This window comes from Ureibacillus sp. FSL K6-2830 (assembly GCF_038004145.1).
GTDB classification, from domain to species: domain Bacteria; phylum Bacillota; class Bacilli; order Bacillales_A; family Planococcaceae; genus Ureibacillus; species Ureibacillus thermosphaericus.
The window spans coordinates 461,374-692,059 of record NZ_JBBOQR010000001.1 but is presented as its reverse complement, the minus strand read 5'-3'; the positions used below and the strand labels follow the sequence as shown (position 1 = coordinate 692,059).

Sequence of the window (230,686 nt, the reverse complement as noted above, 5' to 3'; positions counted from 1 at the left end):
GTTGTTGGTGGTCAACAAGCGGGATTGTTGACGGGTCCGCTTTATTCTGTTAATAAAGCAATTAGTGTTATTTTGCTATCGAAAGAACAAAGTGAAAAACTAGGTATTGATGTCGTACCGATTTTTTGGATTGCGGGTGAAGACCACGATATTTTAGAAATTAATCATACTTATACGATTGTCGATGGATTGCCAAAAAAGAAAATTTTTGACGTAGCTCCTCGCAAAAAGACAATTGCTTCCGAAACTCGGTTTGATCATTCGTTAATGAAAGATTATATTGATGAAATTTTTAAAGATTATGGTGAAACGGAATACACGCATGATCTCTATCATTCGGTACTGCGACATATGAATGACAGTGAAACATTTACTGATTTCTTCGCTCGTTTAATGAATGATTTATTTAAAGATGAAGGACTGCTAATGATCGATTCGGCGTTTCTACCATTTCGACAATATCAAACCACTTTTTTCCAGCGAATCATCGAAAAAAATGAGGAGATTAGTTTAGCAGTAATTGAAAAGGAACGATTATTAGAAAAGAGAGGGTATGGTACTCCGATTGTTGCAACGGAGGAAAATGCGAACCTCTTTTATGTGCGAAATGGAGAACGATTTTTACTCGAAAGAAAGAATGGCTTATTTGTTAATTCGGCTGCAAACGTAAAATTTACCCTTGAAGAACTTTTACAAATTGCTGAACAATCACCAGAACAACTAAGTAATAATGTGGTAACGAGACCTTTAATGCAAGAAATGTGTTTGCCAGTATTGGCTTTTGTGGCTGGTCCTGGAGAACTTCATTATTGGGCGGCTTTAAAAGATGCATTTGAAGTATTAGACTTACAAATGCCGATTTTAGCCCCAAGGTTAAATATTACTTTTATTACTCGTCGTGTAGAACAACTGCTTTTTGAATATCAACTAACTTTTGAAGATGTTGTGGCTGGTGAAGTGCAAAAAATAATGAAACAATTTATTCAGGATATTCAAGAGGTTGAAGCAGAGGAAAAAATTCAGCGAATCAGAAAGATGTTAGACGAGCAATATGATGAGTTATTACAACTATTGAATGCGAAACAGCTCCATTTGGAAAGGATATTAGAAAGAAATAAGAATTACCACAATATGCAACTTGATTATTTAAGTCAAAAAATCGAACAAGAAGTCTTACTAAAACATCATCACACGATTCGCCGGTTGAATACAATTGTAAGTGAGTTGTATCCAAACAACAATTTCCAAGAACGTGTATTTAACCCATATCAATATTTAAATCTTTATGGCTTTAGTCTTATTACACACTTATTACAATTACCAATGAAAATTGGGAATTATCATTATTTGATAAAATTATAGCGTTTTTTCTATTTTTTTTAGAGCTATCTCGTAGGAGATAGCTTTTTTAATTCTTTTTTCTTATACACAGCTCTGTTTACGGAGTACAATTGGCATAATTTGTGAAAAGTTTACAAACTATGCGAAGAAATATGTGGTGGAAAGTGGGGGAATGTGGTACATTATTTACTAAAGTGGGGTGAGTAGCATGTTCATGGGAGAATATCAACATACTGTTGATGCCAAAGGACGTTTAATCATACCATCAAAATTCCGTGAATTATTAGGAAATACTTTTGTCATTACACGGGGGCTTGATAACTGTCTTTTTGGTTATCCTATGAACGAATGGCGAAAGCTCGAAGAAAAACTGAAAGACTTGCCAATGACGAAAAAAGATGCAAGAGCATTTGCTAGGTTCTTCTTTTCTGGGGCTACCGAAGTTGAATTAGACAAACAAGGGCGCATTAACATCCCTTCGAATCTTGCTACTTACGCAAAACTTGAAAAAGAATGTGTTATTTTAGGTGTTTCAACTAAGATTGAAATATGGTCTAAAGAACTTTGGGAAGAATATTTCAACGAAGCAGAGGAATCTTTCAATGATATTGCAGAAAATCTTATTGGCTTTGACTTCTAGCGAATACATCGATGAAGGAGCAATCATTTCATGTTTGATCACACAACTGTACTATTAAAAGAAACTGTCGATGGCTTAAATATTCATCCAGACGGAATATATGTGGATTGTACATTAGGTGGTGCTGGTCATAGCGAGTACTTAGTTCAACAACTTTCTAGCAATGGTAGACTAATATGTTTTGATCAAGACTTAACTGCCATTGAACATGCGAAAAAACGTTTGGAAAATTATAAGGATAGAGTGAATTTTGTTCATTCCAATTTCAGGTATATAAAACAGGAATTGGATAAACTTAATATTCAGAAAGTTGATGGTATTCTCTATGATTTAGGAGTTTCCTCACCCCAATTAGATACTCCGGAAAGAGGATTTAGTTACCAGCACGATGCTCCTTTAGATATGCGAATGGATCAAACTCAAGAACTAACTGCCTACCATATTGTAAATGAATGGCCATATGAAGATTTAGTGCGTATTTTTTTCCGTTATGGGGAAGAACAATTTTCAAAGCAAATTGCTCGAAAAATTGAAATGGCAAGAAAAAAAGCACCCATTGAAACAACAGGACAGCTTGTCGATTTAATTAAAGAGGGCATTCCAGCATCTCGTCGTCGTACAGGTGGACATCCAGCAAAGCGAGTTTTCCAAGCAATTCGCATTGCAGTGAATGATGAATTAGGGGCGATTGAAGAGTCGCTGACAGATGCCATTGATTTATTACGTATTGGCGGTCGGATAAGCGTTATCACATTCCACTCTTTGGAAGATCGCATAGTTAAAACAATATTTAAAGAGGCTTCATCATTACCAGAATTACCTCCAGGTTTACCAATCGTACCAGATGAATTCCAACCGGTATTAAAAAATATTACGAAAAAGCCGATTGTTCCATCGGAGGAAGAGTTGTTGGCAAACAATCGAGCGAGATCAGCAAAATTACGTATCGCTGAAAAAATTCATGAAAAAGGGCGTGGCTAAATGGCAGTTCGGGTTAGGCAACCATTATATTATCAACAACAAGAAGTACCCTATCAACAACCCACCAATCAACCAAATATAAGGCAAGTAAAAAAGAAGCAACGTAAAATCATTACAGCAAGGGAAAAGTTTTTATATATCGCATTTGTTATAGTTGTTGCAACTTTATCTGTATTCGTATTACATAAACAAAGCTCAATTCAAAAAACAACGATTGAAATACAAAAAATTGAAAGAGAAATCGCAGAAATTGAAAAAGAAAATGCGGATTTAAAAGTACAGGTTAGCGAATTATCAACATATGAAAGAATTTGGGAAAAAGCCAATTCACTCGGTTTAACTCTTAAAGAAGATAACGTAAAGGTAGTGCCGGGAGAATGAAGAAAAAGAAATTTCGTTTTCAATGGGGAGCCTTTCTAATGTTTTTATTATATGGAGGGCTCTTTTTTGCATTATTCTTAAGGATTACTTACATCCAAATTACTGGACAAGTTGAAGGAGAAGAATTAAAGGCAAGGGCTGCAGCATTGTACCAAAAGGAAGCGGTGATTACTGCTGAACGCGGAAAAATATTAGATCGGAATGGAAATGTAATAGCAGAAGATACGTTAAGCTATCGACTAATCGCCGTTGTCAATCCAGTTGCAACAACAAACCCAAATAACCCACAACATGTTGTAAATCCTAAAAAAACAGCTGAAATATTAGCAAATTATATTGATATGGATGAATCGACTATTTATAAGATATTAACAAAACGAAGGCCGAATGGTGGATATTATTATCAAGTTGAATTCGGTTCTGCAGGAAGAGGAATCAGTCACGAAATCAAAACGAAAATTGAAAAGGAAAAATTACCTGGTATTAAATTTGTAAGTGATACGAAGCGATATTATCCAAACGGTATTTTTGCATCCCATTTAATTGGTTTTACGCAAAGAGAAAAGCAAGAGGATGGAACGTTTATTCCTGTAGGGAAAATGGGATTAGAATTGATTTACAATGAACAATTAACTGGAGAAAACGGGAAAATTGAATATGAAAGCGATGCATTTCACTATTTATTGCCAAACAGAGATAAGATGGTACAACCAGCGAAAAATGGTGACAATATTTATTTAACAATTGATAAAACAATTCAAAACTTCTTGGAAGATGCGATGACAAATGTGGACCGAGAATATAATCCTGACTCGATGGTTGGCCTTGTAGTGGATGCAAAAACAGGGGAAATTCTTGCATTGTCTCAACGTCCTACATTCGATCCTGAAACTAGAATTGGTTTGGAAAACAACTGGTTAAACTACGTGACACAAGAAGTAATTGAACCCGGGTCCACAATGAAAACATTTACTTTAGCTGCTGCAATTGAGACAGGCAATTGGCATCCGAATGCTACGTATCAATCTGGTTCTTATAGGGTGTTGGACAGAACGATTCGTGACCACAATATTCATGGTTGGGGAAGAATTACTTATTTAGAAGGTTTCCAACGTTCATCCAACACTGCGATGGCCAATTTACTAGAACTAATGGGCAATGATACTTTTATTGATTATTTAGAAGCCTTTGGATTCGGGAAAAAAACAGGCATTGATTTGCCGGGAGAAGTAACAGGAACAATTTTAACCCGATATCCAATTAACTATGTAACAACTTCATTCGGACAAGGTTCTACTGTGACGCCGATACAGCTAGTGCAAGCCATGACAGCCATTACGAATGATGGCGTTATGATGCAACCATATGTTATAGATAAAATTGTGGATTCTTCCACAGGAAAAGTGATTGAAAATCATCAACCGAAAGAAAAAGGAAAACCGATTTCTGCAAGCACAGCGAAACAAGTAAGAGCAATTTTGGCTTCTACCGTTACTTCGGAAGTAGGTACTGCGAGAAACTATAAAATTGATGGATATGAAGTTGCGGGGAAAACAGGTACAGCTCAAATACCGAATCCAAATGGAAGAGGCTATTTATATGGAAAAAACAATTATTTATATTCCTTCTTAGGTTTTGCCCCTGTTGATGATCCACAATTGATTGTTTATGTAGCAGTGAAAAGACCAAAACTTAAAGGAACTGAAATTGGTTCTGAACCGGTGGAAAAAGTATTTAAGCCTGTAATGGAAAATAGCTTAAAATATTTAAACATTAATCCAGAAGATGCGAAACCTGTAGAGAAAATAACGATAGGGAACTATATTGGGAAAAAAGCTGCGAACTTAAAACAAGAATTAGAGAGTCAAGGTTTAAAAACAATTATCATTGGTGAAGGCGGAGAAATTATTGACCAATATCCGAAAGAAGGAGTTTCGATGGTAAAAGATAGCATCGTCTTTTTAAAAACGGATGGCGTTGTGACATTGCCTTCTTTTGAAAATTGGTCATTGAGAAATTTACTAATCTATAAAGCGATGTCCGGTATAAACATTGAAATCGTAGGAGAAGGCTATGTAGAAAGCCAAAGTGTATCAGAAAATACAATAATTACTGATTCCTCCCCGATCGTTGTTAAATTAAAAACTCCTGAAGAATTATTCTTAATAAGTGGTGAGGAATCTGAGGAATTGCCCCAAGATTAGCTTAGCTTTTGAATAGATGAGAAGTTCGTTTCATACCTTGTAAAAAACGAGGTGTGATGTCGAATGAAGTGGATTTCAACCGTCTCCAAAAAACGGTTGCGGATTGTATTGTACGGCTTTATTCTTTTTGTGATAGCCGCCATCGTCCGACTGTTTATTGTTCAAATTATTCAGCATGACAAGTTAACAGAACTGGCAAAGGAAAACTGGGATCGAGAAATTCCATTCGCTTCAGAAAGAGGAGAAATAGTCGATCGTAACGGTGAAGTCATTGTAACAAATAAATTAGCGCCGACCTTGTATTTTATGCCTGCACAAAATGATAATATTGAACAAGCTGCCAAACAAATTGCTTCTGTCTTAAAAGTTGATGAAAAAAAGTTATATGAAAAAATGAATTCAAAATCGTACTTAGTAAAGCTTGCACCAGAAGCAAAAAACATTACTTATGAACAAGCTGTTGAACTTCAAGGGTTAAAAATCGATGGTCTATATACAGGTGTCGATTATGTTCGATATTACCCTTATGGAAATTTATTATCCCGTTTCATTGGATTCACTGGCTACGATACGCAAGGACTTGCAGGAATTGAATATCAATATGACAAATACCTCACATCAAAAGATGCGGCAATTCGTTTGTTTACGGATGCAAAAGGAAATACTTTACCACACGTAGATGATGAGTGGCGGGAAGGGCATCAAGGAGCAACTGTACAACTAACAATTGATTTAGAAGTTCAGCAAGTGGTTGAAAGAGAATTGTCGCAAGCGATGAAAAAATATAATGCGGAACAAGCCTTAGCAATCGCCATGAATCCAAATACGGGAGAAATTTTAGCCCTTGCTTCTTATCCTACATACGATCCAAGTAACTTAGAAAAAGTGAAACCTGAAATTTATAATCGCAACTTGCCCGTTTGGATGACTTTTGAGCCAGGATCAACATTTAAAATCATTACACTAGCCGCTGCCATTGAAGAAGGGAAAGTGGATTTAGAAAAAGAGACTTTTTATGATAAGGGGTATACAATTGTAGAAGATTCAAGACTTCGCTGTTGGAAGCGCGAGGGACATGGACAACAAACATTTTTACAAGTAGTAGAAAATTCTTGCAACCCGGGGTTTATTGAACTTGGGCATCGAGTGGGTCCAGATAAGTTATTGCAGTACATTAAAAACTTTGGTTTTGGTGAACCGACTGGATCAAACATTGCCGGAGAAGCGAGCGGCATATTATTCTCAAAAGAAGCTTTTGGACCTGTTGAGCATGCAACAACGTCTTTCGGGCAAGGAATTGCTGTAACGCCTATTCAACAAGTTCAAGCTGTATCTGCAGCCATTAATGGAGGGAAACTATTTAAGCCATATGTCGTTTCAAAAATTGTTGATTCAGAAACGGGAAAAATCATTCTTGAAAATCAACCGGAATTAAAACGTACGGTTATCAGTGAACAAACTTCCGAAAAGGTAAGATATGCGTTAGAATCTGTTGTTGCAAATGGCTCTGGACGAAACGCATATCGTGATGGAATGCGTATTGGTGGGAAGACAGGAACTGCTCAAAAAGTAGAAAATGGTCGATATAAGGTTGGGGATTATATTGTTTCTTTCATCGGCTTTGCGCCGAGTAATAATCCTCAAGTCGTTGTATATGTTGCGATTGATAGTCCGAAAAGTTCAGTCGTTTTTGGTAGTACCATTGCAGCACCTATCGTCGGGCAAATTATAGAAGACATTGCGCCAATCATCGGTTTGGAAGTTAATCGGGAAGGGCAATTGGAAAAGCAGTATCGTTGGGGAGATCCAATGACAGAACGGGTACCAAACTTAGTTGGAATGAAAGTGGATGAAATCATGAAGCTTCAATACCCATTCCATATTGAAATGCATGGAACAGGAAAAGTTGTAAAAAGTCAATTGCCTGAACCTGATAATATTATTGAAGTGGATGGAACGATTCATTTATATTTAGGAGATTAAATAGAATTGAATTTTACTGCTCCTGCGGCAAGGAAGCTTTTCCCCGCGGGAGTTCATCAATAACAAGAGAGGAACTTTCCTTATTTTGTTAATAGTACCATGCTTCCATCTATGATATTGTAGAAATCGATTCAGAATGAAGTTTTTGAGGGAGATCTAACATGTCTATTGAAATAACAATAACTATTTTAGCAGTATCCTTTCTTATTTCAGTAATATTGGGGCCGTTGATAATACCAATACTTCGACGGTTGAAGTTTGGCCAAAGTATTAGAACGGAAGGTCCCAAATCCCATATGAAAAAAGCCGGAACGCCAACGATGGGTGGAGTGATTTTCTTAATTTCCATTGTTACAACTACAATCGTTGTTGGAAAAATGCTTCAATTATTTACTACCCAATCCGTTGTTATGTTATTAGTTTTGGCAGGATTTGGTGTCATCGGATTACTTGATGATGGCATTAAAATTGTTTTTAAAAGAAATTTAGGTTTGACTTCATTGCAAAAATTAGTCGGTCAAATCATTATTTCCATTTTAGCCTTTTTACTATTAAGGCTAGGTACATTTGATACTTCCATCAGCATTCCTTTTACCGACTGGTCGGTTGATTTAGGAATACTTTACGTGGCCTTCTTAATTTTTTGGCTCGTTGGTTTTTCCAATGCGGTCAATTTAACAGATGGTTTAGATGGATTGGTGGCTGGCACAGCATCAATCGCCTTTAGTGCCTTTGGCGTCATCGCACTATTTAATGGGCAGACGGATGTGGCATTATTTACTTTTGCAGTAACAGGAGCTTTGCTAGGATTTTTAATTTTCAATGCGAATCCAGCAAAGGTATTTATGGGAGATACGGGTTCTCTCGCTCTTGGAGGAGCTCTAGGACTCGTATCTGTCATTGTAAAGGAAGAATTATTGCTATTGTTTATTGGGCTAGTTTTTGTAATTGAAACATTATCTGTTATCCTTCAAGTAGTAAGTTTTAAAGCGAGAGGAAAACGCATTTTTAAAATGGCCCCTATCCATCACCATTTTGAATTATCTGGATGGTCGGAGCGAAAAGTTGTCGCTGTATTTTGGTCAACGGCATTACTAGTAGCAATGATTGCTGTGATAGCGGAGGCATATTTATGATTCATACAACAAAATTTCAACATAAAAAAGTTTTAGTATTAGGTTTAGCAAAAAGCGGTGTAGCAGCTTCAATGCTTCTACATAAACTTGGGGCATTTGTAACAGTTAATGATGCGAAGCCATTCGAAGAAAATCCCGATGCTCAAAATCTATTGAAAATGGGAATTACAGTAATATGTGGGAGACATCCAGAAGATTTGTTGGATGAAGGTTTCGAACTTGTTGTAAAAAATCCTGGCATTCCTTATACAAATTCAATTGTCAAAGATGCTTTGAAAAAGAATATACCTGTCATTACTGAAATTGAATTAGCATATCTAGTAAGCGAAGCACCAATGATTGGTATTACAGGAACAAACGGCAAAACGACGACGACGACATTAATTTTTGAAATGTTAAAAGCGGGGAATCGCAAGCCGAAAATTGCTGGAAATATTGGGACTGTAGCATGCGGTGTAGCTGAAAATGCCAGCATTGATGAAGTAATTGTAACGGAATTATCATCTTTTCAATTAATGGGGATTGAACAATTTAAGCCCAAAATTGCAGTGTTAACAAATTTATATGATGCACATTTAGACTATCATGGAACTTTTGAGGATTATGCAAAAGCGAAATTTGGTATTACCAAAAATCAAACAGAAGAAGATTATTTAATCTTTAACAAAGATCAAAATGTGGTTGCAGATTGGGCAAGTAAATCCAATGCAACAAAAATTCCATTCAGCGTAAAAGGTCGCATGAAAGAAGGGATTAGTGCTGATGATTCTATGATTTACTGGGAAGGAGAACCGTTTATTCATCGAGAATTGATTGCTTTACCTGGTAAACACAATTTGCAAAATATATTAGCAGCCATTGCTGCTTGCAACATTTATGGATGCGACAAATCAGCGATGGAAGAAGTGTTAAAAAACTTTTCTGGTGTTCGCCATCGTACTCAATTTGTACGTGAATGGAAAGGTCGAAAAATTTATAACGATTCCAAGGCGACGAATTGCTTAGCAACAAAAGTAGCTTTAGAAGCATTTCATCAGCCGATTGTATTAATTGCCGGTGGACTTGATCGAGGACATTCCTTTGAAGAATTGCGTGAAGCAATGAAGAATGTAAAAGCGGTAGTAGCTTTGGGCGAAACGAAACACCGATTTATCGAATTTGCAAAATCTTGCAATGTTAAGAAATGGGAAATTGCTACAAATATCGAGGAAGCTGTTGAAAAGGCTGCGCAACTATCTGAGAATGGCGACGTTATATTATTGTCACCAGCTTGTGCTAGTTGGGATCAATATAAAAGTTTTGAAGTGCGAGGAGATTTATTTATCGAGGCGGCAATGAAGCTTTCTTAAAAAAATGCCAACTTGATTTTGAAGCAAAAATTATTTAGGAAAGGATGCCATCCCTGAAATTTACGTATAAAAGGCTATTTATTATTTCGGCATTCATACTTTCGATTATTGGTGTCATTTTCATTTATTCGGCAGGTACATATTGGAGTGCGATTCACTATGAAGGTGAAATTCCATTTTACATTAAACAATCCATTTATCTTTTATTGGCATTAATTGTCTTCTACATTGTTTCGAATATGCCGATATTTCACAATGAAAAAACATGGATTAGCTTATATATATTTTCTCTCGTACTCCTTGTTCTTGTCTTAATTCCAGGAATTGGTCTTGAGCGGAATGGATCACAAAGCTGGATCGGAATTGGCCCATTGACAGTTCAACCTGCCGAATTAGTAAAAATTACGACATTAATGTATTTAAGTTTTCTATTAAGCAAAGTGCCAAACGGTGAACGGGTTGTCCGACTCCAGCACTTCCTCATCATTCTAATCCCAAGTGCTTTAATCATGTTACAACCCGATTTCGGATCTGTGTTTATTTTAATTGTATCCTCTTTTATATTGCTCTTTATTGCAAAATATCCAATAAAACTGTATGTGGCATTTATCTTACTTGGTGTTGCCGGATTAATCGGTCTAATTGCTACGGCTCCTTATCGTTTGAGACGAATTGAGGCTTTCATAGATCCATGGCAAGATCCGTTAGGAAGCGGTTTCCAAGCAGTACAGTCTTTGCTGGCCATTGGACCTGCTGGGTTACTCGGGCATGGTTTTCAACAAAGTAGACAGAAATTTTTATATTTGCCAGAGCCGCAAAATGATTTTATTTTTTCAATTATTTTAGAGGAAATCGGTTTTTTGGGCGGATGTTTAATCATTGGACTGTTTTGTTTATTTATCTATTCGGGAATAGGAATAGCTCTGCAAGCAACTAGAAGCTTTGATTTTTTCGCCATTAGTTCCCTCGTAGCAATGATTGGTTTTCAAGCAGCATTAAATATTGGTGTTGTAATCGGGCTGATTCCTGTAACTGGTGTGACATTACCATTTATTAGTTATGGCGGTACTTCGTTAATGATTATTTGGTTTATCGTTGGCGTCATCGTATCAATATCCGATAGAACTGTATAATTGGAAAGGAGGAGTAAAAATGGACAAAGTTATTGATATAGAAGAACGCATACCAACTTTGAAGAAAAAAAGAAGAAGACGAACAAACATAAAGTTTGCTGTCATCATATCACTATTTGTAGCGACGTTATTTTTACTCCTTTATTTCCAATCTCCTTATAGTAATATACAAAAAATTACGGTGCATGGAGCGGACTTAGCAAAAGAAGAATATTATTTACAAAAGTCTGGACTTGAAATCGGCCATTCAATGTGGGGGTTTAAAATTTCAAACGTTGAAGAAACTTTACAAGATGAATGGGTCAAACATGTAGTTGTGAAGCGAAAATTGCTTACAACAGTAGAAATTGAAATAGAAGAATATCGAAAAGTAGCCTACATCTTTGAAAATAATCATTTTTACCCGATATTGGAAAATGGGGTTGTTTATAAAAAATCGGAAGAATTTCCTCCAATTGATGCACCAATCTTTTTGCATTTCCATGATGACGAATTAAGGAAATTGGTACTAAAAGAATTGGCTGAACTTGATGAAGAGGTGCTAGCGTTAATTTCACAAATTAATTTAGCTTCTACAGAAACGGATCCATTTGCGATTACATTGTTTATGAACGATGGCTATGAAGTGAGGGCGGAAATTACTTCTCTAGCTGAAAAACTTAAATATTATCCGGCAATCGTTGCTCAAATCGAAAACACTGGAGAGCATGAAAAGGGAATTATCGATATTGAAGTTGGTTCTTATTACAAACCCTATTCAGAAGAATATAAGGTTTTGAATATAGGTACGCAAACTGATAGTGAGAAGGAAGAACAGGATGTGGAAAATGATGAATCCACTTCATAAGAAAAGACAAAATAAATTTAAGAGAAAACATTTTATCCTTCTATTCGTTAGTATCGTAACAGGTTTCATTATTGGCTATGCCTATAATTTGGCAAGAGATGATAAACAATTTGATTCGAATTATTTAGAACAGGAAGATATATACCGCACAGAGCTTATTGAGCAACAAGAGAAAAATAAAGAATTGTTGGATGAGCTCAATGCATTAAAAGCTCAAATAAGAGAATATGAAAAGTCTTTTACTGAAAATACAAATGATTATAAAGAATTAGCACAGGAAGCAGAAAAGCTGAGACTAATACTAGGCGAATTGCCCGCTCATGGCGAAGGAATCAGAGTTACACTAAAGGACGGGCATTACAACCCGAAATCGACAAATCCAAATGACTATATTGTTCATGAAAGTCATATTTTTATGGTCATTAATGAATTAAAAATTTCCGGTGCAGAAGCAATTGCCATTAATGGACATCGGTTGAAACCAAATTCTTATATTCATTGCAATGGTCCTGTGATTACGGTGGATGGAAAACAATATCCTGCTCCTTTTGAAATTGAAGCAATTGGAAATTCAGAAACATTAATTTCTTCCTTAAAAATAGCAGGTGGAGTTTTTGATCAATTATTAAATGATTCAATTATCGTAATCATTCAAACTTTGGATAATATTGAAATGCCTTCAATAAATTCTTAAAAAGGGGGCAGGCAGGTGGAAAAGAAAGTAGTCATTCGAATCACGATCATTTCTTTTATTGTAGGGTTAATGATTGCTGTTCAATATAATACAATACAAAAACCTGAATCTCGAGATACAAGAGACATTTGGGAAATACGCCAAGAGCTATCAGAAGAAAAAAAAGTGCACTCTGAACTATTAAACGAAATTGTTTCATTAAAAAAAATTGCTGCAGAATATGAAGATGCAAACATTGAAGAACAAGGAAAAGTATTACAATCAACTGTTGACAATTTAAGGGAGAGGGCAGGTCTTTCAAAAGTGGTTGGTCCAGGAGTCCATTTAAATATTAGGCCTGCAGAAGAATTGATTCTAAGCGGCTATAGAGTGGAACCAATATCCCCTGATCTTTTAATGAGACTTGTGAACGAAATATATCGTTATAACGGTCTTTATATCGAAATAGATGGACAGAGAATTGTTCATACAACTGCCATTCGGGATATCAATGGAAAAACGACTGTCAACAGTGTTCCAATAAGTAATTCAAATGTAGATATTTATATTATTACGGAAAACTTTGAACAAGCAGAAAAACTTCATAGCTATTTATATGCTTCGACTTTTCAAGATGATTTTTATCTCGATAATTTGATGTTGACAATACACCCAGCAAAAGAGGAGATTACGATTGATGCATATGATGGGGATTTGACTAATACTTATTTGCTGAAGAGTGAAGGGGATTAGAATATGTGGTTACCATTTTTGGGATTGATATTAGGATTAACTTTAGGTTTATTGACCGATATTCAAATTCCTTCAGTATATGAAAATTACTTATCAATAGCTGTACTTGCTGCGCTAGATACCATTGTTGGAGGAATTCGGGCAAATTTGCAACAAGTTTACGATGATAAGGTGTTTATCTCAGGATTTTTCTTTAATATCGCGTTAGCTATTGGACTTGCTTTTTTAGGTGTCCATTTGGGAGTAGACTTATATTTAGCGGCAGTTTTTGCCTTTGGAGTCAGACTTTTTCAAAATATTGCAATCATTCGACGAATTTTGATACAAAAGTGGGAAGACAGACATGTAAAAAAGGATGAAAAAACTGTATAATAGCTGTAGAATTTTATTATGTATTATGTTATACAAGAATTTACTTAGACATATATAGTATTTTAAAATAAAATGAGTGTAGTAGCATTCGAAGGAGGTGCGGTGAGATGAACCATCAAAATATATATATTTCACTCGATATAGGTTCCTCTTCTATTAAAGTATTAATTGGAGATGTAACAGATGGCCAGTTGCATGTTATTGGAGTTGGAAATGTCAAAACGAATGGCGTTAGAAAAGGTGCAATTGTTGATATAGATGCAACCGTTCAATCAATTAAAAAAGCCGTTGAACAGGCAGAACGAATGACGGGAATACAAATTCGAGAGGTCGTTTTAGGGATACCTGCAAATCAAACAGCCTTACAGCCAGTGAAAGGTGTTGTGGCAGTTAATAGCGAAAATCGTGAAATTACAGATGACGAATTAGAGCGAGTATTTGAATCTGCTCAAGTGATGTCGATACCACCGGAGCGGGAACTTGTCAATTTAATTCCAAAACAATTTATAGTCGATAACTTGGATGAAATTAAAGATCCCCGCGGCATGATTGGTATTCGACTCGAAATGGATGCCACAATGATTACCACATCTCGCACATTATTGCATAATGTTTTGAGATGTGTAGAGCGTGCAGGACTTGATATTAAAGAAATTTATTTGCAACCCTTAGCAGCAGGATATTTTGCTTTAACGGAAGATGAAAAGAATCAAGGTACCGCATTTATTGATATTGGTGGTGGTTCAACCACGATTGCCGTATTTGAAGATGGCTTGTTAACTCATATAGGAGTCGTTCCGATTGGTGGCGACCATATTACAAAAGATTTATCCATCATATTAAAAACTCCAACTGAACAAGCCGAAAAAATAAAGAGACAATATGGACATGCCTTCTATGATGATGCTTCGGATGAGGAAGTATTTGAAGTGCCAGTTGTAGGTACAGATGCTACAGAAGAGTACAGCCAAAAATTTTTAGCGGAAATTATCAGTTCCCGTTTGGAAGAATTGTTTGATTTCGTTTTAGACGAATTAGCTCGCTTAGGAGTAAGAGATTTACCTGGTGGAATCGTCATTTCAGGCGGTGTTGCTTCATTAGAAGGAATTGCTCAACTTGCACGCCAAGTTTTGCAAACGCGCGTGAGAATCTATATTCCTGATTATATCGGGGTTCGAGAACCTTCATTTACAACTGCTGTTGGCTTAATTTGTTATGCACATATGGAAGATGAATTTTTTGGAAGAAGCCCGGTATCGAAAGCACCTGTTTATCAAGCGGTAGGTTCAGTTACTACTCCTCCTAAAAAACAATCTCATGCATCTGAAAAAGCTGATAACGGTAATAAATCGAGCGTTATCGATAAAGCAAAAAGGTTATTTGATAAATTTTTTGAATAAATAAAAAGAAGAATATAAAAAACTTAGACTAGTGTGGCAGGAGGAGAAAGAATGTTAGAATTTGATACGAATATTGACCAGCTAGCCAATATTAAAGTAATTGGTGTAGGCGGCGGTGGAAATAATGCTGTAAATAGAATGATTGAACATGGAGTTCAAGGTGTTGAATTTATTGCAGTAAATACAGATGCTCAAGCTTTAAAACTATCAAAAGCGGAAATAAAATTACAGATTGGTAGTAAACTGACTCGTGGATTAGGTGCAGGGGCAAATCCTGAAATTGGTAAAAAAGCTGCTGAAGAAAGTAGAGAACAAATTGAAGAAGTTGTTCGTGGAGCAGATATGGTATTTGTCACTGCTGGCATGGGTGGAGGAACTGGAACAGGTGCCGCACCAGTTATCTCGCAAATTGCAAAGGATTTGGGAGCATTAACTGTTGGGGTTGTGACAAGACCGTTTTCCTTTGAAGGAAAGAAGAGACAAACACAGGCAATTAGTGGAATTGCTGCAATGAAAGAAGCGGTGGATACACTGATTGTCATTCCGAATGATAAACTATTACAAATTGTTGATAAAAGCACTCCAATGCTTGAAGCTTTCCGTGAAGCTGACAACGTATTACGTCAAGGAGTGCAAGGGATTTCCGACTTGATAGCTACACCAGGTCTCATCAACTTAGACTTTGCGGACGTAAAGACAATTATGTCCAATAAGGGATCAGCACTCATGGGTATCGGTATTGCTTCTGGTGAAAATCGTGCGACTGAAGCTGCGAAAAAAGCAATTTCCAGTCCACTACTTGAAACTTCCATTGATGGCGCGAAAGGTGTCATTATGAATATTACCGGAGGAACAAATTTAAGTCTTTTTGAAGTGCAAGAAGCAGCGGATATCGTTGCATCCGCATCTGATGAAGAAGTGAATATGATTTTTGGATCAGTGATTAACGAAAACTTAAATGATGAAATCATTGTAACAGTAATTGCAACGGGCTTTTCAGATGATGCTGCACCTCAAAACACACAAAGTGTAAGACCTTCTTTCAATACTCGCAGCTCACAACCAAACATAGTTCAACAACAACAGCAACAACCAATGCGGGAACGCAATACAGAACCGCAACAGCAAGCGGAATATAATCGCAATCAACAAGAAGATATTTTAGATATTCCAACATTCTTAAGAAATCGTCGTCATCGAAACCAGTAACAGTACCTTTGTTTTATATTAAGAAATAATGTTACACAAAAATAGAAAATTCGACATTTTCTCAAGTAAAATATCTATCTATCAACGAAAAAAGTAGCAAAGGAACAATCTAGCATATTAAAAATTACGCTAGATTGTTCCTTTTTTTATGCATATTTTCTCGGTATATGCAATATTTTGTCAATAAAAACTCCGCTTTCCCTACAACGTTTTGACATTTTCCACATGAAGACAGTGTTAATCTATCAATAGGAGGACGCTAAAATGATTGGAGAATTACTCGTACTATACAATACGTTATTTAATTACTTTTTATTAAAGTTTACGAAGGAAATAACGGGATTGTATGTAAGGAAAAGAAGATTGTTATTCAGTGCATTCATTAGCGGACTCGTGTCTTCAATACTTTATCACACATTTATAGGAGCAGTTGCAAGTTTTCTTTTATTAATTGGACTCGCATTCTCCTTTCGAATTCAAACACTGTTGAAACAAGGAACAGTGTTGCTTGTCGCCACCTTTTTTCTAGGTGGTTTGCTCACAAGTTTATTACCTTTTTTACTTAGACAATCTGATCTTATTTTTTTTATCTTCTGTTTAAGTATCGCTGTTCTTAGTTTAACTTTTATTCATTCGAAGTGGAGAAATATGACAAAAGAAAGGTTGCAACAATCCTTTGTCGTTGATTGTGAATTAGAGCTTTTTCAAAAAACATATTCGTTGAAAGGATTCATTGATACGGGAAATGAATGTGTGGAACCAATTAGCGGAAAACCGGTTCATTTCTTATCGTATCAAGCGGTAGAAGATAAATTGCCAAAAGAGTTAAAAGAAGGATTGCTTACGTGGGACGACAAGAATCCTTATCAACTAACAATGTTTCCTAGCTTTATGTACCCTAAAATCAGAATTTTGATATTGTCAACGGTCCAAAAAGAAACGTCAACCGCATTAGCATTTCGTTTTGACCGTCTGATTCTTTACGGAAACGTAAAGAAGGAAATATTGGATGAATATGTTGTTTTTACTAGACACGATGCTCGTTTTCCGCAGAATGCACAAATGATACTCCACGTTTTAGCGTTGAACTAATTCATAAAGGGGGAGAATGGTTGTTTAAAAAACTGAAAGAACTGATCACGAGAATATTTAGTAAGTTTCGCACTAAAAAAACATACTATATAGGAGGTCATGATTCATTGCCGGTACCATTATCTAGAGAAGAAGAAATGTCAGTAATAGAAGCCTTTATGAATGGTGATATGAAAGCTCGTGATACATTAATTGAAAGAAATCTACGTCTTGTTGTATATATTGCAAGGCGTTTTGATAACACAGGTACACCTATAGAAGATTTAATTAGTATTGGCTCTATCGGATTAATAAAGGCGATTGAAACTTACAATAAAGAAAAGAATATTAAACTTGCCACATACGCTTCTCGCTGCATTGAAAATGAAATTTTAATGCATTTAAGAAAGACAAGTCGTATGAAGGGTGAAGTTTCTTTAGATGAACCATTAAACTCAGATCCAGACGGTAATGAACTGCTACTATCAGATATTTTAGGCACAGATGAAGAAATTATTATGAATGATGTTGAGAAGAAAATTGAACGTGCGTCAATGTTTGAAGCTATTAACGGATTAAGCGAGAGAGAAAGATACATTATGGAATGCAGATTCGGTTTAAACGGTAAAAAGGAAATGACGCAAAAAGAAGTTGCGGATCACTTAGGAATTTCTCAATCATATATTTCTCGCTTAGAAAAGAAAATTATTTCCGAGTTAAGAGAATCCTTAAACCAACCAATCTCATAAAGAATTGGCTGAAATTGGACTAGTAACAATACGCATATTCTTTTCCTTTTCGGACAAACTTAAAAAACAATCCAAGAGATAAAAAGTCTGGAGGAAAAGAAGATGGTGCGTACAAAAGTTGAGCTTTGTGGTGTTGATACTGCTTCTTTGCCAGTATTAAAACATGAAGAAATGAGAGAGCTATTTGTTCGTTTGAAAAACGGAGAAACATGGGTTAGAGATGAATTGGTGATTTGTAATCTACGGCTGGTACTGAGTATCGTCGGCAGATTCTCTTATCGAGGTGAACAAGCAGATGACCTGTTCCAAGTTGGATGTATCGGATTATTAAAAGCCATCGACCATTTCGATTTAAAGCATAATGTAAGATTTTCAACATATGCTGTACCAATGATTATTGGTGAGATTCGAAGACACTTAAGAGATCATCATGCTCTTCGTGTATCAAGATCTTTAAGAGATATAGCTTATAAAGCAATGCAGGCAAAAGAAAAGTTCATATCTGAAAATTTATATGAGCCAACAATTGAACAAATTGCCGAAATGATTGACATGAAAAAAGAAGACGTGCTGTATGCTTTAGATGCAATCCAGGATCCCCTTTCTCTTCAAGAGCCGATTTATTCCGATGGTGGAGATGCAGTATATATCATGGACCAATTAAGGGATGAAGCCGTGTCAGAAGACCAATGGGTTGCGTATGTTAGTGTAAAAGAAAGTATTCAAAAGCTCGATGAACGTCAACAATTAATTCTTGCAAAACGCTTCTACTATGGCGAAACACAAACAGAAATAGCAAAATCCCTTGGAATATCACAAGCTCAAATTTCTAGACTTGAAAAGAATGCGATTGAAACCATGCAAAAAGACTATAAATTAGGATAAGGATCATCACTGTAAAATCCGACGCACTTTTCACAAGTGCGTTTTTATTTTTATAAACAGTAGTATAGTTCCTATTGAGTATGCTTTTGTCGTAAAATAGATTAAATTTTATCTTCTCATCGCTGCTCTAGAATAAATTCAAAAGTATTTTGAAGTTTTCTGAACGAAGTTTTGTATTTTCTTGGAGTAATCATTTATTGAAAGGAGATTCAATTGAAATTTTCAGTAGTTCAACAAAAGGAAATAATTGAGGCGGGCAGTGGCAGATTTATCGGGTACATTATCGATGCAGAAGTTTGTGAACAAACCGGAATGATTACAGCTTTTCTTGTATCAGAACCAAAAAAGTTTTTAACCTTTCTACAAGGTGAAGAACCTGTTCGCAAAGTATTCATCAACGATATTTTAGTAATCGGCAAAGATGTCATTTTAGTAAAAGGAGTTTCTTAATTATTGGTATTCATTGAAAAATAGAGATTTGATTGTTAAAATGAAAGAAACTATAGTTGTAAAGATGGGATTATGATGGCAAATATTCGCGAAAACTTAGAAATTATTCAACAAAGAATAGAAGGAGCCAAAAATAGAGCAGGCCGACAGCATGATCATATTCAAATTATTGCAGTAACAAAACAAGTATCTGTTGAACGCACGAAAGAAGTATTAAATGCAGGATTAATTCATCTTGGCGAAAATCGTCCAGAAGGATTACTTGCGAAAAAAGAATCGATTCAAGATCAAGCTGCTTGGCATTATATTGGCACCCTACAATCAAAAAAAGTAAAAAAAGTCATTAATGAAATTGATTATTTACATTCATTGGATCGTATGAGCTTAGCGGAAGAAATTGAAAAGCGAGCAATAAAACCAGTAAAATGTTTTGTTCAAGCAAATGTTTCAGGTGAAGAATCAAAACATGGCTTGAGCAAAGAAGAAGTGATTCCTTTCATTCAATCCTTAGAAAAATTCAGCAAAATTCAAGTAGTCGGTTTAATGACAATGGCTCCAAATACAGACAACGAAGAAATTATTCGAAAAGTTTTTCGTGATTTAAAAGAATTACAACAAGAGGTTATGAAGCTGAATTTACCGTATGCACCATGCCAAGAGTTATCGATGGGGATGTCCAACGATTATGAGATTGCTATTGAAGAAGGTGCAACTTTTATAAGAATCGGAACAGCTCTTGTAGGATAGGGGGTTGAAAAGATGGGCATGATTAGCAAATTAAAAAATTTCTTTTACTTAGATGAAGAAGAAGAGCAAGAAATTCAACCAACAGCAAAAGAACCAGTTTCATTACCACAAGAGACTGTAACTAGGAAAACTAAAAAAATTGTCAATAGCCATGGTGAAGAGAAAACGTTAAATGTTATTAATATTCAATCTGCAAATTCATTGAAAAACGCCAAAGTGGTTATAGTAGAGCCAAGGGTGTATGCTGAAGCACAAGATATCTCTGAGCATTTAAAAAATAAACGTGCCATCATCGTCAATCTTCAACGAATTGACCATGAGGCTGGAAAGCGCATCATTGATTTTTTAAGCGGCACCGTATATGCTCTAGGTGGGGATATTCAGCGAATTGGTGACAATATTTTTCTATGCACTCCAGAAAATGTTGAAGTGCAAGGTGAAATTTCCAATTATTATTACGACGATATCTAAAATAGAGAGGTAATTAGGAATTTATGGCAATCATACAAATCATATCGATAGGATTTCAAATTTATTCATTAATGTTGATTATTTATATCTTAATGTCTTGGGTTCCAGCATCTAGAGGTACTGCTTTTGGTCAGATATTAGAAAAGTTTTGTGAACCTTATTTAGGGTTTTTCCGAAAATTTATTCCACCGATTGGAATGATTGATTTTTCACCAATTATCGCCTTAATTGTTCTCACATTTATTGAGCGTGGAGTTTATAAAGTATTAAGTTATATTCTATTTTAACGATGGGTGCGGCTCAAAGAAGAGTCACATCCTTTTTATATAATGTTCTTTATTTTCTGAATTATTCATGAGAGAGTTGACGACATGCAGAATATTTTGCAACATTTTCGAAAAGATGAACAACCATTTATCGAACGTGTCATTGAATGGAAAAAAGAAGTGGAAGATCGATATGCCCCGAAATTAACCGTGTTCTTAGATCCGAGAGAACAACATATAGTACAATCCGTTATTGGAACTCATGATGAAATTAACGTTTATAGTGAAGGGGCGTTTCAAGAAGCGGAAAGGAAAAGGTTGTACATTGCCCCATCCTATTTTGAACCAACTATAAAAGATTTTGAAATTATCATATTAAAATTAACATTCCCTTCTAAATTTGTTGAATTAAGGCATCCGGATGTGTTAGGAGCTTTGCTTTCCTTAGGAATTGACCGCAAACATTTTGGAGACATCCGTATTGATAAGGAAATTATTCAATTTGCCTGTACAAAAGAGATTGCACTATACGTGAAAACTAATTTGACGAAAATCGGCAGGGTAAATGTGCGGATTGATGAATTAGAAAACATGGAAGAGCTAATTCTTCCGCAAGATGAATGGATAGAGAAAGTGCTTACTGTATCTTCAATGAGATTAGATGCGATATTATCAAATAGTTTTAATATTTCAAGGCAAAAATCCCAAAACTTAATTCGTGGAGGTAAAGTAAAAGTTAATTTTGCTCTTTGTGAAGAAACATCCTATGAGCTGCAAGAAGGGGATACAATTTCTTGTCGAGGCTTTGGGCGTTTCAAAATTACACGTATTGAAGGGCGAACGAAAAAAGACAAAATTCGATTAACAATAGGACTATTTGAGCGAAAGTAAGATTGTTTTAAAAATTTACTGTAAAGAACTTCATCGAACGTTATAATAATAATTATAAGCTTACATTTTGACTAAAGGAGTGCGAGACCATGCCACTATCACCTCTTGATATACATAATAAAGAATTTACGAGGGCTTTTCGAGGTTATGCAGAAGACGAAGTAAATGAATTTTTAGATCAAATTATTAAAGATTATGAGCTCATTATTCGAGAGAAAAAAGAGCTTGAAGAAAAGGTAAAACAAATGACTGCTCAAATGGAGCACTATAATACAATGGAAGATACTTTGCAAAAATCGATTGTCGTAGCGCAAGAAGCGGCAGAGGAAGTACGCAGAAATGCTCAACAAGAGGCAAAACTTATCATTAAAGAAGCGGAAAAAAATGCGGATCGTATTGTCAATGAAGCATTAGCAAAAGCACGGAAAATAACAATTGAAATTGATGCATTAAAAAAGCAATCAAAAGTATTCCGAAACCGTTTCAAAATGTTAGTAGAAGCGCAGTTGGACTTGTTGAATGCCGATGATTGGGATCACTTAATGGAATACGATATTGGATTAACGGAGATACAAGAACAATTTAAGTTAGAGGATGAAGAAGAATTTCTTAAAAATAGTACATCAGAACAAGAAAAATTGTAATAATTTTCTTAATACTTGACTGGGTGGTATGATTTTCATATACTGATACACAGGAATTTAATCAACAGGGATAATAGGTGTTGACGGAGACAGTATTTTTTGCTTGCGGCAACTAGCGATTCGAGGGCGGTGGAAGCTCGAACAAGCAGCAAAAAAGAAAATCGCTCCTGAGCCAAATCACTGAAAGGAAAGTAAGTGATTTCGTTTTACACGACGTTACAGTGTCATGAGGCAACGGTCAATTATTTTATTGACGTTGTGAATAAGGGTGGTACCACGGGCAATCGTTTCTCGTCCCTATAGGGATAGAGAAACTTTTTTTATTTTGAGAGTGATTTTCTATTTTGCAAAATCCAAATTTAAAAATACGTATAGGTCAAAATAATTAAAGGAGGAAGTTGAATGGTAGAGTATAAAGATACGTTATTAATGCCTAAAACTGATTTTCCAATGCGTGGAAATCTTCCGGTTAACGAACCAAAAATTCAAGAAAAATGGGAACAAATGAATATTAATAAGCTGGTAAATGACCGTACGAAAGGCCGTCCAGAATTCGTATTACATGATGGTCCTCCATATGCAAACGGGGATATTCATATTGGACATGCATTAAATAAAATCCTTAAAGATATGATTAACCGTCATCGTTCTATGACAGGTTACCATGTTCCATATATTCCAGGTTGGGATACGCACGGGCTTCCAATTGAACATGCGTTAACGAAAAAAGGTGTTAATCGCAAAGAAATGTCAATTGCCGAATTCCGCAAACTTTGCGAAGAATATGCTTACGAACAAATTGAAAATCAAAAGGCCCAATTCAAGCGTTTAGGCGTACGGGGTGATTGGGAAAATCCATACATTACATTAAAACCTGAATTCGAAGCCCGCCAAATTGAAGTGTTCGGCCGCATGGCGGAGAAAGGGTACATTTACAAAGGGTTAAAACCTGTTTACTGGTCTCCGTCTTCCGAGTCTGCATTGGCGGAAGCGGAAATTGAATATAAAGATGTGAAATCACCATCCATTTATGTGAGCTTTGAAATTAAAGACGCAAAAGGCGTTGTTCCTGAAGATGCAAAATTCATCATCTGGACAACTACACCTTGGACAATTCCAGCTAACTTAGGTATTTCTGTTAACCCGGAATTTTCGTATGCCGTTGTGAAAGTGGATGGCAACTTATATATCGTTGCAAAAGAATTGATTGAAAACGTTTCAAAAGAAATTGGATGGGAACAAGTTGAAATCGTTCAAGAAGTAAAAGGACAACAATTGGAATATATTGTGGCGAAACATCCATTCTATGACCGCGATTCTTTAGTAATGGTTGGAGAACACGTAACACTCGATGCAGGTACTGGATGTGTTCATACTGCACCTGGACACGGGGAAGACGACTATATCGTAGGGAAAAAATACGGTTTGGACGTATTGAGCCCAATCGATGACCGAGGCTGCTATACTAATGAAGCACCTGGATTTGAAGGCATGTTCTATGATGATGCCAATAAAGTGGTGACTGAAAAATTAAAAGAGGTCGGCGCTTTATTAAAATTAAATTTCTTTACGCACTCCTATCCACATGACTGGCGTACAAAAAAACCGGTTATTTTCCGTGCGACGCCGCAATGGTTCTGTTCCATCGAACCGTTCCGTGATCAATTGTTGGAAGCGATTGAAAATACAACATTTACACCAAGCTGGGGTAAAATTCGCCTTTACAACATGATTCGCGATCGTGGTGACTGGTGTATTTCCCGTCAACGGGCTTGGGGTGTGCCCATTCCGGTATTTTACGCTGAAAATGGAGAAGAAATTATTACGCCAGAAACAATTGCTCACGTAGCAAAATTGTTCCGTGAACACGGTTCAAATATTTGGTTTGAAAAAGAAGCAAAAGATTTATTACCTGAAGGTTTTACTCATCCAGGGAGTCCAAACGGAAAATTTACGAAAGAAAAAGATATTATGGACGTGTGGTTCGATTCTGGTTCCACTCACCAAGGTGTGCTTGTTGAACGAGGCATGAAATATCCTGCTGACCTTTATTTAGAAGGTTCTGACCAATATCGTGGATGGTTTAACTCATCGTTAATTACATCTGTTGCAATTAATGGACATGCTCCGTATAAAGGGCTTTTATCTCATGGGTTCGTTCTAGATGGTGAAGGACGCAAAATGAGTAAATCCCTTGGAAACGTCATCGCTCCTGAACAAGTGATGAAACAATATGGTGCAGATATTCTTCGTCTATGGGTTGCTTCTGTAGATTATACAGGTGATGTTCGTATTTCGATGGACATGTTAAAACAAATTTCTGAAGTGTATCGTAAAATCCGAAATACGCTTCGTTATTTACACGGGAATCTATATGATTTCAATCCAAAAACGGACCGAGTTCCATATGAAGAATTGCGTGAAGTGGATCAATATATGTACATGCGCTTGCAGGATGTATTAAAACAAGTGCGTGCTGCATATGACAGATATGATTTCTCAGCAGTTTATCATTCCATCAACAACTTTGTGTCTGTTGAATTGTCAGCATTCTATTTAGATGTTGCGAAAGACGTAGTATATATTGAGGCGCCAAACAATCCAGCTCGCCGTGCGATGCAATCAGTGATGTATGATTGCTTGCACACATTATTAAAGGTTCTAACACCAATCATCCCACATACGACGGATGAATTATGGTCATATTTAAATGAAGAAGAAGCTTCTGTTCAATTAACAGACTTCCCAGAAGTTGATGAACGCAGCAACTTCAAAGAACTTCGTGAAAAATGGAATCAAGTGATGGAGATTCGTGACGAAGTATTAAAAGCTTTAGAAGAGGCACGTAACGCGAAAATCATTGGTAAACCATTAGATGCAAAAGTGGCTGTTTATGCAGATGATGAAGAAGTATTAGCATTATTAAATGATGAACATGTTGACTTTAAACAAATTTCACTCGTATCACAATTTGTTGTTCTAGGCAATAGAAAAGATGCACCAAACAATGCTGTAGAGCTAGATAAAACATCCATCGCTGTTGAGAAAGCGAATGGTGAAAAATGCGAACGTTGCTGGTCTTATGCTGAAACTGTTGGACAAAACGAAAAACATTCAACATTGTGTGCTCGCTGTGCAGAAATTGTAATCAATCATTACGAATAATGAATAGACCGCTTTTGAATTACTTTTGTAATTCAAGGGCGGTTTTTGTTTGCAAATACATCTTTTTTAATAAAATGGTTAGTAGGGAAATTTAATGGAGCGATATATGAATTTGTAAGATTGTTACAAAATGGTTTTTCACATGAACAATGGAGTTATCTACACGAGCGAGGAGTGTATCCGCACAAGTAGGAGAATTATCTACACGAGCGAGGAGTGTATCCGCACAAGTAGGAGAATTATCTACACGAGCGGGGAGTATATCCGCACAAGTAGGAGGATTATCTACACGAGCGGGGAGTGTATTCGCACAAGTAGGAGGATTATCTACACGAGCGAGGAGTGTATCCGCACAAGTGTTTTGTAATTTTACATCGGAATTGAAATAAAAGGAATGTATGAGTAAAATGTTTGTAGGCAAAATTAACCCCCTTCATTTGGTGAAGGATCGAAAGATCGTTCACCAAATGAAGGGGCCACCAAGCGAAAGCGCGGTAGGATTTAAGCAAGAAACATGAAAAGGAGGGTTACTCCTTGGTAGAATTATAGTCGACAAAAACCACACCACCAAAGGAGGTAACCCTCATGCAAAAGAATAACACAGTATATCCAAATTTAAAACAGATTGAGCAATTAGTTTGGAGGCAATTACAGGAAACCTTCTCAGAGGTCATGAAAACACTATTAGAGGACATGGACAAGCAGATTGCTGAAGAACGAAATAAAAAGCGTTATCGTCTACTCGATAAGCGTACTACCACTATTATCAGTCTTTTTGGCGAAATAAAGGTGAAACGGAACTACTACCGAGACAGGGAGAAAGGTGAATATGTCTATCTGCTTGATCGCTTTTTGGAATTCGAAGGGACAGGCTCCTTTAGTCCGCTGATAGAAGAAGCGGCTCTAGAGCTTGCCATTACGGGGCCATCCTATCGAAAGGCAGAACGCACGCTTGAAACACTTTTAGGATACCGAGTGATTAGTCACGAAGCTATACGTCAACACCTGTTACAGATTGAAAGTATCCCAAAAGAGCGACAGCCTGTAAACTATCCTGTCCTATTCGTGGAAGTAGACGGCCTATATGTGAAACGTCAAGGAAAAGGAAAACGGGGCAAGGAAGAAAAAATTGCAGCGGTTCATCAGGGCTGGGAAATCAACGGAAAACGAGTAAGTTTGAAAGACAAACGCCATTTTATTCACCGTGGGAATCAGCCATTTTGGGAGGCGTTTGAGGATTTTCTCATTGAAAACTTCGAGTATGACCCAACTGTCCATAAGCTAGTAATAAACGGGGATGGTGCCGGATGGATTACAGCCTGTCGAGACCATTTTAAAGGCAGGGCATTCTTTTCAATTGACCGTTTCCACGTGGCAAGGGATATTCGCAGCTTATTCCGTAAGCATCCTCGCTATCGCCAAATGCAAAAGGCACTAGCTTCCTATGACAGTCAGAAACTACTTACGGAATTAAACAGTGCTGTTGGAACACTAGAGACAGAGGATCAGGAAGAACGTCTTGAACAATTGATTCGTCAACTAGAAAAATATCCTGAAGCCCTCGGGGATTACCGGAAGTGGCTCCGAGAACAAGGTATTGACACCAAAGGAATGCGTCCAATGGGAAGTGCCGAGGGAACAATGAGTGTCTTCGCAAAAAGACTCAAAAATGGACGTAGCTGGGTAGAAAAAGGCGTAAGTGCCATGATTACTGGATTGGTGGCTTTCCTAGACAATCTGGCATTGAAAACATTATTTGGGAAAGTCGAAAGATGGACAGAAACCAAGGGAGAAAAGAATCCTCCGAAACATTATGTTGAAAAGGTGACAAGCACAGTTGGAGAAGCCACAAGAGACAATCTCCTATACTTGAAAGGTAAAGCCAATACTCCCATATACAAAGCCCTAAAAGCACTGACTGGTTTTTAAAAAAAAAGAAGAATTTTTTACCAAGAGAGTACCCTGAAAAAGTGAATTCGCTTTCAAAAAATAGCAATTAAAAAAGTTGCCCACAAATACTTGACTCAATCAAAAGGAATAGTTTCTCTGTATTAATTGAAGGAATATGTTAGAATAATGAAGATATATAGGCAAACGGGGGAAAGAATGTGTTTAAATACTACGTTTTAGCACTATTCATCATATTGATTGATCAAATTACAAAATGGTTTATCGTGACGAGGATGCAAATAGGTGATCGGATTGGCATATGGGATCCTTGGATTGGTATTTTAAGTCATCGAAATCGTGGAGCAGCTTGGGGAATGCTTCAAGGACAAATGTGGATTTTTTATATTGTCACGATTATTGTAATTGTCGGTGTGATTTATTATTTTCATAAAGAAGGAAAAAATAAGCCTTTCCTTGGCGTCAGTTTAATGATTTTATTAGGTGGAGCATTCGGCAACTTTATTGATCGAGTTTTTCGAGGTGAAGTGGTTGATTTTATTGATGTTTTCATTCCAATTATCCGCTATGATTTTCCTATTTTTAATGTAGCTGATGCGGCATTGACGATATCCGTAGTCATGCTGATAATTGTGATATTAAAGGAAGATCAAAAAGAACAGAGAAAGGTGAAACAATGACAGTTGTATCCATAACAATTGAAGCAGAACATGCAGGAGAACGAATTGATAAAGCTTTATCAACTATTCAAGAGGACTGGTCTAGAACACAAATATCAAATTGGATTGAAGAAGGGCTAATAAAAGTAAACGGCAAGGAAGTAAAGGCTAAATATAAAGTAAAAGAAGGGGATTCTATTGAAGTAGATGTTCCCGAACCTGAAATACTTGAAGTAATCCCTGAAAATTTAGAGTTGGATATTGTGTATGAAGATTCTGATGTACTTGTTGTGAATAAACCAAGGGGGATGGTAGTTCATCCTGCCCCAGGACATATGACAGGTACATTAGTGAATGGCTTAATGTATCATTGTAAAGATTTATCTGGAATTAACGGGGTTCTTCGTCCAGGGATTGTTCATCGCATCGATAAAGATACTTCTGGTCTGTTAATGGTTGCTAAAAATGACCAAGCCCATCATTCGCTTGTTGAACAGTTAGTGAATAAAACAGTAAAACGAAAATATACTGCATTAGTTCATGGACATATTCCACATAATAAAGGTACAATTGATGCTCCCATTGGTCGGGATCCGAAAGACCGCCAAAAACAGGCTGTTGTCAACAATGGAAAAGAAGCAATTACTCATTTCCAAGTGTTGGAACGTTTTGGAGGAAAATATACATTAGTGGAATGTCAATTAGAAACAGGTCGCACTCATCAAATTCGCGTTCATATGAAATATATCGGTTATCCATTAGTGGGAGATCCGAAATATGGTCCAAAGAAAACGATTGATTTTGGAGGACAAGTTTTACATGCAGGTGTTTTAGGTTTCGTGCATCCTAGAACAAATGAATTTATGGAATTTGAAGCACCTTTACCTCATGATTTTGTAAATTTACTTGAACAATTAAGAAAAGAGTGTTGACTTGGAAGATAATTAGTTCTATACTTTACAGAAGTAGAATAACATCAATCGACAATAAAATATGAGTACCTTTAATGGCAGTCCAGAGAGGCTGAAAAGGTAATGAGATATGTTGGATGGAATGGGTAAGGCCCTATTATATCTAATTTGGGTGAAGTGTACCCAATTTTAACAGGGGTTCCTATATTCAATTACTATACCAACATACTATTTTACTGTAACTTCAACCTCTTAAGCTGGCGGCTTAAGAGGTTTTTTTGTGCAAAGTGATTGGATTATGAAATAAGGAGGAATTTATGAATGGCTCAAGTCACAGAATTGTTAGACGCACAGGCGATGAACCGAGCGTTAACGAGAATTGCTCACGAAATTATTGAACGAAATAAGGGAATTGACAAAGTTATTTTAGTTGGCATTAGGACTCGCGGTACTTATCTTGCAAGGAGATTGGCTGAGAGAATCGAAAAAATTGAAGGTACAAAAGTTCGCACAGGTGAATTAGATATTACATTATACCGCGATGATTTATCTACGAAATTTGATGAGGACGAGCCAACTGTACAACAAGTGGATATTGATTACGTTGTGAATGATCAAAAAATAGTTCTTGTTGATGACGTGCTCTATACAGGTAGAACTGTACGCGCAGCACTTGATGCAGTGATGGATTTAGGGCGTCCTGCTCAAATACAGCTTGCTGTATTAATTGACAGAGGACATAGGGAATTGCCAATTCGGGCAGATTATGTTGGGAAAAACATTCCGACTTCCAGTTCTGAAAAAATTGTTGTTCATGTAACAGAAGTAGACGGAAAAGATCAAGTTACTTTACACAAATCAAACTAATGAAGATAGAGAGGTAAAATTATGTCAAATCAAGTTATTGATATTAATGAAAAACCTTCTAGTGGACAACTCATTACATTAAGTTTTCAACATATGTTTGCCATGTTCGGATCGACGATTTTAGTGCCCCAATTAGTTGGGTTAAGTCCAGCGATTGCACTTTTAACAAGCGGTATTGCAACAATAATCTTTTTGATTGTAACACAATTTAAAGTACCAGCTTATTTAGGTTCATCCTTCGCATTTATTGCACCGATGTTATTAGTATCTGGCGGTTTAGATCCAGAGGGTGCAGCAGTGAATCCTGGAAATGCAATGATTGGTGCGATGGCAGTTGGTTTAGTATATGGAATTGTTTCATTACTAATATATAAAACCGGCTATAAATGGATTATGAAAATATTGCCAGCTGTTGTAGTAGGACCAGTTATCATGGTAATTGGACTTGGACTTGCTGGAGTAGCGGTAGATATGGCAATGAATATTTCAGTGGAACAAGTAAATTCTGATACAGGTCAAACAGAATTAGTAAAACAATATAGTGGCTGGCATTTTTCAGCAGCATTAGTGACTTTATTTGCAGCGATATTTTTCAACGTGTTCTTTAAAAATATTTTAAGCGCGATGCCAATTCTTTTAGGATTAGTAGTCGGGTATATATATTCCGCAATCATCGGTATCGTAGATTTTACAAAAGTAAAAGAAGCATCATGGTTTGCAGTCCCAGACTTTTTAATTCCTGGAATTCATTATGAGTTTAACGTAACATCAACAATTTTATTAGCCATGGTTCCAATTGTGATCGTAACGATTTCAGAACATATCGGTCACCAACTTGTATTAGGAAAAATCGTTGAACGAAACTATATTAAAGATCCAGGATTGCACCGCTCCATCCTTGGTGATGGTTTAGGTACATTTGTAAGTGCGCTAATTGGTGGTCCACCGAAAACGACTTATGGAGAAAACATTGGTGTATTAGGCATTACGAAAGTGTATTCAGTGTATGTCATCATGGGTGCTGCAGTGATTGCAATATTACTTTCATTCTTCGGTAAAGCTATGGCGTTAGTACAAACAATTCCAACAGCCGTTTTAGGAGGAATCTCCATCCTATTATTCGGGATTATCGCATCAAGTGGTCTTCGAATGGTTGTAGAAAACAAAGTTGATTTTGGTCAAAACCGCAACATGGTTATAGCATCTGTCATTTTAGTGGTGGGAATTGGTGGCGCAGCAATCAGATTTACTGAAGCATTTGCGATTGAAGGTATGGCACTTGCTGCTATTGTTGGCGTTATCTTAAACTTAATCCTTCCGGGTAGAGAAAAGAATATAGAAGAATTTAAATAAGAAGATATTCAATAATCCTTTAATGATTTGTCCAGTGAGGCAAAAAAGGAGACGAATGGCAAGTGCATACTTGTCATCCCTCCTAAGCCATGTATATGGCAATGAGTGTAAATAAAATTAGGAGGAAACTGACAATGAAAAATTTACTTTCAATGGAACATTTATCAAACGATGAAGTGTTGGCTATTTTAGAAAGAGCAAGAGAATTTGAACAGGGAGCGGAAACGAAGCTACCACGTTCCTATTATGTAGCGAATTTATTTTTTGAACCAAGCACTCGAACAAAAACAAGTTTCGAAATGGCAGAACGAAAAGTAGGATGTACAGTCATCCCCTTTGAAGCAGGATTTTCAAGTATGCTAAAAGGGGAAACTTTGTACGATACTGTAAAAACGTTGGAAATGATTGGACTTGATGCGGTTGTCATTCGGGCAAAGGAAGATGAATACTACAAAGAATTGCTTGAAGGAATTAATGTCGGCATTATTAACGCCGGTGATGGAACAGGACAGCATCCATCCCAAAGTTTATTGGATTTATATACGATTTATAAAGAATTTGGACGCTTCGAAGGTTTAACAGTAACGATTGCAGGGGATATCTCTCATAGCAGAGTTGCAAAATCTGATGCCATCGCATTGCGACGATTAGGAGTAAATGTAAATTTCCTTTGTCCTCCTGAATGGGCCGGTAATTTTGAGGCACAGCACGCATGGAACGGTCTGTTAGAAGAAAGTGATGTGATTATGTTGCTTCGAATTCAACATGAACGACATGATGTATATTTTTCTAAGGAAAATTATCATCAACAATTTGGGTTGACACCCGAACGAGAAAAGCAAATGAAGGAACATGCAATCATCATGCACCCGGCGCCAGTCAATCGGGATGTGGAAATTGCTTCAGAACTAGTGGAATGTGGACGTTCAAGAATTTTTCAACAAGTACAAAACGGTGTATTTGTTCGAATGGCAATTCTTGAAACAATTTTGAAGGAGAGATAACATGGCGACGTTTATAGAGAATATCAAGATGTTAAATGACCACGGTGAACTTGTTGAAACAACGATTACGATTGAACAAGGCAAAATTGCTGCAATCGGTGAATCAAAACCAGAAAATGCTGAAGTAATTGATGGAAAAGGAAATTTTGTTTCTCCAGGATTTGTCGATGTACATGTTCATTTAAGGGAACCTGGTTTTGAACATAAAGAAACAATTGAAACGGGTACTCGATCAGCTGCTAGAGGTGGATTTACAACAATTTGTGCTATGCCAAATACAAAGCCTGTACCAGATTCTGTTGAAAACCTTGAATATATTAAAGGATTAATTAAAAATAGTGCAGTGGTTCGTGTCCTTCCTTATGGCTCACTTACTGTTGATGAAGCCGGGGAAAAACGTACCAATATCGCTGAATTAAAAGAACATGGTGCTGTAGCTTTTTCAGATGATGGCGTGGGCGTTCAACTTGCTGCAACAATGTATGAACAAATGCAAGATGCAGCAAAAGTTGGTGCAATTGTTGTTGCCCATTGTGAAGATAACTCATTAATCTATGGCGGGGTAATGCACGAAGGGGTTCGTAATAAACAATTAGGATTACCTGGAATTCCAAGCGTTTGTGAATCGGTACAAATTGCGCGGGACGTATTACTTGCCGAGGCAGCTGGGGCAAGATATCATGTTTGTCACGTTTCTACGAAAGAATCCGTTCGTACAGTAAGAGATGCTAAAAAAGCGGGCATTCGTGTTACTGCAGAAGTTTGTCCACATCATCTCCTATTAGAAGATATGGACATTCCAAGTGATGATGCAAATTGGAAAATGAATCCTCCGTTACGAGCTTCAGAAGATAAAAAAGCTTTAATTGAAGGATTACTTGATGGTACGATCGATTGCATCGCCACAGACCATGCACCACATACTACTGAAGAAAAATGTTGCGGAATGGTTGGAGCTCCTTTTGGAATTGTAGGATTTGAAACAGCCTTTCCATTGCTTTATACAAAATTTGTAGAAACAGGAATTTTTACACTAAAACAATTAGTGGATTGGATGGCTACAAAACCTGCTGAAATTTTCGAGCTTCCTTATGGAAAAATTGAGGTAGGTGCACCTGCTGACTTAACAATTATTGATTTAAATAAAGAGAAAACAATTGATGCAAATGAGTTTTATTCTAAAGGTCGCAATACGCCATTCAATGGATGGAAAGCAAAAGGTTGGCCGGTCATGACAATCTTTGAAGGAAATGTGGTTTATAAGGAGGAAGAATGATGAAAAAGCGTCTCTTAATTTTGGAAGATGGGACAGTATTTCAGGGAGAAGCGTTTGGAAGTGAACAAAGCAGTCAAGGAGAAGTTGTTTTCACAACTGGGATGACTGGGTATCAAGAAACAATTACTGACCCTTCTTTTTACGGTCAAATTGTAACATTTACTTATCCATTAATCGGTAACTATGGAATAAACAGCGATGATTTTGAAACGATTGCTCCTGTTATTCGAGGTGTTGTTGTTCGTGAATTAACGAAAATCCCATCAAATTTCCGTTCTGAAATCACTTTGGATGAGTATTTAAAAACACATAATATTCCTGGAATTGAAGGAATTGATACAAGAAAACTTACTCGCATCATTCGTTCAAAAGGTGCAGTTCGTGCGATGTTAACTGCAGCAGGCGAGGAAGTGAATGTAGAAGAAATTGTTAAACAATTAAATGAAACGCCTTATTTGAAAAATCATGTAAAAGAAGTTTCGACAAAAATGCCATTCCAAAGTCCTGGTAGAGGGAAACGAGTAGTGCTAATGGACTTTGGAATGAAAAACGGGATATTGCGTGAATTAAATAATCGTCATTGTGATGTTCTTGTAGTTCCTTATAATACACCTGCTGAAAAAATCATGAGTTTTCGTCCAGAAGGCATTCTATTATCCAATGGTCCAGGTAATCCCGCCGATGTAACAGAAGCTATTGAAACAATCAAAGAATTAATTGGGAAAGTTCCGATGTTTGGTATTTGCTTAGGGCACCAATTGATTGCATTGGCTTGCGGTGCGAAAAGCTATAAGTTACCTTTCGGACATCGTGGTGGAAACCATCCAGTAAAAAATCTTCAAACTGGTGTTGTTGAAATCACTTCGCAAAACCATGGTTATGTGATCGATGAAAACTCATTGGAAGGTACGGATTTAGAAATTACGCATGTTTCATTAAATGATGGTACAATCGAAGGTTTAAAACATAAAAAACATCCAGTCTTTTCAGTGCAATTTCATCCGGAAGCTTCACCAGGTCCGGAAGATTCGAACTATTTATTTGATGAATTTATTGCATTAATGGAACGAGCAGGGGAGGAAATAGCATATGCCAAAGCGTAAAGATATTGAAAGCATTTTAGTTATTGGTTCAGGTCCTATCGTTATTGGGCAAGCTGCAGAATTCGATTATGCTGGTACTCAAGCTTGTCTTGCATTAAAAGAAGAAGGATATAAAGTGATTCTAATAAACTCAAACCCTGCAACGATTATGACAGATACAGAAATTGCAGATAAGGTTTATATCGAACCGATTAGTTTAGAGTTTGTTTCCCGAATATTGAGAAAAGAAAGACCAGATGCCATACTTCCAACTCTTGGTGGACAAACTGGATTAAATATGGCAATTGAACTTCAAAAATCAGGTATTTTGGATGAATTAGGGATAGAAGTATTAGGAACAAAATTAGAAGCAATCCATCATGCAGAAGACCGTGAATTATTCAGAAGTTTGATGTTTGAATTAGGTGCTCCAGTGCCTGAATCCGACATCGTTCATAGTGTTGAAGAAGCAAAAGGCTTTGTTGAAAAAATCGGCTATCCAGTGATTGTTCGACCAGCCTTTACGCTAGGAGGTACTGGCGGAGGAATTTGTCACAATGAACAAGAGTTGGAAGAAATTGTTTCAAGCGGTTTGAAATACAGCCCAGTGAAACAATGTCTACTTGAAAAATCCATTGCCGGCTACAAAGAAATTGAGTTTGAAGTAATGCGCGACTCGAAAAATAATGCGATTGTTGTATGTAGCATGGAAAACGTGGACCCAGTTGGTATTCATACTGGTGACTCAATTGTAGTAGCACCAGTCCAAACGTTAACTGATCGGGAATATCAAATGCTGCGCAAAATCTCATTAGATATAATCCGCGCATTAAAAATCGAAGGTGGATGCAACGTTCAATTAGCCCTTGATCCAAACAGCTTCAACTACTATGTGATTGAAGTGAATCCGCGGGTATCCCGTTCATCTGCTTTAGCATCCAAAGCAACAGGTTACCCGATTGCAAAAATCGCTGCAAAAATTGCGGTTGGTTTAACGCTGGATGAAATTAAAAACCCTGTTACCGGCACTACATATGCAGACTTCGAACCTGCCATCGACTATGTAGTAGCAAAAATTCCACGTTGGCCTTTTGATAAATTCGAATCAGCAAAACGAAATTTAGGTACGCAAATGAAAGCCACTGGGGAAGTAATGGCTTTAGGACGTAATTTTGAAGAAGCAATCTTAAAAGCAGTTCGCTCTCTCGAGACTGGCCATGTTCATATCGATTTAAAACATGCAGAAGATCATGATGATAACTGGATTGAAAAACGCATTAAGAAAGCAGGCGACGAACGGCTATTCTTTATCGCTGAAGCAATGCGCCGCGGTGTCGCTGTGGAACAAATTCATAAATGGTCACAAATCGATTTATTCTTCCTATATAAACTGAAAAACATTATCGACATGGAGACTGTTCTTTCTGAAAATAAAAATGATTTAGAAGTGTTGAAACAAGCAAAACGTCTAGGCTTTGCAGATCAAAAAATTGCTGAGCTTTGGGATATGGAAGCGAAAGAAATTTACGAACTTCGCAAAGCAAATGGTATTGTACCGGTTTATAAAATGGTTGACACTTGTGCAGCGGAGTTTGAATCAGCAACTCCTTATTATTACGGAACTTACGAAGAAGAAAATGAATCGATTGTTTCCGACAAACCATCTGTCATCGTGCTTGGTTCTGGTCCAATCCGAATTGGACAAGGCGTTGAGTTCGACTATGCAACAGTGCATTCGGTTTGGGCAATTCAAGAAGCAGGGTATGAAGCAATTATTATCAACTCAAACCCTGAAACGGTATCAACAGACTTTTCAATTTCCGATAAACTCTACTTTGAGCCTTTAACGATTGAAGATGTAATGCACATTATCGATTTAGAAAAACCGATTGGAGTAGTAGTACAATTCGGTGGACAAACAGCAATTAACTTAGCAGATAAACTTGCAGCAAATGGTGTGAAAATTTTAGGTACATCATTAGAAGATATCGACAGAGCAGAAAATCGCGACTTGTTTGAACAAGCTTTAAAAGAATTAGAAATTCCACAGCCAGAAGGGGACACTGCAGTTTCATTAGATGAAGCATTGGAAATTGCAAAGAGAATCGGCTTCCCGGTATTGGTTCGCCCTTCTTACGTTCTTGGCGGCCGTGCAATGGAAATCGTTTATAACGAAAATGAATTGAAACATTATATGGAAAATGCGGTAGAAGCTTCTCCAGATCATCCTGTATTAATTGACCGTTATTTAACAGGTAAAGAAGTGGAAGTAGATGCGATTTCTGATGGAGAAAATGTACTCATTCCTGGCATTATGGAACATATTGAACGGGCTGGGGTTCACTCAGGTGACTCAATATCTGTTTATCCACCACAAAGTTTAACGCAAAAACAAATTGATACGATTGTGGATTACACAACTAGATTGGCTAGAGGATTAAATATTGTCGGTTTAATGAACATCCAATATGTCATTTCAGATGGAAATGTATATGTCATTGAAGTAAACCCTCGTGCATCAAGAACAGTACCGTTCTTAAGTAAAATTACAAACATCCCGATGGCGAATGTTGCAACAAAAGCGATTTTAGGTCAATCAATTGTTGAACAAGGTTACGAAACAGGTCTAGTTGAAGAGAAAAAAGGTGTATATGTAAAAGTACCTGTATTCAGTTTTGCAAAACTTCGACGCGTCGATATCACACTTGGCCCTGAAATGAAGTCAACTGGTGAAGTAATGGGCAAAGACATAACGTTAGAAAAAGCGTTATATAAAGGGTTGGTTGCTTCAGGTATAGAAATCAAACCGTATGGAACTGTGTTATTTACAGTAGCCGATAAAGATAAAGAAGAAGCCATTAGCCTTGCAAAACGTTTCCAATCTGTAGGTTATCGCATCATGGCGACAGAGGGAACAGCGAAAAAATTCGAAGAAGCAGGCATACGAACAGAAGTAGTAGATAAAATTGGGGGCAAAGGCAAAACGTTGGTGGATGTAATCCAAAACGGTGAAGCACAAGTCGTAATTAATACTTTAACGAAAGGAAAACAACCTGCCCGCGACGGTTTCCGCATTCGTCGAGAAACTGTTGAAAACGGCATTCCTTGTTTAACATCATTGGATACAGCTAACGCTTTAATAACAGTCATTGAATCCATGACATTTGCAATACAGGAAATGCCGAAAGCGGAGGTATATTCATGATTCGACAAGAACGTATGACGGTAGTAAGCCAAAGGGAAATTGCAAAAGACATTTTTGAAATGACTTTGCAAGGTCAAATTGTTCAGGAGATGTCTCCTGGACAATTTGTTCATATACGAGTTTCAGATTTGTTGGAGCCTTTGTTAAGACGCCCAATTAGTATAGCGAATATTCAGAAAGAAGCAGAAGAATTTACAATTATTTATCGAGCTCAAGGGAGAGGGACAAAAGTTTTATCTCAGAAACAAGTTGGCGATGAAGTAGATGTATTAGGTCCTCTCGGTAACGGTTTTCCAGTTGAAGAAGCACGTGAAGGTGAAACGGCTCTTCTTGTTGGAGGAGGGATCGGTGTGCCCCCTCTATATGAGCTGTCAAAGCAGTTAAATGCTCGAGGTGTTCGCACCATCCACGTATTTGGCTTCCAAACAGAAGAGTTAGCGTTTTATGAAGAAGAGTTTTCAAAATTGGGCGAAACCTATTATGTAACGGATGATGGTTCAAAAGGATTTAAAGGATTTGTAACGGATTTATTGAACGAATTAAAACCAGATTTTAATATCTTTTATTCATGCGGCCCGCTGCCGATGTTAAGAGCATTGGCTTCAATGTATGAGGAGAAAAAAGGATATTTATCCCTTGAAGAACGAATGGGCTGCGGTATTGGTGCTTGTTTTGCGTGCATTTGCAAAACAGAAGAAGGGCAAGAGAAAGACTACGTTAAAATTTGTTCAGATGGTCCTGTATTTGAGAAAGGAGTTGTGAAATTATGAATCGATTAGATATCCAACTCCCTGGTTTGCAATTAAAAAATCCGATTATGCCTGCTTCTGGTTGTTTCGGATTTGGCCGTGAATATGCCGGGTTGTATGACCTTTCCAAGTTGGGAGCCATTATGATTAAAGCAACGACAGTAGAACCACGACTTGGAAATCCGACGCCTCGTGTAGCAGAAACACCTGCTGGAATGCTGAATGCCATCGGATTACAAAATCCAGGACTCGAAAAAGTCATGGCTGAAGAATTGCCTTGGTTAGAACGCTTTGATGTGCCGATTATCGCCAATGTGGCAGGTACAACGCCGGAAGATTATGTGGAAGTGGCAAGACGCATTTCAACTGCTCCAAATGTCAAAGCATTAGAATTAAATATTTCTTGCCCGAATGTAAAGCAAGGAGGCATTACGTTCGGAACAGACCCTGTGATTGCTAGAGAACTTGTAGAACAAGTGAAGGCCGTTTCTCAAGTTCCTGTATATGTGAAACTTTCACCTAATGTAACGAATATCGTGGAAATGGCACAAGCGGTTGAAATAGGCGGAGCCGATGGAATTACGATGATTAATACATTATTGGGCATGCGACTCGATGAAAAAACTGGAAAACCAGTCATCGCCAATGTTACAGGAGGACTATCCGGTCCAGCGGTAAAACCGATTGCTTTACGAATGGTTTATGAAGTATATAAAGCGGTAGATATTCCGATTATCGGTATGGGTGGCATTTCTTGCGTTCAAGACGTAATCGACTTTATGTCTGCTGGTGCATCAGCAGTTGCAGTAGGTACAATGAACTTTATCGATCCTTTCATTTGTCCGAATATAATTGATGCCCTTCCAGCGAAGTTAGATGAGCTTGGAGTAAAGCATATTAAAGAGATTATCGGAAGGAGCCATCGTTAATGAACAAACCGATTATCGCGTTAGATTTTCCGAGTGAAATTGAAGTTTTTCAGTTTTTAAACCAATTCGATGAAAAATTGTTTGTAAAAGTTGGAATGGAGCTTTTTTATCAAGAAGGTCCTGATATTGTAAGAAAAATTAAGGATTTAGGACATGATATATTCCTTGATTTAAAACTTCATGACATTCCAAATACAGTGAAATCTGCAATGAAAGGGCTAGCTCGTTTGGGCGTTGATTTAGTAAATGTGCATGCAGCCGGCGGAAAAAATATGATGGAAGCAGCCATTGAAGGATTAGAGGCAGGAAGTGCTGACAAAAGGCCAATGCTCATTGCCGTGACTCAATTAACGTCTACAACGGAAGAACAAATGCAAAAGGAGCAAAAAATCCCATTATCCTTGTTAGATTCAGTATTGCATTATGCACAATTAACGAAAGATGCTGGATTAGATGGAGTTGTTTGCTCTGTTCATGAAGCAAAAAATATTGCGGATGTATGTGGAGAAACGTTCTTACGAGTGACACCTGGAATTCGACTGCCTGGTGGAGATGCTCACGATCAGAAACGGATTGCAACTCCTGACTATGCCCGAATTAATGGCTCTTCTTATATTGTTATTGGACGAGCAGTGACTAAAGCAGAAAATCCTGTAGAAGCTTATAAAAAGGTATGCCAACTTTGGGAGGGAATTTAATGGCTATTGAAAAAGAAATTGCCCAAATCATGTTATCAGTAGGTGCTGTTGAATTAAACGCATCGGAATTATTTACTTGGGCAAGTGGAATTAAATCACCCATTTATTGTGATACACGTTTAACAATTTCTTATCCAGAAGCAAGAAAACAAATTGCGAAAGGTTTAGCGGAAAAAATTAAAGAACATTTTCCTGAAACAGAAGTGGTTGCAGGCACAGCAACAGCAGGAATTCCTCATGCTGCATGGGTGAGTGATGTATTACAATTGCCAATGGTATATGTGCGTTCCAAACCGAAAGATCATGGACGAGGCAATCAAATTGAGGGGAAACTAGAACCAGGTCAGAAGGTAGTTGTTGTAGAAGACATCATTTCAACTGGCGGTTCATCACTTACTGCAGTAAAAGCATTAAGAGATGCAGGATGCGAAGTCGTGGGTGTTGTATGTGTTTATACATACAATTTGCCAAAAGCCGAGGATGCTTTTGAAAATCAGGGTATAAAGTATGTCAGCTTAACGAATTTCGACTATTTAATTGAAGCGGCAAAAGATTCTGGTGCTATTAAGTCCGACGATATTCCATTCTTAAAAAATTGGCATGAAGATTTGAAAGCTGGTAGATTATAATAAAAAAATTCTCCTGAGTCATTAAAATGATTCAGGAGAATTTTTTTTAAGCAAAACCAGGAAAAAATCTCCAGTAGATGCGGTGCGGGATGAAAAGGATTGCCCTGGACTGAAAATAGTAAAAAATCAATCTTTTTTCTTAAGTTTTAATACAACTTCTTCATCCGGTGTGACATAGAGCGTTTTTTGCTCAAAATAAATCACGAAACCTGGTTTTGCTCCATTCGGCTTTTTCACATGTCGAATTTTCGTATAGTCTACTGGTACAGAAGAGGAGCTTCTTGCTTTGCTAAAATAGGCGCTTAATATAGCAGCTTCTTTCAATGTTGTCTCGTCTGGATTATCCGAATGAATGACGACATGTGATCCTGGAATATCTTTTGTGTGAAGCCAAGTATCGGATTTTTTAGCTAATTTAAAGGTTAAATAGTCGTTTTGTTTATTGTTTTTGCCGACCGATATAGGAACCCCTGTTGATGACATAAATTTTTCAGGAACAGGTTTTAATTGTTTTTGCTTTTGTTTTTTGTTTCGTTTTTTCAAATAGCCTTGTTCTGCTAGTTCATCACGAATTTCTTCAATATCCGTTGGGCTTGCTTGGTTTACTTGGTTGATGAGCATTTCAAAATATTCAATTTCCTCTTTTGTTTTATCAATTTGCTCTTTTACCCGAATGAGCGCATGTTTAGCTTTATTGTATTTCGCATAATAGCTTTGGGCATTTTCGATAGGTGTTTTTCTTTCATCTAATGGTATTGTCAATTCTTGTTCATTGTAGTAATTCGTTACGGTAACTTCCTTCATGCCTTTGTCGAATTGGTATAAATTAGCCATTAATAGTTCGCCATATAATTGGTATTGATCTAATTTGGAAGCTTGTTCTAAGTCTTTATGTAACTTTTTTAATTTTGTTTTTAATTTATTGATTTCATTTTGTAAAAAGCGTTCTAAGTCGCCCGCTTGTTGTTTTACACGGTCCCTTTCAGCTCTTCTGTAAAATGCTCGGTCTAGGAGGGAGCTTAAATCAACAAAAAACGTATTTTTCCCCGATACATGAGTAATTGTTGTCGGTGAAAAATAAGGTTTTCCATCTACTTCTAAATAAGTAGGATTAGCACTAGCAAGAATTTCGTTTATAAACGTGCGGAATATTTCAATTTTATTGTTTTCGTCCTTCATTCGATGCAATAATTCTTTAGCATGAAAAGGAGAAAATCCAGCAAAATGAGCAACTACTTCTTGTGATGTTTTTTCATTTGAGAAAAAGTTCGTAATCTCCTCATCAGATATTGTAATCGGATTGGCTTTTTGTTGTGCTGGTGGATGGATATACTCAAAACCTGGAAGCACTGTTCGATAACTGTTAACGGAAGGTGGTAAATGTTTTAATCCATCGATGATTTTATTTTCATCGTCAACTAAAATTAAATTACTATGTCGTCCCATTATTTCAACGATTAACTTCCGAGTCACTTGGTCACCAATTTCGTTTTTACTTTCAATGTGAAAAGTAATCAATCTCTCAAAACCATTGTTTTCAATTCGAGTAATAATGCCGCCTTCAATATGTTTGCGGAGGAGCATGCAAAACATTGGCGGTTCTTGTGGATTATCAATCGATTCTTTTGTTATGTGAACACGGGCATATGATGGGTGAATGGAAAATAATAATTTCTCATTTTTCCCTTTTGCCCGGATATGGAGCACCACTTCCAATGCATTCGGTTGATGAACTTTTGAAATCCGTCCGGTTTCAAGTCCCTTCAGTTCATTGATCATCGCTACTGTAAATAATCCATCAAATGCCATAATTGTTCCTCTTTTCTTGAAAAATCACTGATCTATTATTTTATCATGTTTCTATATCTCTGCATTGATTCTAAAGCAATTCCCAAGATATGAAAAGTTTATTAAGAAAAATTCTTTTGACATTTAACAACAATTGAATTATCTTATTATTGAACGGTGGTCAATAAATTGATTGCAACGAGAAAGACATGGAGGATTTATTATGGCAAGAGATGCGTCAAAACCTGGTCTTACGCCAAACATGATAATGGATGCAGCAAGAGATTTGTTCGTAAAAAACGGCTATCAGCAAGTTTCGATGCGTCAAATTGCAAAAGAACTTGGCTGCTCACACGGAGCTCTGTATTATCATTTTCAAAGTAAAGCGGAATTATTTTATGCATTGGTAAAGGAATATTTTGTTCTATTGGAACAGGAATTGGATCATGTGTTGGAGCAGGACATTGAAAACTCGGAAAAACTTGAGCAATGTATGCTTGGGTACATCAAGTTTGGTTTAAACCATCAGAGCCATTATGAAATTATGTTTATGCTTAAAGATGATGAGGTGCGCAATTTCATCAATGAAGAACCGATAAAGGTATATGACAAGTTTGCCAATGCTTTATACACATTATCGAATCAAAAATTGCAATTAAAGGATATTTGGTCAATTTTTCTTTCCTTGCATGGTTTTGTCAGTCACTATTTATCGCATATTGTTGGTTATGATGAGGTGGAGGGTGCTGCGGTTGATCATGTGAAATTTTTGCTTAAGGGAGTGTGTTAATTTTTTTTACATATATTTAACCAGTGGTCAATAAAACTTGATGAACCTTTAATTGACCACTGGACAATAAAAAGGAGGAGTTTTTTATGAAAAAAGTATTGGTTCTTGGTGCTTCAGGGAATATGGGTTCTTCACTTGTAAAAGAATTTTCCGATCGGGGAATCGAAGTGAAAGCTTTTGCACGAAATAAGGAGAAATTGCTGAGGCTATTCCACAACGAAGAACGAGTGGAAGTGGTGCAAGGAGACTTATTTAATCAAACCGATTTACTTAAAGCAGCCCAAGATGTGGATTTAATCGTCCATTCAGTGAATATCCCTTATCAACAATGGAAAAAACTGCCTGTATTAATGGACAATGTCATTCAAACGGTAAAAATGTACAACTTAAAATTGGCTTATGTTGATAATATCTATGCTTATGGTCGAAGCGTCGGCAAAAAAATGACGGAGGATATGCCGAAAAATCCTCATACTAAAAAAGGGAAAATCCGATTGCAATTGGAAAACATGATCAAGAATTCCGAAATTACATATACAATTGCCCATTTCCCGGATTTTTACGGTCCAAATGCGGACAATACCACATTAAATACAACCATCAGTGCCGTTATCAACAATAAAAAGGCCATGTTTTTAGGAAATCCAAAGTTGGCGAGAGAATACATCTATTTGCCTGACGGAGCAAAGGCTTTTGTAAACTTGGTAATGAATGAAAAGGCTTATGGGCAAGAGTGGAATATCCCTTCATACGGTCCAATTACCGGGGAAGAAATCATTCAAATGATCCGTGAGCTTACGGGATATGATAAAAAATTCTCCATTGTAACGAAAAGAATGGTTCAAATGGTAGGATTATTCAACCCATTTATGCGTGAATTTGCGGAGATGTTTTATTTAATTGATGAACCTGTTGTGTTAAGCGGTGAAAAATATGAGCGGGAAATCGGTCCCCTACCAAAAACATCATACTATGATGGACTAAGAGAAATTTTTCAAATAAAATAAAAAAGCTAAGTTCATCTTCTAATAATGGATAAATACGTTATAATTTTTTAATCATGTGTTATAATTGGAGCATAGCTTTATGAAAGGTGTGACTTACCTTGGTGCGTAGTATGACTGGTTTTGGCAGAGGTGTCACAACTACGAATGATTATCAACTGACAGTAGAAATTCGCTCAGTGAATCATCGCTTTTTAGAAATTTATACAAAATTTCCGAAAGAGTGGTTAGAGGCAGAACTGCTTGCAAAAAAAATCATATCCCAATATGTAAAACGAGGGAAATTTGATTGTTTAGTAAACTTAAAACTTACTGGTGAAGAAGTAAAAGATTTTAAAATTAATTGGTCTCTTATTGAAGCCTATAAAAATGCAAAAGATGAACTTCGCCAAGTAATCCCAATAGATGAGCAATATTCCATGCAAGAAGTGCTATCATTGGAAGGTGCACTTTTATATGAAAAAAAGGAGTTAACACCAGAAGAGATTGCATCTAGTGTTGAAATTGCTGTCCGAGAAGCGATGGAAAAATTAGTGGAAATGCGAGAGCGAGAAGGACAAGAATTAAAACAAGTGTTGCTCGAATATAATGATGAGCTTAAAGCGCAAGTAAAATTTATTCGTGAACATTCGCAAGATGCAGTAAAAAAACATCGAGAAAAATTGACAGAAAGATTAGCAGAAATTGCAGATGTGGAAGAAGTAGAAGATAGAATACTTGCTGAAGTCGCTATTTTCGCTGATCGGATTGATATATCGGAAGAATTGGACCGACTTGAAAGTCACTTCCAGCAGTTAGAAGAGACGTTAGAAGAACCTTTTTCCATAGGAAGAAAATTAGATTTCCTTATGCAAGAAATGCTCAGAGAAATTAATACAATTGGGTCGAAAAATCAGGCTGTAATCATTTCACCAGTGGTTGTTCAATCAAAAACTATTTTAGAAAAAATGCGAGAACAAGTTCAAAATATTGAATAAGCTTGGAAAGGTAGTAATAAGGGAGAGTATGAAATTGATGAAAAAAGAGCGCGGATTATTAATTGTTCTTTCTGGCCCATCTGGTGTTGGGAAAGGAACAGTAAGAAAAGAGCTTTTTAAACAACCGAATACAAATTATGAATACTCCATTTCAATGACAACTCGAAAACCTCGTGAGGGAGAAGTCGATGGAGTCGATTATTTTTTTAAAACTCGAGAAGAGTTTGAAAAATTAATCGAGGAGGGAAAACTATTAGAGTATGCTGAATTTGTAGGCAACTATTATGGCACCCCTCTCGATTATGTAAATGAAACATTGGATGCAGGCCGCGATGTTTTTTTAGAAATCGAAGTTCAAGGAGCGGCTCAAATTCGCGAAAAAGTTCCGGAAGCTCTTTTCATCTTTTTAGCACCTCCTAGTTTGTCAGAGTTAGAAAGACGATTAATAGGTCGCGGTACAGAAACGGAAGAAATTATTCAAAAGAGAATTGAAACTGCAAAAGAAGAACTTGAAATGATGAGTTTATATGATTATGTTGTAGAAAATGATGAAATTCAAAAAGCTTGTGAAAAAATAAATGCAATCATCATGGCTGAACATTGCCGCCGTGAACGTGTTGAAAAAAGATATTTATCGATGTTGAAAGGAGAATGATGATGTTATATCCATCCATTGATGTGTTGAAAGAAAAAGTAGACTCCAAATATTCATTAGTTAGTTTAGCATCAAAACGTGCCCGTCAATTACAAGAACTTGGAAACTTTAAATTATCTGAGTATAAATCACATAAACCAGTTGGGAAAGCGTTGGAAGAAGTTGCTGCAGGTTTATTAGAAATGGAAATCCAAGATGCTAACAAAGTTTATTCTGATGAACAATAGAAGTAAAATTTAATGTAAAACTACGAGTAGCTCCCGGAGAAACATTCTTTGGGAGCTTATCCTTTGAAAGGGTGAAAGTTGATGAGTCGAAAAATTTTGCTAGGAGTGTCTGGCGGTATTGCGGTTTACAAAGCAGTAGCATTAGTAAGTAAATTAACTCAAGCAGGGTTTCAAGTAAAAGTAATGATGACCGAATCAGCGATGAAATTTGTTACACCCCTTACTTTCCAAGTGATGTCAAAAAATGATGTGTATATTGATACGTTCGATGAAAAAGATCCAAGTTCAATTGCTCATATTGAATTAGCTGACTGGGCGGATTTAGTGATTGTTGCACCTGCGACAGCGAATATCATTGGTAAACTTGCCAATGGAATTGCTGATGATATGTTGACAACAACACTGCTCGCTACAACGAGCCCAGTATGGATTGCCCCAGCTATGAACGTGCATATGTATGACCATCCTGCTGTAAAACGCAATATCGCACAGCTTGCAAGAGACGGCTATTCCTTTATTGAACCATCAGAAGGGTATTTAGCTTGTGGATATGTTGGTAAGGGACGATTAGAAGAGCCGGAGAAAATAACGGAGTTGGTGATTCAATATTTTGAAAGAGAAGAGAAAAAATGATGATTGCCGAAGTCATTGTTGACGTGTCCGCATATCCAGTCGACCGCCCTTTTGATTACTTCATTCCAGAACAAGTAGAAGAGCTTATTGAATGTGGTTGTCGAGTAAAAGTGCCTTTTGGAAATCGGAATGTTCTCGGATTTGTTGTTGGGATAAAGAATGAGACGGATGTTCCGTTAGATAAAATTAAGCCAATCGCGTCATTACTCGATATTGAGCCGGTATTGACAAGTGAAATGCTTCAATTGGCAAAATGGTTGAAACAAGAAACGATTTGTTATGAAATCGATTGCTTACAAGTAATGTTGCCATCAGCACTTAGGGCAAAGTATGAAAAAATGGTCGTTCTTCAAACTAATGTAGAAAATTTAGATGAACCTTTAAAACATTACTTCCACAAGTCGACAAAAGTGAACTATAAAGAATTTGAGAAAAATAATTTGCTCATCCCTTTAAAAAAAGCGTTAAATAAGAAATTACTTTCCCTTGAAAACGTAGTTAAACAAAAAGTCCAAGTAAAAGAAATTAGGAAAGTAAAAGTTTCAGATAATCTTCAACTTCTTCAAGAAGTATATGATAAGTTATCCAACCGTGCCAAAAAACAAAAACAACTGCTTTTATGGATGAAACAACACGTTGGGGAAATATTGGAACCTGATTTTATTTACAAGGAAACAAACTGTTCCCCTCAAGTGTTACAAGCAATCATTGAGCAAGGTGCTGCTGAATTTATATTAGAAGAAGTGTATCGAAATCCTTTTAAGAAGGATGTTAAAAAAACAGATTTTTTAACTTTAACAGAGGAACAAAAACAAGCATTACATAAAATTGTAGAAGCGATGGACAATCGTTCCCCTGAAACTTTCTTATTACATGGGGTAACCGGAAGCGGTAAAACGGAAGTTTATTTGCAGGCAATTCAGCATTGCATTCAGCAAGGTAAAGATGCGATTGTACTTGTTCCAGAAATTTCCCTCACTCCGCAAATGACAAATCGCTTCCGTTCAAGATTTGGTGAACTTGTTGCGGTGATGCATAGCGGTTTGTCAATCGGTGAAAAGTACGATGAATGGAGGAAAGTTCATCAACAAAAAGTGAAGGTTGTTGTCGGTGCGCGATCCGCAGTATTTGCTCCCTTTGAAAATGTAGGACTCATCATCCTCGATGAAGAGCATGAATCGTCTTATAAACAAGAAGATACACCGAGATATCATGCAAGGGATGTTGCCATTTGGAGAAGTAAATATCATCATTGTCCAGTGATTTTAGGAAGCGCTACGCCAAGCCTTGAATCCTACGCTCGTGCTAGAAAAAACGTGTATAAATTATTGACATTAAAAGGGCGTGCATTAAATCAACCCCTACCGACTGTTGAAATTGTTGATATGAGGGAAGAATTAAAAAAGGGAAATCGTTCCATGTTTTCTGAAAAATTAACTGAGTCCATTCGTGATCGGTTAAAAAAGAAAGAGCAAATCGTGTTGTTTTTAAATCGGAGAGGGTATTCTTCCTTCGTTTTATGCCGAGATTGCGGAACGGTGATGCAATGTGAAAATTGTGATATTTCCTTAACATATCATCGCTACAATGAAAAATTAAAATGCCATTATTGTGGATATGAACAGTTTGTACCAACAATTTGTCCAGAATGCGGTAGCGACCATATTCGTTATTTTGGAACAGGTACTCAAAAAGTGGAAGAAGAATTGATGAAACTCTTTCCAGAGGCAAGGGTATTAAGAATGGATGTAGATACGACAAAACAGAAAGGTGCACATGAGGCGATATTAGAGAATTTTGGAGCTGGCAAAGCGGATATACTGCTCGGAACTCAAATGATTGCCAAAGGATTGGACTTTCCAAACATTACCCTTGTTGGTGTACTAAGTGCCGATACTTCGCTGCATTTGCCAGATTTTCGCGCAGCTGAGCGGACATTCCAACTGCTTACTCAAGTAAGTGGTCGTGCGGGGAGAGCGGAAAAGCATGGTGAGGTAATTATTCAATCCTACACACCGGAACATTATGCAATTGAACTTGCGAAAACCCAACAATATGAACCATTTTATGAAAGAGAAATGATGGTTCGCCATGGTGCGGCATATCCACCATATTATTTTATAGCACTCATCCAAGTAGCACATGAAGACGTATTGTTAGCAGCAGAATATGCTAATAAATGTGCAGAATTTCTTCGTACTCATCTTTCTTTTAATGCTTCTATTATTGGACCGACGACAGCAGGCATCGTTCGTCTGCAAAATAGATATCGCTATCAATGTTTGATAAAATACAAAATAGAGCCGAATTTAATTCCAACATTTTTACAGTTATTGAAAATATATCGTACGGATTGGATAAAAAAGGGTGTCGTATTAACAATTGATTTAGACCCCTCCATGATTTAAATAGAAAGAGGTTACCTAATGATTAGAGAAATCGTAAAGCATCCGGCAAAAGTATTAACACAGCCATGTAAAGAAGTAACAGTAATTGATGAAGAGATTATCTCTTTATTAGATGATATGTACGAAACGATGGTTGAATATGACGGTATGGGTATTGCTGCTCCTCAAGTTAATGTTCCCCTTCGTATTGCCATTGTTGAGTTAGGTGAAGAGCGAACATTGATTGAAATGATTAACCCTACAGTCATCGAAACGGACGGTTCATCAGTGGACATCGAAGGTTGTTTAAGTTTCCCTGGGCTTTATGGAGAAGTGGAAAGACCGAATTATGTTAAAATTGAAGCCCATGATCGAAACGGTCAAGTATATCAATTGGAAGCAACGGATTACGATGCTCGCTGTATTTTACATGAAATTGACCATTTAGATGGCATTTTATTCAATTCTAAAATTACACGTGTCTATACTGAAGAAGAATTAGAGGAAATGTTCGAGGAGGAGGAAGGATAAAATATGACAAAAATCGTGTTTATGGGTACTCCGGAATTTTCAGTTCCTATTTTGCGCATGCTTCATGAAGAAGGATATGAAGTTGCAGCAGTCGTCACGCAACCGGACCGTCCTGTTGGAAGAAAACGGGTGCTAACTCCTCCTCCAGTAAAAGAAGAAGCACTTCGTTTAGGATTAAAAGTTCTTCAACCTGAGAAATTAAAAGGTTCTGAAGAAATGAGCGAATTAATTCATATGAATCCCGATTTAATTGTTACGGCTGCTTATGGTCAAATCTTGCCAAAAGAGTTGTTGGAAGCGCCAAAATGGGGATGCATTAATGTGCATGCATCGCTATTGCCAAAATATCGCGGTGGTGCGCCGATTCATCAAGCCATTATTAACGGAGAAGAGAAAACAGGCGTTACCATTATGTATATGGCAGAAAAATTAGATGCGGGTGATATCATTTCCCAAAGAGAAATCCCTATTGAAGAAATGGACCATACGGGCATCATGTTTGAAAAACTGAGCCTTTTGGGAAGAGATTTATTAAAGGATACGCTTCCTAGCATCCTAAATGGTACAAATGAACGCATTCCGCAGGATGAAACAAGAGCGACTTTTGCACATAATATTACAAGGGAACAAGAGCGAATAGATTGGACAAAAAGTGCGAGAAGTATTTATAACCAAGTGCGTGGCCTACATCCATGGCCGGTTGCCTATACAACCTTTAAAGGTGACAATGTGAAAATTTGGTGGGCAAAAGTAGGTGACTCACAAGTTACAGCTCGTCCTGGTGAAGTGGTGAAAATTGAAAAAGATTATTTTGAAGTGGCTACTGGTGAAGGAACCCTTGCAATAATCGAATTACAACCTGCAGGTAAAAAACGCATGTCAGCGGAAGATTATTTACGTGGCATGGGTTCAAAATTGCAGATTGGAGATTTATTTGAATGAGAAAGAAGAAGAAAAGTATTCATATTTGGGATGGTAATGTGCGAGATGCGGCGTTAAGCATACTACTTGCCGTAGACAAGAACCAAGCATATTCGAACCTATTATTAAACCAAACAATCAATAAATATCATATTGAAGCAAAAGATCGGGCCTTGCTGACGGAATTAACCTATGGAACTCTTCAATATAAATATGCCTTGGATTATTATTTAGAACCGTATATTCGTGGCAAAATAGAACAATGGATTCGATGGCTTTTAAGACTTTCGGTTTACCAAATGGTCTATTTATCGAAAATTCCTGAGCATGCAATTGTTCATGAAGCTGTAGAAATTGCCAAAAGGAGAGGCCATAAAGGAATTGCTTCCATGGTGAATGGTATTTTGCGATCTATCACCAGAATGGGCATTCCGTCGCTAGAAAAAATAAAAGATCCAATTGAGCGTATAGCTATAGAAACAAGTCATCCTAGATGGATTGTAGAAATGTTTGTTGACTCATATGGACTAGAAAAAACGGTTGCTATGTTAAAAGAGAATAATATTGCTCCGAAGCAAACTGTCCGAGTGAATACTTTAAAAGCTACAGTAGGTGAAGCGATAGAGTTATTAGCTCAAGAAGATATTCAGGCAGAGCAAAGTAAAGTGATTCCACAATGTTTAAATCTATTAAACGGACAAGCTGCTAGAACGGAAACTTTTCGGCAAGGTATCATAACGATTCAAGATGAGAGTTCAATGATGCCAGCAATCGTTTTAAATCCAAAGCCGGGCGAACGGGTACTAGATATGTGTGCCGCTCCTGGTGGAAAAACGACTCATATGGCAGAAATCATGAAAAATGAAGGTTCCATTCTTGCAACGGATATTCATCCTCATAAATTAGATTTAATTGAAGAAAACTGTGCAAGGCTTGGAATTAATATTGTTGAAACAGCACCAATTGACGGTAGGAAAGCAGCGGAATTATTACAGCCTGAATCATTCGATGCAATCCTTGTTGATGCACCGTGCTCTGGATTAGGTGTTATGCGTCGAAAACCGGATATCAAATATACAAAAAGAGAAGAGGATTTTGACCGCTTACATGAAATTCAATTGGAGCTGTTAGATAATGCTGAAAAATTATTAAAACCTGGTGGAAGACTTGTGTATAGCACATGCACAGTCAGTAAAAAAGAAAATGAAGGAACAGTCGAGGCATTTTTAGCGTCTCACCCTGAGATGAAACTTGTACCTATAAACCATTTGCCAAAGCAATTATTAGAAGCACAGCACGAAGGTATGCTGCAAGTTTTTCCACAAGACTTTGGAAGTGATGGTTTCTTTGTTGCTGCCTTTGAAAAAGTTAAGTAAAAAGGAGAATCCTATTTAATGGATAACGCTATTTTAAATGAACGTATAAATGAATTAGTTGAACATGCAGAATCATCACAGAAACGTGTAAAAAAAGAAAAACCACAATTAAAAGAATCCATTTATTCATTAACATTGGATGAATTAAAACAATGGTTGAATGAAAATGGAGAAAAGCCATTCCGTGCCACACAAATTTATGAATGGCTTTATCATAAGCGGGTTAAAACTTTTGATGAAATGACAAATTTATCGAAGCAATTGCGAGATAAACTTAAAGAAAACTTTGCATTTACAACCCTTTCAACGATTGTAAAACAAGAATCAAAAGATGGAACAATCAAATTTTTATTTCAATTACAAGATAACTATTCCATTGAAACGGTATTAATGCGCCACGATTATGGAAACTCCATCTGTGTGACAACGCAAGTGGGTTGTCGGATTGGTTGTACTTTTTGTGCGTCAACTTTAGGCGGATTAAAAAGACATTTGCTTGCAGGAGAAATCGTTGAGCAAGTGGTCAAAGTGCAACAAACGTTAGATGAAGTCGGAGAAAGAGTATCCCATGTGGTGATTATGGGAATCGGTGAACCATTCGATAATTATGATGCAATGATGAAGTTTTTAAAAGTCATCAATCACGAAAAAGGCTTAAATATTGGTGCGCGTCATATAACTGTTTCTACCTCTGGTATAATACCTAAAATTTACCAGTTTGCGGATGAACAATTGCAAATTAATTTCGCATTGTCTCTTCACGCACCAAATCAAGAACTGCGTGAACGCTTAATGCCGATTGCTAGAGCGTATAAGTTAGATAAATTAATGGAAGCAATACGCTATTATACGAATAAAACTGGACGCCGTGTCACATTTGAGTATGGGTTGTTCGGTGGTGTAAACGATTCTATTGAGCAAGCAGAAGAACTAGCCCAACTGATAAAAGGAATTAAAAGCCATGTCAATTTAATTCCCGTAAACTACGTACCAGAGCGAGATTATGTGCGTACTCCAAGAAATCAAATATTTGCCTTTGAAAAAGCATTAAAAAAGAATGGCATCAATGTAACAATTCGCAGAGAGCATGGCTCAGATATTGATGCGGCGTGTGGGCAATTACGGGCGAAAGAGAGAGTTCACGAGACGAGGTGACAATTGTGAAGTTTACGGTTGAAAGTGATGTAGGGAGAAAAAGAGTTATTAATGAAGATAGGGCAGCTTTTTTAGAGCGCCCTGATTCATTAAAACTTGCTTTATTAGCTGATGGAATGGGTGGTCATAACGCTGGTGATGTTGCAAGTGAAATGGCAATTCAAGAAATGTCCAATTATTTTCTACAGGCAGAATTTCAAAATGCAACGGTGGAAGAAAAGCGAAAGTGGATGCAGGAAGCCATATCAAACATCAACAAAAAAATTTACAACTATTCCTTAGAACACGAAAACTGTAAAGGAATGGGAACAACATTTATAGCGGTGTTGATTGACCATAATCATTGTTTAATTGGTCATATTGGAGATAGTCGAGTATATCATTTTACATCAACAAGCGTTGACTTAATAACTCGTGATCATTCGTACGTTAATATATTAGTAGATAGTGGAGAAATCAGTGAGGAAGAAGCACAAAATCATCCACAGAAAAATTTTATTGTGAAAGCCTTAGGTACAGAGCCCACCATTGAACCGGATTTTTACGAGCTAACCCTGAAGGAATATTCTTATTTACTTATCTGTTCAGACGGGTTAAGCAATAAAATATCAACGGATGAAATGGCTGCCATCATTACTTATCCGATGCCTATTGCTGAAAAAGGTCGGAAACTAGTGCAATTAGCAAATGATAGCGGAGGAGAAGACAATATTTCCCTCATTCTATTAATGATGACTGAAGAGGAGGTGTAAATTATGCTTGAAGGTAAACGCATTAATGATCGCTACAAAGTTCTTGAACTCATTGGCGGCGGGGGCATGAGTTATGTGTATCTAGCCCATGACGTTATATTAAATCGAGATGTGGCCATTAAAGTGTTGCGTTATGATTCAACAAATGAAGAAGAAAGTATGCGCCGCTTTCATCGGGAAGCTTTATCTGCAACAAGTTTAATGCATCCGAATATCGTCAGTATTTATGATATCGGCGAAGATGGCGATATGCATTATATTGTTATGGAGTATGTAAAAGGGAAAACGCTAAAGCAGTACATAAAAGAAAACGCACCGCTTTCTCCTGCTCGAAGCGTTCAAATTATGAAACAACTAACGAGCGCCATCAGTCATGCCCATGAAAATCAAATTATACACCGGGACATCAAACCGCAAAACATTTTAATGGATGAAGCAGGTAATGTGAAAATAACAGATTTTGGGATTGCTACTTCCCTTGCTGCAACAAGTTATACAAAAACGAATTCAGTCATTGGGACAGTTCATTATTTGTCTCCTGAACAAGCACGCGGCGGAATAGCAACGAAAAAATCAGACATTTATGCACTAGGGATTGTGTTATATGAGTTGCTAACTGGAGAGGTACCCTTCTCTGGGGAATCCGCAGTATCAATTGCTTTAAAACATTTGCAAGCAGAAACACCTTCTGTTCGTAACTTCGATGCATCCATTCCACAAAGTTTAGAAAATGTCATTTTAAAGGCGACAGCAAAAAATCCTGACCATAGATATGCTTCAGTGGAAGAGATGGCAGCGGATTTAGAAACGGTATTATCTCCCTCTCGGCAACATGAACCGAAATTTCACCCTCTTGTTGATAATGAAGAAACGAAAGCTATTCCAGTTATAAAAGATGTAATGCCGATCGATGAATTGGCAAAAACGAAAGAAATAAAACCGATCATTTCAGATCATAAAAAGAAAAAAATAAATGAAGAAGTGAAAAAGAAACCAACAAAACTAAAGAAAAATAGAAAAAAACTTTGGACAATCATCGGGGTAGCTGCTCTTGTTCTCATCATAGGACTAATTGGACTCGTTAATTTGATGATGCCGGATAAAGTTGAGATACCGGACGTTTCAAATATGGAAGTGGAAGAAGCTACTGAGATTCTAGAAAAGGCAGGGTTTGTCATCGGTGAAATCCGTGAAAAGAATTCCGATGAAATTGAAGAAGGGCTAGTCATAGAAACTGATCCAAAAGCTGGTTTATCAAGAGTAAAAGGAACAGAAATTGATTTAATCATTTCAATTGGCATCGAAAAAGTTGAAATGAACGATTATGTAGGAAAACAATTAAATCAAGTTCTTTCCATCATTAGTAAAGAATTTAAGGATGTAAAAATTATCGAGGAATATTCAAATCAACCGGAAGGGATAATCATTGGTCAAGATCCAGCACCGGGAGAAGAAGTTGTTCCTGAAGATTCAATTGTAACGCTTACAGTTAGTAAAGGGAAACAAATTGGAACTGTCAGTGATTTAACAGGCTTTAATCAATCTGCTATGAGGGAATATGAAAAGACTTCAGGATTTAAAATAAAAATTGTCGAAGAAGTGTATTCAGACGACATTCCAGCTGGAAGCGTTGTATCACAAGATCCTAAGCCGAACACAAAATTAGAAATTGGAGAATCGGTGAACGTAGTAATATCAAAAGGACCAAAACAAAAACGCGAAAAATTATACGTAAAAGAAGTTGTGATACCGTATGATCATGCATTAATGGGTGAAGAACAAATAGTTAGAATTTATATTCAAGACAAATCTAATACGATGGATAAACCGTATGATGAAATTAAAATTACTGAAGATACGACTTATCAAATTCAATTAGTAATTCAAGAGGGTTCAACAGCATCCTACATGATTGAAAAAGATTCGGTAATTATTGAAAAAGATACAATACCATTTGAAAGAGGAGATTAAGGAGGAATTGGATGCCTAATGGGCAAATTCGAAAGGCTTTAAGTGGATATTACTATGTATATGATGAAGGAAAATTATTGCAATGTCGAGGACGAGGGGTATTCCGTAAGCGAGGGGAACAGCCTCTCGTCGGCGACTTTGTTGAATATGAGAAAGTGGAAGAAGGATCTGATGGTGTTATAAAGAAAATTTTTCCGCGAAAAAATGAATTAATACGACCACCTATTGCAAATGTTGATCAATCATTGCTCGTATTTTCCGTAAAAGAGCCTGATTTTAATACAATTTTACTAGATCGTTTTTTAGTAATATTAGAATCTCATCAAGTGATCCCAATCATTTGCTTAACTAAGATGGATTTGTTGACGGAAAAAGAAAAAGATGAAATAAATTCATATATCAAAATCTATAAAGATATTGGCTATGAAGTGGTAGATACTTACAAAAACGATCCAACATTACTAGATAGATTAGAGCCGATCCTTAAAGGAAAAACAACAGTATTGGCAGGACAATCTGGAGTTGGAAAGTCTACATTATTAAACACTTTAATTCCAAATCTCAATTTAAAAACAGGGGAAATATCCCAAAGCCTTGGAAGAGGAAAGCATACGACAAGACATGTTGAGTTAATCGAAGTGGCTGGTGGACTTGTTGCAGATACGCCAGGATTTAGTTCTTTTGAATTTGAGCATCTTGAAAAAGAGGATTTAACAACTTGTTTTCCTGAGTTTGAACGAAAAAAAGATGAATGCAAATTTCGTGGGTGTCTTCATTTGAAAGAACCAAAATGTGCCATAAAGGCTGGGGTTGAATCTGGAGACATTCTAGAATTTCGTTACGAACATTATTTACAATTTTTGCAAGAAATAATAGATCGAAAGCCGAGGTATTAGTTATGATAAAAATAGCACCATCCATATTATCAGCGAATTTTGCGAAATTAGGGGACGAAGTAAAGGAAGTGGAGGAAGCTGGAGCAGACCTTATTCATATTGATGTAATGGATGGTCATTTCGTTCCTAATATTACAATGGGTCCTATCGTTGTGGAGGCTTTACGTCCCGTTACAAAATTACCGTTAGATGTGCATTTAATGATTGAAAATCCAGATCAGTATATTGAGGCATTTGCAAAAGCTGGAGCAGATTGGATTTCTGTTCATGTCGAAGCTTGTCCACATTTACATCGCACGATTCAACTAATTCGTTCTTTTGGTGTAAAACCTGGAGTAGTATTAAATCCGCACACACCGATTGATATGATTCAACACGTATTAGGAGATGTAGATTTTGTATTGTTGATGACGGTGAACCCTGGTTTTGGGGGACAAAAGTTTATTGATAGCGTTGTGCCAAAAATTGAAGCTCTCTCCAAAATGATTAAAGAAAACGGATATAATGTAGAAATTGAAATTGATGGTGGCATTACGGAGGAAACAATTATTCCGTGTGCGAAAGCGGGAGCGACGATTTTTGTAGCTGGTTCAGCTATTTACAATAAAGAAGATCGAAAATTTGCGTTGCATGCTATTAAAACGAGTGGTGAGGCTGCAATTCAACAATGAAAAGAGTATTAATTTGTGCTGGCGGTCCAAAAAACGAATTATGTTCATTTGAAATGTATGCTAAAGAAAAGGACATGTATTTTATTGGTGCAGATCGCGGCGCACTTTATTTGCTTGAAAAAGGAATTGTTCCAGATGAAATCATCGGGGATTTTGATTCATTATCGAAGGAAGAATGGGAAATAATTCACTCTAAAGTAAAAAAAATTGAAAAGTATCGCTCAGAAAAAGATGAAACTGACACCGACTTAGCACTGCTAAAAGCTGTTTCCTACAATCCGAATGAAATTTTGATTACAGGAGTAACTGGTGGACGCTTGGACCATTTTGAAGCGGCTCTTCGTTCTTTATATAAAATGAAGGCACAATGTCCGCATATTGAACATAGAATTATTAATAGCCACAATGAAATTAGCATACTGTTACCAGGAACGCATACGATTTCTCGAGATGAAAGATATCGTTACCTTTCATTTTTCTCTTTTATACAAGCGGTAGAAAATGTGACGTTACGCGGTGTGAAATATGAGACAACGCGGGAAAGGATTGAAGTGGGTTCTAGCCGATTTACTAGCAATGAGCTCGTAGGGGAGCAAGGTTATATCTCCTTTTCATCAGGCATATGTTTAATGATAAGAAGCAGTGACTTATAAGGAGGTCTCAGTGTGCGAGTTTATACTTTTCAATTGCCAAAGTTTTTAAGTAATCTTACCCGTTCTTGCATCAATTTGTTCTCAGGCAGTAATAAAAAGAAAAAAAGAAAAGAGTAGTTTATCGTATTCATCTGTTATTATCTTTTGATTATTTTGGTCTAGCTCCCAGTAAAGGGGCTGTCTGAAAAGCAATTTGAGACGGTCTCTTTGTGACTGTCGCGCATAGTTACAGATAAGTTGCGACAAGGATAGTGAAAACTTTGTTTTACTACCGCAGGAGTAAAAGATTTATCAGAGACATCATAAGAAGTAAGGGTGTGTAGAAAGTTTTCAATTTTCTACACACCTCATTTTATTTTCTCTCAAAATAAAAAAGCGTAAATAAAGTACGTTAAAAACGACTTTACTTACGCTTTTATATACGCGTCATTATACACGTTCTACTTTACCTGATCTTAAAGCACGAGTAGAAACCCAAACGCGTTTAGGTTTTCCATCAACTAAAATACGTACTTTTTGAAGGTTAGGTTTCCAAGTACGTTTGTTAGCGTTCATTGCGTGTGAACGTTTATTACCTGTACGAGTTTTACGACCAGTTACTACACATTTTTTTGGCATCTATATTCCCTCCTTACAGATGAATCTGAAAGATTTTTTTCAGTTCGAGTATTTCACATACCATAATAATTTAACATAGACAAAAAATCTATGCAACTATTTTAGAGAATAGTTTCAAGAAAAAAGCCTTTACAGTCTAATAAAAAAGATGAAGGATTAGGTGAAAAAATGTTGTTACAAAATAAAATATAACACAAGATTTTAACGAAGTTATAGGAAAATACTGATAAACTAGACGAGCAACATCGTTCTCTTTTATAATCAAATTTTGTATAGTACAATATTTTTAGTTAAAATGAGCCAAGGGGGCAGTATCATGTCAATCGAAATTAGAACAGATTACGGCCAAATTGATATTTCTAATGATGTTATCGCTCAAATTGCTGGTGGAGCAGCTATTGAATGTTATGGTATTGTTGGAATGGCAAGTAAACATCAAATTCGAGATGGGTTAACGGATATTTTGAGAAAAGAGAATTTTGCGAAAGGTGTCATTGTACGGCAAGAAGGAGAAAATCTCCACATTGATATGTATATCATTGTCAGCTATGGGACTAAAATTTCTGAAGTAGCTTATCAAGTCCAATCAAAAGTAAAATATACAATAAATAAGACATTAGGTTTGAACGTGAAATCAGTCAATATTTTCGTTCAAGGCGTTCGTGTAATGAACGGTGAATAGAGGAGGATATTAATCGAATGAAGTTATTAGATGGAACAAAATTTGCAGAGATGGTTCAGATGGGATCGCACCATCTAACTCAAAATGCAGATTTTGTAGATTCATTAAACGTATTCCCAGTACCAGATGGAGATACGGGAACTAATATGAATTTATCAATGATATCCGGGGCAAAAGAAACGGAAGCAAACGCCCAAAAACATATCGGTAAAACTGCCCAAAGTTTATCAAAAGGTTTATTGATGGGGGCACGAGGAAACTCTGGGGTAATCTTATCCCAACTATTCCGTGGCTTTGGAAAATATTTAGAAAAAGAAAGTGAAATTAACGCGAAACAATTTGCTCAAGCTTTTCAAGCGGGAGTAGACACTGCCTATAAAGCGGTTATGAAGCCTGTAGAAGGGACAATTTTAACAGTTGCTCGTGAAGCAGCGGCAAAAGCGGTTGAAGTGGCAGAACATGAACAAGATATCATTAAAGTGATGGAAGCGCTTGTAGAAGAAGCTAAAAATTCATTAAAACGCACACCAGAATTGCTCCCTGTACTGAAAGAAGTTGGTGTAGTTGATAGTGGCGGACAAGGTCTTGTTTTTATTTATGAAGGCTTTTTAGCATCATTAAAAGGGGAAGCGCTACCAGAAAAAACGAAAGTCGATCATCTTGAAGAATTAGTAAATGCTGAACATCATCGGGCACAAGAGTTTATGAGCACAGAGGATATCGTATACGGTTATTGTACGGAAATTATGGTTCGTTTTGAGTCGGGAAAAGATCCCTTTGATGAAGCGAAGTTTCGTGAAGATTTAAGTAAGCTCGGGGATTCTTTACTGGTTGTTTCAGACAATGAAATTGCAAAAGTACATATCCATACTGAAACACCTGGAGTTGTTCTAAACGAAGGGCAAAAGTACGGAAGCCTCATTAAAATAAAAGTCGACAATATGCGTGAACAACATTCAGCAATCGTGAGTCCCGAGAAGAATGAAAAACAAACTGTTGAAAAACATCCATATGCTATCGTGACAGTTGCAATGGGTGAAGGGATTAGCAACTTGCTTCGTAGCATCGGAGCGTCTTATGTCATAGAAGGCGGTCAAACGATGAATCCTTCCACAGAAGATATCGTGAGAGCAGTAAAAGAAATCGGTGCAGAAAAAGTAATAATTTTACCAAATAACAAAAATATTGTGATGGCTGCTGAACAGGCGGTAGAACTATTAGATATTGAAGCGGCTGTAGTGCCAACAAAAACAATTCCTCAAGGGATGGCAGCGATATTTGCATTCAATCCGGGCGCATCCGTTGAAGAGAATAAAGAAGCAATGACAGAAGCGATTTCAGGAGTGAAGACGGGACAAATTACCTTTGCTGTAAGAGATACGACAATTGACGGCGTAGAAATCCATAAAGATGATTACATGGCACTTGCTGACGGAAAAATTGTTGCTTCAACTTCCGATATGTTAGATGCTACTTACAATTTATTGTCTCATCTAATTGATGATGACACAGAAATTGTAACGATGATTTATGGTGAAGATGCAACTGAAGAACAAGTCAATGCAGTCGTTCGGTTCATTGAGGATCGATTCTCACATGTAGAATTGGATATTATCGATGGAAAACAAACATTATATCCGTTTATCTTCTCAGTAGAATAAAAAAGCGTCTCTTCTAGGGACGTTTTTTATTTTATATAGAGTTTCTAATAAGTGGCAGGTGAAAAAATATTATTGTTTTGATAGAAACTGATAGTTCATGTTACACTTAATTCAAACTTAACAAATAGGTGATGTTATGAAATTTACCTCTGTTTTTGATATTATCGGTCCCATCATGGTAGGCCCTTCTTCCTCTCATACAGCAGGAGCTGTTCGGATAGGGAAAGTGGCAAGGGATTTATTTGGAAAAAAACCAACGTGGGCAAAAATCCATTTATATGGTTCTTTTGCGGAAACTTACCGCGGTCATGGGACAGATGTTGCCATTGTAGGTGGATTATTAAATTTTGACACTTTCGATACTAGAATTATTGATTCCTTTAAGCATGCAAAAGAAGAAAATTTACAATTTGAATTTATTCCAGAAACAGCAAACAAAGAACATCCTAATACAGCAAGAATAGTATTGGGTGATGAAGAATCGGAATTGTCGATTGAAGCGATTTCGATTGGCGGTGGAAAAATTGAAATTAGTGAAGTAAATGGATTTAAATTGCGTTTAACTGGCGGGATGCCTGCTATTTTAGTCGTTCACAATGACCGGGCAGGTTGCATTGCGAATGTAGCCAACATTTTAGCCATGCATGATGTGAATATTGGGCATATGGAAGTGTCTCGAATCGACCGCGGTTCTACAGCATTAATGGTCATTGAAGTTGACCAAAATGTAGATGAAAAAATACTAACTCAAATTTCTTTAATCCCTAATATTACGAAAGTTTCGAAAATCAATACTTAAAAGAGGAGATGCTATGGATTTACTATTTCGAAATGTCAGAGAATTAATTGAGCTTTGTGAAAATGAAAATAAAAGCATATCTGAAGTGATGATTGAACAAGAACTATTAATGACGAATCGCTCTAGAGAAGAAATTATTGAGCAGATGGATAAAAATTTAACTGTGATGGAACAAGCAGTTGAACGAGGATTAAAAGGTGTAAAATCAGTCACTGGTTTGACTGGTGGTGATAGTGTTTTATTGCAAAAGTACATTGAAAAAGGAAACACTCTATCAGGAGAATTGATGTTAGATGCGGTAAGTAAAGCAATGGCAACAAATGAAGTGAATGCAGCTATGGGAATCATTTGTGCAACACCTACTGCTGGTTCCGCCGGAGTGGTGCCTGGCACTCTTTTTGCTGTAAAGAATAAGCTTAATCCTACTCGTGAACAAATGATTCGTTATTTATTTACTGCAGGTGCTTTCGGGTTTGTGGTAGCAAATAACGCAAGCATTTCTGGTGCAGCTGGAGGTTGCCAAGCGGAGGTAGGTTCAGCCGCAGGAATGGCTGCTGCTGCCATTGTAGAAATGGCTGGAGGAACGCCAAAACAAAGTGCAGAAGCTTTCGCCATTACGTTAAAAAATATGCTAGGTCTAGTTTGTGACCCGGTTGCTGGATTGGTGGAAGTTCCTTGTGTAAAACGAAATGCAATCGGTGCAAACAACGCTCTTGTTGCTGCGGACATGGCGCTTGCTGGAATCGAAAGTAGAATTCCTTGCGATGAAGTAATTGGTGCTATGTTTAGAATTGGGCAAACAATGCATCCAAACTTGAAAGAAACTGGTAGAGGAGGACTTGCTGCTACACCGACTGGAAAAGCAATTGCTGCAAAAATATTTGGAGCGTGAAGATATATTGGGACAAATCGAATTAGAACCCGTTACCAATATTAAAGGCGTAGGAACAGAAACCGCTGAATTATTAAATGAATTAGGGATTTATCATATACATGATCTAATCATGTATTTTCCATATCGGTATGAGGACTTTCGATTAAAGGATTTAGCAGAAACGCCTCATAACGAACAAGTAACAATAGAAGCAAGAGTAGAAAGCATGCCTGTCGTCTTTTTTACCGGACGGAAGAAGTCAAGACTTCAAGTAAGCGTTTTCTCTGGTAGGCATATTGTTAAAGTGGTTTTCTTTAATCAACATTATTTAAAAGAACGGTTAACTCCAGGTACCATTATTACTGTTTCAGGGAAATGGGATAGAGGACGGCAAACGATAACTGCATCGTCAGTCAAATTTGGAGCGAAGGAAATTAACCAAGATTTTGAACCGATTTATCGTTTAAAAGGCAATCTGCATCAAAATAAATTTCGGAAGTTTATGCGGCAAGCACTCGATCTTGCAAAAGGACAGATGGCTGAAAAGCTGCCAAATAAAATAAGAGAACAATATCAATTGTTATCTATCGAAGAAGCATTAGAGGGCATTCATTTTCCGAAAGATGCTAATCATTTGAAGCAGGCTCGCAGGCGTTTTATTTACGAGGAACTTCTTATGTTTCAACTGCGCATTCAAGCATTGCGCAAGTCGAGAAAAGATCATGAAAAAGGGATTGTTATTCAGTATGATTTGGAAAAACTAAAGAAATTTATTCAACAAATTCCTTTTGAATTGACAAATGCCCAAAAACGAGTCGTAAATGAAATTTGCAAAGATTTAAAATCACCATTTCGCATGAATAGGCTTCTGCAGGGGGATGTTGGTTCAGGGAAAACGATCGTTGCTGCAATAACCTTGTATGCTTGCGTTACAGCAGGTTTCCAAGGTGCTTTAATGGCACCTACGGAAATATTAGCAGAACAACATTATGCTTCTCTGGAAAGTTTATTCCAACCGATGGGTGTAACAATTGCACTGCTAACGGGCTCTACAAAAGCAAAAGACCGAAAAATCATTTTAGAACAGTTGGAGAATGGGGAAATCCAAGTCATTATTGGAACACATGCCCTAATTCAACCTGATGTCACGTTCAATCGTCTAGGGTTTGTCATAACCGATGAACAACATCGCTTTGGAGTGGAACAAAGGAGAATCTTGAGGGAAAAAGGGATGCACCCAGACGTGCTCTTTATGACAGCAACACCTATTCCGCGTACATTAGCTATTACGGCATTTGGAGAAATGGATGTTTCCGTCATCGATGAAATGCCTTCTGGACGCAAGCAAATTGAGACGCACTGGATGAAAAAAGAACAGTTGAATGCAAGCCTTGTGAAAATGGAGATGGAATTGAAAAAAGGTCGCCAAGCATACGTTATATGTCCATTAATTGAAGAATCAGAGAAGATAGATGTCCAAAATGCGGTAGAGGTATATGAACAGTTAAGAAGAATATTCCACGGACGCTACAAAGTAGGGCTCATGCACGGTCGGCTTCATCCCGATGAAAAAGATCAAGTGATGCGAGATTTTAAAGAAGGGAACATACATGTGCTCGTTTCTACGACAGTTGTGGAAGTAGGAGTGAACGTGCCGAATGCAAGTTTCATGCTAATTTATGATGCGGATCGTTTTGGGCTTGCACAGCTCCATCAGCTGCGTGGTCGAGTTGGACGTGGGAGCTATCAATCTTACTGTGTGTTGCTAGCGAATCCAAAAACCGATGAAGGAATTGAACGAATGAGGAGTATGACAGAAACGAATGATGGTTTCCGTTTAGCTGAAAAAGATTTAGAATTACGTGGCCCTGGAGACTTCTTCGGTAAAAAACAAAGCGGCTTACCGGATTTTAAAATAGCTGACTTAGTGCATGATTATCGAGTATTGGAAGTTGCTCGAAATGATGCTGTAAAGCTTATTAATGATGAGCGTTTTTGGAAAGAGGATGAATATAGGATTCTGCGGGAAATGTTAGAACAATCCGGTGCATTAAATGGAGAGAGAATGGATTGATGTACTCAATTAATAGAAAGCAAGAACAAAACATAAATTAAATAGAGGATTTAGGAAGTGTTTTTATTGAGCATTGAAAGAACTCAATAATTGAACGTAACAATTCGTTGTTGCGTTCTTTTTTATGGAAATGTATACTGGTGTTAGTACCAAGTGCTAAAACAGAAGAAAGTAGGTGGCGAATGTTGATAAAAAAATCGAAAAAAGAACGGCAGCAATTACTTTTAGAAACGATTGAGGAAAATCCATTCGTCACGGATGAACAACTTGCTACAAAATTTGGTGTGAGCGTTCAAACGATTCGCCTCGATCGGATGGAACTATCAATTCCGGAACTAAGAGAACGAATAAAAGATGTTGCGGAAAGAAATTTAGAAAATGAAGTAAAGTCATTACCAATTAACGAAGTAATCGGTGAAATTATTGATATCGAGTTAGATAAGAGAGCTATATCCATTTTTGATGTAAAAGAAGAACATGTTTTCCAAAGAAATGGAATCGCCCGTGGACATCATTTATTTGCCCAAGCCAACTCCCTATGTGTTGCAGTGATTAATGATGAACTTGCATTGACAGTTCGGTCAAATGTTGTATTTATTAAACCTGTTCGTGCAGGAGACCGAGTAGTAACGAAAGCGATTGTCCGAGAAACTAACACTGAAAAAAATCGAACGTATATCGATGTTATTTCGACGGTAAACAACGAAACCGTATTCAAAGGCGAATTTGAAATGTATCGCACGAAAGGTGAAGGTGAACAAAAATGAAAATTGCAATTGACGGTATGGGCGGAGATCATGCACCTCAAAAAATTGTGGAAGGTGTCAACGAAGCTTTAAAAGATTTTACAAACATAGAAATACAACTATTTGGAAGAAAAGAAGAATTAGAAAAATATATTATACAAAATGACCGTCTAGAAATCATCCACTGTGAAGAAGTCATTACTGGAGAAGATGATCCTGTCCGTTCCGTTCGACGAAAAAAGGATTCATCGATGACACGCATGTTGGAAGCTGTAAGTGAAGGGAAAGTAGACGCATGTATTTCTGCTGGTAATACAGGTGCATATATGTCCGGCGGATTATTCAAAGTGGGGCGAATAGAAGGGGTATTACGGCCAGCTCTCGCAACAATCCTGCCAACAGTCGATGGTAAAGGATTTTTAATGCTAGATTTAGGTGCAAATGCAGACGCAAAACCTGAAAATCTTTTCCAATATGCAGTGATGGGTAATATTTATGCTCAAAAAATTCAAGGAATAGCTCGCCCTCGAATTGGGTTGTTGAATATTGGAACTGAAGAAAATAAAGGGAATGAACTGACAAAAGCAGTTTATGGCATGTTGAAGCAAGGAGATTTCAACTTTGTCGGTAATGTGGAAGCACGCGACTTGCTTGAAGGGGTTGCAGATGTCGTTGTAACAGATGGCTTTACAGGCAATATGGTGTTAAAGTCCATTGAAGGTACAGCAGGAACATTAATAAAAATGTTAAAAGACGTATTCATGGCTTCTACTAAAACAAAGCTTGGTGCATTACTCGTAAAAAATGAATTAAAAGGATTAAAAAATAAACTAGACTACTCCGAACATGGAGGAGCATTGCTTTTCGGGTTGCAGGCTCCTGTCGTGAAAGCTCATGGATCATCCGATGCGAGAGCGATTTATAATACAATACGCCAAGCTGCTATGATGGTTGAAAATGATATCGTCAACGTCATGAAGCAAGCAATACTAGAAAGTCAGAAAGAAAATGAGTAAAGGAGACGACAAATGTCAAAAATAGCATTTATTTTTCCAGGACAAGGCTCCCAAAAAGTAGGAATGGGTGCAGAGTTTGTAGCCAATGATGAAGCGAGCAAAGCTTTTTATGATCAAGCGGATCAAGCTTTAAATATTAAACTATCAACATTAATGTTAGAGGGACCACAAGAAGAACTAACGTTAACTTACCATGCTCAACCTGCGCTGCTTACAACAGGAGTGATGATTGCATCCAAATTAATGGAAGCTGGCATTACTCCTGACTATACAGCAGGACATTCATTAGGAGAGTATGGATCTTTCGTTATTGCTGGATCGTTATCTTTTGAAGAGGCTGTCAAAATCGTTCATAAACGAGGTCTTTACATGAATGAAGCGGTGCCAGCTGGTCAAGGTGCTATGGCTGCGATTTTAGGAATGGATGAAGAGCCTTTAAAAGAAGTATGTGCTGAAATCACTAATAACGGTGATTTAGTACAATTGGCTAACTTAAACTGCCCTGGCCAAATTGTCATTTCAGGTACAAAAGCAGGTGTAGAAAAAGCATCTCAATTGGCGAAAGAAAAAGGTGCTAAAAGAGCCATCCCACTTGATGTAAGTGGACCATTCCACTCTGAATTGATGAAAGATGCGGCAATAAAATTAGAAAAGGAAATCGAGCAAGTAGAAATTTCACAACCAAATATTCCGATTATTAGTAATGTACATGCAGGAATATTGGAAGATGTGGAATCCATCAAGAAAGAAATGGTGGAACAAGTTTATTGCCCTGTACAATGGGAACGTGATGTTCGAAAGATGTTGGAATGTGGTGTTACAACATTTATCGAATGCGGACCAGGTAAAGTATTATCAGGATTAGTCAAAAAAATCGATCGCTCAGTAAAATCATATTGTGTATATGATATAGCGACGTTTGAAGAAGTTGTAAAGGAATTGAAGGGGTGAAAACATGGGAAAGTTAGATGGTAAAACGGCAGTTGTAACGGGAGCTTCAAGAGGAATCGGACGTGCCATTGCATTGGAACTGGCAAAAGAGGGTGCCAATGTAGTCGTGAACTACAGCGGCAGTAAAGAAAAAGCAGATGAAGTGGTAGAAGAAATTTTAAAAATTGGTAAAAAAGCTATTGCAGTTCAAGCTAATGTTGCAGATACTGAATCAGTACAAAACTTAATGAAAACAGCATTAGATGAATTTGGCTCAATCGATATTCTCGTAAACAATGCAGGCATTACTCGAGATAATTTATTGATGCGCATGAAGGAAGAAGAGTGGGATGAAGTTATTCAAACGAACTTAAAAGGCGTATTCCTATGCACAAAAGCTGTAACTCGCCAAATGATGAAACAACGTTCTGGTCGCATTATCAACATTGCTTCAGTCGTTGGCGTGACGGGGAACGCTGGACAAGCCAATTACACAGCAGCAAAAGCAGGTGTTATTGGATTGACGAAAACGACTTCAAGAGAGCTGGCATCACGAAATATTTTAGTGAATGCTGTAGCTCCAGGATTTATTACGACTGAAATGACAGACGCTCTTCCGGAAGATATTAAAAACTCTATGCTTTCACAAATTCCATTAGCCAAACTTGGTAAGCCAGAACATGTAGCAAAAGCAGTTGTATTTTTGGCTTCAGACGATGCTGAATATATTACTGGACAAGTTCTTCATGTGGATGGCGGCATTGCAATGTAATCAAAAATTGTGGGCTACTAACTATAAATAATGTTGATCAACCATCCTTTCATGAAAGACTCTTTGAACAGGAAACACTTTTATGTATACTATTGAAGGGAGGTGACCTAAATGAGCACAGTATTAGAACGTGTAACAAAAGTAATCGTTGACCGTCTTGGTGTTGACGAAAGCGAAGTAACAGAACAAGCATCTTTCCGTGAAGATTTAGGTGCTGATTCATTAGACGTTGTAGAATTAGTTATGGAACTTGAAGATGAATTCGATATGGAAATCTCTGATGAAGATGCAGAAAAAATCGTTACTGTTGGCGATGCAATCAAGTATATCGAAAGTAAATTAAACTAATTTATAAGAGGCACATCCCGCACAACGTGGCTGATGGGTGCCTCTTTTCATTGCTTAAATTCATGAAAAGAAAAATGAAAAGTGAATTTGGGTTATAATAAAAACAATGTATTTATTCGATGTGAAGATATGTGGATAAATCTTTTATCCTTATATCTTTACTGTTTCGAATAACAACGATATATTTACGAGAGAAATGAATAGGAAGGCAGATTGTTCATGACGATAAAAAGAAAAGGTACTCAACAAAAAAATGGAGTGTTTCCCGAAAAAATTAAACAGCAATTTGAAGAATTACAAGAAGAATTAAATATCACGTTCAATAAAAAGAATTTACTCTACCAAGCTTTTACCCATTCATCCTATGTGAATGAGCATCGCAAAAGATTATTTGCAGATAATGAACGATTAGAATTTTTGGGTGATGCAGTTCTTGAACTATCAGTATCTAAATTTTTATTTGATCGTTACCCGCATATGAGTGAAGGAGAATTGACGAAGCTTCGAGCTTCCATCGTTTGTGAGCCATCCCTTGTGATATTCGCAAACGAATTGAATTTCGGAAAATATGTACTTTTAGGTAAAGGTGAAGAATTGACTGGTGGAAGAGAGAGACCAGCGTTGCTTGCCGACGTATTTGAATCCTTTATTGGCGCCCTTTATTTAGATCAAGGTTTCGATTCTGTTGTTCAGTTTTTACAAAGAGTCGTGTTCCCTAAAGTTGAAGTCGGTGCTTTTTCGCATGTGATGGATTTTAAAAGCCAATTGCAAGAATTGGTGCAGCAATCAAATACTGGAGTATTACATTACGAAATTATTGATGAAAGAGGGCCTGCCCACAATCGGACATTCGTTTCCCGCGTACTGCTAAACGACAAAGAACTTGGAATTGGACGCGGAAAATCGAAAAAAGAGGCTGAACAGCAAGCTGCACAAAATGCAATGGTTGCGCTTAATCAGTCCTTGCATAAGGAGGAATAATATGTTCCTTAAGCGACTTGAAGTAGTAGGTTTTAAATCATTCGCGGATCGCATCGGTATCGATTTTGTTCCAGGGGTAACTGCGGTTGTAGGCCCTAATGGTAGTGGAAAGAGCAATGTAACCGATGCGATTCGTTGGGTCTTAGGGGAACAGTCGGCAAAAAGCTTGCGCGGTTCGAAAATGGAAGATGTTATATTTGCTGGAAGCGCATCTCGAAAACCTTTGAACTTTGCTGAAGTTACATTGATTTTAAACAATGAAGATGAAGAAGTGGGTATTCCCTATTCTGAAATTAGCGTAACTCGACGAGTATATCGTTCGGGTGAAAGCGAATATCTATTGAATAATCAGCAATGTCGCCTGAAAGATATTACGGATTTGTTCATGGATTCAGGATTAGGGAAAGAAGCCTTTTCTATTATCTCTCAAGGCCGAGTTGATGAAATTTTAAATAGTAAACCGGATGATCGCCGAACAATATTTGAAGAAGCAGCTGGAATATTAAAATATAAACTGCGCAAAAAAAAGGCAGAGCAAAAATTATTAGAAACCGATGATAACTTACATCGAGTGTTAGACATTTTACATGAATTGGATAGCCGTTTAGAGCCATTAAAAATCCAGAGTTCTGCAGCAAAAGACTACCTTCACATGACAGAAGAATTGAAAGAATTGGATATATCACTAATCGTTCATGATTTAGAAGAGCACCATCAAGAACTACTCATTGTCAAGGAAGAGCACGAACAACTGGAACAACAAGAGCAAAATCAAGCATCAGAAATTGCAAATTACCAAACAAAAATGGACGAACTCCGCACAAAAATCCATAATATTGATGAGATGATTGATGCTGCGCAAGAACGACTAGTTGAAGCGAGTGCTGAAGTGGAGCGTTGGGAAGGACGAAAAGCGTTAATGCAGGAAAAACGCTCCAATGCAGAAAAGCAGTTTCAACAATTGCAACTTGCCTTAAAAGAAGCAAAAGAAGAAGAAATGGAACTAGCGAAAACTGAGGAAGAAAATAAAAAATTGTTTGATTTGAAAAAAAATGAAATTCAACAGCTAAAAGCTGAAATTAAACAATTGGATGTTTCGTTAAATAGTTCTGTTTCTCAAATTGAACAACAAATCGAAGAATATAAAAATTTATATATTGATTTATTGAACGAAGAAGCAACTGCAAAGAATGAGTTAAAACATATTAAGCAGCAATTAACCCAATATGAAGAAACAGAAGAGCGTATGAACGACCGCTCTGAAGAGATGTTAAAAAAATTAAAACAAGTTTCCAACATGAAAAATGAACTCGCACAAAAGCTCGAATATATACGAAATAAAGTTAGTGACGTGTTGGAGCAATATGAACAATTACAACGTCAACTAAACGCTGCCACTTCCTCATTTGAAGAAAAACAACGAATGCTGTATCAAGCATATCAACATCAACAACAATTGAAGTCTAGAAAAGAAGCGATTGAGGAACTAGAATCAGACTTTTCTGGTTTCACTTTTGGTGTGAAGGAAATTTTACTAGCAAGAGAACGGGGAGAATTAAAAGGAATTGAAGGAGCCGTTCTAGAGCTGTTAAAAGTGGAAGGTAAGTATTCTAAAGCCATTGAAACCGCTTTAGGAGCAGCAACCCAACACATTGTCACCAATACAGAGCAAGATGCGCAAAAAGCGATTGGCTGGTTAAAAGCAAAAAAAGCTGGACGAGCTACTTTCTTGCCAAAAAACGTCATGAAATCTCGAAAACTATCTACTACACAAATTCAAGAAGCAATGAACCATCCAGCTTATATTCAACTTGCTCATGAATTAGTAGAATTTGATGAACATAACCGGAATATTGTGGAATACTTATTAGGAAATGTTCTTGTTGCTGAAAACTTAGAAGGAGCAAGTCAAATCGCGAGGTTATGTGGCTATAAATATCGTGTTGTGACGTTGGATGGAGATATCGTAAATGCTGGCGGTTCATTAACAGGCGGTTCCGTCAAACAACAAAACTCTTTATTTACTAGAAAAGCGGAGTTAGAACAGTTAAAGAAAAATTTATCCCAAATTGAGCAATCCATTTATCAAGCGGAAAAAACGCTGGCAACAGAAAAGGAAACGTTAACAACCTTACGTGAACAAGTGGAATTGTTAAAGGTGCAAAGCGAACAATACCGCCAAGAGGAAATGGAGTTGCATTCGAAATATGTTGAATTAGAATTGGAAGAGAAAAACTTAAAAAATACTGTAAATCTCGCAACTTCTGAAAAATCGTCCGCATCTTCAAGAAGAGAGGCGTTACTTAAACAAAAAAGCCAAACAGAAGAACGACTAGCTGAACTGAATAAAGAATTGCAAAAAGTAAACGACAAAGTTGAGCAATTATCCAAAGCAAAAATTCAAAGCGAAACGGAAAAAGACTTGCTTCGTGAACAGTCAGCTGAAAAACGCTCAGAACTTGCGGTATTGCAAGAACAATTAAATCAACTTCAAATTCAAACGGCGGATATCGCTTTGAAGCGTTCGAAAGTTCTTCAACAAATTGAATCCATTTCACGAGAAATTGAATGGATTCAAAATGAGCGAGACAATCATTTGACCGATGAAGAAATTGAACAAGCGATTTCTGAGTGGGCTGAAAAGCGTGATCAATATTCGTTCACAATTCAAGAAAATCGTCAATTGCGAATTGAGTACCAACAACAGCTCTATCAATTGGACGAACAGTTCAAGGAATTGCAAAGAATTCATAAAGGTTTTTTAGAACAATTACGTTCAATCGATGTAAAGAAAAGCCGTATCGAATTTGAAATTAATCGATTAACTAATCTATTAGAAGAAGAGTATGAAATTGATTTTGATGAAGCGAAAAATGAAGCTGTTGAACTGGACGATGTAGAGCAGATTCGCAAGAAAGTAAAATTGTTAAAACAGTCTATTGAAGAATTAGGGCCGGTTAATTTAACTGCTATTGAAGAGTATGAGCGGGTGTTAGAACGCTATACATTTTTAACGGAACAACGAAATGACTTAATTGAAGCGCAACAAACGCTTAACGAAACAATTAGAGAAATGGATGAAGAAATGGCGACTCGTTTTAAAGAGTCTTTTGAGAAAATTCAACTACAATTCCGCGAAGTTTTCCGTGAACTTTTCGGCGGCGGCCATGCAGATTTAATTTTATTAGATTCGAACAATTTACTAGAAACAGGAATAGAAATAGTAGCTCAACCTCCAGGGAAAAAATTGCAAAGCTTAAGCTTACTTTCTGGCGGTGAACGAGCATTAACTGCAATCGCCCTATTATTTGCCATTCTGAATTCGCGCCCAGTACCGTTTGTTATTTTAGACGAAGTGGAAGCGGCTCTTGATGAAGCAAATGTAGAGCGTTATAGTACCTATCTAAAAAAATTAAGCCGAGATACACAATTCATTGTGATTACCCATCGAAAAGGAACGATGGAAGGAGCCGATGTATTATACGGGATTACGATGCAAGAATCTGGTGTATCGAAGCTCGTTTCGGTTAAATTGGAAGATGAAGTAGTACTTGTTGGACAAAGGAGCGAATAATATGAGCTTTTTTAAACGTTTGAAGGAAAAATTAAGTGGAAAATCAGAAGAAAAATTACAGCAGGACACGGTTGAGGAAACGGCTGAACAAAGCGAAGATGTTCAAAATGAAGCTGATGATGTGGAAGAAACATCAAAAGAAGTAATTGAAGAAAAAAATGAAACGATAGAAACTGAAGAAACTTTTTCCGATGACAGCGAAAAAGCGGAAGAAACTCTTGGTGATGACGTTGAAACGGTTCAACAAGAGGATGAAAAGGAAGAGGAGAAGAAGCCTTCCGCATGGTCGATCACTCAAAAATTTAAAATAGGTCTTGCAAAAACCCGTGATACGTTTACTTCTAAAGTGAACGATTTAATTGCACGTTATCGCAAGGTAGACGAAGAATTCTTTGAAGAATTAGAAGAAATATTATTGCAAGCGGATGTAGGTTTTGAAACAGTTATGGAATTAATGGACGAACTCCGCTTTGAAGTACAACGAAAAAATATAAAAGATACAGATGGCATTTATGAAATTATTTGTGAAAAATTAGTGGAAATTTATGAAAAGGGCGAGGAAGGCATTTCTGAACTTAATTTGCAACCAAATGGTGAGTTAACAGTTATTTTATTTGTGGGTGTAAATGGTGTAGGGAAAACAACGACAATTGGTAAACTTGCTCATCGTTTGAAAAATCAAGGAAAAAAAGTGATGCTTGCTGCTGGTGATACATTCCGTGCTGGTGCCATAGAACAGCTTCAAGTTTGGGGCGATCGAGTTGGCTGCGAAGTAATTAAACAATCAGAAGGCTCAGATCCCGCTGCGGTAATTTATGATGCTATTAATGCTGCGAAAAAGCGCGGTGTTGATGTGTTGATTTGTGACACAGCTGGCCGTTTACAAAACAAAGTGAACTTAATGAAGGAACTAGAAAAAGTGCATCGTGTTATTTCTCGTGAAATTCCAAACGCCCCACATGAAGTGTTGCTTGCGTTAGATGCGACAACGGGTCAAAATGCGTTAATTCAAGCTCAAACATTTAAAGAAGCGACAAATGTGACGGGGATTGTATTAACAAAATTGGATGGTACAGCAAAAGGTGGTATTGTCTTAGCAATTCGTAACAAATTAAATATTCCGGTTAAATTCGTTGGTTTAGGTGAAAAAATTGATGACCTACAACCATTTGATGCGGAACGATATGTATACGGATTATTTGCTGATTCATTAGACCAAGAATTGAAAAAAGCTGAACAATAAGAAGAGATATTTGAAAAGGAGCCTGACCAAAAATTTTTGGCCAGGCTCAAATACTTAATGGCGCTAGCAATAACATTTCCGATTCGTGTATATTATCAGTGTTAAAGGGAATTTACTTGACACTTATAAGTAAAACCGATATGATACAGTAGAAAAAATATGAATGGAGAGACATTCGATGTTACTTGAAAAAACGACGCGGATGAATTTTCTCTTCGATTTTTATCAAGCTTTGTTAACGGATAAACAGCGGGCATATATGGAGCTATATTATTTAGATGATCTTTCCTTAGGTGAAATTGCAGAAAGCTACAAAGTTTCTCGACAAGCTGTATACGATAATATCCGTCGCACTGAAGCAATGCTTGAAGAATATGAAGAAAAACTAAAGTTATTTGAAAAGTTTCAAAAGCGTCAGCAAACGATTGAAAAGCTAGCCGCTGCAATCAAAGGCAATGCCTCTATTGAAGAACAATTAAAGTTAATAGATCAATTAAAAGAAACGGATTAGGAGGCGAAAAGTTTGGCATTTGAAGGATTATCAGAACGACTCCAAAGCACAATCCAAAAAATTAAAGGCAAGGGAAAAGTTACTGAAGCAGATGTAAAACAAATGATGCGGGAAGTGCGCCTTGCATTGATTGAAGCCGACGTAAATTTAAAAGTTGTAAAAGACTTTGTAAAAAAAGTAAGTGAAAGAGCAGTCGGCGTTGAAGTTATGAAAAGTTTAACACCTGGTCAACAAGTCATTAAGATTGTAAAAGATGAATTGACTGAGTTGATGGGTGGAGAACAGAGTCAAATTAAATTTAATACAAAGCCTCCAACAGTCATTATGATGGTAGGTTTGCAAGGTGCTGGTAAAACTACGACTTCCGGAAAACTTGCAAATGTTTTAAGGAAGAAATACAATCGTAAACCGCTTTTAGTTGCTGCTGATATATATCGTCCAGCAGCTATTAAACAATTGGAAACATTAGGAAAACAACTTTCGATTCCTGTGTTTTCTCTTGGTGCGAATGTTTCTCCTGTGAAAATTGCGGAAGAAGCAATCGAACATGCAAAAAAAGAACATTATGACGTGGTCATTATCGATACAGCTGGTCGATTACATATCGATGAAGAACTGATGGACGAATTAAAAAATATTCGGGCCATTAAAGAACCAGACGAAGTATTTTTAGTTGTTGATGCCATGACCGGACAAGACGCAGTTAATGTTGCTCAAAGTTTCAATGATGCAATTGGCATCTCAGGCGTCATCTTAACAAAATTAGATGGAGATACACGCGGTGGTGCTGCGTTATCGATTCGTGCTGTGACAGAAAAGCCAATAAAATTTGTTGGTATGGGTGAGAAGATGGACGCTTTAGAGCCATTCCATCCAGAACGTATGGCTTCTCGTATACTAGGGATGGGCGACGTCCTATCGCTAATTGAAAAAGCACAGGCAAATGTGGATTTAGAAAAAGCGAAAGAATTGGAAGAAAAGTTTAAAACGCAAAGCTTTACTTTCGATGATTTTGTAGAACAAATTAAAGCTGTCCGAAAAATGGGACCGTTGGAAGACTTATTAAAAATGCTTCCAGGTGCCAATAAAATAAAAGGTTTAAATAATATTCAAATCGACGAAAAACAAATCGATCGCCTGGAGGCTATTATTTATTCCATGACGCCTGAAGAAAGAGAGCGTCCAGAAATCATCAATGCTAGCCGTAAAAAGAGAATCGCAAAAGGTTCTGGTACATCCATTCAGGAGGTCAACCGATTATTAAAACAATTTGAAGATATGAAAAAAATGATGAAGCAAATGACGAGCATGACACAGGGAAAAGGCAAGAAGAAAATGAAACTTCCTGGATTCGATTCATTATTTAAATTTTAATATAAAAGAAAAAATGAACTGTTAAGAAAAAACACTTTACAAACAAATCAAACACTGATATTATTCTATCTTGTGTGAAACTAATTCGGAGGTGCAATAAACATGGCAGTAAAAATTCGTTTAAAACGTATGGGAGCTAAAAAATCTCCTTTCTATCGTATCGTAGTTGCTGATTCTCGTTCTCCACGTGACGGACGTTCAATTGAAACAGTTGGTACTTACAATCCTCTAACTGTTCCAGCAACAATCAATATCGATGAAGAGAAAGCTCTTAAATGGTTAGCAAATGGTGCGAAACCATCTGATACAGTACGTAACTTGTTCTCACAACAAGGAATTATGGAAAAATTCCACAATTTAAAATTCAATAAAAACGCTTAATAAAAAACTTTGGAGGTGTCCGCATGCAAAAGCTGATTGAAACAATTGTCAAACCACTAGTTGATTATCCCGAAGACGTTCGCGTTGAAAAAGATGAAAATGCTAGTCGCATTGTTTATAAACTTTTTGTCAATCCAGAGGATCGAGGAAAAGTGATTGGTAAACAAGGTCGTGTTGCGAAGGCGATTCGTACTATTGTTTATTCAGCTAGCGGTCACCAAAAGAAAAAAACTTACGTCGATATATTGGACTAATGCAAAAAGGGGCTACTTCAGCCCCTTTTTTATACATATAAAATCTTCCTAGGTTAATCAAACTATATCGTGTACCATGATGAACTAGTTGGAGAAAAGCCAGTTAAATAGAAAACTTCAATGTAAAGAGGTGTCGTTTGATGGAATGGTTAAATGTGGGTCGCATTGTCAATACACACGGCATTCGTGGAGAGGTGCGCGTCATTTCTTCCACAGATTTTGAAGATATTCGTTTCAAAAAAGGATCGCAACTTGCTATTTTTAAAAGTGATAATGCAGAACCAATCTGGGTGACAGTAGAAAATGCCCGGAGACATAAAAACTTTATTTTGTTAACATTTGAAGGATATTATAACATCAATCAAGTAGAACCATTTAAAAACAGTGTATTAAAAATTTCAAAAGACCAATTAAAAGAAGACGAATTAGGCGAAAACGAATATTATTATTTTGAAATCATTGGCTGCCAAGTTTATTCAGAAGAAGGAGAACTCTTAGGGGAAATCACAAATATTTTAGAAACTGGCGCTAACGATGTTTGGGAATTAAAAGACGGAAAAGGGAAAAAACATTATATCCCTTATATTGAAGATGTAGTTAAAGATATTGATGTTGACAATAAACGAATTACCATTCATGTGATGGAAGGATTATTATCATGAAAATACATGTGCTTACCTTATTTCCTGAAATGTTTGATGGTGTGTTCGGTTCATCCATCTTAAAAAAAGCCCAAGAAAAAGGAATCGTCGATATTCAAGTAACCAATATTCGTGATTACAGCGACAACAAACATAAACAGGTAGACGATTATCCTTATGGTGGGGGAGCTGGTATGGTGTTGAAGCCTGAGCCAGTGTTTCATGCGGTTGAATCGATTACTGAAGGCCGTAATCCTCGCGTTATTCTCATGTGTCCACAAGGAGAACGGTTCACTCAGTCGAAAGCGGAAGAATTGGCGGAAGAAGAGGAACTTGTTTTTATTTGTGGACATTACGAAGGATATGATGAACGTATTCGAGAGCATCTTGTAACCGATGAAATATCCATTGGGGATTTTGTATTGACTGGTGGAGAAATACCGGCAATGGCGATTATTGATTCGGTTGTTCGCTTAATTCCTGGAGTATTGGGACAAGAAGCTTCACATATTCATGATTCATTTTCTACAGGGCTGTTAGAACACCCGCATTACACAAGACCCCAAGAATTTAGAGGAATGAAAGTTCCAGATGTGCTATTGTCAGGAAATCATCAAAAAATTGAAGAATGGCGTATGGAACAATCAATCAAGCGCACTTTTGAGCGAAGACCTGACTTATTGAAAAATATTGAACTAACACCAAAACAACTGGAATATCTTGAAACTTTAAAAAGAAAAAATGAAAAATCATGAATATTTTATAAAAATAATCAATATGAATAAACAGTCCCTTTTAGTTGATTATTGATTCGTGATTAGAATTTTCCTTGCACGTTGATTTAAAGTATGATAATATTCAATCTGTGCTTCTATGAGAAGCTTTAATTACGGTGTTCCGCTGTAGTGAATAAGACTATATGAACATTCGGTATAAGGAGAGAATAAACATGTCAAATATTATTGCAGAAATTACAAAAGAACAACTTCGCACAGATCTTCCTGAATTCCGCCCTGGTGATACAGTTCGCGTACACGTTCGTATTCAAGAAGGTAACCGTGAACGTATCCAAGTATTCGAAGGCGTAGTAATTAAACGTCGCGGTGGTGGAATTAGCGAAACATTTACAGTGCGTAAAATTTCTTACGGTGTAGGGGTTGAACGTACTTTCCCTGTTCACACACCAAAAATTGCAAAATTAGAAGTTGTTCGTCGCGGTAAAGTGCGCCGTGCAAAACTTTACTACTTACGTAATTTACGTGGTAAAGCAGCACGTATTAAAGAAATTCGATAATCATTCTACTAAAGGGGGCTTTGTTTTAAAAAGCCTCCTTTCTTTTGCTTGTCATAAAGAATAAGAATGAAATAAAATGTAGATAGTAGATTTGGGGGAATGCTCTCGTGGAAAAAGTAAAAAAAGAAAAAAACGAGATTTGGGAATGGACAAAAGCGTTAATCATTGCTCTCCTCATTGCTGTAGTTATTCGTTACTTTTTATTTACACCTATTGTGGTAGATGGAGAATCGATGATGCCAACGCTAAAAGATGGCGACAAGATGATCGTCAATAAAATCGGATATCGATTAGGTGAACCAAAGCGGTTTGACATTGTTGTATTCCATGCACCAGAAGGCAAAGACTATATCAAAAGAGTTATTGGATTGCCTGGTGAACATATTGAATATAAAGATGACCAGTTGTATATTAACGGTGAACCCATCGATGAACCATATTTAGATGAATATAAATCACAACTCTCAGAAGGTCAATTAACGCAAGATTTTACCCTCCAAGATATTGATCCAAGCCTTGACGTAATTCCGGAAGGTTATGTATTTGTAATGGGGGATAACCGACGATTCAGCAAGGATAGCCGCCACATCGGAGTCGTCAGTGAAGATGAAATCATTGGCAGTACAAGCGTAGTCTTTTGGCCTTTAAGTGAAATAAAAATTGTGAAATAAAAAAGAGGAGTAGATGAACACTCCTTTTCTTTTTTGACTGAAGGAGGAATAATAATGACAATTCAATGGTTTCCAGGGCATATGGCAAAAGCAAAACGACAAGTTCAAGAACATTTAAAACTTGTTGATATTGTCTTTGAATTAGTTGATGCCCGATTGCCATTATCTTCAAGAAATCCAATGATTGATGAAGTCATTAACCAAAAACCTCGATTGATATTATTAAATAAAGCAGACATGGCTGATGAAACAGAGACGAAAAAATGGGTTGAATATTTTTCGAATAAAGGATTAACGGCAATCGCCATCAACTCCTTTGAAGGGAAAGGACTAAACCAGGTCACAAAAGCTGCTCAACAAATATTAGCAGAAAAATGGGCTCGCATGAAAGCAAAAGGGATGAAACCCCGCGCCATTCGAGCGATGATTGTAGGGATTCCGAACGTAGGAAAATCAACTTTAATCAATCGTCTAGCCAAAAAAAACATAGCCAAGACTGGTAATACTCCGGGGGTCACGAAAGCCCAGCAATGGGTTAAAGTTGGAAAAGAATTAGAATTATTAGATACGCCAGGAATTTTATGGCCAAAATTCGAAGATAAAGAGGTAGGTTTAAAACTGGCTTTAACGGGAGCAATTAAAGATACAATCCTCAATATGGAAGATTTAGCAACTTATGCGTTGAATTTTTTATCTACCCATTATCCTGAGCGAATGAATGAACGCTATGGTATTAGTTCAGTAGATGAAGATATCGTAAAGACTTATGACCATATCGGAAAATTGCGCAATGTATTAGGTCCTGGTGGTACAATTGACTATGATAAAGTATCAGAATTGATTGTACGCGATATTCGCAATTTAGAATTAGGGAAATTAACTTTTGATTTTGTTGATGAAGAATTAAAAAAAGAACTTGTTCACAATTAGATGAAAAAACCATCCAAAAGTCCCATCGAGAAACTTTATGGATGGTTTAATTTTATGCAGGCATTTCAGTCGGAGTTGGTTTCGAAAAGCCCTCTTGATATTTTTCATCAATATATTTTCGAATTTCTTTAATGGATTTTCCATCATTTGAGAGCTTTGCAGATTCAACTGCAATTTCCATACAAACGAGACAGCGAGTTCCATGGTCATCCCACAGAACTTGTTCGTCGCGAATTTCAGCAACGAAGCAATTTAAACTGCTTCGGTGGCCAGCTGATTCTCCACAACCGCAATAACAAGGAATCCATTGCAACACATCGGCATGTTCGAATGCGATTTTGTATACAGTCGTTATGTTTTCATGTTTTTCTTGTAAAAAAGAAGGCAATTCATTAATAGAGGTTAGTTCTTGTAAATCTCCCGACAATGGATTGTGCTGAATATGGCTTGTATCACTGTGAACTTCTTGTTGAGTTGTTTCGCCTTTGCAAGCGCTCAGTATAAAAAGAAGAGAGAGCAATATGTATATTTTTTTCATTTCTTTTCCTCCACAGTATATTCCCCCTCATTATAGAATGAATTTATGATAAAGTACAGCATGAGTGGAATCATGGAATCACTCTAGTCAATCTTATAAGAAATCTATTTAAGCCGATATAAAATAAAAATATTAGGAGAAAGCAAGTATGAAAACAATTAAGGAAATAACAGAAGCATTAAAAAGTGCGAATACATATGAGCCATGGATGAAGGAACTTGAAAATGACGAAAGAGCGGGAGTACAAAAAGCTTTTTTACAGTTTAAAAAGAGATTACAAAATCAGGAGAAAATGCTTGAACAATTTCGTCAAAAGCAAGCATTTGATGCAAGTTTTCTTCCCTTTGAAGATGCCTATTTAGCTGGAATAGATGAGGCAGGAAGAGGTCCTCTAGCTGGACCAGTTGTCACTTGCGCAGTCATTTTACCAAAGGATTGTCCAGAACTTGTTGGAGTCAATGATTCAAAACAACTATCCAAAAAGAAACGCGCAGAATTTGCTGAGTTAATTAAAAAGCATGCTCTTGATTATTCAATACATTTTCAGAGCGCGGAAATCATTGATGAGATGAATATTTTAGAAGCAACAAAACAATCGATGAAAATGTGTATTGAAAGGTTAAAAATACGCCCAGATTTTTGCATTGTAGATGCAGTTACAGTCCCGATTGATATACCTCAAAAAAATATAATAAAAGGCGATGCGAAAAGTCTTGCGATTGGAGCGGCATCGATATTAGCTAAACACGAACGGGATTTATATATGGAAAAGTTACATAAAGAATATCCTCAATACGGATTTGATCAGCATGCTGGTTATGGCACAAAGCAACATTTAGAAGCAATTGAACAATTTGGGCCAACCATTCATCATCGCAAATCATTTGAACCAATTAAAACAATGCTGGAGAAGAAGGTGATGATATGACAATTCCTTCCTTTCAACCGATTCAACAACAACAAGTGTCCGCACAAATAAATCCTCTTGTGTTGAAACAAGGACAAGTATTCCATGGAAAGATTAAACAATTATATCCAAATCAAATGGCGGAAATCCAAATTGGCGAGCATCGTCTCATAGCAAAACTGGAAACGCCTTTAAAAGCGGGAGATTCGCATTATTTCCAAGTGATGAGCACTTCCCCCCAGACGGAGTTAAAAGTGGTTACAGGGCCAATGACGAAGGAATTTGTAAATGTGCAACAATTGATTGAAACATTGCATTTGCCGAAGTCTCCTGAAATGCAGCAACTGTTGACGCATTTCATCAAACATCAGCTTCCTATTGTTAAGGAACAAATATTGCAATCGGACATATGGTTGAAAAATTTACCTGACGGAGTAACAAAGCAAGAAGCGTTACAAACATTGCAAAAGATGATGGAATTGAAAATTCCTTTTTCGGAAGTAACATTTAAGGCGCTACTACTCGGTTCGAAAACAAGTGGCATTTCCAATAACCTTGAACAACTTACCCAATTATTGCAACAAAATCACTTAATTTCACCTCAAATAAAAGAAAATTTACTAAATGCGTTGCAGTCCATTGCCAAACCTTTCGAAGCAGAAACAGCGGGAATGATGATTGCACGCTCTGTGCAAATTCTTCTACAAAGTGATGGACAAGAAACAAAGCAACTTGAAGCGTTAAATATTTTAAAAGAAGCAAATATTTTACCAAAAGATGCAACACTTAATAATTGGTTGAACACCGCAACGCTCTCTTCTCGCAATGAAACAGCAGGATTCTTTGTCAGACAGTTGCAATCAAGTTCAACTGTTTCAATTGCTCAAACAATTCAACAGATTACCCATTGGATTAAAGGGGAAGTGACGCTTACAGAACAACAGAAAAATACCATTCATGAATTGCTCAAATCCTTCGAAAACACTAATCATGTTGAACAATTGGCTAAACAACTCCATGTCCAATTGTTAAAAGCCTTTTCAGAACAAACAGTAAATCGATTATTTTTAAACGAAGATGGAGTTTCGCCGAAGGAGCATTTATTGTCACTACTAAAACAGGAAATGACGATAAAGAGCGACATGGAATTTATTCAAATGGCAAAAGCTTTTCAAGCATCTAAAGAACCATCTACACAAGTTATGATGGCGGAATCTCAAGCAATTTTGGAGTCATCGTTGAACAGTCAAGGGATACAAAAAGCGATTCAACAAATATTAATAAGGCTTGGTTTAAGTTATGAAGCTGCACTGAACAAAGGAGAAGATGTTACAAACCTCATCCAATCTATAAAGCCCCAATTATTGTCCCTTATTCAAGATGAGAAGGCATCTACAGAATTGAAGAATAGTGCTGAGATGGTGTTAGCCCGATTAAATGGAATGCAACTGCTTTCTGGAGAAACAGGTCATCAACATCAAATCATTATGCAACTTCCATTGCAATTTTTAGGAAAGCACGTAGATGCGACCATTCAATGGAATGGAAGAATGAAAAAAGATGGAAAAATTGATTCCAACTATGCTCGGATTTTATTTTATCTAAATTTGGAAGCATTAAAAGAAACGGTGATTGATATGCAGGTGCAGAACCGAATTGTTTCAATTTATGTGTACAATGAACTGGAAGGGTTAGATGTACTAGCTGAGCCGTTAAAAAAAGCTTTAAAAGTGGGCCTTGAAGAAAAAAACTATCATTTATCCGGTGTATTGATTAAACCTTATAAAAAAACTTTGCAAAAAAATCTTGAGAAAAATATTGAAAAATTGAATGACAGAGGGGCAGTACAAAGGGGAGTGGATATTCGCGTATGAATTCGGAAAAAAGAAAAGAAGCAGTTGCCCTTATGTATAATCCTGAAGAAAATAGTCCGAAAGTGATTGCGAAAGGTAAAGGGAAAATTGCAGAAAATATCCTGCAAAAAGCGCAAGAATTCGATGTACCTATATATGAAGATCCCAGCCTAGTAGAATTGCTGGGACAACTCGATTTAAACGAGTCGATACCACAAGACTTATATGAAGCAGTGGCAGAAGTATTTGCTTTTATTTATCGATTAGATCGAAAAGTTTCTTCACATTCTTAACATGACTATTGTAGTATTGTAAAAGCAAAAATGCTTATTTTACGCGAAGTAGAAAAATGTGTCGAAAATTAAGAAAAATACGAAAAAAATGCGAACATAGACAATGGGTTACTGTTTGATTAAAATAGTATTGGTAACAAACTATTTCCCAAATTGGTGAATTGGAGGATGGCAAATGAATATCCATGAATATCAAGGTAAGGAAATTCTTAGGAATTATGGTGTAGCAGTTCCAAACGGAAAAGTTGCTTTTTCACCGGATGAAGCAGTTAAAGTTGCAAAAGAACTTGGATCAAATATCACAGTGGTGAAGGCTCAAATCCATGCTGGTGGACGTGGGAAAGCCGGCGGGGTAAAAGTAGCCAAAAATTTGGATGAAGTTCGTGCATATGCGAAGGATTTATTAGGAAAAATTTTAGTTACGCAACAAACAGGTCCACAAGGTAAGGAAGTAAAACGCCTTTATATTGAAGAAGGTTGCGAAATTAAAAAAGAGTACTATATCAGTTTTATTTTGGATAGATCCACTTCGCGCATTACTGTTATGGGTTCAGCAGAAGGTGGAATGGAGATTGAAGAAGTAGCAGAAAAATCACCTGAAAAAATCTTTAAAGAAGTAATTGATCCGATAACAGGATTATTACCATTCCAAGCAAGAAGATTAGCATTTAATATGGAAATTCCACCAAAGTTAGTAAATCAAGCTGCTAAACTCATGATTGGATTATACACTGCTTTTGTGGAAAAAGATGCTTCTATTCTTGAAATCAATCCACTTGTGCTAACAGAAGACGATAAAATTATGGCGTTAGATGCGAAATTTAACTTTGATGCAAATGCTCTTTATCGCCATCCTGATATCGTTGAATTACGTGACTTTGATGAAGAAGATCCAAAAGAAATTCAAGCATCAAAGTACGATTTAAACTATGTATCATTAGACGGAAATATCGGATGTCTTGTTAATGGTGCAGGTCTTGCGATGGCAACAATGGATACAATCAGCTATTATGGAGGCTCTCCAGCCAACTTCTTAGACGTTGGTGGTGGTGCAAATACGGAAAAAGTAACAGAAGCGTTTAAAATTATTCTTTCTGATCCGAACGTAAAAGGTATTTTTGTAAATATTTTCGGGGGCATTATGAAATGTGATGTCATCGCTGAAGGTGTAGTAGCAGCAGCGAAACAAATTGGTTTAAATGTTCCGTTAGTTGTTCGTTTAGAAGGAACAAACTCTGCTCTTGGTAAAGAAATACTAAATAAATCTGGATTAAATATTATCGGAACGACTTCAATGGCTGAAGGTGCACAAAAAATTATAGAACTCGTAAGGTAAGAAAGGCTGGGGAGAACAATGGCGATTTATGTAAATAAAGATACGAAAGTAATTGTTCAAGGTATTACTGGTGAAACAGCTTTATTCCATACAAAACAAATGTTGGAGTACGGTACAAAAATCGTAGCAGGGGTAACACCTGGTAAAGGTGGACAAGTAATCGAAGGAGTACCTGTATTTAATACGGTAGCTGAGGCAAAAGCAGCTACAGGAGCGAATGCTTCTGTTATTTTCGTACCGGCGCCATTTGCTGCTGATGCGATTATGGAAGCGGTAGAAGCTGAATTAGAATTTACATGCTGTATTACGGAACATATTCCAGTATTAGACATGGTGAAAGTTAAGCGTTTTATGGAAGGGAAGAAAACGCGCTTACTAGGTCCAAACTGCCCTGGACTTGTGACAGCTGAAGAATGTAAAATCGGTATTATGCCTGGATATATTTTGAAAAAAGGTCATGTTGGTTTAGTATCCCGCTCTGGTACTTTAACATATGAAGCAGTACTTCAATTATCAGATGCTGGTATTGGCCAAACAACTGCTGTGGGAATTGGCGGTGACCCTGTTAACGGTACAAACTTTGTAGATGTATTAAAAGAATTCAATGAAGATCCGGAAACATACGCAGTTGTGATGATTGGTGAAATTGGTGGTACAGCTGAAGAAGAAGCAGCAGCATGGATTAAAGAAAATATGAAAAAACCGGTTGTCGGATTTATCGCAGGTCAAACAGCACCTCCAGGAAAACGAATGGGACATGCTGGTGCGATTATTTCTGGCGGTAAAGGTACAGCAGCGGAAAAAGTTAAGGCGATGAATGATGCGGGAATTGAAATCGCTCCAACACCGTCTGTAATTGGTGAAACATTAATTAAAGTATTAAAAGAAAAAGGGCTATACGAAAAATGTAAAACCCATTAATATAAAGAGGTTCTTTGTCAAATGGTGTTGGTGAATAAATTTTAGTGACATTATTTGGTAATATGTAATCGGATGGCTTAGGGGAAATTCGAGGTTCCCCTAAGCTGTTTTTATTTTCGCTAAGTTTTGGGTAATGAATATTCGGTTTCTAAAGTGATAGAAGGATCGATAACCGAAAGAAATGCGTTTAATCACTTTGATTTTGTTATTAATCCCCTCTAAAATGCCGTTGTTATAATCATATTTCAACGTATTCTCCACGTAATTTATGTATTTGTTTATTGTCTTGATGGCGGTTTTCATATAGCTGGAAACGCTGTTCTGTTTATTCGCCAAGGTTTTCTTCAAGAGCTCAAAGTCTTTGGTTTTGATGCAATGTCGAACGTATTGGTATAACTCATAGGACGCTTTTAATTCAGAATCTAAATCAATGAGATAGTGGAGAATCTCCACCTCACACATATGCTTTTTAAAGCAACGATGATATTTATAGTTCTTATAATCAAGTTTTGTTTGATCTTTCAGAAGGAGCTTCCAGTATTTTTTCAATTTATTGTAATTCTTTTTATCCCGATTCATGACGTTGATGCGCGTTTTGTTTAAAGCTCTGCTAAATAGTTGGAGGATATGGAATTTGTCGAGTATGATTTCCGCTTTAGGGAAAACTTCTTGGATTAAGGAAATATAAGGGCTGTACATATCGATGACAATCGTTTTTACCGCATCTCTCGCCTTCTTGGAATACCGTAAGAAATACTCTTTGAGGACATGTAATCTCCGGTCCTCCACGATATCCACAATCTCCCCCGTTTCAGAGTCGCAGAAAATAAAGGACATCGCTCCAGCTGCGGATTTCACTGATTTAAACTCATCAAAACACAAATGCTTTGGAAGGTAGTGAACATTTGGTTGATAGTAGCTATAAAAGCTGTCAATGACTCGACTGACAGTGGCATGAGAAACATTATGTTTCATCGCAATATCTTTTTCGGATATTTTATCTTTGGCATTTAAAGCAATCGATACTTTAGTATTGTTGGAAATACAACAGTTTTTAGCCACGACGCTCGTTTTTAAAGTAAACGTGGAATGACAATGTTTACAGAAATAACGCTGTTTACGCAATTTTAAGTAGGTATGAAAACCTGAAATGCTAGGCATTTTAATGAGAGACGTTTTAAAACCGTGTTTAATGATTTGATCATCAAAGACATGTCCACAAGCATAACAAGCTTTTGGTTGGTAAGTTAATTGGCCATAAAAGACTTTTGATTGGACCCCTTTAATGAGTTCTTCTGCACAAAAATTTTCATCAAATGTGATATTTTTGTCTTTAATATTTAATAAATTACGTATAGAATAATGATGAGACATGTGACATCACTCCTTGTAAATGTGGTTTTGGTCGATTACATTTTACCAGAGTTTTGTCACTGTCTCATTTTTTTTTGTTCAAAAAAATTGGTGCTGGTTTATACTCACCAACACCAAATATTATAGAGCCTATAAAGAGTGTAGCGCATCTATTTGCGTTACACTTTTTCATTTCTTTATTTTATAATATTTTTTGGACAATTCTTTGTGCGGTCACGAAAAGGATATGTTCTACTATAGGAGGGGTAATGTGAGCTCATTTTCAATTGATGAGTTGATTACCTTCCACTATGTTTACCCACTTCCACTAAATCAATTTCACAAATTATTAGATGAAATTTCCTCCCTTCATGAACTGCAATTTTTATCGCCTACAAAATTAACGTCCATTCTCCAAATTTCATCGGAAAAAGCAGAAAAAATCCTAACTAATTATAAGAGAATGTTAAAGAAAAATTTGCTTGATGCATATAATCATGAAGGAATACATGTAATTCCTTATACCGATCCAAATTATCCCCTATCTTTACTTACATTAGTCGATTCACCTACTGTGCTTTATGCGAAAGGGGATCTATCTTTATTAACTAGAAGAAAAATTGCTATTATCGGTTCTAGAATGGCTACACAATATACTGTGAAAGCGCTGGAGTCGATTGTTCCACCTTTAATTGAAAAGGATATAGTTGTCGTTAGTGGATTGGCAAAAGGTGCAGATAGAATGGCTCATGAGGCAACTATTCGATACGGCGGGAAAACGATTGGTATATTAGGGAATGGATTATTTCATATTTATCCTAAAGAAAATAAGAAATTAGCGACGATAATGGCTAATCAACACTTATTGGTAACGGAATTTCCACCCTATGTTGGTCCCAAAAGGTGGCATTTTCCACTCAGGAATCGTATTATAAGTGGTATTAGTGAAGCGATTGTAGTAACAGAAGCTGCGGTGAAAAGCGGTACGTTAATTACGACAGATCATGCTTTAGAACATGGAAAAGATATATTTGTAGTACCAGGCCCTATTGATTCAAAACTTTCAGAGGGAACGAATCGATTGTTAAGAGAAGGAGCAATTCCTGTATGGAACGGTCAACAAATTTTAGATGAATTAAATTTGTTTTTTTAGGAAATATATTGAAAAAAAGTTGCATTATTAGTCAAACTGTTATACATTTTGCAACAGGAATTTCTTTAAAAATATATAAAGGTGCCTCTAGTGAGGAGGAAGTTGAAGATGGCAGACTATTTAGTGATAGTAGAATCACCAGCGAAAGCGAAAACCATTGAACGATATTTAGGAAAAAAATATAAAGTAAAAGCATCCATTGGACATGTAATTGATCTTCCGAAGAGCCAAATGGGGATTGATACGGAAGATAATTATAAACCTAAATATATCACCATTCGTGGAAAAGGGCCTATATTACAAGAGTTAAAAACAGCTGCGAAAAAGGCAAAAAAAGTGTATCTTGCAGCCGACCCTGACCGCGAAGGAGAAGCGATCGCATATCATTTAGCAAAAGCTTTAAATATCGATACTGAAAGCGATTGTCGAGTAGTATTTAACGAGATTACAAAAGATGCGGTGTTAGAATCTTTTAAATATCCGCGTCCAATTAATAAGCATCTTGTGGATGCTCAACAGGCTCGCAGAGTATTAGACAGGCTTGTTGGTTATAACATAAGCCCAATTTTGTGGCGAAAAGTGAAAAAAGGATTATCCGCAGGACGTGTTCAGTCCGTTGCAATGCGGTTGATTATCGATAGAGAAAATGAAATTAAACATTTCGTTCCAGAAGAATACTGGACAATTGAAGGAAAATTTGAAAAGAATAAAAAGCAATTTGAAGCGCTTTACTATGGAGATGAAAAGGAAAAAGTAAAGCTCACAAATCAACAACAAGTGGAAGAAATTTTAAAAAAAATAGAGGGATCCGAATTTGAAGTTGTAAATGTGACAAAGAAAGAGAGAAAAAGAAATCCTGCTCCAGCGTTTACAACTTCATCACTTCAACAAGAAGCGGCGCGAAAATTGAACTTCCGAGCAAAGAAAACAATGATGATTGCTCAGCAACTTTACGAGGGTATTGATATTGGTAAAGATGAGGGTACGATCGGTTTAATTACGTATATGCGTACCGATTCCACACGTATTTCGGATGCTGCAAAAGCAGAAGCAATTCAATATATTCACGATAAATATGGCAAAGAATATGTCTCTGAAGAAATTCCGAAGGCGAAAAAACAAACAAATGCTCAAGATGCTCACGAAGCGATTCGACCAACAAGCGTGTTAAGAACACCAGACCAATTGAAAGATGTATTAACTCGTGATCAATTGCGTCTGTATCGTCTCATTTGGGACCGATTTGTAGCAAGTCAGATGGCTCCAGCTATTCTAGATACAGTATCTGTAGAATTAAAAAATTCTGGCTGTATTTTCCGAGCAAATGGATCTCAACTGAAATTTTCAGGATTTATGAAAGTATACATTGAAGGAACTGACGATCAAACGGAAGAAACAACCAAAATACTTCCAGAGTTGCACGTTGGAGACAAAATCAAATCAGTTGAAATCATTCCAAAGCAACACTTTACACAACCACCTCCACGCTATACGGAAGCCAGACTTGTGAAAGAATTGGAGGAACTTGGAATAGGAAGACCATCCACCTATGCTCCGACTGTGGACGTCATCCAAAGACGTGGTTATGTGCAACTTGATAATAAACGTTTTGTCCCGACGGAGCTTGGAGAAATTGTCCATTCATTGATGATGGAGTTTTTCCCGGAAATTATCGATATTGAATTTACCGCGAAAATGGAAGCTGATTTAGATAAAATTGAAGAAGGAAAAACTGATTGGATTCAAATTATCGATAATTTCTATAAAGAATTTGAAAAAAATGTAAAGCATGCTGATGAAGCGATTGAAAAAATCGAAATTAAAGATGAGCCTGCTGGAGAAGATTGTGAAAAATGCGGAGCACCAATGGTATTTAAATTAGGCCGTTATGGAAAATTCATGGCATGTTCCAATTTCCCAGAATGTCGAAATACAAAGACGATTACAAAACCAATCGGCGTAACATGTCCAAAATGTAAAACTGGAGAAATTGTGGAGAGAAAAAGTAAAACGAAACGCATTTTTTACGGTTGTGAAAATTATCCTGAATGCGATTTTGTCTCATGGGATAAACCGATCAGCAGACCTTGTCCAAAATGTAGTTCATTATTAGTTGAGAAAAAAGTGAAAAAAGGTATTCAAGTACAATGTACAAATTGTGACTACGAAGAACAACCAACACAATGAAGTTAGGAAGATGATAATTATGACAGAACAAGTAGTAAATGTAATTGGTGCAGGACTAGCAGGAAGCGAAGCGGCATGGCAGATTGCAAGCCGTGGTGTAAAAGTAAAACTATATGAAATGAGACCTGTAAAACAAACACCAGCTCATCATACAGACAAATTTGCAGAATTAGTTTGTTCCAACTCATTGCGAGCGAATGCGCTTACAAACGCAGTTGGAGTAATAAAAGAAGAAATGAGAATGATGAACTCATTAGTTATTAAAGCTGCTGACCAGGCTAGCCTTCCAGCAGGAGGCGCTCTCGCAGTCGATCGCCATGAATTTTCTGGATTTATTACAGAACAATTAAAAAATCATCCTCTTGTTGAAGTAGTTAATGAAGAAGTAACGGAAATACCTGAAGGCATTACGGTAATCGCAACTGGACCATTAACTTCTGAAACTTTGGCTAAGAAAATTCAACAATTGACAGGTGAAGATTATCTCTACTTCTATGATGCTGCTGCCCCAATTGTTGAAAAAGATAGCATCAATATGGATAAAGTGTATTTAAAATCACGTTATGATAAAGGAGAAGCTGCATATTTAAACTGTCCAATGACAAAGGAAGAGTTTGAACGATTTTATGATGCTTTAGTAAATGCAGAAGTAGTCGAATTGAAAGAATTTGAAAAGGAAATTTACTTTGAAGGTTGTATGCCGATTGAAGTGATGGCAAAGCGTGGACCGCAAACATTATTATTTGGTCCTTTAAAACCAGTCGGATTGGAAGATCCAAGAACTGGCGAACGTCCATATGCGGTTGTACAACTACGACAAGACAATGCAGCTGGCACATTATATAACATTGTTGGATTCCAAACTCATTTAAAATGGGGGGCGCAAAAAGAAGTATTTCGATTAATTCCTGGTTTAGAGAATGTAGAGATTGTACGCTACGGGGTAATGCATCGTAACACATTCATTAATTCACCGAAAGTATTAAAGAAAACTTATCAATTGAAATCTCGTTCTAATTTATTCTTTGCTGGTCAAATGACGGGAGTGGAAGGCTATGTTGAATCGGCTGGTAGCGGACTTATTGCGGGAGTGAATGCAGCCCGCTTGGCACTTGGGAAAGAACCGATTGAATTCCCAATTGAAACGGCGTTAGGTAGCATGGCCCGCTATATTACTGAAGCAGATCCAAACAACTTCCAACCGATGAACGTTAACTTTGGTATCTTCCCGGAATTAGGTGAACGAATAAAATCTAAGCAAGAACGAGCATTAAAACATGCTGAGCGAGCAATTGAAACAATTCGGAATTTTATGAATACTCAAACTATATAATTGATTTTAGCCTCTAAATGTTGATATAATGTTTAGAGGCTATTATTTATGTCATCATCTTTGAATAAACGTGGATAAAAAAGGTTAAATTTTTAACAATTTGTGAAGGGAAACTGATTTTTTACAAAATTACTGATTTTTTGCTTGATATATCTCGAAGTTCGGTATACAGTCGAGAATGGATGTTTTCACTGTATGTGTTCCAATAAAGAAATGACGAAAAATATGCCCTAAATGCCGCAATTTTCTTCATGGTACTTCGAAATAGAGGTGACCCAAGTTGAATATTCAACCAACAAAAGCTTTGGATGAGTTTCTCCGAGTAATTCAATTGGAAAAAAATTTTTCTGTTCATACGGTAAAGGAATATGAACGAGACATTACCCAATTCCTTACCTTTTTAAGAGCAGAAGGAGTTGACGATTTACGCGAAGTGGAGTATATACATGCAAGGTTGTTTGTGACCAAACTATATGAAGAAAAACTGTCTCGTACAACAGTTTCTAGAAAAATTTCCTCCATTCGCACATTTTTTCGTTTTCTAAATCGAGATTATGGGATTGACCTTTCGCCTTTTCTATCTTTATATCATCCGAAAAAAGAAAAATTACTACCCAATTTTTTTTATGAAGATGAACTTGCACAGTTATTTGAAGCAAATGCAGGCGACGATTTAAAATCACTACGCAATATGGCGCTACTTGAATTACTATATGCTACAGGAATTCGTGTAAGTGAGTGTACATCGATTGAATTAGACGATATCGATTTTCATTATTCCATTCTTCGGGTGATGGGAAAAGGGAGGAAAGAAAGAATTGTTCCATTTGGGCAATATGCTCATGATGCTTTAATAAAATATATCAATGAAGCAAGACCATTGATTATGAAAAATAATAAGCACAACAGGTTATTCGTGAATATGCGTGGAGGCGAACTTACTGCTCGTGGTGTCCATTATATTTTAAATGAAATGATTCAAAATGCTTGTATGCATACGAAAATTTATCCTCACATGTTAAGACATACCTTTGCGACGCATTTATTGAATAATGGGGCAGATTTACGTACAGTTCAAGAATTGCTAGGACATGCGAATTTATCCTCCACTCAAATTTATACACACGTGACGAAGGAACACCTTCGAAGTACTTATATGAAGTCGCATCCAAGAGCATAATGGTAGGGAGGAATAAAAATTGGAAATGCACGCTACTACGATTTTTGCCATTCATCATAATGGCAAATGTGCAATGGCAGGAGATGGGCAAGTTACATTAGGGAATTCCGTCGTTATGAAGCATACAGCTAGAAAAGTGAGAAAATTATTTAACGGGCAAGTATTAGCGGGATTTGCGGGTTCTGTTGCTGATGCGTTTACGCTGTTTGAAATGTTTGAATCCAAATTGAATGAATATAGCGGCAATCTGCAACGAGCAGCTGTTGAAGTAGCGAAACAATGGCGTGGAGATAAGATGCTCCGACAATTAGAGGCGCTATTACTTGTCATGGACAAAAACACGTTGCTTCTTATTTCTGGTACCGGCGAAGTAATTGAGCCAGATGATGGAATACTTGCAATCGGCTCTGGAGGAAACTATGCTCTTGCAGCAGGGAGAGCTTTAAAGCAACATGCGGGGCAGCATATGACAGCGGAAGAAATTGCAAAGGCGGCCCTAACAATTGCAGCCGATATTTGCGTTTATACAAATCATAACATTATTGTGGAGGCGCTAAACTGATGACGACACTTACGCCAAGACAAATTGTAGAACAATTAAACCGATATATTGTTGGTCAAGATGCTGCAAAACGGGCAGTAGCGATTGCGTTAAGAAATAGATACCGGAGATCGCTTCTTAGTGATGAACTAAAAAGTGAAGTGATTCCAAAAAATATATTGATGATTGGTCCTACCGGTGTCGGTAAAACGGAAATAGCAAGAAGAATAGCTAAGTTAACAAATGCTCCGTTTGTCAAAGTTGAAGCAACAAAGTTTACCGAAGTGGGCTATGTTGGCCGAGATGTGGAATCGATGGTTCGGGATCTTGTTGAAGCTTCCAGAAGACTTGTGAAAGAAGAGATGATGGAAAAAGTTAAAGATCAAGCAGAACAACAGGCTAATGAAGTGTTAGTAAAATTGCTTGTTCCTTCTAAATCTAAGTCAAAAATGACGCAAAATCCATTTGAACTTTTATTTGGTGGACAAAAAACGGAAAGCCAAACGGATTCTCAAGAAGAAACTGAAATTCGATTAAAACGTTCTAAAGTAAAGGAAGACTTATTAGCAGGTAAACTGGAAGACGAATGGGTAACTGTAGAAGTGACTGAACAAAATACAGCATTTCTAGACATGATGATTCCGGGAATGCCTGAACTAGGCTCTAGCGGTATGCAAGATATGTTATCAAGTCTTGTGCCGAAAAAAACGAAAAAGCGTCGCATGAAAGTGAAAGATGCTCGTCGGGTATTAGCAATTGAAGAGGCGAACAAGTTAATCGATTCCGAAGAACTAGCGCAAGAAGCGATTAAACGTGCAGAACAATCTGGAATTATCTTCATCGACGAAATTGATAAAATTGCAAGCAGAGGTCAGCATTCGTCTGCGGATGTTTCGCGTGAAGGAGTGCAAAGAGATATTCTCCCAATTGTAGAAGGATCTACAGTAACGACAAAATATGGACCTGTTAAAACGGATTATATGCTCTTTATTGCTGCAGGAGCTTTCCATATGTCGAAGCCGAGTGATTTAATTCCAGAGTTACAAGGTCGCTTCCCGATTCGAGTAGAGTTGGATAAGTTAACAAAAGAAGACTTTGTTCGGATTCTAAAAGAACCTGATCAATCACTTATTTTACAATATAAAGCCTTGCTCGAAACTGAAGGCGTATCTATTGATTTTTCTGATGATGCAATTGAACGCATTGCGGAAATTGCAACGGAAGTAAATCAAGAAACGGATAATATTGGTGCACGTAGATTGCATACGATCATGGAGCGATTATTGGAGGAGTTATCTTACGAAGCACCTGAAATTGCTCCAACACATATTCAAATCACTCGTTCATATGTAGACAAAAAACTTGGTGAAATTTCAAAGAACAAAGATTTGTCACAATTTATCCTTTAACATAAATACTTTAGCAAACAAGTATAAAGCATTTTCTACAATAATAATTGAACAATGTAACCCTAGGAGGCAATTAATATGGATTTATTAACAAAAACTAGAAAAATTAACGCATTGTTGCAAAAAACAGCTGGAAAACCAGTTAATTTCAAAGAGATGGCAGATACATTAGGTGAAACGATTGATAGTAATGTATTTATTGTTAGTCGAAAAGGGAAATTATTGGGGATTTCCATTCATCAAAAAATCGAGAATGACAGAATGAAAAAAATGTTAGAAGAACGTCAATTCCCTGAAGAATATACAAATAGTCTGAAAGACATCAATGAAACATCTTCAAATATTGATATCAATAGTGATTATACAATTTTCCCTATTGAAAACCGCGATATTTTCAAAAATGGTTTAACGACAATTGTTCCTATTATCGGCGGTGGTGAACGTTTAGGTACGTTGATTTTAGGGCGTTTAGAGGAACGATTCGGTGACGATGATTTAATTTTAGCAGAGTATGGTGCGACGGTAGTCGGCATGGAAATTTTGCGTGAAAAAGCTGAAGAAATTGAGGAAGAAGCTCGCAGTAAAGCAGTCGTGCAAATGGCTATCAACTCCCTTTCTTATAGTGAATTAGAAGCAATTGAACATATTTTTGAGGAACTAGATGGAAATGAAGGTTTACTCGTTGCATCTAAAATTGCTGATCGTGTTGGTATTACGCGTTCAGTAATCGTTAACGCATTACGTAAACTTGAGTCTGCAGGAGTAATTGAATCAAGATCTCTCGGCATGAAAGGAACATATATTAAAGTATTAAATGATAAGTTTTTGACGGCTTTAGCTGAAATTAAAATGAAATAAGCAAGTTCTTCCTATACTAGAATAATGAATTCATAACAATATTGTTGTGTAATAACTACAACTATTAAAACGAGGTTGGGACAAATCTAAAAAAACAGGTTCTTTGTCAAATGGTGTTGGTGAATAAATTTTAGTGACATTATTTGGTAATATGTAATCGGATGGCTTAGGGGAAATTCGAGGTTCCCCTAAGCTGTTTTTATTTTCGCTAAGTTTTGGGTAATGAATATTCGGTTTCTAAAGTGATAGAAGGATCGATAACCGAAAGAAATGCGTTTCATCACCTTGATTTTGTTATTAATCCCCTCTAAAATGCCGTTATTATAATCGTACTTTAGCGTATTCTCGACGTAATTGATGTATTTGTTGATTGTCTTGATGGCGATTTTCATATAGCTGGAAACGCTGTTCTGTTTATTCGCCAAGGTTTTCTTCAAGAGCTCAAAGTCTTTGGTTTTGATGCAATGTCGAACGTATTGGTATAACTCATAGGACGCTTTTAATTCAGAATCTAAATCAATGAGATAGTGGAGAATCTCCACCTCACACATATGCTTTTTAAAGCAACGATGATATTTATAGTTCTTATAATCAAGTTTTGTTTGATCTTTCAGAAGGAGCTTCCAGTATTTTTTCAATTTATTGTAATTCTTTTTATCCCGATTCATGACGTTGATGCGCGTTTTGTTTAAAGCTCTGCTAAATAGTTGGAGGATATGGAATTTGTCGAGTACGATTTCCGCTTTAGGGAAAACTTCTTGGATTAAGGAAATATAAGGGCTGTACATATCGATGACAATCGTTTTTACCGCATCTCTCGCCTTCTTGGAATACCGTAAGAAATACTCTTTGAGGACATGTAATCTCCGGTCCTCCACGATATCCACCTTTCAGAGTCGCAGAAAATAAAGGACATCGCTCCAGCTGCGGATTTCACTGATTTAAACTCATCAAAACACAAATGCTGTGGAAGGTAGTGAACATTTGGTTGATAGTAGCTATAAAAGCTGTCGATGACTCGACTGACAGTGGCATGAGATACATTGTGTTTGATGGCAATATCTTTTTCGGATATTTTATCTTTGGCGTTTAAAGCAATTGATTCTTTGGTATTGTTGGAAATACAACAGTTTTTAGCCACGACGCTCGTTTTTCAAGTAAACGTGGCATGACAATGTTTACAGAAATAACGCTGTTTACGCAATTTTAAGTAGGTATGAAAACCTGAAATGCTAGGCATTTTAATGAGAGACGTTTTAAAACCGTGTTTAATGATTTGATCATCGAAGACATGGCCACAAGCATAACAAGCTTTTGGTTGATACGTTAACGTCCCATGAAAGACTTTCACTTTTACTTTTTTGATCGTTTCGGTAGAACAAAAATTTTCATCAAATGTGATATTTTTGTCTTTTATATTGAGTAGGTTTCGTATAGAATGATGGTGAGACATGTGACACAACTCCTTTGGAAAATGTGTTTTGGCGATTACATTTTACCAGAGTTTTGTCACTGTCTCATTTTTTTGTTCAAAAAAATTGGTGCTGGTTTTTACTCACCAACACCAAATATTATAGAGCCTCAATTTTTTACAAAAAATCTTTTTGCAGCTCGTTCACTTTATTAGTTATGTCCCAGCCTGTTTTATTTTCCTTTTAATAATTTCATTAAGGGAATAGTTTTATATAATTGTAGTACTTTTTTACCGATTAAGTGATAGCTGATAGTAACTTTTGAGAATTGCAAAGTCAAAAATTTTGTCGAATTGAAACTTTTGTTATCGAAATGTGAACTTTTTGAAAAAATGGCATGAAAAATTGATTCAGATAGACTATGAAAAAGTGCCAAAAGACGATAGACACTGTGAATTATCTTATTTACAATAAATACTAGTGTTGAGTAAGAAATTTGTCATTTTTGTAATGAAATAGAACGAGGTGAACGGTTTGAACTTGTTTGGAGGAACAATAATTAACTTAGAGCATGGTTTAAAATACGCATCGCTAAAAAATAAGACTATTGCACATAACATTGCAAATGTCGATACGCCTAATTACAAGGCAAAAGATGTCAAATTTAAAAAACTATTGAATGATGAAAATGAAAAACAACTTAGGGCGAACAAATCAGATAAGAGACATTATGATTTTAGTTTTGAACAATCTACCCATGTTGTTTATAGTTATGAAAACTTTCAATATCGCCATAACGGCAACGGTGTAGATATGGATAAAGAACAAGCAGAATTAGCGAAAAATACGATTTACTACAATGCTTTGATTGATCGCATTAACGGTAAATTCAATACATTAAATACAGTCATTAAAGGAGGGAAATAGTAATGTCAATCTTTTCTAGCATCAATACAACAACATCAGCTTTAACTGCTCAACGCTTACGAATGGATGTCATTTCCTCAAATATAGCGAATGTTGATACAACTCGTGCTAGACAAGTGAATGGTGAATGGGAGCCGTACCGTCGGAAAACGGTGACACTTACTGCAAATGAAGGTACATTTTCATCCTTTTTAAATAAAGCAGTAGGGAAGAGCAATGGCGTAGGCAATGGAGTAAAAGTAACAAAAATAAATGAGGATAATGAAACGCCGTTCAAACTCGTATATGATCCAAGCCATCCAGATGCAAACGAGGATGGATATGTACAAATGCCTAATGTCGATGTGTTAAAAGAAATGGTCGATTTGATCTCTGCTACTCGTTCATACGAAGCAAATATAACCGTTTTAAATGCAAGTAAAGCGATGTTAACAAAGGCTTTAGAAATAGGTAAATAAGGGTGAACAATGAGAGGGGTGAATTGATGTGGCAATAAACCAAGTAAACTTATCTATTCCACTTCAAAATGTGAATGGTAATAGAGTGATATCCAATCAACAAACGCCATTTGAAGCGCAAAAAAGTTTTGCCAATACATTAAAAGAAGCGATTGACAAAGTAAATGATTACCAAGTTCAATCAGATGAATTAACAAATAAGTTGATTCATGGAGAAAACGTTGAGTTGCATGATGTAATGATTGCAGCACAAAAGGCGAGCATTACATTAAATGCTACGGTTGAAATTCGCAATAAAGTAATTGAAGCTTATCAAGAAGTTATGCGAATGACTGTATAATCTACGGTTACGCACGGAATATAAAATGTTAGTGTATTCACTAGTACCGGAGGATTTGTAATGAATGATCGACTTAATAAATTAAAAACCGATTCCATTAATTTTTGGAAAAGTCGGACAAAGAAGCAGAAAGGTGCAATAATTGGAACCTTCGTAGGGGTTATAGCGATAGCGGCTATTATTACATATTTTACTACTCGAACAAACATGGTTCCCCTTTTCACAGAATTATCAGCAAAGGAAACTGGGGAGATTGCGGAAGTATTAAGCTCTCAAGGTGTTACATATGAAATTGCTCCAGGTGGAACGAACATTTTAGTTCCAGAAAAGCAAGTTGATTCCATAAAAGTTTCCTTAGCCGCACAAGGATACCCTGAAACTGGAGGAATTAGTACAACCTTCTTCACAGAAAATGCTGGCTTTGGTATGACAGATAATGAATTTAACGTCATCAAGCATAAAGCCCTAGAAACAGAACTTGAAAACCTCATAAAGAAAATCGATGGGGTAAAAGATGCAAAAGTTATGATTTCTATGCCAGAAAAAGGTGTATTCATTAATCAGAATGCGGAGAATCAAAACGCTTCTGCTGCTGTCGTATTACATACTGAACCAGGTCATAAGTTCACTGATGACCAAATTAAAACATTATATAACCTTGTATCGAAAAGTGTTCCTAATTTAAGCACAGACAATATTACAATATCTAATCAGTATTCTGAATATTACGATTTAGAATCCGCTATAGCTGGAAGTGGTTCAATCGACTCTGTAGAAGGTCAAATGAATGTAAAGAAAACGATTGAACGTGATCTTGAACGTCAAGTTCAAAAAATGCTTGGAACCTTAATGGGACAAAACAAAGTTGTTGTATCAGTCACTACAGATATCGATTTTAAGAAAGAAAATCGTGAGGAGAAATTAGTAAAACCTGTAGATGAGGAGAATATGGAAGGCATTGAAATCAGTGCCCAACGCATTACTGAAACATATACAGGTATGAATGGCGCAACAGGTCCAACGGAGATGGGCGATCCGACTGATAATGCAACCGGATATCAAGAAGCTTTAAATGGCAATGGTGATTACGAACGAATTGAAGAAACAATTAATAATGATGTAAATCGCATTAACCGTGTAATCCAAGAAAGCCCGTACAAAATTCGCGATATTGGTATTCAAGTCATGGTTGAGCCACCTGTTCCTGAAGATCCAACATCCCTTTCAGCTACAGTTGTGGAAGATATTGAACAAATTTTAGCAACTATTGTCCGAACTTCAATTGATAAAGAAGTTGCTGGAGAATTAACAGATGAAGAAATTGAAAACAAAATTGTTGTTTCTGTTCAACAATTCTATGGCAATGACGTAGAAAATATCGAAGAAACACCGGTGATTCCATGGTGGATTTGGGTTGTTGGTGGAATTTTAGTTGCTGCAATTCTTCTTCTTATTGTTTACATCTTGCGTTCGAAAAAGCGAAAAGCGGAAGAAGAAGCTATGGAAATTATTGAAGAACAAGAAGAGTTGCTTGTGGAAGATATTAATCAAGAAAAAGAAACAGAATCTACAGTTCGTCGCAAGCAATTAGAAAAAATGGCAAAAGAAAAACCGGAAGATTTTGCAAAATTATTGCGGAGCTGGATAGCTGAAGATTAATGGATAGGAGGTTCGACTGTGTCTAAAAAAGAAAAGAAATTTTTAACAGGAAAACAAAAAGCTGCACTGCTGTTAATTTCTTTAGGACCAGAAGTTTCCGCAAATGTTTATAAACATTTATCTGAAGAGGAAATTGAACGACTTACATTAGAAATTTCAGCAGTGAAAAAAGTTGAACCTGAAGTGAAAGAACAGATTATCGAAGAATTTCATAACATTGCTCTAGCTCAAGATTATATCTCGCAAGGTGGTATCGGCTACGCAAAAACAATATTAGAAAAGGCGTTAGGTCCTGAACAGGCACAAAATATTATCAATCGTTTAACATCTTCCTTGCAAGTTCGACCTTTCGACTTTGCTAGAAAAGCTGATCCATCACAAATCTTAAATTTTATACAAAATGAGCATCCGCAAACAATTGCGTTAATTTTGTCATATTTAGATCCGCAGCAAGCTGGTGTTATCTTATCTTCATTACCACAAGAAGTGCAAGCGGATATCGCAAGAAGAATTGCCACTATGGAATCGACTTCACCAGAAGTCATTAGTGAAATTGAATCGGTATTGGAAAGAAAATTGTCATCCACTTTTACGCAAGATTATACGGAAACTGGCGGCATCGATGCTGTAGTAGAAGTATTAAACGGTGTGGATCGCCAAACAGAAAAAACAATACTCGATGCGCTTGAAATTCAAGATCCAGAGTTGGCAGAAGAAATCAAAAAACGCATGTTTGTATTTGAAGATATTGTGACTCTCGATAATCGTTCAATTCAACGAGTTATTCGAGATTGTGAAAATGAAGACTTGCTGCTCGCAATGAAAGTATGTAGTGATGAGGTAAAAGAAATTATTTTCCGCAATATGTCACAACGAATGGCGGATACATTTAAAGAAGAGATGGAAATTATGGGACCTGTACGCCTACGTGATGTAGAAGAAGCACAAATGAGAATTGTTGCTATCATTCGTCGATTAGAAGAAGCTGGAGAAATTATTATAGCTCGAGGTGGAGGAGATGACGTCATTGTCTAAGTTAATCCGTTCGAGCGAGGCAATTAAAAAGCAAAATGGGCCGGTTCAAATTGAAATTCGAAATCTTTTTGCGAAACAGTTTGATTCTACCCAGGATATAGGAGAAGAGGAGCATTCAATCACATTAGACGTGGTGTACAAAGAGCGAGATCGCATTCTGGAAGAAGCGAATCTAGAAATCTCTTCAAAGCGGGAAGAATTTGAATTGTATTGCCAAGCGAAACTAGAAGAAATCGAGAAATTAAGACAGCAATGGCAAGAGGAAAAGCTCATTCTTCAAAAAGAAGCATATGATGAAGGCTTTCAACAAGGTTATGAAGAAGGAATTCAGAAAGCGACTGCAGATATGGAAAATGCGTTAAAACTAGCGAATGAAACAGTTGAGAATGCTCGCATCAATGGAATGAAATATGTTGAGGAGCAGGAACATGTTATTTTAGATTTGGCGATTAAATCAGCGGAAAAAATTATTGGTGCATCGCTAGAAAAAGATGAAGCGTTATTTTTATCCATAGTTCGAAGAGGTTTAAAAGAAGCGCAAGAAAGCAAAGAAATTAAACTATATTTATCACCAGTATATTACAAGTTGGTAACTGAAAATCGAGATGAACTAGCAGCAATGTTCCCGCCGGATGTTCCGTTCTTAATCTTTGTAAATGAAGATTTGAACGATACAGATAGCTACATTGAAACAAATCATGGGCGAATCGTATTATCAATTGATGAACAATTGAAAGAATTGCGCTTAAAGCTTAGTGAAATTTTGGAGAGTAAGGATTGATTCCGATGAAAGCGGCTGACTTGGTCAACAATATACCTGCCATCAACACGTTCAAAAAATATGGAAAAGTTACGAGAGTTGTTGGACTATTGATAGAATCTCAAGGTCCAGAATGTTCCATCAATGACGTATGCAAAATTCATGTTCGTACGAAAAAAGGGCACGAAGTAATTTTAGCGGAAGTAGTAGGCTTTAAAGATGAGTATGTTATGTTAATGCCTTTTACTTCCGTACGAGAAATTTCTATTGGCTGTTTAGTGGAAGGAACAGGGAGTCCATTAGAAGTTAAAGTCGGTCCAGAATTAATTGGAAAAGTACTAGATTCGCTAGGCAACCCTTTTGATGGGACTTCTCTTCCGAGAGGATTAGTTTCGGTACCTACAGAAAACGAACCTCCAAATCCTTTGCATCGTCCGCCCATTGATCGGCAATTGGAAGTGGGAGTAAAAGCCATTGATGCGATGTTGACGGTAGGAAGCGGACAAAGGGTTGGTATTTTTGCAGGTTCTGGTGTGGGTAAAAGTACTCTTCTCGGCATGATTGCACGTAACACAAGAGCAGATTTAAATGTGATAGCTCTTATTGGTGAGCGCGGCAGAGAAGTGAGGGAGTTTATCGAACGGGATTTAGGTGAAGAAGGATTAAAACGATCCATCGTGATTGCAGCTACAGGTGATCAGCCTGCATTAATGAGGATAAAAGGTGCTTTTACTGCGACAGCCATTGCTGAGTATTTCCGAGAACGAGGTTTAAATGTCATGTTAATGATGGATTCTGTTACTCGTGTTGCAATGGCACAACGGGAGATTGGATTAGCAACAGGTGAACCGCCTGCTCAAAAAGGTTATACGCCATCAGTCTTTTCTATATTACCGAAATTGTTAGAAAGAACCGGGACAAGCATGAAAGGGAGTATAACGGCCTTTTATACGGTGCTTGTTGATGGGGATGATATGAATGAACCAATTGCAGATGCAGTTCGAGGTATTTTAGATGGACATATCGTATTAGACCGCACCTTAGCAAATAAAGGACAATATCCGGCTATTAACGTACTAAAAAGTGTCAGCCGTTTAATGAATCATATTTCTTCTGAAGAACATGTAAAAGCTGCTGAGAGAATTAGAGAATTGTATTATACATATGCAAAATCAGAAGATTTAATAAACATTGGGGCTTATAAAAAAGGAACGTCGAAAGAAATTGACGAAGCGATTTATTATGAACCCCTTATTACTCAATTTTTAAAACAAGGATTTAAAGAAAAAGTAACCCTTGAAGAAAGTGTTAATGAACTAATTGCTTTAGCGAATGGCGGTGGCAAATAATGGTTCAATATACGTATCGATTTGAAAAACTATTAACAATTCGCGAACAAGAAAAACAGCAAACAGAAATGGCTTACAAAGAATCGGTTCGATCTTTTGAAAAAGTAGCGACACAATTATATGAATTGTTAAAGAAAAAAGAAAACTTAATTGAATATCAAAATGAGCGGTTAAAAAATGGACTAACGATTGATGAAATCCACCATTTTGCAAAGTTTATTGATAGTTTGGAACATACCATTGATGAAGTACAACAAAAAGTAAAACAAGCACGTGTAAAAATGCAATGGTATGAACAAAAATTAGTAGAAAAAAACTTGGAAGTACGTAAGTATGAAAAAATGCGAGAGAAGGATTATAGCGCATTTCAAGAGGAACAAAATCGCCTAGAGGCTCAACACTTGGATGAGATTTCCTCACTTATGTACAACAAGAAGATATTTAGGTGATTTTATGGTGAAAGTGAACAAAAAGCTGAAAAATGATTATACTGAAGATTTTATGGAAAAAAAATCACCAGGATTTTTTCAAAAATTCTTCGCTTGGGTGATTATTCCGCTGCTATTCGTTATAGCCATTTTGCTCGTCGTTGCTCAATTTACAAATACGAACATCTTCGAAAAGGCTTCTGAAATGTTGCCTCGTACTGACGAAGAAACACCTGCCAGCGCTATTGATATGGACAATAAAATTGTTGAATTACAAGCGCAAATTCAAGAAAAAGATGCGCAAATTGAAAAATTACAAAGCGAATTGAATACTGCTTTAGCTGAGAACGAAAATCATATAGCAATACAGAAAGAATTGCGAAAAAGAATTGAAGAATTAGAAGCTGGTAAACAAGAATCAAAAAAAGATTTGAAAGAAATTGTTAACACTTATGAAAAAATGTCGGCTAAAGCAGTTGCACCAATCATTGTAGAAATGAAAGATGAACAAGCGTTGGAAATATTATCGAATTTGAAGCCAGATACACTTTCTCAAGTTTTAGCCAAAATGGATCCGAAAGAGGCTGCAAGATATACAGAATTATTATCTAAAAACAAAGAATCAAATACCGACTAGAAAGGAGGTGAAAGAATGAGTATAGGAATGCCATTTATTATATCTCAATCCCAATCGTTAGGATCCATAAAAGGACAGCAAAATGTTTTCAAAAACAAAGAAGGTTTTAGTAAGTTTGGTGATGTTTTTACTAAGGTTGTTCAAAGTGAAGAGAAAATGTCATCCGGAATTATGGAAACGGTAGAAAAAGAAATTCAACCACTATTAAAAGCTGATTCCGTAGAAGACATATTTGATTTACTCGAAATTCCTAACGATGAAGGATTGATTATACTCTCCCAAGGTGAAGAAGAGCAAGTAATTACAATAGAAGAATTAATGTCAAACATCGATGACATTTTAACACTATTAAATATGAATACTGAGCAACTAAATGAAATTGCTCAAGAGCTTTTGGGAGAAGAAGTTCGCATCGATAATATTTGGGATTTCATTCATCTCGTAAATCATGAACAGCAGTCTTTAAACGCCAACGTTGAGTCGCGATTGTTGGACAAAATGACTTCAATTTTATTTGGCGAAGAGAATAGATTACAAAGAGATGTAGTGAAATTTTTGCAAGTAATAAAATTAGCCCAATTAGTTGGCGAACAGTCTCAATTAAAATTAGAACAACAAGAACAGATTTCTAACTTAAAAACGTTCTTACTGAATATTGAAAAAACAATTATAAAGGAAATGACAACATCAACTGGCAAATTTTCATTAGAAAATTTCCAGCAAGTCGTAGTTAAACAGGTAAAAACAGAAGTTGATTCTAACGCTCATACAACTTCCAATATTTCTTTACATCAAAATTCGGAAACGAAAACAATTACGGTTACTTTGCCAAATACAAATAATGGATCACAGGCTGAATCATTAGTAAAACAAATTGAATCGATATTACAACGTAGCCAAATATCCAATTCTCAAGGAACAACGAAATTATTATTAAAACTTTATCCTGAACATTTAGGATCTATTCGAATCGAATTAGTACAAAGAGACGGTGTGATTTCTGCTAGATTGCTTGCTTCAACTGCACTTGGAAAAGAATTACTGGATAGTCAAATTCATCAATTAAAGCAAGCGTTTGTTCAACAAAACATTCAACTTGATCGAATCGATATTCAACAAAGTTTACAAGAGACGGATTTACGTGACCAAAATTTATTTAACAATATGTTTAAAGGTCAGCAACAGTCTGAAGAAAATGATAAAGATTCAGAAGAGCAGCAAGATGATGAAAAACTGTCTTTTAAAGAATTTTTAGTAAATGAGGAAGTGTAGCATATGGTAGAAATGTCAAAAATCACAAATGATTACTATTTATCTAACAATAAAAAAGTAGAAAAACGTACAGGAAACTCTATCCTTGGTAAAGATGATTTTCTAAAAATTCTAATCACTCAGTTGCAGCATCAAGATCCAACTAATCCAGTAGAAGATAAAGAATTCATTGCTCAAATGGCTCAGTTTTCAACATTAGAACAAATGCAGAACATGACGAAAGCAATGGAGGATTTGCTCGAATCACAATTGCAAACACAATTGATGGCATACACATCTTTCATAGGGCAAGAAGTAAAATGGCATGAAATTACCGATAAATTGGATGAAAAAGGAAAGCCGATGATTAACGAAGGCCAAGGGGTTATCGTTGAAATAAAATTTAAAAACGGCATGCCATTGTTTATATTAGATGATGGAAAAGAAATTACTGTAGGCAATATTTCTTCTATTTTAAAAAAGAATAGCGAAAAACCTGTAGTTGAAAATCCTCTAGTAGAGGCAAGTAAACTTATTGGAAAAACTGTCAAATACCAAAATGAAAACGGTGAGCTTGTTCAAGGAATCATCGAAGCTGTGACAACAAACAATCAAACAATTGAATATATTTTAGATAACCAAGTTCGGTTAAAGAAAGAGCAATTTGAAATTGTCAGTGAATAAGGTTGGTGAATCCATGCATCGAATACAATTTCAGCACGTACCATTACAACCGATTCATCTAAAACATAGCTCGAAACCAACAACAGAAAAAAAGACGACAAGCTTCATTGAGCATTTTGAACAAGCGAAAAATGAGCTGAAAATCAGCAAGCATGCCAATGAACGAATTCGCGAGCGAAATATCCAGATTTCAGAACAAGAATGGAAAAAAGTCAGCGATAAAGTAATGGAAGCCCGTTCAAAAGGAATCATGCAGCCGCTTGTATTAATGGATCAAGCAGCGATAATCATCAGTGCGAAAAATGGAACCGTTATAACCGTTTTGGAGCGGGATGAAGCAAAAGAACAATTATTTACAAATATTGATGGCACTATTGTGTTATAAGGCAGGACCAATCTGGATGCCTTCGTTTGCGGACTGACAGAAGCAAACGAAATATGATGATGATAATTTGAAAGGAGAAGGATCATTTATGCTACGTTCAATGTACTCTGCGATTTCAGGTGTGCGTAACCACCAAACAAAATTAGATGTAATTGGGAACAATATTTCCAATGTGAATACACATGGATTTAAGAAAAGCAGAACGATATTTAAAGAAATGGTTTCACAAAATATAGGCAGTGCTTCAGCCGCTACTGCAACTCGAGGCGGTGTCAACCCAAAACAAGTGGGATTAGGATCTACAATGGCTGCTATTGATACAATTCACTCAACAGGTTCCTTGCAATCCACTGCTCGCACCCTTGATTTAGCGATTTCAGGGGACGGATATTTTATGGTGGCGGATGCATCGGGCAATTATAATAGAGATGTGGGAACTAAAGATGGAGAAGCTGATTTTTATTTTACAAATGTTTTATATACTAGAGCAGGAAACTTTTATATGGATAAAGATGGATTCCTTGTAAATTCTGAGGGGAAATATTTGGTTGGTGTTGCACCAAGAGGTGTTAATTCGACTACTGCTAGTACTGCTTATCCTTTAGCTAAAGATGTAAAAATGAAAAATGATTCGAGTGATTTATCACCACAAAACACAACACCAATATCAGGTGCGACAACAGATTATGCACCAATTCGAATCCCGACGGATGCTACTGAAATGAGTATCGGGCAAGATGGTACTGTGACATTTGTTGATGCAAATGGTGAATTAAAATGGGCAGGGCAAATTGTGTTGGCAAAATTCCCTAATGCCAGTGGTCTTCAAAAAGTTGGAAACAACTATTATCAAGAAACGAATAACTCAGGAGCTGCCTATACACAAGTTGCAACCGTAGCAGGTATAGGTTCTATCGAATCTGGGTTCCTTGAAATGTCAAATGTGGACCTATCAGAAGAGTTTACGGAAATGATCGTGGCACAACGCGGTTTCCAAGCAAATACTCGCGTAATTACAACTTCCGATCAAATTTTAGAAGAATTAGTGAACTTAAAACGATAATCAATCTAGTAATCTTTTAACTTACTAGTCTTTAGATTATTTTAAAGAAAAGGAGGGTCGGGCCGGCTCTATCCTTCCCGGCCCTATTTCAATGATTCAACTAACACGCCTTAATGGCAAAACATTTTCATTGAATGCTTTATACATAGAAACAGTCGAATCCTTTCCAGATACGACCATTACGCTAACGACTGGGCGGAAATATATTGTAAAGGAAACTGAAGAAGAAGTTAGAAAAAAAGTGACAAATTATTATCGCACGATTCAAGTGCTTTCTAACCCCCATCTACGAGGTGATGAAAATGAAGAATAATAAATTATTAACAGTAATGCTCATCATTTTAGTGTCGATTACGTTAATTGGGGTTGTACTTGTAGTTTTATTGACTCAATTCAATAAACAATCTACAACCCTCGAACCAACCATCGATAAAATTATCGAATCTAGCGTAGATGTACCTGAAATAACGACCAATTTAGCAGATGGAAATTATATTCGCATTGAATTGAAAATCCAAACAGATAGCCCTAAAGCAGCAAAGGAACTAGCTAAACGCGACTTCCAAACAAATAACATTATCATAGAGGAACTATCTGAATTAACGGAGGAAAACCTAAAAGGAAAAGAAGGAAAAATTCTATTAGAATCAACGATTAAAGCCCGATTAAATGAATTGATGCAAGAGGGTGAAGTGCAACAAGTATACATTACCTCCTACATCATTCAGTAAAGAAATCTGTTGAAATGGAGGTGGTCAAATGCCAGGTGATGTATTATCCCAATCGGAAATCGATGCGCTGCTTTCAGCAATCTCTACTGGGGAAATGTCAGCAGATGAAATGAAAAAAGAAGAAGAAAAGAAAAAAGTCAAAGTTTATGATTTCAAGCGTGCCCTTCGTTTTTCAAAGGATCAAATTCGAAGTCTGACGCGAATTCATGAAAACTTTGCAAGACTTTTAACTACATTCTTTTCTGCTCAACTTAGAACATATGTACAAATTTCTGTAGCATCTGTTGACCAAATTCCCTTTGAAGAATTTGTTCGCTCGATTCCAAATATGACATTAATAAATGTATTTGAAGTACCGCCTTTAGATGGTAATATTTTAATGGAGATCAATCCAAACATTGCTTACTCTATGTTAGATCGCCTCATGGGTGGTAGCGGTACAAGTTATTCAAATGTTGACAATTTAACTGAAATCGAACAAAAAATCATGACAAACTTATTTGAACGTTCCTTCGATAATTTGCGTGAAGCTTGGGAAAATATCGCTGAAATTGACCCAATGCTTGTTGAACTCGAAGTGAACCCACAATTTTTACAAATGATTTCACCAAATGAAACAGTAATCGTTATTTCAATGAATACCGTTATTGGTGAAACTTCTGGCATGATTAACATTTGTATTCCACATGTCGTATTGGAACCAATTATACATAATTTGTCTGTCCAATACTGGATGCAATCGAATACAAAAGAGCCAACAGAAGCACAAATCAAAGCGTTAGAAACAAAAGTAAAACAATCTGACTTACAGCTCGTAGCTGAACTCGGTACATCTACGATTTCAATCGAAGACTTTTTAACGATGAATATCGGTGATGTCATCCAGCTCGATCAGAAAATTTCTGATCCATTAATTCTTAGAATTGGAGATATTCCAAAATTTACTGTTCAGCCGGGTAAATTAAAGAAAAAAATGGCAGTTCAGATTATTGAGACTTTGAAAGGAGGAGAAGAAGATGAGTGATGATATGCTCTCCCAAGAAGAAATTGAAGCCCTACTTCGAGGTGAAACACTAGATGATAAAATCGAGGAAATGGCTTCAAATTCTAAAACAAATTCAAACGAAAAATTAGTTGTTGAAGATTATTTAACAGAAATGGAACGCGATGCGTTAGGTGAAATAGGAAATATTTCTTTCGGGAGCTCAGCAACTGCACTATCTTCATTGTTAGGGCAAAAAGTTGAAATAACAACTCCTGTAGTGTCACTAATTAATAGAAATAATTTGGAAGAAGAATTTCCACATCCATATGTTGCTGTATCAGTAGAATATACAACTGGTATAAGCGGTGTGAATTTATTAGTCATTAAACAATCAGACGCTGCAATCATTGCAGATTTAATGCTTGGAGGAGATGGACGTAATCCGAACCCAGATTTAGGAGAAATCCAATTAAGTGCTGTTCAAGAAGCGATGAATCAAATGATGGGTTCAGCTGCAACCTCCATGTCTACGATGTTTAACAAAAAAGTAGATATTTCACCACCTTCTCTAGCATTATTAAATATTAAGGAAAATAAAGGTGGAGAGAATATTCCTGATGATGAAATATTGGTAAGAGTTTCCTTCCGTTTACTCATCGGGGATTTAGTAGATTCTACAATCATGGAATTACTACCATTAGATCTAAGTAAAAAGCTTGTAAAATCCTTATTCGGTGAAAATACAGATGCGAATCAATCTGAGGCACAACCTCAAGTACAAGCTGAGCCGAAACAAGTAACTGCATCGCCAATGCAACAAAGCACAACAGCGCAATGGGAACAATCAATACAACAGGCTAATCAACCAGTATATCAGCAGCAAGCTGCTACTACTCAGGAAATACCAAGTTTTACTACTTATTCACAACCAAAACCTCAGCCGGTGAATGTTCAACAAGCTCAATTTGCAACATTTGATCAACCGAAGATGACAGAGGCAGAAGCTCGCAATTTAAACATGTTACTTGATATTCCGTTACAAGTAACTGTTGAATTAGGACGGACGAAGCATTCAGTGAAAGAAATATTACAATTAGCTTCAGGTTCCATTATAGAGCTAGATCGACTTGCTGGTGAGCCAGTTGATATTTTAGTAAATAATCGCCTAATTGCGAAGGGTGAAGTTGTAGTCATTGATGAAAACTTTGGTGTGAGAATTACAGATATTATCAGTCAGAAAGAACGCATCAATAATCTAAGATAGAATAATAATGGAGGAATCTTACTATGTCTAAAAAAATCTTAATAGTTGATGATGCAGCATTTATGCGCATGATGATTAAAGATATTTTGACGAAGAATGGCTATGAAGTAGTTGGAGAGGCAGCAGATGGAATGCAGGCTGTAGAAAAATATAATGAATTGCGACCGGATTTAGTGACAATGGACATCACGATGCCAGAAATGGACGGCATAACAGCATTGAAACAAATTAAATCGATTGATCCAAACGCTGTTGTAATTATGTGTTCAGCTATGGGTCAACAAGCGATGGTCATTGATGCCATCCAAGCGGGTGCGAAAGACTTTATCGTAAAACCATTCCAAGCAGATCGTGTTATTGAAGCAATCCAAAAAGCAATAGGTTGATAGGAAAGATGAAAAACCTTTATAAAAAAATTAGCATTGTCCTTATGTTGTTCGCAGTTTTTATAATGACTGCTCCAGCACAGCTCGCTTTTGCGAACCAAAAAAATAAAATGATTGACGAAGGCTATTTTGATAATCCTGAAACTTTCAATCAAGATTCTACAGCTGTCAAAGAATCGGCAGCTGTAGGTCTTACAGCTTGGGATTATATCAAAATGCTGCTCGCACTCATTTTTGTACTCCTATTATTAATTTGGGTGTTAAAGTTTATTAATAAAAAAAGCTATCATTTTCAACAAAATCAAATTGTTCGAAATATCGGTGGTATTTCAGTAGGTTCACAAAAGTCTGTTCAAATTTTGCAAATTGGAGATAAGCTGTACATCGTTGGTGTAGGTGAAAATGTAGAACTCATTAAGGAAATTTCAAATCGTGATGAAATTGACAAGTTGCTTAATCTTTACAATGAAAAACAAATGTTAACAACAAGTCCACCATTCATTGCAGAATTATTTAAAAAATTGAAAGGGCAGTCAAAAACGCGTGAAAATAGTAATCATTCAGATTTCGGGAATATGTTAAATCAGCGTTTATCTGAAATTCAAAAGATGCGTCGCGACGAGCTCGAAAAATGGAAGGAAAAGGAGCGCGATAAATAATGGAACAATTTATCTCATTCTTTTCTGACTCTGAGCCTACAAACGTCGCTACTTCTGTAAAATTACTATTATTATTGACAGTATTATCACTTGCACCAAGTATTTTAATTTTAATGACATCATTTACACGTATCGTCATAGTCCTTTCGTTTACTCGGACAGCTTTAGCGACGAATCAAACGCCTCCCAATCAAGTAATTATTGGGTTAGCATTATTTTTAACTTTCTTTATTATGGCTCCAACCTTCCAACAAGTAAATGATGAAGCATTGCAACCGCTCTTTAATGAAGAGATTGGCCTTGAAGAAGCATATTCTAGAGCAAGTGTTCCATTTAAGGAATTTATGGCAAAACATACAAGACAAGGAGATTTGGAACTGTTTTTACAATATAGTCAAGCAGAAAGACCACAATCTATTGAGGAGATTCCTTTAACCATATTGGTACCGGCTTATGCTTTGAGTGAATTGAAAACCGCTTTCCAAATGGGATTTATGATTTTCATTCCGTTTATTGTCATTGATATGGTTGTAGCAAGTGTACTCATGTCTATGGGGATGATGATGTTACCGCCTGTCATGATTTCGTTGCCATTTAAGATTTTATTATTTGTACTTGTCGATGGATGGTATTTAGTCATTAAATCTTTACTCCAAAGTTTCTAAGGGAGGAAACTCAATGTCACAATTAACAGTCATTCAAATAGCTGAACAAGCGGTATGGGTTGTCCTCTTAGTTGCAGGTCCACTAATGTTAGTGGCTTTAGTTACTGGTCTAATCATCAGCATTTTCCAAGCTACAACGTCTATTCAAGAACAAACATTGGCGTTTGCTCCGAAAATAATTGCGGTGTTAGTAGCCATCGTATTTTTTGGACCATGGATGGTGTCAAAAATGTCAGAATACTTTATTGACATTTTGAACAATTTAACGCGATACATAGGGTGACATAAATGTTAGAAATCATACCACAATTTTCTGTATTCCTATTAATGTTTGTAAGGATTTCTGCATTTTTTGTTACCGTCCCTTTTTTTTCATATCGTACGATACCACCCCAATTAAAAATTTTGTTAGCTTTAATGCTTGCTTGGATGATGTATTATACGATTCAAACAGAAGTGATTCCGATTGATGGGAATTACATATTGCTTATTATGAAAGAAGCGATGATTGGGCTTATTATTGGATTAGCTGCAACCATCATAATATCCATCGTACAAATAGCTGGTGGTTTTATCGATTTTGAAATGGGATTTGCCATGGCAAATATCGTTGATCCGCTTACCGGTGCACAAAGTCCAATGATGGGGCAATTTTTTAACTTACTAATTTTATATTTATTAATTGCTACTAACGGTCACCACCTTATTTTAGATGGAATTTACTATAGTTATCAGTTTATTCCAATTAATCATTTTCCGAACTTTGGGGATGCTGGCATGGCGGAATTTACAGTAAAGTTGATTGCTGTAGTCTTTTCGGTTGCTTTTCAAATGTCAGCACCTTTAGTAGCAGCATTGTTTTTATTAACGCTTGCTATTGGTATTACCGGAAAAACGGTTCCTCAATTAAATATTTTTATTATAGGATTTCCATTAAAGATTATCGTAGGATTTCTTGTATTGTTCATTTCAATGGGGATTATGATTGAAGTGATGCAAAAGGTGATTGAATTAATGATTACCGTTATGCGTGAATTCATGCAGTTTTTAGGTGGTGCATAATTTGAAGTTACTGCTTCCTTTAGACTTACAATATTTTGCTGGTGAAAAAACAGAAAAAGCGACTCCAAAGAAACGGAAAGATGCTCGAAAAAAGGGACAAGTTGTAAAAAGCCAAGATTTTTCGTCAGCGATTTTGTTTTTAATCCTTTTTCTTTTTCTCACCTTTATGGCACCGTTTATGTTTAAAGGTCTCCTTTCTTTTTTTATACAAGCCTTTGAAAAATACATACTTTTTGAGACAGTGACAGTTGATGCCATCATGAATATCTATGTTGACTCTATTTCAGAAATGGCTGTCATTTTATTACCGGTGATGGTAGTAGCAATGGTTGTGGCAATGTTCTCTAACTTTTTACAATTTGGTTTCTTGTTTACAACAGAAACAATAAAATTTGATTTGAAAAAAATTGATCCAATAAAAGGGATTAAGAAAATTATTTCATTAAGAGCTATTGTGAACTTAATTAAGTCTTTGTTAAAAGTAGCATTTATTGGGACAGTAACTGGATTTGTTATTTGGCTTAATTTTGACGATGTATTGTCTTTAGCATTTCATAGCCCTTGGGAAGCATTAATAATAGTTGCAAAACTAACGGCTATGATGGGCATCGCTAGTGCCATTGCCTTACTATTAGTCGCTATTCTAGATTACATATATGAAAAATTCGATTATGAAAAAAAATTAAGAATGTCGAAACAGGACATTAAAGATGAGTATAAAAATACGGAAGGGGACCCACTCATCAAATCGAAAATTAAGCAACGGCAGCGAGAAATGGCTATGCGACGCATGATGCAAGAAGTACCGAAAGCGGATGTGGTTATTACAAACCCAACTCACTTTGCAGTTGCCTTAAGATATGATGATGAGTCCATGGAAGCTCCTAAAGTCGTTGCAAAAGGTGTCGACTTTGTAGCACAAAAAATCAAATTAATTGCAAAGGAAAATGATATCGTCATGGTAGAAAATAGACCATTAGCAAGAGCGCTATATGATCAAGTGGAAATTGGTGAAGAAGTGCCTGAAGAATTTTTCAAAGCAGTGGCAGAAATATTAGCTTATGTTTATCGAGTTAAACGTAAAATTTAGTTTGTAGGAGGGAAAAACATGAAATTTCGCGACTTAGGAGTATTAGCATTTATCATCGTGATAGTAGCGATGCTCGTAATCCCTCTACCAACATGGTTGCTAAGTTTTTTAATCATCATTAATATTACGCTTTCTTTACTTGTATTGCTCACTGCAATGAACATGAAAGAGGCGTTGCAATTTGCGATTTTCCCGTCAATTATATTGATTTTGACGTTGTTCCGACTTGGTGTGAGTATTTCAACTACTCGTGCCATTCTTTCTCAAGGAGATGCCGGTGACGTCGTTGAAACGTTCGGGGAATTCGTAACGGGCGGTAATATACTAGTTGGTTTAGTTATTTTCATGTTGCTTGTCATTGTGAACTTTATCGTTATTACGAAAGGTTCAGAACGGGTTGCGGAAGTAGCAGCACGTTTCACGTTAGATGCGATGCCTGGTAAGCAAATGAGTATTGATGCAGATTTGAATGCAGGATTAATTTCTGAAAAGGAAGCACGGGAACGTCGCGATAAAGTTGCGAAAGAAGCAGATTTCTATGGGGCGATGGATGGTGCTACGAAATTTGTAAAAGGTGACGCCATTGCTTCCATCATCATGGTATTTATAAACTTAATTTTTGGTTTGTTTATTGGGATGTTACAAATGGGATATTCTTTTTCTGAAGCGGCAGACCACTTCTCCAAATTAACAGTCGGTGATGGTCTCGTTGCTCAAATTCCAGCCTTACTTGTATCAACAGCAACAGGTCTTGTAGTAACTCGAGCAGCAAGCGATGGTAATCTCGGAGAAGATATAATAGGGCAATTATTCTCTCAAGCAAAATTGCTTTATGTAGCAGCGGGAACCATTTTCTTGCTTGGCCTCTTTACTCCGATTCCTGACTGGATTACAATTCCAATTGCTGCATTACTTGCCATTGGAGCCTTTTTAATGAGTCGCAAAAAAGAAGAGGACCCAGAAGAATTGTTGGAAATTGAGGAAGAACAAGTAACCGATACAATGAAGAGTCCAGAAAATGTTGTCAATTTATTAAATGTTGATCCAATTGAATTTGAATTTGGTTATGGTTTAATTCCTTTAGTTGATGCGCAGCAAGGTGGGGATTTGCTTGACCGAGTTGTGATGATTCGTCGTCAGCTTGCATTAGAACTAGGTCTTGTAATTCCTGTTGTACGCATTCGAGATAACATCCAATTACAGCCGAATGAGTATCGTATTAAAATTAAAGGAAATGAAATGGCAAGGGGAGAATTATTATTAGACCATTATTTAGCGATGAGCCCTGGTGATGACGATTCGATTGAAGGGATTGATACAATTGAACCATCTTTTGGTCTCCCTGCAAAATGGATTACTGAGGAAGTAAAAGAAGAGGCGGAGATGCGAGGATTTACTGTTGTTGACCCGCCAAGTGTTGTATCCACACATTTAACAGAAGTCATTCGTGCAAACGCTCATGAACTACTCGGTCGACAAGAAACAAAGCAACTGATCGATCATTTGAGAGAAACACATGCTATTTTAGTCGACGAACTAACACCAACCCCATTATCGATTGGTGAAATTCAAAAAGTACTCGCAAAATTATTAAAGGAACATGTTTCGATTCGCAACTTACCAGTTATTTTTGAAACTTTGGCAGATTATGCAAAATTGACAAGTGACACGGATGTACTAACAGAATACGTAAGACAAGCCCTTGCACGACAAATTACAAGGCAATATGTACAAGACGGATCGCAATTAAAAGTAATTACCGTTCCGGCAAAATTAGAAAAAATCATTGCAGATAGCGTTCAGCAAACAGAACACGGAAATTACTTGGCGATGGATCCACAAGAATCTCAAAACGTTCTTGAGTCCATTGCAAAAGAAGTGGAAAGAGTTTCATACATGGAACAAACGCCAATTATTTTATGTTCACCAGGTATTCGAATGTATTTAAGACAATTAACGGAACGATATTTCCCACAAATTCCTATATTGTCTTATAATGAATTGGATGCGAACGTTGAAATCCAAAGTGTTGGGGTGGTGACTGTTGAATGAAAATGAAAAAATATATAGCACCTTCTATTGCTGAAGCGATGAAACAAGTGCGTTCAGAATTAGGTGAAGATGCTGTCATCATCAATTCTAAAGTAATTGTCAAAAAGAAATTTTTCGGATTGATAAGACAGAAAAATTTTGAGGTTCTGGCTGGAATTGACGTAGTTGAACGTCCAAAAGTTGATATGCCAGAACAAATGGATAGCCCTGTTAAAGTTCAGCCCATCGTTCCAAAAAAAGACGAACTACCTATAGCAGGAAATGTTTTGGAGCTAAAAGAAGAGATTGACAGCTTAAAAAAAATATTACAATCAATGAAACATGAATCAATTCAATCTTCATTGCCTGATGAACTTAAACCATTTGCTGAATATATGAAACGTCAAGAGCTTAATCAAGAGCTCATCACGGCCATTTGTGATGAGCTTTTTGTACATATGCAAACGACGAAGGAAATATCTAATCAAGAAATAAAAAACATTGCAAAAAAAATTTTACAAGCGAAACTTTCTCCCCTCCCATTAGGAGGTTTATCCTATGAGAAAAAATACGTGTGTGTCTTAGGTCCGACAGGGGTAGGAAAAACAACGACGATTGCTAAAATGGCAGCTCGAAGTGTTTTGGAGAAGAAGAAAAGAATCGGATTTATAACAACCGATACATATCGAATTGCAGCAATTGAACAGTTAAAAACATACGCTAATCTTCTTCAAGCCCCCGTAGAGATTGTTTACAACTTCAATGATTATAAAGAAGCAATAAAAAAATTTGAACATTTAGATTTAGTGTTCATTGATACAGCTGGGCGCAACTATAAAGAAGCAAAATATGTGAATGAATTAAAGAAACTGATTTCTTTCGATGAAGAAGTTGAATCTTATCTTGTTCTATCTTTGACTGCTAAAGAGAAAGATATTGAAACGATAATCGAACAATTTAATGAATTACCTGTTGAGAAGTTTGTCTTCACTAAAATTGATGAAACAAATTCTATTGGCGCGATGTATAATTTAATGATTAAATATAATAAAGGACTTGCTTACTATACAACTGGGCAAGAAGTACCGGAAGATATTGAAGAAGCAACTGCAGACAAATTACTTGAATTGTTCTTCCAAGGAGAATTCAAATGAGAGATCAAGCAGAAAAATTACGAATGAAAATGTTGGAGCGTCAAGGTGCATTAGGGAGATCCATCGCTGTTGTTAGCGGTAAAGGCGGAGTAGGAAAGAGTAATTTTACAACAAACTTTGCTATTAATCTAGCGAAACGTGGGAAAAAAGTTGTCATATTAGATATGGATCTCGGAATGGCAAATGTTCACATTTTAATAGGAAAACAGGCTCAATATAATTTGAAGGACTATTTAGAAGGACATGTTTCATTCGAAGAAATCATTTATGCAGGTCCACAAGACATTCATTACATTTCCGGAGGTTCCGGTTTTTCATCGGTCATTGAATGGTCAGAAGAGATGTTTGATGCCTTCATACATGCATTTGAAGAATTGCAGAAAAATTATGATTATATTTTATTCGATATGGGAGCAGGAGCAACAAATTGGGCGCTAGATGTGGTTACGTCCATTGAGGAAGTCATTGTAATCACAACTGCTGAGCCAACTTCGATTACAGATGCCTATTCAATGATGAAATTCATTTATTTAAAAGAACCGAGTAAAACATTTTATCTATTATGTAATCGAGCGTTTTCAAATGAAGAAGGAAGGGAAACGTTGCAGAGGCTAAAAAATGCAATGTTGAAATTTTTATCAAAAGAAGTTGTGATTCTTGGTTGGTTGCCAGAGGATAGTGCAGTCAGAAAAGCAGTGATTGAGCAAGTTCCTTTTTCAATTTCATATCCAAATGCTCAAATTTCAAAATCATTACATGAAATTGTAAATCGTTTTATTCATAATAAGTTAGGAGAAGAGATTCCTCTTTCATCCAATTCATTTATTACTAGACTAAAACGTATTTTCTCGAAAGGTCGTGATTAATTGGAACCTTCGAAAAAACATAAATTGCTAATAGTAGACGATTCCGCTTTCATGAGGAAAGTAATCAGTGATTTCTTTCATCAACATCCATCGATTGAAGTAATTGGTACAGCAAGGAATGGAAAGGATGCAATTCAAAAAATTCAACAACTAAACCCAGATGTTGTCACAATGGATGTTGAAATGCCGGAATTAAATGGTATTGAAACGTTAAAGCATATAATGGAAATTTCCCCTGTTCCTGTCGTTATGATATCCAGTTTTACTGAAAAAGGTGCTCAGAAAACATTGCAGGCAATGGAATATGGGGCAGTTGATTTTGTGACAAAACCTGGGGGCACGATTTCTCTTGATTTACATAAAGTTAAGGACGAGCTTATTCGAAAAGTAGAGCTCGCTTCAAAAATTCCGATTGAAAAATTAAGAAAGCAAATTAATCCAAAAAAACATTATATAAACAATATTCAACAAGAAACAACCCTAAACACTAATGAAACGCAAGTAGTAACAGAATTTTCATCTACTAGTAATAAAAATTGGACAAAAACTTCAGAGAAGATTGTATTAATAGGTACATCAACTGGTGGGCCACGAGCTTTGCAAGAAGTGATGACAAATTTGCCTGAATCCTTATCGGCACCCATATTAATTGTTCAACATATGCCACCAGGGTTTACAAAATCATTAGCAGACAGGTTAAACCATCTTAGTAAAATCCGAGTGAAGGAAGCTGAACAGGGTGAAATCGTTGAAAAAGGAACAGCTTATATTGCACCAGGTGGTTACCATTTAAAAATGAAAAAAAATGGCCAACATTATCAAATTGTTTTAGATAATCAGGAACCACCAAGAGCTGGCCACAGACCAAGCGTTGATGTTCTCTTTGAAAATATTAGCCAGTTTAATGAATTAGATAAAATTGCAATCATCATGACTGGGATGGGTAATGACGGTTCTAAAGGGTTAATGGCATTGAAGAAATCTGGAAATGTCATCGCGATTGCTGAATCAGCTGAAACTTGTATCGTTTATGGTATGCCAAAAGCTGCCGTTGAGACAAAGTTAGTTGATGAAGTAGTCAATTTAGATGAAATTTCAGAGACAATGATGAAATATTTGTCATAAAGGGAGTGTTTTCGAATGGAAATGAATCAGCAATATTTGGACATGTTTATAGAAGAAAGTAAAGAACATTTACAAGCTTGTAGCGATCAATTATTAGAACTTGAAAAGAATCCGAATGATTTATACATCGTTAATGAGATTTTCCGCTCGGCTCATACATTAAAAGGAATGGCTGCTACGATGGGATTTGAAGACTTAGCGGATTTAACACATAAAATGGAAAACGTTCTAGATGCCATTCGAAATGAAAAAATCGTTGTTGATTCAAATCTATTAGATATTGTATTTGAATCGGTAGACCATTTAGAAGCGATGATAGTGGATATAGCAAATGGCGGTGATGGGAAACGGGATGTTTCCGATATAGTATCGAAATTAAAAGCGATTGAAGCAGGTCAACTGATTCCTACAAGCACTCCAACTGAACAAGAAATGGCAGCAGATGTATACACGGAAGAACCTACTACTGACCGATATTTAATTTATGATGAGTACGATGTTACAGTATTGCAACAATCGAAAGAACAAGGGTTTAATGTATATGAAATTACTGTTTCCCTTCGACCTGACTGTCTATTAAAGGCAGCTCGAGTATACATGGTTTTTGAGGTTTTGGAAAAAAATGGTGAAGTATTAAAATCTTTTCCAACGGTTGAAAAGCTTGAGGAAGAACAGTTCGATCAAACATTCCAAGTAACATTCATTACGAAAGATTCTGCGGAAGAAATTCAAAAGAAAATTAATAAAGTTTCTGAGATTGATAAAGTTGTAGTAATACCATTGACGAAAGAAATGATTAAAGAAGCAAGCAAAGAAGAATTGGTTTCAAAAGAACAACTTCAACAAGAATCAAAAAAATCTGAACAACAACCTTCAAAACAGCAGAAAAAATCTGAACCGTTAAAGAAAGAATCGAATGCGACGAAACAAAGTGCACAGTCAAAAACGATTCGGGTAAGCATCGAGCGCCTTGATATTTTAATGAATCTATTTGAAGAATTAGTAATAGACCGGGGACGATTACAATCGATTGCGACAGATGTTAAACATTCAGAATTAACAGAAACAGTTGAGCGAATGAGCCGTACGATGGGAGATTTACAAAATATTGTCCTTACAATGCGCATGATTCCAATTGAAACGGTATTTAACCGCTTCCCTAAAATGGTTCGTTCTTTATCCAGAGATTTAAATAAAAAAATAAATCTGGAAATTATCGGTGCAGAAACGGAACTAGACCGTACAGTAATCGATGAAATTGGCGATCCGTTAGTTCACCTAATCCGTAATTCTGTAGACCATGGTATCGAAAGTCCGGAAGTGAGAAAAGCAAAAGGTAAACCAGAAGAAGGTACGGTCATCTTACGGGCATATCATAGTGGAAATTATGTATTTATTGAAATAGAAGATGACGGGGCTGGAATCAACAAAGATAAAGTATTAAAAAAGGCAATCGATCGAGGTATTGTGACGAAAGAATCGGCGTTAGTATTAACCGATAAGCAAATTAATGAACTCATATTTGAATCAGGTTTCTCAACAGCTGAAAAGATAACGGATGTTTCTGGGCGCGGTGTCGGCTTAGACGTAGTAAAAACAACGATTCAGTCTCTTGGAGGCAGCATTTCTATTGAGTCAGAACAAGATGTTGGTTCGAAATTCTCCATTCAATTGCCATTAACACTATCTATTATTTCTGTCATGCTCGTAGAAATTGAGAAAGAAATTTATGCGATTCCGTTATCATCAATTATCGAAACTTCAATTATTAAGAAATCTGAGATTTTAAATGCTCATAATCAAAAAGTAATTGATTTCCGAGGAAAAGTTGTTCCGTTAATTTTCTTAGATGAAGTATTTGAAGTACCGCGCAATGAAATTTATGATGATGAGTATTTATCTGTTGTGATTGTTCGAAAAGGTGATAAATTAGCTGGTTTAGTCGTTGATTCATTCATTGGCCAACAAGAAATTGTTTTAAAATCATTAGGCAACTATTTAAAAAATATTTTTGCCATTTCAGGTGCAACAATTTTAGGTAATGGACAAGTAGCGTTAATTATTGATATTAATGCGTTAATGAAATAATTCCATGAAATGAGGTGTTGTAAATGGCAACTGTAGTAGAGCAAGAAAGTATAAAAGTAATAGTTTTCCAATTAATGGATAAGGAATATGCTATTCCTGTAAGCCAAGTTCAAGGTATTGAGAAAATGATGCATATTACTCGAGTACCAAGAACAGAAAAATTCGTAAAAGGTGTCATCAATTTGCGCGGAGTTGTAACACCTATTATTGATTTGCGTGAACGTTTTGGTCTTCCATCATCGGAAAATACTGAATCCGTAAGAATTATTATTGTTCAGTTTGATGACATGGAAGTAGGATTTGTAGTAGATTCCGCGAACGATGTCATAGATCTTCCAGTGAATTCTATTGAACCTCAACCAGAAGTAGTAGGTGTGATAGAAGAAGCATTCATCTCAGGGGTTGCTAAAATTGATAATCGTTTATTAATATTGCTACATTTAGATAAAGTATTAAATATATCTGAATAGTATATTAAAAAAGTAGGGATTCATATGGGGCATCCTAAAATTAATTCTATGCATTTAGACATTCTGAAGGAGATTGGAAATATAGGTGCAGCTCATGCAGCGACTGCTTTATCGGATTTGCTAAAGAAAAAAATCGAAATGCGCGTCCCAAAAGTAGAAATGATTACATTTAATGAAATGATGGATTTAGCTGGCGGACCGGAAAAAGTAGTTGTAGGTATTTTCTTGCGAATCGAAGGCGATTTAGAAGGAAGCATGTTTTTCATATTGCCGATTGAACAGGCCAATCGGTTCATTCAACATCTCATTCAAGATGACCTGTTCGATTTTCAATCCAATGGCTCTTTCATCGGAATGTCCGCAATGCAAGAAATGGGAAACATATTATCTGGATCTTATCTATCCGCCTTGTCTGATTTTTTGCAATTAAAAATGTATCCTACAGTACCTGGTTTAAGCATTGATATGTTTGGGGCAATCATTAGTATTGGCCTCATTGAAATTTCTCAAGTAAGCGACTATGTGATTGTCATCAATACATCCATTTCGGAAGAAGGGCTTGAAAATACAGAAATGAAAGGGCACTTTTTATTATTACCTGACCCTGAGTCTTTTAATGTAATATTTAAGGCGTTAGGGGTCGAATAGTATGTTTGCATCGAAGGAAGGAAAGGTAGTTAAAGTTGGAATTGCCCAAATGGATGTAGTCAAATCTCCGGATACGATTCGAACTTCGGGACTAGGATCATGTGTGGGAGTCGTTTTATATGATGAAACGAAGAAGGTTGCAGGGCTTGTTCATATTATGTTACCGGATTCTTCATTAAGCCGTTCAGAAACAATCAATTGTGCAAAATTTGCCGATACTGGTATTCAAGGTCTACTAGAGATGTTATTAGTAGAAGGGGCTCAAAAGTATCGGTTAAAGGCCAAAATAGCTGGTGGAGCCCAAATGTTCCAATTTGCTTCAGATAAGAATATGATGAGAATAGGTCCTCGCAATGTTGAAGCTGTGAAAAAAGTATTAAAAGAATTGGGGATTCCTCTCATTGCGGAAGATACAGGTGGTAATAGCGGTAGGACGATTGAATTTGATCCTGATACTAGTAAATTAATGATTCGAACAGTCAATAAAGGGGTGAGCGAAATATGATGTATGGCTCTATATTTTATAATTGTTGGGGTAGTTTAATAGCATTTACCATTACCTTTGCGATTATGTTTCAAATTTCTATATTTCCTTCGCAGATTTTACTTGTTTCATTCATTGTTGCACTCGCTGCCTTTGTTGTAATGTTCGCTGTACGGTATTTAATAGGCTATATTTTGTATACACCCGATGACGCGCTTTTTGCAGATTTTATTGAAGAAGTTGCATCTAAGAACAGTGAAAATATAATGGATGAGGAAATGGATAATAGATTTAGAAGAGCTTCTAATGATTTTCAAGATGAAAATCCAGAAGAAATTGCAGATGTCGTGCGTAGGTTGCTAGAAGAAAGAGATACCTAAGAACTATTTTATAAATTGTAGAGAGCCGAATTTAGGCTCTTTTTTCATATCTATTAAGAGGAATTTTCTAATGGTTAGTAAATGATTTAGTCCTATAGAATGCTGTGTTTTTTAAACCTATATTTGGTATAATAATGGAAAGAAAAGCGTTTGTTAAAGAAAGGTGGATTCGATGGTAAGTAAGCTAGATGAACAAAAATTATGGAATAGCTGGATAAAAGATCGAGATCCGCATGCAGGGAATTTACTAATAAAAAAATACATACCGCTTGTGTCCTATCATGTTCAACGTATAGGTACTGGATTGCCAAAAAATGTGTCTCGGGATGATTTGACTAGCTTAGGTATGATGGGACTATTTGACGCTTTAAATAAATTTGATATTAATAGAGATTTAAAGTTTGATACATACGCATCTTTTCGTGTACGGGGAGCCATTATTGATGGCCTAAGAAAAGAGGATTGGCTACCTCGTACTGCAAGGGAAAAAGCGAAAAAAATGGAAGCTACAATTGAACAATTAGAACAAAAATTAATGCGCCATGCAACACCTGAAGAACTGGCAGAACATATGAATATGCCTGTCGAAGAAGTATATCAAACAGTACAAGAACATTTCTTTTCAAATATATTATCTCTAAACGAAACGCAGCAAGATTCTGAAGATACTGATGGGAAAGCTTGTGTCATTCGAGATGAAAATACACGAACACCTGAACAAGAGGCGCTTCATAAAGAACTAGTGGACGAACTTGCTGAAAATATTAAAAAGTTAAGTGAGAAGGAACAACTTGTATTAAGTCTATTTTATTCTGAAGAAATGACATTGACGGAAATTGGAGAAATGTTAGATTTATCCACATCTCGTATTTCGCAGATTCACTCAAAAGCGTTATTGAAATTGAGAAAACTGCTATCAAGCGAGGCTAATGCTTAAATTAGGAGGAGCTAATGAGTTTAAAAGGTGTTGAATTACAAATTGCTATTCCGAAAACTGTTGACGCTGGGAAAATGGTTGGGGAGCATCAACAGCACGTCGTTCAGCAACAATATAATGCTAACGAGTCGTTAAAAAGAGAGATTGAAAGAAAGCAGCTTAGCGTGAATGACACCGAAAAAATCTCAGAAGTTTCTGAAGAAGAAAAAGAAAAAAAACGAAAAGGAAAACAATCATCCAACAATCACAATGGACAAAAGAAACAACAACAAGAACAGCAGAGAGTACAACATCCATATAAAGGAAAGTATATAGATTTTAGCGGATAGGAGATTTTATGACTACCATAATCATCATTCTATTGATTATTTCTCAATTGATTAGCTTTTTCCTCATTTTCATTTTAAATGCGAAAATCGCTAAATTTAAAGATTTGGAATTGCGACAAGATAAATTAATGGAAGAAATGGAAAATGCAATTAGCGTCTATTTGATGGAAGTGAAGGAAGAAAATGAGCGTTTTATTGATGAATTAATAAAGCTATCAAAACCTCAATCAAATGAAAGCTATAACATGGCAAATGAACAAATAAATAAACAAATTTCTGATCATATTAATAAAGACAGTGTTCAATTAAAAAATGAAGAAAACAATGGGAATCCAAAAATAGAAAAGTTGCAAGTGATTCCGAAAGCTGTTGCAAAAAATGCCTACATTCAACAACAAAAATCTCATACGTCTAATAGAGAGAAGGTGAATGAAGAGGCGGTAAATGAAGAAAAACAGCAAAAACTCACTGAAACTAATTTACAAATGACATCACCAACACTCAAAGAAAAAATCGTTGCTCTTCATCAAGAAGGTAAATCGATTGAGGAAATCGCAAAAATTACGCAAAAAGGAAAAACGGAAATTGAACTTTTATTAAAGTTCAATTCATAAAATTCCTTGCACAGTAAAAGGGATTGTGTTATATTACCAAGTGGTGTGATTATTACACACGCATTTTGATGAATAAGTGGTGCTTAAAGATTTTCTTTAAGTTGCTTATTCAGATGAGAAATGCGGAGGAACAAAACCAATATATTTAGGAGGAAAATTCATGTCAGTAATTTCAATGAAACAATTACTTGAAGCTGGTGTACATTTCGGACACCAAACTCGCCGTTGGAATCCAAAAATGAAAAAATACATTTTTGTTGAACGTAACGGCATTTACATTATCGACTTACAAAAAACTGTAAAAAAATTAGAAGAAGCTTACGAGTTCATGCGTGAAGTTGGCGCTAATGGCGGAAAAGTTCTTTTTGTTGGTACAAAAAAACAAGCACAAGACGCTATTAAAGAGGAAGCTGAACGTTCAGGCAACTTCTACATTAACCAACGTTGGTTAGGTGGAACGTTAACAAACTTCGACACAATTAAAAAACGTGTTGCTCGTATGAAAGAAATTGAGAAAATGGAAGAAGAAGGAATTTTTGACGTTCTTCCTAAAAAAGAAGTTACGAAATTGAAAAAAGAACATGAACGTTTAGTGAAATTCCTTGGCGGTATTCGTGAAATGACTGAATTACCTGACGTAATGTTCGTAGTAGACCCACGTAAAGAACGTATCGCTGTAGCTGAAGCTCGTAAATTAAATATTCCGATTGTAGGAATTGTAGATACAAACTGCGATCCAGATGAAATTGACTACGTAATTCCTGCAAACGATGATGCGATTCGTGCTGTAAAATTATTAACTGCTAAAATGGCAGATGCTCTTATCGAGTCTAAACAAGGTGAATCAGAAGCTCCAGCTGAAGAAGTAGTTGCTGAGTAATTCACTACTACAAAGGGTGATAAGTGGATGTTTCACTTATCACCTTTTTTTAAGAAACTAAGGTTTCTTATTATATAAAAAGGCTAAAACTTATAGTAAACATAAATTATCCAAGGAGGAACTTTCAATGGCAATTACTGCTCAATTAGTAAAAGAACTTCGTGAAAAAACGGGCGCAGGTATGATGGATTGTAAAAAAGCCCTTGTAGAAACGAACGGTGATATCGATGCTGCAATCGATTACCTACGTGAAAAAGGTTTATCATCTGCAAGTAAAAAAGCTGATCGTATCGCTGCGGAAGGTACAACTTACATTTTAACTGAAGGTAACGATGCTGTAATTTTAGAAGTAAACGCTGAAACTGACTTCGTTGCGAAAAACAGCCAATTCCAAGAATTAGTAAAAAACTTAGCGGCACAATTATTAAAAGCTAAACCTGAATCTTTAGAAGCTGCTTTAGAAGTAAAAAATGAAGAAGGTGTTAGCATCGCAGAACAAATTTCTTCTGCTGTTGCAACAATTGGTGAAAAAATCACTCTTCGTCGTTTCGAAGTGAAAACTAAAACAGATGCTGATACATTCGGTTCTTACTTACACATGGGTGGACGTATCGGAGTTTTAGTTGTACTTGAAGGTTCAACAGACAGCGATGCTGCAAAAGATATCGCTATGCATATCGCTGCAATCAATCCAAAATACATTACTCGCGAAGAAGTACCTGCGGAAGAAGTTGAACGTGAACGCAAAGTGTTAACAGAACAAGCATTAAACGAAGGTAAACCAGAAAATATTGTGGCAAAAATGGTTGAAGGTCGTCTTGGAAAATTCTTCGAACAAGTTTGCTTACTTGATCAAGCATTTGTTAAAGATTCTGATAAAAAAGTACGCGATTTCGTGAAATCTACTGGCGGTAACGTAACTTCATTCGTGCGTTATGAAGTTGGAGAAGGTATTGAAAAACGTGCAGACAACTTTGCAGAAGAAGTTATGAGCCAAGTGAAAGGTAAATAATTGTAGGATAAATACACAAACTTTATGGGGAGCACTCTAAGTGTTCCCTATTTTTCAGAAATGAAAATACATTATTCACATAACGGAGGTTTACTATGAGTGTGCCGCAGTATAAACGAGTTGTAATCAAAATTAGTGGTGAGGCATTGGCAGGAGAAGCAGGATTCGGCATCTCGCCAAAAATCATTAAGTCAGTTGCTGAAGATATTAAAGAAGTTGTAGATCTTGGTGTTGAAGTTGCAGTTGTAGTTGGCGGAGGAAACATCTGGCGTGGTAAAATAGGAAGTGAAATGGGAATGGATCGTGCTTCTGCCGACTATATGGGAATGCTTGCGACTGTGATGAACTCTCTTGCACTTCAAGATGCATTAGAAAAACTCAACGTGGAAACTCGAGTGCAATCTTCAATCGTAATGACCCAAGTGGCGGAACCTTACATACGTAGAAAAGCAGTGCGTCATCTTGAAAAAGGACGTGTAGTAATCTTCGCTGCTGGTACTGGAAATCCATTTTTCTCTACAGATACAACAGCTGCATTAAGAGCTGCAGAAATAGAAGCAGAAGCCATTTTAATGGCGAAAAATAATGTCGATGGTGTTTATTCTGCGGATCCAAAAACTCACGAAGATGCAGTGAAATATGATACACTCACTTATTTAGATGTCATTCAACAAGGTTTACAAGTGATGGATTCCACTGCTTCCACTTTATGTATGGACAACGACATCCCATTAATAGTATTCTCTATTATGGAAAAAGGTAATATTAAACGTGCCGTTTTAGGTGATAAAATTGGGACAGTTGTTAGGAGGAATGCATAATGTCAAATAATGTATATGAACAAGCGAAGGAAAAAATGAACAAATCCATTGCTGCCTTTACCCGCGAACTTGCTTCAATTCGTGCTGGTCGAGCAAACGCTTCATTACTCGATCGAATCACTGTTGATTATTATGGGGTACCAACACCGGTTAACCAACTTGCTGGTATTTCGGTTCCAGAAGCACGACTCCTTGTCATTACACCTTATGATAAATCAATTTTAAGTGAAATTGAAAAAGCGATTTTAAAATCTGATATTGGTATTACGCCTACAAACGATGGAAATGTCATCCGTTTAACAATTCCACCTTTAACAGAAGAACGTCGCAAAGAATTAGTGAAAATCGTGAAAAAAGAAGCGGAAGACGCAAAAGTTGCAATTCGTAACGTTCGTCGTGATGCGAATGATGATTTGAAGAAAATGGAGAAAAATGGTGAGATTACGGAAGACGAACTACGTGGTCAAGTAAATGATATTCAAAAATTAACTGATGATTTTATTGCAAAAGTGGAAAATTTGGCAAAAGAAAAAGAAGAAGAAATCCTTGCAATTTAATGCTTACTCAGTTATAACAGAACTTTCTGTAGGAATGTGACGTCCTTTCATCTAGGACGTCATTTTCATTTATCTCATCTATGTTTTATCCATCAATTATTATTGATATGATTGAACAAAAAATACATATGATAGTAAAACATTACAAAAAATACGAATAATGATCAAGGAAATAAAAGACACGTATATTTGTTTTTGATATTATTAATAAGAATACGTCCAAAACGTTGTCAGGTGGGGGAATAAATGGTATTAAAAAATTTTTTTAATAAAACTAAATATGAGAAAAAAATAGCCGAAGAAAGCATCAATCTTGAAGTAATCCCTTCCCATATTGCAATCATCATGGACGGTAATGGACGTTGGGCAAAAAAGCGTGCAATGCCACGAATCGCTGGACATCATGAGGGGATGAAAACTGTTAGAAAAATAGCACGTGTGGCAGATGATTTAGGTGTGAAAGTGTTAACACTATATGCCTTTTCAACAGAAAACTGGAAGCGTCCCAAATCGGAAGTAGAATTTTTAATGAGCTTACCAGAAAAATTTCTTAATGATTTTTTACCTGAAATCATGGAACGAAATATTCGCGTGCAAATGATTGGTGAAAAGGAAGGTTTACCAGAACATACAAAAAAAGCTTTAAATAAAGCGTTAGAAAAAACAAAAAATAATACAGGGCTTATTTTGAATTTTGCGATGAATTATGGCAGCCGTGCCGAAATTGTGAATGCTATAAAAAAGATGATGATAGATGTACAAGAAGGAACATTAAATTTTGATTCGATTACTGAAGAAACAATGAACCAATATCTAATGACATCACATCTACCGGAACCAGATTTATTAATTCGTACAAGCGGAGAAGTACGATTAAGCAATTTTATGCTTTGGCAATTAGCCTATACTGAGTTTTGGTTTACGGATACGCTATGGCCAGATTTTAATGAGGAAACTTTCTTAGAAGCAATTCAAGCCTATCAAAAAAGAAATCGTCGCTATGGTGGATTGAAAGGAGAAGAAATGTATTGAAGCAACGTATTATAACGGGTGTAGTAGCAGCAGCTTTTTTCATCCCGTTTGTATTATATGGTAATCTCCCGTTTACTCTATTAGTTTACGCAATGGCTACAGTTGGAATGTTCGAACTACTACGCATGAAAAAGATGGCTATTTTCTCAGTTCCAGGCTTAATTGGGTTACTGACCGTATATATGCTATTAATGCCTGATCATTTTGCGGCAAAAATCCAAGATATCACATCTTATTCGAAATTAGAATTTCTTGTCATTGCTGCACTGTTATTATTAATTCATTCTGTCATTGTAAAAAATCATTTTACATTCGATGAAATTGGATTTGTCCTACTGTCAGCTTTGTATATAGGAATCGGATTTTATTATTTAATTGAAACGAGAGATGCAGGGTTACAATTTATTATTTTTGCTTTACTTGTAGTTTGGTCTACTGATTCAGGGGCATATTTTACTGGTAGAAAATTTGGGAAAAACAAGCTATGGCCAGAAATTTCACCTAATAAGACGGTTGAAGGATTTTTCGGAGGGATTTTGATAGCGGTTGTATCTGCCTGTGTTATGCAATTTATTTACCCCTTTGAAAAACCTTGGTTTATACTAATACTTGTAACGATTGTAAGCTCTATTTTTGGACAATTAGGTGATTTAGTAGAATCTGCTATTAAAAGACATTATGATGTAAAAGATTCAGGAAAACTTCTTCCTGGACATGGTGGAATACTAGATCGATTCGATAGTTTATTGTTTGTATTACCATTATTCAACTTGTTGCATTTTGTTAGTTAATGAAGGGAAGGACCCAAATTGAAAAAAATTAGTTTGTTAGGGGCAACAGGCTCAATTGGATGGCAAACTTATGATATATTAAAATCCCATCCAGAAGAGTTCCAACTTGTTGCTTTTTCTGCAGGAAAAAATATAGAAAAAACTAGAGAAATTATTAAAACATTACAACCTGAGTTAGTTTCTGTGCAAGAGGAAAAAGATGCACTTGCATTAAAAAAAGAGTTTCCTCATATACATTTTACATACGGCGAACAAGGTTTAGTAGAAGTTGCAACACATCCTGAGACGAGCGTTTTATTGAATGCAGTTTTAGGAAGTGTTGGTTTGCCATCTACATTAGCTGCCATTCGCATGGGAAAAACGATTGCAATCGCTAATAAAGAGACCCTTGTTACCGCTGGTCATCTAGTAATGAAAGAAGCAAAAAAACATAATGCACCGATATTACCAGTTGACAGTGAGCATTCAGCGATATTCCAGGCGATGAATGGGGAAAATCCAAAACAAATTAAGCGGTTAATTTTGACAGCTTCTGGCGGTGCATTTCGTGATAAAACTCGCGATGAATTAAAAAATGTTACAGTCAAGGATGCCTTGAATCATCCGAACTGGTCAATGGGTGCAAAAATTACAATTGATTCTGCAACGTTGATGAACAAAGGATTAGAAGTGATTGAAGCCCATGTACTATTTGACATGCCTTTTGACCAAATTGATGTCTTGCTTCATAAAGAAAGCATTATCCACTCGATGGTGGAATACCATGATACAAGTGTCATCGCTCAATTAGGAACTCCAGATATGCGTGTACCAATTCAATATGCATTAAGTTACCCAGACCGATTGCCACTTGTTGGTGGAAAGTCATTAAATTTAGCTGAAATTGGACAACTACATTTTAAAGAAGTTGATTTTGAGCGATTCAGAGCATTAAAACTGGCTTATGAAGCAGGAAGAATTGGCGGAACAGTTTTAACGGCCATGAATGCAGCTAATGAAGCAGCAGTACAGTTGTTTTTAGAAGAAAAAATTGCATTTTTACAGATTGAAGAGATTATCGAACGCATCATGAATGACCATCACAATGTACTGAATCCTGATTTGGAAACGATTTTGCATGTAGACAGTGAAACAAGAAAAAAAGTGCTTCATATGGTACAATAAACACGAGCTTGGCTCTAAAGGTGGTATTTTATGCAAACTATTTTAGCATTTATCCTCGTATTCGGATTAATCGTATTCTTTCATGAATTAGGACACTTTATTTTTGCAAAAAGAGCAGGTATTTTAGTGCGCGAATTTGCTATTGGTATGGGGCCAAAAATTTTTGGTATGACGAAGGGGGAAACAATATACACCATTCGACTATTACCTTTAGGCGGATATGTACGAATGGCCGGAGATGATTTTGATCGGATTGAACTTCAACCTGGCTACCGTGTTGGGCTCATATTGAATAATGAAGAAAAGGTCGAAAAGATTTATTTAAATCAAAATGTTCAAAATCCGAACGTATTATTTATGGAAGTGGAACGAGCGGATTTAACTAAAAAATTATGGATCGAAGGATACGATGAAGAAGAGCGTTTAGTTCGTTTTGATGTTTCTCGCAATGCAATAATTGTTGAAAATGGTGAAGAAACGTTAATTGCTCCTTATGACCGAACATTCGAAGCGAAATCGTTATGGAACCGAACTTTAACAATTTTTGCTGGTCCTTTATTTAACTTTCTTTTAGCCTTTGCAATCTTTTTACTTCTTGGTATTTTCCAAGGAGTACCAACAAATGAACCGATTGTTACGGAAGTAGTAGACAACAGTCCTGCAGCTGTAGCTGGTATGCAAGCCGGAGACTATGTGAAATCTATAAATGGAAAGCCTATTAATGAGTGGGCTGATTTAACAAGTTATGTTCAAAATAGTGCCGGCAAAGAGTTATCCGTCATTGTAGAGCGAAATGAAGAACTTGTCGAGTTAAATATTGTTCCAGATACAGTCAAGCTGGAAAATGGCGAAGAAGTTGGACAAATTGGCGTTATGTACAAAAGTCCATTTGTAAAAAATCCATTTAAAGCTGTTGTGTATGGCTTCCAACAAACTTGGGAATACACAATGTTAATTCTTCAGGCGTTAGTTCATTTAATCGCTGGACATTTCACTCTTGATGACTTGGCTGGACCAGTTGGTATTTATCAAGTAACTGGAGAAGTAGCAAAACATGGTTTCTTTACGCTGATGTACTGGACAGCAGTATTAAGCATTAATTTAGGAATCATGAATTTACTTCCACTTCCAGCTTTAGACGGCGGCCGATTAATGTTCTTTGGTATTGAAGCACTTAGAGGAAAACCTGTCGATCGTCAAAAGGAAGGTATGGTTCATTTTGTAGGAATCGTGTTATTAATGATTTTAATGATTGCTGTAACATGGAACGATATTCAGCGGTTGTTTTTCCAATAAATAATATGATACGACTTTAATGGAGGCTGGGACAAAAGATAAAAAACCCCATTTTCTCACGGGAGAAAATGGGGTTTTTTATTTTGAGGAAAATGATGCAATTGTGACAAAATGTTGTATGCAGACATTGGAATAAGTGCGTTTCTTATCATTTATTACAAAAATGACAGAAAGTCTTTGATTTTAGTCATTATTTATAAAAAAATGTATATACTCATTCTCTTCAAGGATATGCTATTCTATTAAGAAAGATAGAAAATTATAAAGGTGGAGCACTGATGAGACAAAGTTTAACGTTTATACCAACAATGCGGGAAGTGCCTCAAACTGCCAATACAAAATCTTGTCAAATGTTGCTGCGTGCTGGATATATTCGTCAACATGCAAATGGAACATATACGTATTTACCTTTAGCGAAACGGGTATTACATAAAATTGAGCAAATCGTACGGGAGGAACTTGAGGAACGTCAAGCCATTGAATTGGAATTGCCGTCGATTCAATCGATTGATTTATGGAAGCAGTCAGGTAGATTGCAGTTTTTCAACGAAGAATGGATTTATCTAAAAGATCGTAACCAACGTGAATTAGTCATGGGACCAAGCATTGAATTGATTACTTCTATTGTTCGGGATGAAATCAAAACGTATAAAAAATTACCTTTAACGCTATTTCAAATTCAAAGGAGGTTCTGTGACGAAAAGGAGTACCGCCATGATTTATTTCAAGCGCGGGAGTTTCTGATGAAAGATGCTTATTCATTTCACGATAATGAAGAAAGTTTAAATGGAAGCTTTGAACAGATGATTAGTACTTATGAACGAATTTTTTCTCGTCTTGGATTAAACGTGCATATTGTGAAAGCGGATTCAGGAGCATTTGGTGATCAATCGTTTGAATTTGTTATTCTAAACAATAATGGACAAGAAATGATCGCTTTTTCAAATCAATCACATTATGTAGCAAATGCACAAATTGCAGAAGTGGCCATTGAATATGAACAACCCAATGAGGAATTGAAACCGATAGAAAAAGTTGCAACACCAAATGTTCAAACGATTCACGAATTATGTGATTTTTTACAAGTTGAATCGACGAAATGCATCAAATCCCTAGTTTTAAATGTTGATGGCGAAATCATCGTCGCATTAGTTCGCGGAGACCACCAGTTGAATATGATAAAAATCATGAAATTATTAAATGCATCAAAAGTACAGTTTGCTAGTGGAGAGGAAATTGAAAAAACGCTCGGATGTTCTATTGGATCGATTGGTCCAATTAAACTTCCTCTTGATATAAAAGTGGTTGCTGACTATGGAATTAAGTCCATTGTAAACGGTGTGAGCGGGGCTAACGAAAACGGCTATCATTACATTAATGTGAATCCAAATCGAGATTTTGCTATCAATTTATATGGAGATATTCGGTATATTGAAGAAGGTGACCCTTCACCAGACGGAAAAGGCATTATTCGTTTAGAAAAGGGAATTGGAATTGGACGAGTAACTAAACTGAACACGCTTATCGCAGAGAAAATGAAAGCGTATGTTACAAATCAAGAAGGTAAAAAAATACCGATGCATTTAGCGAGTTACGAACTAGATTTGACTAGACTATTTGGCATATTAGCAGAACAATACCATGATGAAAAAGGATTTACTTGGCCAAAACATTTAGCTCCATACGATTTACATCTGATGGCAGTTAACGTAGCAGATGAAGCTCAACGAAATCTTGCAGATCAGCTTTACAATATCTTAACAACTTATCGCTATGATGTGTTATATGATGATCGGGATGATCGGGCAGGCATCAAATTTGCTGACAGCGATTTAATCGGTTTACCAATTCGCGTTACAATCGGTAATAAGGCGATGGAGGGAATCGTGGAAGTTAAAATTCGAAAAACAGGAGAGACTTTTGAATGCGCGAAGGAAGAGCTTATTGACCGATTAAATGAATTTTATCGAACTCAATAATTTCAAACAATCCGTTGAAAAATAGTGTATACTTAATAGTTGGATAGAAAATAGAATTCGCTCGTTCTATAGATGAGGCGTTTATTCGCCTTATCTACAGAGATATGCGAATTCTTTTCATTTTTTACTTTCCTTTTGAGGGCTACTTAATATAGAAGGTGGTGAGTTGATTGACAAACTTAGATGCAAGAGAGCGCTTTAATACGCTCCTTTCACAAATTAACTTAACAGATGATATTTACATGTCCTTTTTTGAACAAGGTGAACTCACTCGCTTAACAGTTCATAAGAAAAAACGGATTTGGAATTTCTCAGTAAAGCTTCAAAATATCTTGCCCTATCAAATCTATCAATTATTTTCTTCTCGATTAAAAGAAGAATTTCATCATATTGCCCAAACAACGTTAACAATTGAAGCAATCAATCCACAAATAACGGAAGAACTGATTACAGACTACTGGTTGTCTGTTGTAGAACGCATTGATGCATCTCCACCAGTAAAAAAACGACTCACTTGTCAGATGCCAACTTGGGCAGGAAACAAATTAGTTCTTACATGTATATCAGAAATGGAACAATTGACATTAAAATCAAAATATGGCGCAATCATTTCAGAATCTTATGCTTGCTTTGGATTTCCACTGTTTCCTGTCGATTTCAAATTAGTTGAAGCATCAGAAGAGGAAAAGGCCGAGCAAGAAAGATTATTGGAACAGCGAATGCTAGAAGAAGCTGAACTGGCAAGACAAGCCATTGAAGACTTCCAAAAACGGGAAAAAGAGAAGAAGGAAACGCCGCAAGTTGAAAGGGGTCCTGTGCAACTCGGATCTATAATTAATGACACAGAAATTGTTGATATCAAATCGATTGTTGAAGAAGAGCGCCGCATCGTGATTGAAGGCTACATTTTCGATGTGGAAGTGAAAGAATTAAAAAGCGGACGTTCATTGTTGGAAATAAAATTGACGGACTACACAGATTCCATTCTTGTGAAAATGTTTTCTCGCAACAATGATGATGCTGAAACCATGTCCCGTATTAAAAAAGGGATGTGGGTTAAAGTTAGAGGATCCGTTCAAAACGATACGTTCGTTCGTGATTTAGTGGTAATGGCGAATGATATCAATGAAATTCATAAAGAGACAAGAAAAGATACAGCACCTGATGGCGAAAAACGAGTTGAATTGCATCTACATACACCGATGAGTCAAATGGACGCTGTCACGCCAGTTGACCGAATTGTAGGACAAGCTGCAAAGTGGGGGCATCCAGCAGTAGCGATTACAGATCACGCTGTCGTCCAAGCATATCCGGAAGCTTACGCTGCGGGGAAAAAGCACGGTATTAAAATCATTTACGGTTTGGAAGCAAATTTGGTGGATGATGGTGTACCGATTGCTTACGAAGAACAGCATATTCTCTTAGATGATGCGACGTTCGTCGTGTTTGACGTGGAAACAACCGGGTTATCTACTGCTTACGATACGATTATTGAATTAGCAGCAGTTAAAATTAGGGAAGGCAAAGTCATTGATAAATTCGAACGATTTGCTAATCCACATAGACCGTTATCGGAAAAAATCATTGAATTGACTCATATTACCGATGATATGTTGAAAGAGGCACCAGAAGTTGACGATGTGATACGAGAGTTTCACGAATTTATTGGTGATGCAATTGTTGTTGCTCACAACGCTTCCTTTGATATGGGTTTCCTTTATGCAGCATATGAAAAAGCGGGAATTGAAGGAGTTAAACACCCGGTAATTGATACGTTAGAGTTATCAAGATTAATTAATCCAACTCTTAAAAATCACCGTTTAAACACGCTTTGTAAAAAATACGGTATTGAATTGACGCAACATCACCGAGCTATTTATGATACTGAAGCGACGGGTTATTTATTATTGCATCTATTAAAAGAGGCAAGAGAAAAAGGTATAAAATACCATGATGATTTTAATAAATTCATGGGTGGAGAAGAAGCATATAAACAATCTAGACCGTATCATTGCACAATTTTAGTAGTTAATAATAACGGTTTGAAAAATTTATTCAAATTAGTGTCCATTTCTCATACGCAAACATTTTATCGAGTGCCGCGCATTCGACGCTCAGATTTAATGAAACATCGGGAAGGATTAATCATTGGTTCTGGCTGTAGCAACGGCGAATTATTTGAAACAATGATGAATAAATCCCCTGAAGAAGCAGAAGAAGTAGCGGAATTTTATGATTATATTGAAGTGCATCCAAAATCAGTTTATTCTCAACTGCTTGACAGTGGCACGATTCATGATGAGTGGCATTTAGAGGATATCATTCGTAAATTAGTGAAACTTGGCAAGAAAATGGATAAACCGGTTGTTGCAACTGGTAACGTTCACTATTTAGACGAACATGATGCCATCTACCGTAAAATTTTAGTATCTTCTCAAGGTGGAGCGAATCCTTTAAATCGTTATCCTCTTCCAAAAGTGCATTTCCGCACAACAAATGAAATGCTTGAAGAATTTGCATTTCTAGGTCCAGAAACTGCAAAGGAAATCGTTGTCACAAACTCTCAAAAAATTGCAGACATGATTGGCGATGTGAAGCCGATTAAAGATAAACTTTATACACCTATAATTGAAGGTTCAGATGAAGAAATTACACGAATGACGTATGAAATGGCTCATAAAATCTACGGTGAAAATCTTCCGGAAATCGTAGAGAAACGTCTTGAAAAAGAGTTGAACTCTATTTTAGGCCATGGTTTCGGGGTTGTTTATTTAATTTCTGCAAAACTCGTGAAGAAGTCTTTAGAAGATGGTTATTTAGTAGGTTCGCGTGGTTCTGTTGGATCTTCCCTAGTTGCAACAATGATGGAAATAACGGAAGTGAATCCGTTGCCACCTCATTATGTATGTCCGAACTGTTACTATTCTGAATTCTTTACAGATGGCTCCGTCGGTTCAGGATTTGATTTACCAAATAAAGATTGTCCAAAATGCGGAACACCTTTAAATAAAGACGGACAAGATATCCCGTTTGAAACGTTCCTTGGATTTAATGGAGATAAAGTTCCTGATATCGACTTGAACTTCTCAGGGGAATACCAGCCTCGCGCCCATAACTATACGAAAGTATTGTTCGGGGAAGATAAAGTATATCGTGCAGGAACAATCGGCACCGTTGCTGAAAAAACAGCGTACGGATTTGTAAAAGGTTATGCAAATGATAATAATATAAATTTCCGAGCAGCGGAAATCGATCGTTTAGTACAAGGTTGTACGGGTGTTAAACGAACGACTGGACAACATCCAGGGGGAATTCTCGTTGTTCCTGATTATATGGATATTTACGATTTTACACCTGTGCAATATCCTGCAGATGCCCAAGATGCTGAATGGCGTACAACGCACTTTGATTTCCATTCGATTCACGATAACATTTTAAAACTTGATATACTTGGGCACGATGATCCGACAATGATTCGCATGTTGCAAGATTTAACAGGCATCGATCCTAAAACAATTCCACCCGATGATCCAGAAGTGATGGCGATCTTTACTGGAACAGAATCTTTAGGGGTAACTCCTGAGCAAATTTTTTGTAAGACAGGAACTCTTGGCATACCAGAATTCGGAACAAAATTTGTTCGTCAAATGTTGGAAGATACAAAGCCAAAAACGTTCTCAGAGTTATTAAAAATCTCTGGGCTTTCCCACGGTACTGATGTTTGGTTAGGAAATGCCAGCGAATTGATAGCAAATAACGTATGTTCTTTCTCAGAAGTTATCGGGTGTCGTGACGATATCATGGTATATTTAATATACAAAGGTCTAGAACCTTCTCTTGCTTTCAAAACGATGGAATCCGTTCGTAAAGGAAAAGGGTTGACAGAAGATATGGAGAAAGCGATGAGAGAAAACGGTGTGCCAGACTGGTATATTGAATCATGTAAAAAGATCAAATACATGTTCCCGAAAGCTCACGCTGCCGCTTATGTATTAATGGCTGTGCGGGTGGCATACTTTAAAGTACATTTTCCTCTAGCATATTATTGTGCCTATTTTTCAGTTCGTGCTGAAGATTTTGATTTACCAGCGATGATTAAAGGGGCAAGAGCCATTCGTACAAGAGTGGAAGAAATCAATGCAAAAGGATTAGATGCAACGAAAAAAGAAAAGGACTTGTTAACGGTTCTTGAAATTGCTCTTGAAATGTGCGAAAGAGGAATGAGCTTTAAAAATGTCGATTTATACAAATCAAAGGCAACAGAATTTGTAATCGAAGGAAATTCCCTTATCCCCCCGTTCAATGCAATTCCAGGATTAGGGGAAAGCGTTGCGAAACAAATTGTAGCAGCAAGAGAAGAACGACAATTTTTATCAAAAGAAGATTTACAAACTCGCGGTCGTGTATCAAAATCATTGATTGAATACATGGAACAATTAGGTGTATTAGAAGGCCTTCCAGATGAAGACCAATTATCACTATTCTAATTTTCGAAAAGATGTCGAGTTAAGCCGTGCATTGCAAATTTGTCAATACGGTGGAATCGTTTTGTAAATTTGCATTTATTAAGAAATTGTGCTATTGTAATATCAATAATTTGTTGATAGTTTTTGCAGCAAAAGAGTGGGTTTTCCCGCTCTTTTCTATTGTTTACATTGTGTCTTGAGTTCTGCTCTCCACCAAGGGGGCGATTGAAAAAGTACACGGAATGCGAATTTCACCAATATTGGTGGAATTTCTGTTTTTAGTCAACGAAACAAGACGTTGGGAGGATATTATGAGCAAAATTACTACAATAGTAGAACAGCTGGTGACACCGATTTTACAGGATTTAAATCTTGAATTAGTGGATATTGAGTTTGTAAAAGAGGGACGCGCTTGGTTCCTCCGTGTATACATCGATACTCCTCAAGGTGGAATTGATATCGACCAATGTGCACTTGTTAGCGAGCGATTAAGTGCCGTGTTGGATGAAAAGGATCCGATTGAACAAAACTACTATCTAGAAGTTTCTTCTCCTGGTGCGGAACGCCCATTGAAGAAAGAATCGGATTTTGAGAAAGCTGTTGGAAAATACGTTTACATCAAAACGTATGAACCAATAGAAGGAATGAAAGAGTTCTATGGATACTTAAAATCCAACGATGAAGAGAACCTGGAAATTGAAATACGTATAAAAACACGGAATGTTGTAATAAAAATTGCAAAAGAAAAGATTGCAAAAGCTAGGCTAGCAATCGATTTTTCATCAAATTAATTAGGAGTGAAATAAAACAATGAGCAGTGAATTACTAGATGCTTTAATTGCTCTAGAAGAGCAGAAAGGCATTTCAAGGGAAATATTAGTGGAAGCGATCGAAGCCGCATTAGTGACTGCATATAAGCGCAATTTTAATCAAGCACAAAATGTACGTGTTGATTTTAATCAAGAAACAGGTGAAATAAAAGTCTTCTCAAGAAAAGAAGTTGTGGAGGAAGTGGAAGATCCACGATTAGAAATTTCGCTAGAAGAAGCTAGAAAAATTAATAGCGTTTATGAACCAGGAGATATTGTTGAACAAGAAGTGACACCTCGCAACTTTGGTCGAATTGCTGCACAAACTGCAAAACAAGTTGTTACTCAACGCGTACGTGAAGCAGAAAGAAGCATTATATATGAAGAATTTGTTGATCGCACTGATGATATCGTGAATGGAATTATTGAACGAAGAGACGCTCGCAATATTTATATTAATCTTGGAAAAGTAGAAGCTGCATTACCATTAAATGAACAAATTCAAGGTGAAGAATATAAGCCTCAACAACGCATTCGAGTGTACATTACAAAAGTCGAAAAAACGACTCGCGGACCACAAATTATCGTTTCCCGTACACATCCAGGTTTACTACGTAGACTATTTGAAATGGAAGTACCAGAAATTTATGATGGTATTGTAGAAATTAAATCAATCGCTCGCGAAGCAGGAGATCGTTCAAAAATCTCCGTTTATACTCACGATCCAGAAGTGGATGCAGTAGGTGCTTGTGTTGGTACGAAAGGAGCCCGTGTACAAGCAATCGTCAATGAGTTAAATGGCGAAAAAATTGACATTGTTGAATGGTCGGAAGATCCTGTTGTATTTGTTGCAAATGCTCTTAGCCCTTCAAAAGTGTTAGATGTCATTGTGAATGAAGAAGAAAAATCAACGACAGTCATCGTTCCAGATTATCAACTATCATTAGCAATTGGTAAACGGGGACAAAACGCGAGACTTGCAGCAAAATTAACAGGTTGGAAAATTGATATAAAAAGCGAATCTGATGCTCGTGAATTAGGCATTTATCCTAATGAGAACAGTCCAATCATCGACATTCAAAATGATAAAGAGTCTTCCTTCGACGATTTTGAATATGACTTATATCAAGATATCAACGATGATGAACATCAAGAAGTTACAATCGATGAAGAACAAGATGATGAAAAATAAATGACATCGAACAAGGAATGCGTATGATGAGCTTATAGGGAAGGTGATATTACGTGCCAACGAAAAGAAAAGTTCCATTACGCCGCTGTGTTGTAACAGGTGAGAGTTTCCCAAAAAAAGAGTTGCTTCGTGTTGTTCGCTCTAAAGATGGAGAAGTATCGGTAGATCCGACTGGAAAAAAGTCAGGCCGCGGTGCATATGTTTCTAAGTCGGAAGAGGTAGTTGAAAAAGCTCGTAACAAAAAGATTTTAGAACGCCATCTAGAAGTAAAAATACCAGATGAAATTTATGATGAATTAATTAGATTAATTCGCAGGGAGTCGCTATTTAAAAATGAATCATGAAAAGATATTTCAAATGCTGGGCTTGGCGACTCGAGCTCGAAAAATCATTACTGGTGAAGAATTAGTTGTCAAAGAAATTCAAAAAGGCAATGCGAAGTTAGTCATTCTTGCTTCGGATGCAGCCAACAATTCAAGAAAAAAAATTCAAGATAAATGTACGTTTTATAACGTTGAGTATCATATATTTGGTAATCGCTATGAACTAGGACATGCGATTGGGAAAGAAGCCCGGGTGGTTATTGCAATCACCGATCAAGGTTTCGCCAAAAAATTGTCTAGTCTACTCAACGAAAATTAATCGGGGGTGAGCAGATGACCAAAATCAGAGTTCATGAATATGCCAAAAAAGTTAATAGACCTAGTAAAGAAATCATTGAAGAATTGAAAAAATTAAATATAAATGTAACTAATCATATGTCTACGCTTAACGGAGAAGAGGTTGCTAAATTGGACGCAGTCTTTAACAAAAATACGAATGAAGCACCAGTTAAGCAAAAAAATGCAGAACAACAAAAGTCAAAGCCAGTGCAAAACAAAGAAGTGAAAAGACATGAGCAACAGCTAAAGAAAACCGATAATAATGATAATGGGTCAGACGTTGCTTTTGAAAAAATTAAAAGAAACAAATCTACAAAAGATCAAAATGTTCATCAACAACAAACAAAAAATAAAGGCGATCAACGTAAAAAGCCTGGTATTCATGGTGGTAAACGCCGTCAGGCAAAACAACAACCTCAACAGCAAGTTCAAAAGGAACTTCCTAAAAAAATTACTTTCTATGAATCGCTAACGGTAGCAGAACTTGCGAAGAAATTAAATCGCGAACCTTCTGAAATCATTAAAAAGCTCTTCATGCTAGGTGTAATGGCTACAATTAACCAAGATTTAGACAAAGATGCGATAGAATTAATTTGTGCGGACTATGGCGTAGAAGTGGAAGAAGAAGTTCGCATCGATAAAACGGACTTAGAAATTTACTTTGAACAAGCGGATGCAGAAGAGGATTTAGAAGAACGTCCACCTGTTGTAACAATTATGGGCCACGTTGACCATGGGAAAACGACAACTTTAGACTCCATCCGCAATTCGAGAGTAACAGAAGGAGAAGCTGGCGGTATTACGCAGCATATCGGTGCATATCAAGTGGATATTAACGGAAAGAAAATTACTTTCCTTGATACACCAGGGCACGAAGCCTTCACAACAATGCGTGCTAGAGGTGCACAGATTACCGATATTGTTGTTATCGTTGTTGCTGCTGATGACGGTGTAATGCCACAAACTGTGGAAGCCATTAACCACGCGAAAGCAGCTAACGTACCAATCATTGTTGCTGTAAACAAAATGGATAAACCAACAGCAAATCCTGATCGCGTTATGCAAGAATTAACTGAATATGGTCTTATTCCGGAAGACTGGGGTGGCGATACAATCTTCGTACCAATCTCAGCGTTAAAAGGTGAAGGAATTGACCAACTATTAGAAATGATTCTACTAGTTGCAGAAGTTTCTGAATTAAAGGCGAATCCAAACCGCAGAGCAATCGGTACAGTTATCGAAGCACAATTAGATAAAGGGCGCGGTTCTGTAGCGACATTATTAGTGCAAAATGGTACGTTGCGCGTTGGAGATCCAATCGTTGTAGGAAATACGTTCGGTCGTGTTCGTGCTATGGTCAATGACTTAGGACGTCGAGTTAAAGAAGCGTTGCCAGCAACACCTGTCGAAATTACTGGTTTACACGAAGTACCTCAAGCAGGTGACAGATTCGTAGTCGTTGAAGATGAAAAAACGGCTCGCGAAATTGGTGAAGCTCGTGCACAAATGGCAATACAAGCAAGTCGTGCACAAAAATCACGAGTTACGTTAGATAACTTGTTTGAACAAATGTCCCAAGGGGATATGAAAGAATTGAATTTAATCATCAAAGCAGACGTACAAGGTTCAGTAGAAGCTCTATCTTCCTCATTTATGAAAATTGATGTGGAAGGTGTAAATGTAAAAATTATCCACACAGGTGTAGGGGCAATTACTGAATCCGATATTAGTCTTGCAGCGGCTTCCAATGCCATTGTAATAGGATTTAACGTTCGTCCAGACGTCAATGCAAAACGTGCAGCGGAACAAGAAGGCGTAGAAATTCGCCTACACCGCGTCATTTATAAAGCAATTGAAGAAATTGAAGCTGCAATGAAAGGAATGCTTGATCCGGAATATGAAGAGAAAATTATCGGGCAAGCGGAAGTACGTCAAACAATTAAAATTTCCAAAGTGGGTACAATTGCAGGTTCATATGTGACAGATGGTAAAGTAACTCGCGATGCAGGCGTACGCGTCATCCGTGATGGAATCGTTATTTATGAGGGAGAACTTGAGTCGCTAAAACGCTTTAAAGATGACGTAAAAGAAGTCGTTAAAGGCTTTGAGTGCGGTATGCAAATTAAAAACTTTAACGACATTAAAGAAGGCGACGTCATCGAAGCCTTCATTATGGAAGAAATTGTGCGGAAATGATTGTCTATCTTGTAGCAGAATTTATGATTCCGGATGCCCATTCTTTAAAGGAAAAGCGTGCAGTTCTCCAACGGATGATTACACGTACAAAACAAAAATTTAATGTATCAGTTGCAGAAATCGATCATCAAAACGTGTGGCAGCGAACAAAGATAGCTGTTGTAACAGTTGCTTCATCAAGTGCTGCAGCTGACCGTGAAATCGATCATGTACTTCACTTTTTACAATCAAATCCATTATGGGAATTGCTAGAATTTTCTCGGGAATATTTATAAAAACAAGAGGATAATTTTCCGGTTTCCCATTAAACTAACAATAACACTATGAAGTAAAGTAGATAAAAGCCAGTTCGTTTCGCTTTTATTCTGCTTTTAAAAGAGGTGACAACATGTCTCTACGTGCAAATCGTGTTGCTGAACAAATGAAGAAAGAATTAGGCGACATCATTGGCCGAAAATTAAAAGATCCTCGCGTAGGATTTGTTACGGTAACGGCTGTCGAACTGACAGGCGACCTTCAACAAGCTACGATTTATATCACCACATTAGGCGATGAAGAAGAAAAGAATGAAACGTTAAAAGCCTTGGAAAAGGCGAAAGGTTTCATTCGCACAGAAATCGGCCAACGTATTCGTCTTAGAAGAACACCTGAACTTTTATTTAAGTTTGATTCATCGATCGAATACGGCAACAAAATCGAACAATTATTACGCTCTATTAAAGAAGATCATGATGAGGCGTAATTCTAAATAGTTTAAAAAAGCCTGCGACTGCATCATAATGCAGGTAGGCTTTTTTTATTGAAATTTTAGGGGGGATAGAGTGAACGGGATTTTACCACTATGGAAAGAACGAGGTTTAACGAGTCACGATTGTGTATTTCAACTGAGAAAAATTTTAAAATACAAAAAAATAGGACATACAGGAACGCTCGATCCAGCGGTTGAAGGAGTTTTACCGATTTGCATTGGACAAGCAACTAGAATTGCCGAGTATATAACGGATATGGGTAAAACTTATGAAGCCACTGTAGCTATTGGTCGCTCAACAACAACTGAAGATGCTGAAGGAGAAACGGTAGAAGAAGATCTATCTTATAAAGTTATTACCCGTGAGCAATTGCAAAAAGTGCTTTCACAACTTACTGGTGAAATTGAACAAATTCCCCCAATGTATTCAGCGGTAAAAGTAAATGGAATAAAACTTTATGAATATGCACGAAAAGGAATTGAAGTAGATCGACCTTCAAGAAAAGTAACGATTCATGAATTGCAACTGCTTGATGATCAAGCCATTTTTGAAGGCGAGGAAATTACTTTTCATATAAGAATCAAGTGCAGCAAAGGCACATATATACGAACTCTTGCTGTACAAATAGGACAATTATTAGGCTATCCTAGTCATATGGCTTCTCTTGTTAGAACTGCCTCAGGGAATTTTACGAAAGCGGATTGTTATACTCTTCGTGATATTGAAAAGGCTGTGGAGGAAGGAACATTTGAACAACTGCTGCTTCCCATTGAAGATGCGTTAACTTATCCATTTATCGAGGTCGATGAATCAAACGAAAAGAAAATTTGTAATGGACAAATTTTAAAAGTCCATTCATTATTAAAACAGGAAGAAAAAATCGTTTTTAGTCGAAATGGGAAGGCGATTGCAGTATATAAAAAACATCCAACGAAACCTGGACTCATGAAACCAGATAAGATGTTTCCAAATAATTTCTAGGAGGCCAATCGAATGAAGGTTATTCATTTAAAATATCCATATCAATTAAATAAAGTTGATCCTTCCACTTCCTATTCCCTAGCAGTTGGCTTTTTTGATGGAGTACATAGAGGACACCAAGCTGTTATCAGTGCAGCAATGGAAAAAGCAGAGGAATTGAATATTAAAAGTGCTGTTATGACTTTTGATCCCCATCCTTCTATTGTATTAGGTAAAAGCAATGAAAAAATTTTTTATATTACACCTCTTCCACAAAAATTAGAAATATTAGAAGAAATGGGCGTAGATACAACATTTGTCGTACAATTCACATCTGATTTTGCTAGGCTTTCACCAGAGGATTTCATTCAATATTTTATTCGAGATTTGAATGTTAAACATGTAACTGCCGGCTTTGATTTTTCTTTTGGAGCATTTGGGAAGGGAAATATGGATTTAATGAAGGAACTGTCCCTTGGTAATTTTGGTGTAACAGTAGTGGAAAAACAGGTGGACGATGGGGAAAAAATTTCATCAACTCGCATTCGAAAATGTTTACAAGATGGAGATATGGAAACCGTCCATCATTTATTAGGACGCCCCTTCCAAGTTCCTGGAATTGTTGTTCAAGGAGATAAAAGAGGACGTACCATCGGATTTCCAACAGCCAATATTCAATCAATGGAAGGCTGTTTTATTCCAAAAAATGGCGTTTATGCAGTGAGGGTGTTCGTGCAAAATCGATTATATGATGGTGTTTGCAATGTCGGCTTTAAACCAACATTTAAAAACCCGGATGAAAAACAATTAACAATTGAGGTGCACATATTAGATTTTGAAAAAAATATTTACGGTGAAGAAGTAAAAGTCCTTTGGTATAAACGTTTACGTGACGAACAAAAATTTGACGGCATTGAATCATTAAAAGCTCAAATCTCTCGAGATAAGGAACAAACAATTGAGTATTTCGCCGATAAATAAGTTGCTTATCCATTTGAACTATGATATTATTTCCTAGTGTACTAATCGTACATTCCTTAGCTCGGCTTACCGATTCTCCAACGGTTGACTGTGCTATAGGAGTAAATAAATATTAGGAGGAACTAAACATGGCAATTTCAAAAGAACGTAAAAACGAAATCATTAAAGAATTCCAAACTCATGAAGGAGATACTGGTTCTCCAGAAGTACAAATCGCTATTTTAACAGAAGAAATTAACGTATTAAACGATCACTTAGCTGTTCATAAGAAAGACTTCCACTCTCAACGCGGTCTTCTTAAAAAAGTAGGTCGTCGTCGTCATTTATTAAAATATTTACGTGAAAAAGACGTTCAACGTTACCGTACATTAATCGAAAAATTAGGCTTACGTCGTTAATTCAAAGCGGGATTTTCCCGCTTTTTATTTATTCAAAAAACAATTAACTGGGTAACAATAAAAGTAAAATTACCATATTTTAATTGAAAATGTTTAGCATAGAATATTCTTTTTTGATACACTTACTAATGGTATATAAATACTCCTGACGAGTGTTCTCAAAGAGAAAGGGGATTAATGAATGACCGAAAAAAAAGTCTATCGATATGATTGGGCTGGACGCCCATTAGTAATTGAAGTTGGCCAATTAGCAAAACAAGCTAATGGGGCTGTGCTTGTTCGCTACGGCGATTCGGCAGTACTTTCCACTGCAACGATGTCTAAAGAGGCAAAAGCATTAGATTTCTTCCCTCTTACTGTAAACTACGAAGAACGTTTATATGCAGCAGGAAAAATACCTGGAGGGTTCATCAAGCGAGAAGGCCGTCCATCTGAACATGCAATTTTGGTTTCGCGCTTAATTGACCGTCCGATTCGTCCGATGTTCCCAGAAGGATTCCGTAACGAAGTACAAGTCGTTTCAATTGTCATGTCTTCAGACCCGGATTGTCCAACAGATGTGGCTGCAATGCTTGGTTCATCGTTAGCTCTTTCCATCTCAGATATTCCATTTAACGGACCAATCGCGGGTGTGCATGTAGGTTATGTAGATGGAAAATTTGTTATTAATCCAGATATAGAACAATCAGAGAAAAGTACAATCCACTTATCTGTAGCAGGCAATAAAGACGCTATCAACATGGTTGAAGCAGGTGCTTTAGAAGTTCCGGAAGAAATCATGCTTGAAGCCATTATGTTTGGGCATGAAGAAATTAAAAAATTAATTGAATTCCAGGAACAAATAGTTGCAGAAGTCGGCAAAGAAAAAATTGAAGTAGCATTGTTTGAAATTGATGAAGAAATTGAAAATGCAGTTAGAGCAATGTGCGAGCAAGATATGATGGCTGCCATTCAAACTGTGGAAAAATTAGCTCGGGAAGAAGCAATTGCAGCTGTTAAAGAGCGAGTAATTACTTATTATGAAGAACAAGAAGCTGAAGAAGAAACGTTGAAACAAGTAAACACTGTTTTAGATAAAATGGTGAAAGAGGAAGTTCGACGTTTAATTACAGAGGAAAAAGTACGCCCAGACGGACGAAAAGTAGATGAAATTCGCCCGCTATCATCTGAAGTCGGCTTATTGCAACGCGCCCATGGTTCAGGTCTTTTCACTCGAGGTCAAACACAAGCCCTTTCCATCTGTACTTTAGGTCCATTAGGAGACGTGCAAATCATTGATGGATTAGGTTTAGAAGAATCAAAACGTTTCATGCATCATTACAACTTCCCTCCATTCTCAGTAGGGGAAACAGGTCCTATGCGCGGTCCTGGTCGACGTGAAATCGGACACGGTGCATTAGGTGAACGTGCATTGCTTGCAGTCATTCCGGATGAAAAAGAGTTCCCATATGCGATTCGTTGTGTATCAGAAGTATTAGAGTCCAACGGTTCAACTTCTCAAGCGTCAATTTGTGCTAGTACACTCGCTATGATGGATGCAGGTGTTCCAATCAAAGCGCCTGTTGCAGGAATTGCGATGGGATTAGTGAAAAAAGGCGAACACTATACAATTTTAACAGATATTCAAGGAATGGAAGACCATCTTGGAGATATGGACTTTAAAGTAGCTGGAACAGAAAAAGGTGTTACAGCGCTTCAAATGGATATTAAAATTGACGGATTATCACGTGAAATTTTAGAAGAAGCGTTAATGCAAGCAAGAGAAGGTCGTTTGAAAATCTTAGAACATATGAAACAAACGATTGCAAAACCGCGTGAACAACTTTCAAAATATGCTCCAAAAATTATTTCCATTAAAATTAACCCTGAAAAAATTCGTGATGTTATTGGGTCAGGGGGAAAAACAATCAACAAAATTATCGATGAAACAGGTGTAAAAATCGATACTGAACAAGACGGTACAATTTATATTTCTTCTGTGAATGAAGAAATGAACTTACGCGCGAAAGAAATTATCGAAGAAATTGTTCGCGAAGCAAAAGTGGGAGAATACTATTTAGCAACTGTAAAACGCATTGAAAAATTCGGTGCATTCTGTGAAATTTTCCCTGGCAAAGATGGATTACTCCACATTTCTGAAATTCAAGAAGAACGTACAAATAAAGTAGAAGATGTACTCAAAATTGGCGATAAAGTACTGGTGAAAGTAATCGATATTGACGATCAAGGTCGCATTAATTTATCGCGAAAAGTAGTCATTAAAGAAGATAAAGAGCGAGCAAAACAAAATTTAAAACAATAATATGTTGAGAGGTTGTAGAAAAGGAGAACAACCTCTTTTTATTTGTTTGAAATGAAAGTACATAGGACATCAAAAAACTTTTATTCCTATAAAATATTTTGTAAAGTAAGAAGTAGTTTCGATTATAAAGATCGAACAGATAGGAAATGTCAGTAGAAAGAGGTTGTAAATTGGTTAACGTTTATACTTGTCAAAATGGCGTAAGGATTGTATATGAACATATTCCATACGTGCGTTCAATTTCTGTAGGAATATGGGTTGGAGCAGGATCTAGATTTGAACTGCCAGAAGAAAACGGAATTACCCATTTTATTGAACATATGCTCTTTAAAGGAACAAATACTCGAACTGCTAGACAAATTGCAGAAGAGTTTGATCGCATTGGCGGAGAGCTAAATGCATTTACATCAAAGGAAAATACTTGCTACTATGCAAAGGTGTTGGAGCATCATGGAAAGTTGGCAATCAGTATATTAGCTGATATGTTTTTCCATTCAGTGTTTGAAAAAAATGAATTGGAGAAAGAACGGCAAGTTGTATTAGAGGAAATCTTAATGAGCGAAGATGCTCCTGATGATGATGTACACGAACGTTTATGGAGAGTGATGTATCCAAACGATCCATTGGGCCTTCCTATTTTAGGAACGAATGAAACCCTTCAAAAATTTGATCGTGATTTTATTTTGAACTATATGGATAAACATTATTTTCCAAAGAATGTTGTTATTTCTTTGGCAGGGAATATATCAAAAGATTTGCTTTTACATATTGAATCGTTGTTCGGGAACTTCGAACCATCTGAAAAAGCTGTCCCACTAAACTTATCAAATCCAACATTTCATTCAGGACGTTTCGTAAAGGAACGGGATGTAGAACAGTCCCATTTGGCGATGAGTTATCCCGCCATCAGTGTAAAAGATCCAAATTACTATAGCTTTATCACTTTAAATAATATTATAGGTGGCAATATGTCTTCCCGCCTCTTCCAAGAAGTAAGGGAAGAAAAGGGATTAGCTTACACAATTTTCTCCTATCCATCCTGTTATATGGATGTCGGTGCATTAACCATTTACGGAAGTACGAACAATCAACAATTGCCTTTACTACATGAGACAATTATTAAATCCATTGAAAAAATAAAAAAAGATGGCGTGACGCTACAAGAGCTTTATAACGGAAAAGAACAGTTAAAAGCAAGTTTTCTACTGAATATGGAGAGCATGACGAATCGCATGAGCCGTAACGGGAAAAACGAATTGATTTTTGGTCGTCATTTGACGGTGGATGAAATCCTTCAAAAAATTGATGCGATTTCTTTGGATTCTATTCAGGAGCTGATCGATAAGATTTTCTCCGTTAAACCAGCAGTGGCAATTATTGGTCAGGGTATAAAAGATTCATCAAAATAATGAATTGATAAAAACGAGCAAGGTAAGGTTCCCTTGCTCATTTTTTTAGTATTCTTTTTTCTCAAAAAACTTAACGGAGAGTTGATAGGATAAATAAAACATGACAACCGCAATGATCAAAGCAATGTATCCAAATAAAAGAAGAAATTCAAGTAATTGATGAAAGAATGAACCATTTGAAATGACATTTATTACAATGACAGGTATAAAAATTAGAGCCAAAATGAAAATGCGAGCTTTTTGGGCACCATATTTAATGGTCACTGGTATCACGAATGACAACATCATGAGGACTCCTGATATGAAGATGGATAAAATTGAAATAAAATTAACCATTGTAAATGTTTTAGTAATCGTATTTGTTAATAAAAAAATTGGAAAAACAATGACAACCATACAAAGTATTAAGAACAGACTTAAAATATACTTACTTTTTACGATATCGGACTTTTCGATTGGCAGCGTATTGACAAATCGAATCCAATGACTTGTTTCGTCGTAGGTTAGGGTAAAATTGATTTGCGTAATGGTTAAAACCGTAAGAAAAATTAGTAAAATTCCCGTATCTCCCAAAAAGAAAGAAGCGATGACAAAAAGTATTATGAACGTTAACAAAGTATTTTTTTGGTTAAGTATGACGTACAAATCTTTTAAAATCAATGCTTTCATACATAAGCCCCTTTCACGAAAAATAACATGATGTCTTCTATGGACGGTTTATCGAGATGAAATGCATTATTCACTTCTTTTCGATTCACTAAAATTTCTATTCCGAATGCATTTTTTCTCATACGCACTTTTGCATGTTCAGGCAATTCCTTGGATTGCTCCACCGTTCCTTTCCATATTCCGTAGTCATACAACAGTTCATCTTTATTTTTGCTAAAGACGATTTCTCCTTCATGAATAAACGTAATATAGTCAGCAATCTTTTCTAAGTCAGATGTAATGTGGGTGGAGAATAAAATGCTGTTGTCCTCGTCCTGCATAAATTCCATAAAAAGATCGAGAATTTCATCTCGCACAATCGGATCTAATCCGCTCGTCGGTTCATCTAAAATTAATAATTTTGGATGATGGGCAAGAGCCATGGCAATGGACAGTTTCATCCGCATTCCACGGGAAAGCTGTTTAATTGGCTTTTTAATAGGTATTTTGAAGCGCTTTAATAGTTCAACGTAGTAAGCTTCATCCCAATTAGCAAAAATTTTTTCTAATATGTGATTGATTTGAGTTGCATTTAATGTTTCAGGTACATATAAATCATCAAATACGACACCGATTTGCTCTTTGATGGCTGTATCGTGTTCAACATAATCCAATCCAAGTAATTTAACTTCTCCTCTATCCTTTTGAAGCAAGTTTAAAAGACATTTAATGGTCGTTGTTTTTCCGGCACCATTTTCTCCAACAAAGCCCATAATTGTACCGGTTGGTAACTGGAAAGAAACATCGACTAATTGGAATTGAGGAAATTTTTTTCTTAAATTTACAACTTCAATTGCATACGTCATTCCAATTCCTCCTCTACTAACAATGAAAGTAAATCCAATAATTCTTTTCCATGAATTCCTGCAAGCTTCGCGATTTGAACGGCTTTATTTAAGTGGTCTTCCACTTGCCGAAGCAATTCTTCTCGCAAAAACTCCTGATTTCGTTCCGCAACAAAACTTCCCTTCCCAGCAAAAGTAACGATAAATCCATCCCGTTCTAAATCGGAATACGCCCTCTTTGTCGTCATAACGCTAATTTTTAATTCTCTCGCTAGATTGCGAATGGAAGGCAATGGATCACCAGGTGTTAATTTTCCTGTAATAATTGCTTGTTTAATTTGTTCTGTAATTTGTTCATAAATTGGTTTATCGCTTGCATTACTAAGTTTAATATCCACGGAGTCACCACCATTCTGATTTACAACTGTATATATACAGTATATACAGTTGTAACGGATTGTCAACAATAAAACTTTTAAACTTGATGGGCACCTAACGGATTTTTCATGCATATAGTACTAATAAGCTCATGGAGGAGGGAAATGATGCTATTATCAGAGCTTGCTGAAAAGGAATTAATCGAAATGGAAAATGGAGTTCGTTACGGCTATCTATCTGAGACGGAATGCATCTTTGATCCTAAAACAGGAAAAATTTTAGGGTTTGAATTAATAGAACCTTCCCGTTTACCGTTCCAGAAAAAAAAATCAACGACGGCAATATTTATTCCTTGGGAAGAAATACATCTCATAGGGGAAGACCGTATTTTATTTCGAAAAACAACGAGTACAAGAAGGCATTATGACCGATGACGAACGAAAAATGGCTTGTAATTGGAACGGATGAGCGATTGAAAATTCTTGCAAAAAAGTTATCAAATCCAGAGAGGACTATTTACTACAAAAGCAAAACAAATTGGGATCATGAACTAAACCATCTTTCGTTATCTATACAACCGGACTATGTCGTATTACCAATCCAGCCACTAAAAGTGGAAGTACCTGCTGTTTTAGGTATAACGAATGCGACTATTTTTAGTGGGAAGACAAATGAAGAATGGAAAGAAATCTTAAAGGAAAATCAAATTTACTATTATTTAGAGGATGAAGAGTTTATTTGGCAAAATGCTCTTCTTACGGCAGAAGCTTTTGTAGCAACTTTCTATAATACGAAACATGCGATTTCTGGAAAAAGATTTATTATTACTGGATTTGGTCGTGTAGCAAAAACGCTTGGACATTTATTGAGAAGTATTGGGGCTGATGTGGTTATTGCTGTAAGGTCGAATGTTCAATTGAATGAAGCGAAAGCTTTCCGTTTCGAATCTGTATTTTTAGCTGATGTGGGAGAAATAGAAGCGGATTATTTTATTAATACAATTCCTGCTAGATGGCTAGATGCAAGTGTGAAAGAAAAAATTAACATGCCGATTTATGATTTAGCTTCCTACCCAGGTTGCTTAAAAGATGATGTAGAACGTGATCATTATGAATTATTACCAGCATTACCTGGGAAATATTTCCCGCATGATGCGGCGAAAATTTTGTATAATTCGATTGTTGGCCAATTAAGGAGGAGAAAATCTTGCTGAAAGGTAAAAGAATTGGGCTTGGCATTACCGCATCCCATTGCACATATGAGGATGTCGTACCAAAAATAAAAAATCTTCGCGATGCAGGTGCGACAGTCATTCCGATTGCAACCCATTCGGTATTAACAGCAGTCACTCGCTTCGGAACAGGAGAGGAATGGGTGAAAAAAATAGAGGAATTATCTGGAAATAAAGTTGTTTCTACAATCGTCGAAGCTGAACCTTTCGGGCCTAAAAATCCGCTTGATTGCATGGTCATTGCACCGATGACAGGCAACTCCATCAGCAAATTTGCCAATGCGGCGACTGACAGCCCAGTGCTAATGGCTGCAAAAGCAACTTTAAGAAACGGAAATCCTGTAGTATTAGGAATTTCTACAAATGATGCGCTAGGTTTAAATGGTGTCAACATTATGAAACTATTAAACTCAAAAAACATTTACTTTATTCCTTTCGGCCAAGATGATCCATTTAATAAACCAACTTCATTAATTGCAGATTTCACAAAAATGGTAGATACGGTTGTGCATGCAATTTACTACAAAAAGCAGCTTCAACCGTTATTTATTCAGTACCATAAAGAAAATTAATTTTTATCACACAATTCAGTAAAATTATGATAAAATTTTCATCATTATATAAGGATTATATGGTTTAAATGTATTAGGAGGAGATTTATAGAATGTCGAAGCTATTAACAGTAGCGATTGTAGGTGCAACAGGTGCAGTCGGTACAAAAATGAAAGAACAATTACTAAAAAGAAATTTTCCAATTAAAGAAATAAAGTTTTTAGCCTCTGCCAAATCTGCAGGAAAAGAAATAGAATTTGGAGGAAAAATGTACAAAATTGAGGAAGCTACTCCTGAAGCTTTCGAAGGGGTAGATGTGGCACTATTTTCTGCAGGAGGGTCTGTTTCCGCAAAACTTGCTCCTGAGGCGGTAAAACGTGGAGCGGTTGTAATTGATAATACAAGTCATTTCCGTATGGATCCGGATGTGCCTTTAGTGGTGCCCGAAGTCAATCGCGAAGACTTAAAGAAACATAACGGAATCATCGCTAATCCAAACTGTTCAACAATTCAAATGGTTGTAGCATTGCAACCTATTCGACAAAAATTAGGTTTAAAGAGAATTATCGTTTCCACTTATCAAGCAGTTTCTGGATCAGGGATGTCTGCCATCGAAGAGCTTCGCGAACAGAGCAAGCATTGGGATGACAGAAAAGATGTAGAAGCGAAGGTATTACCAGTAAAATCTGAAACTAAACATTATCCAATTGCATATAATGTTCTCCCTCAAATCGATGTGTTCACAGAAAATGGATTTACTAAAGAAGAAATGAAAATGATTAACGAAACAAAAAAGATTATGCATTTACCAGATTTACATGTGGCAGCCACATGTGTACGTGTACCGGTTGTGAACGGTCACTCTGAATCTGTGTATATCGAAGTTGAAAAAGAGGCAAGTGTACAAGATATCTATAATATTTTAAAAGACGCACCTGGCGTTGTGTTGCAAGACGATTTAAATAATCAAGTTTATCCAATGCCTCTTTATACTGAAGGGGAAGACCCAGTGTATGTAGGAAGAATTCGAAAAGATTTATATCATCCAAACGGTTTCCACCTATGGGTTGTCGCAGATAACCTGTTGAAAGGAGCTGCCTTAAACTCAATCCAAATCGCTGAAGCAATGCTAGAGGATAACTTACTATAAGGAGGGTTAGATTTGGATTTAGGTAGGATCGCTACTGCCATGGTTACACCGTTTCAAGAAAATGGTGATATTGACTTTGAGGCGGTGGAGAGACTCATTGAATATCTTCTTGCGAATGGAACCGATTCGATTGTCGTTTGTGGAACAACTGGAGAATCACCTACTCTATCAACTGAAGAAAAACTTCAGTTGATTCGGTTTACGGTTGAAAAGGTGAACAAACGGGTGCCTGTCATTGCAGGAACAGGCTCCAATAATACGAAACAAACAATTGAGCTAACTAAAAAAATAGAGAGCCTCGGAGTTGACGGGGTTATGTTGGTTGCTCCCTACTACAATAAACCTAATCAAAAAGGACTTTATGCACATTTTGAGGCAGTAGCAGAAGAAACAACATTACCAATTGTTGTGTACAATGTGCCAGGGCGCACGAGTTCGAATATTGAAGCAGCCACAACAATTGCATTAAGTAAAATACCTAATATCCAAGTCGTAAAAGAAGCGAGCGGTAATTTAGATCAAATATCTGAAATACTAGCAAATACTCATGATAAATTTCTCGTTTATAGCGGAGACGATGCGTTAACACTACCGCTGTTGGCAATTGGAGGACGAGGTGTCATTTCCGTTGCTTCGCATATCGTAGGAAACAAAATGCAAGCGATGATTCAAGCTTTTGAAGAAGGAAGACACGCATTTGCAGCGAAAATGCATCAAACGCTATTACCTTTGTTTAAGCAACTCTTTAAAAACCCAAATCCGGTTCCGATAAAATACGCAATGAGTAAAGTTGGTTTCCATATTGAAAAAGTTCGATTGCCTTTAGTCGAGATGACCGATGAAGCAAAACAAGAATTTGATCATGTTTGGGAACAAGTGAAGCAAAACATTTGAAGCCTGCTCTCCAAACAATTCTTTTTGAGTTGTTTGGGTGGTAGGCTTTTTTTAAAATTTACAATATCGAAATTCCATTTTTTATTTGTACTTCCTCCCCTCTCACCGTATAATGATAAATAAGTGGTTGTGCGTTCGGGATAATATTAGGAGGAAAGATTGTGGTAAAAACAAAAAATGAAGTAATCCGAATCATCCCACTTGGAGGCGTGGGAGAAATCGGGAAATCCATGTACGTTATTGAAATCGATGACGAAGTCTTTATTGTCGATAGCGGTTTAATGTTTCCAGAAGATGAAATGCTTGGTATTGACATCGTCATCCCTGACTTTACTTATTTGGAAGAAAACAAAGATCGGATTAAAGGAATATTTCTTACTCATGGTCATGAAGATGCAATTGGTTCTATTGCCTATGTATTGCAAAAAATTAATGCACCTGTGTACGGATCGAAATTAACAATTGCTCTTGCTAAGGAACATTTAAAAGAATTACCTGCTCCACATCAAGTGAAATTCTTCGAAGTAACAAACAAAAGTCGCATGAACTTTCAATCGACTTATGTAACCTTCTTCCATACAACACATAGCATTCCTGATTCTTTAGGAATTGTGTTCCATACTTCTGAAGGGGCAATTGTGCACACAGGAGAATTTAAATTTGACCAATCTGCAAAAGGAAAGTTTAAACCAGATCTTGCAAAAATGGCTCAGTTAGGTGAAGAAGGAGTATTTATTTTACTTTCAGAATCAACAGAAGCAGAGCGACCAGGGTATACGACGAGTGAAACGGAAATTGAGGAAAGGTTAGCGAAATTCTTCCATTCTGCACCTGCCCGTATCATTGTTGCAGTATATGCTTCAAATTTTATCCGCATTCAACAAGTATTTAACCAGGCACAAAAATCAAATCGTAAAGTAGCTATCGTTGGGAAAAGCCTCGAAAAAGTCATCGATATTGGAGTAAAACTTGGATATTTATCCATAGACGAAAACACATTAATTCCTGTTTCAGAAATTAATCAATATGAAGATGATGAATTGATTATTATTGTGACAAGCAATCAAGGAGAACCTTTAGATGCCCTTGATAAAATTGTACGAAAACAACATCGCGATATTCGAATAAAAGAAACAGATACTCTATTAATTACTTTCACGCCGTCACCAGGAATGGAAGTGCAGATGTCAAATGTCATGAACAATCTTGCGAAAGCTGGTGCAACGGTATTGGCAGCCGATAAAAAAGTCCATGTATCTGGACACGGTAGCCAAGAAGATTTAAAACTAATGTTAAACTTAATGAAACCAAAATATTTTATCCCGATCCAAGGCGAATACCGAATGTTAATTGCACATTCCAAATTAGCACAGCAAGTTGGAATTGATAAATCGCGCATTTTTATTGCGGATAAAGGCGATGTTGTGGAATATCGAAATGGTAAAATGCGCATAATCGGACGCGTACAAGCAGGAAATGTTCTTATTGACGGAAGCGGTATCGGTGACGTTGGAAATATCGTTTTGCGCGACAGAAAACTGCTCTCCCAAGACGGTATAATCATCGTTGTCGTAACCTTAAACCGTGCCCAAAAGCGAATTGCTTCAGGACCAGAAATTATTTCTCGCGGATTTGTTTACGTTCGTGAATCTGAAGAACTAATTTCAGAAGCGACGGAAATTGCCCGTGAATGTATTGAAAAATATGTAAGCAAAGACACGTTCGAATGGACAAATATTAAACAAGAAATCCGAGAAACGCTAAATGCTTATTTATTCCAAAAAACAAAACGACGACCAATGATTATCCCGATTATCATGGAATATTAAGCTAGACTAGATAAGACAGGATTTTCTTCACCGTACAGCGGTTAAGGAAATCCTTTTTCTCATACTGATGATTGTTTCTTGTAGAGTAGGTGAACAATATGGCGAGGAAGAAAACGAAAGCGAAAACAAAAGCAAAGGCTGGCATTTCTCCCCTTTATTTTGAAATCATCGGATTAATTTTAATTGGCTTTGCCATCATCATCTTTTTTGAATATGGTTTTGTAGGTCGAATGGTGCAAAGTATTTCGATGTTTTTTTTCGGTAATCTTTACTTCGCAGTGCCAACATTCCTCTTTTTATTCGCAATATTATTGATGATTAAGCGAGAAAAAATCCCATTTACCGATCGCGTTTTACTCGGTGCGATGATGATGATTTTCAGTTTATCCATTTTTAGTCATAGTGTTTTGTTTGATGAATTATATAAGCGGGATGCGTTGGAATCTCAATCAGTATTGAAAGAAACTTGGCGAATAATGATTAGTGATGAGGGCATTCAAAATAGAAGCAATGCGCTTGGCGGTGGAATGATTGGTGCGTTTTTGTTTAGTATGTTTCACATTTTATTCGGTGCAACTGGAGCGAAAGTGGTAGCAATTCTATTATTTTTCATTGGAATTGTTTTAGTCACAGGAAAAGCTTTTGTACCGATGATTGCTGAAAAAATTCCAAACTTCAAATTAAAATTGCCGAAAAAGAAAAAACGTAAACGCCGTTCATTAAATAAAGACGAGAATAAGCGTAAACGAGAGAAATCTGAAGAACAAACAGCATTAAAAGAGATGGCGGCAACAAGTGAAGAATCGGTCCCATTATTGTTAGTGGAAGATGATGAAGATGATGAACCAATCATTTCTGATTTTACTCAAAATATTCAAAAAGAGCAGCAACTAGCGCAAGCAGTACAAGAAGACGATAAACAGGATACAATTGAAGATACAATTCAACAATCCGTTGAAAACAACGTGGAAAATCAAGATTACCGGTTGCCGCCTATGACTTTATTAAATGTCCCTCCAGAGCATGATCAAAGCGGCGAATATTCTATCATTCAAGCGAACGCAAAAAAACTTGAGCAAACGCTTTTAAGTTTTGGCGTAAAGGCAAAAGTAGTGCAAGTTCATTTAGGTCCAGCCGTAACAAAATATGAAGTGATGCCAGACGTTGGAGTAAAAGTTAGTCGAATTGTCAATTTACAAGATGACTTAGCTCTTGCACTTGCAGCAAAAGATATTCGAATGGAAGCGCCGATTCCAGGAAAATCAGCCATCGGTATTGAAGTGCCAAATAGTGAAGTGGCAGTTGTAACGCTGAGAGAAGTTTTAGAGTCAAAAGAAAATAACAAACCGGATGCTAAACTGTTGATTGGATTGGGGCGAGATATTGCTGGACAGGCAATCTTAGCTGAATTAAATAAAATGCCTCACTTGCTTGTTGCAGGTTCAACCGGAAGTGGGAAAAGTGTATGTATTAACGGCATCATCATCTCGATTTTAATGCGAGCAAAACCACATGAAGTGAAAATGATGTTAATTGACCCGAAAATGGTTGAGCTCAATGTTTATAACGGAATTCCACATTTGTTAGCGCCTGTTGTCACGAACCCGAAAAAAGCCTCACAAGCCTTGCAAAAGGTTGTGAGTGAAATGGAAAGACGTTACGATTTATTCTCTCATACTGGAACGAGAAATATAAAAGGGTACAACAGCTACGTAGAGCGCTACAACAAAGAGCATGAAGAGCAATTATCAAAATTACCTTATATCGTTGTCATTATTGACGAGTTAGCAGATTTAATGATGGTAGCTTCCCACGATGTGGAAGATGCCATTACGAGACTTGCACAAATGGCTCGTGCAGCAGGAATTCACTTAATTATCGCAACTCAACGGCCATCTGTTGATGTCATTACTGGAGTCATCAAGGCAAATATCCCATCTCGAATTGCCTTCGCTGTATCAAGTACTGTCGATTCAAGAACTATTCTTGATACAGGCGGAGCAGAACGCCTATTAGGTCGAGGGGATATGTTGTTTATGCCAGCAGGTACTTCCAAACCAATACGTGTTCAAGGGGCATTTGTTTCTGATGAGGAAGTACAAGCGGTAGTAGATTATGTCATTGCTCAACAAAAAGCCCAATATGATGAAACGATGATTCCAACTGATGAACCAGATGATCAATCTTTTGAAGAAGAAACAGACGAGCTTTATGATGAAGCGGTGAAATTAGTGGTGGAAATGCAATCTGCATCCATTTCTATGCTGCAACGTCGTTTTCGAATTGGTTATTCCCGCGCAGCAAGAATTGTTGACCAAATGGAAGCTCGCGGTGTAGTCGGCCCTCCTGATGGCAGCCGTCCAAGACAAGTATTAATCTCGAGTATACAGGAATAATAAGCGATTCATTCAATGCTCTCTATTAGGATGACAATCTATCTTCATCAAAATCATTAATGATGTTTATAATCTTTTGCCCATACCTCGTTTCATTTGAGAACTAAGGTATGGGCCATGGTTCTTTTAATCTTGTGTTTCCTTAATTTTTTCCTCAAGCTGCTTTAACTGTTTCTTTAGATCATCTATCTCTCTTTCACCTGTTCTTTGAGATTATCAATTTGTTCACGCATCTTATCCTTTTCTTGTTCTGACTTAAAAGCTTCTATTTGTGATTGAAAGTCAGCATTAACATCTATATCTAGTTGAATAATTGCTCCAATGGTTGCCAGTGCGTCCCCTAGAGTTGCTAATGCACCGCCAATTATCCCCAAAATTACCCCACTGTTGTTAGGTGGTTTATATTGGAAATCATCTGAATTTTAGGAATTTTTCTATTAATATTAGATGTATATGGGACATAAGGGGAAATATAAATTTTATTCTCTTTCATGAACCCTTTACCCCTTTTCAAACTTTTTTGATTTACCATAGCTTATTAACTTAACTGATTGAATGTTATGCAAAAAAGGGTTAGAGTTGCATCATTCGGATTTTTTTCACCCTTCATTCGTCACAATTTGATTCAAACTGTACAAAGAGCGTATGAACAATTGCTAAGTGAAGGATACATTTATAGTGTAGAACGCTCAGGCTATTTTATTTCAGAATATAACGGTGATTGGTGTCACATAGTTGTGATTGAGAAGAGCCAATCTATAATTTAAAAAATGGGCAAGTCGATGCAGAGGCTTATCTATACAAGGCATATGGTGCTGCCAACTTCCCTTGCTGTTGATTTCCAAAACTTTTATCAGCATCAAAAATCAACTGTGTCGAGAATTGCTCAACTTGTTGTGGCTGAATTGATGGAATCTGGTTATTTTGTAAAACATATTGAAAAAATGCGCACGCTGTATCGGAAAAAATGGAAAACATTAATAGAAGCATTACAAGTTTATTTAACGGATGAATTTAAAATTTTCGGCGATACAGCAGGACTGCATATTGTCATACAATTACCTCCATGGTTATCTGAGAAACGTGCTGTACAAATTGCTCTTGAAAAAGGAATTGATATTGATCCGGTCTCAAAATATTATCAAACAACTACACCTCAAAACCTAGTCATGATAGGATTTGGTGCCATCCCTTTAGAAAAGATTCATCCTGTCATACAAACATTAGCTGATGGTTGGTTACAATCGCGGTAATGGAAGAATCTACTATACTACAATCTTCAAAAAATTCTTCATTAAGCCATATGTAATGCTAAAAGGAAAATTTTCTATTAAAATGAAAATGTTGTACATAAACTGTTCCTTTGCATGTATAGTAGTAATAGCAGTTAATTGGGTATATTTCTGAATAATAAACGAGCCTCTTGAGAAAATTATTTTTATGAGGCATATACACAATATATGGGAAGTCAGGAGGAATTTTTTTGTTTCAAACGACGAAATTAGCGGAGGGCGTTTCGCTACATATAAGAAAAACGACACAATTTAAGACGGTGAATTTCTCTTTTAAGTTTAGGACACCTTTAACGACAAAAGTGGCAGCTGAGCGAGCTGTTCTTTCAAACGTATTACAACATAGCAATGAGCGGTTTAAAAAATCAGCAGAGTTTCGCAGTTATTTAGATGATTTATATGGTACGATGCTTTATTTCGACGTATCGAAACGCGGTGCGGAACATACTGTAGTGTTGAACGTAGAAACGGTAAATGATCAATATTTATCGAATCATCCTGTTTTAAATGATGTGATTGGCTTATTACAAACAGTTATTTTCCATCCAAATATGGAAAACGGACAATTTGTTCCATCGATCGTCGAACGGGAGAAACAAATTGTTATCCAACGAATTGAATCAATTTTTGACGATAAAACTCGCTATGCTCAACAACGGTTAACACAAATTTTACGTCCGAATCATCCTGCATCTATTCCAGCAAGCGGCTCAATTGAAGCGGTAAAAGAAGTAACTCCGGAGTCGCTGACAGAGGCTTATTATTCCATGATTCATAACGACAAAATTGACATCTACGTAGCAGGAGATATCGACACGGAAGAAATTCAAGAAAAAATGAAAAAAGCTTTCCAGTTTAAAGATCGAACTCCTCAACAACTAAATTACAATGAGGAATCAAAACCTGAGAAAGATTATGTAAAAGAGTTTCAAGATATGAAGCAAGGGAAGCTGCATATTGGCTTTAGCACACCGGTGAAATTTGGCGATCCAGATTTTCCTAAAATGCAAATTTTCAACGGTGTATTTGGCGGATATGCCCACTCGAAACTATTTATGAATGTCCGTGAGCGTGAAAGTTTAGCATATTACGCTTCCAGTTCCTATTCGCCTCATTACGGTCTACTTTTCGTTGTTTCAGGAATTGAACCAAGCAACGAGAAAAAGGCAATTGATATTATTTTTGAACAGTTAGAAGACATGAAAAAAGGAAATATTTCCGATTTAGAATTGAATCAAACGCGGGCGATGTTGACAAATCAATTGAGAGAAGCGTTGGATTTAGCTCGTGGTCAAATTGATATATTTGATCAATATAAAGATTTAGATGAAGAATTTTCTGTAGAATTGTGGAAGGAACGTTGGAATAAAGTGACAAAAGATGATTTAAAACAAATGGCATCTCAAATTCAACATGAAGCAACATATTTCTTATGCGGAAAGGAGGCGAAATAATGGAAACGATTGAATTTCAACAATTAGATGAAACGTTATATTATAAAAAATTATCCAATGGACTTGATGTATATATATTGCCAAAAAAGGGATTCTCTAAAACTTTCGTAACTTTTACTACAAAATATGGATCCATTGATCGTACCTTTACGCCAATCGGAGAATCGGAGCGTATCACAGTTCCAGATGGCATCGCCCATTTTCTTGAACATAAAATGTTTGAAAAAGAAGAAGGCGATGTATTCCAAAAGTTCAGTGAAAGAGGAGCGTCTGCAAACGCATTTACTTCTTTTACAAGAACAGCTTATTTATTTTCTGCAACGGATAATATTTTCGAAAATACGGAAACATTGTTAGACTTCGTGCAACAACCGTATTTTACTGAAAAAACGGTAGAAAAAGAAAAAGGAATTATCGGGCAAGAAATCACAATGTATGATGACCAGCCGGATTGGCGACTGTATTTTGGGACAATTGAAAATATGTATCACAATCATCCTGTAAAAATTGATATCGCTGGAACGATTGAATCCATTGATCAAATTACAGCTGAACATTTATATACTTGCTATAATACGTTTTATCATCCTTCCAATATGTTGTTATTTATTGTTGGAAATGTCGATCCAAAAGAAATGATGAATTTTATTGAAGAAAACCAAAATAAAAAGTCCTTTAAAGAAGCACCTGAAATTGATCGCTATTTTGAGGAAGAACCTTTGGAAGTAGCGGTAAAGAAGCGGGAAATTAAAATGGATGTTCAACAGCCGAAAGTGTACGTTGGACTGAAAGCGAAGGAAACGAATTTAAAAGGCGAAGAAATGCTTAAACATGAACTTGCTATTCAAATTGGTTTAGAATGTTTATTTGGCCGCGCATCCCAATTTTACACAGATGTATATGATAATGGGTTGATTGATGAATCCTTTGCTTACGATTTTACTTTAGAGAAGGGATTTGGATTCGCTTTAGTTGGCTCAGATTCACCGGATCCTGATGCACTCGTCGAAAAAATATTGCATACCGTTAATCATGCAAACAAAATTTTCAATGAAGAGGCGATTGAACGTATAAAACGAAAAAAAATCGGCTTCTTCTTAAGAGCGTTAAATTCTTTAGAATATATTGCAAACCAATTTACAAGATATAAATTTAATGATATGAATTTGTTTGATGCAGTTCCTGTAATTGAAAAAATCACATTGGAAGATGTGAAAGAAGCTTTTCAATCCATTCAAGGCGAATCTCAACAAACGACATTCAAAATTTTACCGACAAGGAGCCCGCAATGAAAAAATATGCACTTGTGATTGGAGCTTCCGGTGCAATCGGTAGTGCGATTGTAAAGCGTCTAGCTAAAGATGGCTGGTCGCTTTATTTGCATTATTTTAAAAATCGTGAAAAAGTGGAGCATTTAGTAGATGATTTGAATACTGCTTATCCTCACTTGGAATTCATCCCGGTACAAGCGGATTTCTCTGTTGATGGTGGGGCAGAACAATTGGTCAATCAAATTTATTCTATTCAAGCGGTCATTTTTGCCGGTGGTACCGCATATTATGGTCTACTTGAAGATACCCCATCAAGCGTTATCGATCAACTATGGAAAGAGCATGTACAAAACCCCATTCGGCTTGTTGCACTTTTATCAAAAAAATTGCGTCAACATGATATTAGTTATATTATGTTTATCGGTTCTATTTGGGGAGAAGCTGGAGCTGCTTATGAAACTGTGTATGCTACAGTAAAAGGTGCCCAACATGCTTTCGTGAAAGCATATGCAAAAGAAGCAGCCTATCAAGGAATTTTAGTAAATGCGATTGCACCTGGTATCATCAATACGGAAATGAATGATCATTTGTCGGAAGAAGAAAAACAGGAAATTTATAATGAAATTCCACTTCATCGCATGGGGGAACCTGAGGAAGTTGCGAATATGGTCTCCTTTTACATTAGTGGACAGGCAGATTATGTCACAGGCCAAATTATACGTTTAAATGGTGGTTGGTACATATAATGAACGTTGCTTGTCCATACTAATGATGAAAAGGAGGAGATAATATGGAAATATTACAAAACTGGGAACGATGGAAATCATTTCTTGGACAACAAGTAGAAAATGCAAAAAATATGGGCTTGTCTGATAACACAATTGAAAAAACAGCGGTCCAAATCGGCGAATATTTAGCGAAAAATGTTGACCCAAAAAATGAACAAGAGAGAGTACTCGCCGATCTATGGTCAGTAGCTAGTGAAAAAGAAAAACATGCACTAGCAAGCTGTGTTATGAAATTAGTCCAAAACAGAAACATTAACTAATGATGGAAACTTTTTTGGTTGTTACTTTTTAACTAAACTATTCATATCATCATCTTGAATAGTATTTTGTTTTCTTTCCGTATGTGTATTTAAAAGGAAAAAGGGGGAAATTTCCTCCTTTTTCTTCATTCCAATTCATCAAATATGAATGAGTCGTAAAAAGATGAATAATTTTGTCCAATTTAGCATAATTTTGTCGCATTCTAACTTTTCAATACATATAAAATCAGATATGATGAAACTTGTAGGTCATTATTTTCGTTAGAAATAAGGGGACGGTTGTAAATGGGTGAATGGTATTTTGAATATGAAATTCAAGTAAATCGTCCAGGATTGTTAGGTGATATTGCCTCTCTACTTGGTATGCTTAAAGTGAACATTGTAACGATTAATGGTGTAGACGAAGGCCGTCGAGGTTTGTTGTTAAAATCCGAAAATGAAGAATCCATTAGACGTTTTCAATCGATTGTCAACACAATTGATGATATCCGCGTCACAAAATTGCGTGAGCCAAAAGTTCGAGATCGTTTAGCTGTTCGCCATGGTCAATATATTGAAAGAGACGCAGATGAAAAAAATACTTTTCGTTTTGTTCGAGATGAACTAGGAATTTTAGTTGACTTCATGGCTGAATTATTTAAAACCGAGGGACATAAGTTAATCGGAATTCGTGGAATGCCTCGAGTAGGCAAGACAGAATCAATTGTTGCAGCGAGTGTCTGTGCTAATAAAAAATGGATATTTTTATCCTCTACTATGATTAAACAAACGATTCGAAAACAATTAATGGGAGATGAATTTAATACAAATAATATTTTTATTCTCGATGGAGTCGTTTCTAGAATGACGACAGATGAAAGGCATTTGCAACTTGTGCGTGAAGTAATGAAAATGCCTAGTGTAAAAGTAATAGAACATCCAGATATTTTTGTAAAACACTCCGAATATAACATTGAAGATTTTGATTATATTATCGAATTACGCCATCATCCAGATGAAGAAATCGTTTATGATGCCATTGAGAAGAATGACACTTTTGCCAATGGGGACTTTTTCTCATTTTAATAATATTAAATAAAGTAGGTGTTATGGTTGACAGAGCTCGGTACTCGCCTAAAAGAAGCGAGATTGTCTAAAGGATATAGTTTAGATGATTTACAAGAGATTACGAAAATACAAAAAAGGTATTTAGTCGGCATTGAAGAAGGAAATTATTCTATTATGCCGGGTACCTTTTACGTACGAGCATTTATCAAGCAATATGCTGAAGCAGTTGGACTTGATCCGGATGAAATTTTTGAGGAATTTAAAAACGAAATTCCTAGTCATCAAACGGAGGAAGTAGCACAATCATTCTCCCAAAGTCCAACTCGTAAAAAATTAAAAACAACATCCACAAATAAATTAATGGAATCTTTGCCTAAATATGTTGTTGCCTTATTTATTATCATCATCATTGCTGTCCTTTGGTTCTTTTTCTCTCAAAGGCCATCAGCTCCAGAAGAACAAGTAACAGAAAATAATACTGAGCCAATTGAATATGAGCAAACAAATGTTGATAATCCTCCAGCAAAGGACGAAAATAAGGCTGGAAATGAGGAAGAGCCTAATGATCAACCAATTGTAGATGAGCAAGAAGATGATGAACAACAAACGCAAGTCATTTCAGAGGGACAAGTGCAACCGGATGGGGTTTCGACTGTTTACGAATTATCAGGAACAGACAAAATGCAAATCCGGGTTGAAGTTTCTGGTGATACTTGGGTAAGCATTCGCGATGCCAATGGTAATGAACAAGTGGATGATCGTGTCTATAAACAAGGAGAAGTAGTAGAACACGATTCATCTGCGAACGGATATGCCCGCATAAGACTTGGTTTCTCTGAAAATGCAAAAGTGTTTGTGAACGATGAAGAAATTCAATACGTTCAAAACTTGAGCGCTCAAAATATTATTATTAAATTTAGCGAGGAACAGTAGTCATCTATTATAGATGACTATTTTCTTTCGCATGAAAGGTTGTAGTAGATAATGAATTTACCGAATAAAATTACTGTTTCCCGCATTTTACTAATTCCTATTTTTGTCATTGTGATGATGTATGATTTTAATTGGGGAACGATGGAATTGTTCGGCGCTGAAATGCCTGTCCATCATTTTGTAGGTGCATTGATATTTATTGTTGCATCGTGTACTGACTGGATCGATGGGTATTTTGCCCGCAAATATAATCTTGTAACAAACTTAGGAAAATTTTTAGATCCCCTTGCTGATAAATTATTAGTCACTTCTGCATTTTTACTGTTAGTGGAATTAGGGCTTGCTCCTGCGTGGGTCATTATCATCATATTAAGCCGTGAATTTGCTGTTACTGGTTTGCGCTCCATTTTGGCCGGTGAAGGAAAAATTGTTGCTGCCAGCAACTTAGGAAAAATAAAAACATGGACGCAAATTGTTGCCATTACTGCACTGTTATTGCACAATACTATTTTTATTATGTTCGGCATACCATTTGATAAGTTGATGCTTTACGTTGCATTATTCTTTACAATTTGGTCTGGTTGGGATTATTTTTATTTAAACCGACAAGTTTTTGTTAATTCCAAATAAGTGAGGGGAAAAGATGAATGCCGAAATTATTGCAGTTGGCTCTGAGTTGCTATTAGGTCAAATTGCCAATACGAATGCAAAATTTATTTCCAGCCAATTATCAGAACTTGGTATTAACGTATATTATCATTCGGTGATTGGCGACAACGGAGGTAGGCTCAAAAAAGCGATTGAAATTGCTGAATCCCGTGCAGATTTAATCATTTTTTCCGGCGGATTAGGACCAACGAAGGACGATTTAACAAAAGAAACGATTGCAGAGCATTTAAATGTGCCTCTCGTTTTCGATGAAAAAGCACTAGAAGCAATTGAAAAATTTTTCACTAACCAAGGTAGACCGCTTACAGAAAATAATCGAAAACAAGCTCTAGTTCTACAGGGTAGTGAGGTATTAGTCAATCATCACGGTCTAGCTCCAGGCATGCTGCTTCAAAAGGGAGGACGGACATACATATTATTGCCAGGTCCGCCAAAAGAATTAGAGCCGATGTTTCAATTTGAAGCCAAACCAAAGTTAGCTTCTCTTATCAGCAAAGGAGGAATTATTCTATCTCACGTTCTTCGCTTTTATGGCATAGGAGAAGCAGAATTGGAAACAAAGATTCAACATATTTTAGATGCCCAATCAAATCCAACGATTGCCCCGCTGGCTTCTGATGGTGAAGTGACGTTGCGCATTACAGCGAAAGCGGATTCGAAAGCAGAAGCTTGGGAATTAATAAATGAAAAGAAAAGGGAAATTTTATCGATTGTTGGCAAATATAACTATGGTGTTGACGATGATACGCTCGCATCAAAAGCTGTTGAAATGCTCCTTCAAAATAAGTTAACGATTTCAGCTGCTGAAAGTTTAACAGCGGGATTATTTCAATCAGAACTAGCGGAAATCCCTGGCGTTAGCGGCACGCTCGTTGGTGGAATGGTGACTTATACAGAAGAGGCAAAAATCCAACAGCTGGGAATTCCAAAAGAATTGCTCAATCAATATGGTATCGTGAGTAGCGAGTGTGCTGCGAGTATGGCAAGAAATGTTCGTGAAAAGTTTGGTACGGACATTGGCATTGGTTTGACAGGAGCTGCTGGCCCAGAACCACATGACGGAGAGCCGGCAGGAACAATTTGGATTGGCATCGCGATTGGCGAGGATGTAGTGACGAGGAAACTTCAATTGTCTGGACTTCGAAATACCAACCGTTTACGTACCGTCAAATATACGTTGAGTTATTTAATCCGATTGCTTGAGGAAAAAAGATATCAAAAGGTCTAAAAATAAAATTTGAGCCAAAAAAATGGCTCAAATTTTATTTTTGCGAAAATACGTTCGGTTTTTTATTGATTATTTCTCAAAAAAGAAGTATAGTAGAAACAGAACAATACAGATTCGCTTTTTAAGGAGGAAACATTTTGAGTGATCGTAAAGCCGCCTTAGATATGGCGTTAAAACAAATTGAAAAGCAATTCGGTAAAGGCTCCATTATGAAACTCGGTGAAAAAACGGATTTGCAAATTTCGACTGTGCCAAGTGGTTCACTAGCTCTTGATGCAGCCCTTGGTGTGGGGGGATATCCGAGAGGACGTATTATTGAAATTTATGGTCCAGAGTCATCCGGTAAAACTACAGTGGCATTACATGCAATTGCGGAAGTTCAGGCACAAGGTGGACAAGCGGCATTTATTGATGCAGAACACGCATTAGACCCAATTTACGCTCAAAAATTAGGCGTTAATATCGATGAATTAATTCTTTCCCAACCTGATACTGGAGAGCAAGCGTTGGAAATTGCTGAGGCATTAGTGCGAAGCGGTGCAATTGATATTATTGTCATCGACTCTGTAGCGGCATTAGTGCCAAAAGCGGAGATTGAAGGAGAAATGGGCGACTCACACATGGGGTTACAAGCTCGCCTAATGTCTCAAGCTTTACGAAAATTATCTGGGGTCATCAATAAATCAAATACAATCTGCATTTTCATTAACCAAGTTCGTGATAAAATCGGCGTCATGTTTGGCAATCCAGAAACGACACCTGGTGGCCGTGCTTTAAAATTCTATTCTTCCATCCGTTTAGAAGTTCGCCGTGCGGAAACAATTAAACAAGGTAGCGAAATGGTAGGAAGTAAAACAAAAATTAAAGTAGTGAAAAATAAAGTAGCTCCACCATTCCGCACTGCAGAAGTGGATATTATGTTCGGTGAAGGAATTTCGAAAGAAGGCGAAATTGTCGATATTGGTGCAGAGCTAGACATTATTCAGAAGAGCGGTTCCTGGTATTCATACAACGATGAGAGAATTGGACAAGGTCGAGAAAACGTGAAACAATTCTTGAAAGCAAATCCAGAAATTCGCGATGAAATTGCACAAAAAATTCGTGAATCCTTTGGCATGACATCGAATTCCTACATGATTGCAGCTCATGACGATGACGAAGAGCTCGCAGAAGAATTACCGTTATTTGATGAAGAATAATAAACGGTGATGTTCTAAATAGCAGTATAAAAAAGTAAATAGAAGGTTTGCCCAAAGACTTCATTAAAAGAGCGAATGAGAATTTTTTGATTCTCTTTTGCTCTTTTTCTTTCTTTAGAAAGAGCAGTAATTATTCTTGGTGGAGTTTTGGTTATATTTGCATCTTTGAAAATACAAAACTCCATTTTTAGATGAATAAAATCAAATGAAAATTGGGAAAATAAGTGAAGGAAATATTTTTTGAAAATAGAAACTTAATATTTCCTATAATTAATATATTTTCCACCAATTTATATCAAAAAAACAGAAAAATTTCCTTAAAATTATCATCAAATAACGAAGTATTGAGAATCAAAATCAGCCGTCATTAGTGGTGGCAATCCTTGACAGAGCCAATTGTGAACTATACAATTAGACTGTATAATTTTTTTTAATGATAAAATGAAATAGGCAATATGTTGAGAAAAATTGTCAATATATGAGCCGACTGAAAATGCATGTGATTATAGCAAGAGGAGGTGTTCGTATGGAATACATGATCTCCGCTTTGCTTGGACTCATCGTCGGTGCCGCTGTTATCTATTTCTATATGAAAAAAGTGAATGAATCGAAAGTGAATGGTGCGAAACAACAGAGCTTGCTCATCATAGATGAAGCTAAGCGAGAAGCGGAAGCGCTAAAGAAAGAAGCACTATTGGAAGCGAAAGATGAAACTCACAAACTTCGAACTGAGGCTGAGAAAGAAATCCGCGAACGACGCGCTGAGCTTCAGAGACAAGAAAACCGGTTATTGCAAAAAGAAGAAAATCTCGATCGTAAGGATGATGCTCTAAATAAGAGAGAAGCAAGTCTAGAGAGAAAAGAAGAGGCTCTAGCCGAAAGACAACAGCATATTGAACAGATGGAAAGTAAAGTGGAAGAGCTAGTAGAACAACAACAGTCAGAATTAGAACGCATTGCTTCTTTAACGAAAGAAGAAGCGAGAGATATCATTTTAAAACAAGTTGAACAAGAACTTTCAACGGATATCGCTATGATGATTAAAGAAGCTGAAACGCGTGCTAAAGAAGAGTCTGACAAAAAAGCAAAAGAAATTTTATCGTTGGCTCTGCAACGATATGCTGCTGACCATGTGGCAGAAACAACAGTGTCGGTTGTAAACTTGCCGAATGACGAAATGAAAGGCCGAATTATCGGTCGTGAAGGACGTAATATTCGTACCCTTGAAACGCTTACTGGTATCGATTTAATTATTGATGATACTCCAGAAGCGGTTATTTTATCTGGTTTTGACCCAATCCGTCGTGAAACTGCTCGTCTTGCATTAGAGAAACTCGTGCAAGATGGACGAATTCATCCAGCTCGAATTGAAGAAATGGTTGAAAAATCACGCCGAGAAATGGACGAACATATTCGTGAAACGGGAGAACATACTACGTTTGAAGTCGGCGTTCATAATTTACATCCAGACTTAATTAAAATTTTAGGCCGCATGAAATATCGGACAAGCTATGGCCAAAATGTATTGAAACATTCCATTGAGGTTGCCCATTTGGCAGGACTCATGGCTGCTGAATTAGGTGAAGACGTAGCGCTCGCGAAACGGGCAGGATTACTTCATGATATTGGTAAAGCAATTGACCATGAAGTAGAAGGAAGCCACGTGGAAATCGGTGTTGAACTTGCTACGAAGTATAAGGAACACCCTGTTGTCATCAACAGTATAGCTTCTCACCATGGCGATGTGGAACCTACAAGCGTTATTGCAGTGATTGTAGCTGCAGCAGATGCTCTTTCAGCTGCCCGTCCTGGTGCTCGTAGTGAAACACTCGAAAACTACATCCGCCGATTGGAAAAATTGGAGGAAATTTCAGAATCCTATGAAGGGGTAGAAAAATCCTACGCAATCCAAGCAGGCCGTGAAATCCGAATCATTGTGCAACCTGAAAAAATTGATGACTTACAAGCACATCGACTTGCGCGGGATATTCGAAAACAAATTGAGGAAGAACTCAATTATCCTGGTCACATCAAAGTGACAGTCATCCGTGAAACTCGTGCAGTTGAATATGCGAAATAATAAAATATTTTAATAGCCTCTTTTGATTTTTTAATCAAAAGGGGTTTTCTTATAATTATGAAGAATAATTTCTTGGCAATGTTTCATTTTAAAAAAATAAAATGTGAAGATTATTTTCATGGCACAAGTTTATAAATAAAATAGCATTCATACTTGTAAGATGATAAAATTGAGTAGGTTTGATTTATAGAAAGTGGGTTATTCAGCTTGAAAGTACTATTTATAGGTGATATCGTCGGATCAATCGGTCGAGAGGCGGTCGAAAAATATTTACCACGATTAAAGAAAAAATATGAACCCGATGTAGTTATTGCAAATGGAGAAAATGCAGCAGCGGGTCGAGGAATCACGCAAAAAATTTATCAACAATTGTTGCAAATGGGCATTGATGTGATTACGATGGGTAATCACACTTGGGACAATAAAGAAATTTTTGAGTTTATTGACGAGGCTCAATATTTAATTCGACCTGCAAACTTTTCTAAAGAGGCACCTGGTAAAGGCGTTGTCCGAATCTCGAAAAATGGACATATTTTAACGGTCATCAATTTACATGGCCGCGTATTTTTACCTCCCCATGAAGATCCGTTTCGTATGGCGGATGAATTAGTTGAAGAAGCAAGAAAAATTTCTCCTTTAGTATTTGTTGATTTCCATGGTGAAGCAACGAGCGAAAAAATTGCATTTGGTTGGCATTTGGATGGACGGGTTTCTGCAGTCGTTGGAACACATACACATGTTCAAACAGCAGATGCAAGAATATTTCCAGGTGGTACAGCATATATAACTGATGTAGGGATGACTGGACCATACGATGAAATTTTAGGCATGAAAAAAGAAAGCGTCATTTACAAATTCCAAACGAATATGCCTTCTCGATTTGAAGTGCCAAAATCGGGAAGAGACGTATTCAGCGGCTTTTTCGTTGATATTGATAACGAAACGGGCAAAGCCACTTTTTGTGAAAGAATTTACATTAATGACGATTATCCTTTCCAAGGATAATTCCCAAGATTTTGCATGATTCCCTTCCAAAATGATTCTATTTTTCTAATTTGCTGCATAAAATGTGCTACGGACATAAGTTCAAGTCCTTTGAATGAATGCCAACAAAAAAGCTTCATTCAAAATCAATAAAAAAGCAAATATGGGGAGGAATAAATGTGGATTCATTGAAAGTATCGTCTCGCTCAAATCCTAATTCTGTAGCAGGTGCGCTCGTTGCGGTAATTCGAGAGCAAGGATATGCAGAAATGCAAGCTGTAGGTGCGGGTGCTCTGAACCAAGCGGTAAAAGCAGTAGCCATTGCCCGTGGTTTTGTAGCACCAAGCGGGACAGATTTAATCTGTTCTCCAGCATTTGCAGACATTCAAATTGGTGGAGAAGATCGTACTGCACTAAAACTTGTAGTTGAGAAACGCCAGCGATAAATCATTCAAAGTGGCGAAAGGAAGTACTTCTTCCAAAATTTACGGAGGGTGGAGAGTAAATTCTCCACCATTTTTTTGTGGAATTCTCTTGAAATGATCAATAATGATCGAAATAACAAGATTCTCCTATGTAAGAAAAGTTCTTTTAGAAAATACATAGCAGGGAAAAATAAGTGTTGTAACCTTTACAAACTTTTGAACGAACTTTTCCGTCTAAGGTCTGAAATTGAAATATTTAACCGTTTTTCGTATTTCAAGAAAATCGATTCATGTTATATTTAAATAAGAAAAAAGTATGTAATTAAAAGTTTTTTAAGGAGATGTTAGAATGTTACATCAGCTTTCATGGAAAGTCGGTGGGCAACAAGGTGAAGGTATTGAGAGTACTGGTGAAATTTTCTCAATGGCAATGAATCGTTTAGGCTATCATCTATATGGCTACCGTCATTTCTCCTCTCGCATTAAGGGAGGTCATACAAATAATAAAATTACTGTTCGCCCAACACCAGTTCGTGCAATTGCGGACGATTTAGATATTTTAGTGGCATTTGACCAAGAAACTATAGAGGTCAATTATAAAGAATTAACAGAAAACGGCATCATTTTGGCTGATAGTAAATTTGAGCCGGTAAATCCTGAAGACTCAAAAGCGCCACTCTTTTCTGTTCCGTTTACAGAAATTGCTACTGAGCTTGGCACATCGTTAATGAAGAACATGGTAGCAATTGGCTCAACTGCGGCTTTATTAAACTTGCCAATTGAAAGCTTCCAAGCAGTTGTCGATGAAATTTTTGGCCGCAAAGGTGAAGAAGTAGTAAAAAAGAATATGGAAGCCATTCAACGAGGTTATGATGCAACTTGCGAACTCATTGGCGATAAAGTTGGTAAATGGGAATTAGAACCAGCAGATGGCAAACGACGCATGTTCATGATTGGTAATGATGCGGTTGCGCTAGGTGCGATTGCTGCTGGTTCTCGATTTATGGCTGCATATCCAATCACACCGGCCTCTGAAATCATGGAATATTTAATTAAAAAACTTCCTAAATTTGGTGGTACGGTTATTCAAACAGAAGATGAAATTGCCGCTTGTACGATGGCAATCGGTGCGAACTTTGGCGGAGTACGTGCCTTTACTGCATCAGCAGGTCCTGGTTTATCCTTAATGATGGAATCCATCGGTTTATCTGGTATGACTGAACAGCCGCTTGTAATCATCGACACACAGCGGGGCGGTCCATCAACAGGGCTTCCAACAAAACAAGAACAATCTGATTTAATGGCGATGCTTTACGGTACACACGGAGAAATTCCAAAAGTAGTAATTGCTCCTTCAACACTAGAAGAAGCCTTTTACGATACAATCCAAGCATTTAACATTGCTGAAGAATTGCAACTACCAGTCATTGTGATGACGGATTTACAATTGGCTCTTGGTAAACAAACTGCTGATCCATTTGATTATTCAAAAATTGAAATTCGCCGTGGTAAATTGAACCTTGATGAATTGCCAGAAAAAGATCCGAAAGAAGATTTCAAACGATATGAAGTAACGGAAGACGGAATTTCAACTCGTGTTCTTCCAGGCCAACTACACGGCATTCATAAAGTAACAGGAAACGAGCACGATGAAACTGGTAAACCGGCAGAAGCACCAGGAAACCGTAGAAATCAAATGGACAAGCGTTTACGTAAATTAAATTATTTAAACTTCAAAGATCCAATTTATGTCGATGCGCCTCATGAGGAAGCTGATGTTTTAATCGTTGGTTTTAACTCAACTCGAGGTGCGATTGAAGAAATTCGCCCATTATTGGAGCAAGAAGGCATTAAAGCGAACCACGTTCATGTCCGCTTAATTCATCCATTCCCAGCCAATGAATTAAGACCTTATGCAGACCGTGCGAAAAAAATTATTGTGGTGGAAAATAATGCGACAGGTCAATTGGCTAATATTATGAAAATGAATATTGGTGGACATAACAAAACATTTAGTATCACGAAATATGACGGCACTCCATTCTTGCCTCGTGAATTAAAAACTCGTGTAAAGGAGTTGCTTGACTAATGGCAACATTTAAAGATTTTCGTAACAACGTAAAACCTAACTGGTGTCCTGGATGCGGAGATTTTTCTGTGCAAGCAGCGATTCAACGGGCAGCTGCCAATGTCGGTATCGAACCACATGAACTTGCAATCATTTCCGGTATCGGCTGTTCAGGACGCATTAGTGGATATATCAATTCCTATGGTTTTCACGGTACACATGGCCGTGCATTGCCAATCGCTCAAGGTCTAAAAATTGCCAATCGTAATTTACATGTCATTGCTACTGGCGGAGATGGTGACGGTTATGCGATTGGGATGGCTCATACGGTTCACGCCATTCGCCGTAACATCAATATTACTTACATCGTAATGGATAACCAAATTTACGGTTTAACAAAAGGTCAAACTTCTCCACGTTCTGCTTACGGATTCGTAACAAAATCAACACCAAATGGTTCAATTGAGCCATCGATTAAGCCATTGGAACTTGCTCTATCAGCAGGTGCAACATTTGTTGCTCAAGGATTTTCATCTGATATTAAAGAACTAACTGCTTTAATTGAAGCAGGTATTCAACATAAAGGATTTTCCTTTATTAACGTATTTAGCCCATGTGTGACTTACAATAAAGTGAACACGTATGAATGGTTTAAAGAACATCTAACGAAATTAAGCGATATGGAACATTACGACCCTCAAAATCGTGAATTGGCGATGCAAACAGTAATGGAAAAAGATGGACTTGTTACAGGTATCGTTTATCAAGATACTAAATCCGTACCTTATGAACAACAATTAGAAGGTTTTGCAGAAAAGCCGCTAGTGGATATGGATTTAAAAATTGATGAAGATCAATTTAACGAATTAGTAAAAGAATTTATGTAAAAACAGGGCATCATCCGAGAATGGGTGATGCTTTTTATATTAACCAATTTTTACATACATTAACAATTAATTTACATAAAGGTCATATGTGCTAAATATTCTTAACTTATCCTCATAATTACAAATATATTATAGAGGAGTCGGTTGCATTGCGTTTGTCACGCTATATTAAAGTGAAAGACCGATTGATAGTTTTAATGTTTGTTTGTATTCTTTCCAATATTATTTTAGCGATTTTTAGTATCGATTATTTGAGAAAAATGGAAAATAATACAGTATTAATGTATGAGCAACGGTTACTCGCAATTAATACGGTTTACGAATTTGAAAATGCAGTATCTCTGGGAAATAACCAGCAAGTCGAAGAACAGTACAACCATTTAACAGCATATAAGTTTGATTCGAAAATGGATTATTGGATAAACGAATTAAAGAAGTTACTTGGAAATGGATCGGAAGAGGAGTTTTTAGCCATTACCGATGAAATGAAATTATACATATCTGATCAAGCGGAAGAACAGCTTGAAAATTATAAAAAGGATGTTTCCTTTGGATATAAATTAATTATTGGGCTTTCCATCATCATGGTAACCTTTGTTATTTACTTTAGTATTGTTGCTTCAAGGGCAGTAAATATTCCGACAAGGCAACTAAAAACACTGTTAAAACTTGCGCAACAAGGTGATTTTACAAAACAAGCTAATTATGACTCGAAAGATGAATTGGGCGAAGTCATGCTAAGCTATAACCAAATGGCGACGGATGTAAAAGAGTTGTTAAAACTTGTGAAAAATAGTGCGCTTTCCGTCCAAGAAGCCAATGTTCAATTACAAAAATCTTCAGAACGAACAACTGAAGCATCTATACATATTTCTAGTGATGCAGAAGATTTAACAAGAGCAACGGAAAAGTCTGCCGAGGAATTATTGTCAATAACTGCAGCGATACAAGAAATTACAAGCGGTGTCCAATTAATCGCAAATAAGATTCAGTTTATTTCAAATAACATTGAACAAACGGTATCAAATGCCAATGAAGGTTCAGAATATGTTTCATCCAATATTGAAAAGATGGAAGAAATCGAAAAAGTTGTAAAACAAACAAATGATAAAATGCAAATATTGGCGAAACACTCCGAAGAAATTGAACAAGTGAACCAAATTATTAATTCGATTGCAGAAGAGACGAATTTATTAGCATTAAATGCGGCAATTGAGGCGGCACGGGCAGGAGAATATGGTAAAGGCTTTAGTGTCGTTGCCGGAGAAGTTCGCAAATTAGCAGAACAATCAGTGCAATCAACGAAAACGATTCGAGAAATCATCGAAAAAATTCAAAAGGATACGAAAGAATCGATTTATTATATGGATAAAGCCATTGAATCTGTTCAAACAGGTATAATAACGACAAACGAAACCGTTAATAAATTCCAACAAATAGTGGATGGCGTGAATGAAGTAGAACCACAAATAAATGAAGTGTCAAATACGATACTTACGATTACTGAAAACACACAAGAAGTGGCTAGTCGTTCAGTGAAATTAAGTGAAGTGACACAAAAAAATAATGAGCGTATTCAAAAAGTATCCGCTTCTACTAGGGAACAATTAAATGCGACACAAGAAATATATACAGAGATACAAAAGATTACGAAAAATATAAATGCTTTACGAAACGCCCTTCATAGATTCACGGTTTAATGTCTTTCATTTTTGGGAATGAATATAGTAATAATCCCAAAACCTGTCCCTCTCCCTCTTACGATCGATTTGGTCGTAAGGGGCTTTTTTTTATGGTTGAGTGAGGGGCGGCGGGACCTTTATTTTCACAAAGTAGGATAAAAACCCCAGGTGAGGCAATATTTTCACAAAGTGAGGGCAATAACTTCACAAAGTAGGGCAATATTGTCACAAAAGAGGGCAAAAACTTCTGGAGAGGGCAATGTTTTCACAAAGTGGGGTAATAACTTCACAAAGTAGAGCAATATTGTCACAAAAGGGGGCAAAAACTTCTGGAGAGGGCAATATTATCACAAAGTGGGTCAATAACTTCACAAAGTAGGGCAATATTATCACAAAAGAGGGCAATATTTCTGGAGAGAACGATATTGTCTGTTGCCAATCCAATCGAAATCGTCACAAAGTTCAGCGATAAGTTCACAAATCCCATCGAAATTGCCACAAATTCCAGCGATATGTTTACACCCCATCGAAATCGTCACAAAGTTCAGCGATAAGTCCACAAACCCCATCGAAATTGCCACAAATTCCAGCGATATGTTTACACCCCATCGAAATCGTCACTAAGTTCATCGATAAGTTCACAAACCCCATCGAAATTGCCACAAATTCCAGCGATAAGTTCACAAACCCCATCGATATCCCCACAAAACCAGCGCCACCCCCCCACAATTCCCAACAACTATATTTTTCATTCGAAATAATCATCCGAACAATGTAATATGGAATAAGTAACAACATAAATCGAATGCAAAACGAGGTCATATCATTGAACAATGTCATTGATTTCATCTCCATCAAAAAGAAAAAACAAGAAGAACAAATTATAAAATTGTTTAGTAAAGCAAATTCATTTAAAAATCGTGGGCAAATTGATAAGCTAGTACGTGAAAAAACGATTGCTGTCAATGATCATAAGCTGTTTCTAGCCTTTATAGCTTATTTAGAAGAAAAACAGATTAAACCATCAAAAATATTTAAAGATGTGCTAACGTTACCAAAGCACAAATTCGAGCAACAATATGAAATGAATTGGTACTCTATCGTTCAATTATGTTTTACTTTTTTAGCTATTCTAAAAGAAAATGATTATGAACAATATGAACAATTTCTTTCTGAACATTAAACAACTACAATTAATGTGTCGGAAAGGGCATATTTCTATTAATGATATTGTTCTTTCAATGGACTATTCGTTATAATATAAAAATGGGATTCCTCTATGAATCCATTAGAAAGGAGTCATTCATAATCAATGAACGAAGAACAACGTTTAGCAAATAGTCAGGCAGCACAGCCAAAACCTCAAAAAACAGAAAAAGATTATAGCAAATATTTTGAACGAGTAATCACTGCTCCTTCTTTAAAAGAAGCGAAAAAACGCGGAAAAGAAGAAGTGAAATATCATAAAGATTTTAAAATTCCTGAAGAGTTTCGAGGAATGGGAGACGGCCGTAAATTCTATATTCGCACATACGGTTGTCAAATGAATGAACACGATTCAGAAGTAATGGCCGGCATTTTCATGCAACTAGGATATGAACCTACTGATTCAGTAGAAGATGCAAATGTCGTACTTTTAAATACATGTGCCATCCGTGAAAATGCAGAGAATAAAGTATTTGGTGAACTAGGCCTTCTTGCAAAATACAAACGAGAAAATCCTGATATGTTGCTTGGGGTGTGCGGATGTATGTCCCAAGAAGAATCGGTTGTCAATAAAATTTTAACGAAATACCAACATGTTGACATGGTATTTGGTACGCATAATATACACCGTTTACCATATATCTTAAAAGAAGCGTACATGTCTAAAGAAATGGTCGTTGAAGTTTGGTCAAAAGAAGGGGACGTAATCGAGAACCTTCCAAAAGCCCGACAAGGCTCTATTAAAGCTTGGGTAAACATCATGTACGGATGCGATAAATTCTGCACATACTGTATCGTTCCTTATACTCGAGGAAAAGAGCGCAGCCGCAGACCGGAAGAAATCATTCAAGAAGTAAGAGAACTTGCAGCTCAAGGATACAAAGAAATTATGCTTCTTGGACAAAACGTAAATGCTTACGGTAAAGATTTCACAGATATCAACTATCGACTTGGCGATTTAATGGATGAGCTGCGTAAAATTGATATTCCACGCATTCGTTTCACAACGAGCCATCCTCGCGATTTTGACGATCACTTGATTGAAGTGTTAGCAAAAGGCGGAAACTTAGTTGAACACATTCACTTGCCAGTTCAATCTGGTTCAAATGAAATCTTAAAAATTATGGCTCGTAAATATACGAGAGAACAATTCTTAGAACTTGTTCGAAAAATTAAAGCAGCTATTCCGAATGTGGCATTGACAACTGACATCATCGTTGGATATCCGAACGAAACGGAAGAACAATTCCAAGAAACGCTTGATTTATATCGTGAAGTTGGATTTGAATCAGCATTTACTTACATTTATTCTCCACGTGAAGGTACGCCAGCTGCAAAAATGAAAGACAACGTACCAATGGAAGTGAAAAAAGATCGCTTATACCGCCTCAATGCCGTTGTAGAAGAATTCTCAAAAGCTGCATTGAAAAAATATGAAAATCAAATTGTTGAAGTGTTAGTTGAAGGCGAAAGTAAAAAACGCAGTGATGTATTAGCTGGTTATACAAGAAGAAATAAATTAGTAAACTTTGTTGGCCCGAAAGAATTAATTGGTCAGTTAGTAAAAGTGAAAATCACGAAAGCAAGTTCTTACTCTCTTCGCGGTGAATTCGTAGAAGTGGTAAAACGACAAGAGGTGGAAATCTAATGGCGACTAAATTATATACAAAAGATGAAATTGTTGAAAAAGCGAAAGAAATCGCTCACATGATTGCCCAAACTGAAGAAGTAGAATTTTTCAAAAAAGCAGAAGCTCAAATTAATGAAAATCAATTTGTGCGTGAAAAAATTGCAAGTTTAAAATCACTTCAAAAACAAGCTGTAAACTTCCAACATTTAGGGAAAGAAAAAGCGCTGAAACTTGTTGAGAAAAAAATCGAGGAAATAGAAAAAGAAATCGATGAATTACCAGTTGTTCAGCAGTTTAAACAATCTCAAATGGAAGTTAATATACTGTTGCAATTAGTTTCCAACGCGATTGCGACAACTGTTACAAACGATATTATTGAATCAACTGGCGGCAATTTACTTACTGGTGAAACGGGATCAAAAGTGCAAAATACGAGTCCTGGAAGTTGCTCTTAATAAAAGGCTACAAGGAAAATCGAATGTTTGATTTTCCAGTAGCCTTTTTCTTTTGAATTTTTTACGCAAACTGGAACACTTCTTAACCGCCTTTAATACTATATGTTTGTTAGGCAAATGCACTAGTTCAACTCATTATTGCTTTAATCGACAGGATTTAACAAATTTCTTTAAAAACAAAGATCATATTTCACCAATTAGGCATTCGCCGCATACAATAGTTCGACTAGATGTAAAGGAGGAAATTGTTTGAAACGTTTGCGTCAAATCGTGACAAAAGCGGTTGTGGCGAAAGGGAAAAAACGTACGGAATCCAGTGAAGTGATGCGTCCACCTAACACGCCAACAAGCATATTAGGTTGTTGGGTAATCAACCACCACTATTCTGCGAAAAAAGTGGGTAAATATGTAGAAGTTTCTGGTAAATTCGATGTGAATGTGTGGTATGCATATCATAACCATTCAAAAACTGCTGTTTATACAGAAACAATTCCTTATAAAGACAAAATAAAATTACATTATCGCGATGAAGAAATCATCGATTCAAATGAAGTCCATGTAAAAGTATTACAACAACCAAACTGCATTGAAGCGGTGATTAACCAACAAGGCGATAGCTTCAACATTGTGATTGAACGCGAATTCTTAGTGGAAGTAATCGGTGAAACAAAAGTGGTAGTATCAGTTCATCCAATTGAATTTGAAGAAGAATGGAATTTTGATGACGATGATGATGAATCATCAAGCTCCTCTTCCTCTTCAAGTTCTTCAGATTTCGATTATAAAAAATCAAGCAGCAGTGAAGACTCCTCTTCATTTCAATAATCTCCATTGAGAGCACCATCAATAGAATAATAAGATGGTGCTCCTAATATTAAAAAGCATGTTTTCTTGGTTATCGCTATAATTTTCGTCATGTTATAATAGCTTAGAGAATTTTAAGTGAGGTAATAACATGACTACATATACACCAATGATGCAACAATATTTATCCATTAAAGCAGATTACGAAGATGCTTTTCTCTTTTTTAGATTAGGTGACTTTTACGAATTGTTTTTTGAAGATGCATTGAAAGCGTCTCAAATACTTGAAATCACTTTAACAGGACGTGATGCGGGTGGAGATGAACGAGTACCGATGTGCGGTGTACCATATCACTCCGCCCAAAGCTATATTGAAACATTAGTATCAAAGGGTTATAAAGTAGCCATTTGCGAACAAGTGGAAGACCCAAAACAAGCAAAAGGTGTAGTGAAGCGTGAAGTCATTCAACTCATTACACCAGGTACGATGATTGAAGGAAAAACAATTGACAATAAATCAAACATTTTCATCGGATGTGCTGAGCGAATTAGTGATCATGAATTTGCATTTGCCTATTTGGATGTTTCCACTGGGGAAGCGAAGTCTTTCATCATTGAAGGCGGCGTAAAGGGGCTTTTTCAACAATTACAAGCCTATAATATTCGAGAACTTGTAGTGACAGATGAATTAAAAATTCTCTTACAAGAACAAGCGGCACATCTCGGCATTGTTTTATCTATTGAAAATGAAGAGATGCACGATGAAAAAGCTAACAACTATTTACTTCATCTCCCGAAAAAGTGTTTCGGTGTGGCTAAATATTTACTTCAATATATTGAACGTACACAAATGCGCTCCTTATCTCACATTCAACCTTTTACATATACCGAAACGAAACAATATTTACAAATCGATGCCAATTCAAAACGCAACTTAGAACTCCTGCAATCCATTCGTGGAAAGGATCAAAAGGGAACTTTGCTTTGGCTTTTAGACGAGACGGTAACGGCAATGGGCGGAAGAAAGTTAAAACAATGGCTCCACCAACCTCTCGCGAACCGAGCACAAATAGAAGAAAGACTAAACACTGTGACCGATTTACTGGATGAATTTTTCTTGCGTGATGAATTAAGGGAACTGCTAAAAAGCGTCTATGATTTGGAGCGCCTTTCAGGACGAGTTGCATTTGGCAATGTAGGTGGTCGAGATTTAGCGCAACTTCGTGAATCATTAAGACAAGTCCCAACCATTAAAGAAAAACTTCTCGAAAGCAATAAAGAAACGTTAATAAACCTTGCGAGTAAAATGGACGCTTGTGAGGATATTGAGCAATTGCTTTCAAGAGCTATTACGGATCATCCGCCAGTTGCCATTAAAGAGGGAGATGTAATCCGAGAAGGCTACAATCAAAAACTAGATGAATTGCGCTATATTGCCCGAAACGGGAAGGATTGGATTGCTCAGCTTGAGCAAAAAGAAAGGGAGCTAACAGGTATCAAAAATTTAAAAATTGGCTTTAACCGAATTTTTGGTTACTACATTGAAGTAACAAAATCGAACTTATCGAATGTAGATTTATCTCGCTATCATCGAAAACAAACACTAGCCAATGCAGAGCGCTTTATTACGGAAGAATTAAAAGAAAAAGAGACCCAAATCTTGAATGCGGAAGAACAAAGCTTAGCTCTTGAGTACGAACTATTCGTTGAATTAAGAGAACAGTTAAAAGCATATATTCCCCGTGTACAACAACTCGCTTCAATTATTAGCGAATTGGACGTGTACGTAAGCTTTGCAGTTGTTTCTGAAAAATACCAATTTACAAAGCCGACTTTCCATGAAGGCAAAGGCTTAAAAATCATTGGCGGAAGACACCCGGTTGTTGAAAAAATGTTAAATAAACAAGGCTATGTACCAAATGATTGCGTGTTAACAGAAGAAAAAAATATGATGCTGATTACCGGACCGAATATGTCTGGGAAAAGTACATATATGCGTCAAGTAGCGTTGATTGTCATATTGGCGCAAATGGGTTGTTATGTACCATGTGATGAAGCGGAATTACCGATTACCGATCAAATTTTTACTAGAATAGGAGCCGCTGACGACTTAGTTTCTGGCCAATCCACTTTCATGGTGGAAATGCTGGAAAGTCAGCATGCCATTACGAATGCAACGGAAAAAAGTTTGTTATTATTTGATGAAATTGGACGAGGTACATCAACCTATGATGGGATGGCCCTTGCTCAAGCCATGATGGAATATATCCACGACCACATCGGTGCAAATACGCTTTTTTCCACACATTATCATGAACTAACTGCTTTAGAAGAGGTACTTGAACGACTTCAAAATGTTCATGTGAGTGCGGTTGAGAAAAATGGCAATGTGGTGTTCTTGCATAAAGTGAAAAAAGGAGCAGCAGATAAAAGTTACGGTGTTCATGTGGCGAAACTAGCAAATATGCCGGAGAAGATTATTGAAAGGGCAAGAATTTTGCTTGAGCAATTTGAATCACAACAAATAGACAACTCAGCCCCTCAAATTGAGGAAGAGGTTCATCAACTATCATTGTTTGAAGAAGATGTAGAGCCTAAACAAGAAAAGAAATCGCTGAAATCTCATGAGCAAGAAGTTTTAAAACGATTAGAAAAAGTAAATATCGTATCGATGACACCAATGGAAGCAATGAATCTTTTGTACGAATTGCAACAATCACTAAAACAATAAGGAGGGATACGCATGGGTAAGATTCAACTGATGGATGAATGGCTATCCAACAAAATAGCAGCGGGGGAAGTTGTTGAAAGACCTTCATCGGTTGTGAAAGAACTTGTTGAAAATGCCATTGATGCAGGAAGTTCATCCATTGAAGTTTTCCTTGAGGAAGCGGGCTTAACTTCTATTCAAGTTATTGATAACGGAAGCGGCATGGATGAGACTGATGCGATGTTATGTTTTTATCGCCATGCGACATCCAAAATCTCGAAAGAGCAAGATTTATTTCGCATCCGCACCCTTGGATTCCGGGGGGAAGCTCTTGCATCAATCGCTGCTGTTTCGAAACTTCAATTAAAAACTTCTGATGGGGAATCGGGAATTGAATTAGAACTTGAAGGTGGAAATATTGTATCGAAAAAGCCGGGGCCACTAAGAAAAGGGACAGAAATTACCGTGTCCCAACTATTTTTTAATACACCAGCTCGGCTAAAGTATTTAAAAACAATTCAAACAGAGCTCGGGCACTCCATCGATTTAATGAATCGTTTAGCCCTTGCGTATCCAAATATCGCATTTAAGCTTGTTCATAATGGAGGAACACTCCTTCAAACAAATGGTCGTGGAAATGTGCAACAAGTACTTGCAGCGATTTACGGAATGCAAAATGCAAAAAAGATGATAGCTTTCAGTGGAGAAAATAGAGACTATTCCATTCACGGATATGCTTCTTTGCCTGAAATTACACGCGCGTCTAAAAACTATATCTCCATTTTCGTCAATGGCCGATGGGTGAAACATTACTTAGTCCAAAAATCAATCGTTGATGCTTATCACACTTTTTTGCCGATTGAACGCTTTCCAATCGTTGCATTGTACATCGAAGGCGATCCATATTTGACTGATGTCAATGTGCATCCTACGAAATTACAAATTCGTTTAAGTAAAGAAGAAGAGTTGTTGCCGTTGATTGAACAAACGATTCGCCATGCGATTCGTGAACGTATGAATGTCCCATTAGCTCAAAAAAAAGAGAAAATCATTCGACCAATTTCTGAGCAAATGAATATTTGGAAACAACCTACGATTAATGAATCAAAAATCAAGACAATTGTCGAACGTCTAGCCGATGAATCGGCCATTATAAATGAAAGTCCTGCTATGGATGAAATAGAAGTTGAATCAGCTCCAACGGAATTAGGCAACCAATGGGATGATTCAACTGACAATCAAGTTTCTTTTGAGATAGAAAATTATAAAACGGAAGATCTTGTGAATGTTGCTGGTGAACCTGACGAGGAAAAGAAAATGGAACCATTTCCGGAGCTAGAAGTGGTTGGGCAAATTCACGGAACTTATATCGTTGCACAAATGGAAGATGGCTTTTATTTAATCGATCAACACGCTGCACAAGAACGAATAAAATATGAATATTTTAAAGAAAAGGTGGGGGAAGTGGATCCGAATGAGCGGCAAGCATTATTGCTGCCTTTAACGTTCCACTACAGCCAAGATGAGGCATTCATCTTAAAAGAAAATCGACAAGCGTTAGAAGAAGTAGGGGTATTTCTCGAAGAGTTTGGCTCATCTTCTTTTGTTGTTCGTGAACATCCAACTTGGTTCCCAAAAGGTTTTGAACAAGAAATCATCGAAGAATTAATTGAACAAGTATTAAAAACTCGAAAAACGGATGTAAAAAAATTAAGAGAAGAAGCAGCCATCATGATGAGCTGTAAACGTTCCATTAAAGCGAACTATTATTTAACGAAAGAACAAATGGTGGCGCTTATTAACGACCTGCGCAAAGCGGAAAATCCGTTTACTTGCCCTCATGGACGTCCGGTGATGATTCATTTCTCCACTTATGAAATTGAAAAAATGTTTAAACGGGTTATGTAAAAGGAAGTAGCAAAAACTTAATAAAGGAGTGTTCGGATGTTTTCATTTCAAAATCGTTCCAACATGTTGCAACTGTTAAATAACTATTCGTTTGATGTGTTGGTTATTGGCGGTGGAATTACTGGTGCAGGTATTGCGTTGGATGCTGCATCAAGAGGTCTTTCCGTGGCGTTAGTGGATATGCAAGATTTCGCAGCAGGCACTTCCAGCCGTTCAACGAAACTGATTCACGGAGGACTTCGCTATTTAAAACAATTGGAGTTTGCTCTTGTAGCGGAAGTAGGGAGAGAAAGAGAAATTGTTTATAGAAATAGCATCCATGTTACAACTCCTGAAAAAATGCTACTTCCTATTTACAAAAATGGTTCTTTAGGGAAACTATCCACTTCCATTGGCTTAAAAATCTATGATTCATTAGCACAAGTACGCAAATCAGAACGCCGAAAAATGCTTTCAAAGAAAGAGACACTTCAACTCATACCGTTTTTGAAGAAGGACGGCTTGCGCGGAGCTGGTTATTACGTGGAGTATAAAACAGACGATGCAAGACTGACCATCGAGGCAATTAAGAAAGCGGTAGAGTATAAAACGATTTGCTTAAATTACGCAAGAGTAACGGAATTTGTTTATGAGAAAAATCGAATTGTTGCAGCAAAAGTACGTGATGAAATAACTGGGAAAAGAGTAACAATCCATGCCACGCAAATTGTCAATGCTACAGGGCCTTGGGTAGATGAACTTTTATCTAAAGATGTTCCACATAATAAAAAAGGAAAGGTATTAAAATTAACAAAGGGAATTCATATTGTAATAGACAAGTCCGCGCTTCCTTTAGAGCAGGCGATATATTTCGATACAGAAGATGGTCGAATGGTGTTTGCCATCCCGAGAAATCAAAAAATATACGTCGGAACAACCGATACGTTTTATCATGAAGACCTTGTTCATCCGGTTGCAACAAAAGAAGAAGTGGAATATTTGTTGAATGCTCTGCGTTCCGTATTTCCAACCCTATCTTTAGATAGTAAAGATGTAGAGTCTACCTGGGCTGGAATTCGGCCTCTCATTTTTGAAAAAGAAGTGAATCCGTCTGAGATTTCAAGAAAGGATGAAATTTGGACTTCAAAAAGCGGATTAATGACTATCACAGGGGGAAAGCTCACTGGGTATCGTCTAATGGCGGAACAAATTGTTGATAAAATCGTGAAGAAACATCGTTTTCGTCATGCGACAAAATGCAAAACAAAAACTTTATCGCTTTCTGGTGCTGAGGGTCTTCACTCTAACAATTTTGAGGCATTTGTAAATCACAAGGCAATGGAAGGGACAAAGGTTGGACTGCCTTTCGAAGAAGCAAAGATGCTTGCCCGCATGTATGGAAGGAATGTCGAACGGGTATTTACTTTACTAGAATCACAAGAACCGACTGATAAACTTCCAAAAACGTTGTTTGCTCAGTTGCTTTATAGCATTTATTATGAAATGGCATACACACCAGCTGATTTTTTCATCCGCAGAACAGGCCTCATGTATTTTGATCTTGCACTCGTGGAACGAACAAAAGATGTGGTCATTGACATAATGAGTAAAAGGCTTGGCTATTCTGAAAATGAAAAATTATTTTATTCCATGCAGTTAAATCAATTTATTCAAGATGCGAAGGGTGATGGCGGTGAAAAATGCACGATGGATCACTATGAGTGACGGAGTACAAATCTACACAAGAATTTATGAACAAGAACAGCCAATCGGAAACTTTTATATTCTTCACGGCATGGGAGAACATGGAGATCGCTACGATGAATTTGCCCGTATACTGTGTCAGAATGGATATCGAGTGGTTGTACATGACCACCGTGGCCACGGGAAAACGGGTGAAGCGAGCGGAAAGTTTGGCTATTTTTGTGACGAAGATGGTTTTGAGCGAGTTGTGCAAGATGTGTATGAAGTCATGAATGAAACGATGAATGATGAGCTTGAGTGCATTTTATTTGGCCACAGCATGGGTTCCTTTATTGCCCGCCGATTTATTCAACTTCATTCAAGTCTCGTCCATCAATGTATTTTATGTGGAACGGGCTCAACAACAGCTTTGCATTATGTAGGGAATGTACTTGCCAAATTTCTTGCTCGTTATCAAGGAAAAGAGATGGAAAGTAAATGGATGAATGAATTAACTTTCACAAGCTTCAACAAACAATTTGAAAACGCTAAAACCCCATTTGATTGGTTAAGCAGTAATATAAAAGAAGTGGAAAATTATTTGGAAGATCCTTATTGCGGATTCATCCCAACCCATCAATTTTTTAAAGATTTAACAGAAGGGCTGCTGTTAATTCATCAAAAAGATGAAAATAAAAAAATACGAAAAGACTTGCCTGTTCTTTTAGTTAGCGGCAGTGTAGATCCGGTTGGGAACAATGGTAAAGGGGTGTTTAAAGTCGCAAAAGAATTAACAGATGCAGGCCTTCAGCATGTTGCGGTTTATTTGTTTGAAGGCATGCGACATGAAATATTAAATGAACATAATAAAGAAGTAGTATATCAAGTCCTATTACGGTGGTTAAAAAATGGAAAAACAAATTGATGTAGTAGCAATCGTTGGCCCTACCGCTTCTGGAAAAACGGCATTGAGCATCAAAATGGCGAAAGCTTTTGACGGTGAAATCATTAACGGCGATTCAATGCAAGTTTATAAAGGTCTTAATATTGGGACTGCAAAAATCCGAGAAGAAGAAATGGAAGGCATCCCTCATTATCTATTAAGCTTTAAAGAACCGACTGAAAGCTTTTCCGTAGCGGAATACCAACGATTAGTAAGAGAAAAAATAGAGGAAATTCAAAGTAGAAGAAAACTGCCAATTATCGTTGGCGGAACAGGTTTATATATTCAGGCTGTATTATACGATTTTCAATTTACTGAAGAAAAAGTCAACGAAGAAGCGCGCAAGAAATATTACGAGGAACTCGCATTAGTAGGGCCAAAAGCAATGCATGAGAAACTTGCAGCACTAGATCCGGAAACGGCAAAAACAATTCATCCGAACAACACACGCCGCGTCATTCGGGCATTGGAATTAATTGAACTGCATGGCGTTTCTAAACAATCGGAGGAACTGAATCGAGGTAATGTTCCATTGTACAACCATTTAATTATTGGTATGAATATCGACCGGGAAGAATTGTATAGAAGAATCAACGAACGGGTTGATTTAATGATGGAACAAGGGTTGCTTGAAGAAGTCCGAAGCTTGTGGAAGAAAAATATCCGCGGTGTACAATCCATAAAAGCAATTGGTTACAAAGAGTTATATGACTATTTGGATGGCCATATTTCCTTAGAAGAAGCGGTGGAACAAATTAAGCAAAATTCCCGTCGATATGCAAAAAGGCAGTTAACCTATTTTCGAAACAAAATGGATGTGCAATGGATAGGAAATGATTGGGAAAGTATTTTAAAAATGTCTAAATTTTTTTATAATAAAGAAGGAAAATAATCCATTTGCATTGAATAATTTACACTAGAGAAAAAAATAGATGAGGTGTGCAGTGTGAAATCAATGAATTTACAAGATGCTTTCTTAAACAATTTGCGTAAAAGCAATACATTTGTAACTGTCTTTTTATTAAATGGTTTCCAATTAAAGGGAACTATTAAGTCTTATGACAACTTTACGGTGTTAATTGAATCGGAAGGTAAACAACATTTAATTTATAAACATGCCATTTCAACATTTTCACCATCCAAAAATGTTTCCCTTCAATCAGAAGAGTAAACGCATGGAAATCGGCAGTATTCTACTCGCCGATTTTTATTTTGTCGATTATAATATTTGGCAGATGAAAGTTTGGAGGTATTCGTATGAAAACAATGACAACGGAAGAATTGATTAATTTATTGGATGCAAATGAGGACTTAAATATTATTGATGTACGCGAAGATTTTGAAGTGGCAAACGGAATGATTCCAGGTGCTGTTCATATTCCTTTAGGATCTATCCCTGAACGCATGAAGGAATTAGATCCTACAAAAGAATATATTATTGTATGCCGTTCGGGTGTTCGCAGTGCTAATGCTTGCCAATTTTTAGAATCAAATGGGTATAATGTGACAAATTTAGAAGGCGGCATGGAAGCGTACGATGGAGAATTAGAGTTTAAATAATGAATTATTCGGGGGAGTTCTTGAGAGGACTCCCCTTTTTTATTGTTGATAACTCCAGAAATTTTGTCCAGTGCAGCATGTATTTGAGGAAAAGGCGAAAGTATTTAAATAAATTCAAGTGTTTAGGTTGTCTATTTCCAGCAATACAGTTGACTCCTTTCAACGAACTGATAAGATGGTAAAGGATAAAAATAAAAGAAATTCCTTCAAAAGCAAAAAAGACAGGAGTATCACAAATGTTCGTATCTAACTTAAAACCTGAAATTGTAGAACTTGCAAAAAAAATCGAAGTAAAAGTAAAGCCTTACCATGAAAGAGTGGATGAAACAGCTTTTTTCAATCAACAAAAGGTATTAGCAGCTTTTCGAAAACATCAAGTAAGCGATTTTCATCTTAATCCATCAACAGGGTATGGATATGATGATGAGGGACGAGATAATTTAGAACGAGTTTATGCCGAAGTGTTCGGTGCAGAAAGTGCCCTTGTTCGAAGTCAAATTATCTCTGGAACTCATGCGATTACGTTAAGTTTATTTGGTGTGCTACGACCTGGAGATGAATTAATCTATATCACAGGGAAACCTTATGATACCCTCCAATCGATTGTTGATGGTGGTGAAAAAGATACAGGTTCTTTAAAAGATTTCGGCATTCAGTATCGACATATTGATTTAATTAATGATCGTGAAATTGATTGGGAAGGTGTTCGACAAGCCATCAATGAAAAGACGAAAATGGTTGCAATCCAGCGCTCAAAAGGTTATGCAATCAGACCTTCCTTTACAATTGATCAAATACGTGAAATGTGTGAAAAAATAAGAGAAATCAAACAAGACGTCGTAATCTTTGTTGACAATTGCTACGGTGAGTTTGTAGAAAGATTAGAGCCGACAGAAGTTGGGGCGGATTTAATGGCAGGTTCACTTATCAAAAATCCAGGAGGAGGACTTGCCAAAACAGGTGGATACATCGCTGGTAGAGCTGATTTAGTTGAGAAATGCGCTTATCGTATGACGAGCCCTGGCATTGGTGGAGAAGCTGGCGCATCTTTAAATACGCTAATCGATTTTTATCAAGGCTTTTTCTTAGCACCTCATATTGTGGCGCAAAGTTTGAAAGGAGCAATCTTTACATCTGCCATGTTAGAGGAAGTTGGAATGAAAACAACTCCTCATTTTACGGAATACCGCACGGATTTAATACAATCCGTATCGTTCCAAACTTCGGAGCAGATGATTGCCTTTTGTCAAGAAATACAAGCAGCCTCTCCAATTAATGCCCATTATGCGCCTGTTCCGTCATACATGCCTGGATACGAAGATGATGTCATCATGGCGGCAGGCACTTTCGTTCAAGGTTCAAGTATTGAACTAACAGCAGATGGTCCAATACGACCGCCGTATACTGCATATGTACAGGGTGGCTTAACATACGAGCATGTAAAATATGCGGTTTGCAGCGCAGTTCAAAAATTAAAGTCTATTTAAAGCAGTTCATTAAGAGCTGCTTTTTCTCGTTTTATTGAAAAATCGACTACGTTAGCAGGTTACTAGCAACTTAAATGGAAACACCTGAACATTCAGTCATAAGTTTTCTTAACCGGCTGTATTGTTTGTTCACTTAAACTTCGATTTGTGTTAACTTACTTAATAGAGTAGTCAAAAAGAGGGAATAGAATGATAACACTTGAATGTATCAAAAACTATGGAGAATTTATTGCAATTGAAGCGAATGAACCCCTGCGCACGTTTAGTTCAGCTATGCACAATCCTGGTTATGGTCATTATCAATATTTTATTAATCGTACTGTTGATAAAACCTATTTTCCTCAGGATGCCCATGAAGAAATGAAACAATTTCTTCTATCCAAAGGCTTTCCACTTGATAAAACCGTAGCGATGATGACGGCTGTCGATATGAAATTTGCCTTTTCACGTTTTTACGAGGAGGGTGAAACTTCCATCGTTTTACTTGTTACTGCTGGATTGAGTAATGCGGTGGATGTTACAAAATCTCATGCATATTCTTATAAACCAGCAAATGGCACAATCAATATCTTTATTTTCATAAACGGTTATTTAACGGATGAGGCATTAATTCAAGCATTATGTTGCGCTATTGAAGTGAAAACAAAAGTGCTCGCGGAACGAAACATTATCGATTCCAATTCCGGCACGATTGCGACAGGTACTTCTACTGATAGCGTTTGCATTGCCTCCACTCAAAAAGGGGAATTTCATGAATATGGAGGGTCCATTACAAAACTTGGTTCGTTTGTTGGAAAAGCCTTATATGAAACGTTAACAATGGCCGTTGATGAATATATTGCTTATACGAAAGGAATATCGAAAACATGACGATTGTTGCAGTGATTGTAGGACAATTGCTAGATGCTTTTATCGGTGACCCTCCAAAATTTCCACACCCTGTTCGGTGGATCGGTTCATTCATCATATTCCTTACCAATCGTTTCAATAAAGGATCTTACCGCTTTCTTAAAGGAATGATTACCGGTATTCTCGTTGTATCTGTTGTAGCTATTACAACTTTTCTTATAGTGTATTTAGCTTATAAAATTCATGTAATAGTAGGCATACTCATTGAAGGGGTATTGATTGGGATTGGACTAGCCCAAAAAAGTTTAAAAGAAGCAGCAATGGAAGTATATCATGCGTTAATTGCAGGAGATTTAAATGAAGCTAGAAAAAAACTATCGTGGATTGTGGGGCGCGATACCGAACATTTAGAGGAATCGGAAATTGTGCGCGGTGTTGTAGAAACAGTCTCTGAAAATACAAGTGATGGGGTAACAGCACCACTATTTTACGCTTGTCTTTTTGGAGCAACTGGATTATGGGCTTATAAAGCAATTAACACGTTAGATTCCATGATTGGTTATAAAAATGAAAAATATATTGAGTTTGGAAAATTTAGTGCAAAATTGGATGACGTAGCTAACTTTATTCCAAGTCGATTAACAGGTTTGATTCTTTTATTGTTCACGAAAAATAAAACCCATCGCTCGTTAGCTGAACGGATTCGTTTATGGAGGATAGATGCAAAAAAACATCCTAGTCCTAATAGCGGTTATTTAGAAGCTGCTACCAGCTATCAACTTGGAATTAGACTAGGAGGCTACAACTCTTACCAAGGCGTACAATCCTTTAGAGCTTATATGGGAAAAGCGGATGTGCCGTTAGAGGTAAACCATATTAAAGAAGCAATTCGCCATATGTTTATCGTTTCAGCACTATTTACGATGATTATGGGAGGTGGCGTCGTTGCAATTACCGTCGCATGGGGCTAATTACAAAACGCTTTATCAACGTTTTCAGATTCCAATTCCTGAAAAAGTATATGATTTAAGTGAAAATGTGAATGCATTTGGCTTTCCTCAGAAAGTGAAAGAAGCTTGGCCCCAATTCATTCACCATATTTCCACCTATCCGCATCCAGAAGCAGAACCGTTAAGAACAATGCTAGCAAAGAAACTAAATGTTCAACGGGAAAACCTTATCATTGGAAACGGCGCGGCAGAATTATTAACCTTTTTTGCTGGAAGATTTACGAATCAACAAGTAATCATCGTTCATCCAACCTTTTCTGAATATAAATCGACGTTGGAAGTGCAAGGAGCCAAAATCATTGAACATGTGGCTCAAGAAATTACGACATACAAACTTCCAATGAATCAAATCAAAAAGAGCATGCATGATGCTTCTTGCCTCTACTTATGTAATCCGAATAATCCAACGGGTTCCCTTATTTCAAAGGATATAATTGAAGAACTCTTGATTTACGGAAGAGAAGTAGGTTGTGAGCTGTTAGTTGATGAGGCCTTTATGGATTGGACCGATGAATCTGAATCTGTTATCTCCCTAATAAAACAATATTCTAATCTTTCGGTTATGAGATCGATGACGAAAATGTACGGTATTGCTGGCATTCGATTAGGATATTTAGTTTCAAGCGAAAATGTTATCAATCAGTTGAGAGAAAAGCTTCCTCATTGGCACGTAAATGCTTTGGCAATCGAAATCGGCAGATTATGTTTAGAAGATGATAAATTTCGAAAAGAAAGCATTGAAAATCACCAATCATTAAAAAGAAATCTAGAAAACTATTTGCACAAACAACAATGCAACATAACGAAAAGCGTTGCGAACTTTTTATGCTTTCAATTGAAAGAATCGGAAAAAACAAGAGATTTTTATTTTTATTGCCTTCGTAATGGAGTTGTCTTAAGACATACAGAAAATTTTGTTGGTATGGATGGCAAATGGCTTCGAATGGGCATTAAAAGCGAAAAAGCAATCGAAAAATTTCAGCAAGTTATGGATGAATGGTATGGAAAATAAATTAGAACTTTATATCGTGCGCCATGGAGAAACAGAATGGAATAAAGAAGGGCGGCTGCAAGGGTGGCTCGATTCAAATTTGACGAAAATGGGCATTGAGCAAGTCATGCGTTTAAAAGGGCAACTTCAAGACATTTCATTTGATGCGGCTTTTTCTAGTCCTTCAAAAAGAGCCTATGACACTGCCGAAATATTAGTAGGTCATTATTTAACGATTGAAAAAGATGCTAGATTGCAAGAAATTCATTTAGGTAGTTGGCAAGGAAAGCGGATTGCAGAAATTCAAAATGATGATGCAGAAAGATACGAGGAATATTGCTGTTATCCAGAACGATACACCCCTGATACCGGGGAAAGTTTCCAACAAGTTATTCAACGAATGGACGAGTTTGTTCAATTTTGTGCAACAAAATTGACTTCAGGGAAAATTCTTGTTGTATCCCATGGTGTAGCCATTCGCGCCCTAATATTATCGATTTTGCGATTACCAATTCAACATATATGGGACTTTGAAATTGAAGGAGCAAGTGTCACAAAAATTATCGTGACAAAGGAAAATCGAATGATTGAATATATCGGAAAGGTCTTTTAGTTTGAATATACAACTCCAATGAAAAATATATTGAACTATATAAGATAAACGGAGTTGTTTACATGTACGCCCATCATTTAAGACTTGTATTACAACATTTTGCTTTAATGTGGGGTTTAACGGCCATTGGTTTATTGATTGGAATGTTATTGCCATCCTCAATTGTTTTGGCCATTGCAATTATGAATATTTTCTTGTTAATTGTCGTCGTTTTTGTACGCAATGCATATTTAGCGGGTGGAATTTTATATGCTGTTCCATTTTTAACAGGTATTATGTTCTTTTGGTTAGGTCAGTTTTTTATAGAGGCACTAGGAGCAGCATTTTTGCTTTCCGTATTTTTCGGAACGGTAATTCTATTTATTATACTTGCGTTAGTGGGATTAAATATACCACGGGATCTTTCTAGCTGGGGAATGTATTTAGTGGCAATTTTACTTATTGGTATTATATTTTCCCTTATTTATTTCTTTATCTCAGTTAGCAGTACAGTACATATATTGATTGCAGCTTTAATCGTATTGGTATTTGCTCTTTTCACTGTGTATGATTTTAATTTAATTCGGAATCATTATGTAAAAGAAGATGAAGTTGTAAAGATGGCTTTGAGTTTATATTTAGTTTTTATCAATTTATTTATCCATTTATTAGAATGGATTTACCGATGGAAAAAAGGATAATGTTAAAGGAAAAAACTGTGGAAAATGACAATCAATTTTTCCACAGTCTTTTTGTTTTGCGTCAAAATAAAAAATAAACAATTTTTCTTAGATAAACGGCAATTTATCTCGAATATACAATAAATTACTGATGTTAGGTTTTCTAACATGACATTGACAAATAAAATGACAGGTAGTAAAATTTCCTCATTGGGGAGGAGTGACATGTCAAATCAAAAGAAACGGACGAGTGAAATTCGAAAATCTATGCCTTTATTGCCAATTGGTACGGTAATTCAATTAACGGATCTTACGGCGCGCCAAATTCGTTATTATGAAGAACATGATTTAATTCGTCCACATCGTACAGAAGGCAATCAACGAATGTTTTCGTTAAATGATGTTGATCAACTGCTAGAAATTAAAGATTTACTTGAACAAGGCTTAAACATTGCGGGAATCAAAAAAGTCTTTGAAATGAAAAAAGAGGAAAATGAGCATAATAAAATCGGAAAAGAACTATCAGAAGATAAAATCCGCAGCATTTTGCGGGAAGAAATGAAGATTGCTCAATCCCGTTTGCAAAAACCTTCCTTGCGTTATGGAGACGTTAATAGGCTCTATCAATAACAATCGTCAAAGCAAAGCTAACATAATTAGGAGAGTGGATTTTTTGAGTCGTTATACAAAAGAAGATATCTATCGTTTAGTAGAAGAAAAGGAAGTAAAATTCATCCGACTACAATTTACAGATATTTTAGGAACAATCAAAAACGTGGAAATTCCTGTAAGCCAATTGGATAAGGCATTGAACAATAAAATGATGTTCGACGGATCTTCCATTGAAGGATTTGTGCGAATTGAAGAATCTGATATGTATTTATATCCGGATTTAGATACATTCATGGTATTCCCTTGGACAACTGGGAAAGGAAAGGTAGCTCGTTTTATTTGTGATATTTACACTGCTGATGGCGAACCATTCTTAGGTGACCCTCGCACAAACTTGAAACGAATTATTAAAGAAATGCAAGAAATGGGCTTTACCGATTTCAATCTAGGGCCTGAACCAGAGTTCTTCTTATTTAAATTGGATGAAAACGGCGAACCTACTTTAGAAGTTAACGACCATGGTGGATATTTTGATTTAGCTCCAACTGACCTTGGAGAAAACTGCCGCCGCGATATTGTATTAGAGTTAGAAGAGATGGGCTTCGAAGTGGAAGCGTCTCACCATGAAGTGGCGCCAGGACAACATGAAATCGACTTTAAATATGCAGACGCAATTACCGCTTGTGATAATATTCAAACATTTAAATTAGTAGTTAAAACGATTGCAAGAAAACATGGTTTACATGCAACGTTTATGCCGAAGCCATTATTCGGTGAAGCAGGGTCAGGTATGCACTGCAATGTTTCTTTATTCAAAGGAAAAGAGAATGCATTCTATGATCCATCAACAGAACTTGGATTATCCGAAACAGCGATGCAATTTATGGCTGGTGTATTAAAACACGTACAAAGCTTTACGGCCATTACAAATCCAACAGTGAACTCTTACAAGCGTTTAGTACCTGGGTTTGAAGCCCCTGTATATGTCGCTTGGTCTGCACAAAATCGCTCTCCATTAATTCGTGTACCAGCTTCTCGCGGAGTGTCAACACGTATTGAAGTGCGTTCTGTTGATCCATCAGCGAATCCATATTTAGCAATGACAGTTATTTTAGCGGCTGGTCTTGACGGAATTAAAAATAAATTAACGCCGCCAGCACCAATTAACCGAAACATCTATATCATGACAGAAGAAGAGCGTCGTGAAAACGGAATTGAAAACTTGCCTGCGCAATTGGACGATGCGCTACGCTTGTTGGAACAAGATGAAGTGGTGAAAAACGCACTTGGACCACATATTTACCAAAACTTTAAAGAAGCGAAGGAAATCGAATTCGAAATGTACCGCTCCACAGTTCACCCGTGGGAGAGAGAGCATTATTTGAAAATGTACTAAGGTATAATGAAAGCGTAGAAAACTTTCTGAAATGGAGAGTTTCTACGCTTTCTTTTTTACTTATCAATTTCAACTAATGGTTGTTCAATAAATGGATCACTTAAGTCCGTATCAAGATTATATTCTGTATCCGTTGGAGTATTAGGTGTTGGTGGAACAGCTGGATTTGGAACGATAGGTTCGCCATAATTTATGCTTGTATTTCCTACAGCGTTGATAGAATTTGCAATCACTATGCCGGTTACGTTACCGCCTCCGTTTAAGGATAACGTTGCTTTTGGAGCGACTATCCATTGACCACTTGTTGATACTCCTCCTTTTATTTCAATCTCTGAACCGCCACTATAAATATTGCCATCAATAGTAAAACCACCAGATAATTCTAAATTGCTTTGTTTTACATACAAGGATCCGTTTACTTTTGCTCCACCAGAGAAGGAGAGAGGGGCAGTGCCATTATAAAATATATTAAAAGAAGCAGGGTTGCCATTTAAATTTAATTGACAAGATCCTCCAATAGAAGAAATTTTTTTCGCATAAATATTTAATGTTCCTGATCCTATAATGTTGATATGACCTTGTGAAATGTTTAAATTATCAACTAGTAAATTAATCTCCTTATTACCAATATCAATGGTAATTGTATTATTACCAGTTATGTTAATAGATTTAAGTCTTGTGTCGTTATTCAATGTTAATGTAAAGTTATCTGCTAAATCAGAAGTAGCATTTAAATGCCCATCTTTAATGACCCAATGTTTATTGTATGGATTTTTCACAATTTCATAATCTTTTGGTAGAGGGAAATATTCTCCTTCTTGAAAAATTTTATCTGGAAATTCAGGTAAATAATGATCTAATTTTGAAGGGGAATTTTTTAAAAATTCAGGGAGTGATGTAAATTTTTCTTTTATGCCCTCCATCCAATTTGGATATTTTAGCTTCGATTCATCAGCTGCTGCAATACTTCCAGTAATGGTTGAATCTCCGTTTAAAGTTATATCGCCTTATATAGATCCGGCATTACCGTGGATGGTTGCTCCACCGCTCAATTCTATATCTCTTTTTGTAAACACTGTAAAATTCTCTAAAGGGAGAACGTTTTCTTCTTTTTCATTTTCGCGTTCATCTTCGTTCGATTGATCATTTCCACCTTCTTTAGGTTGAATATTGACATTAATATTTAAATACAATTCTTGAGTAACTGTACGTGATTGCGCTGGATACTCTTCAAAAAAACCTGTTGATGTAATGGTGATAATTGGCTGTTGATTTAAATGTATCGACACTTCTGTTTCTGCTTTAGGTTTTTTGGAGAACTGTTCTTCCAAATAATAAGTAGAACCACATTTACCACCAGTATATTTTTTACAAAAATCATCTACTAATTTTTCGTAATATAAATTTTGTAAGTCTTTTTTATCGATATTTGGATCCAAATTTTCGAAAGAGGCTTTAATATCTCCGTCCAGTTCTTTTAACACTTTCAATACATTTGATTTTTCAAGGTTTACACCTGCCTCGGCAATGTAAAATAATGCTTGATTTTCTCTTTCGTGGATAGTTGTTTTATTTGTATTTGACGTGATGGTTAATAGGGATATTCCGATAACAGAAGCTAACATAAGAACCAAAATGGTCAGAAATAATGCGTAGCCTTGGTGATTTTTAATGAACTTCATCACGATCCCCCTCTTCTAAAATTAATGGTCGTTCGATATTCTTTGCCATTAATTTAAAAAAATATGGTTGCTTCTTTTCCTTCATTATCAGTTGAGATTAAAAAGCTTTCTATATTTTTTCCTACTACTGTAACATCGTTGTTTTCATCTGTTCGTAACAATTCATTGTTTGACGTGTATTCGTATTGATAGAGTAGTTTTTCTTTATTGTATAGATAATATTTATTCGCATTTTCAGAATCAATTTCAATTCTATAACTCTTTCTCATATCTTTCGTGATTTGTTTTAAAACAAATGCACCACTTTGAATTTGTTGTACTTCTTTTCCTTGTTCAGAATGTTGTGAAATAGAAGAGTTCATAATAGAAAAGATAAATGTGGAAATAATCGATAAAATGATGATAACAGCTAGAACTTCCACCAAAGTCAAGCCTTGTTGATTATGCTTAGACATTCTGATAATCCCACCGCCTAATTTGTCACCTTTAACATATAAACATTTTCTAAAATAGCTTTTGTGCTATTTGTATTCAAGTCAATCAACTCTATCCGAAAAGATACGCTATTCTCATATTGACAAAGAGTTTTTATATGAATTTCTCCTTTGAAATTAGGATATTGAGAATCTATTTTTTCGAACACATAATCAGAATAATCTTGATTATTATTTGGGCATTTTTTTAGACTTTCTGATTGCAACGTATAATTACTGTCAGACTTCAGTTTTAATATTAGATTATTAAAGTTTTCACCATTCGATAATGAATATAAATTTTCCATTTCCATTTGCGCTATATATGTTGCGTCTGCGATAGACTCGGATATACGATTTATTTTTTTGGATTGTACTAAGAAAGTGAAAAAAGCAATTAGAATAATGGAAAGGATAATGATTGAAGCAACTACTTCTAATAATGAAAGGCCCAGTTCATTTCGTAAGATTTTTTTCATTTACTCCTCCTAAAGAACAAAATTAACCTCACTTAAAATAGATTTATGTATAACCTGATGAATAAAGAGCGCTATATAAACTATCGAGGTTGATTTTTTTATTTACAGTCTAAAATGGGAACAAAATACTATTTATACTTCATTATACATTTTTATGAAACTTTAATGGGTACTATTTATTATAAAAATTTTGACATTTGATGAATATAAAATGAAAGTTTTATATAAAAATTCCTTATAAATAAAGTTACCGAAGTAAAAAAGGAGCGAATTGAATAACATAATGTTATCATCATTCGCTCCGATTATTAGAATTATTTTCCTTCCGCTTCCCATTTCAAAACATTTTCTTTTTCAACAATAAGTGCTCCGTTTTCTTTATCAAAAACTGAAACATAAACTCTTGTAAGATTTTCATATTCAGCATGTGGTTTCATTTTTAAAATAACGTAAAATTCATCATCTTCTTTATATTCTTTTTCAAAGGTGAAGATGGCATATTCACCTTCCTTTGGTTCGCGATAGCCAATCGATTGGATTGCTTCGAAACGCTTTTCAAATGGATATTGTTCCGCAACCGCATAGGCTTTATTAAGTTCCGCTTCTGCCGCTCTTGTAGCCTCAGCTACCACTTCTTCAGAAAATTCGATATTTTGATCTTTAATTGTAAAATAAATCATTGCACCGCCTGAAATAAGGAAAAGTACACAAATCGTGATTGCTGTAACAACTAGCGATTTACCGCCTCTTTGGTTGAATAGATATTTCACTATAAGCACCTACTTATCATGTAGAATGAATTCTAATTTCAATGTAATGAAAAACGTTGAAAATTGCTATAGAAGATAGAGAATTGTGCTTTCATTGTCACAATATATTGATGTTTTGATTTATCTTGCTTACAAAACATGATGGAATCGTAACATATTGTTTTTGTAACAAAAATGAAACATTTTTTACAAATCTTATATACATATAACAAAGGTAATCAAAAATATAATTATAGTAGAAGGGAACTATTATTTCTCAGGAATGGATATATATTATAAAATAAAAAATTTCCAGTAAAACGGATGATTTTTAGTCTATAAATTTATTGTATGATATTATCGATTTTTCTCTGCCTGGGGAAGAAAATGAATTCGCTGAGGATCCAGTGGATAGCATCGAAGCAACTGTTCAAGTGACAACCTTCTATTATGAAGGAGATGAATAGTCAATCGATTTTGTGAGGAGCGCTTTACATGGAAATTGTGTATGGAATTTTTTTCTTTCTATTTGGAATTGTGTTTGGGTCATTTTTTAACGTTGTAGGCCTAAGAATTCCTAAGAAAGAGTCAATCATTACTCCACCATCCTATTGTCCGAATTGTCAAAGGCGACTGACTGCGATTGATTTAGTTCCTGTATTTTCATACATATGGTTACGAGGAAAATGCCGGACGTGTGAAGCGAAGATTTCGCCGATTTATGTAGTTTCAGAGCTTGCAACAGGTTTACTGTTTGCATTTAGTTATATTCAGCTCGGATTGTCCATTGAATTGGCCATTGCGCTTTTCTTTATTTCATTATTAGTGATCATTGTCGTATCTGACCTAAAATATATGATTATTCCGGACAAAGTGCTTCTTTTCTTTTTACCATTGCTAATCTTAGGTCGCATTCTTTCGCCGATTGAACCGTGGTGGGATGCTTTTCTTGGTGCAATGATAGGTTTTGGAATATTGCTTTTGATAGCGGTAATTTCAAAAGGAGGAATGGGTGGCGGCGACATTAAACTATTTTTCTTAATCGGTCTGGTTTTAGGGACTTTGAAAACCTTGCTAACTTTATTTTTAGCATCCGTCATCGGCATGATTGTCGGTATGATTGTGTTATCGGTGCGAAATCAAGGTCGCAAAACTCCTGTTCCATTTGGCCCGTCCATTGCATTGGCAGCGGTCATCGTGTATTATTACGGCGGTACAATCATCCGGTGGTATTGGCGGTTGTTTCATTAAAATTCATCAAGGAGAGTATCACCTATTTTGGGTGGTGCTTTTTTGTTTGGGTTAAAACAATAGTGTGTGAGGTTAGGTTTTTGAAGCTTGATAAGGTGGCAACTCGTGCGAATAGGGTGTCTGCTTGTGTAGATAAGGAACCAACTTGTGCAGATAGAGTACCCGCTTGTGTAGATAAGGTGGCAACTCGTGCGGATAGGGTGTCTGCTTGTGTAGATAAGGTGGCAACTCGTGCGAATAAGGTGTCTGCTTGTGTAGATAGGATACCAACATGTGCAGATAGAGTTCCCGCTTGTGTAGATAAGGTGGCAACTCGTGCGGATAAAGTACTTGCTTGTGTAGATAAAGTTGAAACATGTGCGAATAGGGTGTCTGCTTGTGTAGATAAGGTACCAACATGTGCAGATAGAGTGTCCGCTTGTGTAGATAAGGTGGCAACTCGTGCGAATAGGGTGTCTGCTTGTGTAGATAGAGTACCAACATGTGCAGATAGAGTACCCGCTTGTGTAGATAAAGTTGAAACATGTGCGAATAGGGTGTCTGCTTGTGTAGATAAGGTGGCAACTCGTGCGGATAAAGTACTTGCTTGTGTAGATAAAGTTGAAACATGTGCGAATAGGGTGTCTGCTTGTGTAGATAAGGAACCAACTTGTGCAGATAGAGTACCCGCTTGTGTAGATAAGGTGGCAACTTGTGCGGATAAAGTACTTGCTTGTGCAGATAGAGTGTCCGCTCGTGTAGATAAAGTTGAAACATGTGCGAATAGGGTGTCTGCTTGTGTAGATAAGGTGGCAACTCGTGCGAATAGGGTGTCTGCTTGTGTAGATAAGGTGGCAACTTGTGCGGATAAAGTACTTGCTTGTGCAGATAGAGTACCCGCTCGTGTAGATAAAGTTGAAACATGTGCGAATAGGTATCCGCTTGTGTAGATAGGGTACCAACATGTGCAGATAGAGTGTCCGCTTGTGTAGATAAAGTTGAAACATGTGCGAATAGGGTGTCTGCTTGTGTAGATAAGGTGGCAACTCGTGCGTATAGGGTGTCTGCTTGTGTAGATAAGGAACCAACTTGTGCAGATAGAGTGTCCGCTTGTGTAGATAAAGTTGAAACATGTGCGAATAGGGTGTCTGCTTGTGTAGATAGGGTACCAACATGTGCAGATAGAGTGTCCGCTTGTGTAGATAGGGTACCAACATGTGCAGATAGAGTACCCGCTTGTGTAGATAAGGTGGCAACTCGTGCGGATAGAGTGTCTGCTTGTGTAGATAGGGTACCAACATGTGCAGATAGAGTGTCCGCTTGTGTAGATAAAGTTGAAACATGTGCGAATAAGGTGTCCGCTTGTGTAGATAGGGTACCAACATGTGCAGATAGAGTACCCGCTTGTGTAGATAAGGTGGCAACTCGTGCGGATAGAGTGTCTGCTTGTGTAGATAAGGTGGCAACTCGTGCGGATAAAGTACTTGCTTGTGCAGATAGAGTGTCTGATTGTGTAGATAAAGTTGAAACATGTGCGAATAGGTATCCGCTTGTGCAGATAAGGTGGCAACTCGTGCGGATAAAGTACTTGCTTGTGCAGATAGAGTACCCGCTTGTGTAGATAAAGTTGAAACATGTGCGAATAGGTATCCGCTTGTGTAGATAGGGTACCAACATGTGCAGATAGAGTACCCGCTTGTGTAGATAAGGTGGCAACTCGTGCGGATAGGGTGTCTGCTTGTGTAGATAAGGTGGCAACTCGTGCGAATAGGGTGTCTGCTTGTGTAGATAAGGAACCAACATGTGCAGATAGAGTGTCCGCTCGTGTAGATAAAGTTGAAACATGTGCGAATAGGGTGTCTGCTTGTGTAGATAAGGTGGCAACTCGTGCGAATAGAGTACTTGCTTGTGCAGATAGAGTGTCCGCTCGTGTAGATAAAGTTGAAACATGTGCGAATAGAGTACTTGCTTGTGTAGATAGAACAGCCACATGTGCGAATAAAGTGCAAATAATACCAACATGTGTGTATAAAAGGGGTGTCCACTTGAGCAGATAAAAAAACAACATGTTTAGAGTGCCCACTAGTGTAGATGGAGTATTCTTGTGCGAAAAGGGTGTCCACTTGAGCAGATATGAAGTATCAGGAGCAAATAATTCGTTTCTCTTGTGTAAAGATTCACGATTATGCAAAGAGTCTCCCATAAAATGAATACTCAAAAAATACCAAAATATTCCTATACAATTCAAATATAATAAAATATATTACATAATATAATGGCAAGGGGGATGACTATATGAAACCAATTATAGGTATAACAATGGATTGGGAGGGGGGAACATATCGGGTAAATGATTCATACGTGCAAGCCGTTCTCAATGCAGGTGGAATTCCAATTTGCCTTCCTTATATTTCAGAAGAAGATGGAGAACAATTGATAAATAAAATCGATGGATTATTGCTCACAGGAGGAGGAGATATCAATCCCATCCTTTTTGGTGAAGAACCGCTTCCTAAATTGGGGAGAGTTGTAACAAAGCGTGACGAAAGGGAAATTCAATGGACAAAGATTGCACTTCAACGAAATATCCCGATTCTTGCAATTTGCCGTGGATTGCAAGTGTTAAACGTAGCGCTAGGTGGGACAATTATCCAAGATATTTACTCACAAAATGAAAGAGAAATTCTTCTGCATACTCAAAATTCTCATCGTTCCGAAACATCCCATTTTGTTCATCTTCAAGATAAGTGTAAATTGCAGCAAGTTGTAAGCTCCACAAAAATAGCAGTGAATTCTTTCCATCATCAAGCTGTAAAAGAGATTGCAAAAGACCTGACAATTGTCGGAGTGGCTAGCGACGGCATCGTGGAAGCGGTAGAACATAAAACTTCACCATTTTGCATCGGCGTTCAATGGCATCCAGAAGAGCTGGCTTTTAATGGTGAGGAAGGAGCAATAAAATTATTCAAAGCATTTGTTGCTGCTTGTACAAAAGAATAATAATGAAGAAAACTCGCATTCAGATGAATAGTTTGCGAGTTTTTCTAGTAATTAATGAAATTTTCTATATAAACCAACTACAATTCCTAAAATCGTGACATTATCGACAATGATTGGTTCCATAGAAGAGTTTTCAGGTTGTAAGCGGAAATAATTCTTTTCTTTATAAAATCGTTTCACAGTCGCTTCATTTTCTTCCGTCATGGCAACTACAATTTCTCCGTTGTTTGCAGTAGATGCCTTTTTCACAACGACGTAATCTCCATCTAAAATACCGGCTTCAATCATCGAATCTCCCATTACTTCTAGCATGAACAGCTGATCTTCACTTGTTCCGTATGTAGCAGGTAGCGGAAAATATTCTTCTATATTTTCAATCGCTGTTATTGGACTACCAGCAGTTACTCTACCGACTAATGGCACATGGACAACTGGCTGTTTTTGAACCACTTCGTCACTATCCAATATTTCTATTGCTCGAGGTTTAGTAGGATCTCTCCGAATATATCCTTTTTGTTCTAGGCGCGTAAGGTGACCGTGTACTGTTGAGCTAGAGGCAAGCCCAACTGCTTCACCTATTTCGCGAACGGATGGAGGATACCCTTTTGCTCGAACTTCCTCTTTTATAAATTCTAAAATATCCTTTTGTCTTTTTGATAATTTCTCCATGTTGGTCACCTCTAATGTGAATAGTTTTACATATTTTACATATAGTATAACAGCACATCTCGAACAATGCAAACACAAGTTCGAAAAAACCTATTGACAAAAACGTACGTTCGCATTATATTAAGAACAGATATTCCGAACAAACATTCGAGAAAAGGGGAACGGAAAATGAGTTGGTTAGAGAAGAATCATTATATTAAAATTCTATCTATTGTAACATTACTCATTATTGCTTATATTTTCATTACAGATGATGGAGATATGACGTTTGAACAAATTACAATTAAAGAAGGCGATACGCTTTGGACATTAGCAGATCGCTATAAAGGATATATGACGACGGAGGAATGGATTCGAACAGTAGCGAAGGAAAACAACATCAACGTTGATTATATCATTGCAGGTGAGACATTAATGATTCCTATTCCGAAAGATGCAATCTATATTGCGATGAATGAAGAAGAAATTCAATCAATAAAGGTAGCTGTAAAAGACAATGAAAGAAAATAAAGCGGTTATATATGCAAGGGTAAGCACTGAAAAAAACGAGCAAGAAACTTCATTAGAACGACAAAAAGAGGAACTCTCAATCTATGCCCAACAATTAGGGTTTCAAGTAGTCAATATTTTCGAAGATCAACATAGCGGATATGATGTAAACCGAGAAGGGTTGCTCGAAATGATGGATTATATTGTGGAACACAATATTGGAAGTGTTTTCGTTCAAGATGAAACGCGTTTAGGCCGTGGACATGCCCGCGTTGCAATATTGCATTTGCTAAAAAAAAGCGATATAGAAATATATTCTCTTAATGATGCCGGTCCATTAACAATGAATGAAATGGATACGATGCTGTTAGAAATTTTAGCTATTGTTGAAGAATATCAGCGGAAAATACATAATGCCAAAATAAAACGAGGAATGCGTCGAGCAGTGGAAAACGGATATCGCCCTGAACGAAATTTTAAAAATAAACATAAACGTGAAGGGAGAGAACGGATTGATGTTCCGATTGAAGAAGTTGTCAATTTACGGGAAAAGGGGTTAACATTCCAAGAAATTGCTTCAATTTTGAGAGGTTTAGGATATGAGGTAAGTAAAGCAACTGTTCATCGCAGATATATGGAATATAAAGAAAGACTCGAAGATTAATCTACTTGCACTTCGAGTCTTTTTTGCATATCCTTTTATGTATTGAAAAGGAAAGGTGTGAATGGAATGTTGTCTAAAGAAAAAATTGCCCGCATCAATGAATTGACGAGAAAAGCGAAGGAGGGCAAATTAACAGAAGAAGAAGCGAAAGAGCGCACAATGTTAAGGAAAGAATATTTAGAGGCTTTCCGTGAGTCATTTAGAAAGACGATTGAAAATGTGCAAGTATATGATATCGAAGGTAACGATGTCACACCGGATAAAATAAAACAGCTTCGCCGCAATAAATTAAATTAACGAGTTATAAGTATATTGCTATCTAAAGTAAAAAATATGACATTCCTAAAAATTAGATTGTTTTCTCTGTAAATGTTGTCTAAACTGAATACGGAACAAATATTTAGCACGAGAAAGGATGTCAATCATATGACGACTACAGCGGATTTACTCGCAATTAACGCAATCCGAACTTTATCAATTGACGCCATTGAAAAAGCGAACTCTGGGCATCCAGGTCTTCCAATGGGTGCAGCTCCAATGGCATACACATTATGGACGAAACAAATGCGCCATAATCCAAAAAACCCAAAATGGTTTAACCGCGACCGCTTTATTCTTTCCGCAGGACACGGTTCCATGTTATTATACAGCCTTCTCCATTTAGGTGGATATGGCTTAGATATGGAAGAAATCAAAAATTTCCGCCAATGGGGTTCAAAAACGCCTGGGCATCCTGAGTACGGTCACACAGTAGGGGTTGAAGCAACAACTGGCCCACTTGGACAAGGTATTGCAATGGCTGTTGGTATGGCGATGGCTGAACGTCACTTAGCAGCTATATACAATAAACCTGGTCATGAAATTGTAGATCATTATACTTTTGCTCTTTGCGGTGATGGAGATTTAATGGAAGGCGTTGCTGGCGAAGCTATTTCATTAGCAGGACATTTACAACTTGAAAAATTAATCGTACTGTACGATTCAAATGATATTTCATTAGACGGCGATCTTTCAAAAGCCTTCTCTGAAAACATTCAAAAGCGTTTTGAAGCTTGTGGATGGAACTATATTCGTGTAGAAGATGGCACAGATGTGGATGCAATTAATGACGCCATTGCACAAGCAAAGCAGTCAAAAGGGAAACCAACATTAATTGAAATAAAAACAGTAATTGGTTATGGTTCACCAAATAAATCTGGAAAATCCGATGTTCACGGTGCACCACTTGGAGCTGACGAAGTTCAGTTAACGAAGGAATTCTATGGCTGGAAGCACGAGCCGTTTGAAATTCCGGAAGAAGTGTATGAAACATTCAAAGCAGCTGCTGAAGTAAACGGTGTACAGGCTGAGGCAGAATGGAACGAGAAATTTGAAAACTATAAAAAGGAATATCCAGAATTAGCAGAGCAATTTATGAAAGCTATGAATAATGAACTTCCAGAAGATTTTGATGAAGAGATTCCTGCATATGAGCCTGGAAAATCTATTGCGACTCGTTCATCTTCTGGCGATGTAATTAATGCATTAGCGAAAAAAGTGCCTTATTTCTTTGGAGGAAGTGCCGACCTTGCTGGTTCTAACAAAACAACAATTAAAGGTGGAGGCGATTTTTCAGCGCAAACACCTGAAGGTCGCAACGTTTGGTTTGGCGTGCGCGAGTTTGCGATGGGTGCAGCTTTAAACGGTATGGCGCTACATGGTGGTTTAAGAGTATTTGGTGGTACATTCTTCGTCTTCTCTGATTATATTCGACCAGCAGTTCGCTTATCTGCATTGATGGGACTACCAGTTACTTATGTGTTCACGCACGACTCAATCGCTGTAGGGGAAGATGGGCCAACACATGAGCCAATTGAACATTTAGCATCTTTCCGTGCTATGCCAAATGTTTCTGTTATTCGCCCTGCTGATGCAAATGAATCAAAAGAAGCATGGAAACTTGCCATTCAATCAACAAATCAACCAACAATTTTAGTGCTTTCACGCCAAAACTTGCCTGTGCTTGAAAATACAGCAGCTCTAGCTAAAGAAGGTGTTGCAAAAGGTGCATATGTCGTATCACCAGCGACAAAAGATACACCAGATGCTATTCTAATCGCTACAGGTTCTGAAGTTGCATTAGCGGTGAAAGCTCAAGAGAAATTACGAGAAGATGGTATCGATGTATCGGTTGTATCGATGCCGTCTGTTGATCGATTTGAACAGCAGTCTGCTGAATATAAAGAATCCGTATTGCCAAAAGCGGTGACAAAACGATTGGCTATTGAAATGGGTTCTTCTTTAGGCTGGCATAAATATGTTGGCACTGAAGGAGATGTACTTGCGATTGATAAGTTTGGTGCAAGTGCCCCAGGAGAAGTGGTAATGGAAAAATACGGATTTACTGTCGACAATGTAGTGGCAAAAGTAAAAGCATTATAATGGTGAAAGAAGGATATCTTCTATATAGAGGGTATCCTCTTTTTTTAGTGAAATAGAAGAATTTAAAGTAAATTTCCTTAGGCGAACCTTGCAAGGACATTTTGAGTTTATTTGAAAGAATCGTGGGAATTCGTTCGACTAGCGGAGGAGCATAGAAGAAGCAAGGATGCCCAGAAAGCATACAACTTTCTAAACACCCCGTAACGCGTTATTTCACCAGCCCATTTTGGAATGCATATACCACTGCTTGGGTTCTGTCTTGAACTTCCAATTTCGATAAGATATTGCTCACGTGCGTTTTTACGGTTTTCAAAGCGATAAATAATTCATCTGCAATTTCTTGATTTGATTTACCTTGGGCTATAAGTAATAATACTTCCATTTCCCGATCAGTTAATTGTTCATGAAGGGGATGGCTATTTGTATTTCGCATCCGGTTAATCATCTTTGAAGTGACTTCAGGCTCCAAAACGGATTCGCCACTAACGGTTTTTCGAATCGCTTCTGCAATTTGTTTGGCATTGGAAGTTTTTAAAATGTAGCTGATAGCGCCAGCTTCTAGTGCAGGGTAAACTTTATCATCATCAAGAAAACTTGTCACCATCATAACTTTTGCTTCCGGCCATGCTTTTAAAATTACTTTCGTCGCTTCAGCACCGTTCATAACTGGCATCACATTATCCATCAAGATAATATCAATGTCAGGCTTAAGCTGGAGAATTTTTTCCACTGCCTCTTGACCATTACTTGCTTCTCCGACAACGGTCATATCTGATTGGGCTGATAGGTATGCAGAGACACCGATGCGAACCATCTCATGATCATCGGCAATGAATACTTTAATCATCTGATTCACCTCCCGAATTTTTCTGTTCCATCAAATGCTTTTCCCGTATTTCATCAAGTGAAATCTTTTCTTCCATCTCATCTTGTGCTTTCAATGGTACTTTTACTTCAACAATGGTTCCTTCGCCAGGCACCGAAACTATTTTATATTTTCCTCCAATTTCCACAGCACGCTCCGCGATGTTTCGTAATCCATAAGAAGTCGTATTGGATTCTTTATTCATATCAAATCCGCGGCCATTGTCTTGAATTCTTAATATTGCCAGTTGATCTCTTTCGATCAGTAGCAGTTCCACTTCCGTTGCTTTTGCATGGCGCAACGTATTCGATAACGCTTCTTGAGCGATGCGGAATAAATGGTCTTCCTCAGCTTTTGAAAGCTGAATCTCTTCAATTTCATATTCAATTTCAACGTTGACTTTTTGCTTTAATTCGTTAATTAATTCTTTTAACCCTTGAGCAAGGGTATTGTTTTTTAATGCGATTGGTCGGAGATGTAATAACAATGCACGCATTTCTAATTGGGCTTGCTGCACCATTTTTTCAATTTGTATTAGCGTATGTTTTGCATTATCCGGTGGAGTCTCCGTTTCAGTTATGGAAGATAACAACATCGACGCAGCAAACAATTGTTGAGAAACGGAATCATGAAGTTCCCTTGCAAGTCTTTGTCTTTCTGCGATAATACGTTCCTGAATGATTTTGTCACTTGCTTCTGCTTTTTCATTGGATAAACGTTGCAGACTTTTTCGTTGCGTTACGATTAATTCATTCGTTTCAATTAAAGCTTTTCGGAGTGGATAGGAAACGTTTCGTTTAACAGTTAGCTCAGGCTCAGCCAATTGCTTTACATAATGTAATGTAGTGAATTCTTTTGATTTTTCTACAATCATCCACCATAAGCTTATGAAAAAGCTGATAATGAACGTACCAATTACAATAATTGCAAAAAGCGGCAGCTCGTTATAATAATTTTCCCATATAGGACTCCAAGTTGTTTCATTTGGTACACCATATAATAAATAGAAAAGTCCAAAAAACATACCTAAAATAATCAGTGAAATCGTAAAGGTGCGGAATATCAGTGAAATCATTTCCGAATCACCTCCACATCCCCAAGCCAAGTAGCCACATGAATAACTAGTTTTCGTTTTGCTTCATTCGGGTCACCATCTTCAAAAACAAGCCGTTCATTCCACAATCTTTTCGGTGAATAATGCAATAATTTTGCCTCACCAATTAGAGTAGAATATTGAATGCGGAAAGGAATTTCATAAGGTAAAATAATTTTTATTTTTCCTATCCCTTGGCGAATCGTTATGACAGAAGTACCTGCTGGTAAAATCGTTTCTGTCACATCAATCGTGTAATCGCCTAAAAAGTTTTGGATTTGGATATCTTGCCATTTATAATTTTCCATTGGAATGGATGAGGTGTGTAGTAAATCATTTTTCTGAACTGTCCCTAATTCAAAGTCTTTTGCTAAAATGGTTACTTCTTTATGATGTTTTGTTAAATGTTTAAAGAGAATATAAATGATTACGCAGACGATAAAGAATCGCAAACTCCAAATGGTGATAATAGCTAAAAAGATAAAAAAAGCACCTAACCAAAAATACAGCTTTTTCTCTTTTACAAAACTTTTATAAAGAAGAAATGCACCAATAATTAGAAAGAAGGCACCACCGTTATTGAAAATGGTTAGCTCCGCAAAAACAATAAGCAACATCATAATAAAAATGGTTGTTAACTGCTTCGTCGTCAAACTTTTCAACGTGGTTCCTCCTTCATGTTGCACGATAAATGTTTAATAATAATAAAGAAGGGAGAAAATTCCCTTCTTAATTTCTTATCTTTTTCATTATAGCATGTTCGATTATTCCTTTAATGAGAGTATCGATGTTTCATCGTTATTTTTGGTTGATTGTTGTTCTAATAGGGCTAAGCGAGTTTCGAGTTGAGTATATTCGTAGTTTTTCTCAATTTTATTTGATAGTTGATCAATATAAGTTGATAGCTCATGGAAGTTCATATCTTCAGAATTTAATACACGATTCATCTTTACATTCGCTCGCACGACATTTTCTTTCCCCATTAATTGCAGTTGTCGAACTTTCATATCTTGAATCTTATGCTTCATCATTTCAAATTTTTGTTCTAATTGAATGACTTCCTCCTTCGCTTGATTTAAGCTTTCTTGTAATGTCATTTGGCGGCTTTTGTAAGTTTCCACTTCTTGTGTCGCAAAGAGAATTAAATCTTCTTCACCGCTAGCTTTTGCTAAATCCAATTGATTTGTTCTTCTCTCTAGCATTTTGCCAGTTTCTTTTAAATTTTGTTCCAATTCTTCTTTTAATAATCTTTGTCTTTCTAATAGTTTCCCTGTTTGTTCTGTTTGTTTTTCAGCTTCGCGAATATATTGATTTAACATAGCAATTGGATTTTTCGCTTCTTTTTTGTCAAACAGTGCATGTAAATCTGCTTCTAATGTATAGCGAAAACGTTTTAATAAACTCATCATTTAAAATCTCTCCTTATTTTGTAATTTTTGACCATTCATTTTCAAAGTTTGTGAAAGGATCATCCTCTTCTTTGATAGGAAGTGTAATATCTTCATTTTTCCATTTTTTATATAGCGCATATAAGAGGACGATTGCTACAAGACCAACTAAAGCAGGGATATTGGATACAGCCATCAATAATCCAATTAAACCAATGAATATCCAAATCACCTTGCTAAAAACAGAATTACTTTTAACGTAATAGTGCATTCCTAGGAATACAAAAGCTAAGGCAAAAGCTAGCCCTAATAAAGGTCCTAATGTTCCAAGGATAATGAATACTAGAACCACTGCTGCAAGCAATAAGAGTAATTTTTTCATTTTCATTCTCCTTTCTCGTTTGTACCTTAATGTTACAATGCATTACTATTTCTCAAAATGACCTTGAATTGTATTTTCGACTAAGACTCAAGACCGACATTTGGATATAAAAATAGAAGAAAGATTTTATCGGAATTTGGCAAAAAAATATCGATAATTGGGACAAGGTTTGACAAAAAATTCAAAATCTTTCAATTATAATGAGGTTAGGGAGGAGGACAGACAGATGAGAATATATTCAATATTCATCATAAAAAAACAATATCAATCATTCGTTTTTGGAAGGGAAAGAATGCTGCTAGAAATGGTTGCAAAAATAGATGATCAACAGGAGTCCTCTACAAGAAAACAATTAAGTTATCTATGCGAACCAATTGAAGGGGATGTAGAGGGAAAAATTTATCAGCATCTTCAAAAATCTTTTCCTGAAATGCATTGGATGGATGATTACTTAGGGTTTGAACATAAATTAAAAGGCCGAATTAAAATTAAAGTGTTCGAATATTATATTGAAGCCATTTGTGAAGGATCGCGAATGCTTGATTTAGATTTGTTCCAAAGTTTAAGCCAAATAAATGATTCTTTTCTTGCATTTAATAAAGAGGAACATGAATGTGGTTGGTTAAAGCCGGTGAAATATGCGTCGTATTAGAAAGAAATGAAAAACCCTGTTGGCAACATGGGACAACAGGGTTTTAAAGGGGAGTTAGGGGATTTTTTTTAATAAAAAGGAGATTTAACTATAAGTTTAGTAGGAAAAATTATTCTGCAACTGCCAACAATTTTTTATGAGTTTCTTTTAATTGATTAGCAATTTCTTCGATTTTATTTAATGTTTCAATGCGTTCTTGTTTTTGTTGCTCGATTGCTTGTTGAAGCGTTATTTCGATTTGTTTTTGCGCATTTGTAAATAAATCAAGAACTGCGTTGTTTGGTTTCCAAGCTAAATTTTGTGCTTTGTCTGTAATTTCTTGAACGCTTTCCAACCATTTCGAAATGTCATCGAATTGACCTTCTTTACCTAATTCTTTGAAGCTATTTTCAAGTCTTTCTTGCCATTCTCTTGAAGCTTTTCTCGCTTCTTCTTCAATGGCATTAATGGCATTTACGGAAGATTCAATAAATTCCTTTTGTACGTTAAATGTTTGTAGAGCTCTTTTTTCAAAGTCTTCTTGGACTTTTTCAATCGTCTTTAAGCTATTTACCCAGCTGTCCCATACTAAATCTACACCTTTTGCAAGTTGCTCTTTTGCCATTACTTGATTTCCTCCTTTAATGTAACCAGAGTTTAAATTTATAATGAATGCATTTTCATGCATTACATCCAAAAATTTAAGATTGTGGTTGCTCTTCAGGTGCATTGGAACTTTGTGCTTTTGTTTTGCGAGTACGAGTGGATTTAGGTTTTGTCGTGGATGCTGTGGATTTTGCTTTTGTTGAAGTGGTTTTCGTAGATGTTTTTTCTTTGGTTGGTACGTCTGTTGCTTGAGGAGTTGCTGCGAATTGTTCTTCTAATCGTTTTGATGTCGTATTTGGTGTGAAAAATGGATTATATAAATTGAAAAATTGATTTAATAAACGTTGATATTCACTTAAAGAATTAGCCCACATATCTAAATATTTTTCGCCAGCTTCTGTAATGGAATAAATGCGTTTTGCTGGTCCTCCAGAACTTGTATCCCAAACAGAAGTTACTAAATTCTCTTTTTCAAGCTGTCTTAATAGGCGATAAAAATTTCCGTGATCCAATGATTCAATACCAAACTTTGTAATTTTCTCCATCAGTTCATAACCATGAGTGTTAAATTCACGTAAATGTAACAACATGATGGGGATTAAAAAGTTTTTCGGCGTTCCAATACTTGGACTTTTCGGTTTCTTTTTTTCATCTTTCGATACCAATATTTTTACACCGCCCTCTGCTATTTACTTATATATGTAATTTACACATAGATGTATTTGTTGTCAACTGTTTTTGTTTGAAATTATATATTTTTTACAAAAAATTCATAAATTTGTAAATTCTTCATAAGAATGAAATTTCTGCATAAATAATATATTGAAATATGTTATGAAAAAAATAAAAAGATTTGTAGAGGAGATGATCTTCGTTGACCCAATCAACCTTTGATGTTTTTTCTTTATGGAAAGAAATCTATAACAAAACAGAAAGTGCATGGCATGATGCCATTCAAGAAACATTAGAGAAAAAATCTTTTGCTGAAAGTTTAGGACAAATTCAAAGTCAATATGTTCAATTTCAAGAACTTGTCAATAAAATGACGGAAAGCTATTTAAAACAAACAAATATACCATCACGTGATGAAATTGCCAATGTGGCTTCCCTCATTATTGATGTTGATTCAAAAATTGATCAATTGGAAGATGAAATAGAAGAGAAAGAAGAGCGCTTAGTAAAAGAAATGGATGCTCTGAAAAAATCCGTTTCTTCATTAGAAAAGAAACTCGATAAGGTCATTGAATTATTAAATAAGTCGATTGAATCAATAGCAGACTCAAATGCTACTGTAGCGGCAACAACAAACAAAACGGTTTCAAAATAATCTTTAGATAAAAATATATTCAGAAAGGGAGACTGTTTTATGACAACTACAGTATTTGAAGTAGAAAAAGTGAATTCATTAAAACCATTGGAAGGAAAAGTGGCAATTGTAACTGGTGCATCCCGTGGAATTGGTGCAGAGATTGCAAAGGTGTTAGCCAGAAATGGTGCAACGGTTATTGGCACATATAATAACAGCCCAAAACAAATTGAAGATGTTGCGAAAGTAATTGAAGAAGAAGGCGGCAAATTCCATGCCCTTCAAGCGGATGTATCCGTTTTTGATGATACTGAAAAACTAGCAACAGAAGTAAAAGAGAAATTTGGAAAGATTGATATTTTAATTAACAATGCAGGAATTACAAAAGACCGTACATTTAAAAATATGTCAAAAGAAGACTGGGATACTGTAATCAATGTAAACTTAAATGGTGTGTTCAATGCAACGAAATCAGTCATCCAACATATGTTAGAGCAAAATGATGGCCGCATTGTAACGATTAGCTCCATCGTAGGCCAAGCTGGTGCCTTTGGACAAACTAACTATTCAGCAACAAAAGCAGGGATTTTAGGTTTTACGAAATCTTTAGCATTAGAAACTGCTTCCAAAGGTATTACGGTGAATGCAGTGTGCCCTGGATACATCGGAACGGAAATGGTGGCTGCTATGCCGGAAAAAGTACTGAATAATATTGTAGAAAAAGTTCCAATGAAACGATTAGGACTGCCGAGCGAAGTTGCTCAAGCGGTGTTATATCTTGTTCAAGCGGACTATGTAACAGGTCAAGCGATTGCTGTAAACGGTGGTCTATATATGTAAATCGTTTAATTGGAACAATTGATGGGAGGGATTTTGTGGTTACTGTTGATACAACACCATTAAAAGAATGGTTTGAAAGTTTGCCTAAAAACAAAGATTTCGAAAAATTGCAACGTTTCAATAAAGTATTATTTACCGATCCAGAACCTCAAGTGGGTCAAACGCCAAAAGAAATGATCTGGACAAAAAATAAAGCGAAATTATATCGTTATCAGCCAAATAAAGTAAAAACGAATAAAGTGCCAATTTTAATGATTTATGCACTCATTAATAAACCTTATATATTAGATTTGTACCCTGGGAATAGTTTTATAGAGTATTTAACAGACCGCGGCCATGATGTATATTTGCTAGATTGGGGTACGGCTGGTTTCGAGGACCGCCATATGAAATTAGAAGATTATATTGTTGATTATATACCACGGGCTGTAAAAAAAGTGCTAAAACATTCTGGCGCAAAAGAAATCACGATGTTTGGGTATTGCATGGGCGGAACGATGACGGCGATTTTTACTGCTCTTTATCAAAAGAAATTGCCGATTCGCAATGTAGTCTTGTTAACAAGTCCAATTGATTTCGAAGATGCCGGACTTTATACAAATTGGTTAGATAAACGCTACTTCAAATTAGATAATATTGTAGAAACTTTCGGAAATGTACCGTTTGAATTCATTGATTTTGGTAATAAATTATTAAATCCACTTTCAAATACTGTAGGTGTTTACGTCAATGTTGCTTCTAATATTGAAAATGAAGAGAAAATTTTAAACTGGAAGCTAATGCAAAAATGGCTAAATGATGGTGTGCCATTTCCGGGTGAGGCATATCGCCAATGGATACGCGATTTTTACCAAGAAAACAAATTGATTAACGATGAATTAGAAGTTCGAGGTGAAAGAGTATTATTGTCAAACATTACAGCGAACTTATTAAATATTGTTGCCACTCGCGATAATATTGTGTTACCGCAACAAATTGAACCGTTGAATGCTAAAGTCTCCAGCAAAAATAAAACATTGCATGTTGTTAATGCAGGACACGTTTCGGTTATTACTGGTAAACGCGCCGTAGCTGAAAACTATCCATTTATTGAACAATGGATTACTGAAAATTCGAAATAACGAATTTTGAATGATCACAGCATCCGAACAATATTTGAAACTCTAGTACAGAGAGTTTCAAATAAGTTCGGATTTTTTTGAGTTAGATAAAGTATGAAAATTAAAAATATTTTATTTTGGAAAAATATCTTTATATTATAGAGGAATTTGGTTAAAATACATAAGGTATGTAAAGTGTATGGGTTTAGAAAAATTCGGGAAAAACTAGAATCGCTGTTATGGATAGTGTATAATCCATCGTGGAGAGTAAAGTTTTTCTCGGGAAAAGTTGAGAGGGAGGTAAGTATTGTGGAAACTTGGCTAGCGATATTATTAATTATTATTGCGTTAGTAGCTGGCGTTGCGTTAGGATTCTTCCTAGCTCGTCAATCAATGATGAAATATTTAAAAGAAAACCCACCAATTAATGAACAAATGATTCGTGTAATGATGGCACAAATGGGTCGTAAACCATCTGAAAAACAAGTTCGTCAAATGATGGCTCAATTAAATAAAATTCAAGAAAAACAAAAATAATCATACAAGGTTGTCCTGTATCGGAATTATTCTGGAAAGGGATAACCTTTTTTATTGTGGATTGATGAAGTTTATGCATTGGTCATAGTATATTTGCAGTTGAGGAGATCTATGCAGATATGATTGTATTATACGTGTGAGTTTTTTGCAGAGTTGATGAATGATATGCACGAGATTGGTATGTATCTGCTCTTGCGGGTATGATCAATGCACAAGCTAGTGGTTATATGCACAAGAGAGCGAGCTAAATGCACAAGCTAGTGGTTATATGCACAAGTGAGTGAGCTATATGCACAAGTGAGTGAGCTATATGCACAAGCTAGTTGGTTATATGCACAAGTGAGTAAGCTAAATGCACAAGCTAGTAGTTATATGCACAAGTGAGTGAGCTAAATGCACAAGCTAGTGGTCATATGCACAAGCGATTGAGCTAAATGCACAAGCTAGTGGTTATATGCACAAGTGAGTGAGCTAAGTGCACAAGCTAGTGGTTATATGCACAAGAGAGCGAGCTAAATGCACAAGCTAGTGGTTATATGCACAAGCGATTGAGCTAAATGCACAAGCTAGTGGTTATATGCACAAGCGATTGAGCTAAATGCACAAGCTAGTGGTTATATGCACAAGAGAGCGAGCTAAATGCACAAGCTAGTGGTTATATGCACAAGTGAGTGAGCTATATGCACAAGTGAGTGAGCTATATGCACAAGTGAGTGAGCTAAATGCACAAGCTAGTGGTTATATGCACAAGTGAGTGAGCTAAATGCACAAGCTAGTGGTTATATGCACGAGCTAGTGGCTATATGCACAAGTGAGTGAGCTAAATGCACAAGCTAGTTGGTTATATGCACAAGCTAGTTGGTTATATGCACAAGTGAGTAAGCTAAATGCACAAGTGAGTGAGCTATATGCACAAGCGAGCGAGCTAAATGCACAAGTGAGTGAGCTAAGTGCACAAGCTAGTGGTTATATGCACAAGATATTGAGCTAAGTGCACGAGTTGGTGAGAGAAATGCACGAGCAAGAGAAGTAAGTGCACGAGTTGGTGAGAGAAATGCACGAGCAAGAGAAGTAAGTGCACGAGTTGGTGAGAGAAATGCACGAGCAAGAGAAGTAAGTGCACAAGTTGGTGAGATAAATACACTAGCTGATGGATTTTCAGCGTATGAGGATTTGAAATATACATAAAAAGGGAAACTATTGCACTAAATCCATCTATAATGGCGCTGGATTCTACACAAGCCCTCATAAGAAGCTTTATCAATCGAGGGCTTGTTTTCTTTTGTCCGAATTAAATACAAAAGAAGTATAGGAAAAGAATTTGATGCTAATCAAACCTCTCTAATATATATATTTCTCTAAGAACTCGCGAACCGTTTCTTCGTATTCTCTTGGGTTTTCATTAAATGATTGGGCATGAGCTCCCATCTCAAATAGTTTTAATGCTTTTGGGCCATTCTTCAATTCATACATTTCTTCTGTCATTTTACAAGGAATGAATGTATCTGGAATGCTATGAATAAATAGCATAGGTTTCTTAATATTTTTTACTGCTTCTTTCGGTGTGAGATGTTTAAAGCGATAGCCATCTCGGAAACGAATAAAGAAATCCGCTAAATGAATAGGAATATCAGGATTGATGCGGGTTGAATTTTTGACGATGTGACGCAACAATTCTTCAAAATCAGAAAAAGCGCAGTCCGAAATATAAAAATCTACATGATTTCCAACCGTACCTGCATATAAAATCATGGTTGCAGCACCCATCGACTCACCATGAATCCCTAATTTTGCATCTTCTCCAATAACTGAACGAACCATTTTGACAACAGCGTCTAAGTCGAACTTTTCATAATAGCCATAGCTTGTTGTCTTTCCACCGGTCTCTCCATGTCTTCGATGATCGTAAACAAAAGAATTAAATCCTAACCTTTCAAACATTCGCGCATATTTAATTGAATTTATTTTATTTTCCGTGACACCGTGACAAATAATCACAGTGTTTTTCGTAGGGCAAGGTTGTAAAAGTATGCCTTTAATTGGATAGCCGTTAGGGGAATCGATTGTAAATTCATCTCTTTTCACGTGATTATACCAGTTTTCATCAAATCGATTCGCTTTCAATTCTCGATCTAATATAAAATCGTCATCTTTCTTTTGGATGTACATGAGACGATTTGTTAATGCAAAACCAAAAATTGTAGTCAGTACACTAGCTGTCATTGTAATGAAAGTTGAAAACCAAAGAATTTTACGTTTTTTCTTTTTCATCTAGGACTCCTCCTTCGCATTTTTGATAATATGTATAAAGACAATAAATTTTGAAAAGTCGAAAATGAACGCAAATTAACAAAAAATATTAATTATGAAACAAAATATAACATATCATTTGGTAGAATAATATTGCACGGTTTTGAATTGTTTTCTACTAATACATTTTTAGTTTCTAGGATTCACACAAAATCGTGTATACAATGTAAACTGAAATTGGGGGAGATGTTCATGTTAAATGATGTAGTTATTGTAAGTGCGGTTAGAACAGCAATAGGTTCTTTCCAAGGTTCGTTAAAAGATGTCCCTGCCACAACATTAGGCGCGATTGTCATTAAAGAAGCGTTACGTCGTGCAGGAATTCAACGGGATCAAGTGGATGAAGTCATCATGGGAAATGTTTTGCAAGCAGGGTTAGGACAAAATCCAGCTCGCCAAGCAGCAATAGAAGCGGGACTTCCAAAAACAGTTCCGGCTATGACAATTAATAAAGTTTGTGGTTCCGGTTTAAAGACGGTACACCTTGCCTCACAAGCCATTGCAGTAGGTGAAGCCGACATCGTTGTGGCTGGCGGGTTTGAAAATATGAGTCAAGCACCTTATCTATTAAAAAATGCTCGCTCCGGCTTTAAAATGGGCAATCAAAACCTAATTGATAGCATGATTCATGATGGATTATGGTGTGCATTTAACGATTATCATATGGGGGTAACAGCAGAAAATTTAGCTTCTCAATATCATATTACGCGACAAGAACAAGATGAGTTCGCGGCACGTTCCCAAGCTCGTGCAGCAAAAGCGATTGAGGAAGGGAAATTCAAAGATGAAATTGTGCCAGTTGAAATTCCTCAACGCAAAGGGGATCCAATTATTTTCGATGCAGATGAATTTGTACGCCCTGGCACAACGGTAGAAAAATTATCCGCATTACGTCCAGCTTTCAAAAAAGATGGAACAGTCACTGCTGGAAACGCTTCCGGAATTAACGATGGTGCTGCAGCAGTTGTGGTCATGTCTAAGAAAAAAGCGGAAGAGTTAGGAATTAAACCGCTCGCTTCGATTGTGGCAAACGCTGCAGTTGGGGTAGATCCTGCGATTATGGGTATTGGTCCAGCTGAAGCTGTTCGAAAAGCTTTAAAGAAAGCTGACTTAACGCTCGATCAAATCGATTTAATTGAAGCAAATGAAGCTTTCGCAGCTCAGTCTATTGCTGTTGATCGCGAACTTCACTTTGATTCTGATAAACTAAATGTAAATGGTGGAGCAATTGCCCTTGGACATCCAATCGGTGCAAGTGGAACACGTATTTTAGTGACGCTTCTTCATGAAATGCAAAAACGAGATGTGAAGTACGGGCTTGCCACACTTTGCATTGGTGGTGGACAAGGAGTCGCAACAATTATTCAACGATAAGCTGTTGTTTCCACCGCAAAAAAGTAAGCAGGTGAGAATATGGCTAAAAAGAATAAGAACACTAATCATCAAGCAACAAATGAAGGGATTACTCTTCAAGATCAACTAGATAGCGAGTTAATCGCAAAATTAAAAGAAGCAAAGAAAGAATTAGCCGCTGAGGAAAAAAGAAAAGAGGAAGAACGACAAGCACAGCTCGAATTTGAAAGAAAACAGCGGGAGAAAAATATGAGCTTTGCAGAATTGCTTGAAAAGTATGGAGATAAAGGCTCTAAGTACTAATAAAAAGGTGTCGCAAAATAATGCGACACTTTTTTCATTTAGTGTGCTTAAAGATTGATTCGTATCTCTGTCTCGGTAATGAGTTCTTCAATCATCATACCTCAATCTACGTATCACATACATAAAAGGGAATTTCCAGAAAAAACGCCCTGCGCTTATTTTTTCTTGCGAAGGGCGTAAGTAATAAACAAAATAATAAACCAAATCGGAGTAAGTAAAACCGCTATTCTTGTTTCTTCGGAAATCAACATCACGACTAATACAGCCACAAAAAATATCAACACAATATAATTTACAAATGGTGCAAGAGGAGCTTTAAAAATGGATGTTTTATGTAAATCCGGTCTTTTTCTTAAATAAATTATATGAGTAATTAAAATAATGCTCCAAACCCAAATAAAACAGATAGCACTAATTGTGGTGACAATACTAAAAGCTGTATCTGGAATAACATAACTTAATAGAGCCCCTATTGAAACAACGATGGAAGAAATGAAAAGTGCATTTCCAGGGACAAAGTTTTTATTTAATGTTGATAGGAATTTTGGCCCTAGATGGTTCTTACTTAAATTGTACATCATCCGGCTTGTTGAAAATAAACCGCTATTTCCGGCAGAAGCGGCTGATGTTAACACAACGAAATTGATAATGCCGCTAGCCAGTGGAATTCCTGCCAAAGTAAAGACTTGTACAAACGGGCTATTGGTAGCACTTAATTCAGTCCAAGGATTAATGCATAAAATGACAAAAATTGCTCCTACATAAAACAGCAATATACGAATGGGAATTTTATTGATAGCAGAGGGTATATTTTTTTCGGGATTCGAAGTCTCCGCTGCTGCTACCCCCACAAGTTCAACTCCTACAAAAGAGAATACGACCATCTGGAATGCAAAAAGGAATCCAATCATACCATTTGGAAAAATTCCACCATGACTCCAAATATTGCTTACTGACACATGACCAGTATCCGTTTCAAATCCAATCATGATTAAGAAAAAACCGATTACAATTAAAGCAATAATCGTAATTACTTTAATAATTGCAAACCAAAATTCCAACTCTCCAAATAGTTTTACAGTTAATAGATTCAATAAGAGCAATAAAATAATCGCAATCAATGTTGGAATCCATTGAGGGATATCGAACCAATAACGAACATATACACCAACAGCAATCACATCAGCCATCGCTGTCATAATCCAGCAGAACCAATATGTCCATCCTGTTACATACCCTGCCCAAGAACCTATATAATCTGTAGCGAAATCGGTAAAGGATTGATACCCAGCATTGGATAACAGCATCTCTCCTAGGGAACGCATCACAAAAAATAGGGCAGTCCCAACAATAAGATAAACTAATAAAATGGATGGACCTGCTTTAGAAATTGCAGCACCAGATCCTAAAAACAGTCCGGTACCGATTGTTCCCCCGATTGCAATTAATTGTACATGCCTGTTTTTTAATTCTCTTTTTAATTCTTTCTGTTTCATCTTGTTGCCCCCAAGACTCGTTAACTAGGAAAGGAATGACAATTTGCGCTTTCCTAATCTTAGTTATCACTTTTATTAAACAAAATCATCATTTTTTTTGATGGTAACTTCAAAAGTTTATCAATAAACTATTTTTCTTTCAATATCTTATATCGAAATAGAATTCGTAAACGTAATTTTGAGTAGAAAATACCAACGAGAGCAGAATTTTTAACAAGGTTTTGACACTGCTCGTATTATCATCCCGGAACTAACAAGAGCTCAAGCGGTAAAAGTAATAAACATGCTTTTCAAACGAGGGCCATTAACTAATGTAGAAACTCCAACGTTTTCAGATGTTCCAAAAACCCATTAGGCTTTCAGCGAAGTGGAAGAAGCAGTAAGAGAGCAGATATATAATTAGATGATAATAGATAAAACGCAAAACAACCTAGCAAATAGAAGCTAGGTTGTTTTTTGGCAATCTAATAAGATTTTCGATTCAACAAATATTTTATAAAAAAATATATCTTTAGACAAAAAATAAAAGTAATGGCACCTGCCGTATCAATTAAAACATCATCAAACACACCAGTACGTCCATCTACGAAAGTTTGGTGATATTCATCTAACATGGCAATGAAGAATGTAACTACACAAGAAATAACCGCTGCAAATGTCCATTTCAATCGACGAAATAGCAAATATAAGAGCACGGCAACGATTCCATAGCCAATAAAATGCAATGCTTTACGAATCAAAAATTCAACGAAATAATAATATCCACGGGTTTCGACAGAAATCGTTCTCCCCCAATATGTTACTTCAATTTTACTTAACAAGTCATAAAAAGGTTGGTTGCTTAGAAGCACTCTTAATTCAGGAACAATAGTCTGCTGTTCATAAGGCATGCTAGAAAGATAATATAAAATGATTAGCGAAGTGATGACGAAAAACAAATATTTCTTCATCGGTGATCAGTATATATTTCTTGTTTTGTAATACTTTGAATAAAAGAAATGTCGGTGATGTTTTGAGCTTCTTCATAAGCCTTCATATTTATCAGCAGCTGTTCCTTTGTTCTTGCTCCAACAACAATGGATGCTACAGCAGGTTGACTCAAATTATAAGCAATCGCAGCAGGGTGAACCGATCCGTATTGCGATTCAATTTTTTCTAAAATAGAGACAAGCTCTTCTTTCGAGTAATTCAAATAGGAATCGACTTTTTCCACTCGTTTTTTCCACTCATCCGTCAATAATCCCTTTGCAATGGAACCTCGTGTAACAATCGAAACGCCTTTTTCTTCAAAGAAAGGTAGCCATTCCTCTGGTCGTCTATCCAAAATGCTATATTGCATCATATTGGATACGGCTTGGCTGCGTTCAAAAAAGGATTGAAAAACATTTGGACGAATGGAAGATATGCCGTACTCCCGAATGAGTCCTTCCTTTTTTAATTTCTCAAAAGTGTCGATGATGTCATCCCATGGATCGTCGATAGTGCCGCCATGAAGTTGATATAAATCAATATAATCGGTTTTTAATCGGTGTAAACTTTCTTTTACTCCTTCTTCAATATGTTCTTTTGATGCATCCCAATACCAGCCATCACCGTTAACATTCCAGCGATTTCCGACCTTTGTAGCAATGAATACTTGGTCTCGATAGGGCTTTAACAGTTCACCGACAATTTCTTCATTAATGCCTTTATTATATAAATCAGCTGTATCAAAATAATTAATGCCACATTCGATAGCTGTTTCAATTACTGGTTTTGCTTCTTCTAAGTTTGTTGGAAGGGACATGCACCCTAAACTGATTTCGGAAATTTCAAAAGCACTTGTACCTAATCTACGTTTTTTCATCGAATCCCCGCTTTCTTTCTTACATTTACTCAAACGATTGGATATAGAAAAATTATCATAAAACATGCTCAAAATCTAGTAATATCAAGGAATGTAGGGGTTTGAAGTTATGCTCTAAACCCGATTTTAACTCCATTTTGATTTAAAAATGTCTATCAATGCACGATAAAGGCTCAAGACTTAGAGTATGCCAATACTTGGAATAAAACAACAATCTATTGTGGTATATTTTACAAATTTATAATTAAATGTTAGAAGGTTTTATAGACTACAACATTGTTTAGACTTTCGGAAATCTAATTAAATGGTATTTTTCGTTGTCTGTAAACGAAATGCATCGTTGGTGATGGGAAAAATATCCAACACTTACCTCCAAAATCTTCACAAAAAATGATAAAATATACAAAATTTTAGAATGATGGGGGTTATGAAATATCTATTAAATATTAGTTTGTTATTGATTGTGATGTTGGTAGGTTGTGAATCGAATTTTGATAATCGTGTTAGTGAGGTTGAATATGCAAAAGAAATCATACACGAAGAACTAGATAATGAAAAGGATACTGAAGAACTAGATAAAAGATTTCAATCACGATTTCCAGACGCTAATGTATATAATAAGATTTGGTTTGATGTAACAAATGATGGCGTTGATGATCTAATCATTGTGTTTGACACGAATGATTAAAAAACAAATTTTGCTGTACTGACAGAAGGAATGTTTAATGCGCTATCTTTCAATGATATGAATAGCGATATTGTTTTTAGTAAAAGTAGTGAGTCAATAAAATTATTAGAAAATCCGAATCGGATGTTTTTTTCCATGCATGATAACAAGAAAAATTTTGATTTTGAACTTGAAGTAACAGTTGAATATGACAAAGAGAAAAATGATTCGAATATTGTAATAAAATCCATTGATTGATTAACGATATTCTTGTTTTTATTTTCGATATTGCAGTTAAACTTTTCGATTTCAGTCCATTCTCTTTGCAGATATCATAAATGCTTTTAGTGGAATGGGAAGATTATCTTGATTGGGCATGAAACAACAAGACATTCAAAATATTAATCTTTTTCATTCATAGTATTTTGCCTTCGCGCGAAATCGAAGTACCGACTACCTTGCGATTGGTGGTATCGGTGTTTTTTTAGTTATTACTTATTATAATCCTAAACCTTAAAAATGGAAGGCGACCCTATAGAGTGTGAGGTGCCTTCCATTTAATATATCTTTCGGCTACAACAAAATTCAGAAAAAATATAATTTATTTATATCAAAAAACACCCTCTAAACCTTTTTAGTCTCAACTTTCTTTCAAAATAGTCAATCATACTTTCCTCCCTTCTACAATTGTTGAAGTAGATATCATCGCTCATCATCTAAATCATTATCAAAAAATGATTTTTTCTTTTCTTCTGTAATACCAAATTTCTTCTCAA

General features: G+C 36.6%; 235 protein-coding genes, 1 pseudogene and 1 other annotated feature (2 of these 237 running past the window's edge). Of the genes and pseudogenes, 205 read left to right on the top strand and 31 right to left on the bottom strand.

Annotation, left to right across the window (positions count from 1 at the left end):
• From bshC to ileS, 25 genes are all read left to right on the top strand, one after another.
• On the top strand, positions 1-1,362 hold the 3' portion of the coding sequence (gene bshC / locus NSU17_RS03455; RefSeq protein WP_340704284.1) for a bacillithiol biosynthesis cysteine-adding enzyme BshC. Its footprint begins 252 nt before the window's first position; the window shows 1,362 of its 1,614 coding nt (coding positions 253-1,614); its start codon lies beyond the left edge, outside the window; the stop codon is at positions 1,360-1,362.
• 187 nt (positions 1,363-1,549) lie between these two features.
• A complete protein-coding gene (gene mraZ / locus NSU17_RS03450; protein WP_016837513.1) occupies positions 1,550-1,981 on the top strand; it encodes a division/cell wall cluster transcriptional repressor MraZ in 432 nt (143 codons plus the stop codon).
• 30 nt (positions 1,982-2,011) lie between these two features.
• Positions 2,012-2,962 carry a 16S rRNA (cytosine(1402)-N(4))-methyltransferase RsmH gene (rsmH, locus tag NSU17_RS03445; protein WP_096550590.1) on the top strand — a complete coding sequence of 317 codons (951 nt, stop codon included), beginning with the start codon at positions 2,012-2,014 and terminating at the stop codon, positions 2,960-2,962.
• The gene (gene ftsL, locus NSU17_RS03440) at positions 2,963-3,343 is read left to right on the top strand and encodes a cell division protein FtsL (protein ID WP_340704283.1); all 381 of its coding nucleotides are present in this window, start codon (positions 2,963-2,965) and stop codon (positions 3,341-3,343) included. It abuts the gene before it with no gap.
• Positions 3,340-5,547: a penicillin-binding transpeptidase domain-containing protein gene (locus NSU17_RS03435; protein ID WP_445684067.1), complete on the top strand. Its 2,208-nt coding sequence runs from the start codon at positions 3,340-3,342 to the stop codon at positions 5,545-5,547. The genes ftsL and NSU17_RS03435 overlap by 4 nt, the downstream gene beginning before the upstream one ends.
• Positions 5,548-5,610: 63 nt before the next feature.
• On the top strand, positions 5,611-7,530 hold the full coding sequence (locus NSU17_RS03430; RefSeq protein WP_340704281.1) for a stage V sporulation protein D: 1,920 nt from the start codon (positions 5,611-5,613) through the stop codon (positions 7,528-7,530).
• Between the two features lie 161 nt (positions 7,531-7,691).
• On the top strand, positions 7,692-8,666 hold the full coding sequence (mraY, locus tag NSU17_RS03425) for a phospho-N-acetylmuramoyl-pentapeptide-transferase (RefSeq protein WP_340704280.1): 975 nt from the start codon (positions 7,692-7,694) through the stop codon (positions 8,664-8,666).
• Complete coding sequence (murD, locus tag NSU17_RS03420) at positions 8,663-10,015, top strand: UDP-N-acetylmuramoyl-L-alanine--D-glutamate ligase (RefSeq protein ID WP_340433048.1); 1,353 nt, start codon at positions 8,663-8,665, stop codon at positions 10,013-10,015. Before mraY ends, murD begins: the two co-directional genes overlap by 4 nt.
• A gap of 44 nt (positions 10,016-10,059) precedes the next feature.
• On the top strand, positions 10,060-11,148 hold the full coding sequence (ftsW, locus tag NSU17_RS03415) for a putative lipid II flippase FtsW (protein ID WP_340704279.1): 1,089 nt from the start codon (positions 10,060-10,062) through the stop codon (positions 11,146-11,148).
• A gap of 19 nt (positions 11,149-11,167) precedes the next feature.
• Entirely contained in the window at positions 11,168-11,995 is an 828-nt protein-coding gene (locus NSU17_RS03410) for a cell division protein FtsQ/DivIB (RefSeq protein WP_340433053.1), read from the top strand.
• Complete coding sequence (locus NSU17_RS03405; protein ID WP_340704278.1) at positions 11,967-12,689, top strand: DUF881 domain-containing protein; 723 nt, start codon at positions 11,967-11,969, stop codon at positions 12,687-12,689. The genes NSU17_RS03410 and NSU17_RS03405 overlap by 29 nt, the downstream gene beginning before the upstream one ends.
• 15 nt (positions 12,690-12,704) lie before the next feature.
• Positions 12,705-13,421, top strand: coding sequence for a DUF881 domain-containing protein (locus NSU17_RS03400; protein WP_340704277.1), 717 nt, complete (start codon positions 12,705-12,707; stop codon positions 13,419-13,421).
• A gap of 3 nt (positions 13,422-13,424) precedes the next feature.
• Complete coding sequence (locus tag NSU17_RS03395; RefSeq protein WP_340704276.1) at positions 13,425-13,793, top strand: small basic family protein; 369 nt, start codon at positions 13,425-13,427, stop codon at positions 13,791-13,793.
• A 107-nt stretch (positions 13,794-13,900) separates the two neighbouring features.
• Positions 13,901-15,193, top strand: a complete 1,293-nt coding sequence (gene ftsA, locus NSU17_RS03390; RefSeq protein ID WP_340433058.1) for a cell division protein FtsA — start codon at positions 13,901-13,903, stop codon at positions 15,191-15,193.
• A gap of 51 nt (positions 15,194-15,244) precedes the next feature.
• On the top strand, positions 15,245-16,402 hold the full coding sequence (ftsZ, locus tag NSU17_RS03385) for a cell division protein FtsZ (protein WP_340433062.1): 1,158 nt from the start codon (positions 15,245-15,247) through the stop codon (positions 16,400-16,402).
• A gap of 264 nt (positions 16,403-16,666) precedes the next feature.
• Positions 16,667-17,494, top strand: a complete 828-nt coding sequence (locus NSU17_RS03380; protein ID WP_340433065.1) for a sigma-E processing peptidase SpoIIGA — start codon at positions 16,667-16,669, stop codon at positions 17,492-17,494.
• Positions 17,495-17,514: 20 nt separating this feature from the next.
• The gene (sigE, locus tag NSU17_RS03375; protein WP_096550600.1) at positions 17,515-18,222 is read left to right on the top strand and encodes an RNA polymerase sporulation sigma factor SigE; all 708 of its coding nucleotides are present in this window, start codon (positions 17,515-17,517) and stop codon (positions 18,220-18,222) included.
• 105 nt (positions 18,223-18,327) lie between these two features.
• Positions 18,328-19,107, top strand: coding sequence for an RNA polymerase sporulation sigma factor SigG (sigG, locus tag NSU17_RS03370; RefSeq protein ID WP_026019001.1), 780 nt, complete (start codon positions 18,328-18,330; stop codon positions 19,105-19,107).
• 213 nt (positions 19,108-19,320) lie between these two features.
• Entirely contained in the window at positions 19,321-19,557 is a 237-nt protein-coding gene (locus tag NSU17_RS03365) for a hypothetical protein (protein ID WP_016837496.1), read from the top strand.
• 75 nt (positions 19,558-19,632) lie between these two features.
• A complete protein-coding gene (locus NSU17_RS03360) occupies positions 19,633-20,304 on the top strand; it encodes a YggS family pyridoxal phosphate-dependent enzyme (protein WP_340433069.1) in 672 nt (223 codons plus the stop codon).
• Positions 20,305-20,316: 12 nt separating this feature from the next.
• Positions 20,317-20,775, top strand: coding sequence for a cell division protein SepF (locus NSU17_RS03355; RefSeq protein ID WP_016837494.1), 459 nt, complete (start codon positions 20,317-20,319; stop codon positions 20,773-20,775).
• 23 nt (positions 20,776-20,798) lie between these two features.
• Complete coding sequence (locus tag NSU17_RS03350; protein WP_016837493.1) at positions 20,799-21,062, top strand: YggT family protein; 264 nt, start codon at positions 20,799-20,801, stop codon at positions 21,060-21,062.
• An 84-nt stretch (positions 21,063-21,146) separates the two neighbouring features.
• On the top strand, positions 21,147-21,932 hold the full coding sequence (locus NSU17_RS03345; RefSeq protein ID WP_016837492.1) for a YlmH family RNA-binding protein: 786 nt from the start codon (positions 21,147-21,149) through the stop codon (positions 21,930-21,932).
• A gap of 89 nt (positions 21,933-22,021) precedes the next feature.
• Positions 22,022-22,576, top strand: a complete 555-nt coding sequence (locus NSU17_RS03340; RefSeq protein WP_016837491.1) for a DivIVA domain-containing protein — start codon at positions 22,022-22,024, stop codon at positions 22,574-22,576.
• Between the two features lie 71 nt (positions 22,577-22,647).
• Positions 22,648-22,878: a binding site (T-box leader), on the top strand.
• Positions 22,879-22,978: 100 nt separating this feature from the next.
• Positions 22,979-25,741, top strand: coding sequence for an isoleucine--tRNA ligase (gene ileS / locus NSU17_RS03335; protein ID WP_340433075.1), 2,763 nt, complete (start codon positions 22,979-22,981; stop codon positions 25,739-25,741).
• Between the two features lie 91 nt (positions 25,742-25,832).
• Here the strand turns inward: ileS and NSU17_RS03330 are convergent, their stop codons facing one another.
• On the bottom strand, positions 25,833-26,162 hold the full coding sequence (locus tag NSU17_RS03330; protein WP_340704275.1) for a hypothetical protein: 330 nt from the start codon (positions 26,160-26,162) through the stop codon (positions 25,833-25,835).
• Between the two features lie 164 nt (positions 26,163-26,326).
• On the opposite strand from NSU17_RS03330, the gene NSU17_RS03325 reads away from it, so the two are divergent.
• From NSU17_RS03325 to pyrE, 13 genes are all read left to right on the top strand, one after another.
• Positions 26,327-27,670, top strand: a complete 1,344-nt coding sequence (locus tag NSU17_RS03325) for an ISLre2 family transposase (protein ID WP_340704274.1) — start codon at positions 26,327-26,329, stop codon at positions 27,668-27,670.
• A gap of 179 nt (positions 27,671-27,849) precedes the next feature.
• Positions 27,850-28,329: a signal peptidase II gene (gene lspA / locus NSU17_RS03320; protein ID WP_096550603.1), complete on the top strand. Its 480-nt coding sequence runs from the start codon at positions 27,850-27,852 to the stop codon at positions 28,327-28,329.
• Positions 28,326-29,240, top strand: coding sequence for an RluA family pseudouridine synthase (locus NSU17_RS03315; RefSeq protein ID WP_096550604.1), 915 nt, complete (start codon positions 28,326-28,328; stop codon positions 29,238-29,240). Before lspA ends, NSU17_RS03315 begins: the two co-directional genes overlap by 4 nt.
• Positions 29,241-29,540: 300 nt before the next feature.
• The gene (gene pyrR, locus NSU17_RS03310; protein ID WP_016837486.1) at positions 29,541-30,086 is read left to right on the top strand and encodes a bifunctional pyr operon transcriptional regulator/uracil phosphoribosyltransferase PyrR; all 546 of its coding nucleotides are present in this window, start codon (positions 29,541-29,543) and stop codon (positions 30,084-30,086) included.
• A 21-nt stretch (positions 30,087-30,107) separates the two neighbouring features.
• On the top strand, positions 30,108-31,439 hold the full coding sequence (locus NSU17_RS03305) for a solute carrier family 23 protein (protein ID WP_016837485.1): 1,332 nt from the start codon (positions 30,108-30,110) through the stop codon (positions 31,437-31,439).
• A 134-nt stretch (positions 31,440-31,573) separates the two neighbouring features.
• Complete coding sequence (locus NSU17_RS03300; RefSeq protein ID WP_096550605.1) at positions 31,574-32,443, top strand: aspartate carbamoyltransferase catalytic subunit; 870 nt, start codon at positions 31,574-31,576, stop codon at positions 32,441-32,443.
• Between the two features lies 1 nt (position 32,444).
• On the top strand, positions 32,445-33,719 hold the full coding sequence (locus NSU17_RS03295) for a dihydroorotase (RefSeq protein ID WP_340704273.1): 1,275 nt from the start codon (positions 32,445-32,447) through the stop codon (positions 33,717-33,719).
• Positions 33,719-34,822, top strand: coding sequence for a carbamoyl phosphate synthase small subunit (locus NSU17_RS03290; protein ID WP_096550607.1), 1,104 nt, complete (start codon positions 33,719-33,721; stop codon positions 34,820-34,822). Before NSU17_RS03295 ends, NSU17_RS03290 begins: the two co-directional genes overlap by 1 nt.
• On the top strand, positions 34,809-38,006 hold the full coding sequence (gene carB / locus NSU17_RS03285) for a carbamoyl-phosphate synthase large subunit (RefSeq protein ID WP_340704272.1): 3,198 nt from the start codon (positions 34,809-34,811) through the stop codon (positions 38,004-38,006). The genes NSU17_RS03290 and carB overlap by 14 nt, the downstream gene beginning before the upstream one ends.
• Positions 38,003-38,776 carry a dihydroorotate dehydrogenase electron transfer subunit gene (locus NSU17_RS03280; RefSeq protein WP_340704271.1) on the top strand — a complete coding sequence of 258 codons (774 nt, stop codon included), beginning with the start codon at positions 38,003-38,005 and terminating at the stop codon, positions 38,774-38,776. Before carB ends, NSU17_RS03280 begins: the two co-directional genes overlap by 4 nt.
• The gene (locus NSU17_RS03275; RefSeq protein ID WP_168411959.1) at positions 38,773-39,684 is read left to right on the top strand and encodes a dihydroorotate dehydrogenase; all 912 of its coding nucleotides are present in this window, start codon (positions 38,773-38,775) and stop codon (positions 39,682-39,684) included. Before NSU17_RS03280 ends, NSU17_RS03275 begins: the two co-directional genes overlap by 4 nt.
• Positions 39,684-40,382, top strand: coding sequence for an orotidine-5'-phosphate decarboxylase (gene pyrF, locus NSU17_RS03270; protein ID WP_016837478.1), 699 nt, complete (start codon positions 39,684-39,686; stop codon positions 40,380-40,382). Before NSU17_RS03275 ends, pyrF begins: the two co-directional genes overlap by 1 nt.
• Positions 40,382-41,011, top strand: coding sequence for an orotate phosphoribosyltransferase (pyrE, locus tag NSU17_RS03265; RefSeq protein ID WP_340704270.1), 630 nt, complete (start codon positions 40,382-40,384; stop codon positions 41,009-41,011). Before pyrF ends, pyrE begins: the two co-directional genes overlap by 1 nt.
• Positions 41,012-41,137: 126 nt before the next feature.
• Here the strand turns inward: pyrE and NSU17_RS03260 are convergent, their stop codons facing one another.
• On the bottom strand, positions 41,138-42,820 hold the full coding sequence (locus tag NSU17_RS03260) for an Rqc2 family fibronectin-binding protein (RefSeq protein ID WP_340704269.1): 1,683 nt from the start codon (positions 42,818-42,820) through the stop codon (positions 41,138-41,140).
• Positions 42,821-43,022: 202 nt separating this feature from the next.
• Here NSU17_RS03260 and NSU17_RS03255 point away from each other — a divergent pair, with 202 nt between their 5' ends.
• The 16 genes and pseudogenes from NSU17_RS03255 (at position 43,023) to NSU17_RS03180 (ending at position 58,398) form a co-directional block, all read left to right on the top strand.
• Positions 43,023-43,589, top strand: coding sequence for a TetR/AcrR family transcriptional regulator (locus tag NSU17_RS03255; protein ID WP_340704268.1), 567 nt, complete (start codon positions 43,023-43,025; stop codon positions 43,587-43,589).
• Positions 43,590-43,675: 86 nt separating this feature from the next.
• Positions 43,676-44,596, top strand: a complete 921-nt coding sequence (locus NSU17_RS03250; protein WP_340704267.1) for an NAD(P)H-binding protein — start codon at positions 43,676-43,678, stop codon at positions 44,594-44,596.
• Positions 44,597-44,694: 98 nt separating this feature from the next.
• Positions 44,695-45,570, top strand: coding sequence for a YicC/YloC family endoribonuclease (locus NSU17_RS03245; RefSeq protein WP_340704266.1), 876 nt, complete (start codon positions 44,695-44,697; stop codon positions 45,568-45,570).
• 37 nt (positions 45,571-45,607) lie between these two features.
• Positions 45,608-46,225, top strand: a complete 618-nt coding sequence (gmk, locus tag NSU17_RS03240; protein ID WP_016837471.1) for a guanylate kinase — start codon at positions 45,608-45,610, stop codon at positions 46,223-46,225.
• 2 nt (positions 46,226-46,227) lie between these two features.
• Positions 46,228-46,452, top strand: coding sequence for a DNA-directed RNA polymerase subunit omega (gene rpoZ / locus NSU17_RS03235; protein ID WP_016837470.1), 225 nt, complete (start codon positions 46,228-46,230; stop codon positions 46,450-46,452).
• A gap of 81 nt (positions 46,453-46,533) precedes the next feature.
• Positions 46,534-47,079 (top strand): annotated as a pseudogene (gene coaBC / locus NSU17_RS03230) (bifunctional phosphopantothenoylcysteine decarboxylase/phosphopantothenate--cysteine ligase CoaBC); the annotation flags it as partial.
• Between the two features lie 5 nt (positions 47,080-47,084).
• The gene (priA, locus tag NSU17_RS03225) at positions 47,085-49,493 is read left to right on the top strand and encodes a primosomal protein N' (protein WP_340705474.1); all 2,409 of its coding nucleotides are present in this window, start codon (positions 47,085-47,087) and stop codon (positions 49,491-49,493) included.
• 18 nt (positions 49,494-49,511) lie between these two features.
• Positions 49,512-50,003: a peptide deformylase gene (gene def, locus NSU17_RS03220; protein WP_340704265.1), complete on the top strand. Its 492-nt coding sequence runs from the start codon at positions 49,512-49,514 to the stop codon at positions 50,001-50,003.
• 3 nt (positions 50,004-50,006) lie between these two features.
• Positions 50,007-50,945: a methionyl-tRNA formyltransferase gene (gene fmt, locus NSU17_RS03215; RefSeq protein WP_340704264.1), complete on the top strand. Its 939-nt coding sequence runs from the start codon at positions 50,007-50,009 to the stop codon at positions 50,943-50,945.
• Positions 50,942-52,300 carry a 16S rRNA (cytosine(967)-C(5))-methyltransferase RsmB gene (gene rsmB, locus NSU17_RS03210; protein ID WP_340704263.1) on the top strand — a complete coding sequence of 453 codons (1,359 nt, stop codon included), beginning with the start codon at positions 50,942-50,944 and terminating at the stop codon, positions 52,298-52,300. Before fmt ends, rsmB begins: the two co-directional genes overlap by 4 nt.
• An 18-nt stretch (positions 52,301-52,318) precedes the next feature.
• Positions 52,319-53,455: a 23S rRNA (adenine(2503)-C(2))-methyltransferase RlmN gene (rlmN, locus tag NSU17_RS03205; RefSeq protein WP_340704262.1), complete on the top strand. Its 1,137-nt coding sequence runs from the start codon at positions 52,319-52,321 to the stop codon at positions 53,453-53,455.
• A 5-nt stretch (positions 53,456-53,460) separates the two neighbouring features.
• Positions 53,461-54,207 carry a Stp1/IreP family PP2C-type Ser/Thr phosphatase gene (locus tag NSU17_RS03200; RefSeq protein ID WP_340432952.1) on the top strand — a complete coding sequence of 249 codons (747 nt, stop codon included), beginning with the start codon at positions 53,461-53,463 and terminating at the stop codon, positions 54,205-54,207.
• A gap of 3 nt (positions 54,208-54,210) precedes the next feature.
• On the top strand, positions 54,211-56,178 hold the full coding sequence (gene pknB / locus NSU17_RS03195; protein WP_340704261.1) for a Stk1 family PASTA domain-containing Ser/Thr kinase: 1,968 nt from the start codon (positions 54,211-54,213) through the stop codon (positions 56,176-56,178).
• An 11-nt stretch (positions 56,179-56,189) separates the two neighbouring features.
• Entirely contained in the window at positions 56,190-57,074 is an 885-nt protein-coding gene (gene rsgA / locus NSU17_RS03190; RefSeq protein WP_340704260.1) for a ribosome small subunit-dependent GTPase A, read from the top strand.
• 2 nt (positions 57,075-57,076) lie between these two features.
• The gene (gene rpe, locus NSU17_RS03185; RefSeq protein WP_340704259.1) at positions 57,077-57,745 is read left to right on the top strand and encodes a ribulose-phosphate 3-epimerase; all 669 of its coding nucleotides are present in this window, start codon (positions 57,077-57,079) and stop codon (positions 57,743-57,745) included.
• Entirely contained in the window at positions 57,742-58,398 is a 657-nt protein-coding gene (locus NSU17_RS03180) for a thiamine diphosphokinase (protein WP_340704258.1), read from the top strand. Before rpe ends, NSU17_RS03180 begins: the two co-directional genes overlap by 4 nt.
• Positions 58,399-58,827: 429 nt before the next feature.
• On the opposite strand, the gene rpmB is transcribed toward NSU17_RS03180, so the two are convergent.
• A complete protein-coding gene (rpmB, locus tag NSU17_RS03175) occupies positions 58,828-59,016 on the bottom strand; it encodes a 50S ribosomal protein L28 (RefSeq protein ID WP_016837458.1) in 189 nt (62 codons plus the stop codon).
• A gap of 316 nt (positions 59,017-59,332) precedes the next feature.
• Here rpmB and NSU17_RS03170 point away from each other — a divergent pair, with 316 nt between their 5' ends.
• The 22 genes from NSU17_RS03170 to ylqF all read left to right on the top strand — a co-directional run bounded on the left by NSU17_RS03170 (position 59,333) and on the right by ylqF (position 80,772).
• Complete coding sequence (locus tag NSU17_RS03170) at positions 59,333-59,698, top strand: Asp23/Gls24 family envelope stress response protein (RefSeq protein ID WP_096550630.1); 366 nt, start codon at positions 59,333-59,335, stop codon at positions 59,696-59,698.
• A gap of 17 nt (positions 59,699-59,715) precedes the next feature.
• The gene (locus NSU17_RS03165; RefSeq protein ID WP_340704257.1) at positions 59,716-61,359 is read left to right on the top strand and encodes a DAK2 domain-containing protein; all 1,644 of its coding nucleotides are present in this window, start codon (positions 59,716-59,718) and stop codon (positions 61,357-61,359) included.
• Between the two features lie 136 nt (positions 61,360-61,495).
• A complete protein-coding gene (gene sdaAB, locus NSU17_RS03160; protein ID WP_340704256.1) occupies positions 61,496-62,158 on the top strand; it encodes an L-serine ammonia-lyase, iron-sulfur-dependent subunit beta in 663 nt (220 codons plus the stop codon).
• A gap of 13 nt (positions 62,159-62,171) precedes the next feature.
• Complete coding sequence (gene sdaAA / locus NSU17_RS03155; RefSeq protein ID WP_340704255.1) at positions 62,172-63,050, top strand: L-serine ammonia-lyase, iron-sulfur-dependent, subunit alpha; 879 nt, start codon at positions 62,172-62,174, stop codon at positions 63,048-63,050.
• Between the two features lie 7 nt (positions 63,051-63,057).
• Positions 63,058-65,106 (top strand): ATP-dependent DNA helicase RecG, encoded by a 2,049-nt coding sequence (recG, locus tag NSU17_RS03150; RefSeq protein WP_445684086.1) that lies wholly within the window; start codon positions 63,058-63,060, stop codon positions 65,104-65,106.
• 188 nt (positions 65,107-65,294) lie between these two features.
• Positions 65,295-65,873: a transcription factor FapR gene (gene fapR, locus NSU17_RS03145; protein WP_026018997.1), complete on the top strand. Its 579-nt coding sequence runs from the start codon at positions 65,295-65,297 to the stop codon at positions 65,871-65,873.
• Entirely contained in the window at positions 65,870-66,868 is a 999-nt protein-coding gene (plsX, locus tag NSU17_RS03140; RefSeq protein WP_340704254.1) for a phosphate acyltransferase PlsX, read from the top strand. Before fapR ends, plsX begins: the two co-directional genes overlap by 4 nt.
• A 12-nt stretch (positions 66,869-66,880) precedes the next feature.
• The gene (gene fabD, locus NSU17_RS03135) at positions 66,881-67,819 is read left to right on the top strand and encodes an ACP S-malonyltransferase (protein WP_340704253.1); all 939 of its coding nucleotides are present in this window, start codon (positions 66,881-66,883) and stop codon (positions 67,817-67,819) included.
• Positions 67,820-67,823: 4 nt separating this feature from the next.
• Positions 67,824-68,570 (top strand): 3-oxoacyl-[acyl-carrier-protein] reductase, encoded by a 747-nt coding sequence (fabG, locus tag NSU17_RS03130; protein ID WP_340704252.1) that lies wholly within the window; start codon positions 67,824-67,826, stop codon positions 68,568-68,570.
• 111 nt (positions 68,571-68,681) lie between these two features.
• Positions 68,682-68,918: an acyl carrier protein gene (locus tag NSU17_RS03125; RefSeq protein WP_096550640.1), complete on the top strand. Its 237-nt coding sequence runs from the start codon at positions 68,682-68,684 to the stop codon at positions 68,916-68,918.
• A 219-nt stretch (positions 68,919-69,137) separates the two neighbouring features.
• Positions 69,138-69,899, top strand: a complete 762-nt coding sequence (gene rnc, locus NSU17_RS03120) for a ribonuclease III (RefSeq protein WP_340704251.1) — start codon at positions 69,138-69,140, stop codon at positions 69,897-69,899.
• A gap of 1 nt (position 69,900) precedes the next feature.
• Positions 69,901-73,473, top strand: a complete 3,573-nt coding sequence (smc, locus tag NSU17_RS03115) for a chromosome segregation protein SMC (protein ID WP_340704250.1) — start codon at positions 69,901-69,903, stop codon at positions 73,471-73,473.
• Position 73,474: 1 nt separating this feature from the next.
• Positions 73,475-74,716, top strand: coding sequence for a signal recognition particle-docking protein FtsY (gene ftsY, locus NSU17_RS03110; RefSeq protein ID WP_096550643.1), 1,242 nt, complete (start codon positions 73,475-73,477; stop codon positions 74,714-74,716).
• Between the two features lie 178 nt (positions 74,717-74,894).
• Positions 74,895-75,227: a putative DNA-binding protein gene (locus NSU17_RS03105; RefSeq protein WP_016837444.1), complete on the top strand. Its 333-nt coding sequence runs from the start codon at positions 74,895-74,897 to the stop codon at positions 75,225-75,227.
• A gap of 12 nt (positions 75,228-75,239) precedes the next feature.
• The gene (ffh, locus tag NSU17_RS03100) at positions 75,240-76,601 is read left to right on the top strand and encodes a signal recognition particle protein (RefSeq protein WP_340704249.1); all 1,362 of its coding nucleotides are present in this window, start codon (positions 75,240-75,242) and stop codon (positions 76,599-76,601) included.
• A gap of 102 nt (positions 76,602-76,703) precedes the next feature.
• Positions 76,704-76,982 carry a 30S ribosomal protein S16 gene (rpsP, locus tag NSU17_RS03095; RefSeq protein WP_016837442.1) on the top strand — a complete coding sequence of 93 codons (279 nt, stop codon included), beginning with the start codon at positions 76,704-76,706 and terminating at the stop codon, positions 76,980-76,982.
• A gap of 23 nt (positions 76,983-77,005) precedes the next feature.
• Positions 77,006-77,236, top strand: a complete 231-nt coding sequence (locus NSU17_RS03090) for a KH domain-containing protein (protein ID WP_016837441.1) — start codon at positions 77,006-77,008, stop codon at positions 77,234-77,236.
• Between the two features lie 140 nt (positions 77,237-77,376).
• Complete coding sequence (rimM, locus tag NSU17_RS03085; RefSeq protein ID WP_016837440.1) at positions 77,377-77,898, top strand: ribosome maturation factor RimM; 522 nt, start codon at positions 77,377-77,379, stop codon at positions 77,896-77,898.
• A complete protein-coding gene (gene trmD / locus NSU17_RS03080) occupies positions 77,895-78,632 on the top strand; it encodes a tRNA (guanosine(37)-N1)-methyltransferase TrmD (RefSeq protein ID WP_016837439.1) in 738 nt (245 codons plus the stop codon). Before rimM ends, trmD begins: the two co-directional genes overlap by 4 nt.
• Before the next feature lie 194 nt (positions 78,633-78,826).
• Entirely contained in the window at positions 78,827-79,171 is a 345-nt protein-coding gene (gene rplS / locus NSU17_RS03075) for a 50S ribosomal protein L19 (RefSeq protein ID WP_016837438.1), read from the top strand.
• 107 nt (positions 79,172-79,278) lie between these two features.
• Entirely contained in the window at positions 79,279-79,842 is a 564-nt protein-coding gene (gene lepB, locus NSU17_RS03070) for a signal peptidase I (protein WP_016837437.1), read from the top strand.
• A gap of 54 nt (positions 79,843-79,896) precedes the next feature.
• Positions 79,897-80,772: a ribosome biogenesis GTPase YlqF gene (gene ylqF, locus NSU17_RS03065; protein ID WP_016837436.1), complete on the top strand. Its 876-nt coding sequence runs from the start codon at positions 79,897-79,899 to the stop codon at positions 80,770-80,772.
• A gap of 52 nt (positions 80,773-80,824) precedes the next feature.
• Here ylqF and NSU17_RS03060 read toward each other — a convergent pair whose 3' ends face one another.
• Complete coding sequence (locus NSU17_RS03060; RefSeq protein ID WP_096550647.1) at positions 80,825-81,310, bottom strand: PCYCGC motif-containing (lipo)protein; 486 nt, start codon at positions 81,308-81,310, stop codon at positions 80,825-80,827.
• A 148-nt stretch (positions 81,311-81,458) separates the two neighbouring features.
• On the opposite strand from NSU17_RS03060, the gene NSU17_RS03055 reads away from it, so the two are divergent.
• From NSU17_RS03055 to sucD, 5 genes are all read left to right on the top strand, one after another.
• On the top strand, positions 81,459-82,238 hold the full coding sequence (locus NSU17_RS03055; RefSeq protein WP_340704248.1) for a ribonuclease HII: 780 nt from the start codon (positions 81,459-81,461) through the stop codon (positions 82,236-82,238).
• Positions 82,235-84,091, top strand: a complete 1,857-nt coding sequence (locus tag NSU17_RS03050) for a hypothetical protein (protein ID WP_096550649.1) — start codon at positions 82,235-82,237, stop codon at positions 84,089-84,091. The genes NSU17_RS03055 and NSU17_RS03050 overlap by 4 nt, the downstream gene beginning before the upstream one ends.
• Positions 84,088-84,363: an EscU/YscU/HrcU family type III secretion system export apparatus switch protein gene (locus tag NSU17_RS03045; RefSeq protein ID WP_096550650.1), complete on the top strand. Its 276-nt coding sequence runs from the start codon at positions 84,088-84,090 to the stop codon at positions 84,361-84,363. The genes NSU17_RS03050 and NSU17_RS03045 overlap by 4 nt, the downstream gene beginning before the upstream one ends.
• Positions 84,364-84,538: 175 nt before the next feature.
• Entirely contained in the window at positions 84,539-85,699 is a 1,161-nt protein-coding gene (sucC, locus tag NSU17_RS03040; protein ID WP_016837429.1) for an ADP-forming succinate--CoA ligase subunit beta, read from the top strand.
• Positions 85,700-85,717: 18 nt separating this feature from the next.
• Entirely contained in the window at positions 85,718-86,620 is a 903-nt protein-coding gene (sucD, locus tag NSU17_RS03035; RefSeq protein ID WP_016837427.1) for a succinate--CoA ligase subunit alpha, read from the top strand.
• A 99-nt stretch (positions 86,621-86,719) separates the two neighbouring features.
• Here sucD and NSU17_RS03030 read toward each other — a convergent pair whose 3' ends face one another.
• Positions 86,720-87,994, bottom strand: coding sequence for an ISL3 family transposase (locus tag NSU17_RS03030; RefSeq protein WP_340704247.1), 1,275 nt, complete (start codon positions 87,992-87,994; stop codon positions 86,720-86,722).
• Positions 87,995-88,244: 250 nt separating this feature from the next.
• Here NSU17_RS03030 and dprA point away from each other — a divergent pair, with 250 nt between their 5' ends.
• The 7 genes from dprA to codY all read left to right on the top strand — a co-directional run bounded on the left by dprA (position 88,245) and on the right by codY (position 96,634).
• The gene (gene dprA / locus NSU17_RS03025; RefSeq protein WP_232019921.1) at positions 88,245-89,126 is read left to right on the top strand and encodes a DNA-processing protein DprA; all 882 of its coding nucleotides are present in this window, start codon (positions 88,245-88,247) and stop codon (positions 89,124-89,126) included.
• A 108-nt stretch (positions 89,127-89,234) separates the two neighbouring features.
• Positions 89,235-91,313, top strand: coding sequence for a type I DNA topoisomerase (gene topA / locus NSU17_RS03020; protein ID WP_096550652.1), 2,079 nt, complete (start codon positions 89,235-89,237; stop codon positions 91,311-91,313).
• 19 nt (positions 91,314-91,332) lie between these two features.
• Entirely contained in the window at positions 91,333-92,646 is a 1,314-nt protein-coding gene (trmFO, locus tag NSU17_RS03015) for an FADH(2)-oxidizing methylenetetrahydrofolate--tRNA-(uracil(54)-C(5))-methyltransferase TrmFO (protein WP_096550653.1), read from the top strand.
• Between the two features lie 280 nt (positions 92,647-92,926).
• Entirely contained in the window at positions 92,927-93,826 is a 900-nt protein-coding gene (xerC, locus tag NSU17_RS03010; RefSeq protein WP_172597855.1) for a tyrosine recombinase XerC, read from the top strand.
• 25 nt (positions 93,827-93,851) lie between these two features.
• Complete coding sequence (gene hslV / locus NSU17_RS03005; RefSeq protein WP_040764442.1) at positions 93,852-94,388, top strand: ATP-dependent protease subunit HslV; 537 nt, start codon at positions 93,852-93,854, stop codon at positions 94,386-94,388.
• Positions 94,388-95,776 carry an ATP-dependent protease ATPase subunit HslU gene (gene hslU / locus NSU17_RS03000; protein ID WP_340704246.1) on the top strand — a complete coding sequence of 463 codons (1,389 nt, stop codon included), beginning with the start codon at positions 94,388-94,390 and terminating at the stop codon, positions 95,774-95,776. The genes hslV and hslU overlap by 1 nt, the downstream gene beginning before the upstream one ends.
• A gap of 78 nt (positions 95,777-95,854) precedes the next feature.
• Positions 95,855-96,634, top strand: coding sequence for a GTP-sensing pleiotropic transcriptional regulator CodY (gene codY, locus NSU17_RS02995; RefSeq protein WP_016837419.1), 780 nt, complete (start codon positions 95,855-95,857; stop codon positions 96,632-96,634).
• A gap of 188 nt (positions 96,635-96,822) precedes the next feature.
• On the opposite strand, the gene NSU17_RS02990 is transcribed toward codY, so the two are convergent.
• From NSU17_RS02990 to NSU17_RS02980, 3 genes are read right to left on the bottom strand one after another with little or no spacing between them, the layout of a single operon-like run.
• The gene (locus tag NSU17_RS02990; RefSeq protein WP_340704245.1) at positions 96,823-97,512 is read right to left on the bottom strand and encodes an ISL3 family transposase; all 690 of its coding nucleotides are present in this window, start codon (positions 97,510-97,512) and stop codon (positions 96,823-96,825) included.
• Positions 97,440-97,775, bottom strand: coding sequence for a hypothetical protein (locus NSU17_RS02985; RefSeq protein ID WP_340704244.1), 336 nt, complete (start codon positions 97,773-97,775; stop codon positions 97,440-97,442). Before NSU17_RS02985 ends, NSU17_RS02990 begins: the two co-directional genes overlap by 73 nt.
• A 12-nt stretch (positions 97,776-97,787) precedes the next feature.
• Positions 97,788-98,087 (bottom strand): transposase family protein, encoded by a 300-nt coding sequence (locus NSU17_RS02980; RefSeq protein ID WP_340704243.1) that lies wholly within the window; start codon positions 98,085-98,087, stop codon positions 97,788-97,790.
• A 493-nt stretch (positions 98,088-98,580) separates the two neighbouring features.
• On the opposite strand from NSU17_RS02980, the gene flgB reads away from it, so the two are divergent.
• From flgB to NSU17_RS02695, 57 genes are all read left to right on the top strand, one after another.
• Entirely contained in the window at positions 98,581-98,973 is a 393-nt protein-coding gene (gene flgB, locus NSU17_RS02975; RefSeq protein WP_340704242.1) for a flagellar basal body rod protein FlgB, read from the top strand.
• A gap of 2 nt (positions 98,974-98,975) precedes the next feature.
• Positions 98,976-99,431 (top strand): flagellar basal body rod protein FlgC, encoded by a 456-nt coding sequence (flgC, locus tag NSU17_RS02970; RefSeq protein WP_016836753.1) that lies wholly within the window; start codon positions 98,976-98,978, stop codon positions 99,429-99,431.
• Between the two features lie 70 nt (positions 99,432-99,501).
• Positions 99,502-99,771 (top strand): flagellar hook-basal body complex protein FliE, encoded by a 270-nt coding sequence (gene fliE, locus NSU17_RS02965; protein WP_408056478.1) that lies wholly within the window; start codon positions 99,502-99,504, stop codon positions 99,769-99,771.
• A 60-nt stretch (positions 99,772-99,831) separates the two neighbouring features.
• Positions 99,832-101,430 (top strand): flagellar basal-body MS-ring/collar protein FliF, encoded by a 1,599-nt coding sequence (gene fliF / locus NSU17_RS02960; protein WP_340704241.1) that lies wholly within the window; start codon positions 99,832-99,834, stop codon positions 101,428-101,430.
• Positions 101,431-101,448: 18 nt separating this feature from the next.
• Entirely contained in the window at positions 101,449-102,465 is a 1,017-nt protein-coding gene (gene fliG / locus NSU17_RS02955; RefSeq protein WP_096550657.1) for a flagellar motor switch protein FliG, read from the top strand.
• Positions 102,449-103,246 carry a flagellar assembly protein FliH gene (fliH, locus tag NSU17_RS02950; RefSeq protein WP_340704240.1) on the top strand — a complete coding sequence of 266 codons (798 nt, stop codon included), beginning with the start codon at positions 102,449-102,451 and terminating at the stop codon, positions 103,244-103,246. Before fliG ends, fliH begins: the two co-directional genes overlap by 17 nt.
• A 5-nt stretch (positions 103,247-103,251) precedes the next feature.
• Entirely contained in the window at positions 103,252-104,574 is a 1,323-nt protein-coding gene (gene fliI / locus NSU17_RS02945) for a flagellar protein export ATPase FliI (RefSeq protein ID WP_096552460.1), read from the top strand.
• Positions 104,574-105,023: a flagellar export protein FliJ gene (gene fliJ, locus NSU17_RS02940; protein ID WP_016836758.1), complete on the top strand. Its 450-nt coding sequence runs from the start codon at positions 104,574-104,576 to the stop codon at positions 105,021-105,023. The genes fliI and fliJ overlap by 1 nt, the downstream gene beginning before the upstream one ends.
• A gap of 7 nt (positions 105,024-105,030) precedes the next feature.
• Complete coding sequence (locus NSU17_RS02935; RefSeq protein WP_340704239.1) at positions 105,031-105,639, top strand: MotE family protein; 609 nt, start codon at positions 105,031-105,033, stop codon at positions 105,637-105,639.
• Between the two features lie 15 nt (positions 105,640-105,654).
• A complete protein-coding gene (locus tag NSU17_RS02930; protein WP_340704238.1) occupies positions 105,655-106,911 on the top strand; it encodes a flagellar hook-length control protein FliK in 1,257 nt (418 codons plus the stop codon).
• Between the two features lie 3 nt (positions 106,912-106,914).
• On the top strand, positions 106,915-107,574 hold the full coding sequence (gene flgD, locus NSU17_RS02925; protein ID WP_340704237.1) for a flagellar hook assembly protein FlgD: 660 nt from the start codon (positions 106,915-106,917) through the stop codon (positions 107,572-107,574).
• A 13-nt stretch (positions 107,575-107,587) separates the two neighbouring features.
• Complete coding sequence (locus NSU17_RS02920) at positions 107,588-107,959, top strand: TIGR02530 family flagellar biosynthesis protein (RefSeq protein WP_340704236.1); 372 nt, start codon at positions 107,588-107,590, stop codon at positions 107,957-107,959.
• A gap of 88 nt (positions 107,960-108,047) precedes the next feature.
• Entirely contained in the window at positions 108,048-109,022 is a 975-nt protein-coding gene (gene flgG / locus NSU17_RS02915; RefSeq protein ID WP_340704235.1) for a flagellar basal body rod protein FlgG, read from the top strand.
• A gap of 91 nt (positions 109,023-109,113) precedes the next feature.
• Positions 109,114-109,335, top strand: coding sequence for a flagellar FlbD family protein (locus NSU17_RS02910; RefSeq protein WP_016836764.1), 222 nt, complete (start codon positions 109,114-109,116; stop codon positions 109,333-109,335).
• Entirely contained in the window at positions 109,325-109,753 is a 429-nt protein-coding gene (fliL, locus tag NSU17_RS02905; RefSeq protein ID WP_016836765.1) for a flagellar basal body-associated protein FliL, read from the top strand. Before NSU17_RS02910 ends, fliL begins: the two co-directional genes overlap by 11 nt.
• 28 nt (positions 109,754-109,781) lie before the next feature.
• Positions 109,782-110,777, top strand: coding sequence for a flagellar motor switch protein FliM (gene fliM, locus NSU17_RS02900; RefSeq protein WP_016836766.1), 996 nt, complete (start codon positions 109,782-109,784; stop codon positions 110,775-110,777).
• Positions 110,770-112,002, top strand: coding sequence for a flagellar motor switch phosphatase FliY (gene fliY / locus NSU17_RS02895; RefSeq protein WP_340704234.1), 1,233 nt, complete (start codon positions 110,770-110,772; stop codon positions 112,000-112,002). The genes fliM and fliY overlap by 8 nt, the downstream gene beginning before the upstream one ends.
• 23 nt (positions 112,003-112,025) lie before the next feature.
• Positions 112,026-112,388 carry a response regulator gene (locus tag NSU17_RS02890; RefSeq protein ID WP_016836768.1) on the top strand — a complete coding sequence of 121 codons (363 nt, stop codon included), beginning with the start codon at positions 112,026-112,028 and terminating at the stop codon, positions 112,386-112,388.
• 8 nt (positions 112,389-112,396) lie between these two features.
• Complete coding sequence (locus tag NSU17_RS02885) at positions 112,397-113,047, top strand: flagellar biosynthetic protein FliO (protein WP_340433488.1); 651 nt, start codon at positions 112,397-112,399, stop codon at positions 113,045-113,047.
• Complete coding sequence (gene fliP, locus NSU17_RS02880; RefSeq protein WP_340433486.1) at positions 113,047-113,712, top strand: flagellar type III secretion system pore protein FliP; 666 nt, start codon at positions 113,047-113,049, stop codon at positions 113,710-113,712. Before NSU17_RS02885 ends, fliP begins: the two co-directional genes overlap by 1 nt.
• A 13-nt stretch (positions 113,713-113,725) precedes the next feature.
• Positions 113,726-113,995, top strand: coding sequence for a flagellar biosynthesis protein FliQ (gene fliQ / locus NSU17_RS02875; RefSeq protein ID WP_016836771.1), 270 nt, complete (start codon positions 113,726-113,728; stop codon positions 113,993-113,995).
• Between the two features lie 5 nt (positions 113,996-114,000).
• Positions 114,001-114,774, top strand: coding sequence for a flagellar biosynthetic protein FliR (fliR, locus tag NSU17_RS02870; RefSeq protein WP_016836772.1), 774 nt, complete (start codon positions 114,001-114,003; stop codon positions 114,772-114,774).
• Between the two features lies 1 nt (position 114,775).
• Positions 114,776-115,864: a flagellar biosynthesis protein FlhB gene (gene flhB / locus NSU17_RS02865; protein WP_340704233.1), complete on the top strand. Its 1,089-nt coding sequence runs from the start codon at positions 114,776-114,778 to the stop codon at positions 115,862-115,864.
• A gap of 18 nt (positions 115,865-115,882) precedes the next feature.
• A complete protein-coding gene (gene flhA / locus NSU17_RS02860) occupies positions 115,883-117,916 on the top strand; it encodes a flagellar biosynthesis protein FlhA (RefSeq protein WP_016836774.1) in 2,034 nt (677 codons plus the stop codon).
• A complete protein-coding gene (gene flhF, locus NSU17_RS02855; RefSeq protein WP_340704232.1) occupies positions 117,913-119,049 on the top strand; it encodes a flagellar biosynthesis protein FlhF in 1,137 nt (378 codons plus the stop codon). The genes flhA and flhF overlap by 4 nt, the downstream gene beginning before the upstream one ends.
• Positions 119,046-119,915, top strand: a complete 870-nt coding sequence (locus NSU17_RS02850) for a MinD/ParA family protein (protein ID WP_096550667.1) — start codon at positions 119,046-119,048, stop codon at positions 119,913-119,915. Before flhF ends, NSU17_RS02850 begins: the two co-directional genes overlap by 4 nt.
• A gap of 51 nt (positions 119,916-119,966) precedes the next feature.
• Positions 119,967-121,040, top strand: a complete 1,074-nt coding sequence (locus NSU17_RS02845) for a protein-glutamate methylesterase/protein-glutamine glutaminase (RefSeq protein WP_445684085.1) — start codon at positions 119,967-119,969, stop codon at positions 121,038-121,040.
• Between the two features lie 15 nt (positions 121,041-121,055).
• Complete coding sequence (locus NSU17_RS02840) at positions 121,056-123,128, top strand: chemotaxis protein CheA (protein WP_340433474.1); 2,073 nt, start codon at positions 121,056-121,058, stop codon at positions 123,126-123,128.
• A 23-nt stretch (positions 123,129-123,151) separates the two neighbouring features.
• Positions 123,152-123,598, top strand: coding sequence for a chemotaxis protein CheW (locus NSU17_RS02835; RefSeq protein ID WP_340433472.1), 447 nt, complete (start codon positions 123,152-123,154; stop codon positions 123,596-123,598).
• 24 nt (positions 123,599-123,622) lie between these two features.
• Positions 123,623-124,246 carry a chemotaxis protein CheC gene (locus tag NSU17_RS02830; RefSeq protein ID WP_340704230.1) on the top strand — a complete coding sequence of 208 codons (624 nt, stop codon included), beginning with the start codon at positions 123,623-123,625 and terminating at the stop codon, positions 124,244-124,246.
• A 1-nt stretch (position 124,247) separates the two neighbouring features.
• Complete coding sequence (locus NSU17_RS02825; protein WP_016836781.1) at positions 124,248-124,751, top strand: chemotaxis protein CheD; 504 nt, start codon at positions 124,248-124,250, stop codon at positions 124,749-124,751.
• Positions 124,748-125,110, top strand: coding sequence for a hypothetical protein (locus NSU17_RS02820; RefSeq protein ID WP_232019922.1), 363 nt, complete (start codon positions 124,748-124,750; stop codon positions 125,108-125,110). The genes NSU17_RS02825 and NSU17_RS02820 overlap by 4 nt, the downstream gene beginning before the upstream one ends.
• Positions 125,111-125,282: 172 nt before the next feature.
• Positions 125,283-126,047, top strand: a complete 765-nt coding sequence (locus NSU17_RS02815) for a FliA/WhiG family RNA polymerase sigma factor (protein ID WP_096550672.1) — start codon at positions 125,283-125,285, stop codon at positions 126,045-126,047.
• A 14-nt stretch (positions 126,048-126,061) separates the two neighbouring features.
• Positions 126,062-126,376 carry an RNA polymerase subunit sigma gene (locus tag NSU17_RS02810; RefSeq protein WP_340704229.1) on the top strand — a complete coding sequence of 105 codons (315 nt, stop codon included), beginning with the start codon at positions 126,062-126,064 and terminating at the stop codon, positions 126,374-126,376.
• Positions 126,377-126,384: 8 nt separating this feature from the next.
• Positions 126,385-126,990 carry a hypothetical protein gene (locus NSU17_RS02805; protein ID WP_340704228.1) on the top strand — a complete coding sequence of 202 codons (606 nt, stop codon included), beginning with the start codon at positions 126,385-126,387 and terminating at the stop codon, positions 126,988-126,990.
• A 160-nt stretch (positions 126,991-127,150) separates the two neighbouring features.
• Positions 127,151-127,870 (top strand): 30S ribosomal protein S2, encoded by a 720-nt coding sequence (gene rpsB, locus NSU17_RS02800; RefSeq protein WP_016836786.1) that lies wholly within the window; start codon positions 127,151-127,153, stop codon positions 127,868-127,870.
• Between the two features lie 127 nt (positions 127,871-127,997).
• Positions 127,998-128,882: a translation elongation factor Ts gene (gene tsf, locus NSU17_RS02795; RefSeq protein WP_096550675.1), complete on the top strand. Its 885-nt coding sequence runs from the start codon at positions 127,998-128,000 to the stop codon at positions 128,880-128,882.
• Positions 128,883-128,977: 95 nt separating this feature from the next.
• Positions 128,978-129,703 (top strand): UMP kinase, encoded by a 726-nt coding sequence (gene pyrH, locus NSU17_RS02790; protein WP_016836788.1) that lies wholly within the window; start codon positions 128,978-128,980, stop codon positions 129,701-129,703.
• A complete protein-coding gene (gene frr / locus NSU17_RS02785; RefSeq protein ID WP_016836789.1) occupies positions 129,703-130,260 on the top strand; it encodes a ribosome recycling factor in 558 nt (185 codons plus the stop codon). Before pyrH ends, frr begins: the two co-directional genes overlap by 1 nt.
• A 246-nt stretch (positions 130,261-130,506) precedes the next feature.
• On the top strand, positions 130,507-131,292 hold the full coding sequence (locus NSU17_RS02780) for an isoprenyl transferase (RefSeq protein ID WP_096550678.1): 786 nt from the start codon (positions 130,507-130,509) through the stop codon (positions 131,290-131,292).
• Positions 131,289-132,083, top strand: coding sequence for a phosphatidate cytidylyltransferase (locus NSU17_RS02775; RefSeq protein WP_096550679.1), 795 nt, complete (start codon positions 131,289-131,291; stop codon positions 132,081-132,083). Before NSU17_RS02780 ends, NSU17_RS02775 begins: the two co-directional genes overlap by 4 nt.
• A gap of 18 nt (positions 132,084-132,101) precedes the next feature.
• Complete coding sequence (locus NSU17_RS02770; protein ID WP_340704227.1) at positions 132,102-133,247, top strand: 1-deoxy-D-xylulose-5-phosphate reductoisomerase; 1,146 nt, start codon at positions 132,102-132,104, stop codon at positions 133,245-133,247.
• Positions 133,248-133,277: 30 nt separating this feature from the next.
• Positions 133,278-134,543 carry an RIP metalloprotease RseP gene (rseP, locus tag NSU17_RS02765; RefSeq protein ID WP_340704226.1) on the top strand — a complete coding sequence of 422 codons (1,266 nt, stop codon included), beginning with the start codon at positions 133,278-133,280 and terminating at the stop codon, positions 134,541-134,543.
• Between the two features lie 278 nt (positions 134,544-134,821).
• Positions 134,822-136,522, top strand: coding sequence for a proline--tRNA ligase (locus NSU17_RS02760; protein ID WP_340433268.1), 1,701 nt, complete (start codon positions 134,822-134,824; stop codon positions 136,520-136,522).
• A 170-nt stretch (positions 136,523-136,692) separates the two neighbouring features.
• On the top strand, positions 136,693-141,009 hold the full coding sequence (locus tag NSU17_RS02755; protein ID WP_340704225.1) for a PolC-type DNA polymerase III: 4,317 nt from the start codon (positions 136,693-136,695) through the stop codon (positions 141,007-141,009).
• Positions 141,010-141,299: 290 nt separating this feature from the next.
• Positions 141,300-141,779 carry a ribosome maturation factor RimP gene (gene rimP, locus NSU17_RS02750; RefSeq protein ID WP_096550682.1) on the top strand — a complete coding sequence of 160 codons (480 nt, stop codon included), beginning with the start codon at positions 141,300-141,302 and terminating at the stop codon, positions 141,777-141,779.
• A 19-nt stretch (positions 141,780-141,798) separates the two neighbouring features.
• On the top strand, positions 141,799-142,989 hold the full coding sequence (gene nusA / locus NSU17_RS02745; protein WP_340436670.1) for a transcription termination factor NusA: 1,191 nt from the start codon (positions 141,799-141,801) through the stop codon (positions 142,987-142,989).
• Between the two features lie 53 nt (positions 142,990-143,042).
• On the top strand, positions 143,043-143,333 hold the full coding sequence (gene rnpM, locus NSU17_RS02740; RefSeq protein ID WP_016836798.1) for an RNase P modulator RnpM: 291 nt from the start codon (positions 143,043-143,045) through the stop codon (positions 143,331-143,333).
• Entirely contained in the window at positions 143,323-143,631 is a 309-nt protein-coding gene (locus NSU17_RS02735; protein WP_340436672.1) for a YlxQ family RNA-binding protein, read from the top strand. Before rnpM ends, NSU17_RS02735 begins: the two co-directional genes overlap by 11 nt.
• A gap of 14 nt (positions 143,632-143,645) precedes the next feature.
• Complete coding sequence (gene infB / locus NSU17_RS02730) at positions 143,646-145,847, top strand: translation initiation factor IF-2 (protein ID WP_340704224.1); 2,202 nt, start codon at positions 143,646-143,648, stop codon at positions 145,845-145,847.
• Positions 145,844-146,122, top strand: coding sequence for a DUF503 domain-containing protein (locus NSU17_RS02725; protein WP_096550685.1), 279 nt, complete (start codon positions 145,844-145,846; stop codon positions 146,120-146,122). Before infB ends, NSU17_RS02725 begins: the two co-directional genes overlap by 4 nt.
• Before the next feature lie 113 nt (positions 146,123-146,235).
• Complete coding sequence (rbfA, locus tag NSU17_RS02720; RefSeq protein ID WP_096550686.1) at positions 146,236-146,589, top strand: 30S ribosome-binding factor RbfA; 354 nt, start codon at positions 146,236-146,238, stop codon at positions 146,587-146,589.
• Positions 146,590-146,668: 79 nt separating this feature from the next.
• Positions 146,669-147,577: a tRNA pseudouridine(55) synthase TruB gene (gene truB / locus NSU17_RS02715; RefSeq protein WP_096550687.1), complete on the top strand. Its 909-nt coding sequence runs from the start codon at positions 146,669-146,671 to the stop codon at positions 147,575-147,577.
• Between the two features lie 12 nt (positions 147,578-147,589).
• On the top strand, positions 147,590-148,537 hold the full coding sequence (locus NSU17_RS02710) for a bifunctional riboflavin kinase/FAD synthetase (protein WP_340704223.1): 948 nt from the start codon (positions 147,590-147,592) through the stop codon (positions 148,535-148,537).
• A gap of 128 nt (positions 148,538-148,665) precedes the next feature.
• Positions 148,666-148,935: a 30S ribosomal protein S15 gene (gene rpsO / locus NSU17_RS02705; RefSeq protein WP_016836805.1), complete on the top strand. Its 270-nt coding sequence runs from the start codon at positions 148,666-148,668 to the stop codon at positions 148,933-148,935.
• Positions 148,936-149,116: 181 nt separating this feature from the next.
• Positions 149,117-151,237 (top strand): polyribonucleotide nucleotidyltransferase, encoded by a 2,121-nt coding sequence (pnp, locus tag NSU17_RS02700; RefSeq protein ID WP_340704222.1) that lies wholly within the window; start codon positions 149,117-149,119, stop codon positions 151,235-151,237.
• 170 nt (positions 151,238-151,407) lie between these two features.
• Positions 151,408-152,646 (top strand): M16 family metallopeptidase, encoded by a 1,239-nt coding sequence (locus tag NSU17_RS02695; RefSeq protein WP_340436680.1) that lies wholly within the window; start codon positions 151,408-151,410, stop codon positions 152,644-152,646.
• A 45-nt stretch (positions 152,647-152,691) separates the two neighbouring features.
• On the opposite strand, the gene NSU17_RS02690 is transcribed toward NSU17_RS02695, so the two are convergent.
• Genes NSU17_RS02690 through NSU17_RS02680 form a run of 3 tightly spaced genes read right to left on the bottom strand, consistent with a single transcriptional unit; the run spans position 152,692 to position 154,537 of the window.
• The gene (locus NSU17_RS02690) at positions 152,692-153,315 is read right to left on the bottom strand and encodes an ABC-2 transporter permease (protein WP_340704221.1); all 624 of its coding nucleotides are present in this window, start codon (positions 153,313-153,315) and stop codon (positions 152,692-152,694) included.
• The gene (locus tag NSU17_RS02685) at positions 153,312-154,160 is read right to left on the bottom strand and encodes an ABC transporter ATP-binding protein (protein WP_340704220.1); all 849 of its coding nucleotides are present in this window, start codon (positions 154,158-154,160) and stop codon (positions 153,312-153,314) included. The genes NSU17_RS02690 and NSU17_RS02685 overlap by 4 nt, the downstream gene beginning before the upstream one ends.
• Positions 154,157-154,537 (bottom strand): GntR family transcriptional regulator, encoded by a 381-nt coding sequence (locus NSU17_RS02680; protein ID WP_096550692.1) that lies wholly within the window; start codon positions 154,535-154,537, stop codon positions 154,157-154,159. The genes NSU17_RS02685 and NSU17_RS02680 overlap by 4 nt, the downstream gene beginning before the upstream one ends.
• Before the next feature lie 147 nt (positions 154,538-154,684).
• On the opposite strand from NSU17_RS02680, the gene NSU17_RS02675 reads away from it, so the two are divergent.
• From NSU17_RS02675 to NSU17_RS02645, 7 genes are all read left to right on the top strand, one after another.
• Positions 154,685-154,951: a YlmC/YmxH family sporulation protein gene (locus NSU17_RS02675; protein WP_340434389.1), complete on the top strand. Its 267-nt coding sequence runs from the start codon at positions 154,685-154,687 to the stop codon at positions 154,949-154,951.
• The gene (locus tag NSU17_RS02670; protein ID WP_340704219.1) at positions 154,948-155,730 is read left to right on the top strand and encodes a dipicolinate synthase subunit A; all 783 of its coding nucleotides are present in this window, start codon (positions 154,948-154,950) and stop codon (positions 155,728-155,730) included. The genes NSU17_RS02675 and NSU17_RS02670 overlap by 4 nt, the downstream gene beginning before the upstream one ends.
• Positions 155,724-156,320 (top strand): dipicolinate synthase subunit B, encoded by a 597-nt coding sequence (locus NSU17_RS02665; protein WP_096550694.1) that lies wholly within the window; start codon positions 155,724-155,726, stop codon positions 156,318-156,320. The genes NSU17_RS02670 and NSU17_RS02665 overlap by 7 nt, the downstream gene beginning before the upstream one ends.
• 92 nt (positions 156,321-156,412) lie before the next feature.
• Positions 156,413-157,450, top strand: coding sequence for an aspartate-semialdehyde dehydrogenase (locus tag NSU17_RS02660; protein ID WP_096550695.1), 1,038 nt, complete (start codon positions 156,413-156,415; stop codon positions 157,448-157,450).
• Between the two features lie 12 nt (positions 157,451-157,462).
• Positions 157,463-158,344, top strand: a complete 882-nt coding sequence (gene dapA / locus NSU17_RS02655; protein ID WP_096550696.1) for a 4-hydroxy-tetrahydrodipicolinate synthase — start codon at positions 157,463-157,465, stop codon at positions 158,342-158,344.
• 161 nt (positions 158,345-158,505) lie between these two features.
• On the top strand, positions 158,506-160,173 hold the full coding sequence (locus NSU17_RS02650) for a ribonuclease J (protein ID WP_340704218.1): 1,668 nt from the start codon (positions 158,506-158,508) through the stop codon (positions 160,171-160,173).
• A gap of 98 nt (positions 160,174-160,271) precedes the next feature.
• Positions 160,272-162,569, top strand: a complete 2,298-nt coding sequence (locus NSU17_RS02645; protein ID WP_340704217.1) for an FtsK/SpoIIIE family DNA translocase — start codon at positions 160,272-160,274, stop codon at positions 162,567-162,569.
• A 185-nt stretch (positions 162,570-162,754) separates the two neighbouring features.
• Here NSU17_RS02645 and NSU17_RS02640 read toward each other — a convergent pair whose 3' ends face one another.
• Positions 162,755-162,943: a hypothetical protein gene (locus NSU17_RS02640; RefSeq protein WP_340704216.1), complete on the bottom strand. Its 189-nt coding sequence runs from the start codon at positions 162,941-162,943 to the stop codon at positions 162,755-162,757.
• Positions 162,944-163,351: 408 nt separating this feature from the next.
• Here NSU17_RS02640 and NSU17_RS02635 point away from each other — a divergent pair, with 408 nt between their 5' ends.
• The 16 genes from NSU17_RS02635 (at position 163,352) to NSU17_RS02560 (ending at position 180,854) form a co-directional block, all read left to right on the top strand.
• The gene (locus tag NSU17_RS02635) at positions 163,352-163,822 is read left to right on the top strand and encodes a hypothetical protein (RefSeq protein ID WP_340704215.1); all 471 of its coding nucleotides are present in this window, start codon (positions 163,352-163,354) and stop codon (positions 163,820-163,822) included.
• Between the two features lie 230 nt (positions 163,823-164,052).
• On the top strand, positions 164,053-165,315 hold the full coding sequence (gene yfmF / locus NSU17_RS02630) for an EF-P 5-aminopentanol modification-associated protein YfmF (protein WP_340704214.1): 1,263 nt from the start codon (positions 164,053-164,055) through the stop codon (positions 165,313-165,315).
• Positions 165,315-166,607: an EF-P 5-aminopentanol modification-associated protein YfmH gene (gene yfmH / locus NSU17_RS02625; protein ID WP_340704213.1), complete on the top strand. Its 1,293-nt coding sequence runs from the start codon at positions 165,315-165,317 to the stop codon at positions 166,605-166,607. Before yfmF ends, yfmH begins: the two co-directional genes overlap by 1 nt.
• Positions 166,604-167,332 (top strand): elongation factor P 5-aminopentanone reductase, encoded by a 729-nt coding sequence (gene ymfI / locus NSU17_RS02620; RefSeq protein ID WP_340704212.1) that lies wholly within the window; start codon positions 166,604-166,606, stop codon positions 167,330-167,332. Before yfmH ends, ymfI begins: the two co-directional genes overlap by 4 nt.
• Before the next feature lie 44 nt (positions 167,333-167,376).
• A complete protein-coding gene (locus tag NSU17_RS02615; protein ID WP_016836823.1) occupies positions 167,377-167,634 on the top strand; it encodes a DUF3243 domain-containing protein in 258 nt (85 codons plus the stop codon).
• Positions 167,635-167,919: 285 nt separating this feature from the next.
• Entirely contained in the window at positions 167,920-168,699 is a 780-nt protein-coding gene (locus NSU17_RS02610; RefSeq protein ID WP_016836824.1) for a DUF3388 domain-containing protein, read from the top strand.
• Positions 168,700-168,717: 18 nt separating this feature from the next.
• Positions 168,718-169,614, top strand: a complete 897-nt coding sequence (locus tag NSU17_RS02605) for a helix-turn-helix domain-containing protein (RefSeq protein WP_340434414.1) — start codon at positions 168,718-168,720, stop codon at positions 169,612-169,614.
• Positions 169,615-169,665: 51 nt separating this feature from the next.
• Complete coding sequence (pgsA, locus tag NSU17_RS02600; protein WP_016836826.1) at positions 169,666-170,244, top strand: CDP-diacylglycerol--glycerol-3-phosphate 3-phosphatidyltransferase; 579 nt, start codon at positions 169,666-169,668, stop codon at positions 170,242-170,244.
• 13 nt (positions 170,245-170,257) lie between these two features.
• On the top strand, positions 170,258-171,511 hold the full coding sequence (locus NSU17_RS02595; protein ID WP_096550706.1) for a competence/damage-inducible protein A: 1,254 nt from the start codon (positions 170,258-170,260) through the stop codon (positions 171,509-171,511).
• 137 nt (positions 171,512-171,648) lie between these two features.
• The gene (recA, locus tag NSU17_RS02590) at positions 171,649-172,710 is read left to right on the top strand and encodes a recombinase RecA (protein WP_016836828.1); all 1,062 of its coding nucleotides are present in this window, start codon (positions 171,649-171,651) and stop codon (positions 172,708-172,710) included.
• A 526-nt stretch (positions 172,711-173,236) separates the two neighbouring features.
• Positions 173,237-174,790, top strand: a complete 1,554-nt coding sequence (gene rny, locus NSU17_RS02585; RefSeq protein WP_016836829.1) for a ribonuclease Y — start codon at positions 173,237-173,239, stop codon at positions 174,788-174,790.
• A gap of 207 nt (positions 174,791-174,997) precedes the next feature.
• Positions 174,998-175,795: a TIGR00282 family metallophosphoesterase gene (locus tag NSU17_RS02580; protein WP_340704211.1), complete on the top strand. Its 798-nt coding sequence runs from the start codon at positions 174,998-175,000 to the stop codon at positions 175,793-175,795.
• 158 nt (positions 175,796-175,953) lie between these two features.
• Positions 175,954-176,220 (top strand): stage V sporulation protein S, encoded by a 267-nt coding sequence (locus NSU17_RS02575; RefSeq protein ID WP_016836831.1) that lies wholly within the window; start codon positions 175,954-175,956, stop codon positions 176,218-176,220.
• A gap of 328 nt (positions 176,221-176,548) precedes the next feature.
• Positions 176,549-178,288: a 2-oxoacid:acceptor oxidoreductase subunit alpha gene (locus tag NSU17_RS02570; RefSeq protein ID WP_096550712.1), complete on the top strand. Its 1,740-nt coding sequence runs from the start codon at positions 176,549-176,551 to the stop codon at positions 178,286-178,288.
• The gene (locus NSU17_RS02565) at positions 178,288-179,154 is read left to right on the top strand and encodes a 2-oxoacid:ferredoxin oxidoreductase subunit beta (RefSeq protein WP_096550713.1); all 867 of its coding nucleotides are present in this window, start codon (positions 178,288-178,290) and stop codon (positions 179,152-179,154) included. The genes NSU17_RS02570 and NSU17_RS02565 overlap by 1 nt, the downstream gene beginning before the upstream one ends.
• A gap of 149 nt (positions 179,155-179,303) precedes the next feature.
• Positions 179,304-180,854 carry a methyl-accepting chemotaxis protein gene (locus NSU17_RS02560; RefSeq protein ID WP_340435944.1) on the top strand — a complete coding sequence of 517 codons (1,551 nt, stop codon included), beginning with the start codon at positions 179,304-179,306 and terminating at the stop codon, positions 180,852-180,854.
• A 498-nt stretch (positions 180,855-181,352) separates the two neighbouring features.
• Here the strand turns inward: NSU17_RS02560 and NSU17_RS02555 are convergent, their stop codons facing one another.
• Positions 181,353-181,529, bottom strand: a complete 177-nt coding sequence (locus tag NSU17_RS02555) for a hypothetical protein (protein ID WP_340435946.1) — start codon at positions 181,527-181,529, stop codon at positions 181,353-181,355.
• Between the two features lie 133 nt (positions 181,530-181,662).
• On the opposite strand from NSU17_RS02555, the gene NSU17_RS02550 reads away from it, so the two are divergent.
• The 19 genes from NSU17_RS02550 (at position 181,663) to glnA (ending at position 201,331) form a co-directional block, all read left to right on the top strand.
• Entirely contained in the window at positions 181,663-182,019 is a 357-nt protein-coding gene (locus tag NSU17_RS02550) for a hypothetical protein (protein ID WP_340704210.1), read from the top strand.
• 129 nt (positions 182,020-182,148) lie between these two features.
• Entirely contained in the window at positions 182,149-183,690 is a 1,542-nt protein-coding gene (gene miaB, locus NSU17_RS02545; RefSeq protein ID WP_016836835.1) for a tRNA (N6-isopentenyl adenosine(37)-C2)-methylthiotransferase MiaB, read from the top strand.
• Positions 183,690-184,127: a RicAFT regulatory complex protein RicA family protein gene (locus NSU17_RS02540; protein WP_016836836.1), complete on the top strand. Its 438-nt coding sequence runs from the start codon at positions 183,690-183,692 to the stop codon at positions 184,125-184,127. The genes miaB and NSU17_RS02540 overlap by 1 nt, the downstream gene beginning before the upstream one ends.
• A gap of 249 nt (positions 184,128-184,376) precedes the next feature.
• Positions 184,377-184,952 carry an outer spore coat protein CotE gene (gene cotE, locus NSU17_RS02535; protein WP_340435951.1) on the top strand — a complete coding sequence of 192 codons (576 nt, stop codon included), beginning with the start codon at positions 184,377-184,379 and terminating at the stop codon, positions 184,950-184,952.
• A 130-nt stretch (positions 184,953-185,082) separates the two neighbouring features.
• Positions 185,083-187,662, top strand: a complete 2,580-nt coding sequence (gene mutS, locus NSU17_RS02530; protein ID WP_340435953.1) for a DNA mismatch repair protein MutS — start codon at positions 185,083-185,085, stop codon at positions 187,660-187,662.
• A gap of 12 nt (positions 187,663-187,674) precedes the next feature.
• Positions 187,675-189,549 (top strand): DNA mismatch repair endonuclease MutL, encoded by a 1,875-nt coding sequence (mutL, locus tag NSU17_RS02525; RefSeq protein WP_340704209.1) that lies wholly within the window; start codon positions 187,675-187,677, stop codon positions 189,547-189,549.
• Positions 189,550-189,585: 36 nt separating this feature from the next.
• Entirely contained in the window at positions 189,586-191,253 is a 1,668-nt protein-coding gene (locus NSU17_RS02520) for a glycerol-3-phosphate dehydrogenase/oxidase (RefSeq protein ID WP_340704208.1), read from the top strand.
• Entirely contained in the window at positions 191,246-192,136 is an 891-nt protein-coding gene (locus NSU17_RS02515) for an alpha/beta fold hydrolase (RefSeq protein WP_340435960.1), read from the top strand. The genes NSU17_RS02520 and NSU17_RS02515 overlap by 8 nt, the downstream gene beginning before the upstream one ends.
• Positions 192,120-193,046, top strand: coding sequence for a tRNA (adenosine(37)-N6)-dimethylallyltransferase MiaA (gene miaA, locus NSU17_RS02510; RefSeq protein ID WP_340435962.1), 927 nt, complete (start codon positions 192,120-192,122; stop codon positions 193,044-193,046). The genes NSU17_RS02515 and miaA overlap by 17 nt, the downstream gene beginning before the upstream one ends.
• A gap of 54 nt (positions 193,047-193,100) precedes the next feature.
• Positions 193,101-193,325 (top strand): RNA chaperone Hfq, encoded by a 225-nt coding sequence (gene hfq, locus NSU17_RS02505; protein ID WP_340704207.1) that lies wholly within the window; start codon positions 193,101-193,103, stop codon positions 193,323-193,325.
• Positions 193,326-193,411: 86 nt separating this feature from the next.
• Positions 193,412-193,714 (top strand): rhodanese-like domain-containing protein, encoded by a 303-nt coding sequence (locus tag NSU17_RS02500; RefSeq protein ID WP_016836844.1) that lies wholly within the window; start codon positions 193,412-193,414, stop codon positions 193,712-193,714.
• Between the two features lie 236 nt (positions 193,715-193,950).
• Positions 193,951-195,201, top strand: a complete 1,251-nt coding sequence (locus NSU17_RS02495; RefSeq protein WP_340704206.1) for a methionine gamma-lyase family protein — start codon at positions 193,951-193,953, stop codon at positions 195,199-195,201.
• A 189-nt stretch (positions 195,202-195,390) separates the two neighbouring features.
• Complete coding sequence (locus tag NSU17_RS02490; protein WP_096550723.1) at positions 195,391-196,071, top strand: adenosylcobinamide amidohydrolase; 681 nt, start codon at positions 195,391-195,393, stop codon at positions 196,069-196,071.
• Positions 196,068-197,021 (top strand): adenosylcobinamide-phosphate synthase CbiB, encoded by a 954-nt coding sequence (gene cbiB, locus NSU17_RS02485; RefSeq protein WP_340704205.1) that lies wholly within the window; start codon positions 196,068-196,070, stop codon positions 197,019-197,021. Before NSU17_RS02490 ends, cbiB begins: the two co-directional genes overlap by 4 nt.
• A complete protein-coding gene (locus tag NSU17_RS02480) occupies positions 196,996-198,072 on the top strand; it encodes a pyridoxal phosphate-dependent aminotransferase (RefSeq protein ID WP_340704204.1) in 1,077 nt (358 codons plus the stop codon). The genes cbiB and NSU17_RS02480 overlap by 26 nt, the downstream gene beginning before the upstream one ends.
• The gene (locus tag NSU17_RS02475) at positions 198,062-198,664 is read left to right on the top strand and encodes a histidine phosphatase family protein (RefSeq protein ID WP_340704203.1); all 603 of its coding nucleotides are present in this window, start codon (positions 198,062-198,064) and stop codon (positions 198,662-198,664) included. Before NSU17_RS02480 ends, NSU17_RS02475 begins: the two co-directional genes overlap by 11 nt.
• Before the next feature lie 62 nt (positions 198,665-198,726).
• Positions 198,727-199,344 carry a Bax inhibitor-1/YccA family protein gene (locus NSU17_RS02470; protein ID WP_340704202.1) on the top strand — a complete coding sequence of 206 codons (618 nt, stop codon included), beginning with the start codon at positions 198,727-198,729 and terminating at the stop codon, positions 199,342-199,344.
• A 204-nt stretch (positions 199,345-199,548) separates the two neighbouring features.
• Positions 199,549-199,953 (top strand): MerR family transcriptional regulator, encoded by a 405-nt coding sequence (locus NSU17_RS02465; protein ID WP_016836852.1) that lies wholly within the window; start codon positions 199,549-199,551, stop codon positions 199,951-199,953.
• 43 nt (positions 199,954-199,996) lie between these two features.
• Positions 199,997-201,331, top strand: coding sequence for a type I glutamate--ammonia ligase (gene glnA, locus NSU17_RS02460; protein WP_340704201.1), 1,335 nt, complete (start codon positions 199,997-199,999; stop codon positions 201,329-201,331).
• A 56-nt stretch (positions 201,332-201,387) separates the two neighbouring features.
• On the opposite strand, the gene NSU17_RS02455 is transcribed toward glnA, so the two are convergent.
• From NSU17_RS02455 to NSU17_RS02435, 5 genes are all read right to left on the bottom strand, one after another.
• Positions 201,388-202,254, bottom strand: a complete 867-nt coding sequence (locus NSU17_RS02455) for a DUF7305 domain-containing protein (protein ID WP_340704200.1) — start codon at positions 202,252-202,254, stop codon at positions 201,388-201,390.
• Between the two features lie 84 nt (positions 202,255-202,338).
• A complete protein-coding gene (locus NSU17_RS02450) occupies positions 202,339-203,013 on the bottom strand; it encodes a pilus assembly PilX N-terminal domain-containing protein (RefSeq protein WP_340704199.1) in 675 nt (224 codons plus the stop codon).
• A gap of 53 nt (positions 203,014-203,066) precedes the next feature.
• Positions 203,067-203,468 carry a PulJ/GspJ family protein gene (locus tag NSU17_RS02445; protein ID WP_340704198.1) on the bottom strand — a complete coding sequence of 134 codons (402 nt, stop codon included), beginning with the start codon at positions 203,466-203,468 and terminating at the stop codon, positions 203,067-203,069.
• Between the two features lie 17 nt (positions 203,469-203,485).
• A complete protein-coding gene (locus NSU17_RS02440) occupies positions 203,486-203,965 on the bottom strand; it encodes a hypothetical protein (protein WP_340704197.1) in 480 nt (159 codons plus the stop codon).
• A gap of 314 nt (positions 203,966-204,279) precedes the next feature.
• Positions 204,280-204,735, bottom strand: a complete 456-nt coding sequence (locus NSU17_RS02435; RefSeq protein WP_340704196.1) for a hypothetical protein — start codon at positions 204,733-204,735, stop codon at positions 204,280-204,282.
• A gap of 474 nt (positions 204,736-205,209) precedes the next feature.
• Here NSU17_RS02435 and NSU17_RS02430 point away from each other — a divergent pair, with 474 nt between their 5' ends.
• From NSU17_RS02430 to NSU17_RS02410, 5 genes are all read left to right on the top strand, one after another.
• Positions 205,210-205,965 carry a prepilin peptidase gene (locus NSU17_RS02430; RefSeq protein ID WP_340704195.1) on the top strand — a complete coding sequence of 252 codons (756 nt, stop codon included), beginning with the start codon at positions 205,210-205,212 and terminating at the stop codon, positions 205,963-205,965.
• 80 nt (positions 205,966-206,045) lie between these two features.
• The gene (locus tag NSU17_RS02425; protein ID WP_340704194.1) at positions 206,046-206,894 is read left to right on the top strand and encodes a hypothetical protein; all 849 of its coding nucleotides are present in this window, start codon (positions 206,046-206,048) and stop codon (positions 206,892-206,894) included.
• Between the two features lie 26 nt (positions 206,895-206,920).
• A complete protein-coding gene (locus NSU17_RS02420) occupies positions 206,921-207,565 on the top strand; it encodes a hypothetical protein (protein WP_340704193.1) in 645 nt (214 codons plus the stop codon).
• An 88-nt stretch (positions 207,566-207,653) separates the two neighbouring features.
• Positions 207,654-208,001, top strand: a complete 348-nt coding sequence (locus NSU17_RS02415; protein WP_340704192.1) for a hypothetical protein — start codon at positions 207,654-207,656, stop codon at positions 207,999-208,001.
• A gap of 238 nt (positions 208,002-208,239) precedes the next feature.
• Positions 208,240-208,944, top strand: coding sequence for a gamma-glutamyl-gamma-aminobutyrate hydrolase family protein (locus NSU17_RS02410; protein WP_340704191.1), 705 nt, complete (start codon positions 208,240-208,242; stop codon positions 208,942-208,944).
• A 51-nt stretch (positions 208,945-208,995) separates the two neighbouring features.
• On the opposite strand, the gene lexA is transcribed toward NSU17_RS02410, so the two are convergent.
• Complete coding sequence (lexA, locus tag NSU17_RS02405) at positions 208,996-209,613, bottom strand: transcriptional repressor LexA (protein ID WP_016836870.1); 618 nt, start codon at positions 209,611-209,613, stop codon at positions 208,996-208,998.
• 168 nt (positions 209,614-209,781) lie between these two features.
• Between lexA and yneA the strand changes: the two genes are divergently transcribed.
• The 4 genes from yneA (at position 209,782) to tkt (ending at position 213,187) form a co-directional block, all read left to right on the top strand.
• Positions 209,782-210,123, top strand: coding sequence for a cell division suppressor protein YneA (gene yneA, locus NSU17_RS02400; RefSeq protein WP_016836871.1), 342 nt, complete (start codon positions 209,782-209,784; stop codon positions 210,121-210,123).
• A complete protein-coding gene (locus NSU17_RS02395) occupies positions 210,110-210,766 on the top strand; it encodes a YneB family resolvase-like protein (RefSeq protein ID WP_340704190.1) in 657 nt (218 codons plus the stop codon). Before yneA ends, NSU17_RS02395 begins: the two co-directional genes overlap by 14 nt.
• Positions 210,767-210,832: 66 nt before the next feature.
• Complete coding sequence (locus NSU17_RS02390; protein ID WP_016836873.1) at positions 210,833-211,063, top strand: DUF896 domain-containing protein; 231 nt, start codon at positions 210,833-210,835, stop codon at positions 211,061-211,063.
• Between the two features lie 129 nt (positions 211,064-211,192).
• Positions 211,193-213,187 (top strand): transketolase, encoded by a 1,995-nt coding sequence (tkt, locus tag NSU17_RS02385; protein WP_340704189.1) that lies wholly within the window; start codon positions 211,193-211,195, stop codon positions 213,185-213,187.
• Between the two features lie 208 nt (positions 213,188-213,395).
• Here tkt and NSU17_RS02380 read toward each other — a convergent pair whose 3' ends face one another.
• The 5 genes from NSU17_RS02380 to NSU17_RS02360 all read right to left on the bottom strand — a co-directional run bounded on the left by NSU17_RS02380 (position 213,396) and on the right by NSU17_RS02360 (position 216,915).
• Positions 213,396-214,034 (bottom strand): response regulator transcription factor, encoded by a 639-nt coding sequence (locus NSU17_RS02380; RefSeq protein WP_340704188.1) that lies wholly within the window; start codon positions 214,032-214,034, stop codon positions 213,396-213,398.
• Complete coding sequence (locus NSU17_RS02375; protein ID WP_340704187.1) at positions 214,027-215,127, bottom strand: sensor histidine kinase; 1,101 nt, start codon at positions 215,125-215,127, stop codon at positions 214,027-214,029. Before NSU17_RS02375 ends, NSU17_RS02380 begins: the two co-directional genes overlap by 8 nt.
• Positions 215,124-215,807, bottom strand: a complete 684-nt coding sequence (gene liaF, locus NSU17_RS02370; protein WP_340704186.1) for a cell wall-active antibiotics response protein LiaF — start codon at positions 215,805-215,807, stop codon at positions 215,124-215,126. Before liaF ends, NSU17_RS02375 begins: the two co-directional genes overlap by 4 nt.
• Before the next feature lie 102 nt (positions 215,808-215,909).
• On the bottom strand, positions 215,910-216,554 hold the full coding sequence (locus tag NSU17_RS02365) for a PspA/IM30 family protein (protein WP_340704185.1): 645 nt from the start codon (positions 216,552-216,554) through the stop codon (positions 215,910-215,912).
• Between the two features lie 13 nt (positions 216,555-216,567).
• Positions 216,568-216,915 (bottom strand): lmo0954 family membrane protein, encoded by a 348-nt coding sequence (locus NSU17_RS02360; RefSeq protein WP_016836879.1) that lies wholly within the window; start codon positions 216,913-216,915, stop codon positions 216,568-216,570.
• Positions 216,916-217,141: 226 nt separating this feature from the next.
• Between NSU17_RS02360 and sirA the strand changes: the two genes are divergently transcribed.
• Entirely contained in the window at positions 217,142-217,567 is a 426-nt protein-coding gene (gene sirA, locus NSU17_RS02355) for a sporulation inhibitor of replication protein SirA (RefSeq protein WP_340433660.1), read from the top strand.
• 109 nt (positions 217,568-217,676) lie between these two features.
• Here the strand turns inward: sirA and NSU17_RS02350 are convergent, their stop codons facing one another.
• Together NSU17_RS02350 and phaQ are read right to left on the bottom strand one after the other, a co-directional pair.
• Entirely contained in the window at positions 217,677-218,171 is a 495-nt protein-coding gene (locus NSU17_RS02350) for a PhaP protein (RefSeq protein ID WP_340704184.1), read from the bottom strand.
• Positions 218,172-218,247: 76 nt separating this feature from the next.
• A complete protein-coding gene (gene phaQ, locus NSU17_RS02345) occupies positions 218,248-218,817 on the bottom strand; it encodes a poly-beta-hydroxybutyrate-responsive repressor (RefSeq protein WP_340704183.1) in 570 nt (189 codons plus the stop codon).
• Positions 218,818-219,026: 209 nt separating this feature from the next.
• On the opposite strand from phaQ, the gene NSU17_RS02340 reads away from it, so the two are divergent.
• The 5 genes from NSU17_RS02340 (at position 219,027) to NSU17_RS02320 (ending at position 222,926) form a co-directional block, all read left to right on the top strand.
• Entirely contained in the window at positions 219,027-219,479 is a 453-nt protein-coding gene (locus NSU17_RS02340; protein ID WP_340704182.1) for a polyhydroxyalkanoate biosynthesis repressor PhaR, read from the top strand.
• 39 nt (positions 219,480-219,518) lie between these two features.
• Positions 219,519-220,298: a beta-ketoacyl-ACP reductase gene (locus tag NSU17_RS02335; protein ID WP_340704181.1), complete on the top strand. Its 780-nt coding sequence runs from the start codon at positions 219,519-219,521 to the stop codon at positions 220,296-220,298.
• A gap of 35 nt (positions 220,299-220,333) precedes the next feature.
• Positions 220,334-221,419 carry a class III poly(R)-hydroxyalkanoic acid synthase subunit PhaC gene (phaC, locus tag NSU17_RS02330; protein WP_340704180.1) on the top strand — a complete coding sequence of 362 codons (1,086 nt, stop codon included), beginning with the start codon at positions 220,334-220,336 and terminating at the stop codon, positions 221,417-221,419.
• A 288-nt stretch (positions 221,420-221,707) separates the two neighbouring features.
• The gene (locus NSU17_RS02325) at positions 221,708-221,935 is read left to right on the top strand and encodes a YneF family protein (RefSeq protein WP_096550754.1); all 228 of its coding nucleotides are present in this window, start codon (positions 221,708-221,710) and stop codon (positions 221,933-221,935) included.
• An 811-nt stretch (positions 221,936-222,746) separates the two neighbouring features.
• Positions 222,747-222,926: a hypothetical protein gene (locus tag NSU17_RS02320; protein WP_340704179.1), complete on the top strand. Its 180-nt coding sequence runs from the start codon at positions 222,747-222,749 to the stop codon at positions 222,924-222,926.
• A 350-nt stretch (positions 222,927-223,276) separates the two neighbouring features.
• Here NSU17_RS02320 and NSU17_RS02315 read toward each other — a convergent pair whose 3' ends face one another.
• Complete coding sequence (locus tag NSU17_RS02315; RefSeq protein WP_172597857.1) at positions 223,277-224,206, bottom strand: alpha/beta hydrolase; 930 nt, start codon at positions 224,204-224,206, stop codon at positions 223,277-223,279.
• Positions 224,207-224,437: 231 nt separating this feature from the next.
• Here NSU17_RS02315 and NSU17_RS02310 point away from each other — a divergent pair, with 231 nt between their 5' ends.
• Positions 224,438-225,619, top strand: a complete 1,182-nt coding sequence (locus NSU17_RS02310) for an acetyl-CoA C-acetyltransferase (protein WP_096550757.1) — start codon at positions 224,438-224,440, stop codon at positions 225,617-225,619.
• Positions 225,620-225,658: 39 nt separating this feature from the next.
• On the top strand, positions 225,659-225,901 hold the full coding sequence (locus NSU17_RS02305; protein ID WP_016836889.1) for a YqkE family protein: 243 nt from the start codon (positions 225,659-225,661) through the stop codon (positions 225,899-225,901).
• Between the two features lie 155 nt (positions 225,902-226,056).
• Here the strand turns inward: NSU17_RS02305 and NSU17_RS02300 are convergent, their stop codons facing one another.
• The 3 genes from NSU17_RS02300 to NSU17_RS02290 all read right to left on the bottom strand — a co-directional run bounded on the left by NSU17_RS02300 (position 226,057) and on the right by NSU17_RS02290 (position 229,243).
• Positions 226,057-227,397 carry an amino acid permease gene (locus NSU17_RS02300; protein WP_340704178.1) on the bottom strand — a complete coding sequence of 447 codons (1,341 nt, stop codon included), beginning with the start codon at positions 227,395-227,397 and terminating at the stop codon, positions 226,057-226,059.
• A gap of 464 nt (positions 227,398-227,861) precedes the next feature.
• The gene (locus tag NSU17_RS02295) at positions 227,862-228,335 is read right to left on the bottom strand and encodes a VanZ family protein (RefSeq protein WP_340704177.1); all 474 of its coding nucleotides are present in this window, start codon (positions 228,333-228,335) and stop codon (positions 227,862-227,864) included.
• An 8-nt stretch (positions 228,336-228,343) separates the two neighbouring features.
• Positions 228,344-229,243: an aldo/keto reductase gene (locus NSU17_RS02290; protein WP_340704176.1), complete on the bottom strand. Its 900-nt coding sequence runs from the start codon at positions 229,241-229,243 to the stop codon at positions 228,344-228,346.
• A gap of 415 nt (positions 229,244-229,658) precedes the next feature.
• On the opposite strand from NSU17_RS02290, the gene NSU17_RS02285 reads away from it, so the two are divergent.
• Positions 229,659-229,931: a hypothetical protein gene (locus NSU17_RS02285; RefSeq protein WP_340704175.1), complete on the top strand. Its 273-nt coding sequence runs from the start codon at positions 229,659-229,661 to the stop codon at positions 229,929-229,931.
• A gap of 681 nt (positions 229,932-230,612) precedes the next feature.
• Here NSU17_RS02285 and NSU17_RS02280 read toward each other — a convergent pair.
• Positions 230,613-230,686, bottom strand: the 3' end of a protein-coding gene (locus tag NSU17_RS02280) for a hypothetical protein (RefSeq protein WP_340705528.1). It continues 112 nt past the right edge of the window; only the last 74 of its 186 coding nucleotides appear in the window; the start codon falls outside the window, past its right edge; its stop codon occupies positions 230,613-230,615.

Excerpts from the sequence above, each read along its gene's own strand:
- mraZ (WP_016837513.1), top strand. The coding sequence starts at position 1,550 with ATGTTCATGGGAGAATATCAACATACTGTTGATGCCAAAGGACGTTTA.
- rsmH (WP_096550590.1), top strand. The coding sequence starts at position 2,012 with ATGTTTGATCACACAACTGTACTATTAAAAGAAACTGTCGATGGCTTA.
- ftsL (WP_340704283.1), top strand. The coding sequence starts at position 2,963 with ATGGCAGTTCGGGTTAGGCAACCATTATATTATCAACAACAAGAAGTA.
- NSU17_RS03435 (WP_445684067.1), top strand. The coding sequence starts at position 3,340 with ATGAAGAAAAAGAAATTTCGTTTTCAATGGGGAGCCTTTCTAATGTTT.
- NSU17_RS03430 (WP_340704281.1), top strand. The coding sequence starts at position 5,611 with ATGAAGTGGATTTCAACCGTCTCCAAAAAACGGTTGCGGATTGTATTG.
- mraY (WP_340704280.1), top strand. The coding sequence starts at position 7,692 with ATGTCTATTGAAATAACAATAACTATTTTAGCAGTATCCTTTCTTATT.
- murD (WP_340433048.1), top strand. The coding sequence starts at position 8,663 with ATGATTCATACAACAAAATTTCAACATAAAAAAGTTTTAGTATTAGGT.
- ftsW (WP_340704279.1), top strand. The coding sequence starts at position 10,060 with ATGCCATCCCTGAAATTTACGTATAAAAGGCTATTTATTATTTCGGCA.
- NSU17_RS03410 (WP_340433053.1), top strand. The coding sequence starts at position 11,168 with ATGGACAAAGTTATTGATATAGAAGAACGCATACCAACTTTGAAGAAA.
- NSU17_RS03405 (WP_340704278.1), top strand. The coding sequence starts at position 11,967 with ATGTGGAAAATGATGAATCCACTTCATAAGAAAAGACAAAATAAATTT.
- NSU17_RS03395 (WP_340704276.1), top strand. The coding sequence starts at position 13,425 with ATGTGGTTACCATTTTTGGGATTGATATTAGGATTAACTTTAGGTTTA.
- ftsA (WP_340433058.1), top strand. The coding sequence starts at position 13,901 with ATGAACCATCAAAATATATATATTTCACTCGATATAGGTTCCTCTTCT.
- ftsZ (WP_340433062.1), top strand. The coding sequence starts at position 15,245 with ATGTTAGAATTTGATACGAATATTGACCAGCTAGCCAATATTAAAGTA.
- NSU17_RS03380 (WP_340433065.1), top strand. The coding sequence starts at position 16,667 with ATGATTGGAGAATTACTCGTACTATACAATACGTTATTTAATTACTTT.
- NSU17_RS03360 (WP_340433069.1), top strand. The coding sequence starts at position 19,633 with ATGGCAAATATTCGCGAAAACTTAGAAATTATTCAACAAAGAATAGAA.
- NSU17_RS03355 (WP_016837494.1), top strand. The coding sequence starts at position 20,317 with ATGGGCATGATTAGCAAATTAAAAAATTTCTTTTACTTAGATGAAGAA.
- NSU17_RS03350 (WP_016837493.1), top strand. The coding sequence starts at position 20,799 with ATGGCAATCATACAAATCATATCGATAGGATTTCAAATTTATTCATTA.
- NSU17_RS03345 (WP_016837492.1), top strand. The coding sequence starts at position 21,147 with ATGCAGAATATTTTGCAACATTTTCGAAAAGATGAACAACCATTTATC.
- NSU17_RS03340 (WP_016837491.1), top strand. The coding sequence starts at position 22,022 with ATGCCACTATCACCTCTTGATATACATAATAAAGAATTTACGAGGGCT.
- ileS (WP_340433075.1), top strand. The coding sequence starts at position 22,979 with ATGGTAGAGTATAAAGATACGTTATTAATGCCTAAAACTGATTTTCCA.
- NSU17_RS03325 (WP_340704274.1), top strand. The coding sequence starts at position 26,327 with ATGCAAAAGAATAACACAGTATATCCAAATTTAAAACAGATTGAGCAA.
- NSU17_RS03315 (WP_096550604.1), top strand. The coding sequence starts at position 28,326 with ATGACAGTTGTATCCATAACAATTGAAGCAGAACATGCAGGAGAACGA.
- pyrR (WP_016837486.1), top strand. The coding sequence starts at position 29,541 with ATGGCTCAAGTCACAGAATTGTTAGACGCACAGGCGATGAACCGAGCG.
- NSU17_RS03305 (WP_016837485.1), top strand. The coding sequence starts at position 30,108 with ATGTCAAATCAAGTTATTGATATTAATGAAAAACCTTCTAGTGGACAA.
- NSU17_RS03300 (WP_096550605.1), top strand. The coding sequence starts at position 31,574 with ATGAAAAATTTACTTTCAATGGAACATTTATCAAACGATGAAGTGTTG.
- NSU17_RS03295 (WP_340704273.1), top strand. The coding sequence starts at position 32,445 with ATGGCGACGTTTATAGAGAATATCAAGATGTTAAATGACCACGGTGAA.
- NSU17_RS03290 (WP_096550607.1), top strand. The coding sequence starts at position 33,719 with ATGAAAAAGCGTCTCTTAATTTTGGAAGATGGGACAGTATTTCAGGGA.
- carB (WP_340704272.1), top strand. The coding sequence starts at position 34,809 with ATGCCAAAGCGTAAAGATATTGAAAGCATTTTAGTTATTGGTTCAGGT.
- NSU17_RS03280 (WP_340704271.1), top strand. The coding sequence starts at position 38,003 with ATGATTCGACAAGAACGTATGACGGTAGTAAGCCAAAGGGAAATTGCA.
- NSU17_RS03275 (WP_168411959.1), top strand. The coding sequence starts at position 38,773 with ATGAATCGATTAGATATCCAACTCCCTGGTTTGCAATTAAAAAATCCG.
- pyrF (WP_016837478.1), top strand. The coding sequence starts at position 39,684 with ATGAACAAACCGATTATCGCGTTAGATTTTCCGAGTGAAATTGAAGTT.
- pyrE (WP_340704270.1), top strand. The coding sequence starts at position 40,382 with ATGGCTATTGAAAAAGAAATTGCCCAAATCATGTTATCAGTAGGTGCT.
- NSU17_RS03260 (WP_340704269.1), bottom strand. The coding sequence starts at position 42,820 with ATGGCATTTGATGGATTATTTACAGTAGCGATGATCAATGAACTGAAG.
- NSU17_RS03255 (WP_340704268.1), top strand. The coding sequence starts at position 43,023 with ATGGCAAGAGATGCGTCAAAACCTGGTCTTACGCCAAACATGATAATG.
- NSU17_RS03250 (WP_340704267.1), top strand. The coding sequence starts at position 43,676 with ATGAAAAAAGTATTGGTTCTTGGTGCTTCAGGGAATATGGGTTCTTCA.
- gmk (WP_016837471.1), top strand. The coding sequence starts at position 45,608 with ATGAAAAAAGAGCGCGGATTATTAATTGTTCTTTCTGGCCCATCTGGT.
- rpoZ (WP_016837470.1), top strand. The coding sequence starts at position 46,228 with ATGTTATATCCATCCATTGATGTGTTGAAAGAAAAAGTAGACTCCAAA.
- priA (WP_340705474.1), top strand. The coding sequence starts at position 47,085 with ATGATTGCCGAAGTCATTGTTGACGTGTCCGCATATCCAGTCGACCGC.
- def (WP_340704265.1), top strand. The coding sequence starts at position 49,512 with ATGATTAGAGAAATCGTAAAGCATCCGGCAAAAGTATTAACACAGCCA.
- fmt (WP_340704264.1), top strand. The coding sequence starts at position 50,007 with ATGACAAAAATCGTGTTTATGGGTACTCCGGAATTTTCAGTTCCTATT.
- rsmB (WP_340704263.1), top strand. The coding sequence starts at position 50,942 with ATGAGAAAGAAGAAGAAAAGTATTCATATTTGGGATGGTAATGTGCGA.
- rlmN (WP_340704262.1), top strand. The coding sequence starts at position 52,319 with ATGGATAACGCTATTTTAAATGAACGTATAAATGAATTAGTTGAACAT.
- pknB (WP_340704261.1), top strand. The coding sequence starts at position 54,211 with ATGCTTGAAGGTAAACGCATTAATGATCGCTACAAAGTTCTTGAACTC.
- rsgA (WP_340704260.1), top strand. The coding sequence starts at position 56,190 with ATGCCTAATGGGCAAATTCGAAAGGCTTTAAGTGGATATTACTATGTA.
- rpe (WP_340704259.1), top strand. The coding sequence starts at position 57,077 with ATGATAAAAATAGCACCATCCATATTATCAGCGAATTTTGCGAAATTA.
- NSU17_RS03180 (WP_340704258.1), top strand. The coding sequence starts at position 57,742 with ATGAAAAGAGTATTAATTTGTGCTGGCGGTCCAAAAAACGAATTATGT.
- rpmB (WP_016837458.1), bottom strand. The coding sequence starts at position 59,016 with ATGCCAAAAAAATGTGTAGTAACTGGTCGTAAAACTCGTACAGGTAAT.
- NSU17_RS03170 (WP_096550630.1), top strand. The coding sequence starts at position 59,333 with ATGTCAATCGAAATTAGAACAGATTACGGCCAAATTGATATTTCTAAT.
- NSU17_RS03165 (WP_340704257.1), top strand. The coding sequence starts at position 59,716 with ATGAAGTTATTAGATGGAACAAAATTTGCAGAGATGGTTCAGATGGGA.
- sdaAB (WP_340704256.1), top strand. The coding sequence starts at position 61,496 with ATGAAATTTACCTCTGTTTTTGATATTATCGGTCCCATCATGGTAGGC.
- sdaAA (WP_340704255.1), top strand. The coding sequence starts at position 62,172 with ATGGATTTACTATTTCGAAATGTCAGAGAATTAATTGAGCTTTGTGAA.
- plsX (WP_340704254.1), top strand. The coding sequence starts at position 65,870 with ATGAAAATTGCAATTGACGGTATGGGCGGAGATCATGCACCTCAAAAA.
- fabD (WP_340704253.1), top strand. The coding sequence starts at position 66,881 with ATGTCAAAAATAGCATTTATTTTTCCAGGACAAGGCTCCCAAAAAGTA.
- fabG (WP_340704252.1), top strand. The coding sequence starts at position 67,824 with ATGGGAAAGTTAGATGGTAAAACGGCAGTTGTAACGGGAGCTTCAAGA.
- NSU17_RS03125 (WP_096550640.1), top strand. The coding sequence starts at position 68,682 with ATGAGCACAGTATTAGAACGTGTAACAAAAGTAATCGTTGACCGTCTT.
- rnc (WP_340704251.1), top strand. The coding sequence starts at position 69,138 with ATGACGATAAAAAGAAAAGGTACTCAACAAAAAAATGGAGTGTTTCCC.
- smc (WP_340704250.1), top strand. The coding sequence starts at position 69,901 with ATGTTCCTTAAGCGACTTGAAGTAGTAGGTTTTAAATCATTCGCGGAT.
- ftsY (WP_096550643.1), top strand. The coding sequence starts at position 73,475 with ATGAGCTTTTTTAAACGTTTGAAGGAAAAATTAAGTGGAAAATCAGAA.
- NSU17_RS03105 (WP_016837444.1), top strand. The coding sequence starts at position 74,895 with ATGTTACTTGAAAAAACGACGCGGATGAATTTTCTCTTCGATTTTTAT.
- rpsP (WP_016837442.1), top strand. The coding sequence starts at position 76,704 with ATGGCAGTAAAAATTCGTTTAAAACGTATGGGAGCTAAAAAATCTCCT.
- NSU17_RS03090 (WP_016837441.1), top strand. The coding sequence starts at position 77,006 with ATGCAAAAGCTGATTGAAACAATTGTCAAACCACTAGTTGATTATCCC.
- rimM (WP_016837440.1), top strand. The coding sequence starts at position 77,377 with ATGGAATGGTTAAATGTGGGTCGCATTGTCAATACACACGGCATTCGT.
- trmD (WP_016837439.1), top strand. The coding sequence starts at position 77,895 with ATGAAAATACATGTGCTTACCTTATTTCCTGAAATGTTTGATGGTGTG.
- rplS (WP_016837438.1), top strand. The coding sequence starts at position 78,827 with ATGTCAAATATTATTGCAGAAATTACAAAAGAACAACTTCGCACAGAT.
- ylqF (WP_016837436.1), top strand. The coding sequence starts at position 79,897 with ATGACAATTCAATGGTTTCCAGGGCATATGGCAAAAGCAAAACGACAA.
- NSU17_RS03060 (WP_096550647.1), bottom strand. The coding sequence starts at position 81,310 with ATGAAAAAAATATACATATTGCTCTCTCTTCTTTTTATACTGAGCGCT.
- NSU17_RS03055 (WP_340704248.1), top strand. The coding sequence starts at position 81,459 with ATGAAAACAATTAAGGAAATAACAGAAGCATTAAAAAGTGCGAATACA.
- NSU17_RS03050 (WP_096550649.1), top strand. The coding sequence starts at position 82,235 with ATGACAATTCCTTCCTTTCAACCGATTCAACAACAACAAGTGTCCGCA.
- NSU17_RS03045 (WP_096550650.1), top strand. The coding sequence starts at position 84,088 with ATGAATTCGGAAAAAAGAAAAGAAGCAGTTGCCCTTATGTATAATCCT.
- sucC (WP_016837429.1), top strand. The coding sequence starts at position 84,539 with ATGAATATCCATGAATATCAAGGTAAGGAAATTCTTAGGAATTATGGT.
- sucD (WP_016837427.1), top strand. The coding sequence starts at position 85,718 with ATGGCGATTTATGTAAATAAAGATACGAAAGTAATTGTTCAAGGTATT.
- NSU17_RS03030 (WP_340704247.1), bottom strand. The coding sequence starts at position 87,994 with ATGTCTCATCATTATTCTATACGTAATTTATTAAATATTAAAGACAAA.
- topA (WP_096550652.1), top strand. The coding sequence starts at position 89,235 with ATGGCAGACTATTTAGTGATAGTAGAATCACCAGCGAAAGCGAAAACC.
- trmFO (WP_096550653.1), top strand. The coding sequence starts at position 91,333 with ATGACAGAACAAGTAGTAAATGTAATTGGTGCAGGACTAGCAGGAAGC.
- hslV (WP_040764442.1), top strand. The coding sequence starts at position 93,852 with ATGCACGCTACTACGATTTTTGCCATTCATCATAATGGCAAATGTGCA.
- hslU (WP_340704246.1), top strand. The coding sequence starts at position 94,388 with ATGACGACACTTACGCCAAGACAAATTGTAGAACAATTAAACCGATAT.
- codY (WP_016837419.1), top strand. The coding sequence starts at position 95,855 with ATGGATTTATTAACAAAAACTAGAAAAATTAACGCATTGTTGCAAAAA.
- NSU17_RS02980 (WP_340704243.1), bottom strand. The coding sequence starts at position 98,087 with ATGTCTCACCATCATTCTATACGAAACCTACTCAATATAAAAGACAAA.
- flgC (WP_016836753.1), top strand. The coding sequence starts at position 98,976 with ATGTCAATCTTTTCTAGCATCAATACAACAACATCAGCTTTAACTGCT.
- fliF (WP_340704241.1), top strand. The coding sequence starts at position 99,832 with ATGAATGATCGACTTAATAAATTAAAAACCGATTCCATTAATTTTTGG.
- fliH (WP_340704240.1), top strand. The coding sequence starts at position 102,449 with ATGACGTCATTGTCTAAGTTAATCCGTTCGAGCGAGGCAATTAAAAAG.
- fliI (WP_096552460.1), top strand. The coding sequence starts at position 103,252 with ATGAAAGCGGCTGACTTGGTCAACAATATACCTGCCATCAACACGTTC.
- fliJ (WP_016836758.1), top strand. The coding sequence starts at position 104,574 with ATGGTTCAATATACGTATCGATTTGAAAAACTATTAACAATTCGCGAA.
- NSU17_RS02930 (WP_340704238.1), top strand. The coding sequence starts at position 105,655 with ATGAGTATAGGAATGCCATTTATTATATCTCAATCCCAATCGTTAGGA.
- flgD (WP_340704237.1), top strand. The coding sequence starts at position 106,915 with ATGGTAGAAATGTCAAAAATCACAAATGATTACTATTTATCTAACAAT.
- NSU17_RS02920 (WP_340704236.1), top strand. The coding sequence starts at position 107,588 with ATGCATCGAATACAATTTCAGCACGTACCATTACAACCGATTCATCTA.
- flgG (WP_340704235.1), top strand. The coding sequence starts at position 108,048 with ATGCTACGTTCAATGTACTCTGCGATTTCAGGTGTGCGTAACCACCAA.
- NSU17_RS02910 (WP_016836764.1), top strand. The coding sequence starts at position 109,114 with ATGATTCAACTAACACGCCTTAATGGCAAAACATTTTCATTGAATGCT.
- fliL (WP_016836765.1), top strand. The coding sequence starts at position 109,325 with ATGAAGAATAATAAATTATTAACAGTAATGCTCATCATTTTAGTGTCG.
- fliM (WP_016836766.1), top strand. The coding sequence starts at position 109,782 with ATGCCAGGTGATGTATTATCCCAATCGGAAATCGATGCGCTGCTTTCA.
- fliY (WP_340704234.1), top strand. The coding sequence starts at position 110,770 with ATGAGTGATGATATGCTCTCCCAAGAAGAAATTGAAGCCCTACTTCGA.
- NSU17_RS02890 (WP_016836768.1), top strand. The coding sequence starts at position 112,026 with ATGTCTAAAAAAATCTTAATAGTTGATGATGCAGCATTTATGCGCATG.
- NSU17_RS02885 (WP_340433488.1), top strand. The coding sequence starts at position 112,397 with ATGAAAAACCTTTATAAAAAAATTAGCATTGTCCTTATGTTGTTCGCA.
- fliP (WP_340433486.1), top strand. The coding sequence starts at position 113,047 with ATGGAACAATTTATCTCATTCTTTTCTGACTCTGAGCCTACAAACGTC.
- fliQ (WP_016836771.1), top strand. The coding sequence starts at position 113,726 with ATGTCACAATTAACAGTCATTCAAATAGCTGAACAAGCGGTATGGGTT.
- fliR (WP_016836772.1), top strand. The coding sequence starts at position 114,001 with ATGTTAGAAATCATACCACAATTTTCTGTATTCCTATTAATGTTTGTA.
- flhA (WP_016836774.1), top strand. The coding sequence starts at position 115,883 with ATGAAATTTCGCGACTTAGGAGTATTAGCATTTATCATCGTGATAGTA.
- flhF (WP_340704232.1), top strand. The coding sequence starts at position 117,913 with ATGAAAATGAAAAAATATATAGCACCTTCTATTGCTGAAGCGATGAAA.
- NSU17_RS02850 (WP_096550667.1), top strand. The coding sequence starts at position 119,046 with ATGAGAGATCAAGCAGAAAAATTACGAATGAAAATGTTGGAGCGTCAA.
- NSU17_RS02845 (WP_445684085.1), top strand. The coding sequence starts at position 119,967 with ATGAGGAAAGTAATCAGTGATTTCTTTCATCAACATCCATCGATTGAA.
- NSU17_RS02840 (WP_340433474.1), top strand. The coding sequence starts at position 121,056 with ATGGAAATGAATCAGCAATATTTGGACATGTTTATAGAAGAAAGTAAA.
- NSU17_RS02835 (WP_340433472.1), top strand. The coding sequence starts at position 123,152 with ATGGCAACTGTAGTAGAGCAAGAAAGTATAAAAGTAATAGTTTTCCAA.
- NSU17_RS02830 (WP_340704230.1), top strand. The coding sequence starts at position 123,623 with ATGGGGCATCCTAAAATTAATTCTATGCATTTAGACATTCTGAAGGAG.
- NSU17_RS02825 (WP_016836781.1), top strand. The coding sequence starts at position 124,248 with ATGTTTGCATCGAAGGAAGGAAAGGTAGTTAAAGTTGGAATTGCCCAA.
- NSU17_RS02820 (WP_232019922.1), top strand. The coding sequence starts at position 124,748 with ATGATGTATGGCTCTATATTTTATAATTGTTGGGGTAGTTTAATAGCA.
- NSU17_RS02815 (WP_096550672.1), top strand. The coding sequence starts at position 125,283 with ATGGTAAGTAAGCTAGATGAACAAAAATTATGGAATAGCTGGATAAAA.
- NSU17_RS02810 (WP_340704229.1), top strand. The coding sequence starts at position 126,062 with ATGAGTTTAAAAGGTGTTGAATTACAAATTGCTATTCCGAAAACTGTT.
- NSU17_RS02805 (WP_340704228.1), top strand. The coding sequence starts at position 126,385 with ATGACTACCATAATCATCATTCTATTGATTATTTCTCAATTGATTAGC.
- rpsB (WP_016836786.1), top strand. The coding sequence starts at position 127,151 with ATGTCAGTAATTTCAATGAAACAATTACTTGAAGCTGGTGTACATTTC.
- tsf (WP_096550675.1), top strand. The coding sequence starts at position 127,998 with ATGGCAATTACTGCTCAATTAGTAAAAGAACTTCGTGAAAAAACGGGC.
- pyrH (WP_016836788.1), top strand. The coding sequence starts at position 128,978 with ATGAGTGTGCCGCAGTATAAACGAGTTGTAATCAAAATTAGTGGTGAG.
- frr (WP_016836789.1), top strand. The coding sequence starts at position 129,703 with ATGTCAAATAATGTATATGAACAAGCGAAGGAAAAAATGAACAAATCC.
- NSU17_RS02780 (WP_096550678.1), top strand. The coding sequence starts at position 130,507 with ATGGTATTAAAAAATTTTTTTAATAAAACTAAATATGAGAAAAAAATA.
- rseP (WP_340704226.1), top strand. The coding sequence starts at position 133,278 with ATGCAAACTATTTTAGCATTTATCCTCGTATTCGGATTAATCGTATTC.
- NSU17_RS02760 (WP_340433268.1), top strand. The coding sequence starts at position 134,822 with ATGAGACAAAGTTTAACGTTTATACCAACAATGCGGGAAGTGCCTCAA.
- rimP (WP_096550682.1), top strand. The coding sequence starts at position 141,300 with ATGAGCAAAATTACTACAATAGTAGAACAGCTGGTGACACCGATTTTA.
- nusA (WP_340436670.1), top strand. The coding sequence starts at position 141,799 with ATGAGCAGTGAATTACTAGATGCTTTAATTGCTCTAGAAGAGCAGAAA.
- NSU17_RS02735 (WP_340436672.1), top strand. The coding sequence starts at position 143,323 with ATGAATCATGAAAAGATATTTCAAATGCTGGGCTTGGCGACTCGAGCT.
- infB (WP_340704224.1), top strand. The coding sequence starts at position 143,646 with ATGACCAAAATCAGAGTTCATGAATATGCCAAAAAAGTTAATAGACCT.
- NSU17_RS02725 (WP_096550685.1), top strand. The coding sequence starts at position 145,844 with ATGATTGTCTATCTTGTAGCAGAATTTATGATTCCGGATGCCCATTCT.
- rbfA (WP_096550686.1), top strand. The coding sequence starts at position 146,236 with ATGTCTCTACGTGCAAATCGTGTTGCTGAACAAATGAAGAAAGAATTA.
- NSU17_RS02710 (WP_340704223.1), top strand. The coding sequence starts at position 147,590 with ATGAAGGTTATTCATTTAAAATATCCATATCAATTAAATAAAGTTGAT.
- rpsO (WP_016836805.1), top strand. The coding sequence starts at position 148,666 with ATGGCAATTTCAAAAGAACGTAAAAACGAAATCATTAAAGAATTCCAA.
- pnp (WP_340704222.1), top strand. The coding sequence starts at position 149,117 with ATGACCGAAAAAAAAGTCTATCGATATGATTGGGCTGGACGCCCATTA.
- NSU17_RS02690 (WP_340704221.1), bottom strand. The coding sequence starts at position 153,315 with ATGAAAGCATTGATTTTAAAAGATTTGTACGTCATACTTAACCAAAAA.
- NSU17_RS02685 (WP_340704220.1), bottom strand. The coding sequence starts at position 154,160 with ATGACGTATGCAATTGAAGTTGTAAATTTAAGAAAAAAATTTCCTCAA.
- NSU17_RS02675 (WP_340434389.1), top strand. The coding sequence starts at position 154,685 with ATGCTATTATCAGAGCTTGCTGAAAAGGAATTAATCGAAATGGAAAAT.
- NSU17_RS02670 (WP_340704219.1), top strand. The coding sequence starts at position 154,948 with ATGACGAACGAAAAATGGCTTGTAATTGGAACGGATGAGCGATTGAAA.
- NSU17_RS02660 (WP_096550695.1), top strand. The coding sequence starts at position 156,413 with ATGTCGAAGCTATTAACAGTAGCGATTGTAGGTGCAACAGGTGCAGTC.
- NSU17_RS02645 (WP_340704217.1), top strand. The coding sequence starts at position 160,272 with ATGGCGAGGAAGAAAACGAAAGCGAAAACAAAAGCAAAGGCTGGCATT.
- NSU17_RS02635 (WP_340704215.1), top strand. The coding sequence starts at position 163,352 with ATGCAGAGGCTTATCTATACAAGGCATATGGTGCTGCCAACTTCCCTT.
- yfmH (WP_340704213.1), top strand. The coding sequence starts at position 165,315 with ATGGAAACGATTGAATTTCAACAATTAGATGAAACGTTATATTATAAA.
- ymfI (WP_340704212.1), top strand. The coding sequence starts at position 166,604 with ATGAAAAAATATGCACTTGTGATTGGAGCTTCCGGTGCAATCGGTAGT.
- NSU17_RS02615 (WP_016836823.1), top strand. The coding sequence starts at position 167,377 with ATGGAAATATTACAAAACTGGGAACGATGGAAATCATTTCTTGGACAA.
- NSU17_RS02610 (WP_016836824.1), top strand. The coding sequence starts at position 167,920 with ATGGGTGAATGGTATTTTGAATATGAAATTCAAGTAAATCGTCCAGGA.
- pgsA (WP_016836826.1), top strand. The coding sequence starts at position 169,666 with ATGAATTTACCGAATAAAATTACTGTTTCCCGCATTTTACTAATTCCT.
- NSU17_RS02595 (WP_096550706.1), top strand. The coding sequence starts at position 170,258 with ATGAATGCCGAAATTATTGCAGTTGGCTCTGAGTTGCTATTAGGTCAA.
- rny (WP_016836829.1), top strand. The coding sequence starts at position 173,237 with ATGGAATACATGATCTCCGCTTTGCTTGGACTCATCGTCGGTGCCGCT.
- NSU17_RS02570 (WP_096550712.1), top strand. The coding sequence starts at position 176,549 with ATGTTACATCAGCTTTCATGGAAAGTCGGTGGGCAACAAGGTGAAGGT.
- NSU17_RS02565 (WP_096550713.1), top strand. The coding sequence starts at position 178,288 with ATGGCAACATTTAAAGATTTTCGTAACAACGTAAAACCTAACTGGTGT.
- NSU17_RS02555 (WP_340435946.1), bottom strand. The coding sequence starts at position 181,529 with ATGGGGTTTGTGAACTTATCGCTGGAATTTGTGGCAATTTCGATGGGG.
- miaB (WP_016836835.1), top strand. The coding sequence starts at position 182,149 with ATGAACGAAGAACAACGTTTAGCAAATAGTCAGGCAGCACAGCCAAAA.
- NSU17_RS02540 (WP_016836836.1), top strand. The coding sequence starts at position 183,690 with ATGGCGACTAAATTATATACAAAAGATGAAATTGTTGAAAAAGCGAAA.
- mutS (WP_340435953.1), top strand. The coding sequence starts at position 185,083 with ATGACTACATATACACCAATGATGCAACAATATTTATCCATTAAAGCA.
- mutL (WP_340704209.1), top strand. The coding sequence starts at position 187,675 with ATGGGTAAGATTCAACTGATGGATGAATGGCTATCCAACAAAATAGCA.
- NSU17_RS02520 (WP_340704208.1), top strand. The coding sequence starts at position 189,586 with ATGTTTTCATTTCAAAATCGTTCCAACATGTTGCAACTGTTAAATAAC.
- NSU17_RS02515 (WP_340435960.1), top strand. The coding sequence starts at position 191,246 with ATGAGTGACGGAGTACAAATCTACACAAGAATTTATGAACAAGAACAG.
- miaA (WP_340435962.1), top strand. The coding sequence starts at position 192,120 with ATGGAAAAACAAATTGATGTAGTAGCAATCGTTGGCCCTACCGCTTCT.
- NSU17_RS02500 (WP_016836844.1), top strand. The coding sequence starts at position 193,412 with ATGAAAACAATGACAACGGAAGAATTGATTAATTTATTGGATGCAAAT.
- NSU17_RS02495 (WP_340704206.1), top strand. The coding sequence starts at position 193,951 with ATGTTCGTATCTAACTTAAAACCTGAAATTGTAGAACTTGCAAAAAAA.
- NSU17_RS02490 (WP_096550723.1), top strand. The coding sequence starts at position 195,391 with ATGATAACACTTGAATGTATCAAAAACTATGGAGAATTTATTGCAATT.
- cbiB (WP_340704205.1), top strand. The coding sequence starts at position 196,068 with ATGACGATTGTTGCAGTGATTGTAGGACAATTGCTAGATGCTTTTATC.
- NSU17_RS02475 (WP_340704203.1), top strand. The coding sequence starts at position 198,062 with ATGGAAAATAAATTAGAACTTTATATCGTGCGCCATGGAGAAACAGAA.
- NSU17_RS02470 (WP_340704202.1), top strand. The coding sequence starts at position 198,727 with ATGTACGCCCATCATTTAAGACTTGTATTACAACATTTTGCTTTAATG.
- NSU17_RS02465 (WP_016836852.1), top strand. The coding sequence starts at position 199,549 with ATGTCAAATCAAAAGAAACGGACGAGTGAAATTCGAAAATCTATGCCT.
- NSU17_RS02455 (WP_340704200.1), bottom strand. The coding sequence starts at position 202,254 with ATGGAGGGCATAAAAGAAAAATTTACATCACTCCCTGAATTTTTAAAA.
- NSU17_RS02450 (WP_340704199.1), bottom strand. The coding sequence starts at position 203,013 with ATGAAGTTCATTAAAAATCACCAAGGCTACGCATTATTTCTGACCATT.
- NSU17_RS02445 (WP_340704198.1), bottom strand. The coding sequence starts at position 203,468 with ATGTCTAAGCATAATCAACAAGGCTTGACTTTGGTGGAAGTTCTAGCT.
- NSU17_RS02440 (WP_340704197.1), bottom strand. The coding sequence starts at position 203,965 with ATGAAAAAAATCTTACGAAATGAACTGGGCCTTTCATTATTAGAAGTA.
- NSU17_RS02430 (WP_340704195.1), top strand. The coding sequence starts at position 205,210 with ATGGAAATTGTGTATGGAATTTTTTTCTTTCTATTTGGAATTGTGTTT.
- NSU17_RS02410 (WP_340704191.1), top strand. The coding sequence starts at position 208,240 with ATGAAACCAATTATAGGTATAACAATGGATTGGGAGGGGGGAACATAT.
- lexA (WP_016836870.1), bottom strand. The coding sequence starts at position 209,613 with ATGGAGAAATTATCAAAAAGACAAAAGGATATTTTAGAATTTATAAAA.
- yneA (WP_016836871.1), top strand. The coding sequence starts at position 209,782 with ATGAGTTGGTTAGAGAAGAATCATTATATTAAAATTCTATCTATTGTA.
- NSU17_RS02395 (WP_340704190.1), top strand. The coding sequence starts at position 210,110 with ATGAAAGAAAATAAAGCGGTTATATATGCAAGGGTAAGCACTGAAAAA.
- NSU17_RS02390 (WP_016836873.1), top strand. The coding sequence starts at position 210,833 with ATGTTGTCTAAAGAAAAAATTGCCCGCATCAATGAATTGACGAGAAAA.
- tkt (WP_340704189.1), top strand. The coding sequence starts at position 211,193 with ATGACGACTACAGCGGATTTACTCGCAATTAACGCAATCCGAACTTTA.
- NSU17_RS02380 (WP_340704188.1), bottom strand. The coding sequence starts at position 214,034 with ATGATTAAAGTATTCATTGCCGATGATCATGAGATGGTTCGCATCGGT.
- NSU17_RS02375 (WP_340704187.1), bottom strand. The coding sequence starts at position 215,127 with ATGATTTCACTGATATTCCGCACCTTTACGATTTCACTGATTATTTTA.
- NSU17_RS02365 (WP_340704185.1), bottom strand. The coding sequence starts at position 216,554 with ATGATGAGTTTATTAAAACGTTTTCGCTATACATTAGAAGCAGATTTA.
- NSU17_RS02360 (WP_016836879.1), bottom strand. The coding sequence starts at position 216,915 with ATGAAAAAATTACTCTTATTGCTTGCAGCAGTGGTTCTAGTATTCATT.
- sirA (WP_340433660.1), top strand. The coding sequence starts at position 217,142 with ATGAGAATATATTCAATATTCATCATAAAAAAACAATATCAATCATTC.
- NSU17_RS02350 (WP_340704184.1), bottom strand. The coding sequence starts at position 218,171 with ATGGCAAAAGAGCAACTTGCAAAAGGTGTAGATTTAGTATGGGACAGC.
- NSU17_RS02335 (WP_340704181.1), top strand. The coding sequence starts at position 219,519 with ATGACAACTACAGTATTTGAAGTAGAAAAAGTGAATTCATTAAAACCA.
- NSU17_RS02315 (WP_172597857.1), bottom strand. The coding sequence starts at position 224,206 with ATGAAAAAGAAAAAACGTAAAATTCTTTGGTTTTCAACTTTCATTACA.
- NSU17_RS02310 (WP_096550757.1), top strand. The coding sequence starts at position 224,438 with ATGTTAAATGATGTAGTTATTGTAAGTGCGGTTAGAACAGCAATAGGT.
- NSU17_RS02305 (WP_016836889.1), top strand. The coding sequence starts at position 225,659 with ATGGCTAAAAAGAATAAGAACACTAATCATCAAGCAACAAATGAAGGG.
- NSU17_RS02300 (WP_340704178.1), bottom strand. The coding sequence starts at position 227,397 with ATGAAACAGAAAGAATTAAAAAGAGAATTAAAAAACAGGCATGTACAA.
- NSU17_RS02290 (WP_340704176.1), bottom strand. The coding sequence starts at position 229,243 with ATGAAAAAACGTAGATTAGGTACAAGTGCTTTTGAAATTTCCGAAATC.
- NSU17_RS02285 (WP_340704175.1), top strand. The coding sequence starts at position 229,659 with ATGATGGGGGTTATGAAATATCTATTAAATATTAGTTTGTTATTGATT.